Raw genomic sequence first — 220,561 nt, 5'->3', positions numbered from 1 at the left:
TCCTACGGCTGCCATGAGAACTACCTCATGCGCCGCGAAACCCCCTTCGCCGACATCGTCCGCCACCTCACCCCATTCTTCGTCTCCCGCCAGGTCGTCTGCGGCGCCGGCCGCGTCGGCATCGGCGTCGACGGCCGCGGCGACGGCTTCCAGATCAGCCAGCGCGCCGACTTCTTCGAAGTCGAGGTCGGCCTGGAGACCACCCTCAAACGACCCATCATCAACACCCGCGACGAACCCCACGCCGACCCCGAAAGGTACCGGCGGCTCCACGTCATCATCGGCGACGCCAACATGGCCGAGCTCTCCACCTACCTCAAGCTCGGCACCACCTCCCTCGTCCTCGCCATGATCGAGGACGGCTTCCTCACCGTCGACCTGTCCGTCGACATGCCCGTCGCCGCACTCCGCGCCGTCTCCCACGACCCGTCCTGCAAGCACCTCCTCACGCTCCGCGACGGCCGCAAGATGACCGCCGTCCAACTGCAGATGGAGTACCTCGAACAGTCCCGCAAATACGTCGAGGACCGCTTCGGCGCCGACGTCGACGAGATGACCAGGGACGTCCTCGACCGCTGGGAATCCGTCCTCCACCGCCTCGGCGACGACCCCATGCAACTGTCCCGGGAACTCGACTGGGTCGCCAAGCTCTCCCTCCTCGAGGGCTACCGCAGCCGCGACGGCCTCGACTGGTCCCACCCGCGCCTCCAGCTCGTCGACCTGCAGTACACCGACATCCGGCCCGAAAAGGGCCTCTACAACCGCCTCGTCGACCGCGGCCGCATCGACCGCGTCATCACCGAGCCCGAGGTCCAGGCCGCCGTCGAGGACCCGCCCGAGGACACCCGCGCCTACTTCCGCGGCCGCTGCCTGCGCCAGTACGCCGAATCCGTCGCCGCCGCCTCCTGGGACTCGGTCATCTTCGACGTCCCCGGCCGCGAGTCGCTCCAGCGCGTCCCCACCCTGGAGCCCCTGCGCGGCACCAAGCAGCACGTGGGCGCCCTCCTGGACCGCTGCCGCACCGCCGCCGACCTCGTGGCCACCCTGACCGGCCAGAGCTGACTCAGGAGCCGTTCAAGGCCGGGCAGCGCGCGAGCGCCGTCCGGCCTGTTCGCGCACGCATTGGATAGCGCGACTATCGAGTTCGCCGCACGTCGCTGACCTGCACCAACGGGTGAGGTCTCCGTTTCGTGACCGGTATGACCGTTTCGCTGGCACGCTGACCGGCGATAACCCGAGCAAGTCCCCGGCCCCCGGGGCGGACGCGGCGAAACGGGCCTTCAAGATCCGCTAGCCGCCGAAGATCGGAGATAGGGTCGGAAGGACCGGCAGAGCGGAGGTATCGAATGGCCACGAAGGACACCGGCGGTCAGAAGCAGACCACCCGGCGCACGGAAGAGGTCGAGGAGACCGAGGCCACGACCACCGAGGACGTGCAGGAGCGCCAGGAGAAGATCACGGACGACGTGGACTCAATTCTGGACGAAATAGACGAAGTATTGGAAGAGAACGCAGAAGATTTCGTAAGGGCGTATATCCAAAAAGGGGGGGAATGACCAACTATGTCCGATTTGCAGGGACGGTCATCCTGAGCCGTTGATCGGACGACATAGTCGGGCATTCTCTGCATAACCAAATAGCGGCTGCAAGCGTGTGGGCGAGATGGATAAAGTCTCGCCCATGCGTTCGAAGAAATGCCGCGACTGTGGCGAGATCAAGCCCTCAACCGACTTCTGGAAGCTCAAGTCCTCCAAGGATGGCCTGGCCTACTACTGCAAGGGCTGCTTCGGCCTGCGGAACAGCCGTTCATATCGCAAGAAACGGGCGAACCAGGGCAAGGAAACACGAGCCTATCGCAGGCACTTGGACGTCCCCGAGGGGATGAAGTACTGTCCACAGTGCAAAGAGATCAAATCGGTCGATGAGTTCGGGCGGAATCGCGCCTCGCGTTCGGGACTCACTCACTACTGCCGCCCATGCCACAACAAGGTCATGGCGGAGATCAGGGATCGTAGGCACGGAAGCGCCCGCAACTACCTTCTGAAGCACCGCTATGGGCTGACCGAGGATCAGGTCAACCAGATGATCGCCGACCAGGGCGGCATGTGTGTCATCTGCCTCCGGGCGCCGGCAGAGCACGTGGATCACGATCACGTGACGGGGCTCGTCCGCCGGGTCCTCTGCTTCAAGTGCAACGGAGCGTTGGGTCAGTTCGCGGATGACCCGGAGCGCCTCCGTCTTGCCGCCGAGTATCTGGAGTTCGAGGGCTCGCAGGCGCGGAGGCTGATTCTCGAGCTCGGTGCGCCCGTCTTCGTGGGACGTCGGCACCTGCAGGAGCGCGAGTGGTGGATGAAGGCAAGGCCGGCGAATGGTTCCCGCGAGCAGCACCGGCGCCGAAGGTACGGGATCAACGACGCGGACGCGGAGTGGCTGTTCAAGATGCAGGCAGGTCACTGTGCCGTGTGCTTCGAGTTCCCGGCCGAGCACATCGACCACGACCATGCGACCGGCGCCGTGCGCGGGATCGCGTGCGGCGGCTGCAACTCGGGCATGGGGCAGTTCGGCGATGACCCGATCTCGTTGAGGCGGGCTGCGGACTATCTGCTGCGCGAGCTGGTCAAGGACATCCCTGCGCGAAACCGCCGCACGAGGCTGTCGTTCACAGTGCCCGACGTCGATCCGCGAACGGTGGGGGTGAGCGGCTGGGAGTCGTACCGAGAGGCGGACGGGCGCCATCGCAGGAAGATGTGGGTGGTGGGCGATGACCACGAGGGTCCGACGTGGCTCACTCAGTGCCTGGCGAGGATCCAGGAGTCCTACGCGTCCATGGTTGAAGAACGCATGCGCTGATGAGTCCCGAAAAAGGCTTGGCGCCGAGTGGAGGGCGGGGCGGGTTCGCCGTGGGCTGATCGGGTGGGGTGATCGTGGCATGCGCGTGGGCGACCTTGAACAGTAGGGTCATAGGCGTCCGTGCCGGTGAGGTTGCCGCCAGCCGGTGCCATGGTGGAGGGGAAGGGAGTCGCGTGGCGTCCCACGATTCGCACACCGGACGTCTGCCGGGGTTGTTCGCGAGCCCGGATACGTCGTCGTTCACGGAGTTCCTGGGGGCGTACTCTCCGGAGTTGCTGCCCGGCAGGCGGACGCCGCCGGCGTCGCGGGCGGGCGACGACATCCCGCACGGGACGACGATCGTCGTGGTGGGCTTTCCCGGCGGGGTGGTGATGGCGGGGGACCGGCGGGCGACGGCGGGCAACGTCATCGCGCAGCGTGACATCGAGAAGGTGTTCCGGGCCGACGAGTTCTCGGCGATCGCGATCGCGGGGACGGCCGGGATCGGGATCGAGATGGTGCGGTTGTTCCAGGTGGAGCTGGAGCACTACGAGAAGCGTGAGGGCCGGACGCTGTCGGTGGAGGGCAAGGCGAACCGGCTGGCGACGATGGTGCGGCAGAACCTGGGCATGGCGATGCAGGGCTTGGCGGTGGTGCCGCTGTTCGCGGGCTATGACGAGGAGCGGGACGAGGGGCGGATCTTCTCCTATGATCCGGCGGGCGGCCGGTACGAGGAGCGGGACTTCCATTCGATCGGCTCGGGTTCGGTGTTCGCGCGTGGTGCGCTGAAGAAGCTGTACCGGGCGGACCTGTCGGCGGAGGACGCGGCGCTGGTGTGCGTGCAGTCGCTGTACGACGCGGCCGACGACGATTCGGCGACGGGCGGGCCCGATCTGACGCGCCGGATCTTCCCCGTGGTGGCGTCGGTGACGTCGGACGGGTATCGCCGGCTGGGCGAGGACGAGGTGGGCGCGCTGGCGCAGGCCGTCGTCGACGGACGTTACGACTCGCCGGGCGGTCCGACCGCCCCGCTGCGATAGAAGGGATCCTGACCGGTGTCCATGCCGTTCTATGTGTCGCCCGAACAGCAGATGAAGGACAAGGCGGACTATGCGCGGAAGGGGATCGCGCGTGGCCGCAGTGTCGTGGTGCTGCAGTATGACGACGGCATCCTGTTCGTGGCGGACAATCCGTCGCGGGCGCTGCACAAGATCAGTGAGATTTATGACCGGATCGCGTTCGCGGCGGTGGGGAAGTACAACGAGTTCGAGAATCTGCGGCTCGGCGGTGTGCGGTATGCGGATATCAACGGGTACCAGTACGACCGCCGGGATGTGACGGCGCGGGGGCTGGCGAACGTGTACGCGCAGTCGCTGGGGACGATTTTCACGGAGACGAACAAGCCGTACGAGGTGGAGCTGGTCGTCGCGGAGGTGGGCGATGACGCGGAGACGGATCAGATCTACCGGTTGACGTTCGATGGTTCGGTGGCGGACGAGCACGGTTATGTCGCGATGGGCGGGCAGGCCGAGGCGGTGGCGCAGTCGCTGAAGGACGGGTACCGGGAGGGTTCGGGGCTGGCGGGGGCGTTGCGGACGGCGGTGCGGGCGCTGGAGGCGCAGGATTCGGAGCGGCGGCTGGAGGCGACGTCGCTGGAGGTGGCGGTGCTGGACCGCAACCGTGAGCATCGGCTGTTCAGGCGTTTGTCGGCGGCGCGGATCGGTGATCTGCTGTCGGCGGCGGATGATGCGGGGCCGGGGATCACGTCCGGTGGCGGTGAGGACGCCGGTGGTTCGGGCGAGGGTTCCGGCGATGGTGCGAAGCCGGAGGCCGGGGAGGACGGGGAGGACTGACGCCGGGCCGGTGTGCGGCCGGCCGGAGGGCCCGTCGTGGTGGGGCGATCGGATCGTTCCGCCGCGGCGGGCCTGTGGCGTTGTGGGGAGGGTCGTGTTCCCGGGGAAACGGTGGGCTGGAGAGACTGTCGGGTGGGGGCTGGGCCGCATAGGGTCTTGGTGTGGACAGGCGCATCTTCGGGCTTGAGAACGAGTACGGCGTCACGTGTACGTTCCGCGGGCAGCGGCGGTTGTCACCGGACGAGGTGGCGCGCTATCTGTTCCGGAGGGTGGTGTCGTGGGGTCGTAGCAGCAATGTGTTCCTGCGGAACGGGGCGCGGCTCTATCTGGATGTGGGGAGTCATCCGGAGTATGCGACGCCGGAGTGCGACAGTGTCGTGGATCTGGTGACGCATGACAAGGCGGGCGAGCGGATCCTGGAGGGGCTGCTCGTGGACGCCGAGCGGCGGCTTCGCGAGGAGGGCATCGCCGGCGACATCTACCTGTTCAAGAACAACACGGATTCGGCGGGGAACTCGTACGGCTGCCATGAGAACTATCTGGTGGGGCGGCATGGGGAGTTCGGGCGTCTGGCGGACGTGCTGATTCCGTATCTGGTGACGCGGCAGATCATCTGTGGTGCCGGGAAGGTGCTGCAGACGCCTCGTGGGGCGGTGTACTGCGTGTCGCAGCGGGCGGAGCACATCTGGGAGGGTGTGTCGTCGGCGACGACGCGGTCGCGTCCGATCATCAATACGCGGGATGAGCCGCATGCGGACGCGGAGCGGTTCCGGCGGCTGCATGTGATCGTCGGTGACTCGAACATGAGTGAGACGACGATGCTGCTGAAGGTCGGGGCGACCGACCTGGTGCTGCGGATGATCGAGGCCGGTGTGGTGATGCGTGATCTGACCTTGGAGAACCCGATCCGGGCGATCCGTGAGGTGAGTCATGACATGACGGGGCGCCGGAAGGTGCGGCTGGCGAACGGCCGTGAGGCGAGTTCGCTGGAGATTCAGAAGGAGTACTTCGGCAAGGCGCGTGATTTCGTGGACGCGCGTGGTGGTGACGCGACGGCGAAGCGGGTGCTGGAGCTGTGGGAGCGGACGCTGCGGGCGGTGGAGACGGGCGATCTGGATCTGGTGTCGCGTGAGATCGACTGGGTGACGAAGTACAAGCTGATCGAGCGGTATCGGCGGAAGTACGATCTGCCGTTGTCGTCGCCGCGTGTGGCGCAGCTGGATCTGACGTATCACGATGTGCATCGTGACCGGGGTCTGTACTACCTGCTGGAGAAGCGGGGGTCGGTGGACCGGGTGTCGCGGGATCTGGACATCTTCGAGGCGAAGTCGGTGCCGCCGCAGACGACGCGGGCGCGTTTGCGGGGGGAGTTCATCCGGAAGGCGCAGGAGAAGCGGCGTGATTTCACGGTGGACTGGGTGCATCTGAAGCTGAACGATCAGGCGCAGCGGACGGTGTTGTGCAAGGACCCGTTCCGGTCGGTGGATGAGCGGGTGGACAAGCTGATCGCCGGTATGTGAGGGGGCCGGGGCGCTTTTCGGGTCGGGTGGGGTGACTTGTGGGCAGTGGGACTACTGGCAGGTCACGTGGGCGGTAGGGTGAGCGCGCAGTAGCGCTCGCCACCCCCTGAAGGATCCTGTATGCGTCGTCGTGTTCGGTTCCTGTCCGCGGTCGTTGTGTTCGCGGTGCCGTTCGTGTTGTCCGCCGGGTGTTCGGGTGGCGGTGTGGACGTGAAGGTGAGCGGGGATTTCGGGCGGTTGCCGGAGGTGCGGTTCCCGAAGGGTGCGCCGGGTGATTCTTTCGCGGTGAAGACCGTGAGGGAGGGTAAGGGGACGGCGGCGCGCAAGGGTGACCTGGTGGTGGCCGACTATGTGGGTTACCGGTGGAACAAGGGTGGGCGGAAGCTGCTGGCGAGCAGTTATTCGAAGGGGGAGCCGGGGGCTTTTCCGACGGGGCAGCTGGTGCCGGGGTTGACGAAGGCGTTCGATGGGGCGCGGCCGGGGTCGCGTGTGGTGGCGCGGATTCCTCCGCGGGATGGTTTCGGGGATGAGGGTGACCCGAAGCATCAGGTGGGTGCGGGTGACACGCTCGTGTACGTGCTTGATGTGCGGGCGGTGTATCCGCGGACGGCGGGTCCGCATGGGGCGAGGCAGGCGCCGCTGGATGAGCCGGGGTTGCCGAGGGTGGCGGACGCGCCGGCGGGGCAGGCGCTGGCGGTGACGATGCCGCGTTCGGCGCCGCCGAAGGGGCTGCAGGTCCGGGCGCTGGTCAAGGGGGATGGGCCGGCGGTGCGGAAGGGGCAGTTGCTGGCGTTGCAGTATGCGGGGTATTTCTGGCGCGACGGGAAGGTTTTCAATTCGTCGTGGTCGGAGGGGCATCCGTTCGGGGTGATGATCGGGACCGGTCAGGTGATGAAGGGCTGGGATCAGGGTCTGGTGGGGCAGCGGGTGGGGAGCCGGGTGCTGCTGGTGGTGCCGCCGTCGCTGGGGTACGGGTCGAAGGGGCTGGCGCAGTTCGGGATCAGGGGGAGCGACACGCTGGTGTTCGTCGTGGACCTGCTGGGCGCGCACTGAGCCGGCTCTGAGCCAACCTCGTCTGAGCCGGTTCGTCCGAGCCGGCCGGTCCGTCTAAGCGGAGTCCTCGTTGTTCTTAGAATGGCGGGGTGGAGGACATCGACGCGATCGCGCTGTTGCAGGATCCGGTGCGGCGGCGGCTGTACGAGTTCGTGGTGGCGCAGGGCCGCGAGGTGGGCCGCAATGAGGCCGCGGAGGCGGCGGGTGTGGCGCGGACGCTGGCGGCGTTCCATCTGGACAAGCTGGTCGGTGCGGGGCTGCTGGAGGTGGGCAGCAGGCGGTTGACGGGGCGGTCGGGGCCGGGTGCGGGGCGTCCGGCGAAGGTGTACCGGCGGTCGGCGGTGGAGCGGGGGGTGTCGGTGCCGGCCCGTGATTACGGGACGGCGGCGGGTCTTCTGGCGGAGGCGGCCGAGTCGGCGGGTCTGGACGTCAAGTTGCGGGATGTGGCGCGGCGGCGGGGGCGTGCGCTGCGTGGTGAGGGCGGGTCGTGCGGGGGGCTGGACGATCTGGCGGGGCTGCTGGCGGGTCGTGGTTATGAGCCGGTGCGGGACGGGGATGTGCTGCGGATGCGCAACTGTCCGTTCCATGCGGTGGCGGAGCGGTTTCCGCCGCTTGTGTGCGGGATGAATCTGGCGTTGCTCGAGGGGTTGGTGGAGGGTTCGGCGGTGCGGGTGCGGATGGATCCGCGGCCGGGGTGGTGTTGTGTGGCGGCCGCCCCTTCTAAAAACAATGAAGATTGACATAGAAGCGCGCGCCGTGGTGGGGTGAGCCCATGACCGATGACGCCAGGTACCACCTCGCCCAGTTCAACGTCGCCACGCTCCGCTTCCCGCTCGACGACCCGCGCGCGGCGGACTTCGTCGCGCTGCTGGAGCCGGTCAACGCGCTCGCCGACGGGACGCCCGGTTTCGTGTGGCGGCTGGTGGAGGAGGGCGAGGCCGACGCCACCGGGATGCGTCCCGCCGGCGAGGACGTGATCATCAACTTCTCGGTGTGGGAGTCGGCGGAGGCGCTGTGGGACTTCGTCTACCGCAGCGCCCACCTGGAGACGATGCGGCGCCGCCGGGAGTGGTTCCAGCGGCACGCGGAGGCGCATGCCGTCCTGTGGTGGATCCCGGCGGGCCACGTCCCGTCCGTCGGCGAGGCGTTGGAGCGCCTGGCCCTGATCCGTGCGAACGGCCCGTCGCCGCGAGCGTTCACGTTCAACGCGTCCTACACGGCGGAAGAGGCGGAGAAGGCGGCGGACGCCGGTGAGGCGGAGCCCGCGGTGGCCTGACGCCTCAGCCGAGGAGGGCGGCGGTGTGGCGGCCGGCCGCGGCGGCGGTGAGGAAGTAGGGGAGGTCCTCGTCGAGGCGGCGGCCCATGGTGGACAGCCGGACGCCCCAGTCCTTCTCGGCGGCCCTGAGGGTCTCGTGGAGGCCGTCGACGGGGACGGGGACGAGGCGGTGCCGGTCGCCGAGGGGGGCGGCCTCGGCGGCGACGCGGGCGCCGAAGGCGCCGCCGAGTTCGGGGACGGGGATGTCGGCGGCGGCGAGCGCGACGCGCCCGTAGGCGGTGAGGGAATGGTGGGAGACGCCGATGTGGCGTTCCCGCCTGTCGCCCTCGCTGACCCGCAGCGACCCGACCGGGCGGCCGCCGAGGACGGACGCGGCGTTGACGGCCTCGCCCGCCGAGACCCCGGAGAAGCCCCACCTGGTGCCCGTCCCGAGGTTCCCGGGGCCCTGGGCGAGGACGGCGACGTCGGCGCCGAGGACGAGCCGCGCCGCCAGCAGCCCGGTGTGGACGGTGACGGCCTCCAGGTCGCCGCCGAACGCCTGTCCCACGGTGACGGTGGCGGTGAGCGCGCCGGCGTCCTTCAGCCGGGCGATGGACATGGAGAACCATGACGGCAGCGCCCCGCCGTCCGGCATGACGTAGGCGACGCGCGCGGTCGGGCGTGCCGCGAGGAGGGCCGCGAGCATCGGCGGCAGGGCGGAGTGCAGGTCGGCGACGATGACGGGCATGCCGTCGAGGGAGTCGGCGTCGCGCAGGACGGCGTGGTGGGGGGAGTCCTGCTCGTCCGCGCCGAGGACGGTGGCCTGGAGGGGCGTGTAGCGGGCCTTGACGAGGTGGCCGGGCCCGTCGGGGTCGGGCGGGAGCCGGTCGGGGACGGCGACGACCATGGCGTAGCCGCCGGTGCCGAGACCCATCGCCAAGGCCGTAGTGTTGAGCAGGACGGTGTCGCCTGGTTCGGGCCGCCCCACCAGGGCGGGGTAGGCCAGGGCCCGGTGGGTGCCGTCGCCCCCGATCGAGACGTTCAGCTCGACCGCCCCCGGCCATTCGCGGCGGATGTCCTCGACTGTGCCTTTGCGCCATCGGATCACACCGGGAAACGGTAGCGTCCTGCACGACGGCGCGCGGGGACGATCGGCACGCCGGGCGGGGACCGGGGCTCACGGAGGGAACGAGGTGGTGGCGAAGTGTCGCGGCGCAAGACCGAGCGGCTGCTGAACCTGGTGGTCTGCCTGCTCGCCACCCGGCGTTATCTGACGGCCGAGCAGATCCGCCGGGCGGTGCCCGGCTACCCGGACTCCGACGAGGCGTTCAAGCGGATGTTCGAGCGGGACAAGGAGGAGCTGCGCGAGCTCGGCGTCCCGCTGGAGGTGGGCAGCGACCAGCAGGGCGGCGGCGGTGAGGAGATCGGGTACCGGATCCCGCCGCAGGCCTACGAGCTGCCCGACATCCATCTGACGCCGGACGAGGCGGCGGTGCTCGGCCTGGCGGCGCGGGTGTGGCAGCGGGCCAGCATGGCGGAGGCGGCGTCGGGTGCGCTGCTGAAGCTGCGGGCGGCCGGGGTGGAGACCGATGTGCCGGCCGCGGTGGGGATCGAGCCGCGGGTGAACACCCACGAGCCGGCGTTCGCGGCGCTGTGGGAGGCGGTGCGGGACGGCCGGCCGGTCGCGTTCGACTACCAGGGGATCGGGCGGACGTCGGTGGCGCGGCGGCATCTGGAGCCGTGGGGCGTGGTCAGCCGGCGGGGCCGCTGGTACGTGGTCGGGTTCGACCGGGACCGCGACGAGCAGCGGGTGTTCCGGCTGAGCCGGATCGCCGGTGAGGTCGCGGCGGACGGCCCGGCCGGGTCGGTGACCGTCCCGGACGGGGTGGACGTGCGGCGCATCGCGTTCGACTGGGGCGACCCGGTGAGCGAGCCGCGGCCGGCGACGGTGCGGCTGCGGCGGGGCGCGGCGCAGGGCCCGCGGCGGTGGGCCAGGGACGTCCGGCCGGTCGAGGCGGGCGCGTGGGACGGGGAGTGGGACGAGGCGGTCCTGACGTTCCGGGACGCGGACCGGTTCGCGCCGTATCTGGCGCGGTTCGCCGACGACGTGGTGGTGCTCGACCCGCCGGACCTGCGGGAGGCGGTGATCCAGCATCTGAAGTCGGTGCTGGCGGCGGCCGGGCCGCACCCGGAGGCCGGGCACGGCGAGCGCGGGGAGATGAACGGACGATGACGGCCAAGGCGACGCCGAAGTCGGCGGCGAAGACGGCGGCGACGACGTCCACGGACCGGCTCGGGCGCCTGCTGGCGCTCGTCCCGTACGTGGTGAACCGGGACTCGGTGGCGCTGGAGGAGGCGGCCGCCGCGTTCGGGGTGACCCAGAAGCAGCTGATCGACGACCTGAACCTGCTGTGGTGCGTGGAGCTGCGCGCGCCGGACCCGTACTGCCCGATCGACCTGTCCTACGAGGGCGGGGAGATCACGGTGGCGGAGGCGGAGTCGATCGCGCGGCCGCTGCGGCTGAAGGTCGACGAGGCGTCGGCGCTGCTGGTGGCGCTGCGGATGCTGGCCGGGATCCCGGGGCTGGACGACCGGGACGCGCTCAGCCGCGTGATCGCCAAGCTGGAGAGCGCGGCGGGCACGGCCGCGGCGGTGTCCAGCCAGGTCGCGGTGGAGGTCGACGCCCGCGGCGGGACCGCCGACCCGGCCCGCACCGCGGTCGCGCTGCTGCGGGACGCGATCGCGGCGGGCCGCCGCGTCCACCTCACCTACTACGTGCCGGCGCGGGACGAGAACACCGAACGCGACGTCGACCCGATGCGGCTGCTGGTCGTCGAGGGCAACACCTATCTGGAGGGGTGGTGCCGGCGGGCGGAGGCGGTGCGGCTGTTCAAGCTGGACCGGATCGCCGACCTGGCCGTGCTGGAGGTGGCCGCGCAGGTGCCGGACGAGGCGGAGCCGATCGACGTGGACGCGGGCCTGTTCCGCCCTTCCCCGCAGGACGAGGCGGTGACGCTGGAGCTGTCCCCCCGCGGCCGGTGGGTCGCCGACTACTACCCGTGCGAGAGCGTGGAGGAGCTCGGGGAGGGGCGGCTGCGGGTCGTGCTGCGCACCCCGGACGCCCGCTGGGTGCGGGGGCTGGCGCTGCGGCTCGGCGACCAGGGCCGCGTCGTGGCGCCGGAGCCGGTCGCGGCGGGGGTGCGGCAGGACGCGGCGCGGGCGCTGGCCCGCTACGGCATGAGCTGAGATCGGATACCGTGACGGGTGTGGCGTGGGTGTCGGTGGCGGTGTCGCTCGGATTCGCCGGCCTGGCCGTGCTCGCCTGGTGCGCCTTCAAGGTGTGGCTGGGGGTGCGGCGGTTCGGCCGTGAACTGGAACGCACCAGGCGGCGGCTGGAACCGGAACACTCGGCGCTGCGCGATGAACTGGCCCGCCTCGACGAGGCTCGAACGTCACAACCCCGGGTGAGGGCGTACGATCGTCCTGACAGGGCCCCTGCTGAAGAGGATTGACATGGCTGGACTTGGCACGACCGAGATTCTGATCATTCTGGCGGTCGTCCTGCTGCTGTTCGGATCGGCGAAGCTTCCGCAGCTGGCGCGGTCGCTGGGCAAGTCGGCGCGGATCCTGAAGGCCGAGACCAAGGGCCTGCACGACGAAGACGACGGCAAGTCCGGCAAGTCCGGCGACGCCGGGGACGCGGCGCAGGCCGCGGCGGGCGAGGACGCGCGGGACAAGGCGGCGCGGCTGCGCGAGGAGGCGGCCCGGCTGGAGCGCGAGGCGGCCGGCGACGGCGGTCAGCGTCCCCGCGGCGCGCTGGGCTCGGGCGAGCCGATCCAGGGTGTGCCGGTGTCGGACCCCGGCCGGATCCACAAGGGCTGATCCCGGCCCTCCACCGCCCCCTTCTGCCGCCGAACACCGAGCCTGAATGCCCACGATGAAGCTGAGCAGGCGCGACGCCGCCCCCGACGGCCGCATGCCCCTCATGGAGCACCTCCGTGAGCTGCGGAACCGGTTGATCAAGGCGATCCTCGGCCTGGTCGCCGGCGCGCTCGTCGGCTGGATCTTCTTCCCGCCGATCTGGGACTTCCTCAAGCAGCCCTACACGCGGATCCCGCCGGAGCACTGCCTCAACAACAAGTGCGACCTGGTCGTGCACGGGATCTTCGACGGTTTCTTCATCCACCTGAAGGTCGCGCTGATCGTCGGGGCGATCCTGTCGTCGCCGATCTGGCTGTACCAGATCTGGGCGTTCGTCGCGCCCGGCCTGTACCAGCGGGAGCGCCGCTGGACGTACACGTTCCTGGCCGCGGCGGTGCCGCTGTTCGTGGCCGGCGGCGCGCTGGCGTACCTGACGATGGACAAGGGCCTGAAGATCTTCATCGGGCTCGCGCCGGGCGACACGACCGTGCTGGTCGGCGTCCAGGACTATCTCGGCTACGCGCAGGCGATGCTGTTCATCTTCGGGCTGACGTTCGAGCTGCCGCTGTTCGTCGTGATGCTGAACCTCGTCGGGATCCTCACCCACGACCGGCTCCGCCGCTCCCGGCGGATGCTGATCTTCGGGGTGTTCGTGTTCGCCGCGGTCGCCACCCCCAGCCAGGACCCGTTCACGATGCTGGCGCTGGCGCTGCCGACGATCGTGCTGTTCGAGGTCGCCGAGCTGATCGCGTTCGTCCACGACCGCCGGCTGTCCCGCGAACCCGACCCGTACGAGGGGCTGTCCGATGACGAGGCGTCCCCGCTCGACCTGGAGCGCATCGACGCGGAGCTGGAGAAGGGCGACCGCGCCGTCTGATTGGGTATCGGGCCGGTCGAAACCGTAGGCTCGAAGCATGACCTCCCCCGACACGGCGTCGGCCGAACAGACCCCGGCCCAGCGGTACGCCGCCTACCGCAGGCGCACCGCGGGGCAAGGCCCGGCCCTGCTGGACTTCCGCACCCTGTACGACTTCGAGCTGGACGCGTTCCAGCTCGAGGCGTGCCAGGCGCTGGAGGACGGCAGCGGTGTGCTGGTCGCCGCCCCCACCGGATCCGGGAAGACGGTGGTGGGGGAGTTCGCCGTCCACCTCGCCCTCACCGGCGGCGGCAAGTGCTTCTACACCACGCCGATCAAGGCGCTGTCGAACCAGAAGTACGCCGACCTCGTCCGCCGGTACGGGCCGGAGAAGGTGGGGCTGCTCACCGGAGACAACAGCGTCAACGGGGAGGCCCCGATCGTCGTCATGACGACCGAGGTCCTGCGGAACATGCTGTACGCCGGGTCGCAGACCCTCGCCGGGCTGGCGTTCGTCGTGATGGACGAGGTGCACTACCTCGCCGACCGGTTCCGCGGCGCCGTCTGGGAAGAGGTGATCATCCACGTTCCGGACTCGGTGCGGATCGTGGCGCTGTCGGCCACGGTCAGCAACGCCGAGGAGTTCGGCGAGTGGCTGCAGGAGGTGCGCGGCGACACCGCCGTGATCGTGGACGAGCACCGTCCCGTGCCGCTGTTCCAGCACATGCTGGTCGGCACCCGCCTGTACGACCTGTTCGTCGACACCGGCAAGGGCAGGGACCGGCAGGCCCGGCTGAACCCGCAGCTCACCCGGATGGCGGTGGAGGAGGTCCGGCGCGCCAAGGTCAACCAGGGCCGCCGCACCGGCCGCCGCCGCGCGCCGCGCCCGCAGCGGTTCCGGCCGCCCGCCCGGCCCGACGTGATCGAGCGGCTGGAACGCGCCGGGCTGCTCCCGGCGATCACGTTCATCTTCAGCCGCGCCGGCTGCGACGCCGCCGTCCTGCAGTGCCTGCACGCCGGGATCCGGCTGACCTCCAAGGAGGAGGCCGAGGAGATCCGCGCGCACACCGACCTGCGCACCGCCGACATCGCCCCGGAGGACCTGCGGATCCTCGGCTACGGCGACTTCCTGGACGCCCTGGAGCGCGGCGTCGCCGCCCACCACGCCGGGATGCTGCCGACGTTCAAGGAGATCGTCGAGGAGCTGTTCACCCGCGGGCTGATCAAGGCGGTGTTCGCCACCGAGACGCTCGCGCTCGGCATCAACATGCCCGCCCGCACCGTCGTGATCGAGAAGCTCGACAAGTGGAACGGCGAGGCCCACGTGGACCTCACCCCCGGCGAGTACACGCAGCTGACCGGGCGGGCCGGGCGGCGCGGCATCGACGTCGAGGGGCACGCCGTCGTGGTGTGGGGCCCGAACGTCGAGCCGGCGTCGGTCGCCGGGCTCGCCGGCACCCGCACCTACCCGCTGAACTCCAGCTTCCGGCCGTCCTACAACATGGCCGTCAACCTCGTCGGCGCCGTCGGCCTCGAACGCGCCCGCACCCTGCTGGAGGAGTCGTTCGCGCAGTTCCAGGCCGACCGCGCCGTCGTCGGCCTGGCCCGGCAGGTCCGCAAGAACGAGGAGGCCCTCGACGGGTACGCCGAGGCGGCGCAGTGCCACCTCGGCGACTTCATGGAGTACGCCGCGATGCGGCGGCGGCTGTCGGACCGGGAGTCGGAGCTGTCCCGGGAGCGGGCCGGCGCCCGCCGCGCCGAGGCCGCCCGGTCGCTGGAGCACCTGCGGCCCGGTGATGTGATCCTCGTCCCGTCCGGGCGGCGCTCCGGCCTCGCCGTCGTGCTGGACCCGGGCGTCGGGCGCCGCTCCGACGGCCCGGCGCCGCTCGTGCTGACCGTCAACCGGTCGGTGCAGCGGCTGTCGATCCAGGACTTCCCGCGCGCCGTCGAGCCCGTCGACCGGATCCGCATCCCGAAGTCGTTCAGCCCCCGAAACCCGCAGGACCGCCGCGACCTGGCGTCCACGCTGCGCAACAAGGTCCCCGACGACGTCCGCGAACGCAGGCGCTCGCGCGGCGATTCCGCCGCCCCCGACGACGCCGAGATCACCCGGCTGCGCGCCGACCTGCGCCGCCACCCGGTGCACGGCTGCGACAAGCGCGAGGACCACGCCCGCTGGGCCGAGCGGTACCACCGCCTCGACCGCGAGACCGAGCAGCTGCGCCGCCGCGTCGAGGGCCGCTCCCAGGTGATCGCCCGCACGTTCGACCGTGTCTGCGCCGTCCTGCAGCAGCTCGGCTACCTCGACGGCGACTCCGTCACCGACGAGGGCCGCCGCCTCGGCCGCATCTACAACGAGCTGGACCTGCTCACCGCCGAGAGCCTCCGCGAGGGCCTGTGGGAGAAGCTCGACCACGCCGAGCTGGCCGCGTGCGTGTCGGCGCTCGTGTACGAGTCGCGGCAGCCCGACGACGCCGCCCCGCCCCGCACCCCCACGGGGCGGGCCCAGGACGCGCTGGCCGCCATGGTGCGGCTGTGGGGCGAGCTCGACGCCGTCGAACGCGACAACCGGGTGTCGTTCCTGCGGGAACCCGACCTCGGGTTCGCGTGGACCGCCTACCGGTGGGCCAAGGGCGACGACCTCGACGAGGTGCTGCTGGAGAGCGACCTGACCGCCGGCGACTTCGTCCGCGCCGTCAAGCAGCTCCTGGACCTGCTCGGCCAGGTCACCGACGCCGCACCCCCCAACAGCCATCTCCGCAAGACGGCCCGGCGGGCCATGGACGCCATGCGCCGCGGAGTGGTCGCGTACTCGTCCGTCGCCTAGGCGGCCCGGCGGCGGGCGGCCCGGCGTGCGGACAGGGTGCGGTTCACCCGGGACGTCGCCAGGCGGACCAGGACGGGCTGCGGGGCGCCTCAGGAACCCGGGGGGTGACGCGGCAGGCCGCGGTGGCGGCACCGAGGAGCAGGGCGGCGGGGGCGGCCCCCGGTCCGCTCGATGAGCTGCGAAGACCCAAAGCCGACCAATGATGCGAAACCGTCGCGAGGTACCAGGATCCGATGGCACAATCGGGGCGCCCGGCGACCGTGAGGTCGAGAGTCGGGCTCCCATTGGAACCCGAGAAAGGTCCCGACCGTGGCCATCCGCGACAAGATGAGCGCCAACGCGGCCCACGTCCTGCAGCCGGGCGAGAACATCCAGGCGGTGTTCGGCGCCCAGACCACCAGCCAGTACTTCGCCCTGCTCTCGTACTGGATCATCATCTTCGCCAACGCCTACCGCGTGGTCGTCGTCACCGACCGGCGCATCCTCGTGTGCCGGTCCGGGCGGATGCGCATGACCCCCGTCAACGAGGTCCTTCGCGAGCTTCCGCGCGGCACCCGGATCGGGCCGCCGAGCGGCCTGTGGTGGCGCTGCGAGACGCTCGGCGAGCGCCTGTACGTCCACAAGCGGTTCCACAAGGACGTCAACGCGGCCGACGGCGTCGCCGCCTGACATCCCCGGGACGAGACGCCCTCCCGCCGGGAGGGCGTCTCGCCGTTCCCGGGGTCGGCGCCGGTGCCACAACGCGCCGCCGGCCCCCTACCGAGGTCGTAGACGGATCGGCTTCCAGGAGGATCCGGCGGCCCCGCCGGCCGCGCTACTGTGATCCCGATCACCGACATCTGCACGACGCGAGCCGGGACGAGGCATGATCGAGGCGGAGAACCTCACCAAACGCTACGGCGACAAGACCGCCGTGGACGACCTGTCGTTCACGGTCGTCCCCGGGCGGGTCACCGGGTTCCTCGGCCCGAACGGGGCCGGGAAGTCGACCACCATGCGGCTGCTGCTCGGGCTCGACCGGCCCGACCGCGGCGACGCCCGCATCCACGGCCGGCACTACCGCGACCTGAACGCGCCCATGCGCGTCGTGGGCGCCCTGCTGGAGGCGCGGGCCGTGCACACCGGCCGCAGCGCCTACAACCACCTGCTGTGCCTGGCCCAGACGCAGGGGATCGGCAAGAAGCGCGTCGACGAGGTCGTCGAGCTCGTCGGCCTCACCGGCGTCGCCCGCAAGCGCGCCGGCGGCTTCTCCCTCGGCATGGGGCAGCGGCTCGGCATCGCCGCCGCGCTGCTCGGCGACCCGTCCGTGCTGATCCTGGACGAACCCGTCAACGGCCTCGACCCCGAGGGCATCGTCTGGATCCGCACCCTCATGCAGCGGCTCGCCGCCGAGGGACGCACCGTGTTCGTCTCCAGCCACCTCATGAACGAGATGGCCGTCACCGCCGAGCACCTCATCGTCATCGGCCGCGGCCGGCTGATCGCCGACTGCTCCACCGAGGAGTTCATCGAGCGCAGCACCGAGAAGACGGTGATCGTGCGCAGCCCGGACGCCGGCAGGCTCGCCGGCGTCGTCGCCGCCGAGGGGGGCAAGGCCGCCCCGGGCGGAGACGGGCTCCTCACCGTGACCCACATGGAGGCGCCGCGCGTCGGGGAACTGGCCGCCGCGGAGGGCATCGTCCTGCACGAGCTCACCCCGAGCCGCGGCTCCCTGGAGTCGGCGTTCATGGAGCTGACGCGCGACAGCGTCGAGTACGGCGCCGCCGGCGCGCCCAGTGCCGGAACCGTCCCCGGACCCGTCCCCGGACCCGTCCCCGGGCCCGTCCCGGGCGCGGTCCCCGGCGCCGTCCCGGCCGAGGAGGGGGAGTCCCGATGACCACCGCCACCGCCACGCCCGCCGCGGAGCCCGCCGGCCACGACCGGCCCGGCTTCGGGCGGCTCATGGTCGCCGAATGGACGAAGATCCGCACGGTCCGGTCCACGCTGTGGTCGCTGATCCTGCTGGTCGTCCTCGACCTCGGGTTCACCGCCCTGTTCATCGGCCTCACCGTCGGGCAGTGGGACAACGCCGACGCCGGCGACCGCGCCCAGATCACCGCCGACCCGGTCAGCACCATCCTCGGCAGCGGGTTCTTCCTCAGCCAGCTGACCGTCTGCGTCCTCGGCGTGCTGGTGATCGCCTCCGAGTACTCCACCGGCATGATCCGCGCGAGCCTGCTCGCCGTGCCGCGGCGGCTGCCGATGCTGTGGGCCAAGGCCCTGGTGTTCGCGCTGGTCGTCCTCGTCCTCGGCGTCGCGGTGTCGTTCGCGTCGTTCTTCATCGGCGCGGCGATCCTGGCTGACAAGGTGCAGGTCTCCCTCGGCGACGAGGGCGTGCTGCGCGCCGTCATCGGGGGCGGCCTCTACCTGGCGATGCTCGGGCTGTTCGCGCTCGCCATCGGCGCGATCGTGCGGCACCCCGCCGGCGGCATCACCGGCGTCATCGGGTTCGTCCTCGTGCTGGCGCCGCTCGCCGCGCTGCTGCCCGGCAGCATCGGCGACCACGTCCACGCCTACCTGCCCTCCGAGGCGGGCACGCTGATCGCCAAGGCCCACCAGGGCCCCGACGACCTGCTGACGCCCTGGCAGGGGTACGGGGTCTTCGCCCTCTGGACGGCCGCGCTCCTCGCCCTCGCCGCCGTCCTCCTCAAACGCCGCGACGCCTGACCGCCCGGGGCGCCCCCCTCCCAGTCAGGGGCGGGGGCGCTCCGGCGCCAGCTGCCCGGCCACAACGATCCCGTACAGGACGTGGTCGAGCGCGACGACGGCCCGCCACGCGACGCCGCGCTCGCGGACGTGCCGGACGCCGAGGAGCGGGGCGATCCCCGCCTCGAAGCCCAGCCAAACCGCCAGGCCGTAGGCGGGGCCCGCGGCCGGGTGCCGGCGGAACCCGGCGGGCAGCATCCCGAACACCGCGCCGCCGACCGCGCCGTAGGCCCAGTGCGCCAGCTCGGTCGCGGCCTCCCGGTACGGCTCCGGCAGCCGGCGCACGACCGGCACGTGCCGCTCGACGATCGCCTCCGGCGGGCTCTTCTCGTGCGGGCCGACCGCGGCCGTCACGGTCCGCACCCCCGTCATCGCCATCGCCGCGACCAGCCCCCGCGCGCCCGCCCGCGCGACCGCGGGGCCGCGCGCCTGCGGCCTCCTGCCCCTCATGTGCGCCTCCTCGACGGACCCCCTGGGCACCTGCCCCGCACGCGCCCGCCCATGCCCGCGGCGCCCCGCCCCCGCATCGACTCTTGCATCATGCAATGATTCGCCGTACCCTCCGCTTAAGCGCTTGCTTAAAGCGGGCGACCAAGAGACGGGGGCGTGATGGAGGGCGACCAGGTGCCCACGCGGATACGGCTGCTGGAGGCGGCCGTCGCGGTGATGGCCGAGAGCGGCTGGGCCGCGGTGACCTCGCGGGTGGTGGCGGACAGGGCGCAGGCCAACAACGCGCTCGTGCACTACTACTTCGGGTCGGTGGACGCGCTCCGCAGGGCCGCGGTGATGCACGCCGTGGAGAAGGAGCTGGAGGGCCCGGTCGAGGCGATCCTGCGGTCCGAGGACGCCCTGGACGGCGTCGCCTGCGCGGTCCGCGACCTCGTCGGCCGCGGACCCGGCGCGCCCGGCCAGCGCGTCCTGGTGGAGGCGATGCTGCACGGCCTGCGCGACGAGGAGCTGCGCGAGGAGACCCGGCGGCAGATCCGGATGTTCCGCGACCTGCTGGCCGCCCGGCTCGCGGAGAACCAGGCCGCGGGCCTGCTGCGCGCCGACGCCGACGCCGCCGGCCTGGCGGTCGTGTTCAGCGCGCTCCTGGACGGGCTGCTCATGCACGTGCTGATCGACCCCGACACCGCCGCCGGCGGATCCACGGCCGGGCTTATCGCCCTGCTGCGGCCGTCCGGCGGACTTCCCGGTGCCCCGTCCGGCGCCCCATCCGGCGACGACGAAGGAGACGACGATGACGCGTCACGGCCATGAACCGGCGGCCGTCCGGGACGACACCGTCCGGGATGACACCGCCCGGCACGACACCGGCCCTGAGGGCGGGGCGCCGGCGGCGGTGCTGCTGCGCGGCGCCGGCAAGACCTACGGCAGCGGCCACGCCGAGGTCCGCGCGCTGCGCGACGTGGACCTGGAGGTGCGGCAGGGCGAGTTCGCGGTGCTGCTCGGCCCGTCCGGCTCCGGCAAGACGACCCTGCTCAACCTCATCGGCGGGATCGAGCCCGCCACCGCGGGCGAGGTGATCGCGGGCGGCCGCGACATCTCCGGCCTGGACGAGGACGCCCGCACAGCCTACCGGCGCGACACCGTCGGCTTCGTCTTCCAGTTCTTCAACCTCGTCCCGTCGCTGACGGCGCTGGAGAACGTCCGGCTGGTCGCGGAGCTGACCGGCAGCCGCGACCGGGAGCGGCCGGAGGCGGCGCTGGCCGCGGTCGGGCTCGCCGAGCGCGGCGGGCACTTCCCGGCGCAGCTGTCGGGCGGCGAGCAGCAGCGCGTCGCCATCGCCCGCGCGATCGCCAAGGACCCCGCGCTGCTGCTGTGCGACGAGCCGACCGGCGCGCTGGACCTGGAGACCGGGCGCGGCGTCCTGCGCGTCCTGCAGGACCTCAACCGGGAGGGCCGGACGGTCCTGGTCGTCACCCACAACGCCGCGATCGCCTCCATCGCCCACCGCGTGGTGCGGATGCGCTCCGGCCGCGTCGTCGAGGTGACCGCCACCGCCGCGCCCGCTATCGCCGACGAGGTGGCCTGGTGAGCACGCTCAACGTCAAACTGCGCCGCGACCTGCGCCGCCGCCCCGGGCAGCTGGTGTCGGTGGTGGTGCTGGTGATGCTCGGCGTCGCCCTGTTCGGCGCGTCCTACGACGCCTACAGGAACCTGGACGCCGGCTACCAGGCGCTCTTCCAGAAGTACCGGTTCGCGGACCTGACCCTCTCGGGCGGCGACGCCGCGGCCATCGCCGAGCAGGCCGAGGCCCGCCCCGGCGTGGAGGCGGCCGGCGTCCGGACCGTCGCGGACGTGCCGATGCGCATGCCGGACGGCGCCACACTCGTCGGACGGGTCGTCGGGCTCCCCGCCGGAACCCAGCCCGCCGTCGACCGGGTCAAGGTCCTCAGCGGCCGGTACCTCGACACCGCCGATCCCACGGGCGTCCTCGCCGAGAGGCACATCGCCGGCCACGCCCACCTGAAGCCCGGCGCCGCGGTGTCGGTGTGGGACGGCCGCGCCTGGCGGAGCCTCGGCGTGCGCGGCACCGTGTCCTCACCCGAGTACCTGTGGCCCGCCTCCAGCCGCCAGGACGTGCTTCCCGCGCCCGGATCGTTCGGCGTCCTGTTCGTCCCCGAACCGCTGGCCCGGCAGATCGCCGGAACGGAGAAGCCCGACCAGGTCGACGTCTACTACACCGCGGCGGGACGCGACCACGCCGGCCGGCTGGACGCCGCCCTCACCGCGGCCGCGCGCGGGCACGGCGCCGGCGCGGCCGTCACCCGCGCCGAGCAGCCCAGCAACGCCACCCTCGCCGAGGACATCAAGGGGTTCTCCGAGCTGGCCGTGATGTTCCCGCTGCTGTTCCTCGCCGCCGCCGGCGTCGCCGTCTACGTCGTGCTGACCCGCCGGGTGGCGCGCGACCGCGTCGTCATCGGGACGCTGCGCGCCAGCGGGTTCCGCCGCCGGACCGTCGTGACGCACTACCTGATGACCGGTGTCGCGGTCGGCCTCGCCGGATCCGTCCCCGGCGTCGCCGCCGGGCTGCTGCTCGCCGGATCGGTCACCCGCCTGTACGGCGACGCCATCGGCCTGCCCGAGACGCTGGTGTCGGTCCGCGCGTCCACGGTCGCGGCGGGGCTGGCGTTCGGGGTGGTCGCCGGCGCGCTCGCCGCACTCGCCCCCGCCGTGTCGGCCGCCCGCGTCCCGCCCGCCGAGGCGATGCGCGGCACCGTCCCGTCCACCGGGGGAGGCGGGCCGCTCGCCCGGCTGCAGCGGGCCGTGCCCGCCGCGGGACGGCTCCCCGCGGGCGCGTGGCTGGTGCTGCGCGGCCCCACCCGCCAGTTCCGCCGCACCCTCTACACGATGGCCGGCGTCGTCCTCGCGCTCGTCCTGATCCTCGTCTCCTGGGGGGTGCTGGACTCCTCGCAGGCCACCGTGTCCCGGCAGTTCGACGACATCCAGCGGCAGGACGCCGAGATCACCCTCGGACGCCCCCTCGACGGCGCCACCCTCAAGGCGCTGTCGGCGACGCAGGGGGTGCGGGCCGCCGAGCCGTCCGCGCAGGTCCCCGTCACCATCACCGCGGGGGACAAGGGCTACTCCACCACCGTCGTCGGGCTGCCCGCCGGCACCCGCATGCACCGGTTCCTCACCCCCGGCGGCGGCGAGCGCCCGCTGCCCGCGCACGGCGCGCTGATCGGAGCGGCGCTGCGCGACAGGCTCGGCGTCGGCACCGGCGACCCCGTCGGCCTGCGCCTCGGCGACGGCCGGACGGTCACCACGACCGTCGCCGGGTTCGTCGACGAGCCCCTCGGCACCTTCGCCTACGCCGACCTCGGCCAGGTCGCCGCGTGGGCGCCGGACACCGAACCCGGAAGCGTCCTCGTCCAGTTCGACCCCGGCGCCGACCGCGCCGCCGTCGAGCGCGCCCTGTCGGCCGTGCCCGGCGTCGTCGCCTACACCGACTCCCAGGCGCTGAGGAAGACCATGGGCGACTACATGGACCTGTTCTACGTGTTCGTCGCGGTCATGCTCGTGTTCGGCGGGCTGCTGGCCTTCACCGTCCTGTTCGCCACCCTGTCGGTCAACCTCGCCGAACGCGGCACCGAACTGGCGACCCTGCGCGCCGTCGGGGTCGGGCGGCGCCGGCTGGCCCGGCTCGTCACCGCCGAGAACCTCCTCGTCGTGGCCGCCGGAGCCGTCCCCGGGCTGATCGCCGGGCGGCTCGCCACCGGCGCGTTCCTCGGCGCCTTCAACAGCGACCTGATGGCGTTCCACACCGAGATCCGGCCCGCCACCTTCGCCTGGTCCGCGCTGGCCGTCATCGCCGTCGCCGCCCTGGCGCAGCGCCCCGGCCTGCGCGGCCTCGCCCGCATGGACCTCGCTGCCCTCGTCCGGAAGCGGACGGGCTGACCATCCGGGCGGCGCCCCCGGACACGCGCGGGCGCCGCCCGGATCACCGCGTGCAAGGGCTGCCGCGGCGACTGCCCCGTCAACGGCGACAGGGCCACCTCCAAGGCCGAGTTCCTCGCCCATCACTACAGGGGCCGGATCCGGCCGCCCGCGCACTACACGATGGGCTCGCTGCCGCTGTGGGCCCGGATCGCCGCGCTCGCACCCGGCGCCGCCAACGCCGCGCTGCACATCCCCGTCCTGGAGGCGTCCGGCCACCGCGTCGAGGTCCCGCCGGCCCGTTGGCGCGCCCCGGGCCCCGCATTGTAGAAAGTCGTCATGAGCGAGCAGGGGGACGCCGGCGTCGACGAGGTCACCTCGGCGCTGCTGACCGCGTCCCGGCTGCTGGTCGCGATCTCGGTGCGCTCCCTGTCCGCCGTGGAGGGAGCCGTCACGCTGCCGCAGTTCCGGCTCCTCGTCGTCCTGTCCTCGCAGGGGCCGGCCAAGCTCGTGACGCTCGCCGGGCTGCTGGAGGTCAACCCGTCCACCGCGATGCGGATGGTGGACCGGCTCGCCGCCGCCGGGCTGGTGGACCGGCAGGCCAGCCCGGACAGCGGCCGCGAGATCCGCATCCAGCTCACCGCCGCCGGGCGCGGCATCGTCGACGACGTGACCGCCCGCCGCCGCGCCGACATCGCCGAGGTCGTGTCCCGGATGCCGGCCGGGCAGCGGCACGCCCTCGTCGCCGCCCTGCGCGCCTTCACCGACGCCGGCGGCGAGCCCCCGGTGACCAGCCTGGCGCAGCTCGGCTGGACCTGAGGCCCCCGGCCCGATCCGGTCGGCCGCCCGCCGAACCCCGCCGCGCCGACGCGCGTACTGCTGCACTGAGCCCTTCTCCTCGACCGAAAGGCGGCGGCGGATGCGAGATCCCCGACCTGTCGTCGCGGCGGCGTGCGGCCTGGCCGCGGTGCTGCTGCTCGGCGCATGCACAGCGGTGGGCCGCCAGGCCGCCGACGGCGGCGCGGTGGCGCCGAAGGTGAACGCCGAGAACGCGGCCCAATCCACCGTCGACACTCAGTGGGGCCCGCTCGGCCCCGCCGACCGCAACCTCGTCGTGAAGGTCCGCCAGGCCGGGCTGTGGGAGATCCCCGTCGGCCGGCAGGCCGAGCAGCGCGCCTCCCGCGCCGCGACCCGCCGCAACCTCGGCGAGATCGCCCGCCAGCACGTCCGGCTGGACGAGCTGGACCGCAACGTCGCCGCGAGGCTGAACGTCCCGCTGCCCGACCGGCCCACCGCGGACCAGCAGAGCTGGATGTCGGAGATCACCGGCAAGACCGGCGACAACTACGACCGGACGGCCGTCCTGCGGCTGCGCATGGCGCACGGCCAGATCTACCCGGCGATCGCGGCGGTCCGCGGCAGCACCCGCAACACCCTCGTGCGGCAGTTCGCCGAGGAGTGCGAGAAGTTCGTCCGCACCCACATGAGGCTGCTGGAGGGCACCGGCTTCGTCACCGGCGACACCCTCCCGGACCCGCCGGCGATCACCGACGCGCCCCCGCCCGGGAACCCCGGCCAGCCGCACACCCCCGCCCCGGCCGCGACCTCGCTGCTCGGCGGCGGCGGGCACTGAACCGCCGGCGTCAGGCCGCCAGCTCGCCCAGCAGGGCGCCCAGGGTCGCGCCGAGCGGGGCGTCCAGCGTGACCAGGGCGTGCTCGTCGCCCCTGGTCGCGCCCCGGTTGACGATCGCGACCGGAACGCCGTGCCCGGCGGCGTGCCGGACGAACCGGTACCCCGACAGCACCGTCAGCGACGACCCGAGCACCAGCAGCGCGCCCGCCCGCTCGGTCAGCGCGTAGCAGTCCCGGACGCGGCCCGGCGGCACGTTCTCCCCGAAGAAGATCACATCGGGTTTGAGCGGGCCGCCGCACCGCTCGCAGCCCGCGACCCGGAACGCCTCCACGGCCTCGTCTCCGAGGACCGCGTCACCGTCCGGGTTGATCGCACCGGCGCGGGCCTCCCACCCCGGGTTGGCGTCGCGCAGCCGCTCCTCCAGCCGCCCGCGCGGGGTCCGCTCGCCGCAGGACAGGCACACCACCCGGTCCAGCGCGCCGTGCAGCTCGATCACGCCGTCCGCGCCGGCCGCCTGCTGCAGCCCGTCGACGTTCTGGGTGATGATCCCGGCGAGCAGCCCGCGCCGCTGCAGCTCGGCGACCGCCCGGTGCCCGGCGTTCGGGCGGGCCCGGGCGATGTGCCGCCAGCCGAGATGGCTGCGCGCCCAGTAGCGGCGGCGCGCCGCCTCGCTCCCGGTGAACGCCTGGTACGTCATCGGCTCCGCGCGGCGCCTGCGCCCGGTCTCCCCGCGGTAGTCCGGGATGCCCGACTCGGTCGACAGGCCCGCCCCGCTCAGCACCACCACATCGCCGTCCGAGACGAGGTCGGCCAGCATCCGCAGCCCGGTCCCCGCCTCGTTCCCCGCAACCTCTGCGCTCCCCGCAACCTCCGTCACCCCTCCATGGTGCACGAGGGCGACGGGTGCCGGGCCGCGCGCCGCCCGCCCCGCACCGTCAGCGGCAGCCCGGCCGGCAGAAGCAGCACGCCGGCGCCGCCGGCGGCGAGGGGCCCGACGGTCCGCAGCAGCCGGATCTTCCCGGCGCCGTCGGCGGACCGAGCGGCCAGCGCCCGCCGCGACTCGGGCGTCATCCGCAGGGTCAGGTCCGCGACCACGAGCCGGCCCGGCCCCTCCCTCGGCCGCAGCGTCGACAGCACCCGCTGCCGCTGGTCGACCGGCGCGCCCGTCCGCGGGTCCACCCAGAACGTGGCGTCGGCCCGGTAGTAGCGGTCGACGGGAACGGCCGCGCTCCCCTTGCGGCGCCCGAGCAGCTCGCCCGGCACGGCGGGAAGCTCGCCGGTGACCTTCGTCTCCGGGACGTGCTGGACGAAGCGGTAGGTGAGCACGCCGCCGACGCGTTCCTCCCCGTCGAACGCGACCGGCCAGGTCCGCCGGGTCTCGGGGTCGAACAGCTCCAGTCCCTGCTTGCGCGGGTTCACCGGCCAGAACAGCCCGACCCCCGACATGCGGACCCCCGTGTCGCCCTGCACCGCCGCGCCGCAGCAGTTCCGCAGCTCCCCGGTCCGGCGGTCGAAGGCGTAGCGCTGCTTCTGGATCTCGATCGTGGTGCCCCCCGCGATGTCCTGGACCACGGTGCCGGAGTCCCAGACGGCGACGCCGCCATGGGCCGAGCCGGGATCGCCCCTGACCGTGTTGGTCGCCACGACCGTCGCGCCGGTGCGCGGAACGGCCGCGGCGGCGTCGAAGTACGCGGCGTTCTCGGCCTTCAGCCGCGTCACCTGGTAAACGTCTGCGGGCGCGCCGATCAGCGTCGGGGCGACGTAGAACCGCGTGAGCGCGCCGGCGGCGACCAGGAAGGCGCCCGTTCCGACGAGGGACACTCCGATGATCCGCCACATCGCCTCACCCTCCTGTTCCGATGGTGTCCCGGCCCCGCCCGGCCCCACCTCCGGGACGAGACGGCGGTGAGGGCCAGTTAACGCGTGGGTGACGTCCGGGATCCACACGGGAAATACGGGCCGCCGAGGATCGGGGCTCATGGGAGCCGACAGCAAACCGGACAGACGGCTGGTCGTGGCCGGCCACGGACCGGCCGCGCACCGCCTGGTGGAGGCCCTCCGCGAGCGCGACACCGAAGCCACGTGGACGATCACCGTCATCGGGGAGGAGACCCGGACCGCCTACGACCGGGTGGCGCTGACGACGCACCTGGAAGGCGCCGAGCTGGCCTACCCGGCGCACGGCGGCGAGGTCGCCGTGCACACCGGCGAGCGGGTCACCGCGATCGACCGCGCCGCCCGCACCGTCACCACCTCCGCGGGACGCGCCGTCCCCTACGACGCGCTCGTCCTGGCGACCGGGTCTTCGCCGTTCGTGCCGCCGGTCGAGGGCCGCGACCTGCCCGGCGTGTTCGTGTACCGCACGATCGACGACCTGGACGCCATCCGCGAGTACGCCCGTGACAAGGCGACCGGCGCCGTCGTCGGCGGCGGCCTGCTCGGCCTGGAGGCGGCCCGCGCGATCCAGGGACTCGGGCTGCGCAGCGGCGTCGTCGAGGTCGCGCCGTGGCTGATGCCGCGGCAGCTGGACGAGGGCGGCGGCGCGATGCTGCGGCGCCACATCGAGGCGCTCGGCATGGCCGTGCACGCGGGCACCCCGATGCGCGCCCTGGAAGCGGGCGAGGACGGCTCCGTCCGGCGCGTCGTCCTCGCCGACGGCGAGGCGATCGACGCCGAGGTCGTCGTGTTCTCCGCCGGCATCCGCCCCCGCGACGAACTGGCCCGCGGCTGCGGCCTGCCGGTGGGGGAGCGCGGCGGCATCGTCGTGGACGCCGGCTGCCGCACCGAGGACCCCGCCATCTGGGCGATCGGTGAGTGCGCGCTCGTCGGCGGCGCGGTGTACGGGCTCGTCGGGCCCTGCTTCTCCATGGCCGAGGTGGTCGCCGACCGGCTGCTGTCCGAGACCAGCACGGCCGTGTTCGACGGCGCCGACATGTCCACCAAGCTCAAGCTGATGGGCGTTGACGTCGCCAGCTTCGGCGACCCGTTCGCCGGCCCCGACCAGGGAGCCCTGGGCGTCACCTACACCGACCCCGTCGCCGGGATCTACAAGAGGCTCGTCGTGAGCGACGACGCGCAGACGCTCCTCGGCGGCGTCCTCGTCGGCGACGCCGAGTCGTACGCGACGCTCCGCGCCTACGTCGGCGGAAGCCTGCCGGGCGCGCCCGAGCAGATGCTGTTCGGCGGCACCGAGACCGCCGGCGGCGACCTGCCCGGCGCGACCGTCATCTGCTCCTGCAACAACGTCACCGCCGAGGGCATCCGCTGCGCGATCGCCGAGCACTCCCTCACCGGCGTCCCCGCGGTCAAGGACTGCACCAGGGCGGGGACGAGCTGCGGCAGCTGCGTCCCGCTGGTGAAGAAGATCCTGGACGCCGAGCTGACCGCCGCCGGGATCGAGGTCAGCAAGGCCATCTGCGAGCACTTCGACTACAGCCGCGCCGAGCTGTTCGACATCGTCCGGGCCGGGCAGGTCACCAGCTTCACCCAGCTCGTCGAGGAGCACGGGACGGGCCGCGGCTGCGACATCTGCAAGCCCGCCGTCGCGTCCATCCTGGCCAGCCTCGGCAACGGCCACATCCTGGAGGGCGAGCAGGCGGCGCTGCAGGACACCAACGACCACTTCCTCGCCAACCTGCAGAAGAACGGCACCTACTCGGTCGTCCCGCGCGTCCCCGGCGGGGAGATCACCCCGGAGAAGCTCATCGTGATCGGGGAGGTCGCGCGCGACTTCGGCCTCTACACCAAGATCACCGGCGGGCAGCGGATCGACCTGTTCGGCGCCCGCGTCGAGCAGCTCCCCGAGATCTGGCGGCGGCTCGTGGACGCCGGGTTCGAGTCCGGGCACGCCTACGGCAAGGCGCTGCGGACCGTGAAGTCGTGCGTCGGGTCCACCTGGTGCCGCTACGGCGTCCAGGACTCCGCCGCGATGGCGATCCGCCTCGAACTGCGCTACCGGGGGCTGCGCGCCCCGCACAAGCTGAAGTCGGCCGTCTCCGGCTGCGCCCGCGAGTGCGCCGAGGCGCAGAGCAAGGACTTCGGCGTCATCGCCACGGAGAACGGCTGGAACCTCTACCTCGCCGGCAACGGCGGCATGCGGCCCCGGCACGCCGACCTGTTCGCCACCGACCTCTCCGACGGAGAGCTGATCACCTACATCGACCGGTTCCTGATGTTCTACATCCGCACCGCCGACCGGCTGCAGCGCACCGCGAGCTGGCTGGAGTCCCTCGACGGCGGCCTGGACTACCTCCGCGAGGTGATCGTGGACGACCGGCTCGGCATCTGCGCCGACCTCGACGCCGCCATGGAACGCCACGTCGCCGCCTACTCCGACGAATGGCGCGACACCCTCGACGACCCCGACCGGCTCGGCCGGTTCGTCTCCTTCGTCAACGCCCCGCAGACCCCCGACCCGAGCATCGCGTTCGAGGTCGAGCGCGACCAGATCAAACCCCTTCCGCTGGAGGTGAAACGGTGAACCCCGGACAGGACGCCGGCATCGTCGTCGTCGGGAACGGCATGGCCGGCTCGCGGTTCGTGGGCGAGCTGCGGTCCCGGGACGCCGCGACACCGGTCACGGTGATCGGCGCGGAGACCCAGCGCCCCTACAACCGGGTGCTGCTGTCCAACGTCCTCGCCGGGGTGACGCGGCCCGACCACATCAGCCTGGTCGACGCCGCCTGGTACGCCTCCCACGGCGTCGACGCCCGGCTCGGCGTCGAGGTCACCCGCATCGACCGCGCCGCGAAGACCGTCCACGCCACCGACGGCACCGTCACCCCCTACCGGACGCTCGTCCTCGCGACCGGAAGCACCGCGTTCATCCCGCCGATGCCGGGCCTGGAGGACGGCCTGCCCGAGGGCGCGCTGGTGTTCCGCACCCTGGACGACTGCCGCCGCATCTCCGAACTGGCCGACACGGCCCGCCGCGCCGTCGTCGTCGGCGGCGGACTGCTCGGCATCGAGGCCGCCCGCGGGCTGATGGGCCGCGGCCTGGACGTGACCGTCCTGCACCTGGCCGGGCACCTCATGGAACGCCAGCTCGACCCCGCCGCCGGGAAGGTCCTCGCCCGCACGCTGGCCGCCCTCGGCATCGGCACCCGGCTGCAGGCCAACGTCGCCGGCCTGCGCACCGGCGGCGGCGTGGTCACCGGCGTCGAACTGGCGCTGCCCGGCGGCGGCACCGAGGTCATCGACACCGACCTGGTCATCCTGTCCTGCGGAGTCCGGCCCGAGGTCGCGCTCGCCCGCGACGCCGGCCTGGCCATCGGCCGCGCCGTGATCGTCGACGACGAGCTGCGGTCGGTCACCGACCCGTCCGTCCGCGCCATCGGCGAGTGCTCCGAGCACCGCGACGAGGTGTACGGGCTGGTGGCGCCCGCCTGGGAGCAGGCCGGCGTGCTCGCGGGCCTGCTCGCCGGCACCGACCCCGCGGCGCGGTTCACCGGCGCCCGGCAGATCACCCGCCTCAAGGCCGCCGGGATCGAGCTGGCCTCGATGGGCGAGACCCACTTCGGCGACGATGACGACGACGTGGAGGTCGTCCGGTTCACCGACACCACGCGCGGCACCTACAAGAAGGCGGTGATCCGGGACGGCCGGCTGATCGGCGCGATCCTGCTCGGCGAGACCTCCACCGCCGGCACCCTCACCCAGCTCTACGACCGGGAGGCGCCGCTGCCCGCCGAGCGCCTCGGCCTGCTGTTCCCCGGCGTCGGCGCCGCCACCGAGGCCGAGTCGCCGCTGCGGATGCCCGACGCCGCGACCGTCTGCCAGTGCAACAACGTCAGCAAGGGCCAGATCCGCGCCTGCTGGCAGGCCGGTGCCCGCACCGCCGACGACGTCGCCCGCGAGACCCGCGCCGGCACCGGCTGCGGAAGCTGCCGCTCCGCCGTCGAGGGCATCGTCGCCTGGCTGGACGAGCAGGACTCGGTGGGCGCGCAGGACGCGGTGGACATGCGGGACTCGGTGGACGTCGCCTGAAACGCCGCGGGTAGGCTCCGCCGCATGGCCGTCTACGCGCTGGGAGACCAGGTACCCGACATCCATCCGTCCGCGTACGTCCACCCGGGGGCGACCGTCATCGGGTCGGTGACGCTGGGGGAGGACGCCACCGTCTGGCCCGGCGCCGTCCTGCGCGGCGACTACGGGACGATCATCGTCGGTGCCCGCACCTCCGTCCAGGACGGCACCGTCGTGCACACCACGGCGCGGTGGCCGACCGTCATCGGCGCCGACTGCGTGATCGGCCACAACGCGCACCTGGAGGGCTGCGTCGTCGAGGACCGCTGCCTCGTCGGCTCCGGATCGGTCGTCCTCAACCGCGCCCGCGTCGGCGCCCGCGGCGTCGTCGGCGCCGGCGCCGTCCTGACCGAGGGCGGGACCGTCCCGCCCGGGCACACCGCCCTCGGGATCCCGGCGCGGGCCAGGCCCGGCGGGATCGACGAGGAATGGCACACCGAGGCGGTCGCGATGTACGTCGCGAACGGGCGCCGCTACGCCGCCGAGCTCACCCTCGTCCAGCCCTGACCGGGAGGCGTTCATGCTCGACGGACGTCCGCTGATCGACGCGCACGTGCACACCGCCCGGCTCCCGACCCTGCCGCCCGCCTGGCGGCAGTGGGCCGAGGAGTTCGGCTCGTCCCACCCCTGGCAGGACCTCTACGACGCCGACGGGACCCTCGTCCCCGGACGGGTCGACGCCTACTTCGAGGACGAGGGCGTCGACATCGCCCTCCTGCTCTGCGAGTACAGCCCCAGGACCACCGGCATGCAGCCCATCGAGGACCTGCGCCCCCTCCTCAAGCACAACCCGCGCCGGTTCCGGCCGATCGCCAACGTCAACCCGCACCTGCACTACCCGATCGACGCCGAGGTCGAGCGGCAGCTGGAGTTCGGCGCCGCCGCCCTCAAACTGCACCCGGTGCACGGCGGGTTCAGCGTCGCCGACCCCGAGCTGTACCCCGCCTACCAGGTGTGCCGCGACGCGGGCGTCCCGGTCGTCGTGCACTGCGGGACCAGCTCGTTCCCCGGCTCGGCCAACCGGTACGCCGACCCCACGCCGATCGACGACGTGCTGCGGCTGTTCCCCGGCCTGACGTTCGTCCTCGCCCACGGCGGGCGCGGCTGGTGGTACGACGCCGCGGCGTTCCTCGCGCTGTCCCGCGACACCGTCTGGATCGAGCTGTCCGGGCTCCCGCCCCGCCGGCTCCCCGAGTACTACGCCCGGCACGACCTGCGGCGCCTCGCCCGCAAGTTCATCTTCGGCACCGACTGGCCCGGCGTCCCCGGCATCGCCCGCAACGCCCGCGCCCTCGCCGCGCTCGGCCTGGACGAGGAGACGCTCTCCCTCGTCCTCGGCGGCAACGCCCTCCAGGTCTACAAGGGCCTGTCCCTCCCCGGGGAGGGCCGCTCACCCCGCTGACCGGACGTGATTCACGCCGCGCGGGAGAAGCGGACGTGGCGGCGGGCCGGATCCGCCTCCTCCAGCCGCACCCGGACCTGCTCGCCGAGCGGCAGATCCGCACCCTCGCAGCGGCCGAACACCGGCGGCGCCACCAGCTGGACGCGCCCGCCCGTCCGGTCGCCGTTCACGTCGACCACCACGGCGTCGAACACGTCCCCGACATGGTCGCGCAGCAGCAGCGCCTCGACGAGGTCGACGCACGCGTGGTCGATGTCGGCGCCCCGGCGCAGCGCCCGCTGCATCACCTCGGGCAGCTCCGGCAGCGCCTCCCGCGCCCAGCCCGGCACCGGGCGTCCCGCAGCCAGGGCCAGGCACACCTCCGAGGCGTACCGGTCCGCCAGCCGCCGGATCGGCGCGGTGACGTGCGCGTACGGGGCGGCGACGGCGGCGTGCACGGCCTGCCCCGGCGGCGCCCCGTCGAACGCGGTGTAGCCGGCGCCGCGCATCAGCCCCGCCGCGTCGTGCAGGAACGCGGCGTGCCGGGGCAGCGCCGGATCGAGGGCGCGGACGATGTCCCCGTAGGAGGCGCCGCCCGGCCAGGCGACGCCGAGCGCGCGGGCGGCCAGCCGCAGCCGCCCGACGGCCTCCGCCGGCGCGGGCGGCATGGTGCGCAGCAGCCCGACCCCGCCGTCCAGCATCAGCCGGGCCGCCGCCCGCCCGGTCAGCAGCGAGATCTGCGCGTTCCACGCCTCGGTGGCGAGGTCGCCGCGCAGCTTCAGCGCCCAGCCGCCGTTCGCGTGCACGACCTCCTGCTCGGGCAGCGGCAGGCTCACGCCGCCGCGCGCCGCCTCCGCCGCGATCAGCCGCTCGCCGATCTCGCCGAGCAGCGCGATCCGCGGGTCGCCGCCGTCGTGCCGGGCGGTCGCGTAGTCCAGCCGGTCGTGGCTGCGGACGAGGGCGCGCCGCACGTCCACGTCCGTGATCCGCCCGGCGTCGTCGATGTCGATCGTCCACGCCACGGCGGGGCGCTCCCGGCCGGGCAGCAGGCTCGCGGTGCCCTCCGACAGGCGGCGCGGATGCAGCGGCGCGGTCGCGTCCGGCAGGTAGAGCGTGACGCCGCGGGCCCGGGCCTCGGCGTCCAGGGCGCCGCCCGGCCGGACGAACCCGGCCACGTCGGCGATCGCGTACCGCACCCGGTGCCCGGAGCCGCGCCGCTGCAGGTGCATCGCCTGGTCGAGGTCCAGGGAGCCGGGCGGGTCGAGGGTGAAGAAGGGGACGTCGCGCAGGTCCGCACGGCCGTTGGACGGCGCCGCGGACTCGGCGGCCTCCGCGAGGACGGCGGGCGGGAACGGGCCGGGAACCGAGTACTCGGCGCGGATCCGGTCGAGCCCCGCGCGGACCTCGGCGTCGGCCTCGGCGGTACGCAGTCGCAGCGGTCGGCGCGGCACAGAATCGAGCGTACGGGACGAATCCGCCGATCCATACCGAATCTACAATGTAAAGGAGCCGGCCTGGTCGTCCGGGCTCCGCGCGAACGCGCGCAGCCCCGCCGGGTCCACCACGGTGATCTTGCGCCAGCCGGTGCTGACGAGCCCCTCCCGCCGCAGCGTGGACAGCGCCCGGGCGACGGTCTCCCGGGAGGCGTCCATCCAGCTGCCGAGCTCCTCCTGGGACAGCGGCGGCGCGATCGCGATCGCCCCGCCGGGTCCCGGCGAGGCGTGCCGGGCGGACAGATCGGCCAGCTCCGCCAGCAGGATCGCCAGCCGCCGCGCGCCCTGCGCCGACACGTGCGCCTGCAGCCTGCGGTCCGCGTCGTCGAGCCGGCGCACGAACGTGCCGCTGACCAGCAGCCACACGCGCGGATGGGCGTCCAGGAAGGCGGTGAACCGGGCGGCCGGCACGATCAGCGCGCGGACCCGGTCCAGCGCCTGGACGGTCGCGGAGCGCTCCCGGCGGCCGAGCACCGCGCTCTCGCAGACCAGGTCGCCGGGCCCGCGCACGGCCAGCACCACCGCGCGCCCGTCCTCGCCGGCGTAACTGACCTTCGCCCAGCCGGTCTCGATGATGATGATGTGGTCGGAATCGTCGCCCTGGTAGCACAGGGGCGCCCGCGGCTGGTAGGTCCGGGTCCGCCCGGCGCCCCGGAGCGCCGCGCGCTCCGGTTCGTCCAGCGCGTCCCAGAATCCGCCGCCGGGGTCGGCGGCGACACCGCCGCGTGATCCGGTCCGCTCGCTCACGGCACGTCCGTCTCCGGTCCGGGGTTCGGATGAACCGGCACCCGCGGCAGATGGGGGGAGTGGGGCGGTGAGGCCCAGTGCCGCGGGTACCGGTCGCCTGCATGTGCCAATGAGAACCCCTTACCGTTCCGCATGCTGCACGCTGGAGAACGGGCAGTCTGCGTCATCTGACACTTTTCCCGAAAATTGCAGCGAAAAGCGCCCGGAGTCAGCGTGCGAGGGCGTTCAGGAGGCGGTTGACGGGACCGCCGAGGTTCCAGCGGTCGGCGAGCTCGACGAGCGCCTCGCCGGACCGCGGCCCGGCCGGCAGCCGGTCGTCCAGCTTCGCCAGCTCGGGAGCGTCGATGTCGGTGACGACCCGCACCACCGTCTCGGCCGCGGCCAGGTACTCGCGGGCCGCCTCCATCCGGCGGCGCGCGCCCGCCGGGAACCCCTCGTCGGTGCCGGCGTCGAGCGCGGCGAGGATGCCGCCGACCGACCCGAACCGGGTGACGAGCGCCGCGGCGGTCTTGTCGCCGACGCCGGGGACGCCGGGCAGCCCGTCGCTGGGGTCGCCGCGCAGCGTCGCGTAGTCGCCGTAGCCGCGGCCCGGGATGCCGTACTTGGCCGCGACCTCCTTCTCGCCCATCACCTGCAGGTTCCGGACCCCGCGCGCCGTGTACAGGACGGCGACCGGACCGCGGTCGTCCACCAGCTGGAACAGGTCGCGGTCGCCGGTCACGATGTCGACCGGGCCGTCCGCCGCACCGCGCACCGCGAGCGTCCCGATCACGTCGTCGGCCTCGTAGCCGGGGACGCCCGCGCGCGCCAGCCCGAACGCGTCCAGCACCTGGTCGATCACCGGGAGCTGCGCCTCCAGGGCGTCCGGCGTCTGGTCGCCGCCGTCCGCGGCGACCCGGTGCGCCTTGTAGGAGGGCAGCGCCGCCACCCGGAACGCGGGCCGCCAGTCGGCGTCCATGCAGCACACGAGCCGGTCCGGCCGGCGGTCCTGGACGAGCCGCGCGATCATGTCGATGAGCCCGCGCACCGCGTTCACCGGCGTCCCGTCGGGCGCCGTCACCGACTCGGGCACCCCGAAGAAGGCGCGGAAGTACAACGACGGCGTGTCCAGCAGCATCAGCCCGCTCATGGGGCACATGCTGCCACGCGGGCCGGGGCCGCGGCGCGCGGATGCTCCTGGGATCCTGATACCGGCGACACCGAGAGATTGGAGAGGGTGAGATTGGAGACGGATGTGACAACGGAGTTGTATCCGCGTGAACGCGTCGGGCAGGTGCGGGAGGCGACCGCCGCGGCGGGCCTCGGGGCGGTCCTGCTGACCCCCGGCCCGGACCTGCGCTACGTCACCGGCTATGACGCCAAGCAGCTGGAGCGCCTCACCTGCCTGGCGGTGCCCGCCGAGGGCGAGCCGTTCCTGGTCGTCCCGCGCCTGGAGCTGCCGGCGGCGCGGGAGTCTCCGGCCGGGTCGCTCGGGGTGGAGCTGGTCCCGTGGGACGAGACCGACGACCCGTACGCGCTGACCGCCTCCCGGCTGCCCGCCGGGATCGCGAAGGTCGGGCTCGCCGACCGGATGTGGGCGGTCATGGCGCTGCGGTTCCGCGCCGCGCTGCCCGGTGCCGAGCAGTCCGCCGCCGGGGCGGTGCTGCGGGAGCTGCGGATGCGCAAGTCCGCCGCCGAGGTCGCGGCGCTGCGCGAGGCCGGCGCGGCGATCGACCGCGTGCACCGCCGGGTGCCCGGATTCCTCAAGGCCGGGCGCACCGAGCGGGAGGTCGGCCGCGACATCGCCGACGCGATCATCGCCGAGGGGCACGCCCAGGTCGACTTCGTGATCGTCGGATCCGGACCGAACGGCGCCAACCCGCACGCCGAACTGTCGGACCGGGTGATCGGTCCCGGCGAGCCGGTCGTGGTCGACATCGGCGGGACGATGCCGAGCGGCTACTGCTCGGACTCGACCCGCAACTACTGCGTCGGCCGGCCGCCCGCCGAGTACCGCGCGTACTTCGCGGTGCTGGAGGAGGCGCAGCGGGCGTCGTGCGAGGCCGTCCGGCCGGGGGCGACGCCCGAGGCGGTGGACGCGGCGGGACGCGGCGTCATCGCCGCCGCCGGGCACGGCGAGCACTTCTTCCACCGCACCGGCCACGGCATCGGGCTGGAGTCGCACGAGGACCCCTACATCGTGGCCGGCAACCGCGAGCCGCTGGAGCCGGGGATGGCGTTCTCGATCGAGCCGGGCATCTACCCCGGCCCGCACGGCGCCCGGATCGAGGACATCGTCGTGTGCACCGCGGACGGATACGAGCCGATGAACGTCACCGAGCGCGGTCTGGTGATCGTGGACTGACGCCGCACGGAGCCGGGAGGCCCTCCCGGACGGCCGAGGGCGCGGACGGACTTCCGTCCGTGCCCTCGCGCTGTTTGCGGACGACACGAAATAACCCGGAAACAGGTCGGTAACGATCCTTGTACCAAATCCGTCAGCTCGCATCCTGTCTGTTGCGGTCCGGGCGGTCTGCCCTGTACCTCCTTGTTGCATTGTTGCGGGGGTTAGTGGGGAAGGGGAGACGACGTGGCAGAGGTCGACCTGACCAGCGTCGGGAAGGTGTATCCCGACGGCACGCGGGCCGTGACCGACCTGAGCCTCCACATCGCGGACGGGGAGTTCCTCGTCCTGGTCGGCCCGTCGGGCTGCGGCAAGACGACCGCGCTGCGGATGGTCGCCGGGCTGGAGGACATCTCAGAGGGCGAGGTCACGATCGGCGGCCGGGTCGTCAACCGGGTGCCCGCCCGCGACCGCGACGTCGCGATGGTGTTCCAGAGCTACGCCCTCTACCCGCACCTGTCGGTCCGCGACAACATCGGCTTCGGGCTGTCGCTGCGCAAGCTGCCGAAGGCCGAGATCAAGGAGAAGGTGGACCGCGCCGCGGAGATCCTCGGCCTCACCGAGCACCTGTCGCGCAAGCCCCGCAACCTGTCGGGCGGGCAGCGGCAGCGCGTCGCGATGGGCCGCGCGATCGTCCGCGAGCCGCAGGCGTTCCTCATGGACGAGCCGCTGTCCAACCTCGACGCCAAGCTCCGCGTCCAGATGCGCGCCGAGATCGCCCGCATCCAGCGCGACCTCGGCGTCACCACGATCTACGTCACGCACGACCAGACCGAGGCGATGACCCTCGGCGACCGCGTCGCGGTCATGAAGAAGGGCGAGCTGCAGCAGGTCGCCCCGCCGCAGGAACTGTACGACCGGCCGGCGAACCTGTTCGTCGCCGGCTTCATCGGCTCTCCGGCCATGAACCTGATCCAGGGCACGCTGTCCGGGGACGCGGAGAACCCGCGCCTGGAGATCGGCGGCCAGACCCTGACGCTGCCGGCCGCGGTGCTGACCGAGCGTCCGGCCCTCGCGTCCCACCTCGGGGGCGACGTCGTCGTCGGGATCCGCCCCGAGGACATGGAGGACTCCGAGCTCGTGGACACGCCCGAGGGGTCCGGGCTGGCCTCCACCGCCGACCTCGTGGAGGCGATGGGCTCGGACGTGCTGGTCCACTTCGCGATCGAGGCGGCCCAGGTCGTCACCGAGGACACCAAGGAGCTCGCGCGCGACGCGGGGACCGACGTGCTGGGGCACCTGGAGAACCCCCGCACGGACCTGGTCGCGCGGTTCAGCCCGCGCACCCGCGTGAAGGTGGGCGACCCGGTGACGATCCACGTCGACACCGGCCGCCTGCACTTCTTCGATATCGAGTCCGGCGCGTCGATCTGGGGATCGGACGGCGCCGGTCCGGCCAGGGAGGATGAGGAATGAAGGTCAGCAGGCGTGTGACGGGCGCCGCCGTGGCGGCGGGACTGCTCCTGTCGGCCGCCGCGTGCGGCGGCGACGACAAGGGCGACGGCGATTCGACGCCCGCCGGCGGGGGAGAGCTGAAGGGCACCACCATCGAGGTCGCGGCCAAGTGGACCGGCCCCGAGGAGACGAACTTCCGCAAGGTGCTGCAGGCGTTCGAGAAGAAGACCGGCGCGAAGGTCAACTACGCGTCCACCGGCGAGAACACCGACGCCTACCTCGGCCCGCGCATCGAGGCCAAGAACCCGCCGGACGTGGCGATCCTGCCGCAGCCGGGCCTGATGCAGCAGTACGCCGAGAAGGGCGCGCTCAAGCCGCTCGGCGACGACGTGGTCTCCGAGGTCGGCACCAACTTCGCGCCGTACTGGAAGGAGCTCGGCTCCTCCGGCGGCAAGACCTACGGCGTGATCGTCAAGGCCGCCTACAAGTCGATCCTGTGGTACCGGCCGCAGGCGTTCGACGAGGCCGGCGTGCAGCCGCCCGCCGCGTGGGCCGACCTGGTCAAGACGGCGGGCACGCTGCAGGACGCGGGCACCACCCCGTTCACGCTGGCCGCCGGGCCGCAGGACTCCTGGACGCTGACCGACTGGTTCGAGAACGTCTACCTCTCGCAGGCCGGCCCGGAGAACTACGACAAGCTCGCCAAGCACGAGATCAAGTGGACCGACCCGACGGTCGGCAAGGCGCTGCAGACCCTCGCCGAGATCTGGGGCAAGCCCGACTACCTGAACGGCGGCGTCGCCACCGCGACCAAGACCAAGTTCGACGAGTCGGTCACCCAGGTCTTCGGCCAGCAGAAGGCCGCCATGGTGTACGGCGGCGACTTCGCCGCCGCCAACATCGCCACCACCAAGGCCAAGGTCGGCACGGACGCCAAGGTGTTCGCGTTCCCGAAGGCCGGCGACACCGCCCCGGCGATCCTCGGCGGCGACGTCGCGGTCGCGCTGAAGGACGGCAAGGGCGCGCAGGAGCTGATGAAGTACCTCGCCTCGCCCGAGGCGGGCAAGGTCTGGGCCGGGCTCGGCGGATACCTGACGCCGAACAAGAACGTCAAGCCGGACGCCTACTCCGACCCGATCGCCAAGCAGCTGATCGGCCAGCTGCAGCAGTCGGGCGACGCGGCCCGCTACGACATGTCCGACCTGGCGCCCGCCGCGTTCGGCGCGACGCCCGGCAAGGGCGAGTGGGAGGCGCTGCGCCAGTTCGTGCAGAACCCGACCGACGTCAAGGGCACGCAGGCCAAGCTGGAGTCCGAGGCCGCCAAGGCGTACAAGTAGGGATCCCGGATGAAGGCTCCGAATGAGGAGGTGCCGCCGGCCGTGACGGCCGGCGGCGCCGCCGTGGACGCGCCGGCCGGCCGCCCCGGCGCGGGCCGGGGACGCGAGCGGCTGACCCCGCCGTCGTGGCTCGCCATGACGTTCCTGCTGCCGGCGCTGCTGCTGCTCGGCTTCCTCGTGGTCTACCCGATCGTGTACTCGGTGATCCGCAGCTTCTTCGACGCCTCCGGCGGCTCTTTCGCCGGCGTCGACAACTACACCGGGGTCTTCAAAGGGCACGACAACCTGGTGGCGGTGCGCAACACCGCCATCTGGGTCGTCGTCGCGCCGACCGTGGTGACCATCGTCGGGCTGGTCTTCGCCGTCCTCACCGAGCGGATCCGGTGGGCGACGGTGTTCAAGCTCGTGGTGTTCATGCCGATGGCGATCTCGTTCCTCGCCTCGGGCGTGATCTTCCGGCTGGTGTACCAGCAGGACCCCGACAAGGGCGTCGCGAACGCGGCGATGGTCGCGATCCACGACACCTTCAAACAGGACAAGTCCTACCCGGGGGCGGGCCCCCGCAGCGGCGGCAACGCCCCCGTCCGCACCGACGGCGGGGCCGTGGTCACGGTGAACTCCTTCTCGGCGGGGCAGAGCGCGCTCGTCCCGCTGCTGAAGGTCAAACCGGAGTACCTGCCGAAGGACGCCACCCCGGCCGCGCAGCCTCCCTCGGCCAAGCCCGGGCAGCTGACCGGCACGGTCTGGTTCGACTTCACCCGGGGCGGCGGCGGGCAGCAGAACGCCCCGAACGCGGGCGAGTCCGGGCTGCCGGGGATCAGGGTCGAGGCGGTCAGCGGCGGCAAGGTCGTCGCCAAGGCCACCACCGAGGCCGACGGCACGTTCACGATGACGAAGGTGCCGGACGGGACGTACACGATCCGGCTGCCCAAGGACAACTTCACCGCCGCCTACCAGGGCGCGGAGTGGCTCGGCGGCACGCTGATCACCCCCGCGATCATCGGGTCGTACCTGTGGGTGTGGGCGGGATTCGCGATGGTGCTGATCGCCGCCGGGCTCGCCGCCATCCCGCGCGACGCGCTGGAGGCGGCCCGGGTGGACGGCGCCACCGAGTGGCAGGTGTTCCGCAGGGTGACGATCCCGCTGCTGGCGCCGGTCCTGATCGTCGTGCTGGTCACGCTCGTCATCAACGTCCTGAAGGTCTTCGACCTCGTCTACATCATCGGCGGCGGCGACCCGAACGCGAGCGTGCTGGCCCTGCAGATGTGGACCGAGTCGTTCGGCGGCGGCAACGACCAGGGCGCCGGCAGCGCCATCGCCGTGCTGCTGTTCGTGCTGGTCCTGCCCGCCATGCTGTTCAACATCCGGCGAATTCGGCAGGAGCGCAGATGAGCACCGCGGAGAAGACCGCCGGGGCGCCGTCCCGGGACGGCGCCGGGAACGGCGCGGCGGGCGCCCCCCGGCGCGGCCTGGCGGCCCGGATCGCCGGGCGGCTCGGCGGCGGCGCCGCGCAGGCGCTGCTCGTCCTGATCGCGCTGTTCTGGCTGGTGCCGACCCTCGGGCTGCTGGTCGCCTCGCTGCGGTCCAACGAGGACAACAACGCGGGCGGCTGGTGGCAGGTGTTCACCAAGCCGACGCAGCTGACCGCCGAGTCCTACTCCGCGCTGCTGGACAAGGGCGACTTCGTCGACTCGTTCTGGAACACCGTCCTGATCACCGTCCCGGCGACGCTGCTGGTCGTCGCGATCGCCAGCCTGGCCGCCTACGCGTTCGCGTGGATGGAGTTCCCCGGGCGGGACTGGCTGTTCCTCGGCGTCGTGGCGCTGCTGGTGGTGCCCGTCCAGGTCGCGCTGATCCCGGTCGCCAAGCTCTACGGGCTCATCGAGTTCGGCGGGTTCCACATGTTCGGCTCGATCACCGGCGTGGTGCTCTTCCACGTCGCGTTCGGGCTGCCGTTCGCGATCTTCCTGCTCCGCAACTTCTTCGCGGCGATCCCCCGGGACCTGCTGGAGGCGGCGCGGATGGACGGCGGCTCGGAGTGGACGATCTTCCGCCGGGTGATCTTCCCGCTGGGCGGGCCGGCGATCGCCTCGCTCGGCATCTTCCAGTTCCTGTGGGTGTGGAACGACCTGCTGGTGGCGCTGGTGTTCGCCGACACCGGGTCGCAGCCGATGACCAAGTGGCTGCAGTCGCAGATGCGGCAGTTCACCGGCAACATCGACATCCTCGCGCCCGGCGCGTTCCTGTCGCTGATCGTCCCGCTGATCGTGTTCTTCGCCTTCCAGCGCTACTTCGTCCAGGGCGTCCTCGCCGGCTCGGTGAAGTGAGCGGGGCCGGACGGACAACGGTGCCCGCGGCCTCCTCCGGCCGCGGGCACCGTTTCGTGCAGGCCGGTCAGCCGGACTTGCGCAGGTCCGCCGCGCCGTGGGTCTCGGCGGCGTCGGCGTGCCCGATGGCCAGGCCGCTGGACGGGTCGAAGAAGTGCAGCCGTCGGGTGTCGACGGCGAGGTTCACGTCCTGTCCCGGGCGCACGTGCGAGCGGGAGTTGACGCGGGCCGTCCACAGCGCCTTGTTGTCGATCAGCGGGATCGCCATGTCGCTCTCGCCCTCGGCCGCGTCCTCGGCGAGGTCGGCGGTGTCCTTGTGCTCGACCGGCGGCGCGTCGATGGTGAAGATCACGTTGATCTCGCTGCCGAGCTCCTCGGTGACGCTGCTGCGCACCGCCATCGGCGCCCAGTCGGGCTTGGCGTGCGCGGCGTCCTCGAAGTCCGACGGGCGGATGCCGAGCACGACCTTCTTGCCGAGGTAGTCCCGCAGGCCAGCCTTGGCGTCCACGACCTGGGCCGGCACCGGCAGCGTGAAGCCGGCGAAGGAGACCTCCGCGCCGACGTCGCCGGCGATGAGGTCGGCGAGGACGAAGTTCATCGCGGGCGAGCCGATGAAGCCGGCCACGAACAGGTTGACGGGGTTGTCGAACAGCCGCTGCGGCGTGTCGACCTGCTGGAGCCTGCCCTCGCGCAGCACGCACACCCGCGACCCGAGCGTCATGGCCTCGACCTGGTCGTGGGTGACGTAGACGGTGGTGACGCCGAGCCGCTCGTGCAGCTGGCTCAGCGAGGCCCGCATGGACACGCGGAGCTTGGCGTCCAGGTTCGACAGCGGCTCGTCCATCAGGAACGCCTGCGGCTGCCGGACGATCGCGCGGCCCATCGCGACGCGCTGCCGCTGCCCGCCCGACAGCGCGGCCGGCTTGCGGGCCAGGAACTGCTCCAGGCCGAGCATCTTGGCGGCCTCGCGGACCTTGGCCTTGATCTCCGCCTTCGGCGTGCCGCGCAGCTTGAGGCCGAACGCGAGGTTCTGCTCGACCGTCATGTGCGGGTAGAGGGCGTAGTTCTGGAAGACCATCGCGATGTCGCGGTCCTTCGGCGCGAGGTCGTTGACGACCTGGTCGCCGATGGAGATCTTCCCGCCGCTGATCTCCTCCAGGCCGGCGATCATCCGCAGCGCGGTGGACTTGCCGCAGCCGGACGGGCCGACCAGGACCATGAACTCGCCGTCGCGGATCTCCAGGTCCAGGCCGTCGACGGCCTTGACTCCGCCGCTGTACACCTTGTCGACCCGGTCCAGCACGATCTTGGCCATCCGAACCCCTTTGGAAACGTTTCCACTGCCCCCTGCCGAACAGGGGATTTGTCTCATTGGCTGGAGTAAACATCATGGAAACGTTTCCAGGGGAGATTCCGTCATGAGAAGATGATCGGGGACATCCGGAAAGGGGCGGTCAAGGATGGCGGAGCGGCGGCCGGCGACGATCAAGGACGTGGCCGCGGCGGCCGGTGTCGGCATCGCCACCGTGTCGCGGGTGTTCTCCGGCACCGGCTCGGTCGGCGCCGCCACCCGCGAGCGCGTGCTGGCCGCCGCCCGCGACCTGGACTACCGCCCGAGCGCCCTCGGCCGGGGCCTGAAGCTGCGGCGCAGCGGCGGCATCGGCCTGGTCGTCCCGGACGTCACCGACCCGTTCTGCGCCGAGCTGATCGCGGGCGTGCTCGCCTGCGCCCGCACCCTCGGCGGGCACGTCGTCGTGGACGCCGCGCACGGCGACCCGGCCCGCGAGGCCGAGATCGTCGAGCGGCTCGTCGAGCAGCGGGTCGACGGGATCATCGCGCTGCCCGCCGGGAACGAGGCCGACTGGCGGGCCGCCGCCCGGGTCTGCTCCAGCGTGGTGTTCGCCGACCGGGTGCTGCCCGGGCTGGCCGACGTCCCGTCCGTTCTCGCCGACGACGCCGGCGGCGTCCGTTCCCTCGCCGAGTACCTCGCCGGGCTCGGGCACCGCCGAATCGGGTTCCTCGGCGGCGCGCCGGGCCGCCCCTCCGGCGTGCGGGAGCGGGCGTTCCGCGACACGCTCGCCCAGCTGGGCGTCCCGGTGGAGGAGGACCTGGTCGTCGCCGCCCGCCCTGCCCGCGACGCCGCCTACGCGGCCGCCGCCGGGCTGCTGCAGCGCCGCTCGGACGTCACCGCGGTCCTGGCTGCCGGGCACCTGCTCGGCGAGGCCGCCGTGCTCGTCGCGCGCGAGCTGGACCTGCGGGTGCCCGCCGACGTGTCGATCGCGATGATGGACGACGTCGCGTGGGCCGAGCTGTGCGACCCGCCGCTGACCGCCGTCGCCCGTCCGGGCCACGACATCGGCTACCGCGCCTGCGAGCTCCTGCTGCGCGAACCCGCCCGGCGGGGCAGGGGAGGACCCGTCCTGCTGCCGACCGAGCTGGTCGTGCGCGGCAGCTGCGGGCCGCTGCGCCCGTCGCGCCGCTGACACCGCAGCCGTTCCGGGTCCACGCATCGGCTCCGGCACGCTAGATTTCCCGCGTGGAGGACATCGATCGTCAGATCATGGCGCTGCTGGCCGACGACGGGCGGATGAGTTTCACCGATCTGGCCAAGGAGACCGGGCTGTCGGTGTCGGCGGTGCACCAGCGCGTCCGGCGGCTGCAGAAGCGCGGGGTCATCAAGGGGTTCACCGCCCAGCTGGACAACGGGCAGATCGGGCTGCCGCTGACCGCGTTCGTGTCGATCAAGCCGATCGACCCCGCCGCGCCCGACGACGCCCCCGACCGGCTGGCGCACCTGGACGCGATCGAGGCGTGCCATTCGGTGGCGGGCGACGAGAGCTACATCCTCAAGGTGCGGGTCGCCTCCCCCAACGAGCTGGAGGACCTGCTGCAGAAGATCCGCGCCGCCGCGAACGTCGCGACGCGGACGACCGTCGTCCTCAGCACCCCCTGGGAGGCGCGCCGCCCACCCCTGTAGGGGCCCGGTAGGGGTCAGGTGCCCGGTGCCAGCGCGTCCAGGGCCTCCAGCGCGCGGTCGAGGGAGGCGCGCGGGTCGGCGTCCGGGCCGGTGACCTCCGGGTCGAAGTTGAGATCGGCGAACAGTTCGGTGACGCCCTGCGCGGCGATCGCCTCGAAGTCGCCCCGGATCTCCTCGTAGGAGCCGGTGAGCGGACGGCGCCCCTCCCGGCCCGGGGGCCGGACACGGATCGCGCCCCGGCACACGAACCGCAGCGCCGAGGCGTCCCGCCCGGCTTGTTCCGCGGCCTCCCGCACGACGTCGATGGAGCGGCCGATCCCGGTGAGGTCGGCGCGGCTGGAGCTGACCCAGCCGTCCGCCAGGCGCCCCGCGCGCCGCAGCGCCCCCTCGGAGGCGCCGCCGAGCAGCAGCGGCGGGCCGGGGGACTGCAGCGGCCGGGGATCCATGGTGACCGGCGGGATGTCGTAGAACTCGCCGTGGAACTCCGCCGCGTCTCCAGAGTCGCCGCCCCACAGGGCGCGCAGCGCGGCGATGAACTCCTCCGCGCGGGCGCCGCGCCGCTCCATCGGGGCGCCGACCGCGGCGAACTCCTCGCGCATCCAGCCGATCCCGAGCCCGAGGTCGAGCCGGCCGCCGCTGACGTGGTCGAGGGTGGCGGCCTGCTTGGCGAGGATCGGCGGCGCGTAGAACGGCAGGTTGACGATCGCGACGCCGAGCCGCGCGCGGGCGGTGTGCCCTGCCAGGTAGGCCAGCGTGATCAGTGGATCGGGGACGTTGCGGTAGGTGCGGTCGTCCGAGCCGGCCGGGTTGAGGACGCGCTGCAGCGTCCACAGGGAGTGGTAGCCGAGTTCCTCGGCGCGCCGCGCGACGGTCACCTGGTTGGCGGGGGTGGACCACGCGCCCGACCCCGGGACGGCGAACCCGATCTCCACGCTGTCTCCCTCTCCCGGCCGCACCTTACAACGTCAAGGGCGGCGCCGGTTCAGTGGAAACCGCCCGCCCGTCGTCATGCTAGGTGGCCAGATGCCGCGCGGACGCATCGCACCGGCATGACGAGGGCACCGGCTCGTCGTCCGGCCGCCGGATCGCCTCGGCGGCCATCCCGTCTCAAGATCACCATTTGGCCCGTCCGAGGGCGGGTCAGCGGCGGCGGAAGGCGGCGCGCAGGGTTGCGTGCGCGGCCGGCGGGGCCTGCACGTGGTCGAGGGCCAGCAGCCCGGCGCCGAGCAGCGGGGGATCCTCGGGGATGAGGAGGCGGGCGCGGGGCGCGAGGACGGCGTAGCGGGCGGCGACCGCCTCCGTCAGCCGCGGCCGGCGGGCGGCGAGGACGCCGCCGCCGAGCACGACGTCGGCCGGGGTGTCCAGCAGCCCGAGTCGCCGCAGCGCCAGCGACCCGAGGATCGCGATCTCCTCGGCGAGCCGGGCCGCGACCTCGCGGGCCACGGCGTCGCCGGCCTCGGCGGCGTCGAGGAGGACGGGCGCGAGCTCGGAGAGGCGACCCTCGCCGAACTCGCCGAGGTGGATGCCGAGACCGACGTCGATGGCACGGTCCACGCCGAAGTGGTCGGCGACCGCGGCCGTCAGCGCCGTCTCCGGACCGCGGCCGTCCTCGCCGCGGACGGCGTGCCAGAGCGCCGAGCGCCCGAGCGCACCGCCGCCGCCCCAGTCGCCGGTGTGCGCCCCGAGGGACGGGAACCGGGCGGTGCGGCCGCCGGGCGCGACCCCCGCGCAGTTGATGCCGGCGCCGCAGACGACGGCGACGCCCCAGCCTTCGGCGGCGCCGCTGCGCAGCAGCGCGAAGGTGTCGTTGCCGGCGGTCACGCTCGGCGCGGCGCCCCGGGCGAGCAGGAGTTCCTCCAGACGCCTCTCTTCACCCGGCAGGTCGACGTTGGCCATGTAGGCGGCGAGGTGGACGACGTCCCCGGCCGGGACGCCGGCGTCCCGCAGCGCGTCGGCGATGACCGCGGTCAGCGCGCCGAGGGCGGCGTCGAGCCCGGCGGCCTGCGGGCGGAACCCGTCGCCGCGCGCCGTGGCGAGGAGTTCGCCGCCGGTGGTGGCGACGGCGGCGTCGGTCTTGCTGTTGCCGCCGTCGACGGCGACGAGCACGCCCGCGGCCATCAGGCGGCCCACGGCAGGTGGGCGCGGTTGGCGGCGACCAGGTCGCGGGCGAGACGCTCGGCCACGTCGAACTGGCCGACCAGCGGGTGCGCGAGCAGCGCGGCGGTGACCCGGTCGACGCCGCCGCGCAGCGCCGCGTCCAGGGCCAGCTCCTCGTAGGCCGACACGTGCGCGATCAGCCCGGCGAACAGCGGCTCGACGGGCGGGACGGGCAGCGGCACCGCCCCGGACGCGGTGATCCGCGCCGGCACCTCGATGACCGCGCGGTCGTCCAGGAACGGCAGCGTGCCGCGGTTGCGGACGTTGACGACCTGCACGTCCCCGGTATCCGCCAGTAGGGACGCGGCGAGCTGGACGGCGGCCTCGGAGTAGAAGGCCCCGCCGCGTTCGCCGAGCCGCGCGGGCTTGGTGTCCAGGGCCGGGTCGGCGTACAGGTCCAGGAGGTCGCGTTCGAGCGCGGCGACCTCCTCGGCCCGCGACGGGGCGCCGCGCTGCTCGTCGACAACGCGGTCGTGCGCGTAGAAATAGCGCAGGTAGTAGGACGGGACGGCGCCGAGCCCGCGCAGGAACGGCGCGGGAAGCCCGGAGACGGCGGCCAGGTCGTCCGGATGCCGGTCGAGGAGATCGGGCAGGACGTCGGTTCCGTCCAGCAGCACCGACCGCACCCAGGTGAGGTGGTTGAGCCCGGCGTGGCCGAGGCTCACCCGGCCGGGCGGGACGCCCAGCAGTGCCGCCGCGCGCCGCTGGAACCCGATCGCGACGTTGCAGAGCCCGACCGCGCGGTGCCCGGCGTCCAGCAGCGCCCGGGTCACGATGCCGACCGGGTTCGTGAAGTCGACGATCCACGCGTCCGGAGCGCGGGCGGCGACCCGGGCCGCGATGTCGAGCACGACCGGGACGGTGCGCAGCGCCTTGGCGAGCCCGCCCGCGCCCGTCGTCTCCTGCCCGACGCAGCCGCACGCCAGCGGCAGCGTCTCGTCCAGGTGCCGGGCCGCCTGCCCGCCGACGCGCAGCTGCAGCAGCACGACCGCCGCGCCCGCGACCGCCTCGTCCAGGTCGCCGGTGGTGCCGACTCTGGCGGGGTGGCCGGCGCGGGCGAGCATCCGCGCGGCGAGGCCGCCGACGAGCTCCAGCCGCCCGGCGTCGGGGTCGGCGAGCACCAGCTCCGACACCGGCAGCGCCGCGTGCGCCCGCGCGAGCCCGTCGACCAGTTCCGGGGTGTAGGTCGACCCGCCCCCGATGACCGTCAGCTTCAACCCTTCACTCCCGTCAACGTCACACCCTGGATGAACACGCGCTGGGCGAGGAAGAACACCACCAGCACCGGCAGGATCGTCAGCAGCGTCGCGGCCATGGTGAGGTTCCACTCGACATGGTGGGCGGCGCGGAACGTCGCGACGCCGATGGCGAGCGTGGCGTTCTCCGGCTTGGCGTACACCAGCGGTCCGTAGTAGTCGTTCCAGCAGTAGAAGAACTGGAACAGCGCCACCGCGGCCAGCGCCGGCTTCGCCATCGGCAGGACGACCCGCAGCATCGTGCGCAGCTCGCCGCAGCCGTCCACCCGGGCCGCGTCGGCGTACTCGCGGGGGATCGTCACCAGGAACTGGCGCAGCAGGAAGATCGAGAACGCGTCCCCGAACAGGTTCGGGACGATCAGCGGCCACAGCGTCCCGGTCAGATGGAACCGGGACCACACGATGTAGAGCGGCACCATCGTCACCTGGGGCGGCAGCATCATCGCCGAGATCACCACGACCAGCGCGAGGCCGCGGCCGCGGAACCGGAAGCGGGCCAGCGCGTAGGCGACCGGGACGCTCGACACCAGCATGAACGCCGTGGACAGCGCCGCGTACATGGTGCTGTTGAGCGTCCACCGGACCATGTCGCCGCCGAACACGCGGCGGAAGTTGCCGAAGTGCCACTCCCGCGGCCACAGGTCGGCGCTGAGCGCCTGCCGGTCGCTCATCACCGCGGTGAGGAACATGAACACCAGCGGCGCGAGGAACATCGCCGCCAGCACGATCGCGACGGCGTGCGTCCCGACCCACAGCAGCGTCCGCCGCCCCCGCGCACCCGGGATCATGTCGCTTCCTCGCCGGCGAAGGCGTGGAACCGGCGCAGCAGCACCAGCGTGAACGCCATCGCCATGACGAACATGACCAGCGCGAGCACGCAGGCGTAGCCCATGTTGAACTGCCGGAAGCCCTCGTCGTACAGCCACTGCGGGAACGTCAGCGTCGACCCGTCGGGGTAGCCGGGCGCGAACTGGGTGCCGGGAGTGTCGGCCTGCCCGGCGGCGACCTTCCCGGCGACCATCGCCTGGGTGAAGTACTGCAGCGTCTCGATGACGCCGGTGACGGCGGCGAACGCCAGGACGGGCGAGATGGTCGGCAGCGTGACGTGGCGGAACCGCGCCCAGGGCCCGGCGCCGTCGATGGCGGCCGCCTCGTACAGCGAGGAGGGGACGTTCAGCAGCGCCGCCAGCAGGATGATCATGACGTCGCCGACCGCCCAGAGCCCGAGCAGCCCGAGGCCGGGTTTGGCCCACGCCGCCTCGTTGAAGAAGTCGGGCGGGGTGACGCCGAGGTGGCGGGAGATCGCCGGGACGGGGCCGGTGCCGGGGTTCATGACGAACACGAACGCGACCGTCGCCGACACGGGCGGGATCAGGTACGGCAGGTAGAAGACGGCGCGCAGCAGCGTCCCGCCCCGCCTGATCCTGGTGAGCAGCTGCGCCACGCCGAGCCCGAACAGCACCCGCAGCGGGACGAGCACCGCCACCAGCCACAGCGTGTTCCGCATCGCCTGCCACGCGTCGCCGTCGTGCAGCAGGTAGGTGTAGTTGTCCAGGCCGACGTACTCCAGCGTGAACAGGTTGTAGCGGGTGAAGGAGAAGTACACCGTGGCGGCCAGCGGGTAGGCGAAGAAGAGCCCGAACCCCACCAGCCACGGGGACAGGAAGGCCAGCACCCGGAGCCGGCGGCGGCGCCGCGCCCGCGGCGCCGCCGCTTCGGGCAGGGTCCTACGCAGCGGGAGGCGCAGTGTGCCGGGGGCCACCGGGCTCAGCCTCCGGCCAGCTTCAGCGAGTCGTCGACCTTGGCGTCGAGCTCCTTGAGGGCCGCGTCGAGGTCGCTCACCTTGCCCGGTTCCCACCGGTCCTGGACGAACTGCTGGAATTTCACCACATAGTCGTTGCCGTTCGGGGTCGGCGGCGTCGTGGTGCTGTTCGGGTTCTTGAAGACCGACAGGAACGTCTGGAACTGCGGCGGCAGCTTCAGGTCCGGCGACGACAGCGAAGCGATCGTGGACGGCACGTTGCCGAGCGCGTTGGCGAACGTGACGAGCGCCGTGGTGTCGGTCGTCAGGTACTTCACGAACTCCCACGCCGCCTGGGCGTGCTTCGCGCCGCGCGGGACGCCGATGACGGTGCCCGCGACGAAGCCGCTCCCGTACCGGGCCTCCTGCCCCTCGGGGACGGGTGCGGGCGCGGTGCCGTAGTCGACCTTCGGGGCCTCCTTCTTCATGAAGGTGGTGCGCCACTCGCCGTCGACCGCCATCGCGACCTTCCCCTGCTCGAAGGGGTTGGACGACTCGAACTCCTGGCCCATCGAGCGCAGGAACTTCTTGACGTTGTCGTAGCCGTACCAGTCGATGAGGCTCTTGTTCCACTTCAGGTACGCCTTGACGGCGGGGTCGGCGGCGTAGCCCGCGTGCCCGTCCGGGGTGAGCCACCTGATGCCGAACTGGGTGGCGATGTGCTGCGGGACGTGCTCGTAGTACTGGACGGACGGCATGAACCCGGCGACCTTGATCGTCCCGTCCGGGGCGCGGACGGTGAGCCTCTTGGCCAGCGCGGTCAGCTCGGTGAAGGTCTTCGGGGGTTGCGCGCCCTTCATCAGGGCCTTGTTGTAGTAGAGCCCGTAGGCGTCGGCGAGCAGCGGCATCGCGCACCGGACGCCCTTGTACTGCGTGTACTGCTGGACGGCCTTGGGGAACTGGTCCAGGTCCAGCTTGGACTTCGCGATGTAGGGCGAGAGGTTCTGCCACGCACCGCTGCGGCACCACTGCCCGACGCTGTCGGTGGTGAAGGACGACACCACGTCGGGTGGGTTGCCGCTGCGGATGGCGTTGGAGATGCGGTCGTCGGTCTGGTCCTTGACGAGCTTGACCGTGATGTTCGGGTGGGCCTTGTGGAAGCCGGCGACGGCGTCCTGGAACGCCTTCACCTCGTGCGGGGCGCTCCAACCGTGCCAGACCTCGATGGTCTGCTTCTCGCCGGCCTTCGGGCCGCCGCCGGGGGCGCCGCCGCCCGCGGTGCAGGCGGCCGGGGTGAGGCCGAGCCCGGCGGCGGCGAGGGCGGCCGTCAGCCGGTGCGCGGCGGGCGTGGTCCGGTGCCGTGTCGATGTGCGCACTCCGGGTCTCCTTCGGGGGAGTGGGACGGCGGGGGAGGGTCAGGGGGCGGTGGTGGAGAAGACCGCGTCGCGGGTCTCCCGGAGTGCCTGCTGGAGCGCCCCGGCCAGGACGGGGTTGCCCTGGACGGTGCTGAGCCGTACCTCGGGGCGCGGGATCGTCAGGCTGTGCAGGTGCTGTTCGACGCGCGCGCGGAGCGGTTCCCCTCCGGCGCGCAGGACATCGCCGGTCAGGACGACGAGCGATGGGTCGAGGACGGCCACGACCGTGGCGAGGGTGGCGCCGAGCCGGGTCGCGAGCTCGGTGAGGGCCCGTTCCGCGCGCGCGCCCGCGTCGGCGGCGGCGCGCTCACCGGTGGGTGTGCGACCGCCGGTGGCCTCCGTCTCGGCCGCGGCGCGGCCGAGGGCGGTGCCGGCGTCGCGTCCGCGGAAACCGTGCTCGCGCATCAGCTTCAGGACGGCGGCGCCGCCGGTGAGGCTGTGCACGCCGCCGGTGTGGGTCCGGCGGACGTCCCGCATCAGCGGCGCGCCCACCGCGGGCATGTAGCCGATCTCCCCGGCGCCTCCGGTCGCGCCCCGGTGCAGCGCGCCGTTCAGCACGACGGCCATGCCGACGCCGTCGGCGACCCACAGCAGCACGAAGTCGCGGGCCGCGGCGGCCTGCCCGCCGGCCCGCTCGGCGAGCGCCGCGAGGTTGACGTCGTTCTCGATGGCGACGCGCACGCCGAGCCCGCCGCCCAGCGTGCCGACCAGGTCGGGGATGTGCCAGCCGGGGATGTGCGAGGCGTACCCGAGCCGGCCGGTCGCCGGGTCGACGGCGCCCTGGATGCCGATGACGGCGCGGTCCAGGCGTTTTCTGCCGAGGCCGGCCTCGGCGGCGGCGCCGTCCAGCGCCGCGGCCATCCGGGCCACGACGTCCACGCCGGTGCGTCCCGGGGTCGGCAGGGTGTGCTCGCCCACGACCGTCCCCGCGAGGTCGGCGACGCTGACGCGGATCCGCGCCGGGGTGACGTCGGCGCCCGCGACGTGGGCGGCGGCGCCGTTGATCCGGTACAGCTCGGCGGTGCGCCCGGGCAGGCCCTCCCGGATCCCGTCCCGGACGACCAGCCCGGCCTGCTCCAGCCGGGCGAGCAGCTGCGAGGCGGTCGGCTTGGAGATCCCGGTGAGGCCGGAGATCTGCGGCCGGGTCAGCGGCCCCCGTTCCAGCAGCGCCTCCAGTGCGGCGCGGTCGTTGATGGCCCGCAGCAGGCTGGGGGTCCCCGGGACGGACACGGACACGACGGCGCCTCCGAGTTAAGAAGGTTTCCTAACTTGGAGAGAAAAGTAAGGACTCTTAACGAATACGTCAAGACCCGGACCGGTCACGGCCGTCCGGGAGAGGCGATCAGGTGCGGGTGGTCAGGGCGCGGTGACGATGAAGCTGGAGTTGCCGAAGCCGACCTCGTCGCCGGGCCGCACGCGGGCCGGCCCGGTCAGCCGCCACCCGTTCACCCGGGTGCCGTTCATCGATCCGAGGTCGGAGATCATCCAGCCCTCGTCCGCCCGGTAGATCTCGGCGTGGAACCGGGAGACGGTCAGGTCGGTGAGGATGAACTGGCAGCCGGGGGCGCGGCCCACGACGATCCGGCCGAGCTCGCGCGGCGGCAGCATGAACCGCGGCAGCCGGGGCCCGCGCCACGCGGCCTCGATCCGGGCGGTCACCTGCGACACCGAGGAGATGATGCCGGTCAGGCGGTTGACGACACGGCCCGTCGGCGGCAGATCGTGCACGATCTCGGCCAGCTCGGCCCGGCTGCGCGCCTGCAGCACCTGGTCGACACGGCGCTCGAACGTCTCGTTCGACATGCGGCCCTCGGCCACGCGGTCGCTGAGGACGCGCAGCACCCGGTCCCGTTCCGTGTCGGACGCTCTCACCGGGAATGAGGGCTGTCCGTCCATAGTCGTGAGTATCCAGTCCCCATCGTCGGCTGTCCAGAAAGCCCGCAGGCCCCCGGGGGCGGGCGATCGCCCTCACCCGCCCCCCACCTGTTCGATGCCCGCGGCCGCCCGGAAGTTCGGCGGCGGCGGGTCAGTTCGGCGTCAAGGTGCCGAGGAGTTCCCGGGCCTGCCCGGCGAAGGCCGCGTCCTCCGTCCGGGCGGCTCGCCCGAGGTGCTTCACCGCCCGTTCGGTGTCGCCGTCGGCGGCGGCCATCTCCCCGAGCCGGAAGCACGCCTCGGCGACCAGTTCGGGCAGGTCGGTGACCTTCAGCATCCGCTCGTACCAGTGGCGCGCGCCGTCCCGGTCGCCGACCAGGTAGTGCAGCTCGCCGAGATGCCCGGTCGCGAGCGGGGCGTGCCGGTCGTGGGCGTTCATGGCCCGCTCGTACCAGCGCAGTGCCTCGCCGACGTCCCGCGCGGCCTTGGCCGAGCCGCCGAGCAGCATGGCGGCGTACCCCTCGGCGTGGGCGTGGCCGGCGTCCACCGCCTCCAGCAGGTGGGGCCGCGCGGCCTCGTCGTCGCCGCGTTCGGCCGCCACCCAGCCGAGGCCGAGCAGCGACCACGGTTCGCCGGGCTTGAGGCGGAGGCAGGCCCGGTAGGCGGCCTCGGCCTCGTCGAGGTCGCCGCTGCCGCCCCGGGTGCGGGTCATGTCCGCCACGCGGACGCCTGCGGCGTACCTCAGGTCGAGGTTCCCGCCTCCGTCCTCCAGACTCTCCGCGAGACGGTGGGCGTCGCGTGCCGCGTCCACGGCGCCGTCGAGGTCCCCGCTCCGGTTCAGGAAGCGCGACAGGGAGAGGCCGTCGGACACGGCGTCCGTGGCGGTGCCGTGCTCGATCGCCCGGCGGTAGGCGTCGGCGGCGGCGGCCGGGGGCGTCGCCCAGTCCTCCAGCCGCTTCGCGGTCCTGCGCCAGACACGCGCTTTCGCGGCCGCGTCGTCCGCGCGGTCGGCGAGCATCCCGGTGAGGGTCGTGATGTCCTCGATGTCGTAGGACTTGTCGAGGCGTTCGCACAGGTCCTCCTCGGAGGGCTGCCCGGCCTCCGGCACGGCGACCGGGGCGCCCGGCTCGAACAGGTGTATCTCGCCGCCGTAGCCGTTGTGGTCCTCGATGACGCCGGCGGCGAGCACCCTGCCGTCCGGCGACCAGTCCAGGTGGGAGACGTAGCGGTGGCCCTTCGGCCGGCAGCGCATGAGGAGGGCCTCGTCCTCGGTGCGCCGGAGTTCGATGCGCTGGGGGCGGCCGAAGCCGTCGCTGGCGATCGTGGCGAGATACGCGCCGTCCGGCCGGACGGCATCCTGTGTCCAGGCCTTCGCCGGTTCGCCGGGCGCGTCCGTGAACTCGACGAACCGGCCGGCGTCCACGTCGTATGCGGTCGCGGGCGCCTCGTCGTCTTCGGACTCCGGCGGACGGGCGGTCAGCAGGTGGGTCCCCGGCACCCATTGGACGTCCTGCCCCCAGGGGACGCCGGCCCGCTCGGGGATGCGGGTGTGCTCGGTCCAGCCGGCGGTTCGGTACACGACGAGCTCGCATGCCTGGCTGGTCATGGCGAGGTACTCGCCGTCGCCGGAGAACGTCAGGTCGCTGGGCGTGGCGGCGTCGGTGCCCGTGCCGGGGAACGGGTCGAGCCTGCGTGCCGCTGCGCGCAGATCGACCACGGCCGGCGCATCAGGGTCGGTGACCTGGTCGGCATTGGTGACGTAGACCGTCGTCCCCCAGGAGTCGCCTGGGGTGAGCGACTCCAGCCAGCGCGGGTCGGTGACGTGGACCTCGTAGTCGGCTTGGACGAGCCCGTCCTCGTTCGCCCAGCCGCCGTCGCGCTCGTAGTAGAAGTCGTGCAGGTCCTCCCAGGCGTCGTCCTTGACCGGGTGGTTGCGGGCGGCGACCCGGTCGACGCGGCGCACGTACAGGTGGGAGTTGGTCTCGCCCCAGTCCACGTCCAGGAAGTCGTCCAGGCTCACGGCCTGCAGCGCGTGCCACTGCTTGATCGGCCGGTCGTGCGCGGCCTCCCACAGGATGCGGAAGAAGAAGCCGACGTCGCCGTCCGGCAGTGGCGCGTGACTCCTGTCGTGGACGTCGTAGTACACGACGAAGATGCGGAAGAGCGCGCGCAGTTCGCCGGGGGCGACGTCCAGGACGCGGGCGCCGTACAGGTCGGTGGACATGCGTGGCCTTTCCAGGGGGACCGTCGGAGCTTCATGATCACAGAGGGGTCCGACGGTTCGCCGGGAAACGGCGGGAGTGTCAGCGGGAGAGCAGGTCGCGGGCGATGTGGGTGACCTGGATCTCGTCGGTGCCGGCGTAGATCTGGAACGACTTGGCGTCACGGGCGAGCTGCTCGACGCGGTACTCGCTCATGTAGCCGTTGCCGCCGAACAGCTGGACGGCCTCCTGGGCGGCCTCGCTGGCGGCCTGCGCGGCGTAGAGCTTCATCGCGGACGCCTCGGCGAGGGTCGGGGTGCGGCCGGAGCGCTGCATCTCGATGTGCCGGAACACCAGGTTCTGGACGTTGAGCCGCGCGACCTCCATCTTGGCCAGCTTCAGCTGGATGAGCTGGAAGTCGCCGATGCGCTGCCCCCACAGCTCGCGGGTCTTGGCGTACTCGACCGACAGCCGCAGGCACTCCTCGATGACGCCGAGGGCCATCGCCGCGACGCCGGCGCGCTCGGTGACGAAGTTCTGCCTGGCCGACTCCTTGCCGCCCTGGGAACCGGAGGTGAGGAGCCGGTCGGCGCCGGCGCGGACGTCGTTGAGGAACAGCTCGCCGGTGGGGGAGGAGTGCAGGCCCATCTTGCGCAGGGGTTTGCTCTGCTCCAGGCCCTCCATGCCGCGGTCGAGGACGAAGGTGAGGATCTCCCGGTCGCGGGGATCACGGCCCGCGGGGCCGCGGTCGTCGTCGAGCTTGCAGTAGAAGACGATGGTGTCGGCGTAGGGGCCGTTGGTGATGAAGGTCTTGCTTCCGTTGAGGACGTACTCGTCGCCGGACTTCCTGGCGGTCGCCTGCATGCCGCCGAAGGCGTCCGATCCGGAGTTCGGCTCGGTGATCGCCCAGGCGCCGACCTTCTCCATGGTGAGCAGCGAGAGGGCCCAGCGCTCCTTCTGCTCCGGGGTACCGCGCTTCATGATCGTCCCGGCGGCGAGGCCGAGGCTGACGCCCATCGCCGAGACCAGGCCGGGGGCGACCTTGCACAGCTCGATGATCGGCAGCATGGTCATCGCCACGTTGCCGCCGCCCGGCCGCCCGTCGTCGCCGGAACCGCCCTCGCGCTCCCTGGCGATCCGGGCCTGGAACGACGAGCGGGCCATCTCGTCCAGCCCGAACGTCTTGTACAGGCCGCGGAGCAGGTCGTACGGCGGGAGGTCGCCCGACTCCAGCGCGTCCAGGCTGGGCCTGACCTCCGCGTCGATCCAGCCGCGCACCGCGTCCCGGATCATCAGGTCTTCCTCGGACCACTCGATCATGCTCTGCCCCGCCCTTCGACTCCCGCCGTTGCAGGACCCATCCAAGCAGAGCATGCAAGCGAACGCTTATTCAGGTCCCCTCGCCGAGGTCGATCACGTCGGCGAGGACGCCGCCGTCCGCCGTGAGCCGCCCGGGGGACGGGCTGTCGTAGACCACCAGCACGCGGGTGCCGCGGGCGCCGGGCTCGTCCAGGACGGCGATGCCCTCGGCGTGGTCGTCCCCGTCGCCGTGGGGGAGGTCGCCCAGGACCTCCAGCTCGCCGGCGGTGACGATCTCGGGCGCGTCGGCCCTGGCCGCGTCCCGCCACCGCACGACCCGCACCGGGCCGTCCAGGTCCATGCTCGGCCCGGTGAGGATCAGCAGGTCGTCGCCGTGCGGGCACAGGTCGCGGACGCCCAGACCGCGCAGGTCCAGGAAGTGGGTGCGGTAGAGGTCCTTGCCGTCGCCCAGCGGCAGCGCCCGCAGCCGCCGCGGGTCGCCCGGATGCGTGCCCGGGCGGATCTCCACCAGCACCGCCCAGCCGCGCAGCACCGGTCCGCGCAGGCCGATGTAGAGGCGGTCGCCGTGGGCGGCCACGCCCTCGATGTCGATGCCGTTGTCCTTGCTCGGGATGGACAGGAACGGCGCGAGGTGCGGGTCGTCCTCCAGGAGGTCGGTGATGGAGTCCTTGTCCAGCCCGAGGACGGCCGCGGTGCGGTCCCCGTCCTCGCGGACGACGCGGGGCAGCCCGTCCTCCCCGGTGACCAGGGGCAGCCGGGCGAGGATGTACCGGTTGTCCTCGCGGACGACGGTGGCCAGCCGCTTGCGCGCCTTCGCGGCGCTCTGCCCGGCCTTGATCTTCTTGCGTTTGAGGCTGTGCGAGCCGATCGCCCACAGCCAGCCGTTGGCGCGGGCGAGGCCCTCGATGTCGGCCTCCTCGCCGGGGCCGCCCGGGAGCGGGACGAGGTCGGCGAGCGCGGCCGTCGCCTGGTCGGCGTAGCCGGTGACGCGCCCGTCCTCGTCCACGGTGGCGGTGAGCCGCTCGATGGTGGCCGTCTCGTCGCCCGCGACCCACAGGCAGCGGCCGTCCTGGCGCACGGCGGACAGGTTGGTGTGCGTTCCGGCCTCCCGGCTTTCCAGCCCGAAGCGCAGCTCGACCCGGCGTTCCTCGATCATTGGTGCATGGTCCCACAGCGGCGGGGCCCGAGGGGCCGACCGGGGCGTGCCGGACCGGCCGTCAGGCGTCCCAGCGGACGTGCAGCTCCGGGGGCCTGCGGAACACCAGGCCGCGCGGGCAGGCGGGACGGGACGGGTCTAGCCGCAGCCCGGGCAGCCGCTCCAGCAGCGCGGCGAGCGCGGTGCGGGCCTCCAGCCGGGCCAGGTGGGCGCCGAAGCAGAAGTGCGGGCCGTGCGCGAACGCCAGGTGCTCGGCCACGTTGGCGCGCCGCGGGTCGAACCGGTCCGGGTCGGGGAAGACCGCCGGGTCGCGGTTGGCGCCGGCGATCGACACGCGCACGAGGTCGCCGGCCGGGACGGGCGTCCCGCCGAGGTCGGTGTCGCGGGTGGCGTACCGGTCGACGACCGACGCCGAGGGCTCCAGCCGCAGCGACTCCTCGATCGCGGCGGGCAGCAGGTCCCGGTCGTCCAGCACGAGCCGGAGCTCGCCGGGATGCCCGAGCAGGTGCCGCACCGCGTTGGCGATCATGCCCTCGGTGGTGTCGATGCCGCCGAACATGAGGATCGCCGCGTTCGCGACGACCTCGGCGGTGGTCAGGCCGCCGCGCGCCGCCTCGGCGAGCTGCGACCCGGGCCGGGACGCGCCGATCGCCTCCTCGACCGCCGCGCGCAGCAGCCGGTGCGCCTCGCCGGCGCGTTCCGGAGCCTCGCCGCCCGCGGTGATGGCCGACACCGCCTCGACGAACGCGCCGTACCAGGACCGGACGGTCGAGGCGTCCACGCCGTACAGCCCGAGGGTCTCGGCGACGACCGCGACGGCGAGCGGCCCGGCCAGCTCGCCGCGCAGCTCGGCGCGGCCCGCCGGCGCGAGCCCGCCGACGAGCCGGTCGACCTCGGCCTCGACGAACGCGGTGAACCGCTCCCGGGTCCGCGCCGGGCGGAACGGCCGGGCGAACGCGTCGCGGTGCCGCGTGTGGACGGGGCCGTCCAGCGACAGCATGCTCGGCCCGACGACCCGGGCGGTGGAGAAGCGCGGATCGTCCACGGTGAACGCCGCCGGGTCGCGCATGACCCGCAGGGCCAGGTCGCGGGAGGTCACCAGCCAGCCGCCCAGCGCGGGCAGCCACGAGACGGGCTCGCGCTCCCGGAGCCGCGCCAGGTGCGGATGCGGGTCGTCCTCCAGGTCGGCGGCGGTCACCGAGGCGCCGACCGGGAACCGGGCGATGAGGTCGGAGGTCACCCGTCCGAGCATATTCCGCCGTGCTCCCGATCTACGCCATGTTTCTGATCTACAACGTAAAGGCGCCGGGGCGGGACGCTCAGGCGGCCTCCGACCGCGCCCGCCACCACTCCCGGCCCTCCTCCGGCAGCGTGTAGATCGGGTCGTGGTACTCGTACCGCCTGGTCAGCGCGTCCGGGTCGGACAGTTCCAGGCCGGTGCGGTAGTTCTTCGTCCAGTAGGAGATGCCGCGCTCGCGGTCGTAGCCGGCGAGCTGGTGCACCCACCGCTTGCCGACGTAGGGGACGTCGCAGACGATCCGCGGCGTGGCGAAGCCGGGCAGGTAGCCCATGATGGCGTGCTGCAGCTCCTGCGCCTCCCAGACGGCGAGCCGCCAGTGCTCGCTGTTGGGGATCATGTCGCACATGTACAGGTAGTACGGCATGATCCCGGCCTCGTCGAGCAGCGCGAACGACAGGTCGAGCAGCGCTTCCGGCGTGTCGTTGACGCCGCGCAGCAGGACGCCCTGGTTGCGGACGTCGCGGATGCCCGTGTCGAGCATCGCGCGGGCGGCCTTGGCGACCAGCGGCGTCAGCGACTGGGCGGCGTTGACGTGGGTGTGGATCGCGATCTGCGCGCCGCGCTCCTGCGCCTTCGTGGCGAGGCGTTCCATGCCGGCGCGGACGTCGTCCTGCAGCCAGTGCTGCGGCATCCCCATGAGCGCCTTGGTCGCGAGGCGGATGTCGCGGATGTTGTCGATGTCCAGCAGTGAGTCGACGAACGACTCCAGCCGCGGCCACGGCATGTTGGCGACGTCGCCGCCGGAGACGACCACGTCGCGGACGCCCGGGGTGCGGCGCAGGTAGTCGAGCATGGCGCCGAGCCGGTCCGGCGGCTTGATGGTGAACTTGTGCTTGTCGACGTTCGGCGTGGAGTTGCCGACCAGGTCCATGCGGGTGCAGTGCCCGCAGTACTGCGGGCAGGTCGGCAGGAGCTCGGCCAGCACCTTGGTGGGGTAGCGGTGGGTGAGGCCCTCGACGGCCCACATCTCGGCCTCGTGCAGCGAGTCGCGGGAGGCGTGCGGGTGGGACGGCCAGTCGGTGCGCCGGTCGCTGAGCACCGGGAGCATGTAGCGGCGCACCGGGTCGGCGTAGAAGGCCGCGGTGGACGAGGTGTCCATCGTGTTGAGCATCTGCGGCGGCACGAGCATCGACATCGTGGCGCGCTCGGCCTGGTCGCGCTCCAGGTCGGCGTAGAACGACTCGTCGAGCAGGTCCCCCATGACCTTGCGGAGCTGCCGCAGGTTCTTCACGCAGTGGGCGCGCTGCCACTGCGCCGACTCCCATTCGGCCTGCGTGACGTCCCGCCACCCGGGCAGTCGCCGCCAGTCGGGCTCCTCCAGGGGCCGCCGCCGGTAGACGTACGGCTGGCGTGCGGCCTCGTCGGACGGTACGGCGTCCGGGTGCAGGGCAGTGGTCATTCTCGACCGCCTCCTCGCCTCACATTGATCGCATAAAAGTCTTGTGTACCGCCGACATTACGGGAAGACTTTCGATGAAACCAGTGGTGTTCTGGATATCTTGCGCCACATCAGGGGAAATCGGGAGAGAGGCGGGACGGCGATGACCGAAGGCGGGACCGGGACGGCGGTGGGGCTGCACCGGGTACTGGAACCCGCGGGAGTGCTGCCGCAGGCCGCGCACCGGCTGGACCCCGACCCGCGGATCCGGCCCGACGAGGTGCGGATCTCCGTCGAGCGCCTCAACCTGGACGCCGCGTCCTACCGGCAGCTGCACACCGCGCACGGCGGCGACCCGGACGCGATCCGCGCCGAGGTGCTGCGGATCATCGGCGAGCGCGGCAAGATGCACAACCCGGTCACCGGCTCGGGCGGCATGCTCGTCGGCGTCGTGGACGAGGCCGGGCCGGAGTCGCCGCTCGGCCTGGCGCCCGGCGACCGCGTCGCCACCCTGGTGTCCCTCACCCTCACCCCGCTGGCGATCACCGACGGCCTGGCCGGATGGGACGGACGGTCGGAGCAGGTGCCCGCGCGCGGGCACGCGATCCTGTTCGCCCGCTCCATCGCCGCCGTGCTGCCCGGCGACCTGCCGGTGCCGCTGGCCCTCGCGGTCATGGACGTGTGCGGCGCGCCCGCCCTGACCCACCGCGTCGTCGCGGCGCAGAAGGGAGCTCCCTCGGTCCTGGTGCTGGGCGCCGCCGGCAAGAGCGGATGCCTGGCGCTCGCCGCCGCCCGCCGCGCCGGCGCCTCGCGCGTGATCGGGCTGGTGCCCACGGCCGAGGAGGAGGAGCGGCTGGCCGCCACCGGTCTCGCCGACGCCGTCGTCCGCGCCGACGCCCGCGACCCCGTGGCCGTGGCGGCGGTCGTCGGGGAGCCCGCCGACGTCACCGTGGTGTGCGTGGACGTGCCGGGCTGCGAGCACGGCGCGATCCTGGCCACCGCACCGGGCGGCACCGTCGTGTTCTTCTCGATGGCGACCTCGTTCCCGGCGGCCGCGCTCGGCGCCGAGGGGCTGGCCGCCGACGTCACGATGCTCATCGGGAACGGCTACGTCCCCGGGCACGCCGAGACGGCGCTGGAACTGGTCCGGTCGGAACCCGCCGTGCGCGCGCTGTTCACCTCCCGGACGGGTGCGGATTCGGCAGAATGACCGGGAACGCCCCACGGCCGCGGCGGGCGGGCGGCGGCGGGGTCACCCGATCATCGAGGGAGAGAGCATGGCGAGCATCACCGAGGAGCTGCGCGGGCGGGACCCGAAGGAGCGCCGGGCGCAGATCGTCGACGTCCTGGTCGACGCGTTCTCGGACCTGGTGGAGCGCAGCCCCGCCGAGTTCCGCCGCCGCTTCCGCAAGATGGCCTCCGACCCGTTCGCGTTCTACCGGGGCAGTGCCTGCCTGTTCTACGCCGACATCGTGCACGACGACGACCCGTGGGCCGACGAGCGCACGTCCCGCGTGTGGATCCAGGGGGACCTGCACGCGCAGAACTTCGGCACCTACATGAACGACGACGGCGTGTTCGTCTTCGACGTCAACGACTACGACGAGGCGTACGTCGGCCACTTCACCTGGGACGTCAAGCGGCTCGTCGCGAGCCTGGCGCTGCTGGCCTGGCAGAAGGCGATCTCCGACGCCGACATCCGCCGGCTCATCGAGACCTACGTGCGCGGCTACGTCGACCAGGTCCGGCACTTCGCCGCGCACGAGGGCGACGAGAAGTTCGCGCTGACGCTCGCCACCACCGACGGCTACGTCCGGGACGTGCTGGTGGCCGCGATGGGCGGCACCCGGATCGCGCTGCTGCAGGGCATGACGGTCGTGGACGGGCCGGACCGCCGGTTCCGCGACCGGCCCGGCGTCCGCCGCCTGGACGAGGCCGAGCGCGCCAAGGTCGAGGCCGCCTACCAGGAGTACCTGACGACCATCCCGTCGGAGAAGCGGTTCGGCAGCCTCACCTACGAGGTCAAGGACATCGTCGGCGCGTCCGGTTTCGGGATCGGGTCGGCCGGTTTGTCGGCCTACAACATCCTGGTGGAGGGCAACACCCAGGCTCTGGAGAACGACGTCATCCTGTCGATGAAGCAGGGCAACGTCGCCGCGGCCAGCCGTGTCGTCGACGATCCGCGCATCCGCGAGTACTTCCAGCACCACGGGCACCGCACCGCGGTGTCGCGGCGGGCGCTGCAGGCCAACAGCGACCCGTGGCTCGGACACACCCAGATCGACGGCGTCGGCTACGTCGTCCAGGAGCTGTCGCCCTACGAGGAGGACCTGGACTGGGGCGGCCTCACCGAGCCCGAGGACATGCTGTCGGTGCTGGACGACCTGGGCCGCGCCACCGCCAAGGTGCACTGCGTGTCCGACACCGACTCCGACCACACCCTGGTCGGGTTCCAGGTCGAGGACGCCATCAACGCGGCGATCGGCCCGGACGAGTCCGCGTTCGTCGAGGCGATGGTCGCGTTCGGCACCGAGTACGCCGAGATCGTCCGGGACGACCACGAGTACTTCGTGGACGCGTTCCGCAACCACGAGATCCCGGGCCTGTAGCGGCCCCGCCGCCGGTCACGGGCCGGACGGGCGGACCAGGAGCAGGGCTATGTCGTCGTGGCCCTGCTGGTCGGCGAGGAGGGTGAGGACGCCGTCGGCGGTGTCCTCCAGCGTGCCGTCCTGCGAGGCGACCAGGGCCGACGCGAGGCGGGCGATGCCCTCGTCCAGGTTGCGCATGCGGCTCTCCACCAGGCCGTCGGTGTAGAGGGCGAGGGTGGCGCCCGCCGGGATCGCCGCCGGCACCTGGGCGTACTCGGCGGGATGCGCGGCGTCGGACACCCCGAGCGGCAGCCCGTCGGGGACGGCGAAGTGCCGCGCCGTCCCGCCGGGAAGGGCGAGCAGCGGCGGGGGGTGTCCGGCGCTCGCCACCTCGCAGCGCAGCGTCCGCGGGTCGCAGACCAGGCACAGGCAGGTGGCGAACTGGGCGGCGTCCAGGTCCTGCGCGATCGCGTCGAGCCGCCGCAGCACCTCGCCCGGCGGGAACTCGCAGCTGACCAGGGTGTGCGCGGCGACCCGGAGCTGCCCCATCGCGGCGGCGGCGGTGACGCCGTGCCCGACCGAGTCGCCGATCACCACCGCGATCTTGTCGTCGGGGAGCGGGACCACGTCGTACCAGTCGCCGCCGACGCCGCTGCGGGCCGGCAGGTAGCGGTGCGCGATCTCCAGCCCCGGCGGCGCGGCGACATCGGCGGGCAGGAGCCCGGCCTTCAGCGCCGTCGCGGTGCGGTGCTCGCGCCGGTACTGGAAGGCGTTGTCGACGCATGTCGCGGCGCGGCCGGCCAGCTCGGAGGCCAGCGCTGCGTCGGCGGCGCCGAACGGCAGCCGGCCGCGCTTGCGGCTGAACACCGCGAACCCGAGCGCCCGGCCGCGCGCGACCAGCGGCACCGCCAGCAGCGAGACGTGCTCCAGGAGGCCGTCGATGAGGCGGCCGGTGCGGTGCGCGAGGGTGTCCTGGACGGCGTCGCCGCCGAACTCGACCATGTGGCCGGTGCGGAGGCAGCGGGCGTAGGGGGTGGACGGCGGGTAGACGATGACCTCGTTGACGGGGAACTCGCGGGCCCAGCCCTTCGGGTCGTCCTCGGCGAACTCGACCGCGAGGCGCCGCACGACCGCCGAGCCGTCGGCCTCGGCGGCGGGCTGGTCGTCGTCGGCGAGCAGCCGCTCCAGCACGTAGATCGCGCCCGCGTCGGCGAACCGGGGCACCGTGACGGCGACGATCTCCCGTGCGGTCCGGTGCAGGTCGAGGGTGGAGCCGATGCGGCGGCCGGCCTCGTTCAGCAGCTGCAGCCCGCCCGTCCAGGGCGGGGAGACGGTCAGCAGCACCTGGACGCGGCCGTCCGGGCCCGTCATCGGCTCGCAGGTGACCGACAGGCCGTCCCCCGACAGCGGCAGCACCCCGCACCAGGCGCGGCCGGACCCGGCCAGCTTCAGCGCCACCAGCAGCGGCTCGGCCGCGGCGGGCCGGCCGAGCAGGTCGGGCAGCACGGCCCCTGCCGCCGCGGCGGCGTCGCGGCCGAACAGCCGCGCCGCGCCCTCGCTCCACCCGGTGACCAGGCCGTCCGGGGTGAGCAGGACGGTCACAGGTCCCGGCCCTGCGGGGGGTTCGGACATCGGTCCTCACTGTCCCGTATGCGCGGGCCGCCCGCGGTGGCGCGCGTTACGCTGAGGTCCGCGCGGACGGCACCCTTCGGTTGAAAAAGGGAGACGATGCATGGACTCCGAGTGGATCCCACCCGAAGTCGACAGTCAGAGGCCTAGCGTCGCACGGGTGTATGACTTTCTGCTCGGCGGAGCCCACAATTTCGCGTCCGACCGCGATCTGGCGACGGGGCTGCTGCGGGTCGAGCCGCAGGCTCGGGAACTGGCGCAGGCGAACCGGGCGTTCCTGCGCCGGGCGGTCCGCACGCTCGCGGAGGCAGGCATCGGCCAGTTCGTCGACATCGGGTCGGGCATCCCGACGCAGGGCAACGTGCACGAGGTCGCGCAGAGCGTGAATCCGGCCGCGCGCGTGGTGTACGTCGACAACGACGACGTCGCGGTCGCGCACAGCCGCAGCATCCTGGCGGGCAACGACCGCGCCACGGTGATCCAGGCCGACATGCGCGACCCCGGGAGCATTCTCGCCGACCCCGGCCTGAAAGGGCTGATCGACCCCGCCGAGCCGGTGGCGTTCCTGCTCGTCGCGGCACTGCACCTGATCAAGCACGAGGAGGACCCGGCCGGCATCGTCGCGGCGCTGCGCGACGCGGCCGCGCCCGGCAGCGCCCTGGTGGTCTCCCATCTCACCCATGAGGCGCAGCCGGGCAAGACCGCGGCGATCGGCAAGCTGTACGACCGCGCCACGTCCCCTGCGGTGTCCCGGTCGCACACCGAGATCCTGCGGTTCTTCGACGGCTGGGACATGCTCGACCCCGGCCTGGTGTACGTGCCGCTGTGGCGTCCGGACGAGGGGGAGACCGTCGACGATCCCGAGCGGTTCCTGGTGTTCGGCGGGGTCGGCCGGCTGCCCTGACGTGCCGCTCAGCGTGCGAAGGCGATGGCGGTGCCGGCGCTGACGACGACCGCGACGACCACCAGCACCAGCGGGGTGCTCAGCGGGTCGCGGCGCCGGGGCGGCGCCTTCACCGCGCGCGGCGCCTCGTGCGCCGGCGCGGGGGAGGACTTCGCCGGGGGCGGGCGCTCGGCGGGAGGTGTGGGCTCGGGCCGCGTCCGCGGCGGCGGGCTGGGCGCCCGCCGCGCGATCGCCGCGGGCCGCGGGCTCGGTGCGGCCGGGACCTCCGCCTCGGGCCGTGGCGGCTCGGCCGGTTTCTCCGGGAGGTCGGGCGTCTCCGGCGGGGGTTCCTCCGCATGCGGCGGCGGCACGGGCGACGGCGGCGGCGGGGTGTCCGGCGGTGGTTCGCAGCCGGGCGGGGCGTCGACGCCGATGTGGACGTCGATGCACACCTGGATCAGGGGCGTCGGGTCGGGGCCGGCGAGCGCGCAGGCCGGGAACGCCAGGGTGGCCGCGGCCGCCGCGGGCAGCACCGCGATGCGGGGAACGAGGCGGCGCCGTCTCACGTGCCGGGGGCGCATCAGCCGCCTCCCGCGACGCGCCGGAGGTCGGCGTGCAGGCCGGTGAACGCGTCCGGGCCGACGGCGAGGGCGCCGGCGAACACGTGCGAGATGTCGACGGTCAGGTAGATCCCGGCCGCGAGCAGCGCCGCCATCAGCGTCAGCGGCACCAGCGTCGCCCCGCGCGGGCGGGCGCCGGTCAGGAAAGGCAGCAGCACGACCACGATCCCGGTGAGGGCGGTGGTGGCGATCAGGCCGGGCGGAGGCGTCACCCGGGCGTCCATGGCGCGCTGCCGCCGGGCCGCGGAGATCTCGCCGATGTGGTCGAGGACGGCGTTGCGGGCGTCCTTGAGCTCGTCGGTGCCGGCCTTGATCGCGATGACGTCGCGGCGCAGCCGGTCCAGGTCGGCCCAGCCGCGGGCGGTGAGCCGCCCGTGCCGCATGGCCCGCCACTCGGGGCCGCGGACGAGGTCGACGTAGGAGATCAGGCCCTGCTGGACGCGCCGGGCGTCGGGGGCGTCCAGGCGCTGGGCGGCCCAGTACGCCTCGGCGACCGCCTGGCTCTCGGCGTAGGTGTTGGAGCGGGCGGCGTCCGCCGACGTCCACGGCACGACGATGGCGATGGCGAACGCCAGCAGGAACAGCGCCGAGAGCATCGCCCCGGTGTGGGCGGCGGTGGGCCCGTCCGGATCGGGGTCCTCCACCCCCGCGCGCGCCTTCCGCACCAGCCGGCTCGCCACCAGCACCACTCCGGCCGCGCAGGCCGCGGCCACGATGTAAACGATCATGCCCCTCCCGGTCAAGAGATCCGCGATGACTTCGGGTGAGCGTATCTTCACGGAACGTGGCTACCGGCAAGTTCGCCGATGGCCGTCACCTGAAGGTGAGATGTCCGCCACGGAAGGGAGGATGGGTGTGCCGCAGGCGGGAAGGTCGCGATGATCTGCCGGTAGTTCTTGTGAAATACCGTGTTGATACCGGAAGATCTCCCGTAGAGAACTCGGTATGAAGGATGATTGTTCGGACCGGCCTGAGAGGGGCGGCTGCGTGAGGGGAGACGCCGATGGCGCCGCAGGGAAAGCTGGACCTCGATCCGGAGGTGGTGCGCACCGCCCGGCGGCTCGCCGCCCGGGCCGCGGAACCGATCATCGCGATGGCGCGCTCCCACACGACCGTCTCGGTCGAGCGGGCGCTGCTGCGGCTCGCGGGCCTCACCGGCGCCGACGATGAGGGGCGCCCCTGGGCCAACCATCTCGCCGACACCGTCCGCGACCAGGTCGGCCTGGAGCACGGGCTCGCCCTCCCGGTCTGGGACGCGCTGCTGACCGGGCCGCACGGCTCACTCGGCGACCTCGCCCAGGCCGCCGCCCGGGGCCGGGTGTCGTTCCGGCTGCCGTCCGGGACCGACGCCGAGCACGCCCGCAAGGCAGCCGGCGAGGCCGCCCGCGGCGGGATGGCGCGCGTCGACCGGCGCCGCGCCGAACGGGACCGGCTGCTGGCCGAGCTGCCCACCCCCGACATGGCGGACCCGCCGCGGCCGCTGGTGTACCTGATCGTGGCGACCGGCGACATCTACGAGGACATCCCGCAGGCGCAGGCCGCCGCGCGCGAGGGCGCCGACGTCGTCGCGGTGATCCGCTCCACGGGGCAGTCGCTGCTGGACTTCGTCCCCGAGGGCGCCACCCGCGAGGGCTACGCCGGCACCTACGCCACCCGGGAGAACTTCCGGCTGATGCGCTCCGCGCTCGACGACGTCTCCCGCGAGCTCGGCCGGTACGTGCGGCTGACGAACTACGCGTCCGGGCTGTGCATGCCGGAGATCGCCACGCTCGCCGGGCTGGAGCGCCTGGACATGATGCTGAACGACTGCATGTACGGCATCATCTTCCGCGACATCAACCCCCGCCGCACGTTCATCGACCAGCGGTTCTCCCGGCAGATCCACGCCCGCGCCGGCATCGTCATCAACACCGGCGAGGACAACTACCTCACCACCGCCGACGCGGTCGACGCCGCGCACACGGTGATCGTCAGCCAGCTGCTGAACGAGCGGTTCGGGCACGAGGCCGGCCTCACCGACGCCCAGCTCGGCCTCGGCCACGCCTTCGAGATCAACCCGGCGATCCCCGAGTCGTTCCGGCTGGAGCTCGCGCACGCCCAGCTCGTCCGGGAGCTGTTCCCCGGCGCGCCGCTGAAGTACATGCCGCCGACCAAGCACATGACCGGCAACATCTTCGCCGGGTACCTGCTGGACGCGTTCTTCAACCTCGCCGGCGTCATGACCGGGCAGTCGATCATCCTGATCGGCATGATGACCGAGGGCATCCACACCCCGTGGCTGTCGGATCGCGACCTCGCGCTGGAGAACGTCCGCTACGTCCGCGACGCCTGCGGGAACCTCGCCGAGGACTTCATGCCGCGCCCGGACGGGATGCTCGTCCAGCGCGCCAAGCAGGTCCTGTCGGAGTCGGTCGACCTGCTCGGACGCGTCGCCGACGACGGGCTCCTCACCGCCATCGCCGAAGGCACGTTCGGCATCACCCGCCGCCCGCCCGACGGAGGCAAGGGCCTGGACGGGGTCGTCCCCCGCGCCGACGGGTACTTCAACCCCGCGATCGAGATCCTCGACAACGAGGACCCGCACGCGGCCGCCCGCAACGCCGCCGACCAGGAGGTGCCCGCATGACGGTCGAGACCCCCGGAACCGGAACCGGAACCCGGTCCCCGGCCGAGCCCGCCGACACCCGGCAGGTGATCCGGCCCTACGGCGACACCACCGGCGACGGCATGGTGCAGATGTCGTTCACGCTGCCCGTCCCCGCGGGCAAACGGGCCGACGCCGCCGCTCTGCAGCTCGCCGGGAAGATGGGGCTGGACCCCGCCAGCGTCGTCCACGCCAAGCCGATGGGCCCCCACTTCACCTTCTTCATCGTGTACGGCAAGGTCCGGCACCTCATCGACTACGCGTCCATCCCCGTGCCGGAGGAGCGCGCCTACCCGCTGCTGACCTCGCAGGAGGTGAACCAGGCGATCCGCGGCTCGCTGAACCGGCGGCTCGTCGTCGTCGGCGCCTGCATCGGCACCGACGCCCACACCGTCGGCATCGACGCGATCCTCAACGTCAAGGGGTTCGCGGGCGAGAAGGGCCTGGAGTACTACCGCGAGATCCAGGTCGTGAACATGGGCGCCCAGGTCACGGTGGAGGAGCTGGTGGAGCGCGCCAAGGCCGAGAACGCCGACGCGGTCCTGGTCTCGCAGGTCGTCACCCAGCGCAACGCGCACCTGCACAACACCAAGCAGATGGCCGGCGCGTTCCACGCCGAGTACCCGACCGCCGTCGCCGGGGGCATGGGACGGCCCCTGCTGGTCGTCGGCGGCCCCCGGTTCGACACCGTCACCGAGGCCGACCTCGGCGTCGACCGCATCTTCGGCAAGGGCACCACCCCCGCGGAGGTCGCCAGCTACCTCGTCCACGCCCTGCTGCCCGCCCAGAACGACGGAGCGACCGACGGAGTGACCGACGATGAGTGATCCGCGCGAGGGGCTGACCGTCACCCACCGCCGCTACATCCCCTACTCGCACGCCCACTACGCCGGCGACCTGGTCGACGGCGCGTACGTGCTCGGGCTGTTCGGGGACGTGGCGACGGAGCTGTGCATCCGCACCGACGGCGACGAGGGCCTGTTCGCCTCCTACTCCGACGTGCAGTTCCGCGCGCCCGTCCGGGCCGGGGACGTCCTGGAGACCACGGCCGTCCTGACCCGCGCCGGCACCCGCAGCCGCGTGATGGAGTTCGAGGCCCGCGTGGTGTGCCGGGGCCGCCCCGACAAGGGCGAGTCGGCCGCCGAGGTACTGCCCGACCCGGTCGTGGCGGTCACCGCGTCCGGGACCGTCGTGGTCTCCGCGCCCGGCGGCTGAGCCCCCGAAACCATGATCGGCGGCGTCCGGCGGGCAATTCGCCGGACGCCCTGATCATGGTGCTGAACTGGGAGAACGTGGAGTCGCCGCAGAACATGCGGCGGTTGACAAGGGGGCGGAAGGCGGTAGTTTTGCTGCAGTCCAGCACGGGACTCACCGATCGGCCGCCCGAGGCGCCGCCGGGCACCGCGCCGCGACGGGGACGGGGATCACGCGAGTGATCGGCATCGTGCCCGCCCGAGCCAGCGCGGTGGGCCGGGGCCGTGCCCGGGCGGAGCCGCCCGATCGCGCGGGGGGTTGGACCCGGGAAGGGCCCGGACATCCAGTAGAAAACGGAGCCTCGTTCTCACCGCCTGTGGGACGACTCCGGCCCGACGGATGTCGCGGGCCCTCTTCCGTGTCCGGAGCCCGCCGCGGACCCCCGCGGCGCCCCCGCATGGACCGTCCCCCTCAATCCGCGCGGGCCCGTGGTCGCCGTGGTCGTCCCTTGCCGGTAGCGTTCCGGCAAGGGACCGAGTGAACGAGGTGGGACGTGGCCCAGGAGATCCTCCCGGACCGGTCGCCGGCCAAGGGCGACGCCGAAGCGCCGGCCGTCGTCGCGGCGCCGCGGGGACGGTTGAGCCGGCTGCGCCGCGGCCTGGCAGGCGGCGGCCGCGCCGGCTGGCCCCGGACGCTGCTGGCCGTCGCCGCCGGCCTGCTCATGTGGCCGGCGTTCCCGCCCATCGGCCTCACCCCGCTCGCCCCGGTCGGCGTCGCGCTGCTCACCCTCGCGCTGCGCGGCCAGGCCGCCCGCACCGCCGCCTGGCTCGCCTTCGCCGCCGGCGCCGCGTTCTTCATCCCCGTCCTGGAGGGCATCTCCAGGATCGGCCCGGACGGGTGGATCATCCTCAGCCTCGTCCAGGCCGCCTACTTCCTCCCGCTCGGCGCCGGGATCGCGATGGTCTCCCGGCTGCCGGGCTGGCCGGTCTGGACGGCCGCGCTGTGGGTCGGTGAGGAACTGCTCCGCGGCCGCGTCCCGTTCGGCGGGTTCCCCTGGGCGCGGCTGGCGTTCAGCCAGACCGCCACGCCCCTGACCCCGTACGCGTCCTACGGCGGCGCGCCCCTGGTCACGTTCCTGACGGCCCTGGTGGGCGGCCTGCTCGCCTGCGCAGCCGTGGCCGCCCACCGCGCCTACCGCGCCCGACGGGCCCGCGCCTCCGGCCCGGAGACCGGTGCGGGGACGGCGCCCGGGACGTGGCGCGTGCTCGTGCCCGCCGCGGCCTGCCTCGCCGCCGTCGCCGCCGTGGTGGGCGGCGGGACGCTGATCCCCACCCCCGCGTCCGGCCGCCCGGTCACCGTCGCGGTGGTCCAGGGCAACGTGCCGCGCCTCGGCCTGGACTTCCTCGGCCAGCGCAAGGCCGTCCTGGACAACCACGTGAAGGCCACCCACGAGCTGGCCGCGCAGGTCCGCGCCGGCAAGGTCGCCAAGCCCCAGCTGGTGGTGTGGCCGGAGAACGCCAGCGACCTGGACCCCTACGCCGAGCCCGACGCCTACAACGCCATCGACGGCGCCGTGAAGGACGTCGGCGTCCCCGTCCTCGTCGGCGCCCTCACCGACACCCCCGACGGCGAGAAGGTCGAGAACCGCGGCATCGTCTGGGACCCGCAGACCGGTCCCGGCGACTACTACGTCAAGCGGCACCCGGTCCCGTTCGGGGAGTACCTGCCGTTCCGCGACGTCCTCACCAAGCTGATCACCCGGTTCCAGCGGATCCCGCGCGACTTCGCCAAGGGCACCCGATCCGGCGTGATGCGGCTCGGCCCGGTGAACATCGGCGACGTGATCTGCTTCGAAGTGGCCTACGACAAGGAGGTCCGCGACGTCGCGCGCGGGAACGTCCTGGTCGTGCAGACCAACAACGCCACCTACGGCAAGACCAGCCTGCCGCCCCAGCAGATCGCCATGTCGCGGCTGCGGGCGGTCGAACATGGCCGTACGATCTTGGTTGCCGCGACGAGCGGGATCAGCGCGATCGTCGCGCCCGACGGCCGGATGATCGACCGGTCCCGGGAGTTCGTCCCCGACATCCAGGTCGCGAGCGTCCCGGCGCGGACGTCGCGGACGCTGTCGGACCGGCTGGGGGAGGCGCCCGAGTGGACGCTCGCGCTGCTCGGGCTCGGCGCGCTCTGCGCGGCGGCATGGACGGCCCGGAAGACGGCACCGGAGAACGAGGGGAATTGACACCGATGGAGATCCCAGCCGACCTCGGCCGGGTGCTCGTGATCATCCCGACGTACAACGAGCGGGACAACATCGAGCGCGTCGCCGGCCGGGTGCGCGAGGCCGCCCCGTCGGTGGACGTCCTGGTCGTGGACGACGCGAGCCCCGACGGCACCGGCGAGGTCGCCGACGCGATGGCCGCGGAGGACGAGCAGATCAAGGTCCTGCACCGGCAGGGCAAGGACGGCCTCGGCCCCGCCTACATCGCCGGGTTCCGCTGGGCCGCCGAACACGGCTACGACGTCATGGTCGAGATGGACGCCGACGGCTCCCACCAGCCCGAGGAGCTGCCGCGGCTGCTGTCGGCGCTGGAGGACGCCGACCTGGTCATCGGCGCCCGCTGGGTCCCCGGCGGCGAGGTCCGGAACTGGCCGAAGCGGCGGGAGGCGCTGTCGCGCGGCGCCAACACCTACGCCCGGCTGATGCTCGGCATCCCCCTGCACGACGCCACCGCCGGGTACCGCGCGTTCCGCGCCGCGACCCTGGACAAGATCGGCCTGGACGAGGTCGACTCGCGCGGCTACTGCTTCCAGATCGACCTGGCGCTGCGGGCCCTGCGGCAGGGGCTGCGCGTGGTGGAGGTGCCGATCACGTTCGTCGAACGCGAGCACGGCACCAGCAAGATGAGCCGGGACGTGATGGCCGAGGCGGCGCTGCGCATCACCCAGTGGGGCATGTCCGACCGCGTCGGCAAGCGCCGCCCTCCCCGCTGAGCGCTCCCCGGGGAAACGTTCGGGGCCGTCCCGGCGTTGTACGGGGTGAGTCTTTTCGACGACCCCGAAGATGGAGCCATGCTGCCGCTGCTGATCGTCCTGGCGTTCCTGCTGGTGCCGGTCCTGGAGATCTTCGTGCTGATCCAGGTCGGCGAGGTGATCGGCGCCTGGCCCACGGTCGGGCTGCTGATCGCCGAGACCGTCCTCGGCGGGTGGCTCGTCCGCCGGGAGGGCCGCCGCGCCTGGCGGGCCCTGCAGGACACCGTCCAGCGCGGGGTGCTGCCCGACCGGGAGCTCGCGGACGCGGCGCTGGTCATGGCCGGCGGCGTGCTCCTGCTGTTCCCCGGGTTCGTCACCGACGCGCTCGGGCTGCTGGTCGTGCTGCCGTTCACCCGCCCGCTCGTCCGGCGGGTCCTGTCGGCGTTCGCGGCGCGGCGGATCCGGGCGGCCGAGGAGCGCGCCGCGACGGTGTTCCCGCCGGGCCTCGGCGGCACCGGGTTCGACCCGTTCGGCCGCGGGCCGGGTCCCGAACGCGTCGAGACCCCGCCGGGACCGGTGGTCCGCGGCGAGGTCGTCCACGAGGACGACGACACGTCGTCCCGCACCTGACCGCTCAGGCGTCGCGGCGGGCGAACACGGCACCGCCCGCCAGCAGCGCCGCGGCCGCGTAGCAGGCGAGCACGCCGAGGCCCTGCCACGGGCCGATCGGCAGCCGGTCCAGGTCCCGGGTCGCCTGGACCGCGAGCCCCGCCGGCATCGGCGCGGCCCTCTCCAGCCGCTCCTCCCATTTCGGATCCGCGGCCAGCCGGGCGACGACCGGGACGATCCACAGCAGCGCCAGCACCGCCGTGATCGCGACCGCCTGCTCCCGCAGCACCGTCCCGACGCCGAGCGCCAGGAGCGCGACCAGCACCAGGTACAGGACGGTCCCGGACGCGGCACGGGCCGTCGGCCCGTCCGTGAGCGTCAGCGGGGGATAGCCGTTGGCGGAGGTGTACCCGTTGCCGGGCAGGATGCCGCGCGCCGCCGCCAGCGCCGCCAGCACCCCGGCCGTCCCGGCGGCGGCCACGACGCCCGCGACCACGGCGGCCTTGGCGGCCAGCACCGTGACCCGGCCCGGGACGGCCGCCAGCGTCGCCGCGATCGTTCCGGTGGCGTACTCGCCGCCGACCGCGAGGACCCCGAGGACGATCGCCGCGACCTGCCCCAGCTGGACGCCCGACAGCGCGAGCTTCGGCGTGTCCTCCATGCACCCGGCGGGCGTGGGGCAGTGCGAGGTGTCCACCGACCCGGTCACCGCGGCGCCGACCGCCGCGACCAGCGCGGCCAGCGCCGGCACGAGCCAGGCGGTGCTCGGCACCGTCCGCAGCTTCGTCCACTCGGCGCGCAGTGCCCACAGCCCCCTCATGCGTGTGCTCTGCGGGGGGACGACCCCCCGCGCCCCCCGGTTCGCTGCGCTCATGCGTCGCGCCGCCTGACCAGCCACATGGCCGAGGCCAGCGCGGCGGCCGCATAGGCGCACAGCACCCCGAAGCCCGCCCAGGGGCCGATGGCCCGGTCGAACCGCGTGACGGTCTGCTGGATCGCGAATCCGGCCGCCGGGGTGAGGCGCTCCAGCCACCGCGCCGCCGACAGCGGCAGCCCGGTCGCCACGATCTGCGGGACGAGCAGGAGCAGCAGCACGATCGAGATCGCCGGTGCGCTGCGCCGCACGATCACCGCGACCGCCATCGAGAACACCGCGATCACGGCGAGCAGCGCCGCCGTGCCGATGACGGCGCGCAGCACGGCGCCGTCCGACAGCGGCGGGACGTTCATTCCGTGCGAGCGCTGCAGCGGCCCGGCCAGCAGCATCGCCCCGAACGTCGCGACCAGCCCCGCCGCCAGCGACGCCAGCCCCACCACGACCGCCTTGGCGGCCAGCACCCGGCCGCGCCGGGGGGAGGCCGCGAACGTCGTGCGCAGCATGCCGCGCCGGTACTCGGCCGTCACGAACAGCACCGCGAGCGTCACGATCGCCGCCTGCCCGATCAGCATGCCGGTGAGGGTCAGCTCGGTGATGTCCTCGGCGAACTCGTTGGGGCCGATGTCCTCCATTCCCTTGAGCGTGAAGGTGCCGCCGGACTCGGTGCGGCCGTCCAGGTCGGCGCCCGGCCCGGCCGGCCCGCCCGGACCGCCGCGGTCGCGCCACGACGCGCCCGGCTGCGCGGGGGACACCGACACGTTGTCGAACGTGGCGGTGGTGCCGATCGGGTGCCCGGAGACGCTCTCGCCGCCGAACTGCCGTCGCACCTGGATCTCGGCGGGGACGGCCACGACCATGCCCGCCGGGGCCACGCGCGCCAGGCCCTTCAGCCGGACCGATCCGACGCGGGTCCAGCCGCGTCCGTCCGGCGACTGGTAGCCCGTGACGGTCGCGCCGGAGCGGGTCAGCTTGAGCCAACGCGGCACGGTGCCCGTCCCGCCCCCGGCGCCGCCGCTCTCGTAGCCGGTCTGGAGGCGCACGCCGTGTCCCGGTGTCACCACCAGCGCCGCGTAGGGGGCTCCCCGCTCGATACTGCTCCGGATCATGAGCCCGGCCTTGGCCCACGCGTCGGGGCGGTCCTGGGCGGTGACACGGGCGACGATCGCGCCGTCCCCGGCCAGGGGCTGGTAGGTGAAGTGGCCCGCGTCGGCGATCTGCAGCAGGGCCGGGTCGGACGGCCGGTCGCCGCCGCCGCCGGTGGACTGGCTCCCCGCCGCGACCAGCAGCGCAACCAGCACCGTCAGGACGACCGACGCGAGCAGGGCCAGCATCCAGCGCGGGACGGTCCGGAGCTTGGTCCACTCGGCCATCAGCAGCCGGCCGAACCCGTCGCCGGCCTCCGCCTCGACGCTGCTGCGGTAGGAGGTCGCGGTGCTCACCGGGCCTCCCGCCCGGTCACGGCCTGGAACTCCACCGCGTCCCTCGTCAGCTCCATGTACGCCTCCTCCAGCGACGCCCGATGCTCGGAGACGCCGGTGAACGTGACCGCCGCGTCGTTGAGCAGGGCGATGATCCGCTCGGACGCCAGTCCCGCCACGGTCACCGCGTCCGGCGCGTTCGCCGTCACCGTGGCCCCCGCCCGCGCCAGGACGGTCATGGCCTCCTGCCTCCGCGCGGTGCGCAGTTCGACCCTGCCGCCGGACGCGGCGTGCAGCAGATCCGCGACGCTGGTGTCGGCGATCAGCCGGCCCCGCCCGATCACGACCAGGTGGTCGGCGCCGCCCTCCAGCTCGCTCATCAGATGGCTGGACACGAGCACGGCCCGCCCCTCGGCGGCCAGCGACCGCAGCAGCGCCCGGATCCAGGCGATCCCCTCGGGGTCCAGCCCGTTGACCGGCTCGTCGAACATCAGCACCGGCGGGTCGCCGAGGAGCGCGGCGGCGATCCCGAGCCGCTGCCGCATGCCGAGCGAGAACCCGCCGGCCCGCCGCCGGGCCGCGCTCGCCAGCCCGGTCAGCTCGATCACCTCGTCCACCCGCCGCGCCGGCAGGCCGCCGGCGTGCGCTAGCCACAGCAGATGATCGCGGGCCCGCCGCGCCGGATGCACCGCCGCCGCGTCCAGCATCGCCCCGAGCCGGCACAGCGGTGTCCGCAGCGACCGGTAGGGTCGGCCGCCGACCAGCGCGGCCCCGCCGTCGGGCCGGTCCAGACCCATGATCATCCGCATCGTGGTGGACTTGCCGGCGCCGTTCGGGCCGACGAACCCGGTGACCTGCCCGGGCCCGACCGTGAACGACAGGTCGTCCACGGCGACGGTCGGCCCGTACCGCTTGCGCAGGCCCCGCACTTCGATGGTTGCCTCCATGCCCAGGGAGGCTACGGACCGCGGCGGCGTCCGGTCATCACGCCGGGGAGGCGTCTTGGCGGGCTTGGGCCGGGGGAGCGGGCGTCCCTCGCGGGAGGGACGCCGCCGGGGCTCCGGCCACGTCACAATGGCGTGCGTGGGGGAGAGCGACGAGAACGCCCGGCGGCCGTTGTGGCCGGTGGCGGGAGGCTGCCTGGCCCTGGCCGCAGTCGCCGAGGCCGTCTACCGCACCCACGACTCCGAGGTGATCCTCCCCCTGGCGATCGTCGTGGACGTGTGCGCGACGCTGCCGCTCGCCCTCGTCCGCGACCGGGGCACCGCCGCGGCCGTGACGATCACCGTCGCGGCCGCCGCGGCGTGCGCCCTGCACCGCGGCGTCGCCGTCGCCGGCGTGGCCGCGTTCCTGACCGCCTGGGCCGTGCTCGTACGGCGGCGGATCCTGCGAAGGCGCGCCGAGGCCGCCGCGCGGGACGCGTCGAGGCGCGCCTTCGAGGACACGCTGCTGGAGCACACCGCGCGCGGCGAGCGGGCCCGCATCGCCCGCGAACTCCACGACGTCGTCGCCCACCACATCTCCATGATCTCCGTCCAGGCCGAGACCGCCCGCCTCGCCGTCCCCGGCATGCCGGAGGACGGCGCCAAGAGGCTGCTGGCCATCGGCGACACCGCCCGCACCGCGCTCACCGAGATGCGGCGGCTGCTCGGCGTGCTGCGCGAGGACGCCGGCGCCGAGCCGACCCGCCGCCCCCAGCCGGGCCTGCAGCAGCTCCTCGACCTGACCGACGAGACCCGCGCGTCGGGCGCCGCGGGCGTCCGGCTGATCGTCCGCGGGGACGTCGCCGCCCTCGACCCGGGGCTGGAACTGGCCGCGTACCGGATCGTCCAGGAGGCCCTGACCAACGCGCGCAGGCACGCGCCGGGCGCCGCCGTCGACGTGGAGATCGACTACGCGCCGGACGCGCTGCGGGTCAGCGTCCGCGACAACGGCCCCGGCCCCGGCGGCGGGCCCGCCGGGCACGGGCTGCTCGGCATGCGCGAGCGCGCCACCGCCGCCGGCGGCGACCTGCGCACCGGTCCCGGGCCCGCCGGCGGGTTCCTGGTGGAGGCGACGCTGCCGCTGGAGGAGGACTCGTGACCGTCCGCGTCGTGGTGGCCGACGACCAGGAGGTCGTCCGCGCCGGGTTCGGCGCCCTGCTCGGCACCCAGCCCGACCTCGCCGTCGTCGCCACGGCCGGCGACGGCGCCGGCGCGGTCCGCGTCTGCCAGGAGCACCGGCCCGACGTGGTGCTGATGGACGTGCGCATGCCCGTCATGGACGGCATCGAGGCCACCCGCCGCATCACCGCCGACCCCGACCCGCCGCGCGTCCTCATGCTGACGACCTTCGACCTCGACGAGCACGTCTACGACGCCCTGGTCGCGGGTGCCAGCGGGTTCCTGCTCAAGGACGTGACCGCCGAGCGGCTGTTCGACGCCGTCCGGATCGTCGCCGCGGGGGAGGCGCTGCTGGCCCCGGCCGTCACCCGGCGCCTCATCCGGGAGTTCGCCCGGCTGCGGCCCCGCCCGCCCGCGCCGCACGTCCTGGACGCGCTGACCCCGCGCGAGACCGACGTGCTGCGGCTGGTCGCGGCGGGCCTGTCCAACGCCGAGATCGCCGGGCACCTGGTCGTCGGGGAGGAGACGGTCAAGACCCACGTCAGCCGGATCCTGCGCAAGCTCGGGCTCCGCGACCGCGTCCAGGCCGTCGTCGCCGCCTACGAAAGCGGACTGGTCCTGCCCCGGTCGGGCCGCTGACCCCGGACACGAGAACGACCCCGGACACGAGGACGGGCCCGTACCGCCACACCGGTACGGGCCCGTCCCGCGAATCCTGTCAGCCGCTCACGCGGACCTTCGGCGCCCCGCCCGGAGGATCTCCAGGCGTTCGGCCAGAACCTCCTCAAGGTCTTCGACGGTCCTGCGCTCCATGAGCATGTCCCAGTGGGTGCGCGGCGGCTTTCCCTTCTTGGCTTGCGGCAGTTCCCCGTCGACCCGCAGGGCCGCGGCGCCGCAGTTGCGGCAATCCCAGGTCATCGGCACCTCGGCCTCGGCTGCGAGCGTCACGGTGAACCGGTGGCCCTTCGTGCAGGTGTAGTCCACCTCTTGCCGAGGAGCCAGATCGGTGTTGCGATCGTTCTCGTAGCTCGTCGCTCCGAGTCGTGTGCCGCGAAGTGCGCGCTCGGCCATCTTTACGTGCCTCCCGGACGGCTTGCGGTCTTGCCCTGACCAACGCTGAACACCGTGACAAGATTCCCGCGCCCGGCGTGATCCAACCCTGCCGTTTCCGGCCGCTCCGGGGGCGCCGCCCGGAGGCGTCCGGCTGGGGCGCTAGTGACGGGACGTGAGCACCGCGTCGATCAGCCCGTAGTCCTTGGCCTCGTCGGCGGTGAAGTAGCGCTCGCGGTCCAGGTCGCGGCGGACGGTCTCGGGGTCCCGGCCGGTCGCCTCCGCCAGGATCGCCTCGGTCTGCGCGCGCAGCCGCAGCACCTCCGCCGCCTGGATGGCCAGGTCGGTGGTGTAGCCGCGGGACACCTCGATCGCCGGCTCGTGCAGCAGGATCCGCGCGCCGCGCAGCGCCTGCCGCCGCCCGGGCGAGCCCGCCGCCAGCAGGATCGCCGCCGCCGACCCGGCCTGCCCGACGCAGGTCGTCTCGACCTCGGGCCGGACGTAGCGCATCGTGTCGCAGATCGCCAGCATCGAGGTCAGCGATCCGCCCGGCGAGTTGATGTAGAGGGCGATGGGCCGGTCGGGGTCCATCCCCTCCAGCGCCAGCATCTGCGCGGTGACGTCGTTGGCGCTGATGTCGTCCACCGGCGCCCCGAGGAAGACGATCCGTTCCTCGAACAGCTTGCTGTAGGGGTCGGTGTCCTTGCGCCCGTAACTCGTCCGCTCCTCGAACTCGGGGACGAGGGAGCGCCTCTCCGCTCGTGTCATGTGCCCACCCGGTCGGTGCTGTCGATGACGTGGTCGACGAAACCGTAGTCGCGGGCCTCCTCGGCGGTGAACCAGGCGTCCCGGTCGCCGTCGGCCTCGATCTGCTCCAGCGGCTGCCCGGTGTGGAACGCCGTCCGCTCCGCCAGGGTCCGCTTGAGGTAGAGCGACTGCTCCGCCTGGATCTTGATGTCGGACGCGGTGCCGCCGATACCGCCGTGCGGCTGGTGCATCATCACCCGCGCGTGCCGCAGCGCGTACCGCTTGCCGCGGGTGCCCGCGCACAGCAGTGTCTGTCCCATGGACGCCGCCATGCCCATCGCGACCGTGGATATGTCGTTCGGGACGAACTGCATCATGTCGTAGATCGCCATCCCGGCGTCCACGACCCCGCCGGGGGAGTTGATGTAGATGGTGATGTCGCGCTGCGCGTCGTTCGCCGCGAGCAGCAGCAGTTGCGCGTTGACCCGGTTGGCCACCTGGTCGTCGATCTCGCTGCCGAGGAACACGATCCGCTGCGCGAGCAGCCGCTCGAACAGCTGCGCGTCCGCCAGGAGCGGCACCTCGGTCACCGAGGCCCGCGACCTGCCCGCGTAGGTCTCCGCTCGCCGCCCGCCGTCCTGCCGCCTGGGTTCGCCGCTCACGTGCCCTCCTCGATCATCTGTACATTTCGTACACTACGTACACATGGAGGCTAATGCGCGGGGACCCGGACGGCCAGGGGACAGTCCGGCGTTTCGCTATACGATGAATCACGTGGATGTTCCGGTTACCGAAGCACGGGCCCAGTTCGCGGATCTGGTGAACCGGGTCGCCTACACCGGCGAGCCCGTCAAGCTCACGCGCCGGGGCAGGGTGATGGCCGCCCTGGTCTCTCCGGAAGATCTGGAGCTCCTGGAGATGGTCCGCTCCCAGCGCGCCGACCTGCAGGTCGGCGGCGCGGTCCCGCCGGGGCAGCCCGCCCTGCCGGCCGAGCGGCCGCAGCCCTCCCAGCCGATGCGCGTCGCGGCCGAGTACCGCCCGCCCGGCTTCAGGCGCTGACGCCCGACTCGCGGCCGGCCGCCGGGCGGGCGGTGACGCCCGGCCGCGGGCGCACGAGGCCCGCCGCCGAAGCGGCCGCGGCGCACAGCGCCACGGGCAGGAAGAACGTGAGGCCGAGCGGCATGACCTGGGTCAGCGGGCCGATCACGGCCGGACCGGCGAGCATCCCGAGGTAGCCGAGCCCGGCCACGCGGGAGACGTTGGCGCCCGCGGCGTCCCGGTCGTGGTGGCCCGCGGCGCTGAAGAGCTGCGGGACGCAGCCCGACAGCCCGGCTCCGAAGACGGCCCAGCCGATCAGGGCCGGCGCGGCCCACGGGGACAGCGCCGCGCCCGCCAGCCCGAGCGCGGCCAGGGCGGCGCCGTTGCGGAGCACGACCACCGGGCCGGTGCGCGCGGCGACCCGGTCGGCCAGCAGCCGCCCGGCCGTCATGGCGGCGGAGAAGGCCCCGTAGGCGAGAGCCGCGGTTCCCGGGGACGCGTCCAGTTCGCGCAGGTGCAGCACGCTCCAGTCGTTGGCCACCCCCTCGCACAGCATGACCATGAGGGCGAGGACGGCGAGGCCCCAGATGCGCCGGGGCGTCCGGCGGCGCGCCGGGGACGCGGCGCCCGGTTCGCGGCCGGACCGCAGCAGCGCCGGGGCGGCGGCCGCGGCCACGGCCGCGCCGAGGACGGCCGCCGCGCCGAGGGCCGCCGCGGGGCTCCAGCCCCAGCTGAGCGTCCGCGCGCCGGTCAGCGCGGCCAGGACGCCGCCGATGGAGAAGGTGGCGTGGAAGGCGGACATGACGGGCCGCCCGTAGCCGCGTTCGACCTGGACGGCGTGCGCGTTCATGGCGACGTCCAGGGCCCCGTTGCCGAGGCCGAGCACCAGCAGGGCCGCGCCGAGCGTCCACGCGTCGGTGGCGAGGCCCGGCAGGACCAGCGCCGCGGCGCACAGCACCGCGCTGAGCGGCACGATGACGCGTCCGCCGGCGCGGTCGGTGAGGGGGCCGGCGATCCGCATGCCGGCGACGGCGCCCGCGCCGAGGACCAGCAGGAGCCGGCCGAGCGTCGCGTGGTCGATGCCCGCCCGGTGCTCGATGGCGGGGATGTGGACGATCCACATGCCCAGCAGGAAGCCGTTCAGGGCGAAGAAGGCGAAGGTGGCGAGCCGGGCAGCCCGCAGTGATCCGGTCATCGCGTGCACAGCGCCCGTCACACGAGGCGGACGTCGACGCCCGCGTCGCGCAGCCGGGACACGGCCGCCCCGGGCGCGCTCCGGTCGGTGATGACCATGTCGAGGGCGGTGGCCGGGCAGACGAGGCCGAGGCCGCTGCGGCCGAACTTGGCGCCGTCGCACACCGCGACGACCCGGCGGGCCGACGCGACCGCCGCGCGCTTGACCGGGACCTCGTCCAGGTCGTGCGCGGTGAGCCCGTGCTCGGCCGACAGGCCGCACACGCCGAGGACGGCGGTGTCCACGCGCAGTGAGGCGAGCGACGCCTCGGTGAGCGGGCCGGTGAACGCCAGCGCCCCGGGCGTGGTCCGCCCGCCCGGGACCAGCAGCCGGATCCGCGCGGCGCCGCTCAGGGCGTTCGCGGCGTGCAGGTCGAGCGGGACGACCGTGAGCCGCCGGCCGGCGATCGTGCGGGCGACGGTCAGCGCGGTGGTCCCGGCGTCCAGGACGACGGCCTCCCCGTCGGTGAGGAGCGCGTCGACCTCGGCGGCGATCCGCTCCTTGGTTGGACGTCCGCACCTGGGGGCACATCAACGCGGACACCGTCGCCCTGCTGACGGAGCTGGCCGGGCGCGGCACGCCGCTCGCCCTGCTGTCGAACGCGCCCGTCGAGCTCGCCCGCATGGTGGACGGGCGGCCGTGGGCGTCGCTGTTCCGGCACCGTCTCTACAGCGCTGACCTGCGGCTGGCCAAGCCCGCGCCGGAGATCTTCCACGAGCTGACCGGCCGGCTCGGCGCCGCCCCGGGCGACGTGGTGTTCGTGGACGACCGCGAGGAGAACGTGCGGGCGGCCAGGACCCTGGGCATCCGGTCGGTGCTGTTCACCGGCGTTCCGGGGCTGCGCGCCGAGCTGGCCCGCCTCGCCGGGTGAGCGCCGCGGTCAGGACACGCCGCGGTCAGGACACGGCGGCCGGTTCGCCGTGCGGCCACAGGCCGCGGGCCGACATGACCCGGCGGAGGGCGACCAGCTCGTCGGTCATGATGCCGTCGATGCCGAGGTCGAGGAGGCGCGCCATGGCGGCGGGATCGTTGACCGTCCAGGCGTGGACCTTCAGCCCGAGCCGGTGGGCGTGCTCGATGAACGCCTCGGTGACGAAGGGGACGGGCCCGAGCCCGTAGGGGACCTGGGCGCAGGCGACGCCGGTGGCGGCGAGGCGGACGAGCTTGGCGGCGGGCCCGCCGTAGGACCTGGCGCGCAGCGCCATCAGCCCACGTGGCCCGAGCGCCATGCACACCTCGCGGTCGGTGAACAGGGGAAGGCGGGCGCGCATCTGCGTCAGCCTGCGCGTGGAGAAGGACGTGATGCACACCCGGTGCCAGGCGTTGGCGCGGTGCAGCGTCTCGGCGAGCGGGCCGATGACGGGCGCGTCCTTCAGGTCGATGTTGACGCGCGCGTCGGGGAAGGACCCGAGCACGTCCTCCAGCCGGGGGATGGGCTCGGTGCCGGCGATGCGGGCCTTGGCGACCTCGGCGTAGGGGAGCCGGGAGATGGTTCCGGTGCGGTCGGTGACGCGGTCCAGGGTGCGGTCGTGGAAGGCGACGACGACGCCGTCGGCGGTGGCGTGCGCGTCGGTCTCCAGGTAGCGGTAGCCGAGATCGGCGGCGCGCTGGAAGGCGGCCATCGAGTTCTCCGGGCGGCCGGCCGCGCCACCGCGATGGGCGAAGGGGATGGGGCCGGGATGGTCGAGGAATTCGAACGAGCGCCGCACCCGTCCGATTATGGCGGACCGCGCCGCCGGGACTGACCTTACTGCGTAAAGGGGTGGGGCGGGGACGCCGGTGCTACCGTCGGCGCCGCAACCGATCGGCGAGGGAGTGTCACGCATGGCGGACGTGAACGAATACAAGGCGACCTTCGAGCTCGTGGACGTGGACGGCGACGGCTACATCTCGACGGCCGAGCTGAAGAACCTGATGGTCAAGCTCGGGCAGGACGTCGCCGACACCCGCGTCGTGGAGGTGGTCGTGGCCGCCGACGCCAACCGGGACGGCAAGATCTCCCTGGAGGAGTTCGCCGCGCTGATGGAGCACACCGCTTCCCGGTGACGCCGGGCGGCCCCTTGGGTCAGCCCGACCGGCGGCGGAGCTTGAGGGCGTTGTCGGTGCGGGTCATGGTGCGTCCGTCCGGTGCGGTCTGGACGCGTTCGTGCTCGTCGCTGCGCAGCACCTCCCACTCGCCGTCGGGGAGGTCGAGGGATTCCAGCACCTCCGCGGGCGTGGGCAGGTGCACGCCCGGGTGGGCGTCGGGGTCCCACGGCGGGGGCCCGGCGTGCCCGACGATGAGCAGGGTCCCGCCGGGCGCGACGGCCGCGGCGGCGGCCCGCAGCACCTCCGCGCGCGGCATGTCGGCGGGGGAGTGCAGGAACTGCGCCGAGACCAGGTCGTGGACGCCGCCGGGGAAGGACTCGGCGATGTCGCATCGCCGCCAGTCGACGCGGTCGGCGACGCCCGCCTCTTCGGCGTGGCGGGCGGCGCGTTCGAGGGCGACGCCGGAGATGTCGGCGGCGGTGACGCGCCAGCCCCGGCGGGCGAGCCAGATCGCGTCGGCGCCTTCGCCGCATCCCAGGTCCAGGGCGGTGCCGGGCTGCAGCTCGGTGACCTCCTGGACGAGGACGGCGTTGGGTTCGCCGCTCCACATGTGGTGGCGCTCGGCATACCGTCCGTCCCAGTACTCCTGGGGAGTGGTTGTTTCGTCCATGCCCCGATGGTGCGCCGTGCCCGCCGGTTCCGGCGAACCGCCTTGCCGTTTCGGCAAAACGAGCAGGATCACCGGGACCAGCGCGGCGGGTGCGCCGGCGAGGGCGTAGCAGGCGGGCAGCGGCAGCGCGTCCAGGAGCACGCCGGTGGCGGCCGTCCCCGCGGACGCGCCGAGGTTCAGCATGGTGTTCACCCAGGCCACGGCGCGGGTCCGGGCACCGGGCGGCGCGCCGGCGTCGGCGAGCAGGTAGGCGGTGGTCAGGGTCGGGCCGATGAACAGCCCTGCCGCGCACGCCGCCGCCGCCAGGAAGGCGACGGACGGGGTGAGACCCGCGGCGGCCAGGGCGAGGCCGAGCGGGCAGGCGAGTGCGGCGAGCCGGCCGCGTCCGGGGGAGGAGCGGCTCACGGCGCCGTAGGCGAGACCGCCGAGGGTGCTGCCCACCCCGAGCGCGGCCTCCACCCACGCGACGGCGGCGGGCTGGTGGTGATGCTGGGTGAACGCGACCGCCAGCAGGCCCGTCGAGCCGAGGACGACGCCGGTGGCGGCGGCCGCGACGGACGGGACGAGCGGGAACACCCGTCCCCGTGGGGTGCGGCGCCGCTCGGCGGGGCCGGGGCGGGCCGCCGGGGACGTCGTCATGCCGGCGGTCCCGGCGGCCACCAGAACGGCGCTGAGCGCGATTCCGAGGGCCGGCGAGGCGACCGCGGCCAGCAGCCCCGCCAGCAGGGGGCCGGTGACGAACACGAGTTCCTCGGAGACGGTGTCGAGGCTGTAGGCGCGGCGCAGCAGGGGTCCGTCCGGGACGAGGCCTCGCCAGAGCGTCCGCATGACCACGCCGATCGGGGGAGCGGCGACGCCGGTGGCCACGGTCAGGGCGGCGAGCACCGGGAACGGCGCGCCCGGCCGCCAGGTGAGGGCGGCCAGCGCGGCCAGGAGGAGGGCGTAGGCGGTGGTCATCGGGGGGAGGGTGCGGCGCGGGCCGTGCCGGTCGATGAGCGCGGCGCGCAGCGGCGACAGGACCGACACGGTGAGGCCGAGCATGGCCATGAGCCCGCCGGCCTGGGCGTAGGAGCCGGTGGACGCGGTGTACGCCAGGGTCAGGGACAGGTAGACGGTCCCGTAGGACAGGCGTCCGAGCAGGGCCAGGGAGAAGGTGCGGAGGGCGTGCGGCGCCCGCAGGACGGCCGCGTATGACGATGTCACGGAACGGTTCCTCAGAAGGGGCCCGAGGCGGGCGGTTCACGGGGACGCTGAAGGGCGCCGTCGCGTTCGCGGCGGCGCGGGCGTCCTACGCAAAGATGAGGAACTGCACGGGGAGATCGTAGCGTGCCGTGCGGTCAGGCGCTCCACTCGCGGCGGCGGGCCTCGGCGAGGGCGATGGCGGTGGCGACGGCGACGTTGAGGGAGCCGACGCGGCCGATCTGCGGGATGTAGGTGACGGCGTCGGCGGCGGCGAGCAGGGCGGGGGAGCAGCCGTGGTCCTCGCCGCCGACGGCGAGGCAGACGTCGCCGTCCAGGGGCGCCTCGTGGAGGGGGACGGCGTCGGTGGTGAGTTCGACGGCGACGAGGCGCAGGCCCTCCTTGCGGACGGCGGCGGCGGCCTCGGCGGGGGTGCCGGAGTGTTCCCAGGGGAGGAGCCGGTCGGTGCCGAGGGCGGTCTTGGCGACGTTGCGGTGCGTCGGGGGTGTGGCGTTGCCGGCGAGCCAGAGGTGCTCGACGCCGAACACGGCGGCGCTGCGGATGATCGAGCCCATGTTGAACGGCTGGGTGACCGACTCGACGAGCAGGCCGAGGCGGGCGCCGGTGCGGCGGCGCCAGTCGCGGTTGAGGCGCTTGACGTCGGTGGGCCGCAGCTGGCGGCGTCCCTGCGCGGGGTCGGGGGTGCTCATCGGGTGTGGCCTTCCGTGCGGGGTGCGGCGCGCAGGACGCGGTATGCGGACCGGGAGGCGATCCGCTCGGTGGGGAAGCCCTGGTCGTTCAGCCACCGCTGCAGGGAGTCGGAGCCGAGGTGCTTCTGGACGACGAGGTGGGCGAGGCCGCCGGGGGCGAGGCGGGGGAGCCAGGTGAGGAGGAGGTCGTGGAGGGCGGCCTTGCCGATGCGGATCGGGGGGTTGGACCAGATCGCGGCGAACCTCAGGGCGGGGTCCACGTCGTCCGCCAAACTGAACCTTACATTGTCAAGGCCCGCGGCTTTGGCATTGCTCTCAGCGAGCATGATTGCTCGCTGATTCACGTCCACTCCCAAAACCATCGCCTGAGAGGAACGTTTGGCCATGGTGAGGGCGATGGGGCCGTATCCGCAGCCGAGATCGAGGAGGTCGCCGGCCGCGGGCGGCTCGGGGACGGTCTCCAGCAGCACGCGGGTGCCGGGATCGACGCGGTCGGGGGAGAACATGCCGCTGTCGGTGTCGAGCCGCAGGTGCAGGTCGGGCAGGACGAGGTCGACGGTGCGTCGGCGGCTCGCGGCGTCCGGCCGCTCGGCGAAGTAGTGTTCCCCCACGTCCGCCGACCGTATCAGCGTTCGCGCGCCGTTCGCGCCGCCGCGGGCCTCAGGGCAGGCGGGAGAACCAGGCGAGGGAGACGCCGCCGGCGGCGAAGGCGAACAGCAGGGCGATGCCGGTGTAGCGGGCGGCGACGTCGCGGTGCTCGGTCTTGAAGCCGAGGGAGGTGCCGATGTTGGCGTAGACCTGGCGGAGCTGGTCGGCGTCGGCGGCTTCGTAGGCCTTGCCCTCGGTGCTTTCGGCGAGGGTCTTCAGCGTCTCCTTGTTGACCGAGACGCTGGTGGTCTCGCCCTCGATGTCGACGGTGCCGTACGGGGTGCCGAAGGCGATGGTCGACACGGGGATGTGCGCGACGCGGCTGGCGTCGATGGCCTCCTGCACGGAGCGTCCGGTGGTGTTGTCCCCGTCGGACAGCAGGACGATGTGGGCGGGCGGCGGGTCCTGCCGGGCGTCGGCGTCGAAGGACCGGACGGCCTGCAGGGAGGTGAACACGGCCTCGCCGATGGCGGTGCGCTTGGCGAGGACGAGCTGGTCGAGGGAGGCGATGGCGGCGTCGCGGTCGGCGGAGGGCGCGGCGACGAGGTTGGCGTTGCCGGCGAAGGCGACGACGCCGACGTTGAAGCGTCCGGGGAGTTCGCCGATGAACTTCTTCGCGGCGGCCTTGGCGGCGTCGAGGCGGCTGGGGGTGACGTCCCTGGCCATCATGGACAGCGACACGTCCACGGCGACCATGATGGTGGCGCGGTCGCGGGGGACCTTGACGGCGGTGGCGGGCCGCGCGAACCCGAACATCATCAGGGCGATCATGATGAGGAACAGGACGGCGGCGACGTGCCGGCGCCAGCCCGGCCGTTTGGGCGCGACCTGGGACAGCAGTGCGAGGTTGGTGAAGCGGACGGCGTACTGGCGGCGGCGCATCTGCAGGAGCAGGTAGGCGGCGGCCAGGAGCGGCAGGAGGCCGAGGAGCCAGAGGCGTTCGGGTGACAGGAAGGTCATGGGCGCACTCCCGCGGTGGTGACGGGCCGGCCTGCGGCGCGGCGCTGGCGGAGGGCGAAGCGGGCGACGTCGGCGATCCAGTCGCGGTCGGTGCGCAGTACGAGGTGGTGGGCGCCGCTGCGGCGCAGCGCGGCGCGGGTGCGTTCGCGCTGGTCGGCGGCCGCGGCGGCGTACTTCTCGCGGACGCGGCGGCTGAGCACGATCTCGTGGACGGTGCCGGTCTCGGGGTCGGCCATCTCGACGAGGCCGACGTCGGGGAGGTCGAGTTCGCGGGGGTCGATGATCTCGATGGCGAGGACCTGGTGGCGGGCGGTGAGGCGGCGGAGCGGGCGTTCCCAGGGGAGCTGGCCGTGCGGTCCGGCGGGGGTGGGGCCGGTGCCGTCGGGGGCGAGGAAGTCCGAGATGATCACGCGGAGTCCGCGGCGGGTCTGGCCGCGGTCGAGGGATTCGACGGCGGCGGCGAGGTCGCGGGGCGGGGTGGCGGTGGTGCCGGTGGAGGCGGCGTCTTCGGCGGACTGGGCGTCGAGGGCGGCCTGGAGGAGGGCGTACATGGCGGCTTTGCCGGTGCGGGCGGGCCAGCGGCGCATGCCGTCGGTGTGCATGAGGTAGGCGCCGACGCGGTCGCCGAGGCGGACGGTGAGGAATCCGACGGCGGCGAGGGCGGCGACGGCGAGGTCGCGTTTGATCATGGTGCCGGTGCCGAAGTCCATGCTGGGGGTGAGGTCGACCAGGGCCCAGGCTTCGAGTTCGTGGTCGGCGATGAGGTCGCGGACGTGGGGGGTGGTGGTGCGGGCGGTGACGGCCCAGTCCATGTGCCGGACGTCGTCCTCGCCGGGCTGGTAGACGCGGGCTTCGGCGAGTTCGGTGCCGGGGCCGGGGAGCAGGCCGAGGTGCTCGCCGTTGAGGAGGCCGTCGAGGCGGCGGGTGACCTGGAGTTCGAGGCGGCGCAGGGTGCGTTCGGGGGCGAGGTGGGCGAGTTTGCCGCTGCGTCGCTTCCTGGCCGTCATGCGGTGGTCACCGCCGCTGCTCCGTGGTTCCACACGACGCGGGGCGGGGGGACGGCGGCGAGGATCTGGGCGATGACGTCGGCGGTGTCGACGCCGTCGGCGAGGGCGTCGAAGGTGAGGACGAGGCGGTGGGACATGACGTCGCGTGCGACGGCGCGGACGTCGTCGGGCAGGACGTAGTCGCGTCCGGACAGCAGGGCGAGGGCGCGGGCGGCGGAGACGAGGCCGAGGGTGGCGCGGGGGCTGGCGCCGATGTCGATGACGCCGCGCAGGTCGGGCAGGCGGTACTGCTCGGGTTCGCGGGTGGCCATGACGAGCCGGACGATGTAGTCGGCGATGAGTTCGTGGACGGCGACTTCTTCGGCGGCGCGCTGGAGGCCGGCGAGGCGGTCGGTGTCGAGGAGTTCGGTGGCCTCGGGGGGGTCGATGCTCATCCGCTGGAGGATCTGGAGTTCTTCGTGGGCGGCGGGGTGGTGGACGTCGATCTTCATGAGGAAGCGGTCGCGCTGGGCTTCGGGGAGGGGGTAGACGCCTTCGGATTCGATGGGGTTCTGGGTGGCGAGGACGATGAAGGGCCGGGGGAGGGGGAAGGTCTTGCCGCCGAGGGAGACCTGGCGTTCGGCCATGACCTCCAGGAGGGCGGACTGGACTTTGGCGGGGGCGCGGTTGATCTCGTCGGCGAGGACGAAGTTGACGAAGACGGGGCCGAGTTCGACGTCGAACTGTTCGGTGGAGGGGTGGTAGATGCGGGTGCCGACGATGTCGGAGGGGACGAGGTCGGGGGTGAACTGGAGGCGGGCGAAGGTGCCGCCGACGACTTGGGCGAGGGTGCCGACGGCGAGGGTCTTGGCGACGCCGGGGACGCCTTCGATGAGGCAGTGGCCGCGGGCGAGGAGGGCGACGATCATGCGTTCGACCATGTGGTCCTGGCCGACGATGACCTTCTTGACCTCGGCGAGGGTGGCCTGCAGGAGGATCGCGGCCTCGTCGGCGTCGGTGGCGGCGATGGTCATGTGGGTGTCCCTCGCTGTGTCCGTCGTGTGCCCTGTCATCGTGTGCCGGTGGGCGCCTTACGACCCTACGCGATCACTTGTACCCGTTCGCCGGTGATACGTGCGTGTGGTGGGTGATCGGTTGAGGGTCGGGTGTGCCGGGTGGATCTTGGGCCCGATCGTAGGGTGTGGTTGTTAGTGTTGCGGCCATGTCGAGGCCGTTGCCGCCGGGGGACCCTGCTCAGCTGGGGCCGTTTCGTCTGTCGGCGCGTTTGTCGGAGTCCGCCGCCGGGATCGTGTTCCTGGGGGTGGACGGTGCGGGGCGGCGCGCGAGTGTGGCGGTGCTGAACCGGGGTGCGGCGGGGGATGCGGCGGCGCGGGACCGGTTCCGTGCGGCGATCAATGCGGCGGTGCCGGCGCCGGGGCGTCCGGTGGGGGATGGGCAGGCGGGTGGTGCGGCACCGGTGGTGGCGGCGCAGCCGGATGGTCCGGCGCCGTGGGTGGCGACGCTGTATGAGGCGGATCGGGCGGGGGCGGAGCGTTTTCTGGAGCCGGTGCTGTTCCAGGGGGCGGGGCGTGCTTGGTGGGGTGGGCGGCGGCGTGGGCCGCAGTTCCAGCCGTATTGGCTGGGGTCGGGGGAGCCGGCGTTGGAGCAGCCGCGGCCGCCGGGGGTGCCGGGTCCGGTCGGGGAGGGTCCGCCGGAGCGGAATCTTGTGGCGGCGGTGGTGGGGCTGGCGGTGGCGTTGTTGCTGGTGGCGTTGCTGATGGGGGTGTTGTTCGCGTGTGAGCCGGTGGCGAAGGAGCCGCCGCCTCCGCCGCCGGAGCCGACGCCGTCGTTGCGGGTGCCGTCGCAGTCGCCGGTTCCGACGACGCCGACGCCTTCTCCGTCGCAGCCGCCGCCGTCGTCGTCGGGGTCGCCGTCGCCTTCTCCGTCGGGTTCGGGTGGGGACGACGGGGCGCCGCTGTGACTCGCGCCGTGATGGCGGGGTCCGCCGACGGTGGGCCGGTTTGGCACATTTTCATGATCGCTTTTCGGGGTGCGGGTCGTAGCCTGGGGCGGTGACCGCTCTGGATGATCTCGCCGGCCGGTATGTGGACGAGTTCGCCGCGCTGGATCCGTGCACGGCGGCGATGATGGGGATCGCGGGGCAGGATTCGCGGCTGACCGACTACGGCCCGGAGGGGTTCGCGGCGCGGGCGGATCTGGCGCGGCGGACGCTGGCGGAGCTGGGCCGTGCCGGGGTGGAGGGCGAGGCGGGGCGGATCGCGGCGGCGGTGCTGCGGGAGCGTCTCGAGGTGGACGTGGCGCTGGACGAGGCGGGGGTGCGGGAGGGGTTCCTGGACACCACCGACGGGCCGGTGCAGCGGCTGCGGATGGCGTTGGAGCTGCTGGATCAGGGGGCGGGCACCGATTGGGAGGCCGTCCACGCGCGGGTGCGGGCGTTGCCGGGGGCGCTGGCGGGGTTGCGGGTGTCGTTGCGGCGGGCGTGCGGTGCGGGCCGGGTGGCGGCGCGGCGGCAGGTGCTGCGCAGTGCCCGCGAGTGCGCGGACGTTCCGGGGTATCTGGCGGATCTGGTGGCGCGGTACGGGGACGGGCCGTTGCGCGGGGGGTTGGCGGAGGCGGCGCGGTCGGCGTCGGCGGCGCTGGCGGAGTTCGGGTCGTATCTGTCGGTGGATCTGGCGGCGCGGGCGCCGGAGCGGGATGCGCTGGGTGCGGACCGGTACCGGCTTGGGGTGCGGGACTTTCTGGGGACGGAGCCGGATCTGGCGGAGACATACGCGTGGGGCTGGGAGGAGCTGGCGCGGGTCGAGTCGGAGATGGCGGTGGTGGCGGGGGAGATCCTGCCGGGTGAGCCGCTGCCGGCGGTGATGGCGGCGCTGGACGCCGATCCGGCGCACCGGATCGGGGGTGCGGAGGCGTTCCGTGGGTGGATCCAGGAGCTGGCGGATCGGGCGATCGAGGATCTGGACGGGGTGCATTTCGATATTCCGGGGCCGTTGCGGCGGATCGAGTGCCGGGTTCCGCCGGTGGAGGCGGGTGTCTACTATCTGGCGCCGGCGGAGGATCTGTCGCGTCCGGGGACGGTGTGGTGGACGGTGGGGGATCCGTCTGCGGACGTGGTGACCTGGACGGTTCCGACGACGATGTTCCATGAGGGGGTGCCGGGTCATCATCTGCAGCTGGGGGTGACGACGCTGAATCGGCGGCTGAACCGGTTCCAGCGGCTGTCGAGTGAGCTGCATCCGGGGCATTGCGAGGGGTGGGGGCTGTACGCGGAGCGGCTGATGGACGAGCTGGGTCATTATCGGGAGCCGGCGCATCGGCTGGGGATGCTGGCGGGCGGGCAGCGGTTCCGGGCGGCGCGGGTGGTGCTGGACATCGGGCTGCATCTGGAGTTGCCGATTCCGGCGGGTGCGGGGTTCCACGAGGGGGAGCGGTGGACGCCGGAGCTGGGGTTCGAGTTCCTGCGGGCGCGCAAGGGGCCGGATCCTGATTCGGCGGTGGCGTTCGAGATCGACCGGTATCTGGGGAGGCCGGGGCAGGCGATCGCCTACAAGCTGGGGGAGAGGGTCTGGCTGGAGGCGCGGGATGCGGCGCGGCGCCGTGCGGGCGCGGGGTTCGATCTGAAGGAGTTCCATCGGCGGGCGCTGGATCTGGGGCCGATGGGCCTGGACCGGTTGCGGGCCGAGCTCGCCGGCCCTTGACGGGCCGTGCCGGGCGGGGTGGTGGGTCAGACGGGTTCGGGGGGGTTGAGGCGGGCGTGGCCGGGGCTGCTGACGGTGTCGACGCCGGTTTCGCGGAGCCAGCGCCGTGCCGTGTGCAGGCGCATGCGGTCGTCCTTCGTGGCGCCGGGCAGGTCGTCGGGGGCGCTGCCGACGTGGCAGGCCTTCTCGTCGCCGGGGTCGACGACCTGCTTGAGGTAGTCCGGCGGCCAGCGGAGCAGCATGCGGCGGCCGCAGGTGGGGCAGGCCCACTCCTCGAGCCCGGATTCCTGGGTCCGGACTCTGTGCATCTCGTGGGTCCGGTACAAGTCGGGCCTCCTCGACCGTAGGCGGGGTTTCGGCACGTGTTCGTGCACTAGTGATTGCCCACGTCAAGGAGGTTAAACAGCATGGGCAAGCGTCTTTAAGGACGAGGTCACGCGGGTTCTGGTCAGACCGGAACCGGTGCGGGTGTGCCGGAAAACCCGTTGGGGCCGGGCGAGGCGGTGTCCTACGATCGCGCCCATGAGCGGTTTCACCAAGAGCGCGGCACGGGTGATCGTCTCCGCCGCCGCGTACGTCCGGCTGCGTGAGCGTCGCCCTGCCCTGGACCACCGGGTACCCGCCGCCTGATCTTTCCGCGGGCGCCGTGGCGCACCGGTGACCGTCCTGGGCCTATGCGATGTCCCTGACCATCGTGGACGGGCCCCGCCGCGCACCCCGAGCCGGTTCCCGCAGCGCGCCGTCGCCGCTGCTCACCGGCGCCTTCCGCGTGCCCTCTCGCGCACGCCGTTCGTGTTGTGCGCGTGTTGCGCGGCCCGTCCCGCCGGCCCACCGCGGCCGGAAGCCCAGGACGGCGACCGTGAACCACCGAGACCGGACCACCCCGCGCGGCCGTGCCCGCCGCGAACTGTCCCAGAACTTCCTCGCCGACACCGGCGTCATCGCCCGGTACGCCCGCGACGCCGCCGGCGGTCCCGGCGGCCTGGTCGTGGAGGCCGGCGCCGGCGACGGCCGCATCACCGCCGCCCTCGCCGCGCACGCCCGGGAGGTGATCGCCTACGAGATCGACCCGGTGATGGCCGCGCGGCTGCGGAACCGCTGCCGGGGCCTGCCCGGCGTGACCTGCGTGACCGGCGATTTCCTGGCCGCCCGGCCGCCGCGCGGCCCGTTCCGGCTGGCCGGCGGCATCCCGTACGCGGCCACGTCCCGGATCGTCGCGTGGGCCCTGGCGGCCCCGGCCATGGAGGCGGCGACGCTGATCACCCAGCGGGAGTACGCCCGCAAACGCACCGGCGACTACGGGCGGTGGAGCCGCCTGACCGTCCGGACCTGGCCGGAGTTCTGCTGGCGGCTCGGCGACCGCGTCCCCCGCGACCGGTTCCGTCCGGTCCCGCGCGTGGACTCGGCCGTCCTTCGCCTGGACCGCCGTGCCGAGCCGCTGCTGGCGCCCGAGGCGATGCCCGGCTACCTGCGCTGCGTGGACCTGGGGTTCACCGGGAAGGGCGGCACCCTGCACGCCTCGCTGCGCGCCGCCTACCCGCGGCGCCGCGTGGACGCCGCGTTCCGCGCGGCCGCCCTGCCCCGCGACACGATCGTCGCGCACGTCCACCCCGCCCAGTGGATCATCCTGACCCGAACCCTGCACCCCCACCGGTGACCGGCCCCCCGGGGGGCGGGGCCGGTCACGTGGGGTCAGAAGGGGTAGGTGGCGATCTCGCCGCGGATCGTGACCCACTGCGACTCGGTGAACGCCTCGATGTTGGCGTGCGGGCCGCCGAACCGGGACCCGTTCCCGGACGCGGCGACGCCGCCGAACGGGACGACCGGCTCGTCGTTGACCGTCTGGTCGTTGATGTGGACCAGGCCGGTCGGGACGGCGTCGGCGATCTTCATCGCCTGCCCGACGTCCCCGAGGATGCCGAGGGACAGGCCGTACTCGGTCGCCGACGCCAGCTCGATCGCCTCCTCCGGGGTGCCGAACGGCACGACCGGCGCGACCGGCCCGAACACCTCCTGCGCGTAGGCGGGCATGCCGGGGGTGACCTCGTCCAGGACGGTCGGGCGGTAGAACAGGCCCTCGTGGGTGCCGCCGGCCGCCAGGCGCGCGCCCGCCGCGACCGTCGAGGTGACCAGCTCGTCGATGTGGGCGAGCTGGCCGGCGTCGATGACGGGGCCGAGCGCGACCGGGCCGGCGGCCGGGTCGCCGACCGGGAGCTTGTCGGCCTTGTCGGCCAGGGCCGCAACGTACTCGGCGTGCAGGCTCTCGTGCACCAGGTGCCGCCCGGAGGTCATGCAGATCTGGCCCTGGTGCAGGAACGAGCCCCACGCGCCCGCCGACACCGCGTCGGCGACCCGCGCGCCCGGCAGGACGATCAGCGCGTTGTTGCCGCCGAGCTCCAGGTGGGCGCGTTTGAGGAGCCGCCCGCACACCTCGCCGATCGCGCGTCCGGCGGCGGTGGAGCCGGTGAACGACACCACCCGCACCTCCGGCGCCTCCACCACCGCCGCGCCGGTCTCGCGGCCGCCGGGCAGCAGGTGCAGCAGGCCCTCGGGCAGGCCCGCCTCCTGGAAGATCCGCGCGACCGCCACGCCGCCGCACACCGCGGTCCGCGGGTCGGGTTTGAGCAGGACGGCGTTGCCGAGCGCCAGCGCCGGCGCCACCGACCGCATCGACAGGATCAGCGGGAAGTTGAACGGCGCGATCACGGTGACGACACCGGCGGGGCGGCGCCGCGCCAGGCTCCACCGGGGCTGCGCCGACGGCAGCACCAGGCCCTGCGGGTGGGACGGCAGCGCCGCCGCCTCGTGGCACAGGCTCACCGCGAAATGCGTCTCCAGGTCCGCCTTCGGCGGGATCGACCCGGCCTCCCGCACGATCCAGTCGCCGATCTCGGCGGCGTGCTCCTCGAACAGGCGGCCCGCCGCCCGCAGCACGGCGGCCCGTTCCTCGTAGGTGCGGGCCGCCCAGTCGCGCTGCGCCGCCGCCGCGGCCCGCGCCGCCGCCGCCACGTCGGCGGCGCCCGCCGCCCCGAGCGCGCCGAGCGTCGCGCCGGTCGCGGGCTCGGTGACGTCGTAGACGCCGCCGTCCCCGGCCGGACGCCAGCCGCCGTCGAAGATCTTCCCGGTCCACACGCCGGGATCGAGCAACGCCATCGTTCCTCCTCGGAGGGTGCGCGGGCCGCGGACCCTCCGGCCCGCGGGCACGCCCGGGCGCACCGGGCGCACATCCCCGCCCCCACCCTCACCGCGGCGGACACCACCAGGAAGATCATCGTTTCGTTCAGTGGAAACCTGCGCGGCGGAAAATCCGTTGCGGGGCGCGGAGCGGCACGGCACTCTGATCAGGAAGGCGCCCGGCACACGGGCCCGGACACGGTGAGAGGGGACGGACATGAGCTGTCGGCACGACGATCGTCCCCGGCCCTGCCCGGCCCGGCGGCCCGCCCCCTGACGCGCGCGCAGCACACACAGCGCACGCGGCGGCCGCCTCCGGATCCATCCGGGAGAGCGGCCCCATTGGTTTCAGGACTCTGGTTTTCCCGACCTCGTAGCTCAGCGGTCAGAGCACCGGCCCGTCACGCCGGACGCCGTGGGTTCGAATCCCATCGGGGTCGCACGGCCCGCGCCCGCGGGCCCGTGACGCCGTGGCCGAGCGGTTCAGGCGGCGGTCTGCAACACCGTCTCACGCGGGTTCGAATCCCGCCGGCGTCTCCGGTCCCGTCCCCGCCGTCACCCTGGGGACGGGACCCTCCTCCCCGTGGCTCAGCGGACAGAGCACCGGCCTCCGAAGCCGGAGAACGCAGGTTCGAATCCTGCCGGGGAGACCCCGCACGGCCGCACGGGCTCGGCGCGGCCCGGCCCGGCTCAGGCGCCGTGGCCTCCCGGTATGACGGCCACCGCCTCGACCTCCACCAACTGCCCGTCATACCCCAGCACCGTCACCCCGAGCAGCGTGCTCGGCACGTCCCGGGACCCCATCTGCTCCCGGTAGACCTCCCACGCCTCCACCAGGTCCGCCCGCCGCGACGACGCCACGTACACGGTCGTCTTCACCACGTCCGCCAGCGACGCGCCCGCACCTTGCAGCGCCGCCTCCAGGTTCCGCATCACCTGCCGCGCCTGCCCGGCGTAGTCGCCGGGCGCGACCGTCGCGCCGTCCCCGTCCAGCGGGCACGCCCCGGCCACCCACACCGCCCGCAGCGGCGTGTCGGCCACCGCCGCGTAGGCGTACTCGACGGCGTCGGTCAGCCCCACGTCCCGCACCAGCCGCACACCCGTCCCGCTCACCGCGCCCCCTTCCCGGAAACCATGATCTTCTAGGCCAACGCGGCGGCTCCCGCGAACGTTCCACCCCGAATCAGGCCTGAACAACGGGCATTTCGGGCCTGTCGGCGCGCCCGCGCCGTAATCTTGACTCATTCAAGAAAATGAGCCAGTCTGTGTCGTGTGGCAACGCCCTTGGAGTTCCAGGAGATGCTGCGCGAGGCCGATCTGCGCGTGACCCGTCCGCGGGTGGCGGTGCTGGGCGCGGTGTACGCGCATCCGCACGCCGACACGCACTCGATCATCCGCGCCGTTCGCCTGCGGGAGCCCGAGGTGTCCCACCAGGCGGTGTACGACTCGCTGCACGCGCTGACGGCCGCGCGGCTGGTGCGCCGCATCCAGCCGTCCGGCTCCGTGGCCCGCTACGAGTCGCGCGTCGGCGACAACCACCACCACGTCGTGTGCCGGTCGTGCGGCGCCGTCGCCGACGTCGACTGCGCCGTCGGCGAGGCGCCCTGCATGACCGCCTCCGACGGCCGCGGCTACGCGATCGACGAGGCCGAGGTCATCTACTGGGGCCTGTGCCCCGGCTGCTCCACCGACAACAGTTCCTGATTCACCCACGGTCGCCCTGGAAGGAATCACACATGTCCGAGAACAACGAAGCCGTCACACCGGCCCAGGCGGAAGGCGCAGGCGGCTGTCCGGTCGCGCACGGGCGCGCCTCCCACCCCACCCAGGGGGGCGGCAACCGCGGCTGGTGGCCCGACCGGCTCAACCTGAAGCTCCTCGCCAAGAACCCGCCGGTGACCAACCCGATGGGTGAGGACTTCGACTACGCCGAGGCGTTCAACAGCCTCGACCTCGCCGCCGTGAAGCAGGACATCGCGGAGGTGCTCACCGACTCCCAGGACTGGTGGCCGGCCGACTTCGGGAACTACGGGCCACTGATCATCCGCATGGCGTGGCACAGCGCCGGCACCTACCGCGTCAGCGACGGCCGCGGCGGCGCCGGAGCCGGCCAGCAGCGGTTCGCGCCGCTCAACAGCTGGCCCGACAACGCCAGCCTCGACAAGGCCCGCCGCGTGCTGTGGCCGGTCAAGAAGAAGTACGGCCGCAAGATCTCCTGGGCCGACCTGATGATCCTGGCCGGCAACGTCGCCCTTGAGTCGATGGGCTTCACGACCTTCGGCTTCGGCGGCGGCCGCGAGGACGCCTGGGAGGCCGAGGAGGACGTCTTCTGGGGCCCGGAGACCGCGTGGCTGGACGACGAGCGCTACAGCGGCGAGCGGGAACTGGAGAAGCCCCTCGCCGCGGTGCAGATGGGCCTCATCTACGTCAACCCCGAGGGCCCCAACGGCAACCCCGACCCGATCGCCGCCGCGCGCGACATCCGCGAGACGTTCGGCCGCATGGCCATGAACGACGAGGAGACCGTCGCCCTGATCGCCGGCGGCCACACCTTCGGCAAGACGCACGGCGCGGCCCCGGCCGACGCCGCCATCGGCCCCGAGCCCGAAGGCGCCCCGCTGGAGGACCAGGGCCTGGGCTGGAAGAACTCCCACGGCACCGGCAAGGGACGCGACTCCCACACCAGCGGCCTGGAGGTCACCTGGACGCCCACCCCGACCGCCTGGGACAACAGCTTCTTCGAGGTCCTGTTCGGCTACGAGTGGGAGCTGACCGAGAGCCCCTCGGGCGCCAACCAGTGGCGGCCGAAGGACGGCGCCGGGGCCGGCACCGTCCCCGACCCCGAGGACGGCACGCTCAACCGGCAGCCGATGATGCTGACCACCGACCTGTCGCTGCGCTTCGACCCGATCTACGAGCCGATCTCGCGGCGCTTCAAGGACAACCCCGAGGAGTTCGCCGACGCGTTCGCCCGCGCCTGGTTCAAGCTGACCCACCGCGACATGGGCCCGATCGCCCGGTACCTCGGGCCCGAGGTACCGGCCGAGACGCTGGTCTGGCAGGACCCCGTCCCGGCGGTGGACCACCCGCTCGTCGACGCCGACGACATCGCCGCCCTCAAGCGCCGCGTGCTCGACTCCGGCCTGTCGGTCTCCCAGCTGGCCGGCACCGCGTGGGCGTCGGCCGCGTCGTTCCGCGGCACCGACAAGCGCGGCGGCGCCAACGGCGCCCGCATCCGGCTCGAACCGCAGAAGGACTGGGAGGTCAACAACCCCGACCAGCTGCGGACCGTCCTGCGCACCCTGGAGCAGGTCCAGGAGGCGTTCAACGCCGAGCAGACCGGCGGCAAGCGGATCTCCATCGCCGACCTGATCGTCCTCGGCGGGTGCGCCGCGGTCGAGCAGGCCGCCAAGGCCGCCGGGCACGACGTCCAGGTGCCCTTCACCCCGGGCCGCACCGACGCCTCGCAGGAGCAGACCGACGTCGAGTCGTTCGAGGTGATGGAGCCCACCCACGACGGGTTCCGCAACTTCCTGCAGAAGGGCAACCTGCTGCCCGGCGAGTTCCTCCTCATCGACCGCGCGAACCTGCTCACCCTGAGCGCGCCCGAGATGACCGTCCTCGTCGGCGGCCTGCGCGCCCTCGGCGCCAACCACGACGGGTCCTCGCTCGGCGTCCTCACCGACAACCCCGGGACGCTGACCAACGACTTCTTCGTGAACCTGCTCGACATGGGCACGGTGTGGAAGCCGACCACCGAGGAGTCCACGGCCTTCGAGGGCCGCGACGCCTCGGGCGAGGTCAAGTGGACCGGAAGCCGCGCCGACCTCGTCTTCGGCTCCAACTCCGAGCTCCGCGCCGTCGCCGAGGTCTACGCCAGCGACGACGCCCGCGACAAGTTCGTCCAGGACTTCGTCGCCGCGTGGGACAAGGTCATGAACCTCGACCGGTACGACCTCGCCTGATCCGGAACATCCGGGACGCCCGGGCCGGCCGCCGCAGCGGCCGGCCCGGGCGTTTCAATCGGCATGCCTAATCGGACGACGCGGCCCGGCACCGCGGGCACACGCCCCAGAAGGTGACCTCCGCCTCGTCGACCAGGTAACCGGCGTCGTCCACCGGATCCAGGCACGGCGCATGCCCCACCACGCAGTCGACGTCCTCGATCGCCCCGCAGCCCCGGCACACCAGGTGATGGTGGTTGTCGCCCACCCGCCCCTCGAATCGCGCCGGGCTCCCCGCAGGCTCGATCCGGCGCACCAGCCCCGCCGCCGCCAGCGCGTGCAGCGCCTCGTACACCGCCTGCAGCGAGACGTGCCCCACCCGGTCGCGCACCCCCGCGGCGAGCGCCTCCACCCCCAGGTGGTCACCGTCCCGGACGGTCTCCAGCAGCGCGACGCGGGCGGCCGTCACCCGCAGGCCGGCGCCGCGCAGCTCCTCGGCGGTCGTCGGGGGCCCGGATGCGGTCATGACGCCGAACCTACCTTCAAGTTCGCACAAAATCGGACGGCGAATGACACAAGCGTAATCAGGCGCCGGTATGTTCCCGCCCGACCAGCCCGTCCACCACCGCGCGGGCCTTGGCCACGGCCGTGGCGTCCCCGGCCCGCAGGGCGGTGTTGGCGGACATGAGCACCGCGTCGATCTGGAACGCGGCCAGATCGGCGTCCAGCGCCGCGACCTCGCCGGCCGCCACGGCGTGCCGCACCTCGGCCGCCAGGGCCTCCAGCCACTCCCGGTGCTGCCCGAACAGCGCGTCGCGGACCGGACCGGGCCGGCTGTCGAACTCGGGCAGGTTCGCCGCCCAGAAACACCCCCCGGCGAACAGCGGCGTCTCGGCGTAGACGATCCAGCGGTCCACCAGCGCCCGCAGCCGGGCGGCGCCCGCCGGCGCGGCCAGCGCCGGGACCACGACCGCCTCGGCGAACCGCTCCCGCGCCGACTCCGCGGCCGCCAGCTGCAGGTTCTCCTTCGTCCGGAACAGCGTCTGGACGCCGCTCTTGGACAGCCCCAGATCACCGGCCAGCCGCCCGAGACTCAACCCGTTGAGCCCCTCCAGCGACGCCACGTCCACCGCATGGCGGGCGATGGTCCGCCTGGCCCGCGCGCCGCGCAGCAGGCGCCCGTCGGTCACGGTCGGTCCGTGCACCGCAGATTCGTTCACCGGCGCCATCCTGCCACACCCAACTAGACGTACGACCGATCGTATGTTTAGCTCGGGCGGGACGGAAGCCCCCACCGTACGACCGGGAGAACCGATGGACACCGAACGGATGGACACCGATCAAAAGGACACCGATCAAAAGGACACCGAACGGATGCTGGCGCTGGCCCAGGCGCTGGCGGAGGCCAAGAGCCGCCAGGACCTGCCCGCGGCCATGCGCCTCCTGCACCGCGACATGGTCCTGCAGGCGCCCGCCTTCGGGACGACCGCGACGGGCCCGGCCGAGAACGAGCAGACCCTGGCGGCGTTCTTCACCGCCTTCCCCGACTACGACGTCACGCTGGAGGGACACGCCGCCGGCGAGGGCACACTCGTCTGCTGGGGGACCGCGCGGATGACCATGACCGGCGGGGGGTTCGGCGTCACACCCAACGGGAACCGCGCCGAACTGCCGGTGTTCATCCAGTTCACCTTCGCCGACGGCCTCATCGCCGGCGAGCGGTTCTTCTTCGACCTGTCGGCGCTGTGCGCCCAGTCGGGCGTGTCGACCGACGCCGTCCGCGCCGTCCTGTTCGGCGACACCCTCTCCGTCGCGGCGGGTGCCCGGTGACGGCCCCGGACCCGCGGATCAAGCCCGTCGGCGAGATCACGACACGGCACCTCTTCGACATGGTCGTCGACCTGGACGAGCCCCTCGACATCGGCGGCCCGGCCGGGCGGCGGGTCCTGTTCGGCAGCGCCGGCGGCACCTTCCACGGCCCGGACCTGCGCGGCGAGGTGCTGCCGGGCGGCGGCGACTGGGCGGTGTTCCGCCCCGACGGGACAATGGTGCTGGACGTGCGGCTCACCCTGCGCACCGACGACGGCGCCCTGCTGCACATGACCTACGGCGGCCGCTGGACCACCCCGCCGGAACTGCACGCCGACATCGCCGACCCCGCCAGGCGCCACCACGTCGACCCCGCCCGCTACCACTTCCGCACCAACCCGCTCATCGAGACCGGCGCCGAACGGTACGCGTGGCTGAACACCATCACCTGCGCCGGATCGGGCTACCTCGTCGAGGGCGGCGTCGCCTACAAGGTCGCCCGGATCCTCTGACGCCCGCCCCCTGAGACGCCCGGCCCGGTGGCGCTCAGGGGAGGGCGCCGGCGATGCAGTCCAGGACGCGTTCCAGGCCGTAGCGGAACTGCTCCTCGGTGGACATGTGCGGCAGCCGCGCGTCCATGACGATCCGCTCGAACATCGGGTACCTGCCGGTGTCGAGCAGCTCCCGCACGTAGGGGGCGCTCTGCATCATCCAGCGTTCCGGGGTCATCCCGGTCTGCCGGATCTCCCGCTTCCACTCGATCTCACCGCGCACGGTGCGCTCGACGTAGCCGTTGAGCATGTCCAGCAGGGTCAGCATGTCGTCGATGGGGACGCCCACGTCCAGCGCCCCGAACGCGAACTCCAGCAGCCGCAGCCGGTTCGGGCCGAACGAGCCGCGCGGCCGCACCAGCCCGGACAGCCAGGGGTGGCGCAGCCACACCGCCCGGGTGTTCTCGGCGATCAGCGTCAGGTCGGCGCGCCAGTCGCCGGTCGGGCGCTCGGGGATGTCCATCTCCAGCAGCGCGTGGTCGACCATCAGCTCGATCAGGTCGTCGCGGGACGGCACGTAGCGGTACAGCGACATCGCGCCGGTGCCGAGGTCGGCGGCGATCCGGCGCATGGACGCCGCCTCCAGCCCCTCGGCGTCGGCGATGCGGATCGCCGCCTCGGTGATCTGCGCGCGGCTGTAGGCGGGGCGCGGCCCCCGGCCCTGCCGCTCGGGGAGCGACCAGATGCTGACGTGCTGCTCGCCGGCTGTCACCGAACCTCCTCGTGGCCCTTTCGCAGCATCCTAGTTGCGTACGACGTACCCAGTTGTCTACCGTAGTTGCGTACACCGTACCCAGAGGAGGGATCGTGTCGGACGAACCGATCGTCGTCGCCGAGGCGCTGCGCAAGCGCTTCGGGGACACCCAGGCCCTGGACGGCCTCGACCTGGCCGTCCCCGCCGGGACCGTCTGCGGGGTCCTCGGCCCCAACGGCGCCGGCAAGACCACCGCCGTGCGGATCCTGGCCACGCTGGCCGACGCCGACTCCGGGCACGCCCGCATCGCCGGGTACGACGTCGCCCGCCGTCCCGACCAGGTCCGCACCCGCATCGGGCTCGCCGGGCAGTACGCCGCCGTCGACGAGAAGCTCACCGGGCGCGGCAACCTGCGCATGTTCGGCCGCCTCTACCACCTGCCGCGGCGCGAGGCCCGCCGCCGCGCCGACGAGCTGCTGGAGCGGTTCGGGCTGATGGACGCCGCCGACCGGCAGGTGGCCGGCTACTCCGGCGGGATGCGCCGCCGCCTCGACCTGATCACCAGCCTGATCCTGCGGCCCCAGGTGCTGTTCCTGGACGAGCCCACCACCGGCCTGGACCCGCGCAGCCGCGGCGAGATCTGGGACGCCGTCCGCGGGCTCGTCGCCGACGGCACCACCGTCCTGCTCACCACCCAGTACCTCGACGAGGCCGACCGGCTCGCCGACGACATCGCCGTGATCGACCACGGCCGCGTCATCGCCACCGGCACCCCCGACGAGCTGAAGGCCTCCATCGGCGACCGCCTCGACGTCGTCCTGGACGACCCCGCCATGGCCGGAGGCGCCGCCGACGTCCTGCACACCCTCGCCGGCGCCTACCCGGCCCTGGACGGCGACCGCCTCTCGGTCCCGCTGGCCGCCGGGTCCCTGCGGCTCGCCGACGTCGTCCGCGAACTCGACCGCGCCGGCGTCACCGTCGGAGACGTCGCGCTGCGCCGCCCCACCCTCGACGAGGTGTTCCTGCGCCTCACCGGCGAAACCGGCGCCGGCGACACCGGGAACGGCCGGGACGCCGCGACCCGCGAACGTGAGAAGGAGCCCGCCCGATGACCGCCGTCCACACCGTCACCGCCGGCCCGGCGCCCGCGTCCCGCGGCGGGCGGCTGCGCTGGGCGCTCGCCGACGGCCTCACCCTCATCGGCCGCGAGCTCGGCCGCATCCGCCAGGAACCCGGCGAGCTGATCGCCGCGCTGATCTTCCCCGCGATCATGGTGGTGCTGTTCGGGTACGTGTTCGGCAGCGCCATCTCCGTCCCCGGCGGCGGGAACTACCGCGAGTACCTGATGCCCGGCCTGTTCGCCATGGTCACCTTCACCGCCACCATGGCCGTCACCATGCGGGTCGCCACCGACGCCTCCCGCGGCGTGATGGACCGGTTCCGGTCCATGCCGATGGCCCGCTCCGCCGTCCCGTTCGGGCAGACCGGCGCCGAGATCCTCAACGGCGTCCTCGGCATGGTCATCATGGCCTGCGCCGGCCTCGTCGTCGGCTGGCGCGCCCACAACGGCGTCTGGCCCACCGTCGAGGCGTTCCTGCTGCTGGCCCTCATGCGGTACGCGCTGAGCTGGGCCGGCTGCTACCTCGGCCTGGTGGTGAAGAACGAGCAGACCGCCGACCAGCTGATCCCGCTGGTGTTCCCCGTCACCATGCTGTCCAACTCGTTCGTCCCCACCGGCGGCATGCCCAAGGTGCTGCAGGTCATCGCCGACTGGAACCCCGTCAGCGCCCTCACCGCCGCCTGCCGCACGCTGTTCGGCAACCCGGGCGCCCCGGCCGCGGACGTGGCCTGGCCGGTCGCGCACCCCGTCGCCGCCACCCTCGGCTGGTCGGTGCTGCTGCTGGCGGTCTTCGTCCCGCTGTCGGTGCGGACCTACCGGCGGCGCGGCCGCTGACAACCGGTGGCCACTGACAGATCGTGGCCCCTGACGCCCGTGGCCTGCGGCGGGACCGCCGCAGGCCACGGGCACCGGCGTCAGACGCCGAACGGCGCCGGGTAGCGCACCGTCCCGGACGGGACCGGGCCCGGCCCCTCCAGCACCAGCGCCATCAGCGCCTCGTCCGGCACCTCGAACGCGACTCCGACGCCGAGCGCCGACGCCCGCGTGAACCCGAACCTCGGGTAGTACTCCGGATGGCCGAGCACCACCACCAGCCGCTCGCCCCCGGCCGCCGCGCGGCGGGCCGCGGCCTCCAGCACCGCCCGCACCGCCGCGCCGCCGGCGCCCCGCCGCTGGAACCGCGGCGACACCGCCACCGGCGCCAGTGCGAGCGCGTCCGCGCCGCCGGCGGTGCACCGCGTCAGCAGCGCATACCCGGCGACCCGCCCGTCCGGGGCCACCGCCACCGCCGACAGGCCAGGAATCCAGGCCGCGTCGCCGCGCAGCGCGTCCACCAGGACGGCCTCCGCGGCGGTCGGGAACGCCGCCTCGACCACCGCGCGGACCGCGGCCGCGTCACCGGCCGTCTCCGGCCGCGTCGTCCAGCTCATCGGTCCCCCCGCTCCCGGTAGAGCCGCCGCTGCCACCTGGTGATCTCCTTGCGCCGGTTCTCCCGCTCGGCGCGCAGCCGGTCGTCGGTGCGCGCGGCCGCCCACGCGTTCTCGCGCAGCAGCTTGCGGTAGCTGACCAGGCGGCGGGGCGGCAGCGTCCCGTCCTCGACCGCGGCCAGGACGGCGCAGCCCGGTTCGGTGTCGTGCGCGCAGTCACCGAACCGGCAGGCGGCGGCCAGCTCCTCGATGTCGGCGAACGTCCGCTCCAGGCCCTGCGACGCCTCGAACAGGCCGACGCCGCGCAGCCCCGGCGTGTCGATCAGGACACCGCCGCCCGGCAGCGGCAGCAGCTCCCGCCGCACGGTCGTGTGCCGGCCCTTGCCGTCGGCCTCGCGCACGGCCCCGGTCGCCAGGACGTCCTCGCCCAGCAGCGCGTTGCCGAGGGTGGACTTGCCCGCACCGGACGGCCCGAGCAGCACCACCGTCCCGGCCAGGACGGCGCGGACGGCGTCGACGCCGTCCCCGGTCGCGGCGCTGCACGCCACCACGTCCACGCCCGGCGCGGCGGCGGCGACCTCCGACCGCGCGGTGCCGGCGGTGCCCGCGGCCCGGTCGGCCTTGGTGAGCACGACCACCGGCCGCGCCCCGCTCTCCCAGGCCAGCGCCAGCAGCCGCTCGACCCGCCCGAGGTCGGGGCGGGCGGCCAGCGACACCGCGATCGCGACGGTGTCGACGTTGGCGGCCAGCACCTGGCCGCGCGAGTCCCGCGCCGCCGACGACCGCACGATCGCGGTCCGGCGCGGCAGCAGCGCCGCCACCGCCGGCCGCCCGCCGGGGCCGCCGGCGCGCAGCGCCGCCCAGTCGCCCGTGCACGGCGCCGCGACCGGGCCGCCCGGCGAGTCCGACGAGGACAGGGGCGACGAGGCCGGGGCGGAGGCCCGCGCGGGGCCGTCCTCGGCGACCACGTCGCACAGGCCGCGGTCGACCGCGGCCACACGCGCGGGCGTCAGGCCCGCGGCGCGATGAGAGGTGAACTCGTTCTCCAGGGTCTCGTCCCAGCCGTAGGCGGCCAGAGGGGACGACCCCGCGAAAGTGAAGGACAACGGATCGGAACCCTTGCGTGAAGGGGCCCCGGCGTGAACGTGCCGCGCAAACCGTGCGGTGGGAAGGTCAGCCGGAGGCCCGGGAAAGGAGGACGGGCTGATTGCTGCGGGCAGCAGCCACTGCGGCGACGGCCATGCGTCCTCACCTCCCTTTCGGTTCCGGGCGCGACTCTACCGGCCGGGGCCGTCCCGGTCGACCGGATATCTCCCTTCCCCCGCGCGGGGGAGGGGGATCGGCCGCCGCGGGGAGGCACCGGCGGCGCCGGCCGCCGCAGGATCAGGGCCATGGCCACCACGATCACCGGACCCGCCCCCGCCCGCACGCCCGGCCGCCGCCTGCCGGCGGCCGCGCTCGCCTGGGTCACCGCCTACGGGGCCCTGCGCGCGTACTGGGCGGCCGGGCACCGCCCGGGCGACCTGTCGCCCGTCGGGACCGACCTCGTCGTCTTCACCGGGTGGGGGAGCGTCGCGCTGTGCGGGGCCGCCGCGATCGTCCTGGCCGCGCTCGCGCTCGCCCGCGCGGACCGCGTCGGCCGCGGGCCCCGGCTCGCGCTGACGGCGGCGGGCTGGACGGCGGCGGTGTGCCTGGTCGCCTCCGGCGCGATGCTGCTGCTCGACGTGGTCGGCGGGATCCTGCCCGGCCTCGGCATCGGCTTCTACCCGCTCGGCGCGCTGTCGCGGGCCGCGGTCGTCGCCGCCGGGATCACGACCGGGCTGTCGGTGCGCGCCTACACCGTCCGCCACGCCGTCCGCGACCGCGCCGGATGCGCCGCCTGCGGGCGGCCCGCGACCGCGCCAGGCCCCCTCGACCGCACGCCCGCGTGGGCGTTCTGGGCCGCCTACCTCGCCGTCGCCGGATGCGTCACACGCATCGTCGCCCAGGCCGTGGTCGGGTTCGGGGAGTCGCCGATGTCCGCCGGCCCCTCGGCGGTGCTGTTCGAGGCCGGGTTCGTGCTCGGCGGGAGCCTGCTGCCGCTCGCCCTCGTCCACTCCTTCGGTCGGACATGGCCCCGCCGTGTCCCCGGCCTGGCCGGCCGCCGCGTCCCGCGCCGGCTGGTGCTGTGGCCCGGCACCGCGATCTCCGGCGGGCTCGTGGTGTACTTCGGGCTGATGCTGCTGCAGATGTGCTGGGAGCGGCTGCACGGCCGCAACCCCTTCCCGCCCGAAGGCGGCCTCGACCTGCCCGAGGCGTTCTTCTGGGTCGCCGTCCCCGCCTACTTCGCCTGGGGCGCCGGGATGGCCGCCGCCGCCCGCGGCTACGCCCGCCGCACCCGCACCCCCTGCGCCTCCTGCGGCCGCTGACCCGGGCACCGGCCGGCGCCGGACGGAACCCCGGGCGATGTTCGGAAGTTATGGTGATTTGGGGGCGGATCGCGAGGAGAGGCGTGACCGTGGACGACGAGATGGGCGACGAGATGGACCGGCGGGACACCCGGCCGGAGGACAGGCCGGAGGACGGGACCGGGCTCGCCGGGCGCGCCGGCCGGGCCGACCGCGCCGCAGCCGAACGGCTGGAGGAGATCTGGGACGGGCTGGCCCCGGCCGCCGCGTCCGCCGCCCGCATGGCCGCATCCGCGGGCGAGCCGCTGCGCGACGCCGCCCGCGACACCGCCGCGCTCGCCGCCACCCGCATCCTGGAGCAGATGTCCGGGACGCCCGCCATGAAGGCCATCGAGCAGGCCGCCCGGGACGCCGCCGTCAACGCCGCCCGCGCCGCCGCCGAACGCGCCGTCACCGAGGCCCGCGCCGCCGCGGCGGCCAACCCCGCCACCGCGAGCGCGTTCGAGGCCGCCGCCGCCGCGATGACCCTCGCCGAGCAGGCCGCCAGCCACCCCATGGCCGCCGCCGCGCGCCGCCTCGCCGCCGGCAGCCCCCTCGCCCGCGCCGCCACCGCCGCCGCCCTGGACGTCGCCGGGCGCACCATGGCCGCGACCGCGTCCCAGCCCGTCGTGCAGGCCGCCACCAGGACCGTCGTGGACGCCGCCATCGACACCGTCGCCGACGCCGCCGTCGACGCCGCCATGACCACCGGCCGCGACATCGTGACCCGCGTCGTCCGCGAGACCGCCGAGCAGGCCGCCCGCGACGCGGCCGCCGCCCTGCGCGACACCGCCCGCAAGACCGGCAGGCAGACCGGCGTGGCCGCCGAGCTGGCGCCGCTCGCCGACGCCGCCGCCGGCCTGGCCGCCCGCGCCCGCCGCGACCCGGCCGTCCGAGACGCGGCCCGCACCGCCGGGGACCTGCTGTCGGCCGCCGCCGGCAGCGCCCTCGCCCGCACCGCCCGCGACCTGGCCGCGCGCGCCGCGGCCCGCGCCGCCACCGCCGCCGTCGAGGCCGTCCTGCGCGAACTGATCCGCGACGCCCTCAGGCTCGCCATGCGCGACACCCTGCGCGGCCTCATCGTGGAGGTGTCCCGCGACGTCGTCGTCGACGTCGCCAAGACCACCTGGACCACCGCCACCCGCCCCGATCCGGCCCAGGCCGCCGTCGTCATCGAAGCGACCGTGGACACCGACACCGGCACCGGCACCGGCACCGCAGACGACACGGGCGCGGGCGACGCCGGTGGTGGCGGTACCACGGGCGGGGCGTGGGCCGACGCCACCGCCGAACCCGAAGATCGCGCGTCCTGAACCGGCCCTCAGAAGATTCTGAGAGAACCATGAGAAACACCGCCTGGTGGCCCGGGCGCTCACCGGCGCTGTTTACGGTGTGTACATGGAACCTGGCATGCAGGGGGCGCGGGCTGCGCGGATACTGGTGGTGGACGACGAGCCGGCCGTCCGCGAGTCGCTGTCCAGCAGCCTGGAGTTCGAGGGCTACCGCGTCGACGCCGCCGCCGACGGCGTCATGGCCCTCGACCAGGTCGAGAAGGAGACCCCCGACCTGGTCGTCCTGGACGTCCTCATGCCGCGGATGGACGGCCTGACCACCTGCCGGCGGCTGCGCGCCCTCGGCGCCACCATGCCCGTCCTCATGCTCACCGCCCGCGACATGGTCGGCGACCGCGTCACCGGGCTGGACGCCGGCGCCGACGACTACCTCGCCAAACCGTTCGAGCTGGACGAACTCCTCGCCCGCGTCCGCGCCCTGCTGCGCCGCGCCGCCATGAACGGCACCGCCGCCGACACCGGCGACGCCCCCGGCGAGGACGTCCTGTCCTTCGACGACCTGCGCATGGACACCCTCACCCGCGAGGTCACCCGCGCCGGGAAGCACGTCGAGCTGACCCGCACCGAGTACATGCTGCTGGAGATGTTCCTCGCCCACCCCCGCCAGGTCCTCACCCGCGAGCAGATCCTGGAGACCGTCTGGGGCTTCGACTTCGAACCCGCGTCCAACTCCCTGGACGTGTACGTGATGTACCTGCGGCGCAAGACCGAGGCGGGCGGGCTGCCGCGGCTCGTGCACACCGTCCGCGGCGTCGGGTACGTGCTGCGCACGGCGGCGTCCCCGTGACCACCCGGGCACCGGTCACGCGGCGGCTCACGCTGCGCGCCCGCATGGCGCTGCTGACCGCCGCGGCCGTCGCGCTCGCCGTCGCCGCCTGCGCCAGCGCCGGATGGCTCCTCACCCGCAACCAGCTGTACCACGAGCTCGACCGCCGGCTCGGCGCCGTGTCCGGCGGCCCGCCCCCCGGCCAGGACCGCGACCGCGACGGCGTGCCGCCGTTCCACGGGCGCCTGGCCTGGCAGGTCGAGGCCGCCCTGGCCGCCTGCACCCAGGACCCCACCGGGACCGGCAGCGAGAACCGGCCCCCCGGCCCCTACGAGATCATGCAGCTGGTCAACGCCGAAGGGCGGCGCTGCACCGTCCCCGGCACCGGCGCCCTGCAGGTCACCTCCGAGGACGTGCAGGTCGCCCGCGGCGAACGCGACCACGTCTACCACGACGGCACCGGCGTCACCTCCTCCGGTTCCAAGGGCGACGTCCGGATCCTCACCCGCTCCTTCCGCACCGCCGACGGCACCCCCGCCGCCGTGTCCTACGCGATCTCCCTCGACGAGGTCGAAGGCCCCCTGGACAACCTCGCGCTGCTGCTCACCGCCGTCACCGCCCTCGGCGTCCTGGTCTCCGCCGCCGCCGGGCTCATGATCGCGCGGGCGTCGCTGCGGCCCGTGGACGAGCTGACCGGCGCCGTCGAGCACATCGCCCGCACCGAGGACCTCGGCACCCGCATCCCCGAGGAGGGCACCGACGAGATCGCCCGCCTCAGCCGCTCCTTCAACAGCATGACCGCCGCCCTGGCCGCGTCCCGGGAACGGCAGCAGCAGCTCATCGCCGACGCCGGGCACGAGCTGCGCACCCCCCTGACCAGCCTGCGCACCAACATCGACCTGCTGCTGCGCTCGGAGGCCACCGGACGCGAACTGCCGCAGGCCACCCGCCACAACCTGCTCGCCAGCGTCAAGGCGCAGATGCAGGAACTGTCCAGCCTCGTCGGCGACCTCCTCGAACTCGCCCGCCCCGCAGAGGCCGAACCCGTCCGCGAGACCGTCGCCCTCCACGACGTCGTCGCCCGCGCCGTGGAACGCGCCCGGCTGCGCGGGCCCGGCCTCACCGTCGAATCCGACACCCAGCCCTGGCATGTGCTGGGCGACCCGGCGTCCCTGGAACGCGCCGTGGTCAACCTGCTCGACAACGCCGTCAAGTTCAGCCCGCCCGGCGGGACCGTCACCGTCCGCCTCAAAGCCGGCGAGCTCACCGTCCGCGACCACGGCCCCGGCATCCCCGCCGACGACCTCCCGCACGTGTTCGAACGGTTCTGGCGGTCCCCGTCCGCGCGGAGCCTGCCCGGATCCGGGCTCGGGCTGTCCATCGTCGCCCGCGTCGTCGCCGAATGCGGCGGGGACGTCGCCCTGGAACCCGCACCCGGCGGCGGGACCCTCGCCCGCGTCCGCCTCCCCGGCACCGCCACCCCCGGCGACTGACCGCCCCTGCCGGCGGCGCGGCCCGACGGCCCGGCGGCCGGTCTGAGGCCGCGATTCTCATGTTGCGTTAATGGACGGCTCACGGCCTTCCCACACCCGCCCCCGAACCTCGGTCTCATGAGTCACCTTGTCACCGAACGGGGCACGCCCGCCGCGCCGCCCCCGCCCTCGCACGACCACGGGGGGCGGGGCAGGCTCGTCGAGGTGGTCGTCCCCGTCTACAACGAGGAACGCGTCCTGGCGGCGAGCGTGGAACGCCTGCACGCCTACCTCGCCGGCACCTTCCCCTACCCGTTCCGCATCACCGTCGCCGACAACGCCAGCACCGACACCACCTGGCGGATCGCCCAGGACCTGGCGGCGCGGCATCCGCGCGTCCACGCCGTGCGGCTGGAGGCCAAGGGCCGGGGCCGCGCCCTGCGGCACGTGTGGGGCACCAGCGACGCCGACGTCGTCGCCTACATGGACGTCGACCTGTCCACCGACCTGGACGCGTTCCTGCCGCTGGTCGCACCGCTCATCTCCGGGCACAGCGACCTGGCCATCGGCTCCCGCCTCACCCGCGGCTCCGCCGTGGTCCGCGGCCCCCGCCGCGAGGTCATCTCCCGCTGCTACAACCTGCTCCTGCGCACCGCCCTCGCCGCCCGGTTCACCGACGCCCAGTGCGGCTTCAAGGCCGCCCGCACCGAGATCGTGCAGGCGCTGCTGCCGTCCGTCGAGGACGAGGAGTGGTTCTTCGACACCGAGCTGCTGCTGCTCGCCGAACGCAACGGGCTGCGCATCCACGAGGTCCCCGTCGACTGGGTCGACGACCCCGACAGCCGCGTCGACGTCCTGCGCACCGCCCGCGACGACCTGCGCGGCATGGCCCGCGTCGCCCGCCGCATGCTCACCGGCGCGTTCCGCGCCCCCGTCGGCGGACGCCCCCGGCTCGACCAGGCCGCGCTCCCCGCCGGAATGGCCCGCCAGCTCCCCGCCTTCGCCGTCATCGGCGTCATCAGCACCCTCGCCCAGCTCGTCCTGTTCGTGGTGCTGCGCCTGGCCATGGGGCCGCTGTGGGCGAACGCGGTCTCCCTGATCATCACCACGATCGGGAACACCGCCGCCAACCGCCGCTTCACCTTCGGCGTCACCGGCACCCGCCGCGCGTTCCGGCAGCAGCTCGAAGGCGGCCTGGCGTTCCTGCTCGGCCTCGCCCTCAGCAGCGGCGGCCTGGCTCTCCTGCACGCCGCCGCGCCCGGCGCGTCCCGGGCCGTCGAGGTCGCCGCGCTCGTCGCCGCCAACGCCGTCGCCACCCTGGTGCGGTTCCTGCTGATGCGCGCCTGGATCTTCCACCCGCGCCGCCTCGGCGGCCGCCCCGCCGCCGGGGACCGCGTCCCCGCGGCCGAGGAGACCGGAGGAACCCAGTCATGACCTCCACGATCACACCGCCCGCCGCCGCCGGACCCGCCTCCCCGGCGGGGCGCGCCCGCAGGCTGCTCCTCGGACCGGACGGCGACCCCCGCTGGGCCCGGCCCGCGCTGTGGGGCATCCTGATCGCGGCGTGCGTCCTGTACGCGTGGGGACTGTCGAAGGCCGGATACGCCAACTCCTACTACTCCGCCGCCGTCAAGAGCGGCACCCAGAGCTGGAAGGCGTTCTTCTTCGGCTCCCTGGACGCCGGCTCCTACATCACCGTCGACAAGCCGCCCATGGCCCTGTGGGCCATGGAGCTGTCCGCGCGCGTCTTCGGGTTCTCCACCTGGAGCCTGCTCCTCCCGCAGGTCGCCGAAGGCGTCGCCGCCGTCGCCGTGCTGTACGCCACGGTGCGGCGCGCGTTCGGGCCCGCCGCCGCGGTCACCGCCGCCGCCGTGCTCGCCCTCACCCCGATCACCGTCGCCATCAACCGCGACAACAACCCCGACACGCTGCTGGTCCTGCTGCTGGTCGCCGCCGCCTGGGCCTGCCAGCGCGCCATCGACACCGGGCGGCTGCGGCCCCTGCTGCTCGCGGCGTTCCTCGTCGGCTGCGGCTTCAACACCAAGATGCTGCAGGCGTTCCTCGTCGTCCCGGCGCTCGGCCTGGCCTACCTCGTCGCCGCCCGGCCCGGGCTGCTGCGCCGCGCCGGGCACCTGCTCGCCGCCGGCGCCGTCCTGGCCGCGTCCTCGTTCTGGTGGATGCTGACCGTGGACGCCGTCCCCGCCGGCTCCCGCCCCTACATCGGCGGCAGCACCGACGGCACCGCCTGGGACCTGGTCATCGGCTACAACGGCCTCGGCCGCGTCTTCGGCGAGAACGGCGGACGCGGCGGCCCCGGGGGCGGCGGCCCGGGCGGCGGTGGCGGCTTCGGCGGCCAGTCCGGCGCCGGGCGGCTGTTCAACGACATCCTCGGCGGGCAGATCTCCTGGCTCATCCCGTTCGCCGTCCTCGCCCTCGCCGCCGGGCTGATCCTGCTGCGGCGCAAGCCACGTACCGACACCGCCCGCGCCGCGCTGCTGCTGTGGGGCGGCTGGCTCGCCGTCCACTACGTCATCTTCAGCTTCGCCAAAGGCACCTTCCACCCCTACTACTCCACCGCCATTGCGCCCGCGGTCGCCGCGCTCACCGGCGCCGGCGCCGTCCTGCTGACCGGCGCCTACCGGCGGTCGGCCAGGTGGGCGTGGGTGCCGCCGGCTGGCATCGCCGCCACCGGCGCATGGGCGTTCGCGCTGCTGGACCGCACACCGTCCTGGCACCCGTGGCTGCGGTGGGCCGTCGCCGCCGCCACCGTCCTGGCCGTGCTCGCCCTCCTCGGGGGACGGTTCGTCCGCCGCGCCAGGACGCGCGCCGCCGTCGCCGGGCTGGTGCTCGCCGTGACCGCAGGTCTCGCCGGGCCGGCCGCGTACGCGGTGTCGGCCGCGTCCACCACCTCCAACGGCTCCAACCCGCTGGCGGGGCCGTCCTCCGGGAACGGGTTCGGCGGACCCGGCGGCTTCCCCGGAGGCCGCGGCACGGCCGGACGCGGCGCACCCCCCGGGATGCCGGGTGGTGCAGGCCTGCCGGGCGGTGCGGGCATGCCCGGCGGACCGGCACAGGACGGGCAGGCACCTGCCGGGCAGCCCGGTGGCCGGAACGGCCAGGCGCCGGGCGGGGCCCAGGCCGGACAGGCACCCGACGGGCGCGGGCAGCGCCCCGCAGGGAGCGGCTTCGGCGGCTTCGGCGGGGGGCCGGGCGGACGGGTCGACTCGCAGATGATCGCCTACCTGGAGAAGAACCAGGGCGGCGCCACCTGGCTCGTCGCGGTCTCCAGCGCCCAGGAGGCGTCCTCGATCATCCTGCAGACCGGGCGTCCCGTCATCGCCATGGGCGGCTTCACCGGAAGCGACCCCGCCATGACCGTCGCCAAGCTCCAGCAGTACGTCAAGGACGGCAAGCTGCGCTACATCCTGCTCGGCGGCCGCATGGGCCCCGGAGGCGGCGGCGACTCCGGCGTCACCGCATGGGTCCAGAAGAACGGGACCCTCGTCGACGCCGGCGAATACGGCGGCACGTCCACCGGCTCGCCGGACGCCTCGTCCGGCGGCTCCACCGGCACCCAGCTTTACAAGCTCGGCTGACCCGCAGGGAAAACGACATGACCTCCACCATCCAGGCCGCCCCGCCCGCGCCCCGCACCCCGCACGGGTGGGGCGGCCTCCCGCGAAAACTGCTGCGCGGCCCGGCCGCCGACCCCGCCTGGGCCCGCCCCGCGCTGCTGGCACTGCTGGCCGCGACCGGCCTGCTGTACATCTGGGGGCTCGGCGCGTCCGGATGGGCCAACGCGTTCTACTCCGCCGCCGTCCAGGCCGGCGCCACCAGCTGGAAGGCGTTCTTCTTCGGCTCCTCCGACGCCGCCAACGCCATCACCGTCGACAAGACGCCCGCCGCGCTGTGGCCGATGGCGCTCACCGCCCGCGTGTTCGGCGTCAACACCTGGAGCATCCTCGTCCCGCAGGCGCTGATGGGCGTCGCGACCGTCGGCGTCCTGCACGCGGCCGTCCGGCGCCGGTTCCCGGCCTGGGCGGCGCTGCTCGCCGGCGCCGCGCTCGCGCTGACACCGGTCGCGGCGCTGATGTTCCGGTTCAACAACCCCGACGCGCTGCTGGTGCTGCTGCTGACGCTCGGCGCCTACGCGACGGTCCGGGCGCAGGAGACCGCGAGCACCCGCTGGCTGCTGCTCGCGGCCGCCTGCGTCGGCACCGGGTTCCTGGCCAAGATGCTGCAGGCGTTCCTGGTCGTCCCGGTGTTCGCGCTGGTCTACCTCGTCACCGCCCCCACAGCCGTGCGGCGCAGGCTGTGGCAGCTGGCCGCCGCCGCGGGAGCGCTGCTGGTGTCGGCCGGATGGTGGGTCGCGGCGGTCGCGCTGGTCCCCGCCTCGTCCCGCCCCTACATCGGCGGATCCCAGCACAACTCCGTGCTGGAACTGGCGTTCGGCTACAACGGGCTCGGCCGCCTCAACGGCGAGGAGACCGGCGGCCTCGGCAACCTCGACCAGGACGCCGGATGGGGCCGCATGTTCGGGACCGTGATCGGCGGCCAGATCTCCTGGCTGCTGCCCGCCGCCCTCATGCTGCTGGCCGCGGGCCTGTGGGCGACCCGCAGCGCGCCCCGCACCGACCCCGCCCGCGCCGCGCTCGCGCTGTGGGGCGGATGGCTGCTGGTCACCGCCGCCGTCTTCAGCTGGATGCAGGGGATCTTCCACGAGTACTACACCGTCGCGCTGGCCCCCGCGATCGCCGCGCTCACCGGCATGGGCGCCGCGCTGCTGTGGGAACGGCGCCGCACCCCCGAGGCCGCCGCGATCCTGTCGGCGGCCGTCGCGGTCACGGCCGTTTGGGCGTACGTGCTGCTCGGGCGGTCCCCGGACTGGCATCCCTGGCTCGCGCCGGTGATCGTCGCCGCCGGCCTCGTCGCCGCCGCGGGCCTGGCCGCCGTGCGGGTGCTGCGCGGACGCGTCCTCGGCGGCGTCGTCGTCCTGGCGGTCCTGGCGTCCCTCGCCGGACCCGCCGCCTACGCGGCCGAGACCGCCCGGACCCCGCACACCGGCGCCATCGTCACCGCGGGCCCGGCGACGTCCGGCGGGTTCGGCCCCGGGCGCGGCGGCCCGGGCGGACGTCCCGGGCGCGGCGGGCCCGGCGGATGGAACCGGGGCCAGGCCGGTGCGCCGCCCCAGAGTGCCGGGCAGAATGCCGGGCCGGGCGCCGGGCAGGGGTTCGGGCCTGGGGCGGGCATGTTCGGCGGCCCCGGCGGCGGACGACCGGGCGGCGGCGGCCGGACCGGTGGCGGGCCTGGGGGCGGCGGGCCCGGCGGGATCCTGGGCGCCACCACCCCGAGCGCGGCGGTGACGGCCGCGCTCAAGGCCCGCGCCTCCTCCTACACCTGGGTCGCCGCGGCCGTCGGATCCAACACCGCCGCCGGCTACCAGCTCGCCACCGGCGAGCCGGTGATGGCCGTCGGCGGGTTCAACGGCACCGACCCCGCGCCCACCCTCGACGGATTCCAGAGCCTCGTCCGGCAGGGGAAGATCCACTACTTCGTCGGGGGAGGGGGCGGCGGCATGTCGATGCGCGCCGGCAGCGGCAGCGACGCCGCCCAGAAGATCAGCGCATGGGTCGCCGCGAACTACACCGCCACCACCGTCGGCGGCACCGTCCTGTACGACCTGACCTCCGCCACCGGGTGACCGCCGCCGGGTGACCGCCGCCTGAGGGCGGTCGCCTGAGTGGAAGGGGAGCCGGAGTGGGAAGGAGGAAGGGCATCAGCGCCGACGAACAGGAAGTGACCCGATGCCCGACACGCTCGACGACACCGCCGTCGCCGGCCGGCTGCGCGACCTGCCCGCCTGGAGCCGGGACGGGAACCAGATCCGCCGGCGGGTGAAGGCGCCCTCGTTCCCGGCCGGGATCGACGTGGTCACCGACGTCGCCCGCGCCGCCGAGGACGCCGATCACCATCCCGACATCGACATCCGCTGGCGCACCCTGACGTTCGCGCTGTCCACCCACAGCGCGGGCGGGCTCACCGCCAAGGACTTCGACCTCGCCGCGAAGATCGACCAGATCGCCGCCCGGCACGGCGCGGAGTAGCCCGGTCATGGCGCTCCAGGTGGCGGTGTGCGGGCCGGGCGAGTGCACCGAAGCCGAATGGGACCACGCCTACGAGACCGGGCGGCTCCTCGCCGCGCGCGGCGCCGTGGTCGTCTGCGGCGGGCACGGCGGCGTGATGGCCGCCGCGGCGGCCGGTGCCCGCACCGGCGGCGGCGTCGTGGTCGGCGTGCTGCCCGCCGCCGACCGCGCCGCCGCCGGCCCGGACCTGACCGTCGCCGTTCCCACCGGCCTCGGCCAGGCCCGCAACAACGTCATCGTCAACGCCGCCGACGCCGTCATCGCCGTCGGCGGATCCTGGGGGACGCTGTCGGAGATCGCCCTGGCCATGCGCGCGGGACGGGTCCCGGTCGTCCAGCTCGGCGGATGGCGCGTCCACGACGAGCACGGCCGGCCCGTCGGGGGCATCGTGCACGCCGCCGACCCGGCCGCCGCCGTCCAGGCCACCGGCCTGTTCGACCGGACCGGCTGACCGCGGACGGCGGGCTAGTGGGCGGAGAAACCGCCGTCCACGAAGATCGACTGGCCGGTGACGTAGGCCGCCGACGGCGACGCCAGGAACACCGCCGCGCCCGCGAAGTCCTCCGCCACGCCGTTGCGGCCGGAAAGGGTCCGCTCGGCGAGCGCCTTCACCTTCACCGGATCCGACGACAGGTGCGCGTTGAGCGGCGTCATCACGAACCCCGGCACCAGGGTGTTGGCGGTGACGCCGCGGCCCGACCACGCCTCGGCCTGCGACCGGGCCAGCGCGGCCAGGCCCGCCTTGGACACCCCGTAGGCGCCGCTGGCCAGCGACGCCCGGAACGCCTGCTGCGAGGCGATGTGGATCATCCGGCCGAACCCGCGCCCCGCCATCCCCGGGCCGAACCGCTGCCCGAGCAGGAACGGCGCGTCCAGGTTCACCGCCATCGTGGTGTCCCACACCTCGGCGCCGAGACCGTCCATCGGCGGGCGCAGGTTGACCGCCGCCGCGTTGACCAGGATGTCCGGCTCGCCGAACGCCGCCGCCGCCTCGTCGGCCGCCTCGGCGACCGCGTCCCGCGACCCCAGGTCGGCGCTGACGAACGCGGCCCGGCCGCCGTGCCCCTCCAGGTCCCGGACCGTCGCGGCAAGCTCCGCCTCCCGCCGCGCCACGACGACCACGGACGCGCCGGCGCGGGCGAGCGCCTCGGCGATCGCCCGGCCGATCCCCGAGCTGCCGCCCGTCACCACGGCGACCCTGCCCTCCAGGGAGAACAGCTCGGACAGGTACGAGTGGGGTGACGGCCGGTCGCTCATGATCGGAAAGTCTACGCAGCTCCCGGGCCGTCCGGCCCACTGCCCGGCGGGGGCTCTGCGCCCGGCTGAGCGGCCAGGACCCGGCCGCGCCGCCCGGACGGTTCGCCGCGTCCCTGCTCGCGATCGTCTCCGGCTCCACCGGCCCGGTCCTGGGCAGGCCACTGTCCGCCGCCGTCAACGTCGTCGCCTGCGCCGGACCGGTCGCCCCGCTGAGCGGCCGCCCGCTTGCGCCGCTCGACCTCCTTGACCGCGACGCCGATCGCGATCACGATCGGGACCGCGAACTTCGCCGCCGCCAGGAGCGCGCGCACCCACGGCGGCGCCGAGAAGTCCGGCAGGTCGGGCCAGGGCACGTCCGGCCAGGGAATGTCCGGCCACGGGATCGACGGCGGGTCGATGTCGGGGAGCCGCCACTCCGGCCACGGAACCCGGTCCAGCAGCACCTTCACCAGCGCGCCCAGCCCCAGCAGCGGGAACAGCACCTGCCCGGTCGCCACCGCCACATGCCGGGACGCGTACAGCGCCGGATGCGCCCGCGCGAACGCCTCCCGCCGCGCGGCGCGCGTCCCCTCCGGCGGCTCGAACGCGACCGGCTCGAACCCGGCGCGCTCGCGGTCTGGCTCACCGTCGGGCTCAGCGTCGCGCTCGTCGTCCTCGGCGGGCTTGGGCGGGCGCAGCTCGCACCGTGCGGCCTGCCCGTCGGCCAGCCCCCGGACGTCGAACCCGACCACCACGCTCAGTTCCCCGTAGGGGAGCGTGACCTTCGGGAAGTCCTTGCCCTCCTCCACGCGGTCGCCGTCCACGTACAGGCGCGCTATGTGGTCCCAGCCGGCGCGTTCGGTCTCGACCTCCAGCCGGCGGCCGTCGTGGACGAGCGTCCAGCGGCCCGCGGGCGCGCCGCTCAGTGAGATTCCCCCTGCCATGCCGCCAGTCTCGCCGGGCGGCACGGCCGCACCAACGCCCGATGGGCCACGGGCCCATAGACCAAAGTCGACACCCGCGCCCGACCCTCAGCGCGCGAAGCTCCACCGCATCGCGCCGTACGGCTCGACCGTGCCCACCACGAACACCGTGTGGAAGGTGATGCGGTAGAGGTGCCAGGGCGGCGGGCCCGCGCTCTGCGCGCTGTAGGGGGCGGTGAACGCGTCGCCTTCCACCTGCGCCGGCCAGCCTCCCTCCCGGTACACCGCCGCGACCGGCTCCAGGACGCCCGGGTCGGTGACGCGCTCGGCCTCACCCTCCAGCACCACGTCCCCGACCGCCGTCCGGACCGAGATGGTGCACGCCGGGTTCGCCGCCAGGTTCCGGGACTTGCGCGTGCCGGGGCCGCTGACGACGTACAGGTCGCCCTCGTACCACGACGCGCCGACACCGGCCGAGTGCGGGCGGCCGTCCGGCCGGACGGTGCCGAGGTACACCGGCGTCTCGGCCTTTGGAAGCGCCGCGGTCAGCGCGTCCCGGACGGTGTCCCAGGCCAGCTCTCCGCCGCCGTAGATGTCGAGGTTGCGGGCCTTGACGGGGTCGCGGTCGCTCATCGTCGTCCTCCTCGGTGAATCCTTGGTGAATCCGTTGTCATGGGTAGACGGCGCGGCGCACCCGAACTCATCGGTGCCCGGTTCCCTAAGGTGGCGGACATGGCTCCTTCGATCGCCACCGCGAACCGCGTCGACCTTCCCGAACTGCTCGAGTTCCTGCGCCCCCGGCACCATGCGGTGCTGTCCACCGTCCGCGCCGACGGGCGGCCCCAGATGTCGCCGGTCACCTGCGGCGTCGACGACGGAGGCCGCCTCGTGATCTCCACATACCCCGAGCGGGCCAAGACCCGCAACGCCCGCCGCGACGCCCGCGTGTCGGTGTGCGTGCTGTCCGACGAGTTCAACGGCCCCTACGTCCAGATCGACGGGACGGCCGAGGTCATCGACATGCCCGAGGCCGCCGACGCGCTCGTCGACTACTACCGCTGCATCGCCGGGGAGCACCCGGACTGGGACGAGTACCGGGAGGCGATGCGCCGCCAGGGCAAGTCCCTGATCCGCGTCACCATCGACCGCTGGGGGCCGGTCGCCACCGGCGGGTTCCCCGCCCGCCTCGCCCCCGGCGACTGAGCGGCGACTGAGCGGCCTCGCCCCCGGCGGCTAGGCCGCGCGGGCCAGGTCACGGCGCAGGAACCCGGCCGTGCAGGTGGGCGCGTCCAGCAGCGCGGCCGGGGTCCCGGCGAACACGATCTCGCCGCCGTGCCGGCCGCCGCCGGGGCCGACGTCGATCACCCAGTCCGCGTGCTTGACCACGTGCAGGTCGTGCTCGACGACGATGACGGTGTCGCCGCTGTCGACCAGCCGCCCCAGCAGGGCGAGGAGCGCGCTCACGTCGGAGGGGTGCAGGCCCGTCGTCGGCTCGTCCAGCACGTAGACCGAGCCGGTGCGGTGCAGCCGGGTCGCCAGCTTCAGGCGCTGCCGCTCGCCGCCCGACAGCGACCCGAGCGGGCGCCCGAGCGTCAGGTAGCCGAGCCCCGCCTCGTTCAGGGCGCGCAGCCGGACGGCGATCGCACGCTCGGCCGGGCCGGTGGCGCGTTCGGCCGGGCCGGTGAAGAAGGCCAGGGCCTCCTCGGCGGTCATCGCCAGCAGGTCCACGACCGTCCGTCCCCGCAGGGTGTGCGTCAGCGCCTCGGGGCGGTACCGGCCGCCGCCGCACGCCTCGCACGTGGTCGTGACCGGGTCCATGAACGCCAGGTCGGTGACGATGACGCCGTTGCCGTCGCACAGCGGGCACGCGCCCGCGGAGTTGTGGCTGAACAGGGCGGCGTCGGCGCCGGTGGCCCGCGCGAGCAGGCGGCGCAGCGGGTCCATGATGCCGGTGAACGTGGCGGGGCTCGACCGGCGGGACGCCGCGATCGCCGACTGGTCCACCACGACCGTGCCGGGATGCCGGGCGGCGAACTCGTCCACGACCAGGGTGCTCTTGCCCGACCCCGCGACGCCGGTGACCGCCGTCAGCACGCCGGCGGGGAACCGCGCCGTCACGTCCTTCAGGTTGTTGGCGCGGGCACCGGTGACCGTCAGCCACCCCGAGGGCTCGCGGAACCCGGCCTTGACCGGCACGGTCCGGCGCAGCGCGCGGCCGGTGGGGGTGGCGGCGTCGCGCAGCCGCGCGGTCGTCCCGGTGAACACCACGCGGCCGCCGTGCACGCCCGCGCCCGGCCCCATGTCGATCACGTGGTCGGCGGCGGCGATCACCGCGGGGTCGTGCTCGACCACCAGCACGGTGTTGCCCTTGTCGCGCAGCCGGAGCAGCAGCGCGTTGAGGCGGTCGACGTCGCGGGGGTGCATGCCGGCGCTGGGCTCGTCGAAGATGTAGGTCATTCCGGTCAGGGCCGACCCCAGGTGCCGGACGACCTTGAGGCGCTGCGCCTCCCCGCCCGACAATGTGCGGGTCTCGCGGTCCAGGGTGAGGTAGGCCAGGCCGATGTCCTCCAGCCGCCGCAGCCGGGTGACCGCCGCGTCCGCGACCTCGGCGGCGTCTGGGCCGGCGCACGCGGCGGCCAACTCGCCGAGCGTGGCGATCAGGTCGCCGATCTCCATCCGGGACAGGTCGGCGATGCCGTGCCCGCCGATGCGCGACGCCAGCGCCGCCGCGTTGAGGCGCGCGCCCCCGCAAGCGGAGCAGGTGTCCTCGCGGGTGACGCGGCGGGCCGCGTCCCGCACCTTCGGCGGCAGCGAGCCGATGTCGCGCCGGATGTAGAGGCGGTGGAACCGTTCCAGCACGCCCTCGTAGGCGTTGTGGCCCATCGACCCGGTGCGGTTGCGGCGCCGCACCCGGAAGCCCTTCCCGTGCAGGAACAGGTCCCACTCCTCGGGGGTGAACTCGCGCAGCGGCTTGTCCGGGTCGAACAGGCCGGACTCGGCGTACAGCTGCCACACGAACGTCCCGACGCCGAACGGCGGGAAGTCGACCGCGCCCTCGTTCAGCGACCGCCCGGTGTCCAGGAACCGGTCCAGGTCGACGCCGGCGACGCGGCCGAGGCCGGCGCACTCGGGGCACATGCCGCGCGGGTCGTTGAAGGAGTAGGCGGACGCCTCGCCGGCGCCGGGCGTCCCGTGCCGGGAGAACAGCACCCGCAGGACCGGGGAGACGTCGGTGACGGTGCCGACGGTGGAGCGGGCGTTCCCGCCGATCGGCCGCTGGTCGACCACGACGGCCGTGGTCAGGCGGTCGATGGCGTCGGCGTCCGGCCGTTCCCGCTTGGGCATCCGATCGCGGGCGAACCAGCCGAGCGTCTCGTTCAGCTGCCGCTGCGCCTCGGCCGCGATCGTGCCGAACACGATCGACGACTTGCCCGACCCCGACACGCCGGTGAACACGACGAGCCGGTTCTTCGGGACGCGCAGCGAGACGTCCTTGAGGTTGTTGTGCCTGGCCCCGGCGATGACGATGTGGTCGGTGTTCATGGCCGTCACGCTAGAACGCAATGCGGTCAGGATCCGGCCTCATTCGCGCGGATACTGGGACCATGTCGTCGGAACGTCTGCTGCGGCTGCTGTCCCTGCTGCAGGGCCGCCGCGAATGGAGCGGCCCGGAGCTGTGCGAGCGCCTCGGCGTCAGCCCCCGCACCGTCCGCCGCGACGTCGAGCGGCTGCGCGGCCTCGGCTACCCCGTGCACGCCACGCTCGGCGCGGCGGGCGGCTACGGGCTGGAGGCGGGCGCCGCGATGCCGCCGCTGCTGCTGGACGACGAGGAGGCCGTCGCGATCGCCGTCGGGCTGCGCGCCGCCACCGGGGGAGCGGTCGAGGGCATCGGTGAGGCGTCCGTCCGGGCCCTGGCCAAACTCGAACAGGTCCTGCCCGCCCGGCTGCGGCGCCGCGTGACCGCCGTGCACGCCGCCACGACACCGCTGACCGGGCCGCCCGCCGGACCTGCCGTCGACCCCGAGACCCTCACCGTGCTGGCCGCCGCGTGCCGCGACCACGAGCGCGTCCGCTTCGCCTACCGGGACGCCGGCGACGGGGAGACCCGCCGCGTGGCCGAGCCGCACGGGCTGGTGTCGGCCGGGCGCCGCTGGTACCTGGTCGCGTTCGACACCGGCCGCGGGGACTGGCGGACGTTCCGCGTCGACCGGCTTTCCGGCCCGCGCCCGACCGGAGCCCGGTTCACGCCCCGCGAGCCGCCCGCCGCCGACGCCGCCGCGTTCGTCACCCGCTCGCTGGCGCGGCGGCGGCCGCTGCGGCGGGCGGTGCTGCTCGTGCACGCGTCCGCGGAGGAGCTGGCCGACCGGTTCCGGGTGACCGGCGCCGAGGTCGAGCCCGTCGACGACCGCACCTGCGTCCTGCGCACCGCCCCCGACTCCCTGGAATGGACGGCGCTGCGCATCGCCTACCTCGACATCGGGTTCGAGGTCCGCGAGCCGTCCGAGCTCCGCGAGCGCCTGGCCGCGATGGCGGCCCGCCTGTCACAGGCCGCGCGGCCGGATCCCACCCGCCAGGACTAGGCGCGCTAGGACTCTCCGGGGTCCAGCGCCGCGGCAGCGCGGTGGATCTTGGTCAGGGCGCTCATCAGGTGCTCGCGCTCTTCGGTGGTGAGGCCGGCGGTGACCTTCTCCTCCAGCAGCCGCCGCTCGGTCTCCACCGGCTCCCGCAGCGCGCGGCCGGCGTCGGTGAGCCAGAGGCGGACGAGCCGGTTGTCCCGCTCGTCGCGCCGCCGGACCAGCAGGCCGGCGGCGGCCATCCGGGTGGCGGCCTTGACGACGGTCGGCGTGGTGACGTGCAGCGCGGCGGCGATCTCGCCGGGCGCGCGGCCGTCGCGCTCCCACAGGGCCCGCAGCAGGAAGTCCTGCCCGTAGTGCAGGCCGTGGCGGCGCATCCCGGTCTCGGCCGCGGCCCGCAGCGCCTTGGACGTCCGGCTGTGCAGGTCGAGGAAGTCGGACATCGCGGCTCCTTCGCCGGCGGATCGATTGACGGCTAATCATTTACCGGCTAACGTTCGGTCGCGGATATCGATAGACGGCAAACGACTTTGGGGGGCTCATGCTACTGGTCACCGGTGCCACCGGGAACATCGGCCGCGACCTCGCCCGCGACCTGGCCGCCAAGGGCGCGGAGTTCCGCGTGCTGGTCCGCGATCCGGCCCGGGCCGCCGGGCTGCCGGCGGACGCCGAGCGGGTCGTCGCCGACCTCGGCGAGCCCGCCACGCTGCCGCCCGCGTTCGCCGGCGCCGACCGGCTGTTCCTGCTCACCGCCGGGATCGGCACCGAGCACACCGCCAACGCCGTGGCGGCCGCGCGGGCGGCCGGGGTCCGGCACATCGTGCACCTGTCGTCGATGACCGTGATCGGCGACCCGGTGCCCGCGATGGGCCGCTGGCACCACGCGCGGGAGGAGATCGTCCGGGCGTCCGGTATCCCCGCCACGATCCTGCGGCCCGGCGCGTTCATGCGCAACGCGCTGGAGTGGGCGGCGACCGTACGGGACGGCGGGTACGTCCTCGACCCGTCCGGGCCGGGACGGTTCGCGCCGGTCGACACCGCCGACATCGCGGCCGTCGCCGCCGCCGTCCTCACCGAGGACGGACACGAGGGGCGGACCTACGCGCTCACCGGCGGTGAGCTGTTCACCCTCGCCGAGCAGGTCGAGATCATCGCCGCGGCGATCGGGCGGGACATCGAGGTCCGGCAGACCTCGACGCCCGAGGAGGCCGTCCGGGCGCGGTTCCCCGGCGGCGCCCCCCGCGAGCTCGCCGACGCCATCGTCGAGTGGTACGCCCTCATGCGCGCCGACACCGCGGGCGTGCGCACCGGCACCGTCGAACGGCTGCTCCGGCGCCCGCCCCGCACCTTCGCCGCCTGGTGCGAACGCAACGCCGAACTCTTCGCCCCTACCTGACAGAAGGTGTCAGGTACGGCTGGAAGCATGGAGGCGTACCGACCGAAGGGAACACATACATGTCCGGTTTCGCGGAGTTCATCGCCGTCAACATCGACTGCCCGGAGCCGCCGGCGCTCGCGGCGTTCTACGCGGCGGTGACCGGCGCAGAGGTCACCTACGACACCCCCGAGGCCGCCGCGGTGAAACTGCCGAACGGCCTGGACGTCTACTTCCAGGGCGTCGCCGGGCACCGGCCGCCGACGTGGCCCGAGGGGGAGCGGCCCCAGCAGTTCCACCTGGACTTCTACGTCGACGACCTCGACAAGGCCGAGGAGACCGTGATCGGCCTCGGCGGCGCGAGGCCGCAGTTCCAGCCCGGCGGGGACCGCTGGCGCGTCCTCACCGACCCGGCCGGGCACCCGTTCTGCGTGTGCCTGCGCCAGAGCTGAGAACCGGACGGCGGGGTCAGAGGACCCGGACGGGCAGGCCGCCGCGCGGGCGCATCGCGGTCACGCTCGTCGGGGTGGCGGCGGTGGACTCCAGGCGCAGCCGGGTGCGGCGCAGCAGGCACGCCAGCATCGTCTTGATCTCCACGGTCGCCAGCGTCGAGCCGATGCACCGGTGCGGGCCGCCGCCGAACGGCAGGAACGTCGCCGGCGTGGTGGGACGGTGCAGGTCCGAGGACGGGTCCCACCGGTCCGGGCGGAACCGTCCCGCCAGCGGCCACACCTCCGGCATCCGGTGGGTGACGAACGGCGAGTAGAACACCATCGCGCCCGCCGGGATCCGGTGCCCGGCGTACTCGATGTCCTCGACGGGGACGCGGGCGCTGAGCACGGCGGGCGGGAACAGCCGCAGCGTCTCGTTCACGACGCCGTCCAGGAAGGTCAGCGCGGGAAGGTCGGCGGCCTGCACGGGCCGGTCGCCGACCACCTCGGCGACCTCGCGCCGCGCCCGCTCCTCGGCGTCCGGGTGCGCCAGCAGCGCGTACACCGCCCACGCCATCGCCGCGCTGGTGGTGTCGTATCCGGCGGAGATGAGGCTGATCACCTGGTCCTGCAGCTCCTGGCGGGTCAGGCCCGTCCCGTCCTCGTCGCGGGCCGCCAGCAGCATGCCGAGCACGTCGTCGTGCTCACCGCCCTCGGCCAGCCGGCGGTCGATCTCCTCGTCCACCCGCCGGGCGACCAGCGCGCGGGACGCCGCGACCCGCCGCATGTACGGGTTGGGGACCGACCGCAGCATCATCTGCAGCACGAAGTTCTGGTCGATCGCGGCGAGCGCGACCTGCAGCCGCCGCCCGATCACCTCGCTGTCGGCGGCGAGCCGGTCGCCGAACAGCACCTCGACCGTGCTGCGGCGGATCACCGCCCGCAGCTCGGCGTAGGCGTCCAGCGTCCGGCCCGGCCGCCACGACTCCAGGGCCGCGTCGGTGTTGGCCGCCATCCGCGCCACATACCCGCCGACCCGGCGGTGATGGAACGCCGGCTGGACCAGCCGCCGCCTCCTGCGATGGCCGTCGCCGTCGCTGACGATCAGCGCGGTCTCCCCGTTCACCGGCACCAGCAGGTCGAACGCCTCCCGCCAGCGGAACAGCCCCGAGTTGGCGAACACGAACGCGTTGGCGTCCGGGCCGAACAGGTGCACGAACGGCCTGCGTCGCGTCCCGACGACCGCGACCGGGCCCGCCTCGGCGTACAGGCGCAGCAGGCTCGCGCACGGGTTCATCGCGAACCCGATCCCGTGCCGGGCCGTCAGCGACGGCGACGGCCCCCGCTCCCTGCGGACACTGTGCGGACCGGTCGCGCGTACGGGGGTGTCGGGTGCCACGCGCCCACTATCGCACGCCCCGCAGGGACGGGCCTACGAGATGGCGGCGAGCTCGTCCAGCAGGGCCGCCACCGCGGGCGGGCGCGGTCCCGCCGCGACGACCGCGCTGATGCGGCGGCTGCCGACGTCCGGCACCCCGGGCGCCGCGACGCCCGGTTCGGTGTGCAGGTCGAGCGCCAGCCCCGGCAGCGTCGTGACGGCCAGGCCCCGCGCGACCAGCCGCTGGATCGCGACGTGGTCCTCGGTGGCGAACGCGATGTCGGGGGTGAAACCCGCCTTCCCGCACGCCCACCGCAGATGGTCGCGGCATCGCGCGCAGCCCGACGCCCACGTCTCACCGGCCAGGTCCGCCAGCCGCGGCCGCTTCGCCGACGCGACCGGGTGCGCCGCGGGGACCAGAAGCCGCAGCGGGTCGTCGCGCAGCACGACCTCGCGGAACCGGGCGTCGGTCTCCGGCGGCATGGACACGTGCCGGAACACCACCGCGACGTCGGTCTCCCCGGCCCGCAGCAGCGCCAGCGCCTCGGGCGGCTCGGCGTCCACCAGCGTCACCGACACCCCGGGCGCGCGGGCGCGCAGCCGGGCCAGCGCGTCGGGCAGCAGGGCGCCGGCGGCCGTGGGGAACGCCGCGACCCGGACCCGTCCCGCGCGCAGCCCGGCGATCGCGGCGATCTGCTCCTGCGCGTCGTCCAGGCGGGCCAGGACGTCCTCGACGTGCTCGACCAGGATCCGGCCCGCCTCGGTCAGCCGGACGCCGCGGCCGTGCCGGACCACCAGCGGGGTGCCGGCCTCGGCCTCCAGCCGCGCGATGTGATGGGACACCGCCGGCTGGGTGTAGGCGAGGGACTTGGCGGCGGCGGTCATCGAGCCGAGCCTGGCCACCTCGCGCAGGATCCGGCCCCGGTGCAGGTCCAGCATCCCCGCAAGGTATCAACCATGCTGATGGGTGGCCAAGAAAACCGTACTTTGTGCTATGGGAGGCGGGTGGCCGACCATCGGTGCATGACCCTTTCCATCCAGGAGGCGCAGCGCGAGTTCAGCGCCGGCGTCGCCTTCCTCAACACCGCCACCTACGGGCTGCCGCCGCGCGCCGCGCACGAGACGATGCTGGCGGCCGAGCGGGACCGGGCCGCGGGGCTGCTGACCCCCGGCGCGCTGGACGAGGCGGTGACCCGGTCGCGGGAGGCGTTCGCGCGGCTGCTCGGCGTCCCCGCCGCCCGGGTCGCGTGCGGGCCCCAGGTGTCCTACTTCGTCGGGCTGGTCGCGGCGTCGCTGCCCGCCGGCGCCGAGGTCCTGGTCGCCGACGGCGACTTCACCTCCCTGCTGTTCCCGTTCGCGGCCCGGCCGGGCCTGGCGGTCCGGTCGGTCCCGCTGGAACGGATCGCCGACGAGGTCCGGCCCGGCACCGACGTGGTCGCGGTGTCGGCGGTCCAGTCCGCCGACGGCCGCATCGCCCCCATGGACGACCTGATCGGCGCCGCCCGCGCGCACGGCGCCCGCATCCTGCTGGACGCCACCCAGGCCGCCGGGTGGCTGCCCCTGCCGGCAGACCGGGTCGACTGGCTGGTCGCCGGCGGCTACAAGTGGCTGCTCGGCCCCCGCGGCACCTGCTTCTTCACCGGCACCCCCGAGGCGCTGGACGCCCTGCCCGCGATCGGCGCCGGATGGTACGCCGGCGCCGACATCTGGGACTCGGTCTACGGGCTGCCGCTGCGACTGGCCGGCGACGCGCGCCGCCTCGACCTGTCCCCGGCATGGCAGTGCTGGGCCGGGCACGCCCCCGCCCTGGAACTGCTGGAACAGGTCGGGATCCCGGCGATCCACGACCACGACGTCGCGCTGGCGCGCCGGTTCAGCGCCGGGCTCGGCCTGCCGCCGGGCGACTCGGCGATCGTGTCGGTGCCCGTCCCGGACGGCACCGCGGGCCTGCTGCGCCGGGGGGGCGTGATCGCCGCCGTCCGGGCCGGGCGGCTGCGCTGCGCGTTCCACCTCACCACCACCGAGGCCGACGTCGACAAGGCCGCCGGCCTGCTCGCCCCGCTGGTGGCCCCGCTGCCCGGCGGGGACGGGTGAAGTTCTTACAAGGTTCGAACAAGGTGCCTTGACGGTGCCTTTCGCGGCGACCGGGAGGCGACCCGCGTCCTACTTTCGTCCGCATGAACGTACTGCTCACCGGGTCGGCCGGATTCATCGGCTCGAACGTCGCCGAGGCCCTCACCGCCGCGGGCCACCGCGTCCGCGGGCTCGACGTGCGGCCGGACGCGCTCGGCGGCCCGCCCGCCGACGTCCGCGACCCCGCCGCCGTCGCGCGCCGCCTGGCCGGCGTCGACGCCGTCTGTCACCAGGCCGCCAAGGTCGGCCTCGGCGTCGACGTGTCCGACCTGCCCGGCTACACCTCCGTCAACGTGCAGGGCACCGCCGTGCTGCTGGCCGAGATGGCCCGCGCCGGCGTCGGCGTGCTGGTGCTGGCGTCCTCGATGGTGGTGTACGGGGAGGGCGCCTACACCTGCGACACCCACGGTCCGGTCCGCCCGCGGCCCCGCCCGGAGGAAGCGTTGCGCGCGGGACGGTTCGAGCCCGCCTGCCCCGCCTGCGGGCGGCCGCTGGCACCGGGCGCCGTCGGCGAGGAGACCCCGCCCGGCCCCCGCAACGTCTACGCCGACACCAAGCTCGCCCAGGAGCACCTGGCCGCCTCGTGGGCGCGCTCGACCGGCGGGTCCGTCGCGGCGCTGCGGTACCACAACGTCTACGGGCCGCGGATGCCGCGCGACACCCCCTATGCCGGCGTCGCGGCGATCTTCCGGTCCCGGCTGCTGGACGGCGAGGCGCCGCTGGTGTTCGAGGACGGCGCGCAGCGGCGCGACTTCGTCCACGTCCGCGACGTCGCGCGCGCCAACGTGCTGGCGCTGGAGCGGGTCGCGGCCGGGCCGCCCGAGCCGGGCGGGCTGCGCGCCTACAACATCGCCAGCGGCGAGCCCCGCACCATCGGCGACATGGCCGGCGCGCTCGCCGGGGTGTTCGGCGGCCCGGAGCCGCGGGTGACCGGCGGCTACCGGCTCGGCGACGTCCGCCACATCGTCGCCCGCCCCGACCGCGCCCGCCGCGAGCTGGGCTTCTCCCCCTCGGTGCCGTTCGCCGAGGGCATGGACGAGTTCGCGCGGCCGCCCGTCACCAGTTCGTAAGGGTCGTTCCCACGTCACGGAAAGTAGCGTCTGAGCTGTGATCGATGTCGTTCTCCCGTGCCTCGACGAGGCCGAGGCACTGCCCTGGGTGCTGACGCGGATGCCCGGCGGCTTCCGGCCCCTGGTGGTCGACAACGCCTCCACCGACGACTCCGCGCGCGTGGCCGCCGAGCACGGCGCCCGCGTCGTCCCGGCGGGCGTCCGCGGCTTCGGCGCCGCCTGCCACACCGGGATCCTGGCCGCCGAGACCGAGGTCGTGTGCGTCATGGACGCCGACGCCTCCCTCGACCCCGCCGAGCTGCCCCGGCTCGTCGCCGCGCTCGGCGACCTCGACGCCGCCGGACGCCCCGGCCTGGTGCTCGGGCGGCGGCGGCCGTCTGGACGGGGCGCGTGGCCGCCGCACGCCCGGCTCGGCAACGCCGTCCTGGCCCGCTCCCTGAACCGGCGCGCCGGCACCCGGCTGCACGACCTCGGGCCGATGCGCGCCGCCCGCCGCGACGGGCTCCTCGCCCTCGGGATCGCCGACCGCCGGTTCGGCTACCCCCTGGAGATGGTGCTGCGCGCCGCGCACGCCGGGTGGCGCGTCGGGGAGATCGACGTCGCCTACCGTCCCCGCACCGGCACCTCGAAGGTGACCGGGACGCTCACCGGCACCGTCCGCGCCGTCCGCGACATGCGCCGCGTCCTGGCGGAGGTCACGCCATGACCGGCACACCCGCCGCCGACCTGATCGTCATCGCCAAGGAGCCCGTCCCCGGCCGGGTCAAGACCCGGCTGACGCCCGCCTACACCCCCGCCGAGGCCGCCGCGCTCGCCGAGGCGTCGCTGCGCGACACCCTCGCCGCCGTCGCCGCCGCACCGGCCGCCCGCCGGATCCTCGCGCTCGCCGGCACCCCCGGCCCGTGGCTGCCGGACGGGTTCACCGTCATCGCCCAGCGCGGCCGCGGCCTGGACGAACGCCTCGCCGCCGCCTTCGACGACGCGTGGCGGGGCCGCCCGCTCGTCCTGATCGGGATGGACACCCCGCAGGTCACACCCGCCCTCCTGGGCGGTGCCGGCCGGGAGCTGGCACACCGCGACGCGGTGTTCGGCCCCGCCGCCGACGGCGGGTTCTGGCTGCTCGGGCTGCGCCGCCCCGACGCGCGGCTGCTGCGCGGCGTCCCGATGTCGCGGCCCGGCACCGGGGCGGTCCAGCTCGCGCGGCTGCGCGCCGCCGGGCTGGACGTCGGGCTGCTGCCCGAGCTGACCGACGTCGACACCCCCGCCGACGCCCGCGCCGTCGCCAAGGCCGCCGCGGGCGGCCGGTTCGCCGCCGCCGTTCGCGGCCTGGGATCCCGGACCGTCCCGGCATGATCGGCGCACTGTACGAGGAGGCCCTGCAGGGCGGCGCCGCCGTCGAGATCGAGCACGCCGACGGGCGCCGCCGCCCGCTGCCCGTCCGGGACTGGCTGGCCCTGCGCCCCGGCGACGGCGGGCTGCTGGCCCGCTGCCGCGGCGCCACCCTCGACGTCGGCTCGGGACCGGGCCGGCTGACGGTGGCGCTCGCCCGCCGCGGCCTGCCGGTGCTCGGCATCGACGTGGCCCCCCGCGCGGTCGCGCTGACGGTCGCGGCGGGCGGCCCGGCCCTGTGCCGGGACGTGTTCGGCCGCGTGCCCGGCACCGGACGCTGGCGCACCGTCCTGCTCGCCGACGGCAACATCGGCATCGGCGGCGACCCCGCCGCGCTGCTGCGCCGCGTCCTGGCGCTGCCGGCGCCCGGCGGGCGGGTGCTGATGGAGGTCGAGCCGCCCGGCGCCGGGTCGCGGACCGAGCCGCTGCGGCTGCGGTCGGACCGGTCGGTCGGGGAATGGTTCCCCTGGGCGCACGTGTCCGCCGACGCCGTCGCCGGGCTGGCCGCCGCGTGCGCCGCGACCGTCACCGAGCAGTGGGAGGAGGCCGGCCGATGGTTCGTCGCCCTGCGTCCCTGAGAAGTGCGCTCCCGAAACCGCCGGCGGCGCTCACGACGCTGCCGGGACGCTTCACCAGCCGCCTGCACGACGAGCGGGTCGCGTCCTGGCTCGGCATCGCCCTCGGCGCCAGCATCCTGGTCTCGTTCGGGACCGGCCTGGTCAGCCACTTCATGCAGCAGCCCGCCGGGTGGATGCAGTGGCCGTCGCGTCCGGTGAACCTGTACCGGGTCACCCAGGGCGTGCACGTCATCGGGGGCCTGGCGACGGTGCCGCTGCTGCTGGCCAAGCTGTGGACGGTCTACCCGAAGCTGTGGCAGTGGCCGCCGGTCCGCTCGATCGTCCACGGCGTGGAACGGGCATTGGTGTTCGTCCTGGTCGGCGCGGCGCTGTTCCAGTTCGTCACCGGAGTGATGAACATCGGCTACTGGTACGCGTTCCGGTTCTACTTCACCACCGCGCACTATTGGACGGCCTACATCCTCTTCGGGGCGCTGCTCATCCACGTGGCCAACGAGTGGTCCAAAGCGCGCCGGACCGTGATGACCAGGCCGCAGGACGCGGTGGGGCGCCGCGGCTTCCTGCTCACCGTCGCGGCCGCGAGCGGGGTCGTCGCCCTGACCGCGGTGGGGGAGGCGTTCACCCCGCTGGCGCGGCTGGCGGTGCTGGCGCCCCGCCGCCCCGGAGACGGCCCGCAGGGCGTCCCGGTCAACAAGTCGGCCGCCGCGACCGGCGTCACCTCCGCCGCCCGCGATCCCGGCTGGCGGCTCACGGTGACCGGACGCGTCGCGCGGCCGGTCACCCTGTCCCTGGCCGACCTGCGCGCACTGCCGCAGCACACCGCGCGGCTGCCCATCTCCTGCGTAGAGGGCTGGAGCGTGGAGGCGAACTGGCGGGGCGTGCGGCTGCGGGACGTGCTGCGCATGGCCGGCGTCGCCGGCGACGCGCGGGTGCGGGTGGAGTCGCTGGAACCCTACGGGCTCTACCGCACCTCGCTCGTCGACGCCCCGCACTGGCACGACTCGCTGACGCTGCTGGCACTCGGCCTGAACGGCGAACCCCTCGACCTGGACCACGGCTACCCCTGCCGCCTGATCGCGCCTAACCGGCCGGGCGTCATGCAGACCAAGTGGGTGCACCGGCTGGTGGTCCTGTGAAGACGCGGATACTCGCCTACCTGGCGGGCCTGGGGTTCATCGCCCTGGGCGTCCGCGGGATCGTCGCGGAGGTGCCCGTCGCGCGGTGGGCCGCCTGGTTCGCGGGCGCGGCGGTCCTGCACGACGGCGTCCTTGTCCCGGCGGTCCTGCTCGCGGGGCTGGTCACCGGGCTCGTGCCCGCCGGGAACCGGCGCATACTGCGGGCCGCGCTCGTCATCGCCGGATGCCTCACCGCGGTCTCGATCCCGCTCGTGCTGGGCTACGGGCGCCGCGCCGACGAGCCGTCCCGCCTTCCGCTGCCCTACGGCCGCAACCTGGCGATCGTGCTGGCCGCCATCGCCGCCGCGGCGGTGTGCGCCGCCGTGGCCCGCGCCGTCATCGTCCGCCGAGGTGCCCGGGACGGTGCCCGGCATGGCGGGGCGACGCGCGCCCCGCGACCCTCGGGTAAAGAGCCGCGCCGATGACGCTCACCCGGGCGCGCGGGCGCGCGAACGCCCCGGCGCCCCCGAAGCGGCGCGTCTGGCCGGGGTGGGTCGCGGTCGCGTTGTGGGCGGCCGTGATCGCGGCGGCGTTCACGCTGGGCTGGTCCCTGCGGCGCGCCGGCCTGGCGACCGAGGACCCGCTGCCTCCGCTGCACGCGCGGCTACGGGAGCGGCCGCTGACCTGGCAGCTGCTCCCGGCGGCGGCGTTCGCGGCCCTGGCCGTGGCGGCGCTTCCCGTGCTCGCGGCGCGGCTGCCGTGGCGGTGGCTGCCGCCGGCCGCGTGGGCCGGCGCCGCCGCGTGGACGGTGGCGCTGGCGGCCGGCGACGGCTGGCACGCCCTGGCCGGGCCGCTCGACGCGCCCACCGAATACCCGGCGGGCCTGGCCCAGCTGCGCCCCGACCCCCTCGAATGGCTGCGGACGTTCACCGAGCGGCTCGGCGGCTACACCACGCATGTGCGGGGACATCCGCCGCTGCCGACGCTGCTGCTGTGGGCGCTGGAGAAGGCCGGGCTCGGCGGGACCGGGTGGGCGGCGGCGTTCGTCATCGCGGCGGGGACGTCGGCGGTGGCCGCGATCGCCGTCACGGTGCGGTGCGCGGCGGGGGAGCGGGCCGCGCGGGCCGCGGTCCCGTTCCTGGTGCCGGCCCCGCTGGCGGTGTGGGTCGCGACGTCGATGGACGCGGTGTTCCTGGCCGCGGGCGCGTGGGGGACGGCGCTGCTGGCAGTGGCCGCCCGCCGGGCTGGGGCGCGGGCGGCCGCGGCGGCCGCGGCGGGCGGGCTGCTGCTCGGCTGCCTGCCGTATCTGAGCTACGGGCTGCTGCCGCTGTTCGCGGTGCCGCTGGCGGTGCTGCTGCTCGGGCGTCCCCCGGCGCGGGTCCTCGCGGCCGCCTGTGCCGGGCTGGTGGTGGTCCCGGCCGCCTTCACGCTGCTGGGGTTCTGGTGGCCCGACGGCGTCCGCGCCACCCTGGACACCTATCTGATCAGCCGCGGATCGGCGCAGCGCTCCTACCCCTACTTCCTGTTCGCGAACCTGGCCGTCCTGGGACTGCTGACCGGCCCGGCGGTCGCGCACGCGCTGCCCCGCACGGCGGCGGCGCTGTGGCGGGGCGCCCGGGCACGGGCGCTCTCGCCCGAGGCGGCCGTGGCGGCGACGGCCGGCGCGGCGCTGCTGGGCGTGCTCGTCCTGGACGTGTCCGGCGTCGCCAAGGGCGAGGTCGAGCGGATCTGGCTGCCGTTCGCCGGCTGGATCATGGTCGCCGCCGCCGCGCACCATCGCAGGCCGAGGGCATGGCTGGCGGCGCAGGCGGCGACCGCGCTGGCCGTCCAGGCGCTCGTGCTGTCCCCCTGGTGAACGCGGCCACGTTTCGGCGGCCGCCGAAACGACCGCGGGTTAGCGTCGGCGCCATGAGCGACCCCGAGTTGAAGGCGCGGCTGGCCGAGCGGTTCCGGGAGGTCAACGGCGACCACCCGATGACGGCCGCCGACGACGCCTACGTCACCGCGTGGTTCACCGACCTGGAGGACCTGTGCCGCGCCGCCGGCCGCGACACCGGCCGGGTGCGGCGGCTGATGCTGGACGGCAGGCTGCCGCTGCCCGCCTACCTGCGGTCCGACGGCGCGGAGATGGTGCCGTCCGACCTGTTCGGCCTCGCCGACCAGGCGGGCGGCGTCGACGCTCTGGAGGAGTGGTTCCTGGCGCACTGGGACGACCAGACCACCGCCAAGCAGGAATGGGGCTCCTACCTGTCCGGGCAGTACGTGTGCCTGCGCTCGGTCACCCCCCGGACCATCCGGTACAAGGACGCCCTGGTCACCGCGATCGAGGCGGCGCCGCAGGAGCCGGACGCCGGGACACCGGCCTGGAACCACCGCCTGCACGCCCTGATCGACGAACTCGACGCTCTGGAGCCGCCGTTCACCGCCTACGACCGGCTGCGGTTCGGCGGCCCGGTGTCGCGGGACCGCTGCATCGACGCCATGCGCGCCCGCTACCCCCGCCCCGCCTAGCCCGCTGCCAGCAGGGCCGTGGCCTGGAGCGGGGTCACCAGGGGACGGGGCCGCCCTCGCCGATGGTGGCGAGCCGGATCACCACGGCCGCGCCCTGCTGGGCGGTCCGCTCGATGCTCCGGCCGGTCAGCCGGGTGAAGTCCAGCACGAAGTCGGTCGCGCAGGCGCCGGGCGCGGCGGCGTTGACCAGGATCCCGGGTGTCCCGCAGCCGCTTGGCGTACTGGATCGTCAGCATGTTCAGCGCCGCATTGGACGCCGGGTAGGCCGCCGAGGCGGGCGTGTCCCAGAAGTAGTGGCCGGGGTCGATCATCGCGGCCATCGACGAGGTGCCGCTGGAGACGTTGACGATCCGTCCCGCGGGCGCCCGGCGCAGCAGCGGCAGCATCGCGTTGGTCACCCTGGACACGCCGTCCAGGTTGGCGTCGTGGGCGCCGATCAGCACGGTCATCCCGCGCGCGGCGAGCCCCGCGGCGACGGCGTATCCGATCCCCTTGTTCGCCCCGGTCACCAGGGCGGTCGTGGTGTCGTCCATGGACGTGGTGGAAACGCGTGAGCTCACCTGCTTCCTGGCGGTGGCGCGGGAACCGCACTTCGGCCGGGCCGCCGTGAGCCTCGGCATCGCGCAGCCGCCGCTGTCGCGGGCGATCGGCCGGCTGGAGCGGCGCCTCGGCGTGACGCCGCTGGCTGGCGTGGCTGGAGGCGTCTCGGTCCCGCGTGCTGGAGGCGTCTCGGTCCCGCGTGCTGGCGGCGTTCGTGCGGTCCACCGCTGCTGCGGCGGCCGGGTTCACCGCCTCCCACCAGGGCTGATACGGCGCCGGAAAAAATCTCGAGGAAAAATCCGGCGGGATGTCGATCCGGTGGCCGGCCGTGCGACGCGTCTGTGAAAGGCCGATGAGACACCGCACGGAAGGACCCACGACCATGAGCACCCAGAGCGTGAGCACCCACACCCTCACCACCGCCCAGGCCCCCGCCGCCGAGAGTCGCACGCTGCGCAAGGCGCTGTGGGCCGCGCAGATCCTGCTCGCCGCGTTCCTGCTCGTCGCGTCGGCGCTGCCGAAGTTCGCCGGGCAGAGCGAGGCGGTCGAGACCTTCGCCAAGATCGGGTGGGGCCAGTGGCTCCGGTACGTGACCGGCGCCGTCGAGGCCGCCGGCGCGATCGGGCTGGTGGTCCCGCGGCTGGCCGGGCTCGCCGCGACCGGTCTGATCGGCCTGATGGGCGGCGCCGTCCTCACCCAGATCCTGGTGCTGGAGCCGGCGTGGGCGCTGCTGCCCGCAGCGTTCGCGGTCGTGTTCGCCGCGGTCGCCTGGGACCGCCGCGCCGAGTCCCGCGAGATCCTGCGCGCGCTGAAGCGCTGAGCCGTGCACGCTGAGGGGCTGCGAGACGGCGGACGGCCCGAGGCCACCCGGCCCCGGGCCGTCCGCCGTCTCGCGCCTGGGCGGTCAGCCGTCCCCGGGCAGCAGGGCGCGCAGTTCGGCGGTGAGGGCCTCGGCGTCCCCGGGGCGCCCGTGGTAGGCGGCCGGGGTGTTCTGGAACAGCGCGACCCGCCATTCGCCCATGAGCTGGGACGCGGTGAGGGTCTGCACGGAGTTGACGGCCGGGTCGATGTCGGCGGAGCCGGGCGGGACCATGCCGGCGACGGCGCGCAGGACGGCGGCGCCGGGGCCGATCAGCCGCACGTCCCGCACCGCGGCGACGTAGCGGGCGGTCTGGTGGCCGGCGAAGATCCGGTCGAGCTGGGCGGCGATCCGGTCGCGGCCGGAGTGCAGGGTGCCGTCGAACCCGATCGTCTCGCCGTCGTCGCGGAACGGCGCGGCGAACGCGGCGCCGTCGCGGGCGTTCCAGCCGTCCAGGATCCGCCGGTACAGGGCGCGGACGGCGTCCAGCGCGCCGAGCCGTTCGGCGTAGCGGTCGTGGTGGACCTGCCAGCGGGCGGTGGTCCAGTTCGCCCAGTCGACGCGGGCGCCGTCGAGGGCCTCGGCGAGGTAGTCCAGGTGGACGTGCCATCCGGCGAGGGTCTGGACCAGGTACTCGCCGGGCAGCCGGACGTCGCTGGTGAACACCAGGTGCGTCCCTTCGGGGGCGGGCGACAGCTCCCAGCGCAGTACGCCGTGGACGTCGGAGTCCAGTTCCAGCAGCCGCGGCGGGTCGAACGCGGTGACGGTGCCGCGGGCGGTGGTCTCCTCGGCGGCGTCGCCGGCGTTGAGCCAGCGCAGCTCGAACTTGCCGCCCACGGCGGGTTCCAGGACGGCCTCGGCGAGCCAGGCCGACAGTTCCGCGGGGTCGGTGAGGGCGCGCCAGACCCGTTCGGGCGGGTGCCGCAGGCGGCGCTCGAAGCGCAGCAGGGTGCGGCCGTCGCGCTGGGTGGCCGTTCCGTCGGGGTACTGCTCGCCGGTGCTCATCTCGCCCTGCCTCTCCTCGGTCGCGTTCTGCCCGGACGGCGGCGGAGCACGCATGCCCGCGCGCGGCCCAACACAACCGAACATAACTCCTTTCGCATATAACTGGCAAGGCATGTAACTCGTGGCCGGTCAGGGCGGCGGCCAGGTGATCAGCGTATGGGCCCAGGTCAGTCCCGCGCCGAAGCCGGCGAGCAGCACCGGGTCCCCGGGGCCGATCCGTCCCGTCCGCACGGCCCGGTCCAGGGCGTAGGGGATGCTCGCGGCGCCGATGTTGCCGACCTCCTGCCCGGCGATCGCCAGCTGCCCCGGCTCCAGCCCGGCGGCGGGCGCCAGCGAGGCGACCAGCCGCGGGTTGGGCTGGTGCGGGACGACCAGGGCCAGGTCGGCCGGCTTGATCCCGGCGGCCTCGGTCGCCTCGGCCACCAGCCGCGGGAAGATCGCGGTGATGAAGTCCCGGACGGCGCGGCCGTCCATGTGGATGGTGTGACCGGACGCCGCGAGCGTCTCGGCGCTGGCGGGCCGCCGGCTGCCGCCGGCCGGGATCAGCACGTCCCCGGCGCCCGAGCCGTCCGAGCCGAGGGTGACCGGGCCGATCCCGTAGGGCGCCGGGGCGGGGCCGACGACCGCGGCGGCGGCGCCGTCGCCGAACAGGGCGGCGGTGGCGCGATCGTGGCGGTTGAGGAAGCGGGAGTACACCTCGACCCCGATGACCAGCGCGTAGGGGGCGGGGTCGCGCTGCGCGGCCAGCCAGCCGATCGCGGCCTGCAGCCCGAACACGAACCCCGAGCAGGCGGCGGAGATGTCGAACGCGGCGGCGCGGCGTGCGCCCAGCACCGCCTGCACCCGGCAGGCGGTGGACGGGGCGAGGACGTCGGGCGTCGAGGTGCCGAGCACGATCAGCCCGACGTCGGCGGCGGCCAGCCCGGCGGCGGCCAGCGCCTGTTCCGCGGCGGCCGCGGCCAGGTCGGAGGCGGCCTCGCCGGACGCGGCGACGTGCCGCCGCAGGATCCCGGTGCGCCGCTCGATCCAGGACGGGTCCAGGCCCAGCTCGCGGGACAGCTCGTCGCTCGGCACGAAGTCGCGGGGCAGATGGGCCCCGGTTCCGCGGATCGCCCATCCCCGCCCGCCGTCCGGCACTGTCTCCGGCACTGTCATCGCGCGTGCCTCCCGCTTCCCACCGCACCGACGGTTGTCAGCCCCATCCCTTAAGTGAATAATCCCATTTCAGGACTTGCGTTCCATAACTCATTACTAAGCGGCCGTTATCCAGAAAGAAAAGAGAGCCTTCCTTTGAGGTAAGGAGACCCCGCGTGCCGTCCTCTCGATTCCGTCCGGCCGGGGAACTCAAGCCCGACGACATCTGCGCCTTCCTGTTCCCGGGCACCGGCTCGGCGGGGGTGCCCGACCTGCCCGGCCTCGCCGCCACGGGCCGCGCCGCCGCCCGCGCCGTCGGCGATGTCCTGGACGCCGTCCAGGAGGGCCTTCCGCGCCCCGGATGGCCGTCGCTGCGGTCGATCCTGCTGGAGGAACCGGCCGGATACCGCGCCGCGGCCCGCACCCCCGGCGTCGCGCAGCTCGCCTCCTACGCCGCCTCCGTCGCCGTCGACCGGGCCCTGCGCACGCACGGCGTCCACCCCGGCTTCGCGGTCGGGCAGAGCTTCGGGGAGATCGCCGCGCTGGTGTGCGCGGGCGCGTTCGCGATCACCGACGGCGCCCGCATGGCCGTCTCCGTCGTCGGCGTCCTGGCCCGGCGCGGCGGGGGCGGCGGGATGGGACTGCTGGAGGCCGGCGAGGACGACGCCCGTGCGGTCATCGAGGCGGCCGGCGCCCCGGAGGTGGTCGTCGCCTGCCTGAACGCACCGTCGGTGACGGTCGTGTCGGGGCCCGAGAAGCCTCTGGAGGCCGTCCTGGACGCCGCGCGCGGCCGCGGGGTCAACGCCGTGCGGCTCGCCGTCCCCTACCTGTCGCACCACCCGGCGATGGCCGGCGCCGACGACGAGTGGTACGCCATGATCCGCGGCTTCCCGCAGCGCCCGCTGGAGCTGCCGGTGCACTCGCCGGTCCGGGGCCGCGCCTACCACGACGAAGACGACCTGCACCGCGCCCTGGCCGACTGCATCGTGCGGCCCGTGAGGCTTCCGGACACGCTGCGCGCCGTGCACGAGGCCGGCGCGACCGTGTTCACCGAGGCCGGCACCGGCAACGCGCTGTGCCAGTGCGCGCGGCTGGCCGTCCCCGGCGCCCGGACGCTGGCGCCGCTGCGCGACCACCCCCGGCACGGGCTGACCGGCAAGGCCGCCTCCGACATCACGCCCGCACGCGACGGAAGGGACGGCTCATGACCGCGTTCCCCGCCGAGGCCGGCGACCTCGCCGGCTTCGTGCTCGGCACCTCCCTGGACGCCAAGACCCGGGCCCGGCTGGAGGAGGCCGTCCCGGAGGAGTTCTTCACCGTCCCCGGCGGTCTCACCGCAGCGCAGCGGCACGCGCTCACCTACGAGCGGGTGCGGCGGGCCGGGCTCGCCGCGCCGCCGGCCGGCGAGCTGCTGCAGGACCCGCCGGCGCTGTGCGCGCTGCTGGAGCGCGCCGCGATCGCCGACCCGCCGCTGTTCCACCTGATGCTGCTGCACTACACCCTGGCGCTCGGCCCCATCCTGCGGTTCGGCGCCGGGCAGGACGGCACGCGCGGGGTCCGCGACTCGCTGGAGTCGATGACCTCGTTCGGGGCGCTGCTGATGACCGAGGCGGGACGCAGCAACAGCCACCTGTCGCCCCGCACCATCGCCCGCCACGACCCCGATACCGGCGGGTTCGTGCTGAGCACCCCCGACGCCCAGGCCGCCAAGTTCCCCACCAACACCGCCCACCCCGACGTCCCCAAGACCGCCGCCGTGTACGCCACCCTCGTCCACGGCGGCCACGAGCGGGGGGTGTTCGTGTTCGCGGTCCCGCTGCGCGGGCCCGGCGGCGCCGTCCCGCCCGGCGTCCGGATCGTGCCGGCGCCCGAGACGTCCGGCCTGCAGATCGACTACGCCGCCGTCCTGCTGGACGAGGTGCGCGTCCCCTACGAGGCGTGGCTGCGCGACGGCGCCCGCATCGACGCCGGCGGGGAGTTCCACGACCCGGCCGGGACGGCGGCGGCGCGCCTGACCCGCTCGATGGGCATCGCGCCGCCGGTGTGGCGGGCGGTGGTGTCGGCGTCCGCGGCGGTCACCCGGGCGTCGGCCGGGATGCTGCTGGCCCACTCGGCGGGACGCTCCACCCTCGGGCGGCTCGCGCCGCGCCGGCCGCTGACCGACTACCGCAACCAGCAGGAGGCGGTGCTGGGCGCGCTCGCGTCCGGCTACGCCCTCACCGCCGTCGCCGCGCACGTCACCGCGCCCCGCCCCGCCGCGGCCGCGGCGGGTGACGGCGCGGCGGGCGGACCGGCGACCGCGTGGGCGCCGTGGTCGGCGGTCGATCGGGACCTGGCCCTGCTGAAGGCCGCCGCGACCGCCCAGGCGCAGGAGACGGTGTCGGCGTGCCGGGTGCACAGCGGCGCGCCCGGCTTCGCCGCCGTCGAGCGCCTCAACGCCTACCGGGGCCTGACGCACGCCTACCAGAACGCCGGCGGCGACAACGAGCTGATCCTCTACGACACCGCCCGCGCCATGGCCGACCTGGACCGCTACGTCCCGCCCGAACCCGAGGCCGGTCCGCCCGACGGCGGCGACCTGGAGTCCCCGCGCGTGTGGCTGTTCCTGGCCCGCGACACCGAACGCCGGATGCGCGACCGGCTCGCCGGGAGGGTGGAGGAGGCGCTGCGCGCCGGCGACGACCCCTTCACCGCCTGGAACGGCAACCTCGTGCTGGCCGCGCGGACCGCCACGGCCTGCGCCGACCGCGTCGTCCTGGAGATCCTCGCCTCCGCCATGGACACCGGCCCGCGCGCGCTGGGCCCGGTCCTGCGCCTGCACGCGGTGAACCGGCTGGAGCACCGCGCCTCCGATCTGCTCAACGAGGGGGTGGCGCCGCCCGGCATCCTGGACGAGGTGTGGGCGGCGCGCCGCCGCACCTGCGACGAGCTCGCGCCCCGCGCGGCGGAGCTGGCCGCGGGGTTCGGCCTGCCCGCGCCGCTCACCGCGCCCACCGCGTTCCTCGCCTGACCGGCCTCGCTCCGCACGCGGCCCGCGTGCGGGACATGTCCGGACGAAACGGCACGCCACGCCGCGAATTCGCCAAGGAGGCGGGGGAACCAGTGCGAGGTGGCTACCGTTCTCGTAAGACAGACCGCACGCGGGTGGTCCTCACCCGCAGGCCGATACGGAGGTAGACACAGTGGGAGTCAGTCTGAGCAAGGGCGGCAACGTCTCGCTGACCAAGGAGGCCCCCGGACTGACCGCCGTCGTGGTTGGTCTGGGCTGGGACGTGCGGACCACGACCGGGACCGACTTCGACCTGGACGCCAGCGCCCTGCTGTGCTCGGCGGAGAACAAGGTCCTGTCGGACAAGCACTTCATTTTCTTCAACAACCTCAAGAGCCCCGACGGCTCGGTCGAGCACACCGGCGACAACCTCACCGGCGAGGGCGAGGGCGACGACGAGGCGATCAAGGTGAACCTGGGCGCGGTCCCGGCCGAGATCACCAAGATCGTGTTCCCGGTGTCGATCTACGACGCCGACAGCCGGCAGCAGAGCTTCGGGCAGGTCCGCAACGCCTTCATCCGCGTGGTGAACCAGGCCGACAACAGCGAGATCGCGCGCTACGACCTGTCGGAGGACGCCTCGACCGAGACCGCGATGGTGTTCGGCGAGCTGTACCGCAACGGCGCCGAGTGGAAGTTCCGCGCGGTGGGCCAGGGCTACGCCTCCGGCCTGTCGGGCATCGCCTCCGACTTCGGCGTGAACGTCTGACCTGCGGCCGTGCCCCGGCGGGGCGTCCCCCTTTCGGCTGGGGGACGCCCCGCCGTGCTCGCGGGCGGCACCGGTCAGGCGGCCGGGACGACGGCCAGGGCCTCGATCTCGACGAGCAGGTCGTCGCGGACCAGCCGCGACACCTCGATCAGCGACGCCGCCGGGGAGACGTGGGCCGGGACGAACTCGGCGCGCACCGCCCGCACGACGCCGACGCCGCCGGCGTCGCGCAGGAAGTAGCCGAGCCGCACGACGTGCTCCCAGCGGGCGCCGGCCGCGGTGAGCGCGGCCTCCAGGTTGGCGAACACCTGCCGGGTCTGGGCCTCCAGGTCGCCGGGGCCGACGAGGTTCCCGGCGGCGTCCAGGGCGATCTGCCCGCTGAGGACCACCAGCCGGCCCGGGAGGTCGGCCGAGACGGCATGGCTGTAGCCGGGGCCCGGCGCGAGGCCGGGCGTGTCGATCTGGCGGATCGCGGGGCGCGGATCGTTGTTCGTCACAAGATCACGGTACTCGCGGCGCCCGGACGGGTGCCCGGGTGGCCGCGCGGGCGCGGCGCGGGTCAGCCGAGGAGCTCCTCCCGCAGCCGGGTCTTGAGGATCTTGCCGCCGGGGTTGCGGGGCAGGCCCTCCGCCCGGAACCAGAAGCGGACGGGCACCTTGAACGCGGCGATCCGCCCGCCGAGGAACTCCTGGATCTCCCGCTCGGTGGCCGCGGCGCCCGGGCGCAGCACGATCACCGCGCCGACCTCCTCACCGAGGACCTGGTGCGGGACGCCGATCACCGCGCAGTCGGCGACGGCCGGATGCTCGTACAGGGCGGCCTCGACCTCGGCGCAGTAGATGTTCTCGCCGCCGCGGATCAGCATGTCCTTGGCGCGGTCGACGATGTAGACGAACCCGTCGCCGTCCAGGCGGGCCAGGTCGCCGCTGTGGAACCAGCCGTCCACGAACGCCTGCGCGGTCGCCTCGGGCTTGTTCCAGTAGCCCTTGATGACGTTGGGGCCCTTGATGAGCAGCTCGCCGACCTCGCCGGGCGGCAGCTCGTCCCCGGCCGGGTCGACGACCTTGACGTCGCAGACCGCGACGGGCGGGCCGACGCTCTCGGGCCGCTCCAGGTAGTTCACGCCGCCGTTGTAGGTGGTGACCGAGGAGGTCTCGGTGAGGCCGTAGCCGTTGCCGGGCACCCGCTCGGGCAGCCGCTCCTTGATCTTGTCCACCAGGGCGGGCGCGGCCGGGGCGCCGCCGTAGCTGACCCCGGTGAGGCTGGAGGTGTCGTACTCGCCGAACTCGGGGGAGGTGAGCACCTGCCACGCCATGGTGGGGACGCCGCCGAACCCGGTGACCTTCTCCCGCTCGATCAGCTCCAGCGCCGTGCGGACGTCCCACTTGTACATCAGCACCACGGTGCCGCCCTGCAGGGCGCTGGCGACCAGCACCGAGTGGCAGCCGGTGGCGTGGAAGAACGGGACGCTCAGCAGCGTCACGCGGGGCTGCGGCGCGACGAGCTCCTCGACCGTCCGGCCGGCGCGGACCCCGGCCGACAGGATCCCGTAGGCGAGGCTGACGGGATTGGTGGTGATGTTGCGGTGCGTGCCGAGGGCGCCCTTGGGACGCCCGGTGGTGCCGGAGGTGTAGAAGATCGTCGCCTCGTCGTCGGGATCGAGCGCCACGTCCGGCAGCGCCGCGGCGGCCGGGTCGCCGACGTCGCCGAGGACGTCCTCCAGCGCCTCGGCGCCCTCGGGCGGGGCGCCGCCGGCCCGCGCGACCAGGCACGCGACCCCCAGCTTCGGCACCACCCCGGCGAGCCGCTCCGCGCGCTCGGCGTCGGCGACGAGGACCTTGGCGCCGCTGTCGGCCAGCCCGTACTCCAGCTCCGCGGCGCTCCACCAGGCGTTCAGCGGCACCACGACGGCGCCGGCCGCGGCGGCGCCGAAGAACGCCACCGACCATTCGGGGTAGTTGCGCATCGCGATCGCGACCCGGTCGCCCTTGGCCACCCCGTACCGGTCGATGAGCAGCCGCGCGAACGCCGCCGCCCGCGCGTAGTGGCCGGCGAAGGTGAGCCGGTCGTCGCCGTAGACCAGGAAGTCCTTGCCGCCGTGGGCGCGGGAGATCTCCAGGATCTCGCGGAGGGTGGGCGGGGCGTTCTTCCACACGCGGGTCCGCACGCCCCGGATCTCGGTCTCGGCCATCTCGAACAGCTGCCCGGGCGCCGTCATGGCCGCCCTGACCTCGGCGATGCCCGCAAGCTCCCTGCCCTGCCCGTCCTGCCGCCGCTCGTCCTGGTCCTGCACGTCGCGCCTCCCGCGGGGTCGTCTCGGGCGCACCGCCGCGCGGGCCGTCCGCCGAACACGATTCGGCGCGCCGTGCCCGAGAATCTATGATCCGCGTCACGCGCGGGTCAACGCCGCCGCCGGGCCGGATGGTCCGGGCAAAGATCCCTGCCTGCGACAATGGGGGCATGACCGAGCGCAAGCCGATCGAGTACTGGCTGTCGGACATGGACGGGGTCCTGGTGCACGAGGGCCGGCCCGTCCCCGGCGCCGAGGAGTTCGTCCGCCGCCTGGCGGCATCCGGAAAACCGTTCCTGATCCTGACCAACAACTCGATCTACACCCGCCGGGACCTGTCGGCCCGGCTGGCGGCGGCGGGCCTCGCCGTCCCGGCCGAGTCGATCTGGACGTCGGCGCTGGCCACCGCCCGGTTCCTGGCCGACCAGCGGCCCGAGGGATCGGCGTACGTGATCGGGGAGGCGGGACTGACGACGGCGCTGCACGAGTCGGAGTTCGTCCTGACCGACATCGACCCCGACTATGTGGTCCTCGGCGAGACCCGCACCTACAGCTTCTCCCAGATCACCCGCGCGATCCGGCTGATCGAGGGCGGCGCAAGGTTCGTGGCGACCAACCCCGACCCGGTCGGCCCGTCCCCGGAGGGGTCGCTGCCGGCCTGCGGCGCGGTCGCCGCGATGATCACCCGGGCGACGGGTGTGGAGCCCTACTTCGTCGGCAAGCCGAACCCGCTGATGATGCGGACGGCGCTGAACGTGGTCGGCGGGCACAGCGAGAGCACCGCGATGGTCGGCGACCGCATGGACACCGACATCGTCGCCGGCGTCGAGGCGGGGCTGGAGACGATCCTGGTGCTGACCGGCGTGACCCGCAAGGACGAGATCGCCCGGTTCCCCTTCCGGCCGCACCGCGTCGTCCCGTCCATCGCCGACCTCATCGAGCTGGTCTGATCCGCGGTCCTGGGGCCGCGACCCTGGACCGGGGGACGCCATGCGCATGATCAGACAGGGCGGCTCGCGGGAGCTGGAGGTCCGCAGGTCCCGGTTCGTGTGCACGCTCGCCCGCGCCGCCGACGAGGCCGAGGCGGCGGCGTTCATCGCCGGGCACCGGCGCGCGCACCGCGACGCCACCCACAACTGCACCGCCTACGTCGTCGGCGGGCACGGTGAGATCACCAGGAGCAGCGACGACGGCGAACCGGCCGGGACCGCGGGGATCCCGATGCTGGAGGTGCTGGTGCGGCGCGGGCTGACCGGCACGGCCGCGGTCGTCACCCGCTACTTCGGCGGGGTCAAGCTCGGCGCCGGCGGCCTGGCGCGCGCCTACGCCCAGGCGGTCGCCGACGCCGTCGACACCGTCGGGGTGGTGGAGCTGCTTCCGGTGGTGACGGTCACCGTGGGCGTGGACCACGCGCTGGCGGGACGGTTCCTCGGCGACCTGCACGCCCGCGGGCACCAGCCCGGCGACGTCCGCTACGGGGCCGGTGTGGAGGCCGACGTGGCGGTGCCCGTCACCGGCCTGGAGGCGTTCGAGGCGTGGGCCGCCGAGGTCACCGCCGGGCGCGCGTCGGTGCGGCGCGGCGCGCCCGGCCACGTTGAGGTACCGGTGCCCTGACCCGCCCCCGTGACCTGCCCTGTGACCTGCGGGGTCAGCCGGTGAGGAATTCCTCCAGGGCGGGGGCGAGCGCGGCGGGGTCGACGTCGTGGGTCTGGCCGTCCAGGGTGCGGTGCGTCCCGGCGGGCAGGAGCGCGGCGGTGCGGCGGGCGATGTCGCGCATCCAGGCGGGGCTGTCGCCGCCGTCCAGGACGAGCGCCGGGACGGCGACCCGGCCGAGGAGGTCCTCGGGCAGTTCGGCGCCGGTGGCGGCGTCGTCCATGACGGCCGAGTCGTAGGCGAGGGTGGGCGCCAGCGCCTCCAGCGCCGGCCACATCGGCGCGCCCCGCATCTGGCGGACCATCTCGGCGGGCATGCCGACGTTCGTCATGAACAGGGCGAGGGCGTCGCCGCGGTGGCCGTCGGCCAGCAGCGCGGTCAGTTCGGTGTTGTAGGCGCGGGCGCGGGTGACCCGGTCGTCGTGGGCGGGGACGAAGGGCGGCTCGAACAGCGCGAGCCGGGTGATGGGCAGCCCGTGCGCGGCTGCGCGCAGCGCCAGCACGGCCCCGGAGGACATCCCGTACACGGCGGCGGATCCGCCGGCGGCCTCGATGACGGCGGCCAGGTCCTCGATCTCGCGTTCGACGGCGTAGGGCGGGGCGTCGCCGCTGTCGCCGCGTCCCCGGCGGTCGTAGCCGAGGACGGTGTGGCGCGGGGCCAGCAGCCCGGCGAGCGCGGCGCCCGAGCCGCGGTCGTTCAGGGCCCCGCCCACGTGGACCAGGGCGGGTCCTTCGCCGATCCGGTCGAAGGCGATTTCAGTGCCGTCCTTGGAGTGCACGGTTTCCATGATGGGTTCCTTCCCAGCCGGCCCGCGTTGGTGCGGCCCCTCACCCCACCCGACGAGCAGGCAACCACGGAATCGACACCCAGGCCCCCGGCGGCGCAGGTTTTTTCTGCGCCCGGATCGCTGGTCAGCCCGTCCCGGGGGCCGGTTCGTCGACCGGGCGGATCTCGATCTGGCCGAGGGCGGCCCAGGGGTGGCGGGCGGCGATCTCGATCGCCTCGTCGAGCCCGGCGCACTCGATCACGCTGAACCCGCCGATCTGGTCCTTGGTCTCGGCGAACGGGCCGTCGGTCAGCAGCACCTCGTCGCCGCGCACCTTCACGGTGGTGGCCCGGTCGGGCGGCGCGAGCCCGGCGCCGCCGCGGATGACGCCGCGGCGGGTCATCTCCTGCGACCAGCCGCCGCAGCCGGTGGCGGCGGCCTGCTCGGGGTCGGTCCCGGCGGTCTCGTCGCTGCAGATCATCAGCACGTAGCGCACGGTTGCTCCCCTGGCCCGGCATCCCGCGGACGGAAGCCCCGCCCGGGCAGCAGGATCTCAGACGCGCCGGTACTTCCCAACCGCTCCCGCACCCGGCGCCGGGTCTCCCGGGCCGGCGCGGCCTAGCATGAGCGGCGGAACATCAACGCAACAGCGGCGGAACCGGGCGGTCGGGCGTGGACGGGTCACGGGCGGAGCGGTGACGGGGCTGGAGCCGGGTGTGGTGGCCGGGCTGGTCCTGGTGGGGCTGGCCGCCGGGGTCGGGATCACCGCGGTCGGGCCGGGCGGGGTGCTGGTCACGGTGGGGCTGTTCGCGCTGACGGGGCTGCCGCCCGCGCGGGTGGCGGGGACGGCGATCGTCACCAACGTCGCGACCGGCGTGCTGGCGACGGCCGTCTACACGCGGTCGGGGGAGTTGCGCGAGCCGCGGACGCGGCGGACGGCGGGGCTGCTGTGCGCGGGCGCGGTGGCCGGGACGCCGGTGGGGGTGCTTGCGAACGGCCTGGTGACGGGCCGGGTGTTCGGTGTGCTGCTGGGGGTGCTGGTCGCGCTGACCGCGGTGCTGGTGCTGTGCCGCCGCCCGCAGGAGGCGGCGCCGGCCGCTGCCGGGCCGGGGTGGCCGGTGGCCGTGGGGGTGGGCGCGGTCGTGGCGGCGGCGGGCGCGATGTTCGGGGTCGGGGGGCCGATGCTGAGCGTCCCGCTGCTGGTGGCGCTGGGGGTGCCGGTGCTGTCGGCGCTGGCGGCGGCGCAGGCCCAGTCGGTGGTGATCGCCGGTGCCGCGACCGCCGGGTACGTCGCGGCGGGCGCGGTCGACTGGCCGCTGGCGGCGCTGGTGGGCGTCCCGGAGTTGGCGGGGGTGCTGGCGGGGTGGGTGATCGCCCGGGCGGTGCCGGCCGGGGCGCTGAAGGCGGCGCTGGTGGTGAGCCTGCTGGTGCTAGCGCCGTATGTGGCGCTGCACGGCTGACGGCCCGCGACCGGGCGCGGGCCGGTGGGGTCAGGTGCGGGCGCGCAGGCGGCGGAGCATGCGGGCGTCGGTGAATCCGACGGCGCGGGCGGCGGCGTCGGCGGTGGTGCCCTGCCCGATGAGGTGCTCGGCGCGTTCGAGCCGCAGTTCCTGCTGGTAGCGGAGCGGGGTGAGGCCGGTCGCGGCGGTGAAGCGGCGCGTGAGGGTGCGTTCGCTGACGCCTGCCTCGGCGGCCAGGGCGTGCAGGGGGAGGGCGCGGGTGTAGCGGGCGTCGATGAGGTCCTGGGCGCGGTGGACGGCGTCGGACACGTGGGCGCGGTGCCGGAGCATGGCGCTGGCCTGGGGTTCGTCGCCGTTGCGGCGCGCGTACACGACCATGGCGCGGGCGGTGCGGGCGGCGGCGCCGGGGCCGTGCCGGGCGGCGACCAGGTGCAGGGCCAGGTCGATGCCGGAGGCGATGCCGGCGGAGGTGACGACGCGGCCGTCGGTGATGTAGAGGACGTCGCGGACGACGGCGGCGCGGGGGTGGCGGCGGGCGAGGGCGTCCTGGAGTTCGTGGTGGGTGGTGCAGCGCCGGCCGTCCAGGAGCCCGGCATGGGCCAGGGCGAACGCGCCGGCGCAGACGCTGGCGACGGTGCCGCCGGCGGCGTGGTGGGCGGTCAGGCGGCGGGCGGCGTGCCCGGAGATCGGCGGGGCGTGAGGGGCGCCGGTGCCCCAGCGCCATCCGGGCACCAGGACGATGTCGCCGGGGGTGAGGCCGGGCCAGGCGGAGGGCGCCTGCAGGGGGAGGCCCTGCGCGGTGGGCACGCCTTCCCGCCCGTCCCCGTCCCCGGGTGCGGGGCGGTCGGCGACGTAGGCGAGCCGGTAGGGCAGCCCGTTGTCGGCGGCCGTGGAGAACACCTGGGCGGGGCCGGCGAGGTCGAGCAGGTGCAGCCCGGGGACGAGCAGGAAGACGATGCGTGTCACGATCCGGTCAGCCTACCCGGCGGCGGCGCCGGCGGGTGCGGGTGCCAGGTCGTCGATGGAGGCGATGGAGGCGATGGAGGCGAACCGCCCCGCCAGGGCGTACTCGGTCCGGGCGATGATCCGGCCGGTGTCCAGGGTGGCGGGGTCGGCGAGGATCTCGGCGAGGGGACGGCCGGGCGGGGCGTCGCGGTGCTCGATGGGGAAGGTGGCGGTGGCGTCGGTGACGAAGGCGACCCGGTAGCCGAGGTCGGCGGCCAGGCGCGCGGTGGTCTCGCAGCACTGTTCGGTCTGGATGCCGCAGATCGTCACCTCGCCGATGCCGCGGGCGGTGAGCAGCTGTTGCAGGCCGGTGGTGGTGAAGGCGTTGCGGGAGGTCTTGGTCAGGACGGGTTCCCCGGCGGCGGGGGCCAGGCCGTCCATGAGGCGGACGTGGCCGAGTGCGGGGTCGAACACCTCGCCGGAGCCGGGTTCGGCGTGCAGGACCCACACGACCAGGTCTCCGGCGGCGCGCGCGGCGCCGGCCAGGCGGGCGGTGCGGGCGGCGATGTCGGGGGCCGAGACCGCGGCCCAGTTGGGGCGGCGGCGGAAGGACTCTTGGACGTCGATGACGAGGAGCGCTCGGTTCATGGGGTCGATCCTGGCCGGGCGCGGCGGTTCGCGGCAGGCACCATCGCGGCGTGAGCCGGAACGATCCGGTCACCGGCCCGCGGACCGCGGAAAGGATCTTGGCGGGGGAGGGGAGGGGCGGTCCAGGACGGGCATCCCCCGGGTGACGCGGTCTGCGCGAGCGAGGGGGACTCGGCATGGGCGCACACGACATCACCCGCGGCACCGCCCGGGACACCCCGGTCGGAAGGGGGCTCCATACCGAACCCGATACCGAACCCGATACCGAACCGGACCTGGCGGGCGCCGCCGGGGCGGCGGGTGTGAGCCTCGGGGTGGAGGAGGAGTTCCTGCTGGTGGACGCGGTGTCGGGAGAGTGCGTCCCGCACGCCGATGACGTCCTTGGCCGGGCGGGCCGGCACCGGTGGCAGGGGTCGGGCGGCTCGTTCCACGCCGAGCTGCTGGCCTCGCAGGTGGAGGCGGCGACCGGGGTGTGCCACGACCTGGCGGGCCTGCGGGCGCAGCTGCGATACGGGCGGGCGCGGCTGGCGGAGGCGGCGCGGGCGGGCGGCGCGCTGCTGGTGGCGTCGGGGACGCCCGTGCTGGACGGCCGCCCGCCGCCCGCCGCCCGGGGCGAGCGGTTCGCCGCGATCGTCGCGGCCTACGGGGACGTGGTGGAGGACTACCAGGCGTGCGGCTGCCACGTCCACGTCGGGGTCCCCGACCGCGACACCGCGGTGGCGGTGGTGAACCATCTGCGGCCGTGGCTGCCGGTGCTGCTGGCGCTGTCGGTGAACTCGCCTTTCGACCACGGCCGCCGCACCCGGTACGCGGGCCGCCGCATGGTGGAGATGGCGCGGTTCCCGGGGGCGGGGGTGCCGCCGTGGTCGGCGTCGGCGGCCGACTACGACGCGCGGGTCGCCACGCTGGTGGAGTCGGGCGTGCTGGTGGACGCGGCGATGACGTTCTGGCTGGCGCGGCCGTCGCCGCGGTGGCCGACGGTGGAGGTGCGGGCGGCGGACACGGCGGCGACCGCGGACGAGGCGGTGCTGCAGGCCGCGCTGGTGCGGGGCCTGGTCGCCGCCGCGCTGGAGGATCTGGCGGCGGGCCGGGAGGCGCCGCCGGTGGACGGGCAGGTGTGCGCGGCGGCGCTGTGGAACGCGGCCCGGCACGGCCTGGACGGCCCGATGGCCGACCCGGTCACGCGGCGGGCCGTGCCCGCGTGGCGGCTGGTGGACGCCCTGATCGCCCGTGCGGGCCCGGCGCTGGAGCGGGCCGGTGACCTGGACGCGGTGTTCACGCTGGTGGAGGGTGTCCGGCGGGCCGGGACGGGCGCGGACCGGCAGCGCCGCGCGGCGCGGCGGGACGGCCCGCGCGCGGTGGTGGAGGCGCTGGCCCGGCAGACCGAGTCCGGCGGCCTGCCCGCCCCGTCGGCGGACATGCCGTCGGACGTGCCGGGTGAGACTGCGGGTGACGTGGCGGGAGTGCTGGGCGGCGCCGCGGCGGACCTGAGCCCGACATATGGGGAGGAACCAGGCGTATGGGATGCGGGTGAGCGGGTACCTGAGCCCGACGTCCCGTGACGACGGAGGAGACATGACCGTTCAGCAGGACCGTTCCGCCGGGCCCGGCCCCCCGCCTGGCACCGCGCCCGGGCCCGTGCGGGCGCCGGCCGGTGAGCCGGTGCTGCCGGCGCCGCGCGGGGCGCTGTCGCGGGCCGTCGCCGCCGCCGTGGCGTCGGGCCCGCCGCCCCGTCCCACGGCCGCCGACACAGGGCGCACCGGGACCGTGTTCGCCGCCCCCTTGTTGACCGAGGCGGGGGACGCCGACCCTTACGGGGAGGATCTGCAGCTGGCGCTGCACATCTGTTACGAGCTGCACTATCGGGGTTTCGCGGGCGTGGATCCGGACTGGGAGTGGGATCCGGGTCTGCTGCGGCTGCGCGGCGCGATGGAGGAGGTGTTCCTGTCGGCCCTGCGCCACGACACGCTGCGCCGCGACGCCCCGGGCGCCGGCGTGGAAGAGGCGCTGGGGGAGTTGCTGGCCGAGCCTGTGGACGCGCGGGGCGTCTCCCATCATCTGCGCGACGACGGCGAGTGGTGGCAGCTGCGCGAGCACGCGGCGCTGCGGTCGGTGTACCACCTGAAGGAGGCCGACCCGCACGCGTGGGTGATCCCGAGGCTGCGGGGCCGGGCGAAGACGGCGCTGGTGGCGGTTGAGAACGACGAGTTCGGCGGCGGCCGCCCGGAGATGGTCCATCAGGGCCTGTACGCCGGACTGCTGGCCGACCTGGGCCTGGACGCCTCCTACGGCGCGTACGTGGAGGCGGCGCCGGCGGTGATGCTGGCGACGGTGAACATGATGTCGCTGTTCGGGCTGCGGCGGTCGCTGCGGGCCGCGCTGGTGGGGCATTTCGCCGCGGCGGAGACCACCACGGCGCCGGCGGCGCGGCGGATGGCGGCGGCGCTGGAGCGGCTGGGGGCGGGCCCGCGGGCACTGCTGTTCTACACCGAGCACATCGAGGCCGACGCCGTCCACGAGCAGGTGCTGCGCCACGACGTGATCGGCGGGCTGCTGGAGGCCGAGCCGGGCCTGGCCGGGGACGTGGTGCTGGGCGTGCGGGCGACGGGCCTGCTGGAGGACCGGCTGGGCGCCCATCTGCTGGGGTGCTGGCGGGCGGGCCGCTCGGCGCTGCGGCACCCGCCGCCGGACGCGCCGGACACCGCACCGGCGGCGACCTGGTGAGCGGGGCGGCGGGTGATGCTGCTGTTCAGGCCGCCGGGGGTGTACCGGCCTCAGTCCGACACCGCGCTGCTGGCCGGCGCGCTGCTGCGGGCGCTCGGCCGGGCGGGGGCGCCGCCGGGCGCGCGGGTCCTGGAGCTCGGCACCGGGACGGGCGCGGTGGCGCTGGCCGCGGCGCGGGCGGGCTGCGACGTCGTCGCGGTGGACGTCTCGGCGCAGGCGGTGCTGGCCGCGCGGGTGAACGCGCGGATGCGGGGGCTGCCGCTGCGGGTGCTGCGCGGTGACCTGTTCGCGCCGGTCGCGGGCGAGGTGTTCGACGTGATCGTCGCCAACCCCCCGTATGTGGCGGGGGACGCCGACCCGGCGGCGGTGCGGGGCCGCGCCCGTGCCTTCGAGGCGGGGCCCGACGGCCGGGCGCTGCTGGACCGGATCTGCGCGCGGGCCCCGCGGCATCTGGGCCCGGCGGGGACGCTGCTGGTGGTGCACTCGTCGCTGAACGGGGTGGCGGCCACGCTGGTGGCGCTGCGCCGCGCGGGACTGCGGGCGTCGGTGGTGGCGCGGCACCGGGAGCCGTTCGGGCCGGTGATGCGGCGCCGTGCGGGCGGGCTGCGGGCCCGGGGCGTGCTCGGGCCCGGGCAGCGGCACGAGGACCTGGTGGTGGTGCGCGCCGACCGGATCGAAGACGGGGAGGGGCAGGGACATGGCCGCGGCCTGCGGGCAGCCTGAGGCCGCCGCCTCCGGCGGCCGGGACCGGCGGCGGGTGCGGATGGTGCCGGGCGGCCCGGTGCTGGTGGAGGGACCGGTCGAGGTCGTCCTGGAGGACGGCGCGACGGTGGTGTCGGACCGGTGGCTGGTGGCGCTGTGCGCGTGCCGCCGCAGCCGCTCCTACCCGTTCTGCGACACCAGCCACCGCCGGCGCCGCGACCCGCCGGCCTGACGGGCGGCGTGAACCGGCGGCGCGGGCGGACTGCGTGGCCGGGCGGGTGTCAGCCGCCGAGGCTTTCCAACGCGGTGTCCAGGCGCTGGGCGAGGGCCTCGATCTGCTCCTCGTTGGCGCCGGTGTCGAGTTCGGCGATGACGGCGTCCCGCGTGGTGATCACCATGGCGTCCTCGGGTCCGTCGCCGCGGCCGGGGCCGGCGGGGACCACGGCGGCCTTCCCGGCGACGACGACCAGCGCCGCGCCGCGTCCGGAGGCCAGCAGGGTGTGCAGGTGGTCGGGTGTGATCGTCGGCATCGGGTGACCTCCGATTCGTGTCGGCGAGTACGGACGGGGCTGTGCGAGCATGCGAACAGGGACGCGCGTCGCGGGCGCGGCCGGCGCGGTCAGGGTCTGCGGCCGACGCCGGTGGCGAACTCGCGGGCGCGGCCGGGGCCGCCGGCGCCGGGCGCGAGCGGCGGGGTGCCGCGGCCGGACCCGGCGCGCAGGCCCTCCAGGAACTCGGCGATCGCCTCGCGGGCGGTGTGCCGGGGCGTCCACCCGAGTTCGGTCCGGGCCCGCGCGGTGTCCATCAGCGGGACCTGCAGGGCGAGGTCGAACAGTCCGGGGGAGGCGGGCACCAGGTGCAGGCCCCACGCGGCGGCGAGCGCCGCCCGCACCCCCCGCGCGGGCAGCCGGACGGTGCGGGCGCCGAGCAGGCCGGCGAGTTGCGCGGCGTCCAGGACGGGTTCGGCGGCGATGTTGAAGGGGCCGCGGGCGTCGCCGGTGGCGGCGAGCCGGAACGCCTGCCCCGCGTCGGCGGAGTGCAGGACCTGCAGCCGCAGACCGGGCAGATCCGGCACGACCGGGATGAGCCCGGGGCGGGCGAGCCGCCCGGGCAGCAGCGGCCCGGCGAACAGGCGGCGCTGCTCGGCGGCGGTCTGCCGCTCGAAGATGAACCCGGGCCGGATCCGCACCACGCGGCAGCGCGGGTTGGCGGCCTCGAAGGCGTCCAGGAGCCGTTCGACGTAGGCCTTCTCGCGGCTGTAGGCGGCGCCCGGCCACCCGTGGGTCGGCCATGACTCGTCGACGGCGCGGTCCTTCGGGCCAGGGGAGTAGGCGCCGATGGACGAGGAGTACACCAGCGCGGGCACTTCGGCCCGCGCGGCGGCGTCGAACACGCGGGCGCTGCCGACGACGTTGGCGTCCCAGGTCACCGCCGGACGGTGGGTGGGCTGGAACAGCCAGGCCAGGTGGATCACGACGTCGGCGCCGCGCATCAGCGGGACCAGGTCGGTGTCGGTGACGTCGGCCTGCGCCCATTCGAGCTTGCCGGACCCGGACGGGTCGGCCTCACGGCCGCCCTCGGGCCCGGGCTCGCGGCGCGCCAGCCCGGTGACGGCGGTGACGGCCGGGTCCTCGGTGAGCGCGCGGACGGTGCCGGTCCCGATGTTGCCGGTGGCGCCGGTGACGACGACGCGCATGGCGATCTCCCCCTCGTCGGCGGTGCCCGCGGGCTCGTCCCCGCAGGTGGACGGCCCATTCCCGTCCCGCGCCGTTCTATGCCCGCGCGCTCAGGCGGGACGGGGGCCGCCGGGGCCGCAGTGCAGGCACGGCCGGTACCCGGCGGCCTCGGCAGCGGCCAGGTCCCGGAACACGCGCCGGTGCTCCGGCGTGATCCGGCGCGCGTCACCGCAGGTCGGGTAGCACACGATCCCGGTGGTGTCGGAGCCGACCAGGCGGATCCCCCGCCGCGCCAGCTCGGCGGCCTCGTCGACGTCGACGTCCTCGGCGCGCAGCAGCCGCTCCTTGGCGTCCTCACCGAACACGTAGTCGCCGAGCGTCCCGTCCGACCGGGTCACCCGGTGGCAGGGGATCAGCAGCGGGACGGGGTTGCGGCCCAGCGCCGAACCCACCGCGCGGACCGCCTTGGGCCGCCCCGCACGCCGCGCCACCCACGCGTACGGGCGGGTCTGCCCGCGCGGGATCTGCGCGGCGGCGCGCAGCACCGCGGCCTCGAAGTCGCTGAGGCCCCGCAGGTCCAGCGCGAGGCCGCCGAGCCGCCCGGCGCGCAGCGCGGGAACCAGCCCGGCCGGGGGACGGCCGGCGGGCAGCAGCGGCCGCGCGAACCGGGCGCGGAACGCCGCCGCGAACTCCCGGTCGTCCATCCCGGCGCGCAGGTAGGCGACGCCGTGGTCGGTGAAGGCGACCTGCAGGCCGGGCAGGGGCCCGGGGACGTGGACGCGGCGGGCGGCGATGCGGTCCAGCAGCGTGGGGGGCGCGTCGGCGGCCAGGCCGGCCAGTTCCCGGGCCAGCGGGTCGGGTGCCCCTTCGGCGGGGCCGGTGCGGGTCATCGGATGCCCCCTTTCTGCCGTCGCAGGTCGCGATCGTGCGGTTCGGGCCGTGATTCGTGCGGTGATTCGTGTCGCGGTTCGTGTCGGGGTTCGGTGCGGAGCCTGCGCAGGCGGGCCAGGCCGCGGGAGATGTGCGATTTGACGGTGCCCTCGGGCAGGTCCAGGACGGACGCGATCTCGGCGACGGGAAGGTCGGTCACGTGCCGAAGCACGACCGCGGCGCGCTGGGTCTCGGGCAGCTCGGCCAGCAGCGCGCCCAGTTCGCGTCCGGTCTCGTGCCGCGCGGCGGCGTCCTCGACGCCTTCGCCGGGGTCGGGCGGGTCGGGCGCGTCCTCGATCGGGCCCGGCGGCGGATGCCGCACCGCCGACCGCACGCTGTTGCGCCACACGTTCGTCAGGATCGTCAGCAGCCACGCCCGCGGGCGCAGCTCCGCGATCCGCGCCGCCTCATATCCGGCCAGCGCCCGGTAGGCGCGCAGGAACGCCTCGGCGGACAGGTCCTCGGCCTCGGCCCACCGCCCGCACAGCCGCAGCGCCGTGGAGAACACCGCGCCCCGGTACGCCTCGTACAGGACGACGAACCCGGCGTCCAGGTCATCGACCAGCGCCGCGGCGACCTCACCGCCCGCGGTCTCGCCGGTGCCGGGCGGGGCGTGGGGAAGAGCTTCGTCCGTAACCGTCACATCCGTTCAACACCGCCGCCCCCGGCCCGGTTGCACTGCCCGGTCGCACCGGCCAGGGGCGGGGTCAGCCGAGCCAGCCGGGACGGATCATCCCCGTCTCGTAGGCCAGCACCACCAGCTGCGCCCGGTCCCGCGCCCCCAGTTTGGCCAGGATACGGCTCACGTGCGTCTTGGCGGTGGCGGGCGACAGCACCAGCCGCCCGGCGATCTCCTCGTTCGACAGTCCCGCCGCGACCAGCTCCAGCACCTCGGTCTCCCGGTCGGTGAGGGCGCTCAGCTCGGCGGCGGGCGGCGGCGCGGTGATCCGGGATGCGAACTCGGCGATCAGCCGCCGCGTCACCGTGGGCGCCAGCAGCGCGTCGCCGCGCGCCACCACCCGCACCCCGTGGATCAGCTCCGGCGGCTCGGTGTCCTTGACCAGGAACCCGCTGGCCCCCGCCTTGATCGCACCGTAGACGTAGTCGTCCAGGTCGAACGTCGTCAAGATCACCACCCGGACGCCCGACAGCCGCGGGTCGGCGATGATCCGGCGGGTGGCCTCCAGCCCGTCCAGGACGGGCATCCGGATGTCCATCAGCACCACGTCGGGCCGCAGCTCACCCGCCCGCGCCACCGCCTGCTCACCGTCCCCGGCCTCGGCGACGATCTCGATGTCGTCCTCGCCCTCCAGGATCGACCGGAACCCCGCCCGCACCAGCGTCTGGTCGTCGGCCAGCAACACCCGGATCACGCGCTCTCCTCCAGCTCGTTCGCTCCACCGGCGCCGTCCAGCGGCAGCCGCGCCCACACCCGGAACCCGCCCGCCGGGCCGGGCCCCGCGGTCAGCTCCCCGCCGACCGACGCCGCCCGCTCCCGCATGCCCTGCACCCCGTTCCCGCGCGGCCCGTCCCCGGCGACCGCGGCGGCGGATCCCGTACCGTCGTCGTCCACCCGCACGATCACCTCGCCCGGCAGGCGCCGCACCTCGACCGTCACCGCCGCCGCCCCCGAGTGCCGGACCGCGTTGGTCAGCGCCTCCTGCACGATCCGGTACCCGGCCAGCCCGACCGGCGCCGGCAGCCCGGCGAGCCGCTCCACCGCCGCCTCACCACCGGCCGGGTCACGGGGCGGGCCGCCCGGCGGGTCGGCGGCCAGGTCGCCGGCGCGGCGGACCGACAGCCCGGCCGCGGCGGTCCGCTCCAGCAGCTCACCGACCCGCGCCAGCGTCGGCGGCGGCGCCACCGGCCCGCCCGGCTCCTCGGCGTCGACCTGCCGCAGCACGCCCAGCACCCCGCGCAGCTCCCGCAGCGTCTCCTTGCTCGCCGCCTTGATCGCCTCCAGCGCCGCGTACGCGCGCTCGGCGTCGTCGCGGCGGTGCAGCGCCGCCCCCGCCTGCACGTTGATCAGCGAGATCTGGTGCGCCAGCACGTCGTGCAGCTCCCGCGCGATCCGCAGCCGCTCGGCGACGGCGCGGCGCCGCGCCTCCTCCTCACGGTCCCGCTCGGCCGCCGCCGCGCGCCGCTCGGCCGCCTCGGCCCGGTCCCGGCGGCTGCGCACGTACTGCCCGACCGCCACCGTGACCAGCAGCCCCATCGACAGCGACGCCACGCCCCGCGCGTCCACGATCGCGTCCGGGTCCCCGCCGCCGCCCCCGCCGCGCGCCTCCGACGCGACCAGGAAACCGGCGTTGACGGCGATCACCGCGCCCAGCGACACCACCAGCCGGCACTCCACCGCCGCAGTGAACAGCGCCACCCACAGCACCACCGCGACCGGCCCGTCCGGATACCCCAGCGGGTAGTACAGCGGCGGCACCGCCACCGCGACCGCCAGCACCGCCGCCGGATACCGGCGCCGCCACGCCAGCGCGGCCACCGCGACCGTGATCAGCACCAGCCCGCCCGGCCACAGCGGACGATCCCCGGGCTTGGCCGCCATGACACTCAGCGCCACCGTGACCACCAGCACCGCCGCCGCCAGCACCGCGTCGGCCGCCCGCCCGCGCGGCCACGACACCCGGCCCGCCCGCCCGGGCGGCCGCCGGCGGGGGTCCGGGGGCGCTGTCACGCGCCAACCGTAGCCCAGCACGTCCCGTCCCGCGCCACACCATGATCACCCCAGCCCGGCGGCGCCGCCCGCACCCCTGACTTTCGTCAGTAACACCCCAGTTCACCGGCCAGTAGCGTGGGGCGCGTGAACGACTCCGCGGCCCCCGCCCCCGCCGCGCCGCGCACGCCGGGCAGCCTGGGCGCGCTGGTCCGGCGCCCCTCCCGCGCAGCGCTGGTCAAGGACGCCCTGCTCTACGCGGCCCTGGCGCTCCCGGTGACCCTCGACATGATCTCCCCGCTGCAGCCCCACCGGCCCGCCTGGTGGCTGGAGCCGGCCGGGCTCGCCGTCCTCGCCGCCGCCGTCGCGGTGTGCCGCGCCCGGCCCACCGCGGCGCTGCTCACCGCCATCGCGCTGATCGCGGTCCACGGCAACTTCGTGTTCGCCATGCCGGTCCTGTCCTACCTGACCGGCCGCCGGACCGTCCGCGCGCAGCCCCTGCTGTGGGGATTCGCCGCCGTCCTGGCCGGCGGGATCCTGCTGGCCGCCGTCCGCGGCATCGCCGTCACCACCTGGTTCCCCTCCACCGTCTGGCTCGTCCTGCTCGGCGTCCTGCCGTGGCTGGTCGGCCGCTACTGGCGCCAGTACCAGGAACTGCTGAGCGCCGGCTGGGAACGCGCCGAACACCTCGAACACGAGCAGCGCATCATCGCCGAACGCGAACGGCTCCGCGAACGCGCCCGCATCGCCCGGGACATGCACGACTCCCTCGGCCACGAACTCGCCCTCATCGCCGTCCGCGCCGGAGCCCTGGAGGTCGCCCCCGGCCTGGACGACCGGCACCGCACCGCCGCCGCCGAACTGCGCGCCGGCGCCGCCGACGCCACCGACCACCTCCGCGAGATCATCGGCGTCCTCCGCGACGACGCCCCCGAGCCCGGCACCGGCCCTGACACTGGCGCCGCCCTCCGGCCCGGCGGCGAAAGCATCCCCGGCCTCGTCGCCCGCGCCCGCGCGTCCGGCGTCCCCGTCCACCTCACCGGCGCCGACACCGCAGTGCCCGGCCTGGCGCCACTCGCCGCGGCCACCGCCCACCGCATCGTCCAAGAGGCCATCACCAACGCCGCCAAGCACGCCCCGGGCGCCGCCGTCACCGTCACCCTCACCCGCGCCACCACCCCCAACCCGGAGATCACGGTGACGGTCGTCAACGAACCGCCGCCCGGCGGGCCGCCGCTGCTGCCCTCCGGCGGCCGCGGGCTGACCGGCCTCACCGAACGCGTCCGCATCCTCGGCGGCACCCTGCACGCCGCCCCCACCCCGGCCGGGGGCTTCCACGTCACCGCGACCCTCCCCGGCACCCCGCCCTCCAGCACCCAGCCCCAGATCGCCCGGCCCGGGCCGACCGCCGGGGACGCCCTGCGCGCCGCACTCGGCCTCACTGCCACCGGCACGGGGGAGTGGCCCTCCGAATCGGCCCGGCACCTGGCCCGCGAACGCCGCCAGGTCCGCCGCGGACTCGTCACCGCGATCGCCGTCCCCGCCGCGCTCATGGCCCTCCTCGGCGCCATCATGGCCGGCTACTACGTCTACGCCGCCCTCAACTCCGTCCTCCCGCCCGCCGACTACGCCGCCCTGCGCGTCGGCGCCCCCCAGGACCGCGTCGAACAGACCCTGCCGCCCATGCAGACCACCGACGCCGGCGTCGTCCGCGCCGCCGTCCCCGAACCCGCCCACGCCGACTGCCGCTACTACCGGCACGACGCCAACCTGCTCGGCGTCACCCGCATCTACCGGCTCTGCTTCACCGGCGGCCGCCTCACCGGCAAGAACTCCTACGACACCCACCAGCTGAGCGACCAGAACCGCAACGACGGCCAGAACCCCAACGACCAGGAGGACGAGTGATCCGGGCACTGCTCGCCGACGACGAGGCGATGATCCGCGCGGGCGTCCGCGCGATCCTCACCGCCGACCCCGGCATCGAGGTGGTCGCCGAGGCCGCCGACGGGCACGAGGCCATCGACCTCACCCTCCGGCACCGCCCCGAGGTCACCCTCCTCGACATCCGCATGCCCCGCCTCGACGGCCTCGCCGCCGCCGCCGAACTGCGCCGCGTCGCCCCCGCCACCGGCATCATCATGCTCACCACCTTCGGCGAGGACGAGTACATCGCCCGCGCCCTGTCCGGCGGCGCCAGCGGCTTCCTGCTCAAATCCGGCGACCCCCGCGAGCTCATCGCCGGCGTCCGCGCCGTCGCCGGCGGCGCCGCCTACCTGTCCCCGAAGGTCGCCCACCGCGTCATCACCGAGATCGGCGGCGGCCGCCTCGCCGGCGGCGCCCGCGCCCGCCGCCGCACCGCCGCCCTCACCCCACGCGAACGCGACGTCCTCGCCCTGCTCGGCGCCGGCCTGTCCAACGCCGAGATCGCCACCCGCCTCCACGTCGTCGAAGGCACCGTCAAGGCCTACGTCAGCGCCATCCTCACCCGCCTCGACGTCCGCAACCGCGTCCAGGCCGCCGTCATCGCCTACGAAGCCGGCCTCGTCGACGGCACCGACGAGACCGGCTGACCCGCCCCGGCCCGGTGCGGTGAGGCGCGGTCAGGCGTCGCGGCGGCGCAGCACCAGCACACCGCCGCACAGCACCGCCACCGTCCACGCCACCAGGATCCCCAGCCCGGCCACCTCCGGGTACGGGCCGTCCCCGGACATGAAATACCGGCCGGCGCTGCTGGGCAGCACGTCCGACACCCGCCGCGGCACGCCCGACTCGTCCCCGCTGCCCAGCAGCATCGGCGCCACCAGCAGGAACAGGAACGCCGTCGTCAACGCCACCGCCGTACTGCGCACCATCGCGCCGACCCCCACGATCAGCACGCTCACCAACGCCAGGTAAACCCCCGACTGGAGCGCGTCGGCCGCGAACCCCGCCGCCGCCAGCCGCCCCCACCGGCCGAGGACCGGGCCGGCGACCACGGTGCCCACAACGTTCAACACGACCCCGGCAGGGAACGTCACCGCCGCCACCACCACCGCCTTCGACCCCAGCATCCGGCCCCGCGGCGGCACCCACTGCAACGTCGCCCGGATGCTCCCGGTCGCGTACTCACCCGTGACCACCAGGATCGCCATCGCCAGCACCACGAACTGGACCATGTCCAGCGCACCGACCGCCACCCCGCTCACCGACACCACCCCCATGTCGTCGCCCCGCACCGCGTTGGTGTTGTTCGACACCGTCGACGTCGCCAACGTGAACGACATCACCGCCATCAGCGCCACCGCCGACGCCAGACCCCACCACGTCGACCGCACCGACCACAGCTTCGTCCACTCCGCAGCGACCGCACCGCGCAGACCACCACCCGCAACGCCGTGCCGCGCCCCCACCCCGGACCCCATGACCGCCACCGCTCAGACCCCCGTCCCCGACGGCGCACCGTATTCCACGCTCGCACCCGTCAACTCCATGTACGCCTCCTCCAGCGACGCCCCCACGGCGCCCAGCTCCAGCACCGGAACCCCCGCCTCGAAAGCGATCAGCCCGACCCGCTCCGCGTCCAACCCCACCACCCGCAACTCCTCCTCACCGGCGCGCCGCACCTCCGCACCGACGGCCGCCAGCCGCCCCGCCAGCACCCCCGCACCGGGACTGCGGACCCGCACCGCGCTCCCCGAACCCGCCGCGATCACCTCCGCCATCGGCGCGTCCGCCAGCAGCCGCCCCTTCCCGATCACCACCAACCGGTCGGCCGTCAGCTGCATCTCGCTCATCAGATGCGACGACACGAACACCGTCCGGCCCTCCGCCGCCAGCGACCGCATCAGCCGCCGCACCCACAGCACCCCGTCCGGATCGAGCCCGTTCACCGGCTCGTCGAACATCAGCACCCCCGGATCGCCCAGCAGCGCACCCGCGATCCCCAGCCGCTGCCGCATCCCCAGCGAGAACGCCCCCGCCCGCCGCCCCGCGACCGCCTCCAGCCCCACCAGCGCCAGAACCTCCTCCACCCGGCCCCGCACGATCCCGTTGCTGCGCGCCATCGCCACCAGATGCGCCCGCGCCGACCGCCCCGGATGCACCGCCCCCGCGTCCAGCAGCGCCCCCACCTCCCGCAGCGGATGCCGCAGCGCCCCGTACCGGCGGCCCCCGACCAGCGCCACCCCCGCGCTCGGACGATCCAAACCCACGATCATCCGCATCGTCGTCGACTTCCCGGCCCCGTTCGGCCCCAGGAACCCCGTCACCTTCCCCGCCGCCACCTCCAGCGACAGCCCGTCCACCGCCGTCCGGTCCCCGAACCGCTTCGTCAGACCCCGCAAACCGATCACCGAAACCTCCCGCCCAGTCCTGCCACCCGACCGAAGCTAGGTCGCGGGGGAGGACCCGCACACTGCGCGGACGCCACCACCCGCCCCCGACTTTCGGCAAGAACCCGGCACAGCGGAACGGGCCGCCCCCGGCAGCGCCGAAACACCACCCGGGACGGCCCGCACAGGCCCGTCCGTCCGGCTAGGGGAGCGGCCCCTGACGCCGCGTCACCCCGCCCATCACATCCGGCATCGTCACCGACGCGTCATCCGCCGGCACCGCGGCACCCACCATCGACCCCGCACCGCCACGCGACCCCGCCATACCCGGAGCCGCCCCCACAGGCGCGGGCTGGAAGCCTGGACCAGCAGCCGCCACCGGACGCGCCCCCAGCAGCACCGCACCGGCCGCCCCGCCCCGCAGCGCCTCCACCAGCGGACCCAGCGCCCGAACCAGCAGCAGCGCCACCACAGGAGCCACCACGACCCCCACCACGAACCCGGCCGCCACATCGTGCGGGTAATGCACGCCCACGAACACCCGCGAGAACGCCATCAGCGCCGCCAGCGGCAGCACCACCGGCGCCATCGCCCGCCACGCCACCACGATCGCCGACGCCGACGCCGCCGCGATCGTCGCGTGATTACTCGGGAACGACCAGTCGCCCTGCGCAGGACACGCCGCGATGTGCACCGCCCCCGCCACCGCCCGGCACGGACGCTCCTCCTGGATATGGCTCTTGGACACCTCGCTCACCAGATACGCCGACACCACCGCGAACGGCGCCGCCAGCGCCAGCCCCATCGCCCGCGCGTCCCGGCCCCGGGCCCGCCACCAGCCCGCCACGAACAACGCGGCGAACAGCAGCAGCCCCGCATCCGTCCCGACGTCCGCCGCCGAATGCACCCACGACGGCGTGCCCTGTGCGAACTCGGTGATGTCCCGGTACAGATCGGCGCTGAAATCCGGCGCTCCCATGCTCTCCCTCACGCTCGCGGCGGCCCGTCCCGATACCTGTCAGACACCGGACGGACCGCCGAAGTTCACCGTACGGCCATCCGCACGTAAGCCTGTCACCTTCCAGGGATCACCCGCCGGACAACGGCCCGACACGCCCCACCGGCTCACGCTCCAGCACCGCACCGGCCCCCGCCGGCGCACGCCTCCGCCGCGCGAAACGCACACCCTCCACCGCCGCCGTCACCGACAGCGCCAGCCCCAGACCGACCGCCACGCCCTTCAGCGGATCGTCCTCGAACGCCACCCCGCCGACATAACCCAGCAGCGCCCCGTACAGCCCCCACGACACCGCCGCCAACGCCGCGAACAGCGAGAACGACCGCAACCGGTGACCGACCGCGCCCATCGTCACCGTCACCGCGGTCCGCCCGCCCGGCACGTACCGCGCCACGACCAGGATCAGCCCGCCCCGCTCGGCCATCGTCCGCCGCGCCCACCCGAACGCCGCATGCCGCCGCGTCCCCGGCCGCAGCCCCCGCACCAGCCGCCCACCCGCCCGGCGACCCACCAGATACGACACATGATCACCGGTGAACGCGCCCAGCGCCGCCAGCACCACCACCGGCACCAGCTCCGGCGTCCCCGACGCCGCGTACACCCCCGCCGTGATCACCATGCTCTCGCTCGGCACCACGGGAAAGAACCCGTCGATCGCCGCCACCGCGAACAACACCAGGTAGAACCACGGCGACGTCACCGCCGTGTCCACCGCACCCATGATCCCGTCCATGGCACACGACGCTAGGAAACGATCACCACCCGGCGGATCCCGCCAAAGACCACCGTCACCCCCGACTTTCGGCAGGGGACCACCCTCACCCCCGAAAAACCGCTGGCATCACCCTTCGCTCATCCGCGACACTCCACACACTGTGGGATACCTGCACATCTTCGACATGGACGGCACCCTGCTGACCGGCACCACCGCCAACCTCGAAATCGCCCGCCACCTCGGCACCCTCACCGAACTCCACGACCTCGAAGCACGCTTCGCCGCCGGCACCCTCGACACCCGCGGCTTCTCCACCGAGATCCACCGGCTCTGGCGCACCCTCACCCCCGGCACCGTCGCCACCGCCTACAAGGCCGCCACCTGGCTCACCGGCATCGCCGACGTCTGCGCCGACATCCGCGCCCGCGGCGAACACTCCGCCGTCATCACCATGTCGCCCGACTTCTTCGCCCGCCACCTCCTCGACCTCGGCTTCGACGACGTCATCGCCTCACGCTTCCCCCCGATGCCCTTCACCGGCATCCTCGACCCCGCCGGCATCCTCACCCCCGCCGACAAGGTCCGCATCACCGACGACCTCCTCGCCCGCCACGGACTCACCACCGCCCAATGCACCGCCTACGGCGACTCCATGTCCGACGCGCCCCTGTTCCGCCACCTGGCCAACACCGTCGCCGTCAACGCCGACCACCACCTGACCGGCATCGCCGCACTCGACTACCGCGGCACCGACCTCACCGCCGCCTACACCCTCGCCCGCACCCTCCAGCCCACCTGACAGATCCGCGCAGGCCCGGTCTCAGGGGAGCGGCCGCGGGGGACCGGCCCGACGGCAGCGCCGCTCAGCCGTCCCGGCGCTCCACCGGACCCAGCAGCGGATGCACCCGCATCGCCGCCTCCAGCTCACCCGGAAGCTCATCCCGATACCGCCCCAGCGTCGACAGATCCGCATGCCCCAGCACCCGCCGCACCGCGTCCATGTCCGTCGCCGCCGCCAGCAGATGCGTCGCCGTCGTATGCCGCAGCCCATGCGGCGTCACACTCCGCCGCCGCCCCGGCTCCACCCGCTCCAGCACCCGGTCGATCACCCCCTGCACATCACCCCGCGCCAACCGCCGGCCCCGCCACGACAACAGCAGCGCCTTCGGCTCCCGCCCCCGATCCAGCCGGGGCCGCCCCTCCGCCAGATACGCGTCCAGCACCTCCGCCACCGGACGGGGGAGCGGCACGTCCCGCGTCCGCCCGCCCTTACCGAAGATCCGCCAGTACCGCGTCCCCCCGTTGACGAAGAAGTCCTCCGCGTTCGCCGCCGTCAGCTCCGACACCCGCGGACCCACCGCCGCCAGCAGCAACACGATCAGCCCGTCCCGCAACTCCGTCCGCTGATCCGGACGCCGCCCCTTCGCGGAACGCGGCGCCGCCGGCTCCTCCGCCAGATCCCGCGCCGCCCCCAGCAGCCCCTCCGCCTGCTCCACCGTCAACGCACGCCGCTCCGCCCGCAGCCCACCCCGATGCTTCGGCCGCACCGTCACCGCCTGCATCGGATTCAGCTGCACCCACCCCGCCACCACCGCATACCGGAAGAACGCCGACACCGAACGCCGGAACCGCGCCTGCGATGCCGCACTCTGCGACGGGACACCCCCCGGCCCCACCACCCCCGCACGCCGCCGCTCATCCGGCTTACGCGCGAACCTGAGCAGCACCTCATCGACGTCCTCGCCGGTCAGATCGTCCAGAACCCGGTCCTCACCCGCCAGCGCCGCGAACGTCACCACGTCCCGCGCGTACACCTCCGCCGACGCCGGCGCCAGCGCACCCGTCGACGACTTCGCACGCACCATCTCCGCATAACGATCCACGCACTCGGCCACGGACAGACGCTGAACATCGGCAGGACGCACCCGCCGGACGCTACCTCCCGCCACCGACAGAACCTCCGTAAGATCGGCACGGTGACGGACCGGGAACTGTTCGACCAGGTAGGCGAGATCATCCGAGGATCGACCCCGCCGGACCTCGGACACCCCCACGTCCAGGTGCGCCACAACGGCGTCAAGGCATGGTTCGGCGACCCCGCACCCCAGCGCGAGCACTACGAGGCCCAGATCATCCCCGCCGCCATCGCACCCGGCGCCCGCGCCCACGCCATCGAGATCGGCTTCCACGCCGAACACCGCGACGAACCCGACAACGAAGCCGCCCTCACCCGCCTCCTGACCACCGAACCCGCCTGGCGCGCCGAACTCGGCGACGAACCCGAGACCGGTCCCTTCCTCGGCCGCGACACCTGGCGACGCATCTCCGAGACCTGGCCCGACGCCGACCTGTCCGGCCCCGACATCCCGTTCGAGATCGGCGTCCGGCTCGTCGACTACATCCGCGCCCTCGAACCGCACCGCAGGCGGGTATGACCACGAGCACGGACCACACGTGGGGGAGAGGCCGTGCTCATCGGAACATCGGGATGGCAGTACGCCGACTGGCGCGACGTCCTGTATCCACCCGGCCTCCCGCAACGGCGCTGGCTGCGGCACTACGGCGACGTGTTCGCCACCGTGGAGAACAACAACGCCTTCTACCGTCTGCCCGCCCGCGAAACGTTCGAGCAATGGCGCGACAGCACCCCGCCCGGCTTCGTCATGGCGGTCAAGGCCAGCCGCTACCTCACCCACATGAAACGCCTCAAGGAACCCGCGGAACCGGTCGCGCGCCTCATGAACGCCGCAGCCGGGCTCGGCGCCAAACTCGGCCCCGTCCTGCTCCAGCTCCCGCCGACGCTGCAGGCCGCCCCGGACCGGCTCGCCGCCTGCCTTCGCCGGTTCCCCGACGGTGTCCGCGTCGCCGTCGAACCCCGTCACCCGTCATGGTGGACGGACGAGACCCGCCGCATCCTGGAACACCACGACGCCGCCCTGTGCTGGACCGACCGCCTCGGCCGCGCCCAGACGCCGCTCTGGCGCACCACCGGCTGGCTGTACCTGCGCTTCCACGAAGGCCCCGCCGAGCCTTGGCCGGACTACGACGATGCGACCCTCCAGACCTGGGTCGACGAGCTCGGCGCGGCCGACGACGCCTACGTCTACTTCAACAACGACCCGGGCGGCGCCGCCGTCCGCAACGCCATGCGCTTCGCCGCCCTCACCGGCTGGCCCGTCCCGCAATCACGACACTGATCAACAAATCGGCATAAAGTACGCATACCGGACAGAAGCTGGATTCTGTCCGGTATGCGATCGGAAGCGGCCCGGCCCCGCGAAGGGGAGCGGGAGGGAGAGTGCGGCCGTTCCCGGCCGCACCCGGCCTCGTCATTTCTTGTAGGGGACCAGCTTCTCGCGCAGCTCCCGCATGGACTCCTGCAGCATCTCCCGGAGCCGGTCACGGTCGGCGCCGTCCGCGTCGGCGTAGTCGTCGATGTCGATGAGACGCTTCTTCGTCGCGGTGATCGAGTTCAGTTGGTGATCGAGCTTGATGTCGCCGAACCACGGGCTGCGCAGCATGTTCGCCATGTCGGTGCGGAACATGGCCACCAGGTCGTCGGGATCGGCGATGTGGTTCTTCACCTCGGCCACGAACGTGAGCGTCGCCTTGCTGCCGAGCACCGCCTGCTGCAGCACGCCGTCCCCGGTCTTGCGGTCGAGCACGATCGTGAAGCTGTAGAGGACCTGGTCGCCCACCGGCTTGAACCGCACGTACTGCAGATCCCCGCCGGACTTGATCCCGATGACAGGACACCCCAGGTGCGCCATCGTGAACACCATCTCGCCGATGAGGGCCTCGTCCTTGCTCTCCCGCGCCTCGGCGTTGTTCTTGAACTTGTTGATCATCGAAAGCATGGCGGTCCTCCGGGTCAGGCGGCGATGCGGCCGTGCAGGTACTTCGCGCAGGCCTGGGTGACGGCGGCGACGTGCTCCTGCAGGACGGGGTACTTCACGGTGTAGTGGTCGGCGAAGTACTGGTCCAGGTCCAGCAGCAGCGGGACCTGGACGTACACGTAGCCGCTGGCGAGGTCGGCGTCCACGGTGAACACACCGGGCTCGCCGACGTCCAGGAAACCGCTCTTCACCTCGGACTTCAGCGCCTGCCACACCGTGCGCGCGTCCTGGACGTACTCGCCGTAGGCCATCGTGACGGCCGCGTGCTGGCCGAGGGTCTTGGCCGCGGTGACGGTCCCGGCGCGATGCGTCAGCTGGAACATCAGGCGGTGCTTGCGTTCCCGGTGCTGGAAGCGCAGGTAGTGGTGGTTGCCGTCGGAGTTCAGGTCGATCAGGGCGTTGCCCTGGGCGACCGCCGCGGTGATGACGGCGCCGACGAGCAGATCGTCGATCTCGCGGGTTTGGAGCTCTTCGGAGAACCGCTGCCAGCTGCGCTTGACGAGATGGCCGAAGACCTGGTCGAGGTGCTCGCTCACGATCACCTTTCGTCGCGTGGATCAGGGGACGGGGGTTCAGACTCCCGCGCCGCGGGTTCGGTTTCATCGGCTCGTGCGTGCGCCACACTGGTATGCGTGCACGATCTCGTCCCGCCTCCGCGCCTGGTCCCGCCGACGACGGCGGTCCGCGAGTCGTTCCTGGCCGGGGAGAGGGCCGATCATCTGGCGTCCGGCGACCCGATGGACTGGCTGGAGGGGGCCCACGACGACTTCGAGGCGTTCGTCGCGCGGCGGCGCGGGGTCCAGTGGCGCTGGGGCGTTCCGTGCACGACGCTGTGGTACGTCTCGGGCGAGCGGTACATCGGCACGCTCATCGTGCGGCACCGGCTGACGGCGGAGCTCGCCGAGGCCGGGGGGCACGTCGGTTATCACGTCGTCCTGCCGTGGCGGCGGCGGGGTCATGCCACCCGGATGCTCGCGGAGGGCCTGGTCGAGTGCCGCCGGCTCGGCCTGGGGCGTGTTCTGCTGACGTGCGCCGCGGACAACGAGCCGTCACGCCGGGTGATCTTGGCCAACGGCGGTGTCCATGACGGCCACGCCCGCGGTGAGGATCGGTTCTGGATCGCCCTCGCCGCCGCGGACGCCGGCGCGTGACGCGCCGTCGCGAACGTGCCGATTCGCTCCGCTTTCAGCAGGTCTGAAGGTTGGTCGATAATGAACATTATGTTAAGTAGACCGGATCTGATCGCTCCGCCGGCGGCTACATTGGCGGGATCCGCGTATTCCGGTGGGTGGTGAGCGTCGTGATCCCTGAGCAGTTCGTGCGCGCGCTGGACGGTTTCGAGGCGGTGCTCGCGGCGGCGCCCGCTGACAGGTGGTTGTCGCCGTCGCCTTGCGAGGGCTGGGCGGCCATTGATGTGGCCGGGCATGTCACCGCCGGGCTGCTGGTGGTCGAGATGCGCGCCGCTGGGCGGATGCTCTCCCAGGACGATCCGGACTGGCGCGAGGTGGCCGGCGAGGATCCGATGGCGTCATGGCGGGAGGTGCGCACGCGCATGACGGCCGAGCTGACGCCGGAGGCGCTGGACCGGCAGGTCGAACTGGCCCTCGGACTGAGGATCACTCTGCGGGACTGGCTGGAGCAGTATCCGCTGGAGTTGCTCGTGCACACGTGGGATCTGGCGCAGGCCACCGGGCAGTCGGTCGTCTTGGACGCGGACCTCGTGGGTCCGGCTCTGGAAACCGCGCGGCGGATGGCGCCGCATGGTCGTGAGGCGGGCATGGTGGGGCCGGAGGTCGCCGTCTCCGGTGACGCCGATGACCAGGCGCGGCTTCTGGCCCTGTTCGGCCGCTCCCCCGCCGGTGACGCTCACGGGTAGGGCCGCTCCCCTGTTTTTGCGGGTGCGGGCGGACGGGCCGAGCCGTTACAGTGCGGCTTATGCGACGTCGACGACATTGATCTTCACCTGAGGCGGGGCTTGCGCGCAGGCTGTACGCCTACGCGTTCCTCGAGGATTTCGTTCTTCTGTACCCGGTGTACGCGCTGTTGTTCGCCGATGCCGGGTTGTCGCCTGCTGCGATCTCGTCGCTGTTCGTGATCTGGTCGCTGACGACGTTCACTCTGGAGTTGCCGTCCGGTCTGTGGGCGGACCTGTTCTCGCGCCGGCTGCTTCTGATGGCCTCTCCCCTGCTGGCCGGTGCCGGTTTCGGGTTGTGGGCGTTCTTTCCGTCGTATCCGGCGTTCGCCGCGGGTTTCGTGCTGTGGGGTGCGGGGTCGGCGCTGCGTTCGGGGACGATGCAGGCGCTGGTGTACGAGGGCTTGGAGCGTGCCGGGGCGACGGGCGCGTATGCGCGGCTGATCGGACGTTCTGAGGCCGTCTCGCTACTCGCTGTAGTTGCCGCGTCGGCGGTGGCGTCGCCGGTGCTGGCGGCCGGTGGTTACCGGGGCCTGGGTGCGGCGAGTGTGGCGGCGTGCGTGGTGTGCGGTGTTGCGGGGTGGTTTCTGCCGGAGTCCAAGGGCCCTGGCGAGGGTGAGGGTGAGGACGAGCCGTCGTTGAAGGCGGTGGTGCGTCAGGGGTGGGCGCAGGTTCGGCGGGAGCCGGCGGTGCGGTGGTCGCTGGTCCTGGTGATGGTGCTGGAGGGTGTGACGGCGCTGGACGAGTACGTCCCGCTGCTGGTGGAGTCCACGGGTGTGGCGGCGGCGTCGGTGCCGTTGCTGGTGATGGTGGTGACGGCGGGTGACGCGGTGGGCGGCTGGCTGGCGGGGCGGGGTGTGCGGTGGCTGGCGCCGGTGCTGGTGGTGGGTGCGGTGTGCCTTGCCGCGGGTTCGCTGAGCGGGCGGCCGGGTGGGCTGGTGCTGGTGGCGGCGGCGTTCGGGGTGTTCCGGTGGGCGATGGCGGCGGCGGACGCGCGGTTGCAGGACCGGATCGGTGACGGGGCGCGGGCGACGGTGACGTCGGTGGCGGGTTTCGGGTCGGAGACGGTGGCGGTGCTGGTGTACGCGGGGTATGCGCTGGGGTCGCGGTGGGCGGGTGCCGGGGTGCTGATGGGGGCTGCGTCGGTGCCGTACGTGGCGGTGGCTCTAGTGCTGGCGGTGTGTGCTCGTCGGGGCCGCGTACATCGGGAGATGTAGGCGGGTGGTGGGCGTTACGCGAAAGGCGCAGCGTGTTTGCACGCTCGCGCCCGATTCGCCAGTGGGGTGGGCGCCCCGAGGATCGTGGGGTCGTTGCGGATCGATTCTTGGAGCGTGTGCTGATGGGTGCGGACCCGCTGGTGCTGGCGCGGGTGCAGTTCGCGTTGACGGCCGGAACGCATTTCCTGTTCGTGGCGCTGACGCTGGGGCTGGCGACGCTGGTGGCGTTGACGCAGACGCGTGCGGTGGTGTCGGGCAGTGCGGTGCATGCGCGAATGGTGCGGTTCTGGGGGCAGTTGTATGTCATCAACTATGCGGTGGGGATCGTCACCGGGCTGGTGATGGAGTTCCAGTTCGGGTTGAACTGGTCGGGCCTTTCGCGGGTGACGGGGAACGTGTTCGGGGCGCCGCTGGCTTTGGAGACGATCGTCGCGTTCTTCGTGGAGTCGACGTTCCTGGGGTTGTGGATCTTCGGGTGGGATCGGCTGAACCGGTGGGTGCATCTGGCGCTGATCTGGGTGGTGACGCTGACGGCGTATTTGTCGGCGTATTTCGTGCTGGTGGCGAATGGGTGGCTGCAGCGTCCGGTGGGCTTCGCGATGGTGGACGGCGAGGCGCGCCTGAATGATGTGGGGGCGTTGCTGACGAATCCGACGGCGTTGCTGGCGTTCTTCCACGTTCTTTTCGGGGGGTTGCTGACGGCGGGGTTCTTCATGGCCGGGGTGAGCGGTTTCCATCTGCTGCGGCGGACGGCGGAGGTGGAGTTCTTCCGGCGGTCGATGCGGATCGGGCTGCTGACGGTGATCGTGTCGGTGATGCCGGTGGTGGTGTTCGGCGGGATGCAGTTCCGGTACACGCAGGCGACGAAGACGGGTGGCCATGACGCTGCGGCGGTGGCGGCGGACTTCACGGCGCGGTTCGGGCCGGGTGACTACATGTCGCCGGGGCTCGCGCGGGCAGGTGAGGGGCTGATGGTGTCGATGTGGCTGCTGATGATGCTCGTGGCGGGGGTCGCGCTGGTGAAGTTCCCGTTCGGGCGGTGGCTGGTGCGGGGCCGGGTCTTCCATGTGCTGATGATCGCGGCGGTGCCGCTGCCGTATGTGGCGATGGTGTCGGGGTGGGTGTTCCGTGAGGTGGGGCGGCAGCCGTGGATGGTGTACGGGGTGCTGAAGACGCGGGACGCGCTGTCGCCGGGGGTCGGGTCGGGGACGATCACGGTGTCGTTCGTGGCGTTCGCGGTGCTGTTCGCGGGGTTGTTCGTGGTGAACGCGTGGCTGCTGGCGCGGTTCGCGCGGCGGGGTCCGGAGGGGGCGGGGCTGGGGTCGGCTCCGCCGGTGGAGCCGGCCGCGCCGGTGATGAGCCCGACGTTCTGACAGGAGCCTGGTGATGGATTCTCTTGCGGTGGTGTTGCTGGCGGTGTTCTCCGGTGGGTATCTGGTGCTGGCCGGTGCCGATGTCGGGGTGGGGATGCTGCTGCCGTGGCTGGGGCGGGATGAGCGGGAGCGGCGGCTGGTGATCGCGTCGTTCGCGCCGTTCTTCCTGGGCAACGAGGTGTGGCTGGTGGCTGCGGCGGGTCTGGTCGGGGGCGGGTTTCCGGGGCTGGAGCATGAGCTGCTGGAGGGGCTGTATCCGCTGGTCGTGGTGTTGCTGATCGGTTGGGTCGTGCGGGACACGGGGTTGTGGCTGCGGGGCCGGGTGGACGCGGTGGCGTGGCGTGGCGGGTGCGATGCGGCGGTCGTGGCGGGGAGTTGGGCGCTGGCGCTGGCGTGGGGGTCTGTGCTGGGGTCGGTGGTGGCCGGTGGCGGGTTGAACGTCGGGAGTGTGCTGGGGTTGCCGCTGGCGGTGCTGTTCGCGTGGCATGGCGCGGGTTTCGCGCGGTGGCGGTTGCCGGCGGGTCTGGCGGAGCGTGCTGGCCGGATTCCGTCGCGGTACGGGTTGTCGGCGCTGGTGATGGCGGGCGCGCCGGTGGTGGCCGGGTCCCAGGTGCGCTGGTCGGAGGTGGTGGCCGACGGTGCCGGGCTGACGATGACCGCGGTGGGGACGGTGGTGGTGCTGCCGCTGCTGCTGGCGTCGCAGGCTTTGGTGTGGTGGACGTTCCGGGGGCGTGTGGAGTCGCCCTCGTACCTGTAGCGGGGTCGTGGTGAAGGGTGTCGAGCGGCGTCTGCTGCGGCTTCTCCCCCGCCGGGTGACGGTGCTGCTGGGGGTGCTGGCTGCGGTGCAGGGTGTGCTGCTGGTGGTGCAGGCGGAGCTGTTGGTGCGGGCGGTGGCGGGTTTGGATGCGGGGCCGCTGCCGTGGCTGGTGGCGGCGGTGGCCGGGCGGGCGGTGCTGGCGTGGACGGTGACGCTGGTGGCGGGCCGGGCGGCGGCGCGGGTGAAGCGTGGTTTGCGTGCGGGGCTGCTGGGCGGGGCGGCGGGTGACGCGGGGGCGCGGGTGACGTTGCTGACGCGGGGCCTGGACGCGGTCGATCCGTTCTTCACCGGGTACGTGCCGCAGCTGCTGGCGGCATGTGCGGTGCCGGTGGTGGTGCTGGTGCGGCTGGCGTCGGCGGATTGGGCGTCGGCGCTGGTGGTGGCGGTGACGGTGCCGTTGGTGCCGGTGTTCGGTGCGCTGGTGGGGATGCGGACGGCGGCGTTGACGGGCCGGCAGTGGGGGCTGCTGCACCGGCTGGGCGGTCATTTCCGGGACGTGGTGGCGGGGCTGGGGACGTTGCGGGCGTTCGGCCGGACCGGGCATCAGTCGGTGGTGGTGCGGGAGCTGGCGGGTGAGCATCGGCGGGCGAGCGTGCGGGCGCTGCGGGTGGCGTTCCTGTCGTCGCTGGTGCTGGAGCTGGTGTGCGCGTTGTCGGTGGCGCTGGTGGCGGTGCCGGTGGGGTTGCGGCTGCTGGGTGGGGACATGGCGTTGTCGACGGGGCTGCTGGTGCTCGTGCTGACGCCGGAGGTGTATCTGCCGTTGCGGGCGCTGGGTCAGCGGTTCCATGCGAGCGCGGAGGGTGTCGCGGCGGCGGAGGAGGCGTTCGCGGTGCTGGACGCGCCCGGCGCGGTCGGGGGCCGGGCCGAGGGTGGCTTTGAGCCTGCCGGTGGGGCGCCGGAGATCGTGCTGGAGGAGGTGACCGTCCGGTATCCGGGTGCGGCGGAGGCTGCGCTGGACAGGGTGTCGTTGCGGATCGGGCCGGGTGAGCGGGTGGCGGTGACGGGGCCGTCGGGTGCGGGCAAGTCGACGCTGCTGCTGGTGCTGGCGGGTTTGGTGGTCCCGGATTCGGGGCGGGTCCTGGTCGACGGTGTCGATCTGGCGGGGCTGGATGCTGCGGCGTGGCGGGCGCGGCTGGGGTGGGTGCCGCAGCGTCCGCACCTGTTCGCGGCGCCGGTGGCCGACAACATCCGGCTGGGAGATCCGGGCGCCGGCATGGAGCGGGTGGTGGAGGCGGCGGGCGCGGCGGAGTTCGTCGAGGATCTTCCCGGCGGGTACGCCACGGTGCTCGGTGAGGGCGGTGCGGGGTTGTCGGCGGGGCAGCGGCAGCGGCTGGCGGTCGCGCGGGCGTATTTGTCGGGCGGTCCGGTGATGCTGCTGGACGAGCCGACGGCGCGGCTGGACCTGCGCAGTGAGCGGGTGCTGGTGGAGGCGGCGGTGCGGCTGCTGGCCGGGCGGACGGCGGTGCTGGTGGCGCATCGTCCGGCGTTGCTGCGGGCGGCGGACCGGGTGGTGCGGCTGGAGGGCGGCCGGATCGCCGAGGGTGTGCGGGTGGAGGCGGCGTGAGGGGCGTGTGGGGTGCGGTGCGTCCGCATGCGGTGCGACTGGTCGGTGCGGGGCTGGCGGGGGCGGCGGCGGAGCTGTGCGGCCTGGGGCTGGTCGCGGCGGCGGCGTGGCTGATCGCGCGGGCGTCGCAGCGGCCGGAGCTGGCGGCGCTGTCGCTGGCGATCGTGGCGGTGCGGGGGTTCGCGCTGGCGAAGGGGTCGCTGCGGTATGTGGAGCGGCTGGCGGGGCATGACGCGGCGTTGCGGGCGCTGGCGGAGTTGCGGGGCCGGGTGTTCGACGCTCTGGCGGCGGCCCGTCCGGCGCCCGGGCTTCCTGGGGAGGGGCGTCCTGGGGAGGGGCGGCGGGTGCGGGACGGTGACGCGCTGACCCGGATGGTGTCGGACGTCGACGCGGTCCAGGATCTGCTGCTGCGGTGCGTGCTGCCTGCGGCGGCGTCGCTGGTGTGCGGGGCGGCGGGAGTTGCGGTGTGCGCGCTGGTGCGGGCGCCGGCGGCGATGGTGCTCGGCGCGGGCCTGCTGGTCGCGGGGGTGCTGGTGCCGATGGTGGCGGCGGTGGCCGGGGGGTGTGCGGCGGCGCGGATGGCGGCCGGGCGCGAGGCGCTGGCGGTGCGGGCGCTGGACGTGCTGGAGGGTGCGGCGGACCTGGCGGTGTTCGGTGCCTCGGGGCGGTTCGCGGCGCGGGCCGGGAAGGCGGCGGCGGATCTGGAGCGTGCGGAGCGGTCGGCGGCGCGGGTGTCGGCGCTGGTGGCGGCGGCAGGTTTCGTGGTGCAGGGCGCCACGGTCGCAGCGGTCACGTGGACGGGGCTGCGCGCGGGTGCGGACGAGGTGGGGGCGGCGGTTCTGGCGTTGACGTCGCTGATCGCGGTGGAGTCGGTTCTTCCGTTGGCGGGTGCGGCGCAGCGTCTGTGTGAGGTGCTGCCGGCGGTGCGGCGGGTCGAGGCGGTGCTGGCCGCTCCCCCGGTGGCGGGCCCGTCGCGTCCGGTGGGGCTGCCGCGGGGGCCGCTGGAGGTGGAGCTGCTGGGGGTGCGGGTCGCCTACGGGGACGGTGTGGCGCTGGACGGGGTGGATCTGCGGGTGGAGCGGGGCCGCCGCGTCGCGGTCGTCGGGGCGAGCGGCGCGGGGAAGAGCACGTTGCTTGCGGTGCTGTCGGGGGACGTGGCGGCGGAGGCGGGTGCGGTGGCGCTGGGCGGTCGTCCGCTGGGCCGGTACGCGCCGGGTGACGTGCGGGCGGCGGTGCGGGGGCTGACGCAGGACGCGCACGTGTTCGCCGGGACGGTCCGGGCGAACCTGCTGCTGGCGCGGCCGGACGCGAGCGTGGGGCAGTTGCGGGCGGCGGCGGAGCGGGCGCGGTTCGCCGAGGTGGTGGACGCGCTGCCGGACGGGTGGGACACGGTGGTGGGCGCGGGCGCGCGCGGCCTGTCGGGCGGGCAGCGGCAGCGGCTGCTGCTGGCGCGGGCGCTGCTGGCCGACCCGCCGGTGCTGGTGCTGGACGAGCCGGCCGAGGCACTGGATCCGGTGATGGCCGACGAGCTGACCCGGGATCTGCTGGAGGCGCCGGGCGGCGGGACGCTGCTGCTGGTCACGCATCGGCTGGCGGCGCTCGCGGCGGCCGACGAGGTCGTGGTGCTGGACCGGGGGCGGGTGGTGCAGCGGGGCCGGCACGAGGACCTGCTGGCGGTGCCGGGTGCCTACCGCGATCTGTGGGACGCCGAGCTGCTGGCCGCCTGACCCGTCAGGTCGCCCAGGACGCGGCCGAGGACGGCGATGCCCTCGGTGATGGCGGACGCCGGGGCGGCCACGTATCCGAGGACGAGGCCGGGGCGCTGGGGCCGCTGGGTGTGCCAGGACAGCGGGTGGGTCTTCACTCCCTGCTCCAGCGCGGCCGCGGCCAGGTCGGCGTCCCGCAGGCCCCCGTTGTGGACGCCGTGGGGCTCGTCCGGGAAGGTGACGGTGAGGTGCAGGCCGGCGGCGGCGCCGTGCACCGACGCGCGCGGCAGGTGCGCGGCGATCGCGGCGATCATCGTGTCGCGGCGGCGCCGGTGGCGGCGCCGCAGCAGCCGCAGGTGCCGCTCCATCTCCCCCGAGGCCATCAGCTCGGCGAGGACGAGCTGCGGGAGTGCCGCGTTTCCGAGGTCGGCGAAGCGTTTCTCGGCGACGACGGCGTCCAGGTGCGCGGGCGGCGGCACGATCCAGCCGATCCGCAGCGCGGGGGCCAGGAGTTTGGAGATGCTGCCGGCGTACAGGACGCGGTCGGCGAGCATGGCCCGCAGGGCCGGGACGGGTGGCCGGTCGTAGCGGTGTTCGGCGTCGTAGTCGTCCTCGATGACCAGGCCGCCCTCGGCGGCCCAGCGCATCAGGTCGCGGCGGCGGCGCCCGCCGAGGACGGCGCCGGTCGGGAACTGGTGCGCCGGGGTGAGCAGCACGGCGCGGGCGCCGCTGTCGCGGAGCCGGTCGACGCGGACGCCGTCGCGGTCGACGGGGACGGGCGGGGTGTCCATCCCCCAGTGCCGCAGGTGCTGGCGGACGCCGAGTGAGCCGGGGTCCTCGACGGCGACGGCGCCGATGCCGTCGTGGGCGAGGACGCGGGCGATGAGGCCGAGGGCCTGGGCGGTTCCGGCGACGACGACTATCGCGGCGGGGTCGGCGCGGATGCCGCGGTTGCGGGCGAGCCAGGCGGCCAGGGCGGTGCGCAGCGCGGGGGCGCCGCGGGGGTCGCCGTATCCGAGACCGGCCGCGGGCAGGTCGCGCAGGACGGTGCGTTCGGCGCGCTGCCAGGCCGCGCGAGGGAACGCGGCCAGGTCGGGGGCGCCGGGCGACAGGTCGATGCGGGCGGGTGCGGCGCGCAGGACGTCGAACACGTCCGGTCCGGGCCGTGCCGGGTACGGGCCGCCGTGCGGATCGCCGTACCCGTCGTCGGGATCGGTGCCGTGCGCGGTGATGGGCGGGTTGGCGAGCGGGGCGGCCAGGACGACGGTGCCGGCGCGGCCGCGTCCGGAGATGTGGCCCTCGTCGGTGAGGCGCTGGTAGGCCTCGGTGACGACGCCGCGGGAGACGCGCAGGTCGGCGGCCAGGACGCGGGTGGCGGGCAGGCGTCCGCCGACGGGCAGGCGTCCGTCGGCGATCGCGTCGCGGAGCCGTCCGGCGAGCCAGTCGGCCAGTCCGCCCGGCGGCGCGTCGGCGGGGTCGAGCTGGAGGAAGTCCGAGCCCCCGGTTATGGACCGATCGGGGTCGTCGTCATTGGACCTGTGCATCAGGCCATTGTGGGGCCACGGTGAACCCATGGAAACCACGATCACGAGCGGGCCCGGCGGGTACGTCCACGGATACTCCGGGCGTGAGGCTCGGCGCCTCGGCGACCAGGCCGATGCCCTGGCCGCGCTGCTGCACGACGGCACCGCCTTCCCGGCGGGCGGCAGGGTGCTGGAGGTGGGCTGCGGTGTCGGCGCGCAGACGGTGCATCTGGTGTCGCGCTCCCCCGGCGCGGACCTGACCGCCGTGGACGTATCCCAGGCGTCCCTCGACCAGGCCCGCGCCCGTGTCGCGGCGGCGTGCCCGGGCGCGCGCGTGCGGTGGGTGCGGGCGGACCTGCGGGACCTGCCGTTCGGCGACGATGCGTTCGATCACCTGTTCGTGTGCTTCGTCCTGGAGCATCTGCCCGACCCGGGCGCCGCGCTGGCGGGTCTGCGGCGCGTGCTGCGGCCGGGCGGGACGCTGACGGTCATCGAGGGCGACCACGGGTCGGCGTTCTTCCACCCCGACAGCGCCCACGCCCGCGCGGCCATCGCCCATCAGGTCGCGTTGCAGGCCGCGGCCGGCGGGGACGCGCTGGTCGGGCGGCGGCTGGAGCCGCTGCTCACCGCCGCGGGATACGCGCGGGTCAGCGCCCGGCCGCGCACCGTCTACGCCGACCGGACACGTCCGGACCTGGCGCGGGCCTTCACCCTGGACACCTTCACCGCGATGATCGAGTCCGTCCGCGACGACGCCGTCGCCGCCGGGCTCGCCACGCCCGCCGACTTCGACCGCGGTATCGCCGACCTGCGGCGCACCGCCGGCCCGGACGGGACGTTCCACTACACCTTCTTCAAGGCGGACGCGGTGAACCCGCCGGGCGGGCCGGTCAGTCGCCGGGAAGGAGCGGGCCGAGGGGCCCCAGGTCGAGGTTGAGGTCGTGGTCGTCCAGCCCGAAGTGGTCCTTCAGGCGGGTCATCGCCTCGTCCAGGCGCATCAGGGCCAGCCCGAGGTCCTCGATCTGCCGGTCGGTCAGGTCGCCGCCCTCGGCGCGGCGCAGCGCCTGCCGCTCCATCAGCTGCCGGACCAGCTCGACCAGGGTCAGCACCAGCTTCACCAGGTCCCGCTCGACGGTCTCGGGGTCGGACCGCAGCCGCTGCATCGTCCGCGCCGACCGCTCCCGCAGGTCCTCCTCCCGGACGCGCGCCGCGCGGACCGGGCCGTGCGGGGAAGGGCCGCCGGCGAGGATGCCGCCGGTGAACGCGTCGCCCGCTTCGGGGTCGCGCACCGACGCCTCGCCCGTCACCGGCCCGCGACCGTCGCGGGCATGGTCTGGTGGGGTCATGGCCGGTCCTCCTCGGGCAGCAGCTCGTCGCGGACGGTCGTGATCAGCGCCCGCAGCGACACCTGCACCAGGTCCACGTCCGCGATCGAGATGACCAGGTCGCCGGTGATGACGACGCCGCCGGCCAGCAGCCGGTCCAGCAGGTCCACCAGCGCGACCCGCTCCATCGGGGCGCCGCCGCCGTGGTCCAGGACGGCCGTCACCTCTCCCCCGCCCCGGGCGTGGCCGCGCCGTGGCCGGCGGAGGTGTCGATGAAGGAGTACGGCGGCCACGGGCCCGTCACCTCCACCTGGAGGGCCGGCAGCCGTTCCCGCGCCGCCCGCGTCACCTCCAGGAAACCCTCCACCTGATCGTCGTCCAGCAGGTAGGCGACGTTGAGGACCTGCACGCCGGACCGGCCGGTCAGGCGCGGGTCCTGCGGCGGGTGATGCCGGGACGCCACGGCGTGGTCGGCGAGCTCTGTGTGGACGGCGTCGGCCTGCCCGGCCACCCGGCGTTCGGCGTCGGCGCGGCGCCGGCGCTCCTGCTGGCGGCGCCGCAGATACGCGGTGCCCACCCCGCCGGGAGTGGTGCCGGTGAGGGACTCGGCGCTGGGCTCGAGCCCCCCACCGGAATCCGGTACGTCCTCCCCCATGCCGCCGCCCGGAGTGCCGCCGGTGTCGCCGCGCAGCACCCCGGCGTCGGCGTAGATCTTCACGCCCCATTCCGAGCGGCCGGTGATGAGGTCGAGGACCTCGGTGAACCGCTCGCCCTGGGCCGCCAGCACCTCGGCGACCCGCTCGTCGTCGCGGTAGATCGTCGCGATCCGGACGGGCGCGGTCGGCGCGGCGTGCGCGGCCCGGTCCACCACCTCGTGGTGGGCGCGGGCGGTGGCCTCCAGCCACCCCAGGTCCTCCAGGTTGGCGCGCAGCGCCGCCTCGCCGTACTCCTCCAGCCGGACCGTGCTGACCAGCGCGGTCAGCCCGGCGGCCCGTACGCCGCGCACCGGCGCGCCCGCCACCCCGGCGGTGCCGCGCAGCGCGGCCGGGTCCAGGTCCTGCGCCACCCCGTACAGGTAGACGGCGGTGTCTGCGGCGACCCCGGTATCGGTCGTCATCTGGGCTCCTTCCCCCGTGCCCCGGCCTCGGCGGTGGCGCCGGAACCGGTGGCGTCGCCGGATTCGAGGGCGGCGAGGCGCTCGCGCAGCCGCCGGTTCTCCTCCAGCAGCTCGCGGTCACCGGTTTCCCGGTCTCCGGCTCCGCCGTCCACCTCGTCGCGGCGGGCCCTGGACGACAGCGACGGGTCGTGTTCCCACCAGTCGATGCCCATCTCCTTGGCCCGGTCCACCGACGCCACCAGCAGCCGCAGCTTGATCGTGAGCAGCTCGATGTCGAGCAGGTTGATCCGGACGTCCCCGACGATCACGATCCCCTTGTCGAGGATGCGTTCCAGCAGATCCGCCAGGTTGGCCGAGGGGCGTTCCCCGGCGGCGGACCTGGCCGGTGAACGGCCGCCGGTCCAGGAGATCTCACTCACCGTGCTCAGTCCCTCTCCACTCGTCCGCGGGGATAGCGGCGGGCGCGGCGGAAGGCCACCAGCTCCCCGTCCGCGTCCACCTCGGTGTCGTAGACCGCGAGGATGTCGGCGGAGTCGGGGATGCGGTGGGTCTCCACGACCTCCACCGCGACGCGCCAGGCGTCCTCGCCGGCGCGCTCCACCCCCACCACGCTCTCGGCGCTGCGGCCGGTGAGCGCGGTGACATGCTCGACCGCCCGCTCGGCGGCCTTGGACGCGGACAACATCGCGGCCTCCCCGTCATCCGCCGGGCCGGTAGCCGCGGGCGCGGCCCTCGTTGAGCCGGCGGATCAGGTCCTCCTCGCGGGCGGCGGCCTCGTCCTCGGTGATCTCGCCGGCGGCGGCCTCGTCGGCGATCTGCTGCATCTCCGCGGCGATCCGCCCCGGGTCGTACAGCTGCGCCTCGGCCTGCTCGACCAGGACCTCCGCCAGCCACCCCACGCCCCGCACGGGCGCCAGCGGCAGCGTCACCAGGCCGGTGAACAGCCCCATCTCACGCCTCCGGGACGAAGTCGTAGGGCGGAAGCGGCCCGATCAGCCGGATCCGGATCCGGTCGCCGTGCTCCTGCCCGAGGGTGCCGACGGCCTGCTCGAACGCGGCGCGGCGGTCGGCGCGCACCAGGAACGAGGCGTCCAGGACGTCCTCCTCCCGGGCGGGGGCCTTGCGCGCGAACGCCTCCGCCGCCGGCGCGGCCCCGTCCAGCAGGACCTGCCCGTCGGCCTCCCGGAGCCGCTCCATCGCCTGCGCGATGAGCTCGCCGAGCCGGACCCGGTCGTAGTAGACCGCGTCGGCGACGTCGGCGGGCACCTCGCGCAGCCGCCGCGACAGCTCGGCGACCTCCGGCTCGGCCTGCATGATCTCCTGCAGCACTCTGTCCTGGACGTAGGTGGCCTTCAGCCGCAGCTCGACGCGGTCCTGCAGCTGGTCCAGGACCTGCCCGAAGCGTTCGGAGTTGCCGGCCAGCAGTTCCTTCTCCACCGCCGCGCGGTCCGACAGCGCCGCCCCGAACCGGAACGGCAGCACGACGGTGCCGGCGTTCACCAGCGCGTTCAGCACCCGCTGGTGCGCCACCAGGTCGTCCCGCTCGCCGAGCGCGCGGCCGGACGGCAGGTCGCTGACGACCGCGGCGCACACACCGCCGTCCTCGACCAGCGACACCGGCCGGTCGTCCAGGCCGCTGACGCCGGGGGGCAGCGCCGCTCCCTGGCGGGTCACTCCGTACACATACTGCGGGACCCGGTCGCCGGGCCCCTGGCCGGGGGACGTCATTCTTCCTCGTCCTCCTTCTTGCGGGACGAGCGCCGCCGCGCGGGCTGCTTGTCATCCTCGGAGTCGTCCGAGCCGCCGAAGGTCTCCTTCAGCCGCTCCCCCGCGCCCTCCAGGGCGCCGCGGGTCTTCTTCTTGGCACCCGACTCCTGCATGCCCTCCACGAACTGCGGAAGGCCCTGGGACGTGCCGTCGTGGGCGATGTCGAGCCGGTTCACGGCCTCGGCGAACCGCAGGTAGGTGTCGACGCTGGCGACCACGATCCGCACGTCCACGGTGAGGATCTCGATCCCGACCAGCGAGACCCGCGCGTACAGGTCGATGACCAGACCCTTCTCCAGGATCAGGTCGACGACGTCGGCGAGGCTGCTGCTGGATCCGCCGCGTTGGACGTAGTTGCTGCCCGAAGTCTGCTGGGCGATCGGCCCAGTCATGTCATCTCCTCATTTGGGGGTCTTGTGACGAAATTTCACGACCCCGGGTCTACCCGTCCTGGTCTCCCTAAACGGGTGGCCTGTTTGCGGCCATCCGCAGGTAAAGCCCGGCGTACGGACGGCGTGCGGGCATGCGGAAACCCCGGAGACCGGGCGGTCCCCGGGGGATCTGCCGTCAGGCGGGACCGGTCAGCGCCTGCGGGCCGTGATCCGCCCGACGACGACACCGGCCACGGCCGCCGCGGCGATGGGAACGGCCCGCAGGAACCGCCCGAGGGTCAGCAGCCGGGCCAGCCCGGCCGCCCGCCGGGGCAGCGCCGAGATCCGCCCGCCCACCCGCGCGGCGCCCTTGGCGGCGCCCCGCGCGGTCGTCTGCGCGGCGTCCTTCGCTCCCATGACCGTGCCCTTGGCGGTGCCGCCGGCCCTTCCCGCCGCCTCGGCGACCGCATTGCCGGTCGCCTTGCTCGTCCTGGTCGCGTTCTTGCTCACCGGGTCGGAGCCGTTCCCGGGGACCGAGGGGGTATCCATCATCCGTCCTTCCATCCGAAGCGGTCGCCGGCCCCGCCCTGACCCGCCCCCGATCAGGTCCGCCGCGCCGGCCCGTAACGCGCTCTACCCCGCCGGAAAGCCGCAAACATGCCGCGCCGCAGGGGCTCCCGGGCCGCGCGGCGACGGTTGAACCCGTCCGTCCGGGTATGCCGAGGCCCATGCCACCCGACGAGCCACCCGACGAGCCACCCGACGAGTCGGCCCCCGCTCCGGACGCGGGCCCCGGTCGGCTGATGCGCCCCGGGCCCGCGCGGCGCGCCGCCGAGCCGCTCGCCTGGTGGGCCGCGCTGCTCGCGGTGTACCTGGCGCTGGTGTCCACCATCTCCGTCACCGAGATCACCGTCGGCGCGCTGGCCGCGGCCGCCGGAGCCGCCGCCGCGTCCGCCGGGCGCCGCGCCCTGTTCACCACCGGGACCTCCCGCGACCCCGAGAGCGGACCGGCGCCCGCCGCCGACCGCGACAAGGCCCCGCGGCCCGTCCCGCCCGCCCGGCTCATCACGCCGCTGGCGTGGCTGCCCGCCCAGGTCGCCGCCGACACCGCACGCATCGCCGTGCGGGGCGCGTCCGGCGGGGACTGGACGCCGCTGGCCGTCGCGCCGGGCCCCGCCAACCGCGGTACCGCGACCCTGCTGGTGTCGGTCTCCCCCGGCACCTACGTCGGCGGCGTCGACCCCGAACGCGGGCTGCTGCGCGTCCACCGCCTCACCCCGCGGCCGTCGCCGTTCGAACGGCGCCTGCGCCGCTCCGGGCTGGTCAAGGCCCCCGACGGCGACGGTGACGATGACGGTGGCGGCGGGGAGGCCTCGTGAAGACCGACGTGCTGAACACCGCCGTGCCCGCCCTGGCGGTGATGATCGGCGGGCTTTTGCCGACGCTGCTGGCCACGCTGCGCGGCCGCCCCGCCGGGCGCCTCGCCGGGCTGATCGTCACCGGGCCGCTGGTCACCCTCGCGCTGGTCCTGCTGGCCGCCGCCTACGGCCGGCCCGCCTACCTCGACGTCGCCCTGGTGCTGGCGCTGCTGTCGTTCGCCGGGTCCCTGGTGTTCGCCCGGTTCCTCAGCCGCACCCTGTGACCCCGCGCCCCCGTGAAAGGAGCCGCCGATGAGCCTGGACCTGCTCGCCGACGTGCTGACCTGGGCCGGCGCCGCCGTCGCCGTCACCACCGGGCTGCGGCTGCCCTTCACCCGCGGCGCCGCCGCCCGGCTGCACACCGTCGCGCCCGTCACCGTCCTGGCCGCGCCGCTGCTGATCGCCGGACTGGCGCTGCGGCCCTGGTCGTCCTGGCACGACGTCGCCAAGCTCGCCGTCATCGCCGTGCTGCTCGCCGCCACCGGCCCCGCCACCGTGGTCACCGCCGGGCAGGCCGTCCGGCGCGCCGCCCGGAGATCGGAGTGAACCCGCCGTGACCATATGCCTGGGCGCCGGCTCCCCCGACGCGCTGTCGGGGCCGCTCGCCGAGGCCCTCATCGCCGCCGCGCTCGTCCTGTCCGCGCTCATGGCCACCGCGGTCGTGCTCACCCGCGACACCGTCCGGCAGGCGATCGTGCTGTCGGGGTACGGGATGGTCCTCGGCCTGCTGTTCGTCATCCTGCAGGCCCCCGACGTCGCCATGTCCCAGATCGGCGTCGGGACCGTCCTGGTGCCGCTCATCGTCGTCCTGGCCCTGCACGCCACCCGCCGCTACCGCGACACCGGAGGCGACGGCGGGCGGACGGGCGGGCACGCAGGCGGGCACGCAGGCGGGCACGCAGGCGAGCAGGGCGGGGACGGGCGGGAGGCGCGCCGGTGAGGTCCCCCGCCCGCACCCTGGTGTTCGCCGCCGGCGCCGCCGGAACGGCCGCACTGTTCACCGCCGGGACGCTCGGGCTGCCCGCGTTCGGCGGCGCCCTGCACCCCTACGCCGACCGCGCCGTCCACCAGTCGGTGCTGCGCGGCACCCCCAACGCCGTCTCCTCGGTGAACTTCGACCAGCGCGCGTTCGACACCGTCGGCGAGGAGCTCATCCTGCTGTCGGCCGCGGTCGCCACCGTCGCGCTGCTGCGCGTCGTGCGCCGCGAGGCCGAGGACGACGGCGCCGCCCACCGGCACGGGCCCGCCGAGGTGTCCGACGCGCTGCGCATCGTCGGATACCTGCTGCTGCCCCTCACCCTGCTCGCCGGCGTCTACATCGTCGCGCACGGGCAGCAGTCCCCCGGCGGCGGATTCCAGGGCGGCGTCGTCCTCGGCACCGCCATCCACCTGCTCTACCTCGCCGGCGACTACCCCGCCCTGCGGCGGCTGCGGCCCATCCCGGTGTTCGAGTCGGCCGAGGCGACCGCCGCCGCCGCGTTCGTCCTGGTAGTCCTGGCCGCCGCCGGGACCGCCGCCACCGGCCGCGTCCCCGCCCTCAACGCCGCCGTCGGGACCGAGGTCGGCTGCGCCCTCGTCCTGCTGCTCGGCAAGTTCTTCGAACAGGCCCTCCTGGTCCGCGAACGCCCCGCGGGCGGACACTCCGCCGGCGGACACCGCCGGGCCGGTGGTCCCAGGGAGCCCTCGTGAGCCTCTTCCCCTACCTCACCGCCGGCTGGATCATGCTCGCCGGCGTCTACGGGATCGTCACCAGCCGCGACCTCGTGCACGCCGTGGTGTGCCTGTCGGTCACCCAGTCCGGCACCTACGTGCTGCTGCTGGCCATCGGATACCGGTCCGGCGCCACCGCCCCGGTGTTCTCCGACCGGCCCCCGCCGCCCGCCGGCGGGCCCGTCACCGACCCCGTCGTGCAGGCCATGACCCTCACCGACATCGTCGTCGGCGCCACCGTCACCGCCCTGCTGCTCGCCCTGGCCGTCCAGGTCGCCAAACGGCGCGGCACCCTGGACCCCGACGAGCTGCGCTCCCTCGAATCGTGATCCTGCAGACCACCATCGCGCTGCCCGTGCTGGCCGCCGCGCTGCTCGCCGCCACCGGGCGGTGGCTGCCGCGGCTCGCCGTCGACGTCACCGCCCTGGCCGTCGCCGCCGCCGTCACCGCGCTGACCGCCCTCACCCTCGCCCGCGCCCCCGGCCGCCCGCAGGTCATCTGGCTCGGCGGCTGGGGCCCCGGCACCGGCGTCGGGATCCCGTTGGCCGCCGACCCCCTCGCCGCCGGCCTGGCCTGCGTCACCGCCGTGCTCACCCTGGCCGCGCTGGCGTTCTCCTGGCGGTACTTCACCGAGATCCAGGCGATCTTCCACGCGCTGATGCTGCTGTTCCTGGCGTCGATGTGCGCGTTCGTGTACACCGGCGACCTGTTCGACGCGTTCGTGTTCTTCGAGCTGATGAGCGTCGTCGCGTTCGCGCTCACCGGCTACCGCTCCGAGGAGCCCTCCACCGTCCACGGCGCCCTCAACTTCGGCATCGTCCAGTCCATCGGCGCCTACCTGACCCTCGCCGGCATCGCACTGGTCTACGGGCGCACCGGGCAGCTCGGGCTTGCCGCCATCGGACGCGCGCTCACCGGAACCGCCGCCCACGGGCGCGCCGGTGCGCTCGTCACCGCCGCGTTCGTGCTCATCTGCACCGGCTACCTGGTCAAGGCCGCCGCCGTCCCCTTCCACTTCTGGCTCGCCGACGCCCACGCCGTCGCCCCCACCCCCGTCTGCGTCCTGTTCTCCGGGATCATGGTCGAGCTCGGGGTGTACGGGGTCGCGCGGACCTACTGGGCCGTGTTCGCCGGGCTGGTCCCGCTGCGTGCCATCGCCGTCCTCGGCGCCGGCGCCGCGCTGCTAGGCGCCGTCATGTGCGTCCTGCAGCACCACATCAAACGGCTGCTGGCCTACTCCACCATCAGCCACGTCGGGCTGCTGCTGGCCGGCGTCGCCGCCGGCACCCCCGGCGCGCTGTCGGGCACCGCGTACTACCTGGCCGGGCACGCCGGGGTGAAGAGCGCGCTGTTCCTGGCCGCCGGGGCGCTGCTCAACCGGCACGAGACCGTCGACGCCCGCGAGCTGCGCGGCCGCGGCCGCGGCATGCCGGTCACCGGCGCCACGTTCCTGGTCGGCGCGCTATGCCTGGCCGGGCTGCCGCCGTCCGGGCTGTTCGCCGGGCACTCGGTCACCGAGCACGACGTCGCCGAGCTCGGCTGGTGGTGGTACACGCCGCTGTCGGTCGCCGCGTCCGCGCTCACCGCCGGCGCCGTCCTGCGGGTCTGGCTCGTGGTGTGGCGGGGCGCCCCCGCCGACGAGGAGCCCCGGCCCGGCGGCGGGCACGAGGACCCCGAGACCCCCGGCGGCCTGCGCTCCATCCCCTGGACAATGGTCGCCCCCGGCGTCGTGCTGCTGGCCGCCGGGCTGCTGGTCGGGCTGCTGCCCGGCGGCCCGGTCGCCGCCGCCGGCGAGGCGTTCGCGAGCCGCGACGCCTACGCCGGGCTCGTCCTGGACGGCCACGCCGCCCACCCGCACCCGCCGCCCGCCGACCCCTGGACCGGGCCCGGCCTCGCCGGATTCGCCGTCACCGTCCTGCTCGCCCTGGCCATCGCCGCCGGCGGCCTCGACCGTCCCGCCACCGCCCGGGCCCGCGCGGCGATCCCGCCGGCCGTGCGCCGCGCGCTCGGGCACGCCGCCGGCGCCGCCTCCCGGCGCCTGCACGACCTGCACTCGGGTCACATCGGGGACTACGCCGCGTGGCTCACCGCGGGCGTCGCCGTCCTGGCCCTGCTCACCGCCCGTTTCTGACTCGCCCCGCCCCGTGCCGGAGGCTGCGGGCCGCCGGTGCGGAGTTGATCCCGGACGGGGAGGCGGGCCACGCTGTGGGGTCCGCCCCGCCGCACTCCTGCCGGGCCTCGCCGAGGGGAGGGGCACCGTTGACCCGCCATCGTCTGACGTGCCATCGTCCCCGCACCTGCGCGGCGCTCATCGCCGCCGCGGCCGGCGTGCTCGCCGCGGTCATCGCCGTCGCCGCCGGGACCTCCGCGACCCGGCCCGGGCCGGCGGGCGCCGCGCCGCCCGCCCGCGTCCTGTCCCGCTACGAGACGGCCGCGCCCGGCAACGCCATCGACCGCGACTGCGGCTACAGCGCCCCGCTGCCCGGCCGCCCCGGCCGCAGTATCTGGCTGTTCTGCGACACCGCCTGGAAAGGCGCCCGGCCCGGGCTGTGGCTCGGCTCCACCGCCGCGACCGGCCCCGCCGTCCGCGGCCGCGTCCCGGACGCCCTCACCGAACTGCCCACCCCCGCCGGCGCCGCCCTCACCCTGCCAGGTCCCGGGTCAGCAGGCCCGCAGGCAGCGGCGGCGCGGCACCCGCAAGGGCTGCTCGGCGCGCCGCCCGGCATCCTGCTGCCCGGCGGCGCCCCCTGCCACATCCCGGGAGCCGCCTACAGCGCCTCCTGGGTCTCCGGCGCGGCCCGCCCGCCCGGCGCCGGCACGCTCCTGATCACCTACACCGACGTGTGCGTCCAGCACACCTCCATCGGCACGCGGGGATTCGGCGTCGTGGAGTACCGGCCCGCAGGCAACGCCCTCACCGGCCGCGCGAAGGTGTTCGCCGCCCCCGCCGGCTGCCGTTCCAGCAGAACCTCGGCTCCCTGGTGTTCACCGGCGGATACCTGTACCTGTTCGCGTCCGTCTGCGACACCCCCGGTCTCGGCGCCTGCGCCGCCGGGCGCGTCGCCCTCGCCCGCGTCCGCGCCGGCCCCGCCGCCTGGCGCGACCCGGCCGCCTACGAGTACCGGGCGCCCGCCGGATGGACCCGCGACGCCTTCCAGGCCGGCACCGTCGTCCCCGCCGCCGCCCCCTACGCCGTCCACGTCGCCGACTACACCGCCCTCGGCCAGGGGCTCGTCATGGTCGAGCAGCGCGGCCTGGACGGCCGGTACCGCCTGTGGCGCGCCCCCGCCCCCGAAGGGCCCTGGCGCCCGGCCGGGGACGGCGCCGTCCCCTGCTCGGGCGGATCAGGGCTCGACCAGTGCCGCGCCCTCATCGGCCACCCCGAACTCAGCACCCGCCGCGCGCTGCTGCTGTCGTACTACGACCCCGCCGGCCACCACATCACCGTCCGCGCCGTCCCCTGGTGACCCGCCCGGTCACTCGCCCGGTCAGATGCTCCACAGACGGCGCTTGCGGTAGCGGGGCTCCCACAGCACCCGGTTCAGCTCCCGCAACGGCTTGGGCAGCGAAGTCAGGAACCGGCTCCGCTCCACCGGAGCGATCCCGTCCACCACCCACGGGACGAACAGCGGCGTGCCCTCGTCGCAGCCGCGGCGCGCCTCGTCGGCCAGCGCCCGCCACTCCCCCGCCTCCAGCGCCGACTCCGCCAGCGGCAGCGCGCTCGTCTCCTCGTGCCGCAGGTGCCTCTCCAGTGCCTCCCGCAGGTCCGCCACCGCGGCGGGCAGGTCGCCGCCGCCGCCCGCCATCACCGCGTCGACCCGGGCGATCAGCGGGCCGATCCGGGCGTGTTCGGCGCGCATCTCCTCCAGCACCGCCCGCTCGGCCCGGCGTCCCGCCACCGCGTGCTCCACCCGCGGCCACAGCCACCGGTCCTCCAGGTCATGGTGCAGCCGGATCTGGTCCTTGAGGTTCTCCCAGCCCGCGCGCACGTGCGAGGCCCGGCCCTTGCCCGCGGCGGCGGCCGCCGCGAGCCGGTCCAGATCCCGGCGGAACGCGTCATGGGCGGCGTACAGGAGGGTGTGGCAGGTCGTGTCGCGCGGCCGGACCGCGAAGGTGTCCATACCTATATGAGGCCCCCTGCGGGCCCGGATGTGACGTCCCCGCACCCCCGAGAGACGCACCTCACATCCCCGCCCCGCCGCGGGCGTCGGCGACGGCGGCGTCGATGCCGTCCAGGACCAGGGCGAGACCGCCCTCGAACGCTCCGCGGGCCGCCTGCTCCAGGTACGGGACGTCCTCGGCGACGGCGGGGGCGCCCTCGGCGTCCAGCCACGCCACCAGCGGGAACCGCTCGGCGAACCCCGGCGCGAGCTCCTCCAGCGCCTCGGCGCGGCCGTGCCACCACCGCTCCTCCGACAGGCCCGTCGCCCGCACCGCCTGCCGGGACTCGGCGAGGGTCTGCGCCGCGCCCCGCACGACGCTCGACAGCGCCGACACCGCGCGGCGCACCTGCGGCGCCGTCAGCCCGGTCGCGGCCAGCACGCCCAGCAGCGCCTCCAGCACCCGGTACTCGTTCGGGCCGAGCACCGGGCGGGCCTGCGAGACCTGCAGCATCCACGGATGGCGCAGGTAGAACTCCCAGGAGTCCTCCGCCCATCGGGTCAGCGCGGCCCGCCATCCTGCCGCGACGTCGTAGCCGCCGGGCAGCTCGGCCAGCGCCCGGTCGTACATGAGGTCGACCAGCTCGGCCTTGCCCGGGACATAGGTGTACAGGGCCATCGCGGTGCGCCCGAGCCGCTCGCCGACCGCGCGCATCGACAGCGCCGCCATTCCGTCGGCGTCGGCGACGGCGATCGCGGTGTCGACGATCACCTGAACGCTCAGTCCCGGCCGCGGACCCGGGCCCGTCCGGGACGGCCCCGGGGCGCGCCACAGCAGGTCCATCGATCGGCGTGCGTCGCCCTGCCCGGCGAAGACGACCAACGTGCATCTCCTTATGCCATAAACTATTTCGGAAGAGGATCTCTTTACGCCCTAAGATATCAAGCGAGTGAGGAAGCCCCCCATGCCCCTCCAGCCGACGAGCCCGCCGGGCGGCGGCCGCGCCGCCGCCGACGCCCACGACGTGATCGAGGTCCGCGGCGCGCGCGAGAACAACCTCGCCGACATCAGCCTGGACGTCCCCAAACGCCGCCTGACCGTGTTCACCGGGGTGTCGGGCTCGGGCAAGTCGTCCCTGGTGTTCGGCACCATCGCCGCCGAGTCGCGGCGGCTGATCAACGAGACCTACACCGCGTTCGTGCAGGGGTTCATGCCGTCGGTCGGGCGCCCGGACGTCGACGCGCTGCGCAACCTCAGCGCCGCGATCGTCGTCGACCAGGAGCGGATGGGCGCCAACTCCCGCTCCACGGTCGGCACCGCCACCGACGCCCACGCCATGCTGCGGATCGTGTTCAGCCGGCTCGGCGAGCCGCACGCCGGCACCTCCTCGGCGTTCAGCTTCAACAACGCCGAGGGCATGTGCCCGCGCTGCGAGGGCCTCGGCCGCGCCTCCCGGATCGACCTGGACGAGCTCGTCGACCGCGACCTTTCACTGGACGAGGGCGCCATCACCGTCCCCAACTTCGGCGTCGGGTCCTGGTACTGGAAGGTCATCGCCGAATCGGGTCTGGTCGACCCCGCCGTCAAGCTGCGCGACTACACCGAGCGGCAGTGGGACGACCTCCTGAACAAACCCGCCACCAAGGTCAAGAGCAGCGGGATCAACACCACCTACGAGGGGCTGCTGGTCAAGGTCAAGCGGCTCTACCTGGACCGGGACACCGAGTCGCTGCAGCCCCACATCCGCGCGTTCGTCGACCGCGCCGTCACCTTCAGCGCGTGCGAGGCGTGCGGCGGCGCCCGCCTCAACCCGGCCGCGCTCGCCAGCCGGATCGGCGGGCTCAACATCGCCGACTGCGCCGCCATGCAGATCAGCGACCTCGCCGGGTTCGTCCGCGGGATCGGCGAACCGTCCGTCGCACCGCTGCTGGCCACCCTGCAGGGCACCCTGGACTCCCTGGTGGAGATCGGCCTGGGCTACCTCAGCCTGGACCGCGAGTCCACCACCCTGTCGGGCGGCGAGGCCCAGCGCGTCAAGATGGTCCGGCACCTGGGGTCCAGCCTCACCGATGTCACCTACGTCTTCGACGAGCCCACCGCCGGGCTCCACCCGCACGACATCGCCCGCATGAACGACCTGCTGCTGCGGCTGCGCGACAAGGGCAACACCGTCCTGGTCGTCGAGCACAAGCCCGAGACCATCGCGATCGCCGACCACGTCGTCGACCTCGGCCCCGGCGCCGGCACCGGCGGCGGGCACCTGTGCTTCACCGGCGACCTCGCCGGGCTCCGCGCGTCCGACACCCTCACCGGCCGCCACCTGGACCACCGCGCCCGGCTGCGCGAGAAGGTCCGGCGGCCGTCCGGGCACCTGACGATCAAGGGCGCGGACCTGCACAACCTCAAGGACGTCGACGCCGAGATCCCCCTGTCCGTCCTCACCGTCGTCACCGGCGTCGCCGGATCCGGCAAGAGCTCCCTGATCCACGGGTCGCTGCCCGGACGCGACGGCGTCGTGGTCGTCGACCAGTCCCCCATCCGCGGCTCCCGCCGCAGCAACCCCGCCACCTACACCGGGCTGCTGGACGCGATCCGCACCGCGTTCGCCAAGGCCAACGGCGTCAAACCGGCCCTGTTCAGCGCCAACTCGCAAGGCGCCTGCCCGGTGTGCAAGGGCCTCGGGCTGGTCTACACCGACCTGGCGATGATGGCCGGCGTCGCCTCGGTCTGCGAGCAGTGCCAGGGACGCCGCTACACCGACGAGGTCCTCACCTACACCCTGCGCGGCAAGGACATCAGCCAGGTCCTGGCCATGCACGTCGACCAGGCCCGCGAGTTCTTCACCGGCGGGCAGCCCCGCACCGTCCTGGACCGGCTCGCCGACGTCGGCCTCGGCTACCTCGGGCTCGGCCAGCCGCTCACCACCCTGTCCGGCGGGGAGCGGCAGCGGCTCAAGCTCGCCGTCCGCATGGCCGAGAAGGCCGCCGTCTACATTCTGGACGAACCCGCCACCGGCCTGCACCTCGCCGACGTCGACCAGCTCCTCGCCCTGCTCGACCGGCTCGTCGACGACGGCAACACCGTCATCGTCATCGAGCACCACCAGGCCGTCATGGCCCACGCCGACTGGATCATCGACCTCGGGCCCGGCGCCGGCGCCGACGGCGGCCAGATCGTCTTCACCGGCACCCCCGCCGACCTGGTCGCCGGCGCCGACACCCTCACCGCCCGCCACCTGCGCGACTACGTCGGCGGCTGAGCCGCCGGACCGGTCAGCGCCATGGTCGGCGCAGTGGTCGGCACGGTGGGTCAGCGCGGTGGGTCAGCGCGGTGGGTCAGCGCGGGGCGGCCTTGGCCAGGACGTCCAGGTAGTGCGGGTTGGACATCACGCCGAGGACGTTGCCGAACGGGTCGATCACCGACGCGGTCACGAACCCCGTCCCCTCCCCGCGCTCGGTGATCTTCTCGTGCACCCGCGCGCCCATCGACAGCAGCCGCGCCACCGCCGCCTCCAGATCGTCGACGTGCCAGTACATGACCGCGCCGCCCGGGCCGGCGGCGTGGCCGGCGGGACGGAACCGGGCGTCGATCAGCCCCAGCTCGTGCTGGTAGTCCCCGGCCCGGAACTCGTAGTAGCCGGCGCGGCCGTCCGGGCCCGCGACGCTGAAGTACGGCTGGACGCCCAGCAGCTCGGCGTACCAGTCCCTGGCCGCCTCCAGGTCGTCCGCCCAGAAGCTGATGGTGGCGAATCCCCGCAGCATGTCGTGCCTCCGATCACCGGGGCCGGATCTTCCGGCCCGACACCGCAGACGCTAGACCCCCAATAGGTCACCGAACGTCCTACTAGGGCGGCAGGATGGAGAACATGCGTGATCCCTCCGGACGGCTGCTCCAGCTGCTGTCCCTGCTGCAGACTCCCCGCGACTGGTCCGGCACCGAACTGGCCGGGCGCCTCGGCGTGACCGCCCGCACCATCCGCCGCGACATCGACCGGCTGCGCGACCTCGGCTACCCCGTGCACGCCACCCACGGCAACACCGGCGGCTACCGGCTCACCGCCGGAACCGCGATGCCGCCGCTGCTGCTGGACGACGACGAGGCCACCGCCATCGCGATCGGCCTGCGGACCGCCGCCGCCGGGGCCGTCACCGGCATCGAGGACGCCTCGCTGCGCGCCCTGGCCAAACTCGAGCAGGTCCTCCCCCGCCGGCTGCGGCACCGCGTCGCCGCGCTCACCGAGGCCGCGGTGTCCCTCCCGCCGCAGGACGGCGCCCTGCCCGCCGCCGACCCCGCCGTCCTGGCCCTGCTCGCCGCCGCCTGCGTCACCCGCGAGACGGTCCGCTTCACCTACACCGACGCCGGCGGCCGGGAGACCCGGCGGCTGGCGCAGCCGCACCGCCTGGTCACCGCGGGCCGCCGCTGGTACCTGGTCGCCCACGACGAGGACCGCGCCGGCTGGCGCACCTTCCGCGCCGACCGGATCACGGGCCCGCAGCGCACCGGGACGCGCGGACCCGAACGCGCGCTGCCCGGCGGCGCCGACGCCGCCTCCTGGGCCATGGACGCCCTCGCCGGCGGATCCGGGACGATCAAGGCGCGGCTGCTGCTGCACGTCTCCGCCGAGGACGCCGCCGAGCACGTCACCGCCTGGCAGGGCGTCCTGGAACCCCTCGACGACCGCAGCTGCCTCCTGCACACCCGGTCGGACTCGATGCGCTTCCTCGCCTACCGCGTCACGCTGCTGCCCCTCGCCTACACCCTGCTCGACCCGCCCGAGCTCGCCGGCCACCTGGCCGCGATCGCCGGACGCGCCAGCCGCGCCGTCCGCTCCTTCACCGCCCCGCCCTAACCGAGGGAGGTGTCGCCGAGGGACTCCAGCAGGGTCCGCAGCGCGGCGGCCAGCCGCTCGCGCGCCTCCGGGTCCAGCGCCGCCAGCAGCCGCTCCTCGTTGGCGGCGTGCAGCCCGACCAGCTCGTCCACGATCTCCAGCCCGCGCGGCGTCAGCCGGATCCGCACCGACCGCCGGTCGCCGGCGTCGCGGACCCGCTCGACCAGGCCCTTGGCCTCCATCCGGTCGATCCGGTTGGTGATCGCGCCCGAGGTCACCATCGCCGCCTTCAGCAGCGCCCCCGCCGTCAGCTCGTAGGGGGCGCCGTGCCGGCGCAGCGTCGCCAGGACGTCGAACTCCCAGCTCTCCAGCCCCCGCGCGGCGAAGAAGTCCTTCAGCTCCCGGCCCAGCAGCAGCTGCGCCCGCGAGATCCGCCCCACCACGCCCATCGCCGACACGTCCAGATCGGGACGCTCCCGGCCCCACTGCGCCAGGATCGCGTCCACCGCGTCCGCCATGCCACCTCCCCAGGAAATCTCAATATTGAGATTATCAATCAAGGGAGACTCTTGCGGCGTGAACCGGCCTTCAAGTCGTCCATTGAAGTGGCGACGAACTCGCCGTCCATTCAGCCGGATGGTTGCCGGTAACCTTCAAACGTGAACGACAACGGGGAGCCGCGGTTGCGTCCGGTGGACCTGGCCCGGGCGGCCGGCATCTCGCCCCAGCAGGTCCGCAACCACGAGGCCGCGGGCGTCCTGCCGCGCACCGGCCGCACCCCCTCCGGCTACCGCGTCTACACCGACCGGCACCGCCGCGCCCTGCTCGCCTACCGGGCCCTCGCACGCGGCCACGGCATCGAGCTCGCGCAGCGCGTCATGCACGCCGTCCACGCCGGCGACGTTCCCGTGGCGCTCGCCCTCATCGACTCCGGGCACGCCGCCCTGCACCAGCAGCGCGTCTCCCTGCAGGCCACCAGCGACGCGCTGGAGGCGATCGTCGACCGGCAGACGCCGGCCGCGCCCGTCCCGCGTGAGGGACTGCGCATCGGCGAGGTCGCCGCCCGCCTCGGCGTCCGGACCTCCGCCCTGCGCGTCTGGGAGTCCGCCGGGCTCGTCCGCCCCGAACGCGAGCCGATCACCGGGTACCGCCGCTACGGGCCCGCCGACGTCCGCGACGCCCGGCTCGTCCACCTGCTGCGCCAGACCCGGCACCCGCTGCCGCAGGTCCGGGCCGTCCTGGACGAACTGCGCCGCACCGGCACCGGCGACGCCGTCCGCGCCGCGATCGCCCAGCGCCAGGCCGACCTGACCGGCCGCGCCACCGCGATGCTCGAAGGCTCCGGCCGCCTGCACGACTACATCACCGACCCGGCCCCATGACCACAACCGGCACCGGGCCTCGACAGACCGGCGGCCGCCTGCGATAAACGAACCTGACCGTCGTCAAGCGGGTAATGGTGTAATCATGGAAACGCTTTTCGAGCGCCGGCGGGCACGAGGGCCTCCGCAGGTTCATCAACCTGTTCTATTCAAGCCTCCTGGCCGACCCCCTGCTCCAGCCCCTCTTCGGCGAGGGCCGGCCGACCCACGTCGACCGCCTGACCGCCTTCACCGCCGAGACCTTCGGCGGCCCCGACACCTTCACCCGCGAGATGGGCGGCTTCTCCCACCTCATCGACGTCCACCGCCACCTGAAGATCACCGAGGAGCAGCGGCTCCGGTTCGTCGAGCTGTACATGGCGGCCGCCGACGCCGCCGGGCTCCCCGCCGACGCTCCCTTCCGGCAGGCGCTGCGCGAGCACGTGGAGTTCGGCACCGAGGTCGCCATGCGCAACTCCCACGCCCGGACCGACGACGAACTGCACCCGCTGCGCGAGGTCCCCCGCTGGGACTGGCCCACCCCCTGACGCCCGGCGGCCCTGGGCAACCCGAACACGCCCGGTTATCGTGACCGCATGCCAGGTTGACGCTAGACACACCGTGGTTCTCCGCGGCCCCGCGCCCCGCCGCCTTCGTCCGCACCTCGATCCGGACGAAGACCAGCAGCAGGGAAAGGGTCATGGAGATCAGGAGAATTCACCGCGACGAGGGCGACGCGGTCGGCCGCCTGTGGGACCGCATGTGCCGCGAGATGGAGGACGGCGGCCCTCTCACCGAACGCGGCCGCGGCGACCTGTCGCGCATGCTCGCCGTCTCGGCGTTCCACCGCGACGCGTTCTGCCTCGTCGCCGTCGACGACACCGCCGACGACACCGCCGATGACACCGACGGGCCCCGCATCGCCGGGTTCGTGAACGGCCGCACCACCGCCGAGGACGGGCTGCTGCCCTGCCTGGCGGGCGAGATCGACTCGCTGTACGTCGTCCCCGAAGAACGCGGCCGGGGCATCAGCCGGGCACTGGCCGAAGCCGCCGTCCACTGGCTGCGCGACCACGGCGCCCGCACCGTCCACTACCTGTCGTGCGCCGACGCCCACGACGACCACCGGTTCTGGCAGTCCCTGGGGTTCGAACCCGACATGATCTGCCTGTCCCTCTACCGCGAGTAAGGCCCGCGAGCGGTCCCGCCCGGCCGGGCGGGACCCGCCACTCGAGAGCAGGAAGCCACCGGCCTCACCCGGAGCGCGGCGAAGGCGTACTCGTCGAGATCGAACGTGGTCAGGACCCTGGAGTGGGGCGCTGACACGCCGCCGCGGCCCATGCCACGGAAGGTGTCGGCCTCGTCTGTGCCGACACGGACGTGGTTCGGCGTCCCTGGAGGAGCGTGGGTCAGGGCGTTTTCCGGAGATGGTCGTGCAGCGTGCGCAGGCGCGGCCGAGAGTCGTCCCGGGCGGTAGGCCTCTGGGCCTGCAGCGGGTGCGCCATATAGAACGTTTGCGTTTCTCCCGACGACTCGGCTACCGTATAGAACGGTACGGTTTCGTTCTATAGGAGATGCCATGGCCGATGACACGTCGGGCCGTCCGGTCCGCCGCCCGCGGATGACGGCCGAGCGAGAGATCGAACTGCTGGTGGCCGCCCTCGACGAGCTGCGCGAGGTCGGCTACGAGGCACTGACCATGGACGCGGTGGCGGCCAGGGGGCGCTGCAGCAAGGCCACGCTGTACCGGCAGTGGCAGAGCAAGCCCCAGATGATCGCCGCCGCACTGTACGCCACCCGGCCGGTGGACGCGGGCGAGATCGATACCGGCACGCTCCGCGGCGACCTGCTGGCCCTGGGCGGCGAGCTGGCCGCACACGCGGAGAAGGACACCGCCCTGTTCGCCGCGCTCGCGCACGCATCGCTCACCGACCGCGCGCTGGCCTCGGCCGTGCGCACCACGCTGCTCGAACCCGAGACCGCTCACCTGGCCACGTTCATCGAGCGCGCGATCCGGCGCGGGGAACTGGCCGCCAGCCCGGACGCGATCGCGTTCGTGCCGCACCTGGTCTTCGTCGCCCTGGTGTCACGGCCCCTGTTCGAGGACGCCTATGCCGATCCCGAATACCTGACCCGGTTCATCGACCAGGTCGTCCTCCCCGTGCTGCAGCACGGCTGAGCCTTCCTACGCGCCCCTCGGATTTCAGCACCCTTCCGCTTTCAGTGCCCTTCCGGAGTTCTGTCATGTCCCGATCTTCCGCCGGCCAACGCGCCGGCACCGTCCCCGCATCTCCCACCCGAACCGAGCAGCCGCCCCGCCACCGCTGGTGGATCCTCGCCGTCATCGGCGTCGCCCAGCTCATGGTGGTCCTGGACGCGACCATCGTGAACATCGCCCTGCCGTCGGCACAGCACGACCTGGGGTTCTCCAACGCCGACCGGCAATGGATCGTCACCGCCTACTCGCTGGCCTTCGGCAGCCTGCTCCTGCTCGGCGGCCGCATCGCCGACCTGTTCGGTCGCAAGATCACCTTCCTGGTCGGGCTCGTCGGCTTCGCCGCCGCCTCCGCCCTCGGCGGCGCGGCCGGCAGCTTCACCGTCCTGGTCATCGCCCGTGCCGCGCAGGGCCTGTTCGGCGCGCTGCTCGCACCCTCGGCGCTGTCCCTGCTCACCACGACGTTCACCGACGCCAGGGAACGGGCCAGGGCGTTCGGCGTCTACGGCGCCATCGCCGGCGCCGGCGGCGCCATCGGCCTGCTGCTCGGCGGCGTGCTCACCGAACACCTGACCTGGCGCTGGACTCTCTACGTCAACCTCGCCTTCGCCGTCGCCGCCTTCGTCGGCGGCGCCCTGCTGCTGCGCCGCACCGCCCGCGACAAGACCGCCACGCTGGACCTTCCCGGCACCGTCCTGGTTTCCACCGGCCTGTTCGGCCTGGTCTACGGCTTCTCCAACGCCGAGTCCCACGGCTGGGGCGCGCCGGCCACCTGGGGGTGGCTCACCGCCGGCACCGTCCTGCTCGCCGCCTTCACCTGGTGGCAGACCCGGGCCTCCCACCCGCTGCTGCCGCTGCGCGTCCTGCTGGACCGCAACCGCGGAGCGTCCTTCGTCGCCGTGCTCATCAGCGGCGCCGGCATGTTCGGGGTCTTCCTGTTCCTGACCTACTACATGCAGCAAAGCCTGGGCTACACCCCGATCAGGACCGGGCTGGCCTTCCTGCCCATGGTCGCCGGCCTGATGGTCTCCTCCACCACGGCCACCGCCACGCTGATCCCCCGCCTGGGCCCCAAACCGGTCGTACCGCTCGGCATGGGCATCGCCGCCGCCGGCCTGGCCTGGATGACCGGCCTCGACCTCCAGAGCACCTACACCGCGCACATCATGCCCCCGCTCGTCGTCACCGGTCTCGGCATCGGCCTGGTGCTGGCACCGGCGATGAGCCTGGCCACCTCCGGTGTGGACGCACAGGACGCCGGTGTCGCCTCCGCCGCCGTCAACACCATGCAGCAGATCGGAGGCTCGATCGGCACAGCGCTGCTCAACACGCTCGCGGCCAGCGCCGCCACCGGCTACCTGGCGGGCAAGGACCCCCGGGACCCCGCCGTGATCGGCCAGGCCGCGCTGCAGAGCTACTCCACCGCCTACTGGTGGTCGGCCGGCTTCTTCATCGCGGGCCTCGTCATCAGCGCCGTGCTCTACCGCCGGGGCACGATCGCGGGCGACGACAGCACACCCTCCGCCGTCCACATGTGAGCCAGGTCGTCCTCCTCACCCTCCCGGGCCGGTGATGATCGCGGCTGCGACCTGGTCCGGGTGGGAGATGAGGGACAGGTGGCGGGCGCCGGGGATGATGGTCGGGGCCGGGGCACCGATCAGCTTCGCCGTGTCGTACGGCGATGAGCGAGAGAACACGTCGTCCTCGGCTCCGAAGATCACCTTCTTCGGCACGGCGACCCGTGTCAGGGCGGCCAGCCGGGCGGCGGGCAGCCCCACGATGCCTCGCATGCTCCACAGTGCGTGTTCGGCGCCGGTGACCTGCAACGGTCGCCGCCACCGGTCCACGCCCGCGGCGTCGAGACGGGGGCAGGCCGGACCGCACTGGGAGCCGTAGATCTTGCGGATCACCCAGTCCGAGCGGACGGCGAGCCGCAGCAGGGTCGTCCGGTACGGGTTGGGGAGCACGCGTTTCAGGGCATCGGCGCCCGCCCCGGCGCCGGTGTCCAGAGCGTCCCCGTCGAGGAACACCAGACCTCCGACGCGACCGGGAGCCCGCAGCGCGGCCGCGGCGACGACCGCCGCGCCCGTGGAATGTCCCACGAGCGTGGCGCGGTCCAGGTGCAGGGCGTCGAGGAAGCCGAGGAGCTGCGCCGCCTCGTGCTCGGCGTCGTACGGGCCGCGCCGCTGGCTGTACCCCCAGCCGGTCACGTCGAGGGCGTACACCCGGCGATGAGCGGCGAGCAGGCCCGCGACCCGCTCCCAGGTGTCGGCCGACTCGGCGGCTCCGTGCACCAGGACGACCGGCGGCCCGCCGCCGCCCCACTGCCGGTACCGCGTGCGGATCCCGTCGGCCGGCACGAACCGCAGGCCCGCGGGCTCGCCGGCGCGGCCGGCCGTCGCCGCGTTGTAGCCGAAACTGAAGAGAGTGGCCGTGACGATCAGCACCAGCAGGGTCGTGAGCAGCCGCAGTGCCCATTTCCGTCGCCGGGTCGGCCTAGGACCTTCGGAGCGACGGCGCGGCCATCGCATGCCTGTTCCGCTGCTCATGCTTCCCTCCGGCGACGGTGACGTCGCACCATCCTCGGAGGCGGCCTTCGCCGCCGTCGTCGTGTCACGGGAGGCTTCCCGCCTACGCCCCTCGGCGTAGGCAGAGGGGCCGTCTGGGAACTTCGCTCCTGCGGTCAACGCACCAGGGGAAGGAAGACGGTGTCGACGATCTCTTCCAGGACGTGGTCGGGCACCGGGGCGAACGTCACGAGGATCTCGTGGCGCAGCAGGTCGAAGGGAAGGGACTTGATGCGATCGCTGAGGTGCTCGGGTTCGATCTCGCCGCGGGCGGCGGCGCGGTCGAAGAGCACGTCGGCGGTCTTCTCGCGTGCCGTGGCGAAGAGGTCGCTCGGGCTGGTGCCGGTCTCCTGGTAATAGCCGGCCAGCTGCACGTTCATGAGGGTGATGAGCTGGACCCGGGTGGCGTTGATCTCCCGCATGAGGGTGAGGACGTCCTCGCGCAGGCTCCCGGTGTCGGGGGTGTCGATCCGGGACTGCTCCAGGACGTGGGCGATGACCGCCCGGACGAGTTCGTCGCGGTCGGACCAGCGGCGGTACAGCACCGGAGGGCTGGTGCCCGCGCGCTGGACGACGGCGTCCATGGTGAACCCGGCGTAGCCGTTGGCCGTGAGCTCGTCCCAGGCCGCATCGAGGAGCGCCTTCTCCAGTGCCGCCCCGCGGCGCCGCTCGGGCATCCGCACCCCCCTTAGATAGATTTGCCTATCTTATTCCGGCGCTCTACCCTGGCCGCCGTAAGATAGGACTCTATATCTTAGGTGGTCGTTCGTGAGCACTCCCCACCGGTCCGGATCCCCGCCCGCGGCGGACCCCGACCGGATAGACCCCGCGGTGTGGCGCATGGCGTTCACCATCATCGTGGGTGCGCTCGCCGTCGTCTTCGACACCACGATCGTCAGCGTCGCCCTCAACGACCTGGCGAAGGAACTCGACGCCCCGCTGTCCACGATCCAATGGGTGAGCACCGGCTACCTGCTGGCGGTGTTCGTCACCATCCCGCTCGCCGGATGGGCCCAGTCACGGCTCGGCGGCAAGCACCTGTGGATCACCTCGCTGGGCATGTTCCTGCTCGGCTCGATCCTGTGCGCGCTGGCGTGGGACACGACCAGCCTGATCGCCTTCCGTGTCGTCCAGGGCATCGGCGGCGGCATCATGATGCCGCTCATGCCCACGCTGGTCATGCAGGCCGCCAAGGGCCGCAACATCGGCAAGGTCATGGCCACCGTCACCCTGCCCACCGCGCTCGGCCCGATCCTCGGCCCGGTCCTGGGCGGCATCATCCTGAACCTGGCCGACTGGCGCTGGCTCTTCTTCGTCAACATCCCCTTCTGCGTCGTCGGCGGGTGGCTCGCCCGGCGCAACCTGCCCGACGACCGGCCCGCACCCGGCGGCCCCCGCGTCCGCCTGGACGTCATCGGCCTGCTCCTGCTCTCCCCCGGTGTCGCCGCGATCATCTACGGACTGTCCCGGGTCGAGGGCAGCGCGGGCTTCGCCGGTACCGAGGTCCTCGTCCCGCTGACGGGCGGCCTCGCCCTGGTCGGCGCCTTCACCGCCCGGGCACTGCCGCGAACCGAAGGCGTTCTGGTCAACCTGAGGCTCTTCCGCCACCGCGCGCTGGCCTCCGCCTCAGCCCTGGGCTTCCTTGCCGGCATCACCCTCTACGGGGCGATGATGCTGCTGCCGCTGTACTGGCAGCAGGTTCACGGCGAGGACGCGCTCGGCGCCGGACTGCTGCTCATCCCGCAGGGTGTCGGCGCGTTCCTCTCGCGCACCCGGGCCGGCAGGTACACCGACCGCATCGGCCCCCGCTGGGTCGCCTTCGCCGGATTCGCCGTCGTCGCCGCGGCCACCGTCCCGTTCGCCTTCGTCACCGCCGGCACCGGCAAGGTCCTGCTCATGGCCGCCCTGCTCGTCCGCGGCATCGGCATGGGCACCGCCATGATCTCGCTCACCAGCGCCGCCTACGTCGGCCTGGAGCACAAGGAGATCCCCGACGCCAGCATCATCACCCGCGTCGCCCAGCAGATCGGCGGGTCGGCGGGCATCGCCGTCCTCGCCGTCATCCTTCAGCACACCGCCGACGGCGCCCGCACCCCGGGCGCCCTGGCCGTCGCCTTCGGCGACGCCTTCTGGTGGTCGGTGGCCTTCAGCATCGTCGCGATCCCGCTGTGCCTGCTCCTGCCCGGCCGCCCCAACCCACAGGCCCCCGTCGGCAAGGCAGAAGCCGAAGCCGAAGCCGCCCAGGTCTAGGTCCTGCACGCGTCTGAGGGATTCACGCGTCACAACGGGCGCAGATGCTCGATCGCGACGTGGTGCCGCTCGGTCAGGCGCTGGGCGATCAACGAGCGGTGGCATGCCTCGGGGTCGCGCTCCACGCAGAGCAGCGCCGCGGTGCCACTGCTCGGCAGCGCCGACACGATCGGTGTGAGGTCGGCGCGGTCGAGGATCTCGGAGGTGTAGCGGCGGGAGTACTCGGCGGCGAGTTCGCGGCGCGAGCGCTTGCCGACCCCTTGGCGGTCGTCCTCGGCGTATTGGAGTCGGCGCAGCTCGGTGGTCGGGGCGAGCTCACGGTGATGCTCGTAGTCGATCCGGGCATGGGCGAGGGCCGCCTGCAGCCGGCGTGAGTTCGCCCAGGCGTACTCGGGTCCGCGGACACCGCGGCGCTGGCGTACGTCGAGCAGCACACGAACGTCCGCGCGCCGCAGCCGTTGCAGGAAGGACTCGGCGCCGAAGCCGTAGACGCCGATCGTCACCATCCTGAGCACCGCAAATCACCTGCCTGCTGCTCGTGCCGCCTCCGGCGGCCCTGCCGGAGGCGGCGAGGTCGCATCACGCGACGGCGGTCCCCTCAAGCTCGACCATCAGGTCGGGGATCGCCAGCCGTGTCACCCCGAGCATCGTGGTGGACGGTGCCACCCCGGCACCGCCCAACCGCGACGCCAGCACGCCGTAGTGCTCGAAGAGCCGGTCGACGTCGGTGGTGTAGACGTTCAGCCGGACGAGGTTCGCGATGGACATACCGGCCTCGCCGAGCACGGCCTCCAGGTTGTCGAGGCTCAGCGCCAACTGCGCCGCCATGTCACCGGCATGCCGGGGCTTGCCGTCGCCGCTCATCGCGGTCTGCCCGGAGCAGTACAGGGTCCGGGTGGTCCCGGAGACGATCTCGCCCTGGTTGTAGCCCATCTCCACCGACCACGCCCACGGGTTGACCGCCGTTCGCTCCATTGCCACATCAGCTCCATTCGATTCGTCGACATCACGTACGCCGACCGGCCCCTTCCGGTCGCGCTGATGAGCCTCCCAACAAATCACGACATCCTGTGTCGTGTATTTCGGTAGAGTTCTCGTATGCGCGCAGACCGGTTGGTCTCGCTGGTGCTGCTGCTGCGGCAGCACGGCCGGCTGTCCGCGGCCGCGTTGGCCCGCGAGCTGGAGGTGTCCACCCGCACCGTGCTGCGCGACATCGAGGCGCTGTCCGCGGCCGGTGTCCCGGTCTACGCCGAACGCGGCCGGCACGGCGGATTCGCGTTGCTGCCCGGTTTCCGGACCGAGCTCACCGGCCTGAACCACGACGAGGCGCTCGCCCTGCTGGTCGCCGGATCTCGGCGCGGCGCGCAGGCGTTCGGCCTCGGCTCGGCCCTCGCCTCGGCGATGCTCAAGGTGGTCGACGCGCTGCCCGAGAGCTATCGGGACACCGCGGCCGGCGCGGCCGAGCGATTGCTCATCGACCCGGAGACCGACCTCCTCTCACGCCGGGTGGTCGATGAGGAGGTGCCCGACGCCGTGGTGGCCGAGGTCCGGCGCGCGGTGTTCGCCGGACACAGGCTGCGCATCCACTACGCGGCCGTGAACCAGACCCCGAAGTGGCGCACGGTGGACCCGATCGGCCTGGTCACCGTGCGCGACCAGGGCTACTTGCTGGCCACGAGGTCCGGCGCGGACCGCACCTACCGGCTGTCGCGGGTCTTGGCCGCCGAGGAACTCGCCGAACCCGCACAGCGACCGGACCGGGTCGATCTCGACCGGGCGTGGCAGGAACGCAGCACGCGGTTCCGGACCGGCGGCGACCAGGTCACCGTGCTGGTACGGGTGGACCCGGCGCGGCGGGAGGTCCTGGTGGGCACCGCGCTGGCCGTCCTCGCCGAGGAAACCGACGCGGACGGCCGGCTGCGGCTGGAGGTGACCTTCCAGGATCCGAGACACGCCGAATGGGCGCTGTGGCAGCTCGCCACGAGCGCGGAAGCCCTGGCCCCGCAGTGGTTGCGGGCCGCCCTCCGCGACCGCGCCGCCGCGATCGCCGCCTTCTACGGATCTCAACCCGGGTGAAGCCGGGCGGGCCCGGTGGCCCGCCGCGGCTACCTCCCCGCTAGATTCCGGCCATCACGGTGAAGGTGAATCCGGCGTTCGTCGGACGGCGCAGCGGAATTTCGCACTTGATCCGGCGCAGTACCTCGTTCCTGCTGAGGCCTGTCCCGTGCGCGATGAGCCGTTCCGGGCGCACCGGTACCGGATCGTCGAAGACGACCTCCACCTCGACCGGCCACGCCTCGTCGAGCCGTGCCGACGGGGTGTCCAGCCGCCAGGCGCCCGTCCAGTCCAGGGTGAAGCGGTTGCGCCGGGCGAGCAGCGGATCCAACAGGCTGGACGCCACCAGGTCAGGGTCGTTGACGCGGTAGCCGTGGAGCTCGGCCGGATCGAAGGATCTGACCGGCGCCCGCTCGTGCACGGTGAGCTTGCTCGTCCGATCGCAGGATACGCAGCGGACCAGCAGCCATACGTCCAGCAGCTTGCCGTTGGCGTTGACGCGGAACCTGCCCTCGCCGGTGGTGGCCGACTTCGAACGGCAGTCCACGCACCGCAACGACAGCAGAGGCAGCCTGGTCCGACGAACGACCCAGGGCAGCACGGTATGAGGTTGTGAAGACATGATCTCTCAAGACCTGACACGAGGCCGATTACGCGCGACCTCAAACGCCGTATGACCGGGCGCACAAGGGCAGCCCGGCAGAACCGACGTGAGCGTCGGCTACAGGTGAGCGGAAGAAGATGTCAGGTCTAAAGAGCAGGCGGGGTCACGCGGTCTTGTCCTTTGTCCTCACTGCGATGGGCCGCAGACAACCTACGGGAACGCGAAAGGAAGGCTCAAGGGATTTCCGACCGAGACTTCGCCGGTGCTACCGGGACTTTTCTGCGGCGGAAGCGCTGGTGTCGTCGAGGCCCGGCCGGTAGCCGTACCTGCGGCCGGCACCTCTTCAAGTCGCGGCGATCAAGTGCCCGCCGTCATATCCGGTGCCGGGTGCTGCGGCACCGGGGTGACCGACGCCGCCAGTTCGTAGGCGGGTGAGCGGTCCAGAGACTCTCGCGCACGGTCGTAGCGGCGGGTGGTGCGAGGGTCGGCGTGCCCGGCGAAGTCCTGGACGACGTGCAAGGGTCTGCCGTCGGTGAGCGCGATGGTGATCGCCGAGTGGCGGAAGGAGTGCGGGGAGATCTTGAAGGCGATGCCGGCCGCATGGGCGACCCGGTTGACCAGCTTCCACGCGTACGGCTGGCCGAGGGCGCGGCCGGTGCGGGTGACGAACAGCAGCCCGTCCTCGGGATGCCCGCGCTCGGCCAGGTAGGCGTGGATCGCCGCCAGCGCCGCCGGCGGCACCACGAACCTTTTGGTGGTGCCGCCCTTGACGGTCAGGTCGATGACCTGGTGACCGCGGTCTTGGTCCAGGTCCTGGACGCGCGCGGCGAGCACCGATCCGATCCGGCCCGCGGTGGCGAACATCAGCCACAGCAGCGCATGGGTACGCGCCGTCTCGTGCCGGGCCGCATGCGCCAGCAGCGCCGACATCTGCTCGCGGGACATCCCGCGTGTGGTCGAGGTGGAGGTGTCCAACCGCGGCCGCTCGGCCCCATCGAACGGGTTGACCGCCACGCACTGCTCACGGACCAGGTAGGTGTACCACGAAGAGACCGCCGCCACCCTCCGGCCGACGGTGGCTCGCGCCAGGCCCGAGGCCTTCAGCTCGGCCATGTACACGTCCGCGGCCGTCGTCGAGGGACCGCCGGCATCCACTCCGGTCGCCAGGCACCAGGCGACCCACCAGCCGACGTCGCGGATGTAGGCGGCGCGGGTGTGGTCGGACTCCCGCCGCCCCGACACCAGCCACACCGCCGTGGCCCGCAACCCGCCCTCGGGCATCCGCGCCGCACGCAGCAGACTCGCCAACTCCTGCGGCGTGCGAACCGGCGGCTTACCGCGCACCGCGACCTTCTCGCGGACGTCAACCCGGGTGCAGGCCGCCGAGTCCCCATCCGGTCCCGCTGCACTTGCCGCCCCCAGCGCGGATACCCCATGGTCCATCGAGTGGGTCACCCGCTGATTATGACCGCCAGCGCGCCGCAACAGACCAACCACCCGCGGGTCTTGCCGGACACCAGAGTCCCCCTCAGCTGGTGTACTACCTGACGCGCCCGATTGACCTGCGAACCGCTTTCCGGGCTCACGGCGAGCCTGGGGACGAAGATCGGGCACACGCCGCAGCGAACCGAGGGCGCGGGCGACTTCCCCGTCAAGTTCATCCGTTCAGCGTCAACGGGGAAGTGAGCAACCGCCTGGCACCGGCTCGTCCTGAAATGGCGCGCCTCCGGTTGATCGTTCGGGGAGGTCATGCGATGCCCCGCGTGCGCGGGCCTAGCGTGTCCGCCGATCCGGTATGCAACAGTGCCGGGGTTCGAATCCCTTCGGGCGCCTATCTCCCCAGGTGAGCCGGTCTCCCCAGGTGAGCCGGGTCCGGCTCCAAGATCAAGCCCACCCTTTCGGTGGACCTCGTGCCGTGCCCGTGCGTCCATGCCCGCCGCGTCGTCGTGGCCAGGCGACCCCGGCGCCCGCCACGCGGTCGCGCACCCGCGCCCTCCTCGCCGTGCCGCACGTCATGCTCTGCCGCCGGATCCGCCACTGGATCAGCCGTGCCAACCGGCCCCCAGTGATGAGTTGTCGCGCCCGCACCCGTCACAACTATGACGGGACACGACGAGGCGGAAGGATGACGTGATGAGTGCGGACACGCGGCTGGGGGAACTGGGCGTGAACGGTCTGGGCGAGGTCGACGAGCCGGCGTTCTCTGGGCTGGCGGAGCGACACCGGCGGGAGCTGCACGTGCACTGCTACCGGATGCTCGGGTCGTTCGAGGACGCCGAGGACACCGTGCAGGAGACCTTCCTGCGTGCCTGGCGGCGGCGGGAGACCTTCGCGGGTCGGTCGACGTTCCGGGCCTGGCTGTACCGGATCGCCACCAACGCCTGCCTGGACCTGCTCGCCAAGCGCCGCCCGGAGCCCGCGACCGGCGGCGAGGTGCCGTGGCTGCAGCCCTACCCGGACCGGCTCCTCGACGAGCTGCCTGCGGGCGACGCGGACGAGCCGGAGGCCGTCGCGGTCGCGCGGGAGACGATCGAGCTGGCGTACCTGGTCGCGGTCCAGCACCTCGCGCCGCGTCCGCGGGCCGTGCTGATCCTGCGGGACGTGCTCGGCTGGCCGGCGAAGGACGTCGCGGAGCTCCTCGGGGACTCCGTCAACTCCGTGAACAGCGCGCTGCAGCGGGCCCGCGCCGGCATGCGGGAGCACCTGCCCGCCGAGCGGCAGGACTGGGCCGGCGGCGAACAGGACGCCGGGACGCGCGAGGTGGTGCGCCGCTTCACCGACGCCAGTGTCGCCACGGACATCGACCGGCTCACCGCACTGCTGCGGGACGACGTCCGATGCTCGATGCCGCCCACGCCGGGTCTGTACGTCGGCCGCGACGTGGTGGTGAACGACTGGGTCGAGGACGGCTTCGAGAGCATGAAGGGCCTGCGCGCCGTCCAAACCTCCGTGAACCGGCAGCCCGCCGTCGCCTTCTACCTCTGGCGGGAGCAGGAGGGCGCGTACCTGCCGCTGACGATCGACGTCCTGCGCGTCACCGGCGGCGCGATCACCGAGATCATCACCTTCCACGACGACCGGTTCCCGCGGCTCGGGCTGCCGGAGCACCTGCCGGCGGACGGCACGGAGTAGTCCCGGTGCGGACGCTCGCGCTGCGCGGTGGCGCGCGTGTCGCGGTGGTCGCGGCCGAGTGGTGCGACGCGTTCGGCGTCGTCACCCGCGGACGGGTGCAGTTGGAGCTGCGCGACGGCGAGCCGGGGCCGGTCCTCGGACGCGACGCCGGGTTCTGGCTTCGCGGCACCGGCGTCCGCGCCCTGCGGAACCCCGGCCGTCGCACGGCGAGGGTGCGCATCGTCACCCCCAAGGCCAGGACCGTCATTTGCCAGTCAACACACGCCTACGCCGGTCATCGAATGATGGAGGATGACATGAACAGCATGAATGACACCGGGGTCGTCGCAGGCCCGGCATCGGGCCACCGACTCCGCGGGCTCGCCGGCACCGGCTTGGTTGCCGCGCTCGCAGCGATGGTGGCCACGCCCCTTGCCGCCGCGCTCGCCCGGGCCGTCGGCGTCGACTTCGAGGTCCCCGATGGTGGCGAGTCGATCCCGTTGCCCGGGTTCGCCGTGGTGACCGGCTTCTTCTCGGTCGTGGGCATCGTCATCGCCGTCGCTCTTCTTCGCTGGAGCGCTCGCCCCGCCGCCCGATTCGTGTGGACGGCAGTGTCGCTGACCGCGATCTCGTTGATCCCGCCTCTCCTCTCCGGGGCGAACACCGCCACCATCACCGCCCTCCTCGGGCTGCACCTCGTCCCCGCGACGGTGATGATCCCCACCCTGGCGCGGAGCCTCCGCGCTCGGACCGATTGACGATTCCGCATCGGAACAACGCACGGCGTAGGGCGTGCACGACTGCACGAGCGTGGCCCCTGGTGCTGCCACCCTCCATTCCAGATTCCTTTCTTGGCCAATTCGGCGTGTGCGGAGAGGCACAGGGCACGGAGCGCTCTTCTTTACCCCTTCCGTGGTCCGAAGGTCCAGCCGGCCCAGAGCATCACCGGGGCATGCCGGTCCCGGGTCGACGGGACACCGCGCACGCCGCCAGGCAGGACATGGCGGCCTTCGACATAAGCGCCGTGCGGTGCGGAACGCTGGTGTGCGATTTCTGTGCCGGTCCCCGATCCGTCCACCTACTACGAGACGGAGAAGTTCACGCTCCGGCTCCCCCGCGGGGCCTGGCTGTCGGGCGGCCGCTTCTACGCGTGCGGCCGGTGCCGGGAACCGGCGCGGCGGACAGGGATGGTCGTGCTCGACCTGTGTCCCCTGCCGCCGACGGACGACGATCCCCATGATCTTGAGATCCTGGACACGGCCGCCTGGCGCGGCGACGAGCCAGGGAAGCAGCAGGATTGCTCGCAGCGGTTGCAGCGCCACCGCGGCAAGCCGCGGATGAGACCGGTGAACCACCCGTGACGGTTCCCGAACTTGGCGGCTCCGCCCCTTGAACTGGCTGCAACCGCTCGAACGACCGCCCCCGACGTCCGATGGCCATTCCCCGGACGACGCACCGGCCAGCTATCAACCCCGGCACGCTGCGCGAACAACTCCGGGTGCCGTTAACGAACGTGTCACCAGCCGCAAACGAGGGTGCTAGAGCAGGAGTGGTTGCTCAGGGCGCGGTCAGTGGGTTACCGGTCGCTAGTGATCGTCGCGCTCCAGCCACTGCACCGCGGCGAGGAATTGTTCCGGGGTGAGCCCGGTCGCGTTCTGCAGGTCTGCGGCCGAGACGGCGGTTTTCTCCCGAACGTGGCCTCAAGGCCAAAGTGGAGGGCTCTGTGCAGGTCATGGCGTGTACACGCCGCCAAACGGGCGCCGCTGGCGCAACAGCTGCACTGCGCGCACTGCGGCCGGATCCTGTCTGGCCGCAGTGCCGACGCCCGCTACTGCACGCCTGATCGCGTCGGCGCACGTCGCGCGGCCGCTGCGCCGGGAGTCCGGCTGGGCCGGCAGGGGTGCCGTTGTCCCCGAGGGCTGACGCTTAGTTCCCCCTCGGTGGCGGATCGTCGGCAATTACGGACGGTCTTAATCGCAAAGCCAAACCAGATCCACCACATCTAAGGAGACGCACATGTCCGACACCAGCGGATCCCAGTCCGAGTCCGGCGCCTGGTCGGACGTCGAGGCGGTGCAGAAGGAGAGCGCGCAGCGCCTGGAGCACAACCTCAACAACGGCGTGTCCGGTCAGCAGGCTCTGGAGAACTCCAGGCCCGGCGTCGACGGGACCTTCGACCCCAACAAGACTCAGGGCTGACCTGACCCTGAATCAATAATCTGGACCCCGGCACACGTTTGTGTTCGGGTGCCCCTGAATCAATAGTCTGGACCCCGGCACACGTTGTGTTCGGGGTCCAGTTTTCGGGGGATCCGGCTTACTGAGCTGGCGAGGTCCGGTGCCCGCCGATCCTGGCGACGCCCCCGAGGACCTGCACTCTTCCTGGCCACCAGCCCGCACCCCCTGGCCGCGCACCAGCACCCAATCTGGCCACACACCTGCGCGGTGTGGTCGGCTTATTCCCGGCCCCGTGATCGGCGGCAGCCGGCCGGGGACCTCCTCGGCGACGTGCAGCGCCGACCGCACCATCCGAGTGACCCGGTCCGGCGTGGGTGGCTCGATCCGCTCCTCACGGCAGTGCCGCAGCAACTCCTCCCGGACCCGGTCCGGGTGAGGTTCCGCGTGCGCCACCTCGGCCGCCAGCCACTGCGTCAGCTTCTCGGCGTCGACCACCCCGCACACCCGAAACCCCAGGTGGTCGCGGATCTGGGCGCGGTGGTACTCGATCGTCCGGCCGGTCCAGTCATACAGCCCCAGCTCCGAGGCCGGCACTTTGACCTGCCGGGCGACGTAGCCGACCACCTCGTCGGCGAACTCCGCCCGCCCACGCGGAAACCGGCCATGCCGCGTGTAGAACCGCAGCATCAACGCGAAGCTTATCTTTAGCTCGAATTTCGATCATTGCTGTGACCTGCTGTGATACGAGCTGGATGGTGTCGTTGACGAGGCGATGGGGGTTGCTCGGTCAGCAGGGACCGACGAGTTTTGAGGTGCGGCCCTTCGGCGTGTCACGGTCGCCGGTTCGGCCGGTCACCTCGGCAGCCCTTCGTTCGCCGAGCGCCCGGGCGAGAGCGTCGCGGAGCTGCCGGTTGTCGGCTTCGAGCTGGCTGATCCGAGCGGTGGCCGCCTCCAGGCGGCGCAGCAACGAGACGTCGGAGGCCCGTTGCCGCTGGGGTGTCGCTGTCGAGGGCGAGGGCGCGTTTCGCTCTCGGAGCCGTTCGATCTCGGTGCGCAGATCGTCCTGGGCATAGAGCCAGGACCGGGAGACGCCAGCCTCCTGAGCGACTGCGTCGAAGGTGATCCGCTGGCCGGTGGCGTCCATGCGCCGCAGCGCGGCGACGGCGCGTTCACGGGTCTGCTCGGCTCGCCGCCGGGCGGCCGCGACGACGTGATGGGTGTTGTCAGCCCGCATCGGCATCCTCGCCTTGCTCGTCGGGTTCGATCTCGCCGATCATCCGGTCCAGGTTGGTCAGGACCTGCTGGTTCATCTCCGCGACTCGGGTCTGCCCCTTGCCGGCCGAAACCTCGATCAGGGTGAGCGTGCGGTGCCGCTGCTCACGCAGTTCGGGCAGGAACTCCGGCCCGGTGATGAAGACCGGGCAGGTCAGGCACGCGTTCGCGTGCGGGCAGCTCTTCTGAACGGGCAGACCGCAGTAGCCGTTGGGGAGGGTCTGGGTGGCCATCCCGTAGCGGGTCTTGGCCCACTGGGCCTGGGCGAGGGGGCCGTCCGGGTCGAGGGCGACGCGCTCGCCCTTGATGTTGACCTTGGTGGCCGCCTCCCAACGCCGCCGGACGGTCTTATCGGTGATCTTGGCGTAGTGGGCGGTCATCTGCGTTGACTCGTGGTCGAGGAGGACGCGGATGACCTCTTGCGGGACGTCCCGGTTGATCAGGCGGGTCGCGAAGGTGTGCCTCCATTGGTGCGGCGTGAGGTGAACGGGGCGGCCGTGCTCGTCGCGGACCTCGCAGGTCGCAAGCCAGCGGTGCATCCACTGCCGGTAGGTGTCGGGCGAAAGCGGTCGCCGTCCATCGGCGTTCATCCTGGCTCTGGGGAACAGGTTGGGGTTGCCCTCGGGCCAACGGTCGAGGACGCGCCGCTGCTGAGCGCGGATCTCGGCCTCAAGTTCCTCATCTATGGGAACGGCGGCGTCGCGTTCCATCTTGGTGTTGTAGTAGCGCAGGTAAGGGGCGCCTTGGCCGTCGTGGAGCAAGCAGTCGAAGGCCAGGCTGGCGGCCGAGGAGACACGAAGCCCGCCACGAATGAGGATCATGGTGATCAAGCGGCCTTCGGGGTAGTGCCAGCGGTCCAGGTTCGTCGATGTCTCGATCTGGGCCATCACGTGCTCGGCGAGGTAGCGGGTGGTGGCGCCGCTTCGCCGGCGGGGGAAGTCTCCGGTGAAGAACACCGCCGTGGTCGGCAGAGTGTCGTCCCATCCGTGCTGGCGGATGGCCTGGAAGAACAGGTGGAGGCCGCCGACGCGGCCTTCGTTGGCGCTGACTCCGCCGGGCTGGTCGGTCAGCCAGGCCAGATACCGCTCCAGCAACGAACGATCGATGCCGGCCAGGGCGTCGACGTCCGTGGCGGCCGCGGCGAGGAACTCGCTGAACTTGGTGAGTGCATGCACGTCTCCGACGACCGTCGCGACGTAAAGTCCTGACGTCAGCCGCAGCCGAACCCAGCGCTTGCCGAGCTCTTTGAGCCAGGGCTGAGCGATCCGGTCGAACCGCAGGCTGGAGCGCATTCGAGGGCGGCTGGAGCTGCGTTTCAAGCCCGGCAGCTTGCTCAGCCGCCAGACGTCACGCGGAAACTCCGTCTCCCATCCTGATCCGTCGCGCAAGGTCTCGACGACATCGCGGGCCAAGACGATGAACGTCTCGTTCCTGCTCCGGAAGTTCTCCCATCCCGGCCTCCGCTGGCGCGCCCGTGCCATCTGGCGCCACTCCTCAGCCTCGCGGTCGAGCAGCGAGGTGACCCCGGACTCGCGGGCTCGCCGGATGGCCCAGTTCGCGACGCCCCAGGGCAGGGAAGATTCCTTCGCATCGCAGCGGCACTGCACTGCGTACTGGAGTTCGAGCTTGACCTGCGGTCCGAGACCGCGGAAGTCGATGAAGGCCTTGCCGAAGCGTTCGCAGTCGGTGACGAACTCCGCTATTTCACCGAAGCCGTCCTGGCGCCATCGGGTGTGGTGGGCCTTGCAGAACTCGTGGCCGCCTTCCGTCCAGAGATCGCAGAACGACAGTCGGCACTCGACCTGGTTGGCGGGATCGGCGACCGCCGCGGCCGTCGCGGCCCAGACCACCGGATCCGGGCGCCCCGCCCGTTGCCAGCGGTCGCGGTGCTTGGCGCAGAGCCCCTGCCCGCTGGCTCCGTAGTGGCAGTCGGTCACGGTGCAGCTGGTGAGCCTGCTTCGGCCGCGCAGGGGTGGGCCGGGATCGGCGATGAAGTCCTCCTTGTCGGGGTAACCTCGCCTTCTCCAACGCTGACCATGGCCGCGGCAGAGTGCGTACTCGGCGCAGGGCCGATCACATCCGGCGACGTGGCAAGCCACCCAGCCGAGCACCGGGTCGTCCTGATCAGGGGTGAGGACGTCGACTCGGAACTCGGGCCGAACAGCGCCCATCAGCTTCTCCAGCAACCCGCTCGCGGTCGCCTTCGTGGCGATTGACGCGCTGGTCACAGCCGCACCTCCCGTCCGGTGAACCAACCGGCGGCCTCCAGGGTGCGCCGTGCATCCTCGACGTCGAGGTGGCCATAGGTGTCGATCGTCGTGGTAATCGAGGCGTGCCCGAGGCACTCCTTGACCGTTTCCATCCCGGCGCCTCGGCGGAGCAGCCAGGTCGCGTAGGTGTGGCGCCACTGGTGGGGTTCGAAGTCGATCCCGGTCCGTTCCCGCAGCCTTAGGACCAGGTCATAGACGGCCGGGTAGGTCCAGGGGCGGCCGAGCGGTTCGGCCCAGAGGTTGACGAAGACGTAGTCGGAGTCCAGAGCGCCGTACTCGGTGTTCAGGTAGTCCGCATAGAGCCTCATCAGCTCCGCGCTGGCCGGGATGGTCCGCGAGATGCCGGCTTTGGCGCGGGCGTGATTGTCGTTGGGCCGCGGGCAGACGATGACGCTCTTCTCGGCGATGCCCATGTCCTCGTGCCGCAAGCCGAGCGCCTCACCGATCCTGACCCCGCAATCCAGCAGCAGCGCGAAGAGCAGCCGATCACGTAGGTGATCGCAGGCGTCCAGGATCGTCTGGGCCTCGGTCGCGGTGAGGACCTTCGGCCTGGGCTTGGAGGTCTTCAGCTTGATCGTGCGTCGCCGCTGCGGGCCACTCTTGGTGACGTGGTGCAGGAACGGCTTGTAGGACGTCGCCGACCCGCCGCCGCGGCGTCCTGCCGGCTGCATGGTGATGAGCAAGCCGGCCAACTCCACCCCATGGCGGGAGTGGAACTCGCAGAACGACGTCAAGGCCGCGAGCTTGCGGTTCACGCTCGCTTCCGAGCAGTGGTGTTCGACGGTCGGCAGGACGGCGACCTTTCCGTCCCGGGCCTGCGGCGGCAACCGCAGCCACGCGACGAACCCGGCCACATCCTCGATCGTGACGATCTGCCAGTCGAGCTCACGGCCAGCCAGAAACGTGAACCAGTCCTTCAGATCATGGGCGTAGGCCTTGAGCGTGTTCGGCGACTTCTCGATCGCGGCCAGATACGCCAGGAACCGCTCCACCGGCTCCACCGGGACGTGGTCATCTCCCAGCAGAGTCCACGACTCCGCCTCCGATCCCGGCATGAGCACCCGCTGTACCCGCATCGCACCCCCGCTTCTCCGTGACGGACAGCAGGAGATAACCGCATCCACCACGATGATCGGGGAGCTCTCACTCAGGTTGTCTACGTCACGGACACGGGCTCAACGGCTCCAGATAACGAACGCCAGCTTGGTGGGCGCCCGCCGGTTCGACAACAACGCCAGCTCGTCTCCGACCAGCGTCCAGTTCCCGACCAGCTCGTCTTCATCCAGCGTCCGCGCCACGGCATCCGGCTCTCTCGCAAGCCACGGCCGCCCTCCCGCCGACCGCCGCAAACCCTACGAATCCGGATCAATACTGGCCGCGCAAGATCCAGGCCGTCACCCGAACCGCGAAAGATCCTTATGCGCCCGGCTGACCTGGGCTGACTCAAACCCTTGTACCTGGTTGCACGAGTCTTACCGACACCCCCGGTTCCCGAACCTGTCGCGGCTCCGCCCCTTGAACTGGCTGCAACCGCTCGAACGACCGCCCCCGACGCCCGATGGCCATTCCCCGGACGACGCGCCGGCCTGCTATCAACCCCGGCACCCTGCGCGAACAACTCCGCCAACTCGTACTCCACCCAGCCCCTGCACTCGTCCGCAACCGAGCCCGGTCTGAGCAGTTAGTGAATGATAAGAGTCATTCTCATGTACTACTAGTGATCTTGACAGTTAAGTTGAACGATACTCGAAACATGTTTCGTGTTTTGCGTAACACACTCTGCTAGAGTCTCGATCATGATCGACAGTCCGGACCCTGCTCAAGCCGATCTCTCCACCGCGTCGGAAGCCTCGCCCGGCACGCTCGAACGTCCTGGCCCGACGACCGAGGAGGGCGAGAAGGGTGCGGATACGGGGACGGCTCCTGTCCCCTCCCCTGCGACGGACGCGCGCGGCGCCGTCCCGTCTGACCCGGGCGACCCGAATGACGACTCCGCACAGCCTGTTGCGGGCGAGCCAGGAAGCGGCGAGGTGGACGACGCGGCTCCGCACGGACGCTGCCAGGTCTGCAGAGAGCCGCTGCCCGAGCCGCGGCGGCGCCGCGACGGCAAGTACAAGGGAGGCCGCCGGCGGCTGTACTGCCCACCGCCCCGGGACTGCAAGGAACGCGCCCAGGCGCAACGGGAGACCCGGCTGGCCGAAGCGATCAGCGACCCGCTCCGGCTGGTGGCCGCGGTAGCTGACGAGACGGTGCCCGCCATGGCCGACCTGCAGGCGCTCCTGCAGCAGACGATCGACGCGCTCACCGCGATCAAGGAGGCCAGCAGCGCCGAGGTCGCCGCGGCCAAGGCCGACGCGGCAGAGGCCCGCGACCAGGCGGCCGACGCGCAGCGCAGCGCCGAACGGGCCAAGGAGCGCGCCGCTCGCGCCGACACCGCCTGCCAGCAGGAACGAATAGCCCGACGTGACGCCGAGGAGGCGTCGCGACAGGCGCAGGCTGAGACCGCTCGGGTCAAGCAGCAGGCGGCTGACACCGTCACGGCCCATCAGCAGGCGCGCACCCAGGCCGAACGTGCGGCCACGCTAGCCAAGCAGGCCGAGGAGGCGGTGGCCGAGCAACTCCGCGACGCCCTGTCCCGGCTGGAGGCCGAGACCTCCGCCCGCCAACAGGCACAGGAGCAGTTGGCGCAGAGCCGCGCCGATCTGGCCGTGGCGCAGATCGTGGCGCGCACCGCCGAAGAGGCGGCGCGAGCCGGCACGACCAGAGCCGACGAGGCCGACGGGCGCGCCATCGCCGCCGAACGCGCCGCCGCTGCCGCCACCGCGCTGGCGGACAAGGCCGAGAAGACCGCCACGACGCTCCAGCAGCAACTCGAGGACGTTCGACGCGAGGCCGAGGAAGCCCGCCTCGCCGAGCGCACGCTGACGGCCACGCTGCAGTCGGTCGAACGCGACCGCGACACCGCCCGCGCCGACGCCGCTCGTCAACGCGAACGCGCCGCCCAAGCCGAAGCCCAAGCCCGTCAAGCCGGCGAGCAACTGGCGGCCCGCGACCAGCCTCCGCCGCATGACCACATCACCCCACCCAACGCCTCTGGCACGGCTCCACATCCCACCTGATTCGGGGGACGGCCTGAACACGGCAGAAAAGGGGCCACGGGGTCGACCGATCGTTCGTGAACTGCGCGACCTTGATGACGGTGAAGACGAGTAACCGAGCCGGGCGCTGGCTGCGGTGTTGGTCGGTTACCTGGTGGCAATGGCCGGCCGGCCGCGGGGACGCGGGTGGAGGAAACCCGGTGCGCCTGCGGACGGCCAGTCCGGCGGCGGCGTCGGCCAGGGCGGCGCTCTGTCGGTGCGGGTGGTGCAGCGTGAGTGGTGCAGCGTGAGTGGTGCAG

General features: G+C 73.7%; 227 protein-coding genes, 3 tRNA genes and 1 pseudogene (1 of these 231 cut by a window edge). 130 read left to right on the top strand and 101 right to left on the bottom strand.

Annotated features, from left to right (window positions below; genetic code table 11):
• The 9 genes from dop to ACQPZP_RS23535 form a co-directional block, all read left to right on the top strand.
• Positions 1 to 1,062, top strand: partial view of a depupylase/deamidase Dop gene (gene dop / locus ACQPZP_RS23575; protein WP_433471897.1) — the 3' portion only. The gene continues 456 nt to the left of window position 1, outside the view; the window shows 1,062 of its 1,518 coding nt (coding positions 457-1,518); its start codon lies off the left edge, out of view; the stop codon is at positions 1,060 to 1,062.
• Between the two features lie 284 nt (positions 1,063 to 1,346).
• Positions 1,347 to 1,556, top strand: coding sequence for a ubiquitin-like protein Pup (locus ACQPZP_RS23570; protein WP_433471896.1), 210 nt, complete (start codon positions 1,347 to 1,349; stop codon positions 1,554 to 1,556).
• 124 nt (positions 1,557 to 1,680) lie between these two features.
• Positions 1,681 to 2,850, top strand: coding sequence for an endonuclease VII domain-containing protein (locus ACQPZP_RS23565; protein WP_433471895.1), 1,170 nt, complete (start codon positions 1,681 to 1,683; stop codon positions 2,848 to 2,850).
• Between the two features lie 173 nt (positions 2,851 to 3,023).
• Positions 3,024 to 3,869: a proteasome subunit beta gene (gene prcB / locus ACQPZP_RS23560; protein ID WP_433461436.1), complete on the top strand. Its 846-nt coding sequence runs from the start codon at positions 3,024 to 3,026 to the stop codon at positions 3,867 to 3,869.
• A 21-nt stretch (positions 3,870 to 3,890) separates the two neighbouring features.
• A complete protein-coding gene (gene prcA / locus ACQPZP_RS23555) occupies positions 3,891 to 4,682 on the top strand; it encodes a proteasome subunit alpha (RefSeq protein ID WP_433479664.1) in 792 nt (263 codons plus the stop codon).
• Positions 4,683 to 4,843: 161 nt separating this feature from the next.
• Positions 4,844 to 6,202, top strand: a complete 1,359-nt coding sequence (pafA, locus tag ACQPZP_RS23550; RefSeq protein ID WP_021593623.1) for a Pup--protein ligase — start codon at positions 4,844 to 4,846, stop codon at positions 6,200 to 6,202.
• 120 nt (positions 6,203 to 6,322) lie between these two features.
• A complete protein-coding gene (locus ACQPZP_RS23545) occupies positions 6,323 to 7,255 on the top strand; it encodes an FKBP-type peptidyl-prolyl cis-trans isomerase (protein ID WP_433471894.1) in 933 nt (310 codons plus the stop codon).
• Positions 7,256 to 7,344: 89 nt separating this feature from the next.
• A complete protein-coding gene (locus ACQPZP_RS23540) occupies positions 7,345 to 7,995 on the top strand; it encodes a helix-turn-helix transcriptional regulator (RefSeq protein WP_433471893.1) in 651 nt (216 codons plus the stop codon).
• 32 nt (positions 7,996 to 8,027) lie between these two features.
• Positions 8,028 to 8,531, top strand: coding sequence for a DUF3291 domain-containing protein (locus tag ACQPZP_RS23535; protein ID WP_433471892.1), 504 nt, complete (start codon positions 8,028 to 8,030; stop codon positions 8,529 to 8,531).
• A 4-nt stretch (positions 8,532 to 8,535) separates the two neighbouring features.
• On the opposite strand, the gene ACQPZP_RS23530 is transcribed toward ACQPZP_RS23535, so the two are convergent.
• Positions 8,536 to 9,618, bottom strand: a complete 1,083-nt coding sequence (locus ACQPZP_RS23530; protein WP_433471891.1) for a DUF3866 family protein — start codon at positions 9,616 to 9,618, stop codon at positions 8,536 to 8,538.
• A gap of 96 nt (positions 9,619 to 9,714) precedes the next feature.
• Between ACQPZP_RS23530 and ACQPZP_RS23525 the strand changes: the two genes are divergently transcribed.
• The 9 genes from ACQPZP_RS23525 to ACQPZP_RS23485 all read left to right on the top strand — a co-directional run bounded on the left by ACQPZP_RS23525 (position 9,715) and on the right by ACQPZP_RS23485 (position 18,820).
• Positions 9,715 to 10,743: a helix-turn-helix transcriptional regulator gene (locus ACQPZP_RS23525; protein ID WP_433471890.1), complete on the top strand. Its 1,029-nt coding sequence runs from the start codon at positions 9,715 to 9,717 to the stop codon at positions 10,741 to 10,743.
• Positions 10,740 to 11,756, top strand: a complete 1,017-nt coding sequence (locus tag ACQPZP_RS23520; protein ID WP_433471889.1) for a helix-turn-helix transcriptional regulator — start codon at positions 10,740 to 10,742, stop codon at positions 11,754 to 11,756. The genes ACQPZP_RS23525 and ACQPZP_RS23520 overlap by 4 nt, the downstream gene beginning before the upstream one ends.
• A gap of 20 nt (positions 11,757 to 11,776) precedes the next feature.
• A complete protein-coding gene (locus tag ACQPZP_RS23515; RefSeq protein WP_433471888.1) occupies positions 11,777 to 12,022 on the top strand; it encodes a hypothetical protein in 246 nt (81 codons plus the stop codon).
• Between the two features lies 1 nt (position 12,023).
• Positions 12,024 to 12,392: a Sec-independent protein translocase subunit TatA gene (gene tatA / locus ACQPZP_RS23510; RefSeq protein WP_433471887.1), complete on the top strand. Its 369-nt coding sequence runs from the start codon at positions 12,024 to 12,026 to the stop codon at positions 12,390 to 12,392.
• Between the two features lie 55 nt (positions 12,393 to 12,447).
• A complete protein-coding gene (gene tatC / locus ACQPZP_RS23505) occupies positions 12,448 to 13,308 on the top strand; it encodes a twin-arginine translocase subunit TatC (protein ID WP_433471886.1) in 861 nt (286 codons plus the stop codon).
• 37 nt (positions 13,309 to 13,345) lie between these two features.
• On the top strand, positions 13,346 to 16,114 hold the full coding sequence (locus ACQPZP_RS23500) for a DEAD/DEAH box helicase (RefSeq protein ID WP_433471885.1): 2,769 nt from the start codon (positions 13,346 to 13,348) through the stop codon (positions 16,112 to 16,114).
• A 309-nt stretch (positions 16,115 to 16,423) separates the two neighbouring features.
• Positions 16,424 to 16,783, top strand: a complete 360-nt coding sequence (locus ACQPZP_RS23495; RefSeq protein WP_433461424.1) for a hypothetical protein — start codon at positions 16,424 to 16,426, stop codon at positions 16,781 to 16,783.
• A gap of 196 nt (positions 16,784 to 16,979) precedes the next feature.
• Positions 16,980 to 17,990: an ABC transporter ATP-binding protein gene (locus ACQPZP_RS23490; protein ID WP_433471884.1), complete on the top strand. Its 1,011-nt coding sequence runs from the start codon at positions 16,980 to 16,982 to the stop codon at positions 17,988 to 17,990.
• Entirely contained in the window at positions 17,987 to 18,820 is an 834-nt protein-coding gene (locus ACQPZP_RS23485; RefSeq protein WP_433471883.1) for an ABC transporter permease subunit, read from the top strand. The genes ACQPZP_RS23490 and ACQPZP_RS23485 overlap by 4 nt, the downstream gene beginning before the upstream one ends.
• 24 nt (positions 18,821 to 18,844) lie before the next feature.
• On the opposite strand, the gene ACQPZP_RS23480 is transcribed toward ACQPZP_RS23485, so the two are convergent.
• Positions 18,845 to 19,309: a hypothetical protein gene (locus ACQPZP_RS23480; RefSeq protein WP_433471882.1), complete on the bottom strand. Its 465-nt coding sequence runs from the start codon at positions 19,307 to 19,309 to the stop codon at positions 18,845 to 18,847.
• Positions 19,310 to 19,483: 174 nt separating this feature from the next.
• Here ACQPZP_RS23480 and ACQPZP_RS23475 point away from each other — a divergent pair, with 174 nt between their 5' ends.
• The 6 genes from ACQPZP_RS23475 (at position 19,484) to ACQPZP_RS23450 (ending at position 24,875) form a co-directional block, all read left to right on the top strand.
• On the top strand, positions 19,484 to 20,119 hold the full coding sequence (locus ACQPZP_RS23475) for a TetR/AcrR family transcriptional regulator (RefSeq protein ID WP_433471881.1): 636 nt from the start codon (positions 19,484 to 19,486) through the stop codon (positions 20,117 to 20,119).
• Positions 20,100 to 20,897, top strand: a complete 798-nt coding sequence (locus tag ACQPZP_RS23470) for an ABC transporter ATP-binding protein (protein ID WP_433471880.1) — start codon at positions 20,100 to 20,102, stop codon at positions 20,895 to 20,897. Before ACQPZP_RS23475 ends, ACQPZP_RS23470 begins: the two co-directional genes overlap by 20 nt.
• Positions 20,894 to 23,263: an FtsX-like permease family protein gene (locus ACQPZP_RS23465; RefSeq protein WP_433471879.1), complete on the top strand. Its 2,370-nt coding sequence runs from the start codon at positions 20,894 to 20,896 to the stop codon at positions 23,261 to 23,263. Before ACQPZP_RS23470 ends, ACQPZP_RS23465 begins: the two co-directional genes overlap by 4 nt.
• 162 nt (positions 23,264 to 23,425) lie before the next feature.
• Entirely contained in the window at positions 23,426 to 23,572 is a 147-nt protein-coding gene (locus tag ACQPZP_RS23460; RefSeq protein WP_433471878.1) for a hypothetical protein, read from the top strand.
• Between the two features lie 9 nt (positions 23,573 to 23,581).
• Entirely contained in the window at positions 23,582 to 24,061 is a 480-nt protein-coding gene (locus ACQPZP_RS23455) for a MarR family winged helix-turn-helix transcriptional regulator (RefSeq protein ID WP_433471877.1), read from the top strand.
• A 100-nt stretch (positions 24,062 to 24,161) separates the two neighbouring features.
• Entirely contained in the window at positions 24,162 to 24,875 is a 714-nt protein-coding gene (locus ACQPZP_RS23450; protein WP_433471876.1) for a DUF4142 domain-containing protein, read from the top strand.
• 10 nt (positions 24,876 to 24,885) lie between these two features.
• Here ACQPZP_RS23450 and ACQPZP_RS23445 read toward each other — a convergent pair whose 3' ends face one another.
• Positions 24,886 to 25,692 carry an NAD-dependent protein deacetylase gene (locus tag ACQPZP_RS23445; protein WP_433479663.1) on the bottom strand — a complete coding sequence of 269 codons (807 nt, stop codon included), beginning with the start codon at positions 25,690 to 25,692 and terminating at the stop codon, positions 24,886 to 24,888.
• 56 nt (positions 25,693 to 25,748) lie between these two features.
• A complete protein-coding gene (locus ACQPZP_RS23440; protein ID WP_433471875.1) occupies positions 25,749 to 26,714 on the bottom strand; it encodes a DUF3068 domain-containing protein in 966 nt (321 codons plus the stop codon).
• A gap of 139 nt (positions 26,715 to 26,853) precedes the next feature.
• Here ACQPZP_RS23440 and nirB point away from each other — a divergent pair, with 139 nt between their 5' ends.
• The 4 genes from nirB to ACQPZP_RS23420 are packed head-to-tail and all read left to right on the top strand — an operon-like array spanning position 26,854 to position 32,301.
• Positions 26,854 to 29,355 (top strand): nitrite reductase large subunit NirB, encoded by a 2,502-nt coding sequence (gene nirB / locus ACQPZP_RS23435; protein WP_433471874.1) that lies wholly within the window; start codon positions 26,854 to 26,856, stop codon positions 29,353 to 29,355.
• The gene (locus tag ACQPZP_RS23430) at positions 29,352 to 30,860 is read left to right on the top strand and encodes an FAD-dependent oxidoreductase (protein ID WP_433471873.1); all 1,509 of its coding nucleotides are present in this window, start codon (positions 29,352 to 29,354) and stop codon (positions 30,858 to 30,860) included. The genes nirB and ACQPZP_RS23430 overlap by 4 nt, the downstream gene beginning before the upstream one ends.
• Positions 30,861 to 30,884: 24 nt before the next feature.
• A complete protein-coding gene (locus ACQPZP_RS23425) occupies positions 30,885 to 31,406 on the top strand; it encodes a gamma carbonic anhydrase family protein (protein ID WP_433471872.1) in 522 nt (173 codons plus the stop codon).
• A gap of 13 nt (positions 31,407 to 31,419) precedes the next feature.
• Positions 31,420 to 32,301 carry an amidohydrolase family protein gene (locus ACQPZP_RS23420; RefSeq protein WP_433471871.1) on the top strand — a complete coding sequence of 294 codons (882 nt, stop codon included), beginning with the start codon at positions 31,420 to 31,422 and terminating at the stop codon, positions 32,299 to 32,301.
• Positions 32,302 to 32,312: 11 nt separating this feature from the next.
• On the opposite strand, the gene ACQPZP_RS23415 is transcribed toward ACQPZP_RS23420, so the two are convergent.
• From ACQPZP_RS23415 to ACQPZP_RS23405, 3 genes are all read right to left on the bottom strand, one after another.
• Positions 32,313 to 33,731, bottom strand: coding sequence for an RNB domain-containing ribonuclease (locus ACQPZP_RS23415; RefSeq protein WP_433471870.1), 1,419 nt, complete (start codon positions 33,729 to 33,731; stop codon positions 32,313 to 32,315).
• Positions 33,732 to 33,773: 42 nt separating this feature from the next.
• A complete protein-coding gene (locus tag ACQPZP_RS23410) occupies positions 33,774 to 34,520 on the bottom strand; it encodes a Crp/Fnr family transcriptional regulator (protein ID WP_433471869.1) in 747 nt (248 codons plus the stop codon).
• 208 nt (positions 34,521 to 34,728) lie between these two features.
• Positions 34,729 to 35,649 (bottom strand): 5'-3' exonuclease, encoded by a 921-nt coding sequence (locus ACQPZP_RS23405; RefSeq protein ID WP_433471868.1) that lies wholly within the window; start codon positions 35,647 to 35,649, stop codon positions 34,729 to 34,731.
• Between the two features lie 105 nt (positions 35,650 to 35,754).
• On the opposite strand from ACQPZP_RS23405, the gene ACQPZP_RS23400 reads away from it, so the two are divergent.
• The 5 genes from ACQPZP_RS23400 to ACQPZP_RS23380 all read left to right on the top strand — a co-directional run bounded on the left by ACQPZP_RS23400 (position 35,755) and on the right by ACQPZP_RS23380 (position 41,962).
• Entirely contained in the window at positions 35,755 to 36,864 is a 1,110-nt protein-coding gene (locus ACQPZP_RS23400) for a M24 family metallopeptidase (RefSeq protein WP_433471867.1), read from the top strand.
• Between the two features lie 225 nt (positions 36,865 to 37,089).
• Entirely contained in the window at positions 37,090 to 38,319 is a 1,230-nt protein-coding gene (locus ACQPZP_RS23395; protein ID WP_433471866.1) for an ABC transporter ATP-binding protein, read from the top strand.
• Positions 38,316 to 39,635 carry an ABC transporter substrate-binding protein gene (locus ACQPZP_RS23390; RefSeq protein WP_433461403.1) on the top strand — a complete coding sequence of 440 codons (1,320 nt, stop codon included), beginning with the start codon at positions 38,316 to 38,318 and terminating at the stop codon, positions 39,633 to 39,635. Before ACQPZP_RS23395 ends, ACQPZP_RS23390 begins: the two co-directional genes overlap by 4 nt.
• Before the next feature lie 9 nt (positions 39,636 to 39,644).
• The gene (locus ACQPZP_RS23385) at positions 39,645 to 41,027 is read left to right on the top strand and encodes an ABC transporter permease subunit (RefSeq protein ID WP_433471865.1); all 1,383 of its coding nucleotides are present in this window, start codon (positions 39,645 to 39,647) and stop codon (positions 41,025 to 41,027) included.
• Positions 41,024 to 41,962 (top strand): carbohydrate ABC transporter permease, encoded by a 939-nt coding sequence (locus tag ACQPZP_RS23380; protein WP_433471864.1) that lies wholly within the window; start codon positions 41,024 to 41,026, stop codon positions 41,960 to 41,962. The genes ACQPZP_RS23385 and ACQPZP_RS23380 overlap by 4 nt, the downstream gene beginning before the upstream one ends.
• Before the next feature lie 67 nt (positions 41,963 to 42,029).
• On the opposite strand, the gene ACQPZP_RS23375 is transcribed toward ACQPZP_RS23380, so the two are convergent.
• Entirely contained in the window at positions 42,030 to 43,277 is a 1,248-nt protein-coding gene (locus tag ACQPZP_RS23375; RefSeq protein WP_433471863.1) for an ABC transporter ATP-binding protein, read from the bottom strand.
• A gap of 145 nt (positions 43,278 to 43,422) precedes the next feature.
• On the opposite strand from ACQPZP_RS23375, the gene ACQPZP_RS23370 reads away from it, so the two are divergent.
• Both ACQPZP_RS23370 and ACQPZP_RS23365 read left to right on the top strand, forming a co-directional pair.
• Positions 43,423 to 44,445 (top strand): LacI family DNA-binding transcriptional regulator, encoded by a 1,023-nt coding sequence (locus ACQPZP_RS23370; protein ID WP_433471862.1) that lies wholly within the window; start codon positions 43,423 to 43,425, stop codon positions 44,443 to 44,445.
• Between the two features lie 53 nt (positions 44,446 to 44,498).
• Entirely contained in the window at positions 44,499 to 44,939 is a 441-nt protein-coding gene (locus tag ACQPZP_RS23365) for an Lrp/AsnC family transcriptional regulator (RefSeq protein WP_433471861.1), read from the top strand.
• 14 nt (positions 44,940 to 44,953) lie between these two features.
• Here ACQPZP_RS23365 and ACQPZP_RS23360 read toward each other — a convergent pair whose 3' ends face one another.
• The 13 genes from ACQPZP_RS23360 to ACQPZP_RS23300 all read right to left on the bottom strand — a co-directional run bounded on the left by ACQPZP_RS23360 (position 44,954) and on the right by ACQPZP_RS23300 (position 60,756).
• On the bottom strand, positions 44,954 to 45,871 hold the full coding sequence (locus ACQPZP_RS23360) for a TIGR03619 family F420-dependent LLM class oxidoreductase (RefSeq protein ID WP_433471860.1): 918 nt from the start codon (positions 45,869 to 45,871) through the stop codon (positions 44,954 to 44,956).
• A gap of 208 nt (positions 45,872 to 46,079) precedes the next feature.
• Positions 46,080 to 47,057 carry an N-acetylglucosamine kinase gene (locus ACQPZP_RS23355; protein ID WP_433471859.1) on the bottom strand — a complete coding sequence of 326 codons (978 nt, stop codon included), beginning with the start codon at positions 47,055 to 47,057 and terminating at the stop codon, positions 46,080 to 46,082.
• Complete coding sequence (locus ACQPZP_RS23350) at positions 47,057 to 48,313, bottom strand: 6-phospho-beta-glucosidase (protein WP_433471858.1); 1,257 nt, start codon at positions 48,311 to 48,313, stop codon at positions 47,057 to 47,059. Before ACQPZP_RS23350 ends, ACQPZP_RS23355 begins: the two co-directional genes overlap by 1 nt.
• Positions 48,310 to 49,140 carry a carbohydrate ABC transporter permease gene (locus tag ACQPZP_RS23345; RefSeq protein ID WP_433471857.1) on the bottom strand — a complete coding sequence of 277 codons (831 nt, stop codon included), beginning with the start codon at positions 49,138 to 49,140 and terminating at the stop codon, positions 48,310 to 48,312. Before ACQPZP_RS23345 ends, ACQPZP_RS23350 begins: the two co-directional genes overlap by 4 nt.
• On the bottom strand, positions 49,137 to 50,114 hold the full coding sequence (locus tag ACQPZP_RS23340) for a carbohydrate ABC transporter permease (protein ID WP_433471856.1): 978 nt from the start codon (positions 50,112 to 50,114) through the stop codon (positions 49,137 to 49,139). Before ACQPZP_RS23340 ends, ACQPZP_RS23345 begins: the two co-directional genes overlap by 4 nt.
• Before the next feature lie 5 nt (positions 50,115 to 50,119).
• Positions 50,120 to 51,469 carry an ABC transporter substrate-binding protein gene (locus ACQPZP_RS23335; RefSeq protein ID WP_433471855.1) on the bottom strand — a complete coding sequence of 450 codons (1,350 nt, stop codon included), beginning with the start codon at positions 51,467 to 51,469 and terminating at the stop codon, positions 50,120 to 50,122.
• Between the two features lie 39 nt (positions 51,470 to 51,508).
• A complete protein-coding gene (locus tag ACQPZP_RS23330; protein WP_433471854.1) occupies positions 51,509 to 52,744 on the bottom strand; it encodes an ROK family transcriptional regulator in 1,236 nt (411 codons plus the stop codon).
• Positions 52,745 to 52,864: 120 nt separating this feature from the next.
• Positions 52,865 to 53,404, bottom strand: coding sequence for a DUF1707 domain-containing protein (locus tag ACQPZP_RS23325; protein WP_433471853.1), 540 nt, complete (start codon positions 53,402 to 53,404; stop codon positions 52,865 to 52,867).
• A gap of 130 nt (positions 53,405 to 53,534) precedes the next feature.
• The gene (locus tag ACQPZP_RS23320) at positions 53,535 to 55,604 is read right to left on the bottom strand and encodes a hypothetical protein (RefSeq protein ID WP_433471852.1); all 2,070 of its coding nucleotides are present in this window, start codon (positions 55,602 to 55,604) and stop codon (positions 53,535 to 53,537) included.
• A gap of 79 nt (positions 55,605 to 55,683) precedes the next feature.
• Positions 55,684 to 56,901, bottom strand: a complete 1,218-nt coding sequence (locus ACQPZP_RS23315) for an acyl-CoA dehydrogenase family protein (RefSeq protein WP_433471851.1) — start codon at positions 56,899 to 56,901, stop codon at positions 55,684 to 55,686.
• A 70-nt stretch (positions 56,902 to 56,971) separates the two neighbouring features.
• Positions 56,972 to 58,057, bottom strand: coding sequence for a DUF3616 domain-containing protein (locus tag ACQPZP_RS23310; protein WP_433471850.1), 1,086 nt, complete (start codon positions 58,055 to 58,057; stop codon positions 56,972 to 56,974).
• A gap of 61 nt (positions 58,058 to 58,118) precedes the next feature.
• Positions 58,119 to 59,297: a cytochrome P450 gene (locus ACQPZP_RS23305; protein ID WP_433471849.1), complete on the bottom strand. Its 1,179-nt coding sequence runs from the start codon at positions 59,295 to 59,297 to the stop codon at positions 58,119 to 58,121.
• 79 nt (positions 59,298 to 59,376) lie between these two features.
• On the bottom strand, positions 59,377 to 60,756 hold the full coding sequence (locus ACQPZP_RS23300) for a KamA family radical SAM protein (protein ID WP_433471848.1): 1,380 nt from the start codon (positions 60,754 to 60,756) through the stop codon (positions 59,377 to 59,379).
• 142 nt (positions 60,757 to 60,898) lie between these two features.
• On the opposite strand from ACQPZP_RS23300, the gene ACQPZP_RS23295 reads away from it, so the two are divergent.
• The gene (locus ACQPZP_RS23295) at positions 60,899 to 61,945 is read left to right on the top strand and encodes a zinc-binding dehydrogenase (RefSeq protein WP_433471847.1); all 1,047 of its coding nucleotides are present in this window, start codon (positions 60,899 to 60,901) and stop codon (positions 61,943 to 61,945) included.
• Positions 61,946 to 62,012: 67 nt separating this feature from the next.
• The gene (locus tag ACQPZP_RS23290; protein WP_433461383.1) at positions 62,013 to 63,344 is read left to right on the top strand and encodes a DUF2252 domain-containing protein; all 1,332 of its coding nucleotides are present in this window, start codon (positions 62,013 to 62,015) and stop codon (positions 63,342 to 63,344) included.
• A 15-nt stretch (positions 63,345 to 63,359) separates the two neighbouring features.
• Here ACQPZP_RS23290 and ACQPZP_RS23285 read toward each other — a convergent pair whose 3' ends face one another.
• On the bottom strand, positions 63,360 to 64,955 hold the full coding sequence (locus tag ACQPZP_RS23285; RefSeq protein WP_433471846.1) for a PP2C family protein-serine/threonine phosphatase: 1,596 nt from the start codon (positions 64,953 to 64,955) through the stop codon (positions 63,360 to 63,362).
• Positions 64,956 to 65,055: 100 nt separating this feature from the next.
• Here ACQPZP_RS23285 and ACQPZP_RS23280 point away from each other — a divergent pair, with 100 nt between their 5' ends.
• Complete coding sequence (locus tag ACQPZP_RS23280; protein ID WP_433471845.1) at positions 65,056 to 65,856, top strand: SAM-dependent methyltransferase; 801 nt, start codon at positions 65,056 to 65,058, stop codon at positions 65,854 to 65,856.
• Positions 65,857 to 65,864: 8 nt separating this feature from the next.
• Here ACQPZP_RS23280 and ACQPZP_RS23275 read toward each other — a convergent pair whose 3' ends face one another.
• Complete coding sequence (locus ACQPZP_RS23275; RefSeq protein WP_433471844.1) at positions 65,865 to 66,416, bottom strand: hypothetical protein; 552 nt, start codon at positions 66,414 to 66,416, stop codon at positions 65,865 to 65,867.
• Positions 66,416 to 67,183: a hypothetical protein gene (locus ACQPZP_RS23270; protein ID WP_433471843.1), complete on the bottom strand. Its 768-nt coding sequence runs from the start codon at positions 67,181 to 67,183 to the stop codon at positions 66,416 to 66,418. Before ACQPZP_RS23270 ends, ACQPZP_RS23275 begins: the two co-directional genes overlap by 1 nt.
• A gap of 275 nt (positions 67,184 to 67,458) precedes the next feature.
• Between ACQPZP_RS23270 and ACQPZP_RS23265 the strand changes: the two genes are divergently transcribed.
• The 6 genes from ACQPZP_RS23265 (at position 67,459) to ACQPZP_RS23240 (ending at position 73,896) form a co-directional block, all read left to right on the top strand.
• Positions 67,459 to 69,081, top strand: a complete 1,623-nt coding sequence (locus ACQPZP_RS23265; RefSeq protein WP_433471842.1) for a lysine 5,6-aminomutase subunit alpha — start codon at positions 67,459 to 67,461, stop codon at positions 69,079 to 69,081.
• Positions 69,078 to 69,926 carry an OAM dimerization domain-containing protein gene (locus tag ACQPZP_RS23260; protein WP_433471841.1) on the top strand — a complete coding sequence of 283 codons (849 nt, stop codon included), beginning with the start codon at positions 69,078 to 69,080 and terminating at the stop codon, positions 69,924 to 69,926. Before ACQPZP_RS23265 ends, ACQPZP_RS23260 begins: the two co-directional genes overlap by 4 nt.
• Entirely contained in the window at positions 69,919 to 70,314 is a 396-nt protein-coding gene (locus tag ACQPZP_RS23255) for a hotdog domain-containing protein (protein ID WP_433471840.1), read from the top strand. Before ACQPZP_RS23260 ends, ACQPZP_RS23255 begins: the two co-directional genes overlap by 8 nt.
• Positions 70,315 to 70,846: 532 nt before the next feature.
• Entirely contained in the window at positions 70,847 to 72,535 is a 1,689-nt protein-coding gene (gene lnt / locus ACQPZP_RS23250) for an apolipoprotein N-acyltransferase (protein ID WP_433471839.1), read from the top strand.
• 5 nt (positions 72,536 to 72,540) lie between these two features.
• Positions 72,541 to 73,287: a polyprenol monophosphomannose synthase gene (locus ACQPZP_RS23245; protein ID WP_433461374.1), complete on the top strand. Its 747-nt coding sequence runs from the start codon at positions 72,541 to 72,543 to the stop codon at positions 73,285 to 73,287.
• 78 nt (positions 73,288 to 73,365) lie between these two features.
• Complete coding sequence (locus ACQPZP_RS23240; RefSeq protein ID WP_433471838.1) at positions 73,366 to 73,896, top strand: FxsA family protein; 531 nt, start codon at positions 73,366 to 73,368, stop codon at positions 73,894 to 73,896.
• Between the two features lie 4 nt (positions 73,897 to 73,900).
• Here ACQPZP_RS23240 and ACQPZP_RS23235 read toward each other — a convergent pair whose 3' ends face one another.
• The 3 genes from ACQPZP_RS23235 to ACQPZP_RS23225 are packed head-to-tail and all read right to left on the bottom strand — an operon-like array spanning position 73,901 to position 77,117.
• The gene (locus tag ACQPZP_RS23235; RefSeq protein WP_433471837.1) at positions 73,901 to 74,695 is read right to left on the bottom strand and encodes an ABC transporter permease subunit; all 795 of its coding nucleotides are present in this window, start codon (positions 74,693 to 74,695) and stop codon (positions 73,901 to 73,903) included.
• Between the two features lie 50 nt (positions 74,696 to 74,745).
• Positions 74,746 to 76,191 carry an ABC transporter permease subunit gene (locus ACQPZP_RS23230; protein WP_433471836.1) on the bottom strand — a complete coding sequence of 482 codons (1,446 nt, stop codon included), beginning with the start codon at positions 76,189 to 76,191 and terminating at the stop codon, positions 74,746 to 74,748.
• The gene (locus ACQPZP_RS23225) at positions 76,188 to 77,117 is read right to left on the bottom strand and encodes an ABC transporter ATP-binding protein (protein WP_433471835.1); all 930 of its coding nucleotides are present in this window, start codon (positions 77,115 to 77,117) and stop codon (positions 76,188 to 76,190) included. The genes ACQPZP_RS23230 and ACQPZP_RS23225 overlap by 4 nt, the downstream gene beginning before the upstream one ends.
• Positions 77,118 to 77,253: 136 nt before the next feature.
• Here ACQPZP_RS23225 and ACQPZP_RS23220 point away from each other — a divergent pair, with 136 nt between their 5' ends.
• Positions 77,254 to 78,252 carry a sensor histidine kinase gene (locus ACQPZP_RS23220; protein ID WP_433471834.1) on the top strand — a complete coding sequence of 333 codons (999 nt, stop codon included), beginning with the start codon at positions 77,254 to 77,256 and terminating at the stop codon, positions 78,250 to 78,252.
• A complete protein-coding gene (locus ACQPZP_RS23215) occupies positions 78,249 to 78,911 on the top strand; it encodes a response regulator (protein WP_433471833.1) in 663 nt (220 codons plus the stop codon). The genes ACQPZP_RS23220 and ACQPZP_RS23215 overlap by 4 nt, the downstream gene beginning before the upstream one ends.
• Before the next feature lie 87 nt (positions 78,912 to 78,998).
• On the opposite strand, the gene ACQPZP_RS23210 is transcribed toward ACQPZP_RS23215, so the two are convergent.
• The 3 genes from ACQPZP_RS23210 to ACQPZP_RS23200 all read right to left on the bottom strand — a co-directional run bounded on the left by ACQPZP_RS23210 (position 78,999) and on the right by ACQPZP_RS23200 (position 80,659).
• Complete coding sequence (locus tag ACQPZP_RS23210; RefSeq protein WP_433461367.1) at positions 78,999 to 79,343, bottom strand: RNA polymerase-binding protein RbpA; 345 nt, start codon at positions 79,341 to 79,343, stop codon at positions 78,999 to 79,001.
• 141 nt (positions 79,344 to 79,484) lie between these two features.
• The gene (locus ACQPZP_RS23205) at positions 79,485 to 80,090 is read right to left on the bottom strand and encodes an ATP-dependent Clp protease proteolytic subunit (protein WP_433471832.1); all 606 of its coding nucleotides are present in this window, start codon (positions 80,088 to 80,090) and stop codon (positions 79,485 to 79,487) included.
• On the bottom strand, positions 80,087 to 80,659 hold the full coding sequence (locus ACQPZP_RS23200) for a ClpP family protease (protein WP_433479662.1): 573 nt from the start codon (positions 80,657 to 80,659) through the stop codon (positions 80,087 to 80,089). Before ACQPZP_RS23200 ends, ACQPZP_RS23205 begins: the two co-directional genes overlap by 4 nt.
• Positions 80,660 to 80,843: 184 nt before the next feature.
• On the opposite strand from ACQPZP_RS23200, the gene ACQPZP_RS23195 reads away from it, so the two are divergent.
• Positions 80,844 to 81,128 carry a type II toxin-antitoxin system prevent-host-death family antitoxin gene (locus ACQPZP_RS23195; RefSeq protein ID WP_433471831.1) on the top strand — a complete coding sequence of 95 codons (285 nt, stop codon included), beginning with the start codon at positions 80,844 to 80,846 and terminating at the stop codon, positions 81,126 to 81,128.
• Here the strand turns inward: ACQPZP_RS23195 and ACQPZP_RS23190 are convergent.
• Positions 81,118 to 82,302 carry an MFS transporter gene (locus ACQPZP_RS23190; protein ID WP_433471830.1) on the bottom strand — a complete coding sequence of 395 codons (1,185 nt, stop codon included), beginning with the start codon at positions 82,300 to 82,302 and terminating at the stop codon, positions 81,118 to 81,120. The genes ACQPZP_RS23195 and ACQPZP_RS23190 overlap by 11 nt on opposite strands.
• 17 nt (positions 82,303 to 82,319) lie before the next feature.
• Positions 82,320 to 82,787 (bottom strand): DeoR/GlpR family DNA-binding transcription regulator, encoded by a 468-nt coding sequence (locus tag ACQPZP_RS23185; RefSeq protein WP_433479661.1) that lies wholly within the window; start codon positions 82,785 to 82,787, stop codon positions 82,320 to 82,322.
• Positions 82,788 to 82,846: 59 nt separating this feature from the next.
• Here ACQPZP_RS23185 and ACQPZP_RS23180 point away from each other — a divergent pair, with 59 nt between their 5' ends.
• Positions 82,847 to 83,212: an HAD-IA family hydrolase gene (locus tag ACQPZP_RS23180; protein ID WP_433471829.1), complete on the top strand. Its 366-nt coding sequence runs from the start codon at positions 82,847 to 82,849 to the stop codon at positions 83,210 to 83,212.
• Between the two features lie 25 nt (positions 83,213 to 83,237).
• Here the strand turns inward: ACQPZP_RS23180 and ACQPZP_RS23175 are convergent, their stop codons facing one another.
• On the bottom strand, positions 83,238 to 84,050 hold the full coding sequence (locus ACQPZP_RS23175; protein WP_433471828.1) for a glycerophosphodiester phosphodiesterase: 813 nt from the start codon (positions 84,048 to 84,050) through the stop codon (positions 83,238 to 83,240).
• Positions 84,051 to 84,165: 115 nt separating this feature from the next.
• On the opposite strand from ACQPZP_RS23175, the gene ACQPZP_RS23170 reads away from it, so the two are divergent.
• Positions 84,166 to 84,387, top strand: a complete 222-nt coding sequence (locus ACQPZP_RS23170; RefSeq protein WP_433471827.1) for an EF-hand domain-containing protein — start codon at positions 84,166 to 84,168, stop codon at positions 84,385 to 84,387.
• 19 nt (positions 84,388 to 84,406) lie between these two features.
• Here ACQPZP_RS23170 and ACQPZP_RS23165 read toward each other — a convergent pair whose 3' ends face one another.
• From ACQPZP_RS23165 to ACQPZP_RS23140, 6 genes are all read right to left on the bottom strand, one after another.
• Entirely contained in the window at positions 84,407 to 86,242 is a 1,836-nt protein-coding gene (locus ACQPZP_RS23165; protein ID WP_433471826.1) for an MFS transporter, read from the bottom strand.
• Between the two features lie 134 nt (positions 86,243 to 86,376).
• Positions 86,377 to 86,928 (bottom strand): TrmH family RNA methyltransferase, encoded by a 552-nt coding sequence (locus tag ACQPZP_RS23160; protein ID WP_433471825.1) that lies wholly within the window; start codon positions 86,926 to 86,928, stop codon positions 86,377 to 86,379.
• Positions 86,925 to 87,539, bottom strand: coding sequence for a class I SAM-dependent methyltransferase (locus ACQPZP_RS23155; protein ID WP_433471824.1), 615 nt, complete (start codon positions 87,537 to 87,539; stop codon positions 86,925 to 86,927). The genes ACQPZP_RS23160 and ACQPZP_RS23155 overlap by 4 nt, the downstream gene beginning before the upstream one ends.
• Before the next feature lie 49 nt (positions 87,540 to 87,588).
• Positions 87,589 to 88,536, bottom strand: coding sequence for a VWA domain-containing protein (locus ACQPZP_RS23150; protein WP_433471823.1), 948 nt, complete (start codon positions 88,534 to 88,536; stop codon positions 87,589 to 87,591).
• Positions 88,533 to 89,543, bottom strand: coding sequence for a DUF58 domain-containing protein (locus tag ACQPZP_RS23145; protein ID WP_433471822.1), 1,011 nt, complete (start codon positions 89,541 to 89,543; stop codon positions 88,533 to 88,535). Before ACQPZP_RS23145 ends, ACQPZP_RS23150 begins: the two co-directional genes overlap by 4 nt.
• Complete coding sequence (locus ACQPZP_RS23140; protein WP_433471821.1) at positions 89,540 to 90,556, bottom strand: AAA family ATPase; 1,017 nt, start codon at positions 90,554 to 90,556, stop codon at positions 89,540 to 89,542. Before ACQPZP_RS23140 ends, ACQPZP_RS23145 begins: the two co-directional genes overlap by 4 nt.
• A gap of 188 nt (positions 90,557 to 90,744) precedes the next feature.
• On the opposite strand from ACQPZP_RS23140, the gene ACQPZP_RS23135 reads away from it, so the two are divergent.
• Together ACQPZP_RS23135 and ACQPZP_RS23130 are read left to right on the top strand one after the other, a co-directional pair.
• The gene (locus ACQPZP_RS23135) at positions 90,745 to 91,503 is read left to right on the top strand and encodes a hypothetical protein (RefSeq protein WP_433471820.1); all 759 of its coding nucleotides are present in this window, start codon (positions 90,745 to 90,747) and stop codon (positions 91,501 to 91,503) included.
• A gap of 91 nt (positions 91,504 to 91,594) precedes the next feature.
• Positions 91,595 to 93,241, top strand: a complete 1,647-nt coding sequence (locus ACQPZP_RS23130; protein ID WP_433471819.1) for a DUF885 domain-containing protein — start codon at positions 91,595 to 91,597, stop codon at positions 93,239 to 93,241.
• Positions 93,242 to 93,267: 26 nt separating this feature from the next.
• On the opposite strand, the gene ACQPZP_RS23125 is transcribed toward ACQPZP_RS23130, so the two are convergent.
• Positions 93,268 to 93,567: a hypothetical protein gene (locus tag ACQPZP_RS23125; protein ID WP_433471818.1), complete on the bottom strand. Its 300-nt coding sequence runs from the start codon at positions 93,565 to 93,567 to the stop codon at positions 93,268 to 93,270.
• Between the two features lie 533 nt (positions 93,568 to 94,100).
• Here ACQPZP_RS23125 and erm point away from each other — a divergent pair.
• Entirely contained in the window at positions 94,101 to 94,898 is a 798-nt protein-coding gene (gene erm / locus ACQPZP_RS23120; RefSeq protein ID WP_433471817.1) for an ErmE/ErmH/ErmO/ErmR family 23S rRNA (adenine(2058)-N(6))-methyltransferase, read from the top strand.
• A gap of 35 nt (positions 94,899 to 94,933) precedes the next feature.
• Here the strand turns inward: erm and ACQPZP_RS23115 are convergent, their stop codons facing one another.
• Positions 94,934 to 96,394, bottom strand: coding sequence for a benzaldehyde dehydrogenase (locus ACQPZP_RS23115; RefSeq protein ID WP_433471816.1), 1,461 nt, complete (start codon positions 96,392 to 96,394; stop codon positions 94,934 to 94,936).
• A gap of 388 nt (positions 96,395 to 96,782) precedes the next feature.
• Here ACQPZP_RS23115 and ACQPZP_RS23110 point away from each other — a divergent pair.
• From ACQPZP_RS23110 to ACQPZP_RS23100, 3 genes are all read left to right on the top strand, one after another.
• A tRNA-Asp gene (locus ACQPZP_RS23110) sits at positions 96,783 to 96,855 on the top strand.
• Positions 96,856 to 96,879: 24 nt separating this feature from the next.
• Positions 96,880 to 96,952 (top strand) — tRNA-Cys (locus ACQPZP_RS23105).
• Positions 96,953 to 96,992: 40 nt separating this feature from the next.
• Positions 96,993 to 97,065 (top strand) — tRNA-Arg (locus tag ACQPZP_RS23100).
• Between the two features lie 40 nt (positions 97,066 to 97,105).
• Here the strand turns inward: ACQPZP_RS23100 and ACQPZP_RS23095 are convergent.
• A complete protein-coding gene (locus tag ACQPZP_RS23095; protein ID WP_433471815.1) occupies positions 97,106 to 97,528 on the bottom strand; it encodes a RidA family protein in 423 nt (140 codons plus the stop codon).
• Between the two features lie 186 nt (positions 97,529 to 97,714).
• On the opposite strand from ACQPZP_RS23095, the gene ACQPZP_RS23090 reads away from it, so the two are divergent.
• Both ACQPZP_RS23090 and katG read left to right on the top strand, forming a co-directional pair.
• Positions 97,715 to 98,119, top strand: coding sequence for a Fur family transcriptional regulator (locus ACQPZP_RS23090; protein WP_433479660.1), 405 nt, complete (start codon positions 97,715 to 97,717; stop codon positions 98,117 to 98,119).
• A 32-nt stretch (positions 98,120 to 98,151) separates the two neighbouring features.
• A complete protein-coding gene (gene katG / locus ACQPZP_RS23085) occupies positions 98,152 to 100,380 on the top strand; it encodes a catalase/peroxidase HPI (RefSeq protein ID WP_433471814.1) in 2,229 nt (742 codons plus the stop codon).
• A gap of 67 nt (positions 100,381 to 100,447) precedes the next feature.
• Here the strand turns inward: katG and ACQPZP_RS23080 are convergent, their stop codons facing one another.
• Complete coding sequence (locus ACQPZP_RS23080) at positions 100,448 to 100,885, bottom strand: Fur family transcriptional regulator (RefSeq protein ID WP_433471813.1); 438 nt, start codon at positions 100,883 to 100,885, stop codon at positions 100,448 to 100,450.
• Between the two features lie 58 nt (positions 100,886 to 100,943).
• On the bottom strand, positions 100,944 to 101,588 hold the full coding sequence (locus ACQPZP_RS23075; RefSeq protein ID WP_433471812.1) for a TetR family transcriptional regulator C-terminal domain-containing protein: 645 nt from the start codon (positions 101,586 to 101,588) through the stop codon (positions 100,944 to 100,946).
• 85 nt (positions 101,589 to 101,673) lie between these two features.
• Between ACQPZP_RS23075 and ACQPZP_RS23070 the strand changes: the two genes are divergently transcribed.
• Positions 101,674 to 102,189, top strand: a complete 516-nt coding sequence (locus ACQPZP_RS23070; RefSeq protein WP_433471811.1) for an ester cyclase — start codon at positions 101,674 to 101,676, stop codon at positions 102,187 to 102,189.
• Entirely contained in the window at positions 102,186 to 102,680 is a 495-nt protein-coding gene (locus ACQPZP_RS23065) for a DUF3237 domain-containing protein (RefSeq protein WP_433471810.1), read from the top strand. The genes ACQPZP_RS23070 and ACQPZP_RS23065 overlap by 4 nt, the downstream gene beginning before the upstream one ends.
• Positions 102,681 to 102,714: 34 nt before the next feature.
• Here the strand turns inward: ACQPZP_RS23065 and ACQPZP_RS23060 are convergent, their stop codons facing one another.
• Positions 102,715 to 103,431 (bottom strand): TetR/AcrR family transcriptional regulator, encoded by a 717-nt coding sequence (locus ACQPZP_RS23060; protein ID WP_433471809.1) that lies wholly within the window; start codon positions 103,429 to 103,431, stop codon positions 102,715 to 102,717.
• Between the two features lie 92 nt (positions 103,432 to 103,523).
• Between ACQPZP_RS23060 and ACQPZP_RS23055 the strand changes: the two genes are divergently transcribed.
• The gene (locus tag ACQPZP_RS23055) at positions 103,524 to 104,525 is read left to right on the top strand and encodes an ATP-binding cassette domain-containing protein (protein WP_433479659.1); all 1,002 of its coding nucleotides are present in this window, start codon (positions 103,524 to 103,526) and stop codon (positions 104,523 to 104,525) included.
• Positions 104,522 to 105,367 (top strand): ABC transporter permease, encoded by an 846-nt coding sequence (locus ACQPZP_RS23050; protein ID WP_433471808.1) that lies wholly within the window; start codon positions 104,522 to 104,524, stop codon positions 105,365 to 105,367. The genes ACQPZP_RS23055 and ACQPZP_RS23050 overlap by 4 nt, the downstream gene beginning before the upstream one ends.
• A gap of 80 nt (positions 105,368 to 105,447) precedes the next feature.
• Here ACQPZP_RS23050 and ACQPZP_RS23045 read toward each other — a convergent pair whose 3' ends face one another.
• Both ACQPZP_RS23045 and rsgA read right to left on the bottom strand, forming a co-directional pair.
• Positions 105,448 to 105,963 carry a GNAT family N-acetyltransferase gene (locus tag ACQPZP_RS23045; RefSeq protein WP_433471807.1) on the bottom strand — a complete coding sequence of 172 codons (516 nt, stop codon included), beginning with the start codon at positions 105,961 to 105,963 and terminating at the stop codon, positions 105,448 to 105,450.
• Positions 105,960 to 107,066, bottom strand: coding sequence for a ribosome small subunit-dependent GTPase A (gene rsgA / locus ACQPZP_RS23040; RefSeq protein ID WP_433471806.1), 1,107 nt, complete (start codon positions 107,064 to 107,066; stop codon positions 105,960 to 105,962). The genes ACQPZP_RS23045 and rsgA overlap by 4 nt, the downstream gene beginning before the upstream one ends.
• Before the next feature lie 285 nt (positions 107,067 to 107,351).
• Here rsgA and ACQPZP_RS23035 point away from each other — a divergent pair, with 285 nt between their 5' ends.
• The 9 genes from ACQPZP_RS23035 to ACQPZP_RS22995 all read left to right on the top strand — a co-directional run bounded on the left by ACQPZP_RS23035 (position 107,352) and on the right by ACQPZP_RS22995 (position 118,570).
• Complete coding sequence (locus ACQPZP_RS23035; protein ID WP_433471805.1) at positions 107,352 to 108,368, top strand: hypothetical protein; 1,017 nt, start codon at positions 107,352 to 107,354, stop codon at positions 108,366 to 108,368.
• Positions 108,369 to 108,451: 83 nt separating this feature from the next.
• Positions 108,452 to 109,699 carry a hypothetical protein gene (locus tag ACQPZP_RS23030; protein ID WP_433471804.1) on the top strand — a complete coding sequence of 416 codons (1,248 nt, stop codon included), beginning with the start codon at positions 108,452 to 108,454 and terminating at the stop codon, positions 109,697 to 109,699.
• Between the two features lie 85 nt (positions 109,700 to 109,784).
• Positions 109,785 to 110,525: a response regulator transcription factor gene (locus ACQPZP_RS23025; RefSeq protein WP_433471803.1), complete on the top strand. Its 741-nt coding sequence runs from the start codon at positions 109,785 to 109,787 to the stop codon at positions 110,523 to 110,525.
• Positions 110,522 to 111,997 carry a sensor histidine kinase gene (locus ACQPZP_RS23020; protein ID WP_433471802.1) on the top strand — a complete coding sequence of 492 codons (1,476 nt, stop codon included), beginning with the start codon at positions 110,522 to 110,524 and terminating at the stop codon, positions 111,995 to 111,997. Before ACQPZP_RS23025 ends, ACQPZP_RS23020 begins: the two co-directional genes overlap by 4 nt.
• Positions 111,998 to 112,114: 117 nt before the next feature.
• Positions 112,115 to 113,410: a glycosyltransferase gene (locus ACQPZP_RS23015; protein ID WP_433471801.1), complete on the top strand. Its 1,296-nt coding sequence runs from the start codon at positions 112,115 to 112,117 to the stop codon at positions 113,408 to 113,410.
• Positions 113,407 to 115,572, top strand: a complete 2,166-nt coding sequence (locus ACQPZP_RS23010; RefSeq protein ID WP_433471800.1) for a glycosyltransferase family 39 protein — start codon at positions 113,407 to 113,409, stop codon at positions 115,570 to 115,572. Before ACQPZP_RS23015 ends, ACQPZP_RS23010 begins: the two co-directional genes overlap by 4 nt.
• 17 nt (positions 115,573 to 115,589) lie before the next feature.
• The gene (locus ACQPZP_RS23005; protein WP_433471799.1) at positions 115,590 to 117,677 is read left to right on the top strand and encodes an ArnT family glycosyltransferase; all 2,088 of its coding nucleotides are present in this window, start codon (positions 115,590 to 115,592) and stop codon (positions 117,675 to 117,677) included.
• 103 nt (positions 117,678 to 117,780) lie between these two features.
• Complete coding sequence (locus ACQPZP_RS23000; protein ID WP_433471798.1) at positions 117,781 to 118,080, top strand: 4a-hydroxytetrahydrobiopterin dehydratase; 300 nt, start codon at positions 117,781 to 117,783, stop codon at positions 118,078 to 118,080.
• 7 nt (positions 118,081 to 118,087) lie between these two features.
• Entirely contained in the window at positions 118,088 to 118,570 is a 483-nt protein-coding gene (locus ACQPZP_RS22995; RefSeq protein WP_433471797.1) for a TIGR00725 family protein, read from the top strand.
• Positions 118,571 to 118,584: 14 nt separating this feature from the next.
• On the opposite strand, the gene ACQPZP_RS22990 is transcribed toward ACQPZP_RS22995, so the two are convergent.
• From ACQPZP_RS22990 to ACQPZP_RS22980, 3 genes are all read right to left on the bottom strand, one after another.
• Positions 118,585 to 119,376: an SDR family NAD(P)-dependent oxidoreductase gene (locus ACQPZP_RS22990; protein WP_433471796.1), complete on the bottom strand. Its 792-nt coding sequence runs from the start codon at positions 119,374 to 119,376 to the stop codon at positions 118,585 to 118,587.
• 11 nt (positions 119,377 to 119,387) lie between these two features.
• Positions 119,388 to 120,299 (bottom strand): hypothetical protein, encoded by a 912-nt coding sequence (locus ACQPZP_RS22985; RefSeq protein ID WP_433471795.1) that lies wholly within the window; start codon positions 120,297 to 120,299, stop codon positions 119,388 to 119,390.
• 87 nt (positions 120,300 to 120,386) lie between these two features.
• The gene (locus ACQPZP_RS22980; protein ID WP_433471794.1) at positions 120,387 to 120,911 is read right to left on the bottom strand and encodes a pyridoxamine 5'-phosphate oxidase family protein; all 525 of its coding nucleotides are present in this window, start codon (positions 120,909 to 120,911) and stop codon (positions 120,387 to 120,389) included.
• A gap of 99 nt (positions 120,912 to 121,010) precedes the next feature.
• Between ACQPZP_RS22980 and ACQPZP_RS22975 the strand changes: the two genes are divergently transcribed.
• The gene (locus tag ACQPZP_RS22975; RefSeq protein WP_433471793.1) at positions 121,011 to 121,481 is read left to right on the top strand and encodes a PPOX class F420-dependent oxidoreductase; all 471 of its coding nucleotides are present in this window, start codon (positions 121,011 to 121,013) and stop codon (positions 121,479 to 121,481) included.
• A gap of 30 nt (positions 121,482 to 121,511) precedes the next feature.
• Here the strand turns inward: ACQPZP_RS22975 and ACQPZP_RS22970 are convergent, their stop codons facing one another.
• On the bottom strand, positions 121,512 to 123,821 hold the full coding sequence (locus tag ACQPZP_RS22970) for an ATP-binding cassette domain-containing protein (RefSeq protein ID WP_433471792.1): 2,310 nt from the start codon (positions 123,819 to 123,821) through the stop codon (positions 121,512 to 121,514).
• 62 nt (positions 123,822 to 123,883) lie between these two features.
• On the opposite strand from ACQPZP_RS22970, the gene ACQPZP_RS22965 reads away from it, so the two are divergent.
• Positions 123,884 to 124,858 (top strand): helix-turn-helix transcriptional regulator, encoded by a 975-nt coding sequence (locus ACQPZP_RS22965; RefSeq protein WP_433471791.1) that lies wholly within the window; start codon positions 123,884 to 123,886, stop codon positions 124,856 to 124,858.
• Positions 124,859 to 124,863: 5 nt separating this feature from the next.
• On the opposite strand, the gene ACQPZP_RS22960 is transcribed toward ACQPZP_RS22965, so the two are convergent.
• Entirely contained in the window at positions 124,864 to 125,295 is a 432-nt protein-coding gene (locus ACQPZP_RS22960) for a MarR family winged helix-turn-helix transcriptional regulator (RefSeq protein WP_433471790.1), read from the bottom strand.
• 98 nt (positions 125,296 to 125,393) lie between these two features.
• Here ACQPZP_RS22960 and ACQPZP_RS22955 point away from each other — a divergent pair, with 98 nt between their 5' ends.
• A complete protein-coding gene (locus ACQPZP_RS22955) occupies positions 125,394 to 126,248 on the top strand; it encodes an NAD(P)H-binding protein (RefSeq protein WP_433471789.1) in 855 nt (284 codons plus the stop codon).
• 59 nt (positions 126,249 to 126,307) lie between these two features.
• On the top strand, positions 126,308 to 126,679 hold the full coding sequence (locus tag ACQPZP_RS22950; protein ID WP_433471788.1) for a VOC family protein: 372 nt from the start codon (positions 126,308 to 126,310) through the stop codon (positions 126,677 to 126,679).
• Between the two features lie 16 nt (positions 126,680 to 126,695).
• Here ACQPZP_RS22950 and ACQPZP_RS22945 read toward each other — a convergent pair whose 3' ends face one another.
• Positions 126,696 to 128,057: a cytochrome P450 gene (locus tag ACQPZP_RS22945; RefSeq protein ID WP_433471787.1), complete on the bottom strand. Its 1,362-nt coding sequence runs from the start codon at positions 128,055 to 128,057 to the stop codon at positions 126,696 to 126,698.
• A gap of 33 nt (positions 128,058 to 128,090) precedes the next feature.
• Positions 128,091 to 128,975 carry a LysR family transcriptional regulator gene (locus tag ACQPZP_RS22940; RefSeq protein ID WP_433471786.1) on the bottom strand — a complete coding sequence of 295 codons (885 nt, stop codon included), beginning with the start codon at positions 128,973 to 128,975 and terminating at the stop codon, positions 128,091 to 128,093.
• Between the two features lie 84 nt (positions 128,976 to 129,059).
• Between ACQPZP_RS22940 and ACQPZP_RS22935 the strand changes: the two genes are divergently transcribed.
• From ACQPZP_RS22935 to ACQPZP_RS22895, 9 genes are all read left to right on the top strand, one after another.
• Positions 129,060 to 130,130: an aminotransferase class V-fold PLP-dependent enzyme gene (locus ACQPZP_RS22935; protein ID WP_433471785.1), complete on the top strand. Its 1,071-nt coding sequence runs from the start codon at positions 129,060 to 129,062 to the stop codon at positions 130,128 to 130,130.
• An 83-nt stretch (positions 130,131 to 130,213) separates the two neighbouring features.
• Positions 130,214 to 131,239 (top strand): NAD-dependent epimerase/dehydratase family protein, encoded by a 1,026-nt coding sequence (locus tag ACQPZP_RS22930; RefSeq protein WP_433471784.1) that lies wholly within the window; start codon positions 130,214 to 130,216, stop codon positions 131,237 to 131,239.
• A gap of 37 nt (positions 131,240 to 131,276) precedes the next feature.
• Positions 131,277 to 131,945 (top strand): glycosyltransferase family 2 protein, encoded by a 669-nt coding sequence (locus tag ACQPZP_RS22925; protein ID WP_433471783.1) that lies wholly within the window; start codon positions 131,277 to 131,279, stop codon positions 131,943 to 131,945.
• Positions 131,942 to 132,592, top strand: a complete 651-nt coding sequence (locus ACQPZP_RS22920) for a TIGR04282 family arsenosugar biosynthesis glycosyltransferase (protein ID WP_433471782.1) — start codon at positions 131,942 to 131,944, stop codon at positions 132,590 to 132,592. Before ACQPZP_RS22925 ends, ACQPZP_RS22920 begins: the two co-directional genes overlap by 4 nt.
• Positions 132,589 to 133,206: a class I SAM-dependent methyltransferase gene (locus tag ACQPZP_RS22915; protein WP_433471781.1), complete on the top strand. Its 618-nt coding sequence runs from the start codon at positions 132,589 to 132,591 to the stop codon at positions 133,204 to 133,206. The genes ACQPZP_RS22920 and ACQPZP_RS22915 overlap by 4 nt, the downstream gene beginning before the upstream one ends.
• Positions 133,182 to 134,342, top strand: coding sequence for a molybdopterin-dependent oxidoreductase (locus ACQPZP_RS22910; RefSeq protein ID WP_433471780.1), 1,161 nt, complete (start codon positions 133,182 to 133,184; stop codon positions 134,340 to 134,342). The genes ACQPZP_RS22915 and ACQPZP_RS22910 overlap by 25 nt, the downstream gene beginning before the upstream one ends.
• A complete protein-coding gene (locus ACQPZP_RS22905; protein ID WP_433471779.1) occupies positions 134,339 to 134,806 on the top strand; it encodes a hypothetical protein in 468 nt (155 codons plus the stop codon). Before ACQPZP_RS22910 ends, ACQPZP_RS22905 begins: the two co-directional genes overlap by 4 nt.
• On the top strand, positions 134,803 to 136,176 hold the full coding sequence (locus ACQPZP_RS22900) for a hypothetical protein (RefSeq protein ID WP_433471778.1): 1,374 nt from the start codon (positions 134,803 to 134,805) through the stop codon (positions 136,174 to 136,176). The genes ACQPZP_RS22905 and ACQPZP_RS22900 overlap by 4 nt, the downstream gene beginning before the upstream one ends.
• A 53-nt stretch (positions 136,177 to 136,229) precedes the next feature.
• Entirely contained in the window at positions 136,230 to 136,832 is a 603-nt protein-coding gene (locus ACQPZP_RS22895) for a DUF6058 family natural product biosynthesis protein (protein WP_433471777.1), read from the top strand.
• On the opposite strand, the gene ACQPZP_RS22890 is transcribed toward ACQPZP_RS22895, so the two are convergent.
• A complete protein-coding gene (locus ACQPZP_RS22890; RefSeq protein WP_433471776.1) occupies positions 136,829 to 137,365 on the bottom strand; it encodes an SDR family NAD(P)-dependent oxidoreductase in 537 nt (178 codons plus the stop codon). The two genes, ACQPZP_RS22895 and ACQPZP_RS22890, sit on opposite strands and share 4 nt — an antisense overlap.
• Here ACQPZP_RS22890 and ACQPZP_RS22885 point away from each other — a divergent pair.
• Positions 137,364 to 137,717, top strand: coding sequence for a helix-turn-helix domain-containing protein (locus tag ACQPZP_RS22885; RefSeq protein ID WP_433471775.1), 354 nt, complete (start codon positions 137,364 to 137,366; stop codon positions 137,715 to 137,717). The genes ACQPZP_RS22890 and ACQPZP_RS22885 overlap by 2 nt on opposite strands.
• A 37-nt stretch (positions 137,718 to 137,754) precedes the next feature.
• The gene (locus ACQPZP_RS22880; RefSeq protein WP_433471774.1) at positions 137,755 to 138,192 is read left to right on the top strand and encodes a DoxX family protein; all 438 of its coding nucleotides are present in this window, start codon (positions 137,755 to 137,757) and stop codon (positions 138,190 to 138,192) included.
• An 84-nt stretch (positions 138,193 to 138,276) separates the two neighbouring features.
• Here the strand turns inward: ACQPZP_RS22880 and ACQPZP_RS22875 are convergent, their stop codons facing one another.
• Together ACQPZP_RS22875 and ACQPZP_RS22870 are read right to left on the bottom strand one after the other, a co-directional pair.
• Entirely contained in the window at positions 138,277 to 139,320 is a 1,044-nt protein-coding gene (locus tag ACQPZP_RS22875) for an SgcJ/EcaC family oxidoreductase (RefSeq protein WP_433471773.1), read from the bottom strand.
• 45 nt (positions 139,321 to 139,365) lie between these two features.
• The gene (locus ACQPZP_RS22870; RefSeq protein ID WP_433471772.1) at positions 139,366 to 140,391 is read right to left on the bottom strand and encodes a 3-oxoacyl-ACP synthase III family protein; all 1,026 of its coding nucleotides are present in this window, start codon (positions 140,389 to 140,391) and stop codon (positions 139,366 to 139,368) included.
• Positions 140,392 to 140,546: 155 nt separating this feature from the next.
• On the opposite strand from ACQPZP_RS22870, the gene ACQPZP_RS22865 reads away from it, so the two are divergent.
• The 3 genes from ACQPZP_RS22865 (at position 140,547) to ACQPZP_RS22855 (ending at position 144,128) form a co-directional block, all read left to right on the top strand.
• Positions 140,547 to 141,578: an ACP S-malonyltransferase gene (locus tag ACQPZP_RS22865; protein ID WP_433471771.1), complete on the top strand. Its 1,032-nt coding sequence runs from the start codon at positions 140,547 to 140,549 to the stop codon at positions 141,576 to 141,578.
• On the top strand, positions 141,575 to 143,380 hold the full coding sequence (locus ACQPZP_RS22860) for an acyl-CoA dehydrogenase family protein (RefSeq protein WP_433471770.1): 1,806 nt from the start codon (positions 141,575 to 141,577) through the stop codon (positions 143,378 to 143,380). Before ACQPZP_RS22865 ends, ACQPZP_RS22860 begins: the two co-directional genes overlap by 4 nt.
• A gap of 172 nt (positions 143,381 to 143,552) precedes the next feature.
• Entirely contained in the window at positions 143,553 to 144,128 is a 576-nt protein-coding gene (locus ACQPZP_RS22855) for a TerD family protein (RefSeq protein ID WP_433461302.1), read from the top strand.
• 74 nt (positions 144,129 to 144,202) lie between these two features.
• Here the strand turns inward: ACQPZP_RS22855 and ACQPZP_RS22850 are convergent, their stop codons facing one another.
• Together ACQPZP_RS22850 and ACQPZP_RS22845 are read right to left on the bottom strand one after the other, a co-directional pair.
• The gene (locus ACQPZP_RS22850; RefSeq protein WP_433471769.1) at positions 144,203 to 144,625 is read right to left on the bottom strand and encodes a RidA family protein; all 423 of its coding nucleotides are present in this window, start codon (positions 144,623 to 144,625) and stop codon (positions 144,203 to 144,205) included.
• A 62-nt stretch (positions 144,626 to 144,687) separates the two neighbouring features.
• Entirely contained in the window at positions 144,688 to 146,421 is a 1,734-nt protein-coding gene (locus tag ACQPZP_RS22845) for a class I adenylate-forming enzyme family protein (protein WP_433471768.1), read from the bottom strand.
• 167 nt (positions 146,422 to 146,588) lie between these two features.
• Here ACQPZP_RS22845 and ACQPZP_RS22840 point away from each other — a divergent pair, with 167 nt between their 5' ends.
• Entirely contained in the window at positions 146,589 to 147,368 is a 780-nt protein-coding gene (locus tag ACQPZP_RS22840; RefSeq protein ID WP_433461299.1) for an HAD-IIA family hydrolase, read from the top strand.
• Between the two features lie 40 nt (positions 147,369 to 147,408).
• Entirely contained in the window at positions 147,409 to 148,032 is a 624-nt protein-coding gene (locus ACQPZP_RS22835; protein ID WP_433471767.1) for an IMPACT family protein, read from the top strand.
• 34 nt (positions 148,033 to 148,066) lie between these two features.
• On the opposite strand, the gene ACQPZP_RS22830 is transcribed toward ACQPZP_RS22835, so the two are convergent.
• Together ACQPZP_RS22830 and ACQPZP_RS22825 are read right to left on the bottom strand one after the other, a co-directional pair.
• Positions 148,067 to 148,858, bottom strand: coding sequence for an alpha/beta fold hydrolase (locus ACQPZP_RS22830; protein ID WP_433471766.1), 792 nt, complete (start codon positions 148,856 to 148,858; stop codon positions 148,067 to 148,069).
• Between the two features lie 124 nt (positions 148,859 to 148,982).
• Positions 148,983 to 149,333: a YciI family protein gene (locus ACQPZP_RS22825; protein ID WP_433471765.1), complete on the bottom strand. Its 351-nt coding sequence runs from the start codon at positions 149,331 to 149,333 to the stop codon at positions 148,983 to 148,985.
• 199 nt (positions 149,334 to 149,532) lie between these two features.
• On the opposite strand from ACQPZP_RS22825, the gene ACQPZP_RS22820 reads away from it, so the two are divergent.
• Positions 149,533 to 150,297, top strand: a complete 765-nt coding sequence (locus ACQPZP_RS22820) for a sulfite exporter TauE/SafE family protein (RefSeq protein ID WP_433471764.1) — start codon at positions 149,533 to 149,535, stop codon at positions 150,295 to 150,297.
• Between the two features lie 30 nt (positions 150,298 to 150,327).
• Here ACQPZP_RS22820 and ACQPZP_RS22815 read toward each other — a convergent pair whose 3' ends face one another.
• Both ACQPZP_RS22815 and ACQPZP_RS22810 read right to left on the bottom strand, forming a co-directional pair.
• Positions 150,328 to 151,263 carry a GlxA family transcriptional regulator gene (locus tag ACQPZP_RS22815; protein WP_433471763.1) on the bottom strand — a complete coding sequence of 312 codons (936 nt, stop codon included), beginning with the start codon at positions 151,261 to 151,263 and terminating at the stop codon, positions 150,328 to 150,330.
• A gap of 12 nt (positions 151,264 to 151,275) precedes the next feature.
• The gene (locus ACQPZP_RS22810) at positions 151,276 to 151,890 is read right to left on the bottom strand and encodes a cysteine hydrolase family protein (protein WP_433471762.1); all 615 of its coding nucleotides are present in this window, start codon (positions 151,888 to 151,890) and stop codon (positions 151,276 to 151,278) included.
• Between the two features lie 176 nt (positions 151,891 to 152,066).
• Here ACQPZP_RS22810 and ACQPZP_RS22805 point away from each other — a divergent pair, with 176 nt between their 5' ends.
• From ACQPZP_RS22805 to ACQPZP_RS22790, 4 genes are read left to right on the top strand one after another with little or no spacing between them, the layout of a single operon-like run.
• Positions 152,067 to 153,452 (top strand): carboxylate-amine ligase, encoded by a 1,386-nt coding sequence (locus ACQPZP_RS22805; RefSeq protein ID WP_433471761.1) that lies wholly within the window; start codon positions 152,067 to 152,069, stop codon positions 153,450 to 153,452.
• A gap of 13 nt (positions 153,453 to 153,465) precedes the next feature.
• Positions 153,466 to 154,614, top strand: a complete 1,149-nt coding sequence (locus tag ACQPZP_RS22800) for an iron-containing redox enzyme family protein (RefSeq protein ID WP_433471760.1) — start codon at positions 153,466 to 153,468, stop codon at positions 154,612 to 154,614.
• A gap of 15 nt (positions 154,615 to 154,629) precedes the next feature.
• Positions 154,630 to 155,337 (top strand): HemK2/MTQ2 family protein methyltransferase, encoded by a 708-nt coding sequence (locus ACQPZP_RS22795; protein ID WP_433471759.1) that lies wholly within the window; start codon positions 154,630 to 154,632, stop codon positions 155,335 to 155,337.
• Complete coding sequence (locus ACQPZP_RS22790; RefSeq protein ID WP_433471758.1) at positions 155,312 to 155,548, top strand: CDGSH iron-sulfur domain-containing protein; 237 nt, start codon at positions 155,312 to 155,314, stop codon at positions 155,546 to 155,548. Before ACQPZP_RS22795 ends, ACQPZP_RS22790 begins: the two co-directional genes overlap by 26 nt.
• Before the next feature lie 49 nt (positions 155,549 to 155,597).
• Here the strand turns inward: ACQPZP_RS22790 and ACQPZP_RS22785 are convergent, their stop codons facing one another.
• From ACQPZP_RS22785 to ACQPZP_RS22760, 6 genes are all read right to left on the bottom strand, one after another.
• Complete coding sequence (locus ACQPZP_RS22785; RefSeq protein WP_433461288.1) at positions 155,598 to 155,846, bottom strand: hypothetical protein; 249 nt, start codon at positions 155,844 to 155,846, stop codon at positions 155,598 to 155,600.
• 89 nt (positions 155,847 to 155,935) lie between these two features.
• On the bottom strand, positions 155,936 to 157,012 hold the full coding sequence (locus tag ACQPZP_RS22780) for an NAD-dependent epimerase/dehydratase family protein (protein WP_433471757.1): 1,077 nt from the start codon (positions 157,010 to 157,012) through the stop codon (positions 155,936 to 155,938).
• A 90-nt stretch (positions 157,013 to 157,102) separates the two neighbouring features.
• Positions 157,103 to 157,882: a methylated-DNA--[protein]-cysteine S-methyltransferase gene (locus ACQPZP_RS22775; RefSeq protein ID WP_433471756.1), complete on the bottom strand. Its 780-nt coding sequence runs from the start codon at positions 157,880 to 157,882 to the stop codon at positions 157,103 to 157,105.
• The gene (locus ACQPZP_RS22770; protein ID WP_433471755.1) at positions 157,879 to 158,565 is read right to left on the bottom strand and encodes an RNA polymerase sigma factor; all 687 of its coding nucleotides are present in this window, start codon (positions 158,563 to 158,565) and stop codon (positions 157,879 to 157,881) included. The genes ACQPZP_RS22775 and ACQPZP_RS22770 overlap by 4 nt, the downstream gene beginning before the upstream one ends.
• Positions 158,566 to 158,629: 64 nt before the next feature.
• A complete protein-coding gene (locus ACQPZP_RS22765) occupies positions 158,630 to 159,295 on the bottom strand; it encodes a response regulator (RefSeq protein ID WP_433461284.1) in 666 nt (221 codons plus the stop codon).
• Entirely contained in the window at positions 159,292 to 160,611 is a 1,320-nt protein-coding gene (locus ACQPZP_RS22760) for a sensor histidine kinase (RefSeq protein WP_433471754.1), read from the bottom strand. The genes ACQPZP_RS22765 and ACQPZP_RS22760 overlap by 4 nt, the downstream gene beginning before the upstream one ends.
• Positions 160,612 to 160,737: 126 nt before the next feature.
• Between ACQPZP_RS22760 and ACQPZP_RS22755 the strand changes: the two genes are divergently transcribed.
• A complete protein-coding gene (locus ACQPZP_RS22755; RefSeq protein WP_433471753.1) occupies positions 160,738 to 162,498 on the top strand; it encodes a histidine kinase in 1,761 nt (586 codons plus the stop codon).
• Positions 162,495 to 163,163 carry a response regulator transcription factor gene (locus ACQPZP_RS22750; protein ID WP_433471752.1) on the top strand — a complete coding sequence of 223 codons (669 nt, stop codon included), beginning with the start codon at positions 162,495 to 162,497 and terminating at the stop codon, positions 163,161 to 163,163. The genes ACQPZP_RS22755 and ACQPZP_RS22750 overlap by 4 nt, the downstream gene beginning before the upstream one ends.
• A gap of 30 nt (positions 163,164 to 163,193) precedes the next feature.
• Here ACQPZP_RS22750 and ACQPZP_RS22745 read toward each other — a convergent pair whose 3' ends face one another.
• The 4 genes from ACQPZP_RS22745 to ACQPZP_RS22730 all read right to left on the bottom strand — a co-directional run bounded on the left by ACQPZP_RS22745 (position 163,194) and on the right by ACQPZP_RS22730 (position 166,654).
• Positions 163,194 to 163,994 (bottom strand): ABC transporter permease, encoded by an 801-nt coding sequence (locus tag ACQPZP_RS22745; protein WP_433471751.1) that lies wholly within the window; start codon positions 163,992 to 163,994, stop codon positions 163,194 to 163,196.
• Between the two features lie 12 nt (positions 163,995 to 164,006).
• Positions 164,007 to 164,924, bottom strand: a complete 918-nt coding sequence (locus tag ACQPZP_RS22740) for an ATP-binding cassette domain-containing protein (RefSeq protein ID WP_433471750.1) — start codon at positions 164,922 to 164,924, stop codon at positions 164,007 to 164,009.
• 181 nt (positions 164,925 to 165,105) lie between these two features.
• Positions 165,106 to 165,882 (bottom strand): phosphatase PAP2 family protein, encoded by a 777-nt coding sequence (locus tag ACQPZP_RS22735; protein WP_433471749.1) that lies wholly within the window; start codon positions 165,880 to 165,882, stop codon positions 165,106 to 165,108.
• A gap of 109 nt (positions 165,883 to 165,991) precedes the next feature.
• Complete coding sequence (locus ACQPZP_RS22730) at positions 165,992 to 166,654, bottom strand: DedA family protein (protein ID WP_433471748.1); 663 nt, start codon at positions 166,652 to 166,654, stop codon at positions 165,992 to 165,994.
• 142 nt (positions 166,655 to 166,796) lie between these two features.
• On the opposite strand from ACQPZP_RS22730, the gene ACQPZP_RS22725 reads away from it, so the two are divergent.
• Positions 166,797 to 167,435 (top strand): HAD family hydrolase, encoded by a 639-nt coding sequence (locus ACQPZP_RS22725; protein WP_433471747.1) that lies wholly within the window; start codon positions 166,797 to 166,799, stop codon positions 167,433 to 167,435.
• Positions 167,436 to 167,499: 64 nt separating this feature from the next.
• Here the strand turns inward: ACQPZP_RS22725 and ACQPZP_RS22720 are convergent, their stop codons facing one another.
• The gene (locus ACQPZP_RS22720) at positions 167,500 to 168,531 is read right to left on the bottom strand and encodes a tyrosine-type recombinase/integrase (RefSeq protein WP_433471746.1); all 1,032 of its coding nucleotides are present in this window, start codon (positions 168,529 to 168,531) and stop codon (positions 167,500 to 167,502) included.
• A gap of 81 nt (positions 168,532 to 168,612) precedes the next feature.
• Between ACQPZP_RS22720 and ACQPZP_RS22715 the strand changes: the two genes are divergently transcribed.
• Entirely contained in the window at positions 168,613 to 169,071 is a 459-nt protein-coding gene (locus ACQPZP_RS22715) for a hypothetical protein (RefSeq protein ID WP_433471745.1), read from the top strand.
• Between the two features lie 33 nt (positions 169,072 to 169,104).
• Positions 169,105 to 169,833 carry a DUF72 domain-containing protein gene (locus ACQPZP_RS22710; RefSeq protein ID WP_433471744.1) on the top strand — a complete coding sequence of 243 codons (729 nt, stop codon included), beginning with the start codon at positions 169,105 to 169,107 and terminating at the stop codon, positions 169,831 to 169,833.
• 132 nt (positions 169,834 to 169,965) lie between these two features.
• Here ACQPZP_RS22710 and ACQPZP_RS22705 read toward each other — a convergent pair whose 3' ends face one another.
• Both ACQPZP_RS22705 and ACQPZP_RS22700 read right to left on the bottom strand, forming a co-directional pair.
• On the bottom strand, positions 169,966 to 170,493 hold the full coding sequence (locus ACQPZP_RS22705) for a hypothetical protein (protein ID WP_433461272.1): 528 nt from the start codon (positions 170,491 to 170,493) through the stop codon (positions 169,966 to 169,968).
• Between the two features lie 14 nt (positions 170,494 to 170,507).
• The gene (locus tag ACQPZP_RS22700; protein WP_433469878.1) at positions 170,508 to 171,068 is read right to left on the bottom strand and encodes a hypothetical protein; all 561 of its coding nucleotides are present in this window, start codon (positions 171,066 to 171,068) and stop codon (positions 170,508 to 170,510) included.
• Positions 171,069 to 171,164: 96 nt separating this feature from the next.
• Here ACQPZP_RS22700 and ACQPZP_RS22695 point away from each other — a divergent pair, with 96 nt between their 5' ends.
• The 7 genes from ACQPZP_RS22695 to cydC all read left to right on the top strand — a co-directional run bounded on the left by ACQPZP_RS22695 (position 171,165) and on the right by cydC (position 179,142).
• Complete coding sequence (locus ACQPZP_RS22695; RefSeq protein WP_433471743.1) at positions 171,165 to 171,683, top strand: GNAT family N-acetyltransferase; 519 nt, start codon at positions 171,165 to 171,167, stop codon at positions 171,681 to 171,683.
• Between the two features lie 140 nt (positions 171,684 to 171,823).
• On the top strand, positions 171,824 to 172,408 hold the full coding sequence (locus ACQPZP_RS22690; protein ID WP_433471742.1) for a TIGR03086 family metal-binding protein: 585 nt from the start codon (positions 171,824 to 171,826) through the stop codon (positions 172,406 to 172,408).
• 110 nt (positions 172,409 to 172,518) lie between these two features.
• Positions 172,519 to 173,661 carry an MFS transporter gene (locus ACQPZP_RS22685; RefSeq protein WP_433479658.1) on the top strand — a complete coding sequence of 381 codons (1,143 nt, stop codon included), beginning with the start codon at positions 172,519 to 172,521 and terminating at the stop codon, positions 173,659 to 173,661.
• Positions 173,662 to 173,783: 122 nt separating this feature from the next.
• Positions 173,784 to 175,034 carry a cytochrome ubiquinol oxidase subunit I gene (locus ACQPZP_RS22680; RefSeq protein ID WP_433471741.1) on the top strand — a complete coding sequence of 417 codons (1,251 nt, stop codon included), beginning with the start codon at positions 173,784 to 173,786 and terminating at the stop codon, positions 175,032 to 175,034.
• A gap of 13 nt (positions 175,035 to 175,047) precedes the next feature.
• Complete coding sequence (locus tag ACQPZP_RS22675; protein ID WP_433471740.1) at positions 175,048 to 175,791, top strand: cytochrome d ubiquinol oxidase subunit II; 744 nt, start codon at positions 175,048 to 175,050, stop codon at positions 175,789 to 175,791.
• Positions 175,792 to 175,801: 10 nt separating this feature from the next.
• Positions 175,802 to 177,415 (top strand): thiol reductant ABC exporter subunit CydD, encoded by a 1,614-nt coding sequence (cydD, locus tag ACQPZP_RS22670; RefSeq protein WP_433471739.1) that lies wholly within the window; start codon positions 175,802 to 175,804, stop codon positions 177,413 to 177,415.
• Positions 177,412 to 179,142, top strand: coding sequence for a thiol reductant ABC exporter subunit CydC (gene cydC, locus ACQPZP_RS22665; RefSeq protein WP_433471738.1), 1,731 nt, complete (start codon positions 177,412 to 177,414; stop codon positions 179,140 to 179,142). Before cydD ends, cydC begins: the two co-directional genes overlap by 4 nt.
• Here the strand turns inward: cydC and ACQPZP_RS22660 are convergent.
• On the bottom strand, positions 179,103 to 180,665 hold the full coding sequence (locus ACQPZP_RS22660; RefSeq protein WP_433471737.1) for a PLP-dependent aminotransferase family protein: 1,563 nt from the start codon (positions 180,663 to 180,665) through the stop codon (positions 179,103 to 179,105). The two genes, cydC and ACQPZP_RS22660, sit on opposite strands and share 40 nt — an antisense overlap.
• Positions 180,666 to 180,693: 28 nt before the next feature.
• On the opposite strand from ACQPZP_RS22660, the gene ACQPZP_RS22655 reads away from it, so the two are divergent.
• The gene (locus ACQPZP_RS22655; protein WP_433471736.1) at positions 180,694 to 181,581 is read left to right on the top strand and encodes a methyltransferase domain-containing protein; all 888 of its coding nucleotides are present in this window, start codon (positions 180,694 to 180,696) and stop codon (positions 181,579 to 181,581) included.
• On the opposite strand, the gene ACQPZP_RS22650 is transcribed toward ACQPZP_RS22655, so the two are convergent.
• From ACQPZP_RS22650 to ACQPZP_RS22610, 9 genes are all read right to left on the bottom strand, one after another.
• The gene (locus ACQPZP_RS22650; RefSeq protein ID WP_433471735.1) at positions 181,535 to 181,990 is read right to left on the bottom strand and encodes a gas vesicle protein K; all 456 of its coding nucleotides are present in this window, start codon (positions 181,988 to 181,990) and stop codon (positions 181,535 to 181,537) included. The genes ACQPZP_RS22655 and ACQPZP_RS22650 overlap by 47 nt on opposite strands.
• Entirely contained in the window at positions 181,987 to 182,193 is a 207-nt protein-coding gene (locus tag ACQPZP_RS22645) for a gas vesicle protein (protein WP_433471734.1), read from the bottom strand. Before ACQPZP_RS22645 ends, ACQPZP_RS22650 begins: the two co-directional genes overlap by 4 nt.
• Positions 182,190 to 183,086: a GvpL/GvpF family gas vesicle protein gene (locus ACQPZP_RS22640; protein ID WP_433471733.1), complete on the bottom strand. Its 897-nt coding sequence runs from the start codon at positions 183,084 to 183,086 to the stop codon at positions 182,190 to 182,192. Before ACQPZP_RS22640 ends, ACQPZP_RS22645 begins: the two co-directional genes overlap by 4 nt.
• On the bottom strand, positions 183,083 to 183,505 hold the full coding sequence (locus tag ACQPZP_RS22635) for a gas vesicle protein (protein WP_433471732.1): 423 nt from the start codon (positions 183,503 to 183,505) through the stop codon (positions 183,083 to 183,085). Before ACQPZP_RS22635 ends, ACQPZP_RS22640 begins: the two co-directional genes overlap by 4 nt.
• Positions 183,506 to 183,510: 5 nt before the next feature.
• On the bottom strand, positions 183,511 to 183,771 hold the full coding sequence (gvpO, locus tag ACQPZP_RS22630) for a gas vesicle protein GvpO (protein ID WP_433469865.1): 261 nt from the start codon (positions 183,769 to 183,771) through the stop codon (positions 183,511 to 183,513).
• Between the two features lie 13 nt (positions 183,772 to 183,784).
• A complete protein-coding gene (locus ACQPZP_RS22625; protein ID WP_433471731.1) occupies positions 183,785 to 184,036 on the bottom strand; it encodes a gas vesicle protein GvpG in 252 nt (83 codons plus the stop codon).
• 1 nt (position 184,037) lies between these two features.
• Positions 184,038 to 184,814, bottom strand: a complete 777-nt coding sequence (locus ACQPZP_RS22620; RefSeq protein WP_433471730.1) for a GvpL/GvpF family gas vesicle protein — start codon at positions 184,812 to 184,814, stop codon at positions 184,038 to 184,040.
• Positions 184,811 to 185,245, bottom strand: coding sequence for a gas vesicle protein GvpJ (gvpJ, locus tag ACQPZP_RS22615; RefSeq protein WP_433469862.1), 435 nt, complete (start codon positions 185,243 to 185,245; stop codon positions 184,811 to 184,813). Before gvpJ ends, ACQPZP_RS22620 begins: the two co-directional genes overlap by 4 nt.
• 189 nt (positions 185,246 to 185,434) lie before the next feature.
• The gene (locus ACQPZP_RS22610; protein ID WP_433471729.1) at positions 185,435 to 185,776 is read right to left on the bottom strand and encodes a hypothetical protein; all 342 of its coding nucleotides are present in this window, start codon (positions 185,774 to 185,776) and stop codon (positions 185,435 to 185,437) included.
• Positions 185,777 to 185,952: 176 nt separating this feature from the next.
• Between ACQPZP_RS22610 and ACQPZP_RS22605 the strand changes: the two genes are divergently transcribed.
• The 8 genes from ACQPZP_RS22605 to ACQPZP_RS22570 all read left to right on the top strand — a co-directional run bounded on the left by ACQPZP_RS22605 (position 185,953) and on the right by ACQPZP_RS22570 (position 191,819).
• Positions 185,953 to 186,603 (top strand): hypothetical protein, encoded by a 651-nt coding sequence (locus ACQPZP_RS22605; protein WP_433471728.1) that lies wholly within the window; start codon positions 185,953 to 185,955, stop codon positions 186,601 to 186,603.
• Positions 186,600 to 186,866 (top strand): monovalent cation/H+ antiporter complex subunit F, encoded by a 267-nt coding sequence (locus tag ACQPZP_RS22600; protein ID WP_433471727.1) that lies wholly within the window; start codon positions 186,600 to 186,602, stop codon positions 186,864 to 186,866. Before ACQPZP_RS22605 ends, ACQPZP_RS22600 begins: the two co-directional genes overlap by 4 nt.
• A 28-nt stretch (positions 186,867 to 186,894) precedes the next feature.
• The gene (locus ACQPZP_RS22595) at positions 186,895 to 187,188 is read left to right on the top strand and encodes a monovalent cation/H(+) antiporter subunit G (protein ID WP_433471726.1); all 294 of its coding nucleotides are present in this window, start codon (positions 186,895 to 186,897) and stop codon (positions 187,186 to 187,188) included.
• Between the two features lie 7 nt (positions 187,189 to 187,195).
• Positions 187,196 to 187,582, top strand: a complete 387-nt coding sequence (locus tag ACQPZP_RS22590) for a Na(+)/H(+) antiporter subunit B (RefSeq protein ID WP_433471725.1) — start codon at positions 187,196 to 187,198, stop codon at positions 187,580 to 187,582.
• A complete protein-coding gene (locus tag ACQPZP_RS22585; RefSeq protein ID WP_433471724.1) occupies positions 187,579 to 188,331 on the top strand; it encodes an MnhB domain-containing protein in 753 nt (250 codons plus the stop codon). Before ACQPZP_RS22590 ends, ACQPZP_RS22585 begins: the two co-directional genes overlap by 4 nt.
• Positions 188,328 to 188,681 carry a sodium:proton antiporter gene (locus ACQPZP_RS22580; RefSeq protein WP_433471723.1) on the top strand — a complete coding sequence of 118 codons (354 nt, stop codon included), beginning with the start codon at positions 188,328 to 188,330 and terminating at the stop codon, positions 188,679 to 188,681. The genes ACQPZP_RS22585 and ACQPZP_RS22580 overlap by 4 nt, the downstream gene beginning before the upstream one ends.
• The gene (locus ACQPZP_RS22575; protein WP_433471722.1) at positions 188,678 to 190,483 is read left to right on the top strand and encodes a complex I subunit 5 family protein; all 1,806 of its coding nucleotides are present in this window, start codon (positions 188,678 to 188,680) and stop codon (positions 190,481 to 190,483) included. Before ACQPZP_RS22580 ends, ACQPZP_RS22575 begins: the two co-directional genes overlap by 4 nt.
• Positions 190,484 to 191,333: 850 nt before the next feature.
• Positions 191,334 to 191,819: a hypothetical protein gene (locus tag ACQPZP_RS22570; protein WP_433471721.1), complete on the top strand. Its 486-nt coding sequence runs from the start codon at positions 191,334 to 191,336 to the stop codon at positions 191,817 to 191,819.
• Between the two features lie 21 nt (positions 191,820 to 191,840).
• On the opposite strand, the gene ACQPZP_RS22565 is transcribed toward ACQPZP_RS22570, so the two are convergent.
• Together ACQPZP_RS22565 and ACQPZP_RS22560 are read right to left on the bottom strand one after the other, a co-directional pair.
• Positions 191,841 to 192,473, bottom strand: a complete 633-nt coding sequence (locus ACQPZP_RS22565; protein ID WP_433471720.1) for a hemerythrin domain-containing protein — start codon at positions 192,471 to 192,473, stop codon at positions 191,841 to 191,843.
• A gap of 61 nt (positions 192,474 to 192,534) precedes the next feature.
• A complete protein-coding gene (locus tag ACQPZP_RS22560) occupies positions 192,535 to 193,335 on the bottom strand; it encodes a TetR/AcrR family transcriptional regulator (protein ID WP_433471719.1) in 801 nt (266 codons plus the stop codon).
• 82 nt (positions 193,336 to 193,417) lie between these two features.
• Between ACQPZP_RS22560 and ACQPZP_RS22555 the strand changes: the two genes are divergently transcribed.
• Positions 193,418 to 195,712 carry an ATP-binding cassette domain-containing protein gene (locus tag ACQPZP_RS22555; protein WP_433471718.1) on the top strand — a complete coding sequence of 765 codons (2,295 nt, stop codon included), beginning with the start codon at positions 193,418 to 193,420 and terminating at the stop codon, positions 195,710 to 195,712.
• Positions 195,713 to 195,788: 76 nt separating this feature from the next.
• Here the strand turns inward: ACQPZP_RS22555 and ACQPZP_RS22550 are convergent, their stop codons facing one another.
• Complete coding sequence (locus ACQPZP_RS22550) at positions 195,789 to 196,214, bottom strand: VOC family protein (protein ID WP_433471717.1); 426 nt, start codon at positions 196,212 to 196,214, stop codon at positions 195,789 to 195,791.
• A 104-nt stretch (positions 196,215 to 196,318) separates the two neighbouring features.
• On the opposite strand from ACQPZP_RS22550, the gene ACQPZP_RS22545 reads away from it, so the two are divergent.
• Entirely contained in the window at positions 196,319 to 197,302 is a 984-nt protein-coding gene (locus tag ACQPZP_RS22545) for a helix-turn-helix transcriptional regulator (RefSeq protein WP_433471716.1), read from the top strand.
• Here the strand turns inward: ACQPZP_RS22545 and ACQPZP_RS22540 are convergent.
• Positions 197,299 to 197,799, bottom strand: a complete 501-nt coding sequence (locus ACQPZP_RS22540) for a MarR family winged helix-turn-helix transcriptional regulator (protein WP_433471715.1) — start codon at positions 197,797 to 197,799, stop codon at positions 197,299 to 197,301. The two genes, ACQPZP_RS22545 and ACQPZP_RS22540, sit on opposite strands and share 4 nt — an antisense overlap.
• Before the next feature lie 141 nt (positions 197,800 to 197,940).
• Between ACQPZP_RS22540 and ACQPZP_RS22535 the strand changes: the two genes are divergently transcribed.
• The 5 genes and pseudogenes from ACQPZP_RS22535 to ACQPZP_RS22515 all read left to right on the top strand — a co-directional run bounded on the left by ACQPZP_RS22535 (position 197,941) and on the right by ACQPZP_RS22515 (position 202,395).
• Positions 197,941 to 198,663, top strand: coding sequence for a MerR family transcriptional regulator (locus ACQPZP_RS22535; protein ID WP_433471714.1), 723 nt, complete (start codon positions 197,941 to 197,943; stop codon positions 198,661 to 198,663).
• A 107-nt stretch (positions 198,664 to 198,770) separates the two neighbouring features.
• Positions 198,771 to 199,190: pseudogene (locus ACQPZP_RS22530) on the top strand (hypothetical protein); the annotation flags it as partial.
• 56 nt (positions 199,191 to 199,246) lie between these two features.
• Positions 199,247 to 199,831 carry a GNAT family N-acetyltransferase gene (locus ACQPZP_RS22525; protein ID WP_433471713.1) on the top strand — a complete coding sequence of 195 codons (585 nt, stop codon included), beginning with the start codon at positions 199,247 to 199,249 and terminating at the stop codon, positions 199,829 to 199,831.
• 390 nt (positions 199,832 to 200,221) lie between these two features.
• Positions 200,222 to 200,821 (top strand): TetR/AcrR family transcriptional regulator, encoded by a 600-nt coding sequence (locus tag ACQPZP_RS22520; protein WP_433471712.1) that lies wholly within the window; start codon positions 200,222 to 200,224, stop codon positions 200,819 to 200,821.
• Between the two features lie 65 nt (positions 200,822 to 200,886).
• Positions 200,887 to 202,395 (top strand): MFS transporter, encoded by a 1,509-nt coding sequence (locus ACQPZP_RS22515; RefSeq protein ID WP_433471711.1) that lies wholly within the window; start codon positions 200,887 to 200,889, stop codon positions 202,393 to 202,395.
• A 15-nt stretch (positions 202,396 to 202,410) separates the two neighbouring features.
• Here ACQPZP_RS22515 and ACQPZP_RS22510 read toward each other — a convergent pair whose 3' ends face one another.
• Both ACQPZP_RS22510 and ACQPZP_RS22505 read right to left on the bottom strand, forming a co-directional pair.
• Entirely contained in the window at positions 202,411 to 203,304 is an 894-nt protein-coding gene (locus ACQPZP_RS22510; protein WP_433471710.1) for an alpha/beta fold hydrolase, read from the bottom strand.
• A gap of 236 nt (positions 203,305 to 203,540) precedes the next feature.
• A complete protein-coding gene (locus ACQPZP_RS22505; RefSeq protein ID WP_433471709.1) occupies positions 203,541 to 204,101 on the bottom strand; it encodes a TetR/AcrR family transcriptional regulator in 561 nt (186 codons plus the stop codon).
• 91 nt (positions 204,102 to 204,192) lie between these two features.
• On the opposite strand from ACQPZP_RS22505, the gene ACQPZP_RS22500 reads away from it, so the two are divergent.
• Complete coding sequence (locus tag ACQPZP_RS22500; RefSeq protein ID WP_433471708.1) at positions 204,193 to 205,674, top strand: MDR family MFS transporter; 1,482 nt, start codon at positions 204,193 to 204,195, stop codon at positions 205,672 to 205,674.
• Positions 205,675 to 205,703: 29 nt separating this feature from the next.
• On the opposite strand, the gene ACQPZP_RS22495 is transcribed toward ACQPZP_RS22500, so the two are convergent.
• Together ACQPZP_RS22495 and ACQPZP_RS22490 are read right to left on the bottom strand one after the other, a co-directional pair.
• A complete protein-coding gene (locus ACQPZP_RS22495) occupies positions 205,704 to 206,180 on the bottom strand; it encodes a DUF488 family protein, N3 subclade (RefSeq protein ID WP_433479657.1) in 477 nt (158 codons plus the stop codon).
• Between the two features lie 73 nt (positions 206,181 to 206,253).
• Positions 206,254 to 206,649: a RidA family protein gene (locus ACQPZP_RS22490; RefSeq protein WP_433479656.1), complete on the bottom strand. Its 396-nt coding sequence runs from the start codon at positions 206,647 to 206,649 to the stop codon at positions 206,254 to 206,256.
• A 123-nt stretch (positions 206,650 to 206,772) separates the two neighbouring features.
• Here ACQPZP_RS22490 and ACQPZP_RS22485 point away from each other — a divergent pair, with 123 nt between their 5' ends.
• Positions 206,773 to 207,750: a helix-turn-helix transcriptional regulator gene (locus ACQPZP_RS22485; protein ID WP_433471707.1), complete on the top strand. Its 978-nt coding sequence runs from the start codon at positions 206,773 to 206,775 to the stop codon at positions 207,748 to 207,750.
• 40 nt (positions 207,751 to 207,790) lie between these two features.
• On the opposite strand, the gene ACQPZP_RS22480 is transcribed toward ACQPZP_RS22485, so the two are convergent.
• Positions 207,791 to 208,276: a DUF1062 domain-containing protein gene (locus ACQPZP_RS22480; RefSeq protein WP_433471706.1), complete on the bottom strand. Its 486-nt coding sequence runs from the start codon at positions 208,274 to 208,276 to the stop codon at positions 207,791 to 207,793.
• Between the two features lie 414 nt (positions 208,277 to 208,690).
• Positions 208,691 to 209,677: a tyrosine-type recombinase/integrase gene (locus ACQPZP_RS22475; RefSeq protein ID WP_433471705.1), complete on the bottom strand. Its 987-nt coding sequence runs from the start codon at positions 209,675 to 209,677 to the stop codon at positions 208,691 to 208,693.
• Between the two features lie 789 nt (positions 209,678 to 210,466).
• Between ACQPZP_RS22475 and ACQPZP_RS22470 the strand changes: the two genes are divergently transcribed.
• The 4 genes from ACQPZP_RS22470 to ACQPZP_RS22455 all read left to right on the top strand — a co-directional run bounded on the left by ACQPZP_RS22470 (position 210,467) and on the right by ACQPZP_RS22455 (position 213,643).
• Positions 210,467 to 211,465, top strand: a complete 999-nt coding sequence (locus ACQPZP_RS22470) for an RNA polymerase subunit sigma-70 (protein ID WP_433471704.1) — start codon at positions 210,467 to 210,469, stop codon at positions 211,463 to 211,465.
• Between the two features lie 5 nt (positions 211,466 to 211,470).
• Positions 211,471 to 212,202: a DUF6069 family protein gene (locus ACQPZP_RS22465; RefSeq protein WP_433471703.1), complete on the top strand. Its 732-nt coding sequence runs from the start codon at positions 211,471 to 211,473 to the stop codon at positions 212,200 to 212,202.
• 297 nt (positions 212,203 to 212,499) lie between these two features.
• Positions 212,500 to 212,805 (top strand): hypothetical protein, encoded by a 306-nt coding sequence (locus tag ACQPZP_RS22460; protein ID WP_433471702.1) that lies wholly within the window; start codon positions 212,500 to 212,502, stop codon positions 212,803 to 212,805.
• A 655-nt stretch (positions 212,806 to 213,460) separates the two neighbouring features.
• Entirely contained in the window at positions 213,461 to 213,643 is a 183-nt protein-coding gene (locus ACQPZP_RS22455) for a hypothetical protein (RefSeq protein WP_433471701.1), read from the top strand.
• Positions 213,644 to 213,655: 12 nt separating this feature from the next.
• Here the strand turns inward: ACQPZP_RS22455 and ACQPZP_RS22450 are convergent, their stop codons facing one another.
• From ACQPZP_RS22450 to ACQPZP_RS22430, 5 genes are all read right to left on the bottom strand, one after another.
• Positions 213,656 to 214,324, bottom strand: coding sequence for a DUF4158 domain-containing protein (locus ACQPZP_RS22450; protein ID WP_433479655.1), 669 nt, complete (start codon positions 214,322 to 214,324; stop codon positions 213,656 to 213,658).
• 85 nt (positions 214,325 to 214,409) lie between these two features.
• Positions 214,410 to 214,856 carry a DUF6262 family protein gene (locus tag ACQPZP_RS22445; RefSeq protein WP_433471700.1) on the bottom strand — a complete coding sequence of 149 codons (447 nt, stop codon included), beginning with the start codon at positions 214,854 to 214,856 and terminating at the stop codon, positions 214,410 to 214,412.
• Positions 214,846 to 217,122, bottom strand: a complete 2,277-nt coding sequence (locus tag ACQPZP_RS22440) for a tyrosine-type recombinase/integrase (RefSeq protein ID WP_433471699.1) — start codon at positions 217,120 to 217,122, stop codon at positions 214,846 to 214,848. Before ACQPZP_RS22440 ends, ACQPZP_RS22445 begins: the two co-directional genes overlap by 11 nt.
• Entirely contained in the window at positions 217,119 to 218,240 is a 1,122-nt protein-coding gene (locus tag ACQPZP_RS22435; protein ID WP_433471698.1) for a tyrosine-type recombinase/integrase, read from the bottom strand. The genes ACQPZP_RS22440 and ACQPZP_RS22435 overlap by 4 nt, the downstream gene beginning before the upstream one ends.
• Positions 218,241 to 218,339: 99 nt before the next feature.
• Complete coding sequence (locus ACQPZP_RS22430; RefSeq protein WP_433471697.1) at positions 218,340 to 218,462, bottom strand: hypothetical protein; 123 nt, start codon at positions 218,460 to 218,462, stop codon at positions 218,340 to 218,342.
• Between the two features lie 498 nt (positions 218,463 to 218,960).
• On the opposite strand from ACQPZP_RS22430, the gene ACQPZP_RS22425 reads away from it, so the two are divergent.
• Positions 218,961 to 220,283 carry a hypothetical protein gene (locus tag ACQPZP_RS22425; protein WP_433471696.1) on the top strand — a complete coding sequence of 441 codons (1,323 nt, stop codon included), beginning with the start codon at positions 218,961 to 218,963 and terminating at the stop codon, positions 220,281 to 220,283.
• The last annotated feature ends 278 nt before the right edge of the window (positions 220,284 to 220,561 follow it).

Origin of the sequence: Spirillospora sp. CA-142024, assembly GCF_050942325.1 — a bacterium.
Lineage (GTDB): Bacteria > Actinomycetota > Actinomycetes > Streptosporangiales > Streptosporangiaceae > Spirillospora.
The sequence above is the reverse complement of the archived record's forward strand: the minus strand, read 5'-3'. Positions and strand labels throughout refer to the sequence as shown.

Bases quoted from the DNA above. Each gene is read 5' to 3' on its own strand.
- ACQPZP_RS23570 (WP_433471896.1), top strand. From the start codon at position 1,347: ATGGCCACGAAGGACACCGGCGGTCAGAAGCAGACCACCCGGCGCACG.
- ACQPZP_RS23565 (WP_433471895.1), top strand. From the start codon at position 1,681: ATGCGTTCGAAGAAATGCCGCGACTGTGGCGAGATCAAGCCCTCAACC.
- prcA (WP_433479664.1), top strand. From the start codon at position 3,891: ATGCCGTTCTATGTGTCGCCCGAACAGCAGATGAAGGACAAGGCGGAC.
- ACQPZP_RS23545 (WP_433471894.1), top strand. From the start codon at position 6,323: ATGCGTCGTCGTGTTCGGTTCCTGTCCGCGGTCGTTGTGTTCGCGGTG.
- ACQPZP_RS23535 (WP_433471892.1), top strand. From the start codon at position 8,028: ATGACCGATGACGCCAGGTACCACCTCGCCCAGTTCAACGTCGCCACG.
- ACQPZP_RS23520 (WP_433471889.1), top strand. From the start codon at position 10,740: ATGACGGCCAAGGCGACGCCGAAGTCGGCGGCGAAGACGGCGGCGACG.
- tatA (WP_433471887.1), top strand. From the start codon at position 12,024: ATGGCTGGACTTGGCACGACCGAGATTCTGATCATTCTGGCGGTCGTC.
- tatC (WP_433471886.1), top strand. From the start codon at position 12,448: ATGAAGCTGAGCAGGCGCGACGCCGCCCCCGACGGCCGCATGCCCCTC.
- ACQPZP_RS23500 (WP_433471885.1), top strand. From the start codon at position 13,346: ATGACCTCCCCCGACACGGCGTCGGCCGAACAGACCCCGGCCCAGCGG.
- ACQPZP_RS23490 (WP_433471884.1), top strand. From the start codon at position 16,980: ATGATCGAGGCGGAGAACCTCACCAAACGCTACGGCGACAAGACCGCC.
- ACQPZP_RS23485 (WP_433471883.1), top strand. From the start codon at position 17,987: ATGACCACCGCCACCGCCACGCCCGCCGCGGAGCCCGCCGGCCACGAC.
- ACQPZP_RS23480 (WP_433471882.1), bottom strand. From the start codon at position 19,309: ATGAGGGGCAGGAGGCCGCAGGCGCGCGGCCCCGCGGTCGCGCGGGCG.
- ACQPZP_RS23470 (WP_433471880.1), top strand. From the start codon at position 20,100: ATGACGCGTCACGGCCATGAACCGGCGGCCGTCCGGGACGACACCGTC.
- ACQPZP_RS23460 (WP_433471878.1), top strand. From the start codon at position 23,426: ATGGGCTCGCTGCCGCTGTGGGCCCGGATCGCCGCGCTCGCACCCGGC.
- ACQPZP_RS23455 (WP_433471877.1), top strand. From the start codon at position 23,582: ATGAGCGAGCAGGGGGACGCCGGCGTCGACGAGGTCACCTCGGCGCTG.
- ACQPZP_RS23450 (WP_433471876.1), top strand. From the start codon at position 24,162: ATGCGAGATCCCCGACCTGTCGTCGCGGCGGCGTGCGGCCTGGCCGCG.
- ACQPZP_RS23445 (WP_433479663.1), bottom strand. From the start codon at position 25,692: ATGCTGGCCGACCTCGTCTCGGACGGCGATGTGGTGGTGCTGAGCGGG.
- ACQPZP_RS23440 (WP_433471875.1), bottom strand. From the start codon at position 26,714: ATGTGGCGGATCATCGGAGTGTCCCTCGTCGGAACGGGCGCCTTCCTG.
- nirB (WP_433471874.1), top strand. From the start codon at position 26,854: ATGGGAGCCGACAGCAAACCGGACAGACGGCTGGTCGTGGCCGGCCAC.
- ACQPZP_RS23425 (WP_433471872.1), top strand. From the start codon at position 30,885: ATGGCCGTCTACGCGCTGGGAGACCAGGTACCCGACATCCATCCGTCC.
- ACQPZP_RS23420 (WP_433471871.1), top strand. From the start codon at position 31,420: ATGCTCGACGGACGTCCGCTGATCGACGCGCACGTGCACACCGCCCGG.
- ACQPZP_RS23405 (WP_433471868.1), bottom strand. From the start codon at position 35,649: ATGAGCGGGCTGATGCTGCTGGACACGCCGTCGTTGTACTTCCGCGCC.
- ACQPZP_RS23390 (WP_433461403.1), top strand. From the start codon at position 38,316: ATGAAGGTCAGCAGGCGTGTGACGGGCGCCGCCGTGGCGGCGGGACTG.
- ACQPZP_RS23385 (WP_433471865.1), top strand. From the start codon at position 39,645: ATGAAGGCTCCGAATGAGGAGGTGCCGCCGGCCGTGACGGCCGGCGGC.
- ACQPZP_RS23380 (WP_433471864.1), top strand. From the start codon at position 41,024: ATGAGCACCGCGGAGAAGACCGCCGGGGCGCCGTCCCGGGACGGCGCC.
- ACQPZP_RS23375 (WP_433471863.1), bottom strand. From the start codon at position 43,277: ATGGCCAAGATCGTGCTGGACCGGGTCGACAAGGTGTACAGCGGCGGA.
- ACQPZP_RS23370 (WP_433471862.1), top strand. From the start codon at position 43,423: ATGGCGGAGCGGCGGCCGGCGACGATCAAGGACGTGGCCGCGGCGGCC.
- ACQPZP_RS23355 (WP_433471859.1), bottom strand. From the start codon at position 47,057: ATGGCCGCGGGCGTGCTCGTCGCCGTCGACGGCGGCAACAGCAAGACC.
- ACQPZP_RS23345 (WP_433471857.1), bottom strand. From the start codon at position 49,140: ATGATCCCGGGTGCGCGGGGGCGGCGGACGCTGCTGTGGGTCGGGACG.
- ACQPZP_RS23325 (WP_433471853.1), bottom strand. From the start codon at position 53,404: ATGGACGGACAGCCCTCATTCCCGGTGAGAGCGTCCGACACGGAACGG.
- ACQPZP_RS23320 (WP_433471852.1), bottom strand. From the start codon at position 55,604: ATGTCCACCGACCTGTACGGCGCCCGCGTCCTGGACGTCGCCCCCGGC.
- ACQPZP_RS23315 (WP_433471851.1), bottom strand. From the start codon at position 56,901: ATGATCGAGTGGTCCGAGGAAGACCTGATGATCCGGGACGCGGTGCGC.
- ACQPZP_RS23310 (WP_433471850.1), bottom strand. From the start codon at position 58,057: ATGATCGAGGAACGCCGGGTCGAGCTGCGCTTCGGGCTGGAAAGCCGG.
- ACQPZP_RS23300 (WP_433471848.1), bottom strand. From the start codon at position 60,756: ATGACCACTGCCCTGCACCCGGACGCCGTACCGTCCGACGAGGCCGCA.
- ACQPZP_RS23295 (WP_433471847.1), top strand. From the start codon at position 60,899: ATGACCGAAGGCGGGACCGGGACGGCGGTGGGGCTGCACCGGGTACTG.
- ACQPZP_RS23290 (WP_433461383.1), top strand. From the start codon at position 62,013: ATGGCGAGCATCACCGAGGAGCTGCGCGGGCGGGACCCGAAGGAGCGC.
- ACQPZP_RS23285 (WP_433471846.1), bottom strand. From the start codon at position 64,955: ATGTCCGAACCCCCCGCAGGGCCGGGACCTGTGACCGTCCTGCTCACC.
- ACQPZP_RS23280 (WP_433471845.1), top strand. From the start codon at position 65,056: ATGGACTCCGAGTGGATCCCACCCGAAGTCGACAGTCAGAGGCCTAGC.
- ACQPZP_RS23275 (WP_433471844.1), bottom strand. From the start codon at position 66,416: ATGCGCCCCCGGCACGTGAGACGGCGCCGCCTCGTTCCCCGCATCGCG.
- ACQPZP_RS23270 (WP_433471843.1), bottom strand. From the start codon at position 67,183: ATGATCGTTTACATCGTGGCCGCGGCCTGCGCGGCCGGAGTGGTGCTG.
- ACQPZP_RS23265 (WP_433471842.1), top strand. From the start codon at position 67,459: ATGGCGCCGCAGGGAAAGCTGGACCTCGATCCGGAGGTGGTGCGCACC.
- ACQPZP_RS23260 (WP_433471841.1), top strand. From the start codon at position 69,078: ATGACGGTCGAGACCCCCGGAACCGGAACCGGAACCCGGTCCCCGGCC.
- ACQPZP_RS23255 (WP_433471840.1), top strand. From the start codon at position 69,919: ATGAGTGATCCGCGCGAGGGGCTGACCGTCACCCACCGCCGCTACATC.
- ACQPZP_RS23245 (WP_433461374.1), top strand. From the start codon at position 72,541: ATGGAGATCCCAGCCGACCTCGGCCGGGTGCTCGTGATCATCCCGACG.
- ACQPZP_RS23240 (WP_433471838.1), top strand. From the start codon at position 73,366: ATGCTGCCGCTGCTGATCGTCCTGGCGTTCCTGCTGGTGCCGGTCCTG.
- ACQPZP_RS23235 (WP_433471837.1), bottom strand. From the start codon at position 74,695: ATGAGGGGGCTGTGGGCACTGCGCGCCGAGTGGACGAAGCTGCGGACG.
- ACQPZP_RS23225 (WP_433471835.1), bottom strand. From the start codon at position 77,117: ATGGAGGCAACCATCGAAGTGCGGGGCCTGCGCAAGCGGTACGGGCCG.
- ACQPZP_RS23210 (WP_433461367.1), bottom strand. From the start codon at position 79,343: ATGGCCGAGCGCGCACTTCGCGGCACACGACTCGGAGCGACGAGCTAC.
- ACQPZP_RS23205 (WP_433471832.1), bottom strand. From the start codon at position 80,090: ATGACACGAGCGGAGAGGCGCTCCCTCGTCCCCGAGTTCGAGGAGCGG.
- ACQPZP_RS23190 (WP_433471830.1), bottom strand. From the start codon at position 82,302: ATGACCGGATCACTGCGGGCTGCCCGGCTCGCCACCTTCGCCTTCTTC.
- ACQPZP_RS23170 (WP_433471827.1), top strand. From the start codon at position 84,166: ATGGCGGACGTGAACGAATACAAGGCGACCTTCGAGCTCGTGGACGTG.
- ACQPZP_RS23160 (WP_433471825.1), bottom strand. From the start codon at position 86,928: ATGAGCACCCCCGACCCCGCGCAGGGACGCCGCCAGCTGCGGCCCACC.
- ACQPZP_RS23150 (WP_433471823.1), bottom strand. From the start codon at position 88,536: ATGACCTTCCTGTCACCCGAACGCCTCTGGCTCCTCGGCCTCCTGCCG.
- ACQPZP_RS23145 (WP_433471822.1), bottom strand. From the start codon at position 89,543: ATGACGGCCAGGAAGCGACGCAGCGGCAAACTCGCCCACCTCGCCCCC.
- ACQPZP_RS23140 (WP_433471821.1), bottom strand. From the start codon at position 90,556: ATGACCATCGCCGCCACCGACGCCGACGAGGCCGCGATCCTCCTGCAG.
- ACQPZP_RS23135 (WP_433471820.1), top strand. From the start codon at position 90,745: ATGTCGAGGCCGTTGCCGCCGGGGGACCCTGCTCAGCTGGGGCCGTTT.
- ACQPZP_RS23115 (WP_433471816.1), bottom strand. From the start codon at position 96,394: ATGGCGTTGCTCGATCCCGGCGTGTGGACCGGGAAGATCTTCGACGGC.
- ACQPZP_RS23090 (WP_433479660.1), top strand. From the start codon at position 97,715: ATGCTGCGCGAGGCCGATCTGCGCGTGACCCGTCCGCGGGTGGCGGTG.
- katG (WP_433471814.1), top strand. From the start codon at position 98,152: ATGTCCGAGAACAACGAAGCCGTCACACCGGCCCAGGCGGAAGGCGCA.
- ACQPZP_RS23080 (WP_433471813.1), bottom strand. From the start codon at position 100,885: ATGACCGCATCCGGGCCCCCGACGACCGCCGAGGAGCTGCGCGGCGCC.
- ACQPZP_RS23075 (WP_433471812.1), bottom strand. From the start codon at position 101,588: ATGGCGCCGGTGAACGAATCTGCGGTGCACGGACCGACCGTGACCGAC.
- ACQPZP_RS23070 (WP_433471811.1), top strand. From the start codon at position 101,674: ATGGACACCGAACGGATGGACACCGATCAAAAGGACACCGATCAAAAG.
- ACQPZP_RS23050 (WP_433471808.1), top strand. From the start codon at position 104,522: ATGACCGCCGTCCACACCGTCACCGCCGGCCCGGCGCCCGCGTCCCGC.
- ACQPZP_RS23045 (WP_433471807.1), bottom strand. From the start codon at position 105,963: ATGAGCTGGACGACGCGGCCGGAGACGGCCGGTGACGCGGCCGCGGTC.
- ACQPZP_RS23035 (WP_433471805.1), top strand. From the start codon at position 107,352: ATGGCCACCACGATCACCGGACCCGCCCCCGCCCGCACGCCCGGCCGC.
- ACQPZP_RS23025 (WP_433471803.1), top strand. From the start codon at position 109,785: ATGGAACCTGGCATGCAGGGGGCGCGGGCTGCGCGGATACTGGTGGTG.
- ACQPZP_RS23015 (WP_433471801.1), top strand. From the start codon at position 112,115: ATGAGTCACCTTGTCACCGAACGGGGCACGCCCGCCGCGCCGCCCCCG.
- ACQPZP_RS23010 (WP_433471800.1), top strand. From the start codon at position 113,407: ATGACCTCCACGATCACACCGCCCGCCGCCGCCGGACCCGCCTCCCCG.
- ACQPZP_RS23005 (WP_433471799.1), top strand. From the start codon at position 115,590: ATGACCTCCACCATCCAGGCCGCCCCGCCCGCGCCCCGCACCCCGCAC.
- ACQPZP_RS23000 (WP_433471798.1), top strand. From the start codon at position 117,781: ATGCCCGACACGCTCGACGACACCGCCGTCGCCGGCCGGCTGCGCGAC.
- ACQPZP_RS22995 (WP_433471797.1), top strand. From the start codon at position 118,088: ATGGCGCTCCAGGTGGCGGTGTGCGGGCCGGGCGAGTGCACCGAAGCC.
- ACQPZP_RS22990 (WP_433471796.1), bottom strand. From the start codon at position 119,376: ATGAGCGACCGGCCGTCACCCCACTCGTACCTGTCCGAGCTGTTCTCC.
- ACQPZP_RS22985 (WP_433471795.1), bottom strand. From the start codon at position 120,299: ATGGCAGGGGGAATCTCACTGAGCGGCGCGCCCGCGGGCCGCTGGACG.
- ACQPZP_RS22980 (WP_433471794.1), bottom strand. From the start codon at position 120,911: ATGAGCGACCGCGACCCCGTCAAGGCCCGCAACCTCGACATCTACGGC.
- ACQPZP_RS22975 (WP_433471793.1), top strand. From the start codon at position 121,011: ATGGCTCCTTCGATCGCCACCGCGAACCGCGTCGACCTTCCCGAACTG.
- ACQPZP_RS22970 (WP_433471792.1), bottom strand. From the start codon at position 123,821: ATGAACACCGACCACATCGTCATCGCCGGGGCCAGGCACAACAACCTC.
- ACQPZP_RS22965 (WP_433471791.1), top strand. From the start codon at position 123,884: ATGTCGTCGGAACGTCTGCTGCGGCTGCTGTCCCTGCTGCAGGGCCGC.
- ACQPZP_RS22960 (WP_433471790.1), bottom strand. From the start codon at position 125,295: ATGTCCGACTTCCTCGACCTGCACAGCCGGACGTCCAAGGCGCTGCGG.
- ACQPZP_RS22955 (WP_433471789.1), top strand. From the start codon at position 125,394: ATGCTACTGGTCACCGGTGCCACCGGGAACATCGGCCGCGACCTCGCC.
- ACQPZP_RS22950 (WP_433471788.1), top strand. From the start codon at position 126,308: ATGTCCGGTTTCGCGGAGTTCATCGCCGTCAACATCGACTGCCCGGAG.
- ACQPZP_RS22940 (WP_433471786.1), bottom strand. From the start codon at position 128,975: ATGCTGGACCTGCACCGGGGCCGGATCCTGCGCGAGGTGGCCAGGCTC.
- ACQPZP_RS22935 (WP_433471785.1), top strand. From the start codon at position 129,060: ATGACCCTTTCCATCCAGGAGGCGCAGCGCGAGTTCAGCGCCGGCGTC.
- ACQPZP_RS22930 (WP_433471784.1), top strand. From the start codon at position 130,214: ATGAACGTACTGCTCACCGGGTCGGCCGGATTCATCGGCTCGAACGTC.
- ACQPZP_RS22920 (WP_433471782.1), top strand. From the start codon at position 131,942: ATGACCGGCACACCCGCCGCCGACCTGATCGTCATCGCCAAGGAGCCC.
- ACQPZP_RS22915 (WP_433471781.1), top strand. From the start codon at position 132,589: ATGATCGGCGCACTGTACGAGGAGGCCCTGCAGGGCGGCGCCGCCGTC.
- ACQPZP_RS22910 (WP_433471780.1), top strand. From the start codon at position 133,182: ATGGTTCGTCGCCCTGCGTCCCTGAGAAGTGCGCTCCCGAAACCGCCG.
- ACQPZP_RS22900 (WP_433471778.1), top strand. From the start codon at position 134,803: ATGACGCTCACCCGGGCGCGCGGGCGCGCGAACGCCCCGGCGCCCCCG.
- ACQPZP_RS22895 (WP_433471777.1), top strand. From the start codon at position 136,230: ATGAGCGACCCCGAGTTGAAGGCGCGGCTGGCCGAGCGGTTCCGGGAG.
- ACQPZP_RS22885 (WP_433471775.1), top strand. From the start codon at position 137,364: ATGGACGTGGTGGAAACGCGTGAGCTCACCTGCTTCCTGGCGGTGGCG.
- ACQPZP_RS22890 (WP_433471776.1), bottom strand. From the start codon at position 137,365: ATGGACGACACCACGACCGCCCTGGTGACCGGGGCGAACAAGGGGATC.
- ACQPZP_RS22880 (WP_433471774.1), top strand. From the start codon at position 137,755: ATGAGCACCCAGAGCGTGAGCACCCACACCCTCACCACCGCCCAGGCC.
- ACQPZP_RS22875 (WP_433471773.1), bottom strand. From the start codon at position 139,320: ATGTTCGGTTGTGTTGGGCCGCGCGCGGGCATGCGTGCTCCGCCGCCG.
- ACQPZP_RS22870 (WP_433471772.1), bottom strand. From the start codon at position 140,391: ATGACAGTGCCGGAGACAGTGCCGGACGGCGGGCGGGGATGGGCGATC.
- ACQPZP_RS22860 (WP_433471770.1), top strand. From the start codon at position 141,575: ATGACCGCGTTCCCCGCCGAGGCCGGCGACCTCGCCGGCTTCGTGCTC.
- ACQPZP_RS22840 (WP_433461299.1), top strand. From the start codon at position 146,589: ATGACCGAGCGCAAGCCGATCGAGTACTGGCTGTCGGACATGGACGGG.
- ACQPZP_RS22835 (WP_433471767.1), top strand. From the start codon at position 147,409: ATGCGCATGATCAGACAGGGCGGCTCGCGGGAGCTGGAGGTCCGCAGG.
- ACQPZP_RS22830 (WP_433471766.1), bottom strand. From the start codon at position 148,858: ATGGAAACCGTGCACTCCAAGGACGGCACTGAAATCGCCTTCGACCGG.
- ACQPZP_RS22810 (WP_433471762.1), bottom strand. From the start codon at position 151,890: ATGAACCGAGCGCTCCTCGTCATCGACGTCCAAGAGTCCTTCCGCCGC.
- ACQPZP_RS22805 (WP_433471761.1), top strand. From the start codon at position 152,067: ATGGGCGCACACGACATCACCCGCGGCACCGCCCGGGACACCCCGGTC.
- ACQPZP_RS22800 (WP_433471760.1), top strand. From the start codon at position 153,466: ATGACCGTTCAGCAGGACCGTTCCGCCGGGCCCGGCCCCCCGCCTGGC.
- ACQPZP_RS22795 (WP_433471759.1), top strand. From the start codon at position 154,630: ATGCTGCTGTTCAGGCCGCCGGGGGTGTACCGGCCTCAGTCCGACACC.
- ACQPZP_RS22790 (WP_433471758.1), top strand. From the start codon at position 155,312: ATGGCCGCGGCCTGCGGGCAGCCTGAGGCCGCCGCCTCCGGCGGCCGG.
- ACQPZP_RS22785 (WP_433461288.1), bottom strand. From the start codon at position 155,846: ATGCCGACGATCACACCCGACCACCTGCACACCCTGCTGGCCTCCGGA.
- ACQPZP_RS22780 (WP_433471757.1), bottom strand. From the start codon at position 157,012: ATGCGCGTCGTCGTCACCGGCGCCACCGGCAACATCGGGACCGGCACC.
- ACQPZP_RS22775 (WP_433471756.1), bottom strand. From the start codon at position 157,882: ATGACCCGCACCGGCCCCGCCGAAGGGGCACCCGACCCGCTGGCCCGG.
- ACQPZP_RS22745 (WP_433471751.1), bottom strand. From the start codon at position 163,994: ATGGGGTCCGGGGTGGGGGCGCGGCACGGCGTTGCGGGTGGTGGTCTG.
- ACQPZP_RS22735 (WP_433471749.1), bottom strand. From the start codon at position 165,882: ATGGGAGCGCCGGATTTCAGCGCCGATCTGTACCGGGACATCACCGAG.
- ACQPZP_RS22730 (WP_433471748.1), bottom strand. From the start codon at position 166,654: ATGGACGGGATCATGGGTGCGGTGGACACGGCGGTGACGTCGCCGTGG.
- ACQPZP_RS22705 (WP_433461272.1), bottom strand. From the start codon at position 170,493: ATGCTTTCGATGATCAACAAGTTCAAGAACAACGCCGAGGCGCGGGAG.
- ACQPZP_RS22680 (WP_433471741.1), top strand. From the start codon at position 173,784: ATGGGTGCGGACCCGCTGGTGCTGGCGCGGGTGCAGTTCGCGTTGACG.
- ACQPZP_RS22675 (WP_433471740.1), top strand. From the start codon at position 175,048: ATGGATTCTCTTGCGGTGGTGTTGCTGGCGGTGTTCTCCGGTGGGTAT.
- ACQPZP_RS22660 (WP_433471737.1), bottom strand. From the start codon at position 180,665: ATGCACAGGTCCAATGACGACGACCCCGATCGGTCCATAACCGGGGGC.
- ACQPZP_RS22655 (WP_433471736.1), top strand. From the start codon at position 180,694: ATGGAAACCACGATCACGAGCGGGCCCGGCGGGTACGTCCACGGATAC.
- ACQPZP_RS22650 (WP_433471735.1), bottom strand. From the start codon at position 181,990: ATGACCCCACCAGACCATGCCCGCGACGGTCGCGGGCCGGTGACGGGC.
- ACQPZP_RS22640 (WP_433471733.1), bottom strand. From the start codon at position 183,086: ATGACGACCGATACCGGGGTCGCCGCAGACACCGCCGTCTACCTGTAC.
- gvpO (WP_433469865.1), bottom strand. From the start codon at position 183,771: ATGTTGTCCGCGTCCAAGGCCGCCGAGCGGGCGGTCGAGCATGTCACC.
- ACQPZP_RS22625 (WP_433471731.1), bottom strand. From the start codon at position 184,036: ATGGGGCTGTTCACCGGCCTGGTGACGCTGCCGCTGGCGCCCGTGCGG.
- ACQPZP_RS22620 (WP_433471730.1), bottom strand. From the start codon at position 184,814: ATGACGTCCCCCGGCCAGGGGCCCGGCGACCGGGTCCCGCAGTATGTG.
- gvpJ (WP_433469862.1), bottom strand. From the start codon at position 185,245: ATGACTGGGCCGATCGCCCAGCAGACTTCGGGCAGCAACTACGTCCAA.
- ACQPZP_RS22610 (WP_433471729.1), bottom strand. From the start codon at position 185,776: ATGATGGATACCCCCTCGGTCCCCGGGAACGGCTCCGACCCGGTGAGC.
- ACQPZP_RS22605 (WP_433471728.1), top strand. From the start codon at position 185,953: ATGCCACCCGACGAGCCACCCGACGAGCCACCCGACGAGTCGGCCCCC.
- ACQPZP_RS22595 (WP_433471726.1), top strand. From the start codon at position 186,895: ATGAGCCTGGACCTGCTCGCCGACGTGCTGACCTGGGCCGGCGCCGCC.
- ACQPZP_RS22565 (WP_433471720.1), bottom strand. From the start codon at position 192,473: ATGGACACCTTCGCGGTCCGGCCGCGCGACACGACCTGCCACACCCTC.
- ACQPZP_RS22555 (WP_433471718.1), top strand. From the start codon at position 193,418: ATGCCCCTCCAGCCGACGAGCCCGCCGGGCGGCGGCCGCGCCGCCGCC.
- ACQPZP_RS22550 (WP_433471717.1), bottom strand. From the start codon at position 196,214: ATGCTGCGGGGATTCGCCACCATCAGCTTCTGGGCGGACGACCTGGAG.
- ACQPZP_RS22545 (WP_433471716.1), top strand. From the start codon at position 196,319: ATGCGTGATCCCTCCGGACGGCTGCTCCAGCTGCTGTCCCTGCTGCAG.
- ACQPZP_RS22540 (WP_433471715.1), bottom strand. From the start codon at position 197,799: ATGGCGGACGCGGTGGACGCGATCCTGGCGCAGTGGGGCCGGGAGCGT.
- ACQPZP_RS22520 (WP_433471712.1), top strand. From the start codon at position 200,222: ATGGCCGATGACACGTCGGGCCGTCCGGTCCGCCGCCCGCGGATGACG.
- ACQPZP_RS22515 (WP_433471711.1), top strand. From the start codon at position 200,887: ATGTCCCGATCTTCCGCCGGCCAACGCGCCGGCACCGTCCCCGCATCT.
- ACQPZP_RS22505 (WP_433471709.1), bottom strand. From the start codon at position 204,101: ATGCCCGAGCGGCGCCGCGGGGCGGCACTGGAGAAGGCGCTCCTCGAT.
- ACQPZP_RS22495 (WP_433479657.1), bottom strand. From the start codon at position 206,180: ATGGTGACGATCGGCGTCTACGGCTTCGGCGCCGAGTCCTTCCTGCAA.
- ACQPZP_RS22490 (WP_433479656.1), bottom strand. From the start codon at position 206,649: ATGGAGCGAACGGCGGTCAACCCGTGGGCGTGGTCGGTGGAGATGGGC.
- ACQPZP_RS22485 (WP_433471707.1), top strand. From the start codon at position 206,773: ATGCGCGCAGACCGGTTGGTCTCGCTGGTGCTGCTGCTGCGGCAGCAC.
- ACQPZP_RS22470 (WP_433471704.1), top strand. From the start codon at position 210,467: ATGAGTGCGGACACGCGGCTGGGGGAACTGGGCGTGAACGGTCTGGGC.
- ACQPZP_RS22455 (WP_433471701.1), top strand. From the start codon at position 213,461: ATGTCCGACACCAGCGGATCCCAGTCCGAGTCCGGCGCCTGGTCGGAC.
- ACQPZP_RS22445 (WP_433471700.1), bottom strand. From the start codon at position 214,856: ATGCGGGCTGACAACACCCATCACGTCGTCGCGGCCGCCCGGCGGCGA.
- ACQPZP_RS22435 (WP_433471698.1), bottom strand. From the start codon at position 218,240: ATGCGGGTACAGCGGGTGCTCATGCCGGGATCGGAGGCGGAGTCGTGG.
- ACQPZP_RS22425 (WP_433471696.1), top strand. From the start codon at position 218,961: ATGATCGACAGTCCGGACCCTGCTCAAGCCGATCTCTCCACCGCGTCG.